This window comes from Lichenifustis flavocetrariae, assembly GCF_026130545.1.
In the GTDB taxonomy this organism is placed as follows: Bacteria; Pseudomonadota; Alphaproteobacteria; order Rhizobiales; family Beijerinckiaceae; genus Lichenihabitans; species Lichenihabitans flavocetrariae.
The window spans coordinates 115344-307226 of record NZ_JAMOIM010000005.1; the positions used below are offsets into that span (position 1 = coordinate 115344).

Annotated in this window: 170 protein-coding genes, 2 tRNA genes and 4 pseudogenes (1 of these 176 cut by a window edge); 84 read left to right on the forward strand and 92 right to left on the reverse strand. The window is 63.5% G+C overall.

Annotated elements, in window-relative coordinates; genetic code table 11:
* The 6 genes from M8523_RS09715 to M8523_RS09740 form a co-directional block, all read right to left on the reverse strand.
* Nucleotides 1–1810 carry the 5' portion of a tetratricopeptide repeat protein gene (locus M8523_RS09715; RefSeq protein WP_282584663.1) on the reverse strand. 125 nt of this gene lie to the left of the window's left edge, so the window shows 1810 of its 1935 coding nt (coding positions 1–1810); its start codon is at nucleotides 1808–1810; its stop codon lies beyond the left edge, outside the window.
* Nucleotides 1811–2196: 386 nt separating this feature from the next.
* Entirely contained in the window at nucleotides 2197–3177 is a 981-nt protein-coding gene (locus M8523_RS09720) for a 5-oxoprolinase subunit C family protein (protein WP_282584664.1), read from the reverse strand.
* On the reverse strand, nucleotides 3167–4042 hold the full coding sequence (locus M8523_RS09725) for a 5-oxoprolinase subunit B family protein (protein WP_282584665.1): 876 nt from the start codon (nucleotides 4040–4042) through the stop codon (nucleotides 3167–3169). The genes M8523_RS09720 and M8523_RS09725 overlap by 11 nt, the downstream gene beginning before the upstream one ends.
* A complete protein-coding gene (locus tag M8523_RS09730) occupies nucleotides 4039–5424 on the reverse strand; it encodes an acetyl-CoA carboxylase biotin carboxylase subunit (protein WP_282584666.1) in 1386 nt (461 codons plus the stop codon). Before M8523_RS09730 ends, M8523_RS09725 begins: the two co-directional genes overlap by 4 nt.
* 4 nt (nucleotides 5425–5428) lie before the next feature.
* Nucleotides 5429–5671 carry an acetyl-CoA carboxylase gene (locus M8523_RS09735; protein WP_282584667.1) on the reverse strand — a complete coding sequence of 81 codons (243 nt, stop codon included), beginning with the start codon at nucleotides 5669–5671 and terminating at the stop codon, nucleotides 5429–5431.
* Between the two features lie 144 nt (nucleotides 5672–5815).
* On the reverse strand, nucleotides 5816–6364 hold the full coding sequence (locus tag M8523_RS09740; protein ID WP_282584668.1) for a biotin transporter BioY: 549 nt from the start codon (nucleotides 6362–6364) through the stop codon (nucleotides 5816–5818).
* Between the two features lie 131 nt (nucleotides 6365–6495).
* Between M8523_RS09740 and M8523_RS09745 the strand changes: the two genes are divergently transcribed.
* The 4 genes from M8523_RS09745 (at nucleotide 6496) to M8523_RS09760 (ending at nucleotide 10087) form a co-directional block, all read left to right on the forward strand.
* Entirely contained in the window at nucleotides 6496–7428 is a 933-nt protein-coding gene (locus tag M8523_RS09745) for a LysR family transcriptional regulator (RefSeq protein ID WP_282584669.1), read from the forward strand.
* 129 nt (nucleotides 7429–7557) lie between these two features.
* Nucleotides 7558–8283: a LamB/YcsF family protein gene (locus tag M8523_RS09750; protein ID WP_282584670.1), complete on the forward strand. Its 726-nt coding sequence runs from the start codon at nucleotides 7558–7560 to the stop codon at nucleotides 8281–8283.
* On the forward strand, nucleotides 8280–8858 hold the full coding sequence (locus M8523_RS09755) for a glutathione S-transferase family protein (protein ID WP_282584671.1): 579 nt from the start codon (nucleotides 8280–8282) through the stop codon (nucleotides 8856–8858). The genes M8523_RS09750 and M8523_RS09755 overlap by 4 nt, the downstream gene beginning before the upstream one ends.
* A 164-nt stretch (nucleotides 8859–9022) precedes the next feature.
* The gene (locus M8523_RS09760; protein WP_282584672.1) at nucleotides 9023–10087 is read left to right on the forward strand and encodes a phosphotransferase; all 1065 of its coding nucleotides are present in this window, start codon (nucleotides 9023–9025) and stop codon (nucleotides 10085–10087) included.
* Between the two features lie 145 nt (nucleotides 10088–10232).
* Here M8523_RS09760 and M8523_RS09765 read toward each other — a convergent pair whose 3' ends face one another.
* Both M8523_RS09765 and M8523_RS09770 read right to left on the reverse strand, forming a co-directional pair.
* Complete coding sequence (locus tag M8523_RS09765) at nucleotides 10233–10361, reverse strand: hypothetical protein (protein ID WP_282584832.1); 129 nt, start codon at nucleotides 10359–10361, stop codon at nucleotides 10233–10235.
* A gap of 414 nt (nucleotides 10362–10775) precedes the next feature.
* The gene (locus M8523_RS09770) at nucleotides 10776–13001 is read right to left on the reverse strand and encodes a sensor domain-containing protein (RefSeq protein WP_282584673.1); all 2226 of its coding nucleotides are present in this window, start codon (nucleotides 12999–13001) and stop codon (nucleotides 10776–10778) included.
* Here M8523_RS09770 and M8523_RS09775 point away from each other — a divergent pair.
* Nucleotides 12906–13460 carry a hypothetical protein gene (locus M8523_RS09775; RefSeq protein ID WP_282584833.1) on the forward strand — a complete coding sequence of 185 codons (555 nt, stop codon included), beginning with the start codon at nucleotides 12906–12908 and terminating at the stop codon, nucleotides 13458–13460. The genes M8523_RS09770 and M8523_RS09775 overlap by 96 nt on opposite strands.
* A 184-nt stretch (nucleotides 13461–13644) precedes the next feature.
* Here M8523_RS09775 and M8523_RS09780 read toward each other — a convergent pair whose 3' ends face one another.
* Genes M8523_RS09780 through M8523_RS09790 form a run of 3 tightly spaced genes read right to left on the reverse strand, consistent with a single transcriptional unit; the run spans nucleotide 13645 to nucleotide 18660 of the window.
* Nucleotides 13645–16314 (reverse strand): MGH1-like glycoside hydrolase domain-containing protein, encoded by a 2670-nt coding sequence (locus tag M8523_RS09780; protein WP_282584674.1) that lies wholly within the window; start codon nucleotides 16312–16314, stop codon nucleotides 13645–13647.
* Nucleotides 16315–16328: 14 nt separating this feature from the next.
* A complete protein-coding gene (locus M8523_RS09785; RefSeq protein ID WP_282584675.1) occupies nucleotides 16329–18278 on the reverse strand; it encodes an amylo-alpha-1,6-glucosidase in 1950 nt (649 codons plus the stop codon).
* Entirely contained in the window at nucleotides 18271–18660 is a 390-nt protein-coding gene (locus M8523_RS09790; protein ID WP_282584676.1) for a hypothetical protein, read from the reverse strand. The genes M8523_RS09785 and M8523_RS09790 overlap by 8 nt, the downstream gene beginning before the upstream one ends.
* Nucleotides 18661–18892: 232 nt before the next feature.
* Here M8523_RS09790 and M8523_RS09795 point away from each other — a divergent pair, with 232 nt between their 5' ends.
* The gene (locus M8523_RS09795; protein ID WP_282584677.1) at nucleotides 18893–19678 is read left to right on the forward strand and encodes an SDR family oxidoreductase; all 786 of its coding nucleotides are present in this window, start codon (nucleotides 18893–18895) and stop codon (nucleotides 19676–19678) included.
* 4 nt (nucleotides 19679–19682) lie between these two features.
* Here M8523_RS09795 and M8523_RS09800 read toward each other — a convergent pair whose 3' ends face one another.
* On the reverse strand, nucleotides 19683–20315 hold the full coding sequence (locus M8523_RS09800) for a LysE family translocator (RefSeq protein ID WP_282584678.1): 633 nt from the start codon (nucleotides 20313–20315) through the stop codon (nucleotides 19683–19685).
* A gap of 323 nt (nucleotides 20316–20638) precedes the next feature.
* Here M8523_RS09800 and M8523_RS09805 point away from each other — a divergent pair, with 323 nt between their 5' ends.
* From M8523_RS09805 to M8523_RS09815, 3 genes are all read left to right on the forward strand, one after another.
* Nucleotides 20639–21994, forward strand: coding sequence for a hypothetical protein (locus M8523_RS09805; protein ID WP_282584679.1), 1356 nt, complete (start codon nucleotides 20639–20641; stop codon nucleotides 21992–21994).
* Nucleotides 21995–22307: 313 nt separating this feature from the next.
* Complete coding sequence (locus M8523_RS09810) at nucleotides 22308–24650, forward strand: ATP-dependent helicase (protein ID WP_282584680.1); 2343 nt, start codon at nucleotides 22308–22310, stop codon at nucleotides 24648–24650.
* Nucleotides 24651–24750: 100 nt separating this feature from the next.
* On the forward strand, nucleotides 24751–25278 hold the full coding sequence (locus M8523_RS09815; protein ID WP_282584681.1) for a BA14K family protein: 528 nt from the start codon (nucleotides 24751–24753) through the stop codon (nucleotides 25276–25278).
* Nucleotides 25279–25328: 50 nt separating this feature from the next.
* Here M8523_RS09815 and M8523_RS09820 read toward each other — a convergent pair whose 3' ends face one another.
* Both M8523_RS09820 and M8523_RS09825 read right to left on the reverse strand, forming a co-directional pair.
* On the reverse strand, nucleotides 25329–26444 hold the full coding sequence (locus tag M8523_RS09820) for an NADH:flavin oxidoreductase/NADH oxidase (protein ID WP_282584682.1): 1116 nt from the start codon (nucleotides 26442–26444) through the stop codon (nucleotides 25329–25331).
* A 108-nt stretch (nucleotides 26445–26552) separates the two neighbouring features.
* On the reverse strand, nucleotides 26553–26756 hold the full coding sequence (locus M8523_RS09825; protein WP_282584683.1) for a hypothetical protein: 204 nt from the start codon (nucleotides 26754–26756) through the stop codon (nucleotides 26553–26555).
* Between the two features lie 199 nt (nucleotides 26757–26955).
* Here M8523_RS09825 and glgX point away from each other — a divergent pair, with 199 nt between their 5' ends.
* From glgX to treY, 3 genes are all read left to right on the forward strand, one after another.
* Complete coding sequence (gene glgX, locus M8523_RS09830; protein ID WP_282584684.1) at nucleotides 26956–29124, forward strand: glycogen debranching protein GlgX; 2169 nt, start codon at nucleotides 26956–26958, stop codon at nucleotides 29122–29124.
* Between the two features lie 10 nt (nucleotides 29125–29134).
* Nucleotides 29135–30976 carry a malto-oligosyltrehalose trehalohydrolase gene (treZ, locus tag M8523_RS09835; RefSeq protein ID WP_282584685.1) on the forward strand — a complete coding sequence of 614 codons (1842 nt, stop codon included), beginning with the start codon at nucleotides 29135–29137 and terminating at the stop codon, nucleotides 30974–30976.
* A 126-nt stretch (nucleotides 30977–31102) separates the two neighbouring features.
* Nucleotides 31103–33871 (forward strand): malto-oligosyltrehalose synthase, encoded by a 2769-nt coding sequence (treY, locus tag M8523_RS09840; RefSeq protein WP_282584686.1) that lies wholly within the window; start codon nucleotides 31103–31105, stop codon nucleotides 33869–33871.
* Nucleotides 33872–33928: 57 nt separating this feature from the next.
* Here the strand turns inward: treY and M8523_RS09845 are convergent, their stop codons facing one another.
* Nucleotides 33929–34384, reverse strand: coding sequence for a DUF3455 domain-containing protein (locus M8523_RS09845; RefSeq protein WP_282584687.1), 456 nt, complete (start codon nucleotides 34382–34384; stop codon nucleotides 33929–33931).
* Nucleotides 34385–34776: 392 nt separating this feature from the next.
* Here M8523_RS09845 and M8523_RS09850 point away from each other — a divergent pair, with 392 nt between their 5' ends.
* From M8523_RS09850 to M8523_RS09860, 3 genes are all read left to right on the forward strand, one after another.
* On the forward strand, nucleotides 34777–35118 hold the full coding sequence (locus tag M8523_RS09850; RefSeq protein ID WP_282584688.1) for a hypothetical protein: 342 nt from the start codon (nucleotides 34777–34779) through the stop codon (nucleotides 35116–35118).
* A gap of 407 nt (nucleotides 35119–35525) precedes the next feature.
* Nucleotides 35526–35882, forward strand: a complete 357-nt coding sequence (locus M8523_RS09855) for a hypothetical protein (protein ID WP_282584689.1) — start codon at nucleotides 35526–35528, stop codon at nucleotides 35880–35882.
* A 104-nt stretch (nucleotides 35883–35986) separates the two neighbouring features.
* Entirely contained in the window at nucleotides 35987–39454 is a 3468-nt protein-coding gene (locus tag M8523_RS09860; RefSeq protein WP_282584690.1) for an acyl-[ACP]--phospholipid O-acyltransferase, read from the forward strand.
* Nucleotides 39455–39471: 17 nt separating this feature from the next.
* Here M8523_RS09860 and M8523_RS09865 read toward each other — a convergent pair whose 3' ends face one another.
* The 9 genes from M8523_RS09865 to aroQ (M8523_RS09905) all read right to left on the reverse strand — a co-directional run bounded on the left by M8523_RS09865 (nucleotide 39472) and on the right by aroQ (M8523_RS09905) (nucleotide 46548).
* The gene (locus M8523_RS09865) at nucleotides 39472–40512 is read right to left on the reverse strand and encodes a 3-carboxy-cis,cis-muconate cycloisomerase (protein ID WP_282584691.1); all 1041 of its coding nucleotides are present in this window, start codon (nucleotides 40510–40512) and stop codon (nucleotides 39472–39474) included.
* Entirely contained in the window at nucleotides 40509–41303 is a 795-nt protein-coding gene (gene pcaD / locus M8523_RS09870) for a 3-oxoadipate enol-lactonase (RefSeq protein ID WP_282584692.1), read from the reverse strand. The genes M8523_RS09865 and pcaD overlap by 4 nt, the downstream gene beginning before the upstream one ends.
* Nucleotides 41304–41340: 37 nt before the next feature.
* Entirely contained in the window at nucleotides 41341–42723 is a 1383-nt protein-coding gene (locus M8523_RS09875) for an MFS transporter (protein WP_282584693.1), read from the reverse strand.
* Nucleotides 42724–42812: 89 nt separating this feature from the next.
* Nucleotides 42813–43460 carry a 3-oxoacid CoA-transferase subunit B gene (locus M8523_RS09880; protein WP_282584694.1) on the reverse strand — a complete coding sequence of 216 codons (648 nt, stop codon included), beginning with the start codon at nucleotides 43458–43460 and terminating at the stop codon, nucleotides 42813–42815.
* Nucleotides 43460–44185, reverse strand: coding sequence for a CoA transferase subunit A (locus M8523_RS09885; protein WP_282584695.1), 726 nt, complete (start codon nucleotides 44183–44185; stop codon nucleotides 43460–43462). The genes M8523_RS09880 and M8523_RS09885 overlap by 1 nt, the downstream gene beginning before the upstream one ends.
* Before the next feature lie 19 nt (nucleotides 44186–44204).
* Nucleotides 44205–44831: a protocatechuate 3,4-dioxygenase subunit alpha gene (gene pcaG / locus M8523_RS09890; protein ID WP_282584696.1), complete on the reverse strand. Its 627-nt coding sequence runs from the start codon at nucleotides 44829–44831 to the stop codon at nucleotides 44205–44207.
* Nucleotides 44831–45556 (reverse strand): protocatechuate 3,4-dioxygenase subunit beta, encoded by a 726-nt coding sequence (pcaH, locus tag M8523_RS09895; protein WP_282584697.1) that lies wholly within the window; start codon nucleotides 45554–45556, stop codon nucleotides 44831–44833. The genes pcaG and pcaH overlap by 1 nt, the downstream gene beginning before the upstream one ends.
* Complete coding sequence (gene pcaC, locus M8523_RS09900) at nucleotides 45546–45983, reverse strand: 4-carboxymuconolactone decarboxylase (protein ID WP_282584698.1); 438 nt, start codon at nucleotides 45981–45983, stop codon at nucleotides 45546–45548. Before pcaC ends, pcaH begins: the two co-directional genes overlap by 11 nt.
* 121 nt (nucleotides 45984–46104) lie before the next feature.
* Nucleotides 46105–46548, reverse strand: coding sequence for a type II 3-dehydroquinate dehydratase (aroQ, locus tag M8523_RS09905; RefSeq protein WP_282584699.1), 444 nt, complete (start codon nucleotides 46546–46548; stop codon nucleotides 46105–46107).
* A 445-nt stretch (nucleotides 46549–46993) separates the two neighbouring features.
* Here aroQ (M8523_RS09905) and M8523_RS09910 point away from each other — a divergent pair, with 445 nt between their 5' ends.
* Nucleotides 46994–47410 (forward strand): DUF6481 family protein, encoded by a 417-nt coding sequence (locus M8523_RS09910; RefSeq protein WP_282584700.1) that lies wholly within the window; start codon nucleotides 46994–46996, stop codon nucleotides 47408–47410.
* Nucleotides 47411–47806: 396 nt separating this feature from the next.
* A complete protein-coding gene (locus tag M8523_RS09915; RefSeq protein WP_282584701.1) occupies nucleotides 47807–48751 on the forward strand; it encodes a phosphatase PAP2 family protein in 945 nt (314 codons plus the stop codon).
* A gap of 229 nt (nucleotides 48752–48980) precedes the next feature.
* Here M8523_RS09915 and M8523_RS09920 read toward each other — a convergent pair whose 3' ends face one another.
* From M8523_RS09920 to M8523_RS09930, 3 genes are all read right to left on the reverse strand, one after another.
* Entirely contained in the window at nucleotides 48981–50024 is a 1044-nt protein-coding gene (locus M8523_RS09920; protein WP_282584702.1) for a fatty acid desaturase, read from the reverse strand.
* 143 nt (nucleotides 50025–50167) lie between these two features.
* Nucleotides 50168–50458 (reverse strand): hypothetical protein, encoded by a 291-nt coding sequence (locus M8523_RS09925; protein WP_282584703.1) that lies wholly within the window; start codon nucleotides 50456–50458, stop codon nucleotides 50168–50170.
* A 78-nt stretch (nucleotides 50459–50536) separates the two neighbouring features.
* A complete protein-coding gene (locus tag M8523_RS09930) occupies nucleotides 50537–51697 on the reverse strand; it encodes an extracellular catalytic domain type 1 short-chain-length polyhydroxyalkanoate depolymerase (RefSeq protein ID WP_282584704.1) in 1161 nt (386 codons plus the stop codon).
* Nucleotides 51698–52074: 377 nt separating this feature from the next.
* Between M8523_RS09930 and M8523_RS09935 the strand changes: the two genes are divergently transcribed.
* On the forward strand, nucleotides 52075–52296 hold the full coding sequence (locus tag M8523_RS09935; protein ID WP_282584705.1) for a hypothetical protein: 222 nt from the start codon (nucleotides 52075–52077) through the stop codon (nucleotides 52294–52296).
* A 1011-nt stretch (nucleotides 52297–53307) separates the two neighbouring features.
* Here the strand turns inward: M8523_RS09935 and M8523_RS09940 are convergent.
* The 3 genes and pseudogenes from M8523_RS09940 to M8523_RS09950 all read right to left on the reverse strand — a co-directional run.
* A pseudogene (locus tag M8523_RS09940) lies at nucleotides 53308–53541 on the reverse strand (DJ-1/PfpI family protein); the annotation flags it as partial.
* Between the two features lie 102 nt (nucleotides 53542–53643).
* Nucleotides 53644–54165, reverse strand: coding sequence for a DUF4142 domain-containing protein (locus tag M8523_RS09945; protein ID WP_282584706.1), 522 nt, complete (start codon nucleotides 54163–54165; stop codon nucleotides 53644–53646).
* Nucleotides 54166–54207: 42 nt separating this feature from the next.
* A complete protein-coding gene (locus M8523_RS09950) occupies nucleotides 54208–55212 on the reverse strand; it encodes an SDR family oxidoreductase (RefSeq protein ID WP_282584707.1) in 1005 nt (334 codons plus the stop codon).
* A gap of 404 nt (nucleotides 55213–55616) precedes the next feature.
* On the opposite strand from M8523_RS09950, the pseudogene M8523_RS09955 reads away from it, so the two are divergent.
* A pseudogene (locus M8523_RS09955) lies at nucleotides 55617–56062 on the forward strand (DMT family transporter).
* Between the two features lie 102 nt (nucleotides 56063–56164).
* Here M8523_RS09955 and M8523_RS09960 read toward each other — a convergent pair.
* The 6 genes from M8523_RS09960 to M8523_RS09985 all read right to left on the reverse strand — a co-directional run bounded on the left by M8523_RS09960 (nucleotide 56165) and on the right by M8523_RS09985 (nucleotide 59587).
* Nucleotides 56165–56626, reverse strand: a complete 462-nt coding sequence (locus M8523_RS09960; RefSeq protein ID WP_282584708.1) for a hypothetical protein — start codon at nucleotides 56624–56626, stop codon at nucleotides 56165–56167.
* Between the two features lie 72 nt (nucleotides 56627–56698).
* A complete protein-coding gene (locus M8523_RS09965; protein ID WP_282584709.1) occupies nucleotides 56699–57181 on the reverse strand; it encodes an Hsp20 family protein in 483 nt (160 codons plus the stop codon).
* Nucleotides 57182–57397: 216 nt separating this feature from the next.
* On the reverse strand, nucleotides 57398–57937 hold the full coding sequence (locus M8523_RS09970) for a DUF1003 domain-containing protein (RefSeq protein WP_282584710.1): 540 nt from the start codon (nucleotides 57935–57937) through the stop codon (nucleotides 57398–57400).
* Between the two features lie 259 nt (nucleotides 57938–58196).
* Entirely contained in the window at nucleotides 58197–59177 is a 981-nt protein-coding gene (locus tag M8523_RS09975; protein WP_282584711.1) for a sugar-binding transcriptional regulator, read from the reverse strand.
* A 96-nt stretch (nucleotides 59178–59273) separates the two neighbouring features.
* Nucleotides 59274–59444: a hypothetical protein gene (locus M8523_RS09980; RefSeq protein ID WP_282584712.1), complete on the reverse strand. Its 171-nt coding sequence runs from the start codon at nucleotides 59442–59444 to the stop codon at nucleotides 59274–59276.
* A complete protein-coding gene (locus tag M8523_RS09985; protein ID WP_282584713.1) occupies nucleotides 59441–59587 on the reverse strand; it encodes a hypothetical protein in 147 nt (48 codons plus the stop codon). Before M8523_RS09985 ends, M8523_RS09980 begins: the two co-directional genes overlap by 4 nt.
* Nucleotides 59588–60232: 645 nt before the next feature.
* On the opposite strand from M8523_RS09985, the gene M8523_RS36575 reads away from it, so the two are divergent.
* The 3 genes from M8523_RS36575 to M8523_RS10000 are packed head-to-tail and all read left to right on the forward strand — an operon-like array spanning nucleotide 60233 to nucleotide 61782.
* Nucleotides 60233–60457 carry a hypothetical protein gene (locus tag M8523_RS36575; protein ID WP_345894237.1) on the forward strand — a complete coding sequence of 75 codons (225 nt, stop codon included), beginning with the start codon at nucleotides 60233–60235 and terminating at the stop codon, nucleotides 60455–60457.
* 41 nt (nucleotides 60458–60498) lie between these two features.
* On the forward strand, nucleotides 60499–61536 hold the full coding sequence (locus M8523_RS09995; protein ID WP_282584714.1) for a zinc-dependent dehydrogenase: 1038 nt from the start codon (nucleotides 60499–60501) through the stop codon (nucleotides 61534–61536).
* 15 nt (nucleotides 61537–61551) lie between these two features.
* A complete protein-coding gene (locus M8523_RS10000; protein WP_282584715.1) occupies nucleotides 61552–61782 on the forward strand; it encodes a hypothetical protein in 231 nt (76 codons plus the stop codon).
* 105 nt (nucleotides 61783–61887) lie between these two features.
* Here M8523_RS10000 and M8523_RS10005 read toward each other — a convergent pair whose 3' ends face one another.
* The 7 genes from M8523_RS10005 to M8523_RS10035 all read right to left on the reverse strand — a co-directional run bounded on the left by M8523_RS10005 (nucleotide 61888) and on the right by M8523_RS10035 (nucleotide 68783).
* Nucleotides 61888–63150, reverse strand: coding sequence for an adenylate/guanylate cyclase domain-containing protein (locus tag M8523_RS10005; RefSeq protein WP_282584716.1), 1263 nt, complete (start codon nucleotides 63148–63150; stop codon nucleotides 61888–61890).
* 319 nt (nucleotides 63151–63469) lie between these two features.
* Complete coding sequence (locus M8523_RS10010) at nucleotides 63470–64486, reverse strand: branched-chain amino acid ABC transporter permease (RefSeq protein WP_428350228.1); 1017 nt, start codon at nucleotides 64484–64486, stop codon at nucleotides 63470–63472.
* Nucleotides 64483–65370, reverse strand: coding sequence for a branched-chain amino acid ABC transporter permease (locus M8523_RS10015; RefSeq protein ID WP_282584717.1), 888 nt, complete (start codon nucleotides 65368–65370; stop codon nucleotides 64483–64485). The genes M8523_RS10010 and M8523_RS10015 overlap by 4 nt, the downstream gene beginning before the upstream one ends.
* 44 nt (nucleotides 65371–65414) lie before the next feature.
* Nucleotides 65415–66626, reverse strand: a complete 1212-nt coding sequence (locus M8523_RS10020) for an ABC transporter substrate-binding protein (RefSeq protein WP_282584718.1) — start codon at nucleotides 66624–66626, stop codon at nucleotides 65415–65417.
* Between the two features lie 36 nt (nucleotides 66627–66662).
* On the reverse strand, nucleotides 66663–67391 hold the full coding sequence (locus M8523_RS10025; protein WP_282584719.1) for an ABC transporter ATP-binding protein: 729 nt from the start codon (nucleotides 67389–67391) through the stop codon (nucleotides 66663–66665).
* Entirely contained in the window at nucleotides 67384–68187 is an 804-nt protein-coding gene (locus M8523_RS10030; protein ID WP_282584720.1) for an ABC transporter ATP-binding protein, read from the reverse strand. Before M8523_RS10030 ends, M8523_RS10025 begins: the two co-directional genes overlap by 8 nt.
* A gap of 170 nt (nucleotides 68188–68357) precedes the next feature.
* Nucleotides 68358–68783, reverse strand: a complete 426-nt coding sequence (locus M8523_RS10035) for a DUF1801 domain-containing protein (protein ID WP_282584721.1) — start codon at nucleotides 68781–68783, stop codon at nucleotides 68358–68360.
* A 280-nt stretch (nucleotides 68784–69063) separates the two neighbouring features.
* Between M8523_RS10035 and M8523_RS10040 the strand changes: the two genes are divergently transcribed.
* Nucleotides 69064–71181 (forward strand): ATP-binding protein, encoded by a 2118-nt coding sequence (locus tag M8523_RS10040; protein ID WP_282584828.1) that lies wholly within the window; start codon nucleotides 69064–69066, stop codon nucleotides 71179–71181.
* Nucleotides 71182–71409: 228 nt separating this feature from the next.
* On the opposite strand, the gene M8523_RS10045 is transcribed toward M8523_RS10040, so the two are convergent.
* Together M8523_RS10045 and M8523_RS10050 are read right to left on the reverse strand one after the other, a co-directional pair.
* A complete protein-coding gene (locus M8523_RS10045; protein ID WP_282584722.1) occupies nucleotides 71410–71733 on the reverse strand; it encodes an NIPSNAP family protein in 324 nt (107 codons plus the stop codon).
* Between the two features lie 277 nt (nucleotides 71734–72010).
* On the reverse strand, nucleotides 72011–72412 hold the full coding sequence (locus M8523_RS10050) for a DUF4267 domain-containing protein (RefSeq protein WP_282584723.1): 402 nt from the start codon (nucleotides 72410–72412) through the stop codon (nucleotides 72011–72013).
* A 102-nt stretch (nucleotides 72413–72514) separates the two neighbouring features.
* On the opposite strand from M8523_RS10050, the gene M8523_RS10055 reads away from it, so the two are divergent.
* Nucleotides 72515–73090, forward strand: a complete 576-nt coding sequence (locus tag M8523_RS10055; protein WP_282584724.1) for a TetR/AcrR family transcriptional regulator — start codon at nucleotides 72515–72517, stop codon at nucleotides 73088–73090.
* A 221-nt stretch (nucleotides 73091–73311) separates the two neighbouring features.
* Complete coding sequence (locus tag M8523_RS10060; protein ID WP_282584725.1) at nucleotides 73312–74337, forward strand: alpha/beta fold hydrolase; 1026 nt, start codon at nucleotides 73312–73314, stop codon at nucleotides 74335–74337.
* Between the two features lie 21 nt (nucleotides 74338–74358).
* Here M8523_RS10060 and M8523_RS10065 read toward each other — a convergent pair.
* Nucleotides 74359–74435 (reverse strand) — tRNA-Arg (locus M8523_RS10065).
* A gap of 233 nt (nucleotides 74436–74668) precedes the next feature.
* Between M8523_RS10065 and M8523_RS10070 the strand changes: the two genes are divergently transcribed.
* Entirely contained in the window at nucleotides 74669–75304 is a 636-nt protein-coding gene (locus M8523_RS10070) for a DNA-3-methyladenine glycosylase I (RefSeq protein WP_282584726.1), read from the forward strand.
* The gene (locus M8523_RS10075) at nucleotides 75301–75906 is read left to right on the forward strand and encodes an HD domain-containing protein (RefSeq protein WP_282584727.1); all 606 of its coding nucleotides are present in this window, start codon (nucleotides 75301–75303) and stop codon (nucleotides 75904–75906) included. Before M8523_RS10070 ends, M8523_RS10075 begins: the two co-directional genes overlap by 4 nt.
* Before the next feature lie 331 nt (nucleotides 75907–76237).
* On the opposite strand, the gene M8523_RS10080 is transcribed toward M8523_RS10075, so the two are convergent.
* Complete coding sequence (locus M8523_RS10080) at nucleotides 76238–76639, reverse strand: DUF4112 domain-containing protein (RefSeq protein ID WP_282584728.1); 402 nt, start codon at nucleotides 76637–76639, stop codon at nucleotides 76238–76240.
* 91 nt (nucleotides 76640–76730) lie between these two features.
* Here M8523_RS10080 and M8523_RS10085 point away from each other — a divergent pair, with 91 nt between their 5' ends.
* From M8523_RS10085 to murA, 4 genes are all read left to right on the forward strand, one after another.
* Nucleotides 76731–77507, forward strand: coding sequence for a DUF3750 domain-containing protein (locus tag M8523_RS10085; protein WP_428350234.1), 777 nt, complete (start codon nucleotides 76731–76733; stop codon nucleotides 77505–77507).
* 41 nt (nucleotides 77508–77548) lie between these two features.
* Nucleotides 77549–79060 carry an MDR family MFS transporter gene (locus M8523_RS10090; protein ID WP_282584730.1) on the forward strand — a complete coding sequence of 504 codons (1512 nt, stop codon included), beginning with the start codon at nucleotides 77549–77551 and terminating at the stop codon, nucleotides 79058–79060.
* A 20-nt stretch (nucleotides 79061–79080) separates the two neighbouring features.
* Nucleotides 79081–80457, forward strand: coding sequence for a dicarboxylate/amino acid:cation symporter (locus tag M8523_RS10095; protein ID WP_282584731.1), 1377 nt, complete (start codon nucleotides 79081–79083; stop codon nucleotides 80455–80457).
* Between the two features lie 213 nt (nucleotides 80458–80670).
* A complete protein-coding gene (murA, locus tag M8523_RS10100) occupies nucleotides 80671–81966 on the forward strand; it encodes a UDP-N-acetylglucosamine 1-carboxyvinyltransferase (protein WP_282584732.1) in 1296 nt (431 codons plus the stop codon).
* 100 nt (nucleotides 81967–82066) lie between these two features.
* On the opposite strand, the gene M8523_RS10105 is transcribed toward murA, so the two are convergent.
* Nucleotides 82067–82381, reverse strand: coding sequence for a hypothetical protein (locus M8523_RS10105; protein WP_282584733.1), 315 nt, complete (start codon nucleotides 82379–82381; stop codon nucleotides 82067–82069).
* A gap of 95 nt (nucleotides 82382–82476) precedes the next feature.
* Between M8523_RS10105 and M8523_RS10110 the strand changes: the two genes are divergently transcribed.
* From M8523_RS10110 to M8523_RS10125, 4 genes are read left to right on the forward strand one after another with little or no spacing between them, the layout of a single operon-like run.
* Nucleotides 82477–82953, forward strand: coding sequence for a DUF2948 family protein (locus M8523_RS10110; RefSeq protein WP_282584734.1), 477 nt, complete (start codon nucleotides 82477–82479; stop codon nucleotides 82951–82953).
* Between the two features lie 32 nt (nucleotides 82954–82985).
* Nucleotides 82986–84278, forward strand: a complete 1293-nt coding sequence (gene hisD, locus M8523_RS10115) for a histidinol dehydrogenase (protein WP_282584735.1) — start codon at nucleotides 82986–82988, stop codon at nucleotides 84276–84278.
* Complete coding sequence (locus M8523_RS10120) at nucleotides 84241–84753, forward strand: UPF0262 family protein (protein WP_282584736.1); 513 nt, start codon at nucleotides 84241–84243, stop codon at nucleotides 84751–84753. The genes hisD (M8523_RS10115) and M8523_RS10120 overlap by 38 nt, the downstream gene beginning before the upstream one ends.
* A gap of 25 nt (nucleotides 84754–84778) precedes the next feature.
* Nucleotides 84779–85234, forward strand: coding sequence for an arsenate-mycothiol transferase ArsC (locus tag M8523_RS10125; RefSeq protein WP_282584737.1), 456 nt, complete (start codon nucleotides 84779–84781; stop codon nucleotides 85232–85234).
* A gap of 7 nt (nucleotides 85235–85241) precedes the next feature.
* Here the strand turns inward: M8523_RS10125 and M8523_RS10130 are convergent, their stop codons facing one another.
* Nucleotides 85242–86087 (reverse strand): helix-turn-helix domain-containing protein, encoded by an 846-nt coding sequence (locus M8523_RS10130; protein ID WP_282584738.1) that lies wholly within the window; start codon nucleotides 86085–86087, stop codon nucleotides 85242–85244.
* 151 nt (nucleotides 86088–86238) lie between these two features.
* Here M8523_RS10130 and M8523_RS10135 point away from each other — a divergent pair, with 151 nt between their 5' ends.
* Nucleotides 86239–87165 carry a fatty acid desaturase gene (locus tag M8523_RS10135; protein WP_282584739.1) on the forward strand — a complete coding sequence of 309 codons (927 nt, stop codon included), beginning with the start codon at nucleotides 86239–86241 and terminating at the stop codon, nucleotides 87163–87165.
* A gap of 81 nt (nucleotides 87166–87246) precedes the next feature.
* On the forward strand, nucleotides 87247–89283 hold the full coding sequence (locus tag M8523_RS10140; RefSeq protein WP_282584740.1) for an oxidoreductase: 2037 nt from the start codon (nucleotides 87247–87249) through the stop codon (nucleotides 89281–89283).
* An 8-nt stretch (nucleotides 89284–89291) separates the two neighbouring features.
* Here the strand turns inward: M8523_RS10140 and M8523_RS10145 are convergent, their stop codons facing one another.
* Entirely contained in the window at nucleotides 89292–89936 is a 645-nt protein-coding gene (locus M8523_RS10145) for a hypothetical protein (protein WP_282584741.1), read from the reverse strand.
* Between the two features lie 118 nt (nucleotides 89937–90054).
* Here M8523_RS10145 and M8523_RS10150 point away from each other — a divergent pair, with 118 nt between their 5' ends.
* From M8523_RS10150 to M8523_RS10170, 5 genes are all read left to right on the forward strand, one after another.
* A complete protein-coding gene (locus tag M8523_RS10150; protein ID WP_282584742.1) occupies nucleotides 90055–90714 on the forward strand; it encodes an HAD family hydrolase in 660 nt (219 codons plus the stop codon).
* Nucleotides 90715–90829: 115 nt separating this feature from the next.
* Nucleotides 90830–91414, forward strand: coding sequence for an exopolysaccharide biosynthesis protein (locus M8523_RS10155; protein WP_282584743.1), 585 nt, complete (start codon nucleotides 90830–90832; stop codon nucleotides 91412–91414).
* A 13-nt stretch (nucleotides 91415–91427) separates the two neighbouring features.
* Nucleotides 91428–92489, forward strand: a complete 1062-nt coding sequence (gene cax / locus M8523_RS10160) for a calcium/proton exchanger (protein ID WP_282584744.1) — start codon at nucleotides 91428–91430, stop codon at nucleotides 92487–92489.
* Between the two features lie 62 nt (nucleotides 92490–92551).
* Nucleotides 92552–94156, forward strand: a complete 1605-nt coding sequence (locus M8523_RS10165) for a cation:proton antiporter (protein WP_282584745.1) — start codon at nucleotides 92552–92554, stop codon at nucleotides 94154–94156.
* Between the two features lie 28 nt (nucleotides 94157–94184).
* Complete coding sequence (locus M8523_RS10170; protein ID WP_282584746.1) at nucleotides 94185–94703, forward strand: GNAT family N-acetyltransferase; 519 nt, start codon at nucleotides 94185–94187, stop codon at nucleotides 94701–94703.
* Nucleotides 94704–94756: 53 nt separating this feature from the next.
* Here the strand turns inward: M8523_RS10170 and hisN are convergent, their stop codons facing one another.
* Both hisN and M8523_RS10180 read right to left on the reverse strand, forming a co-directional pair.
* Nucleotides 94757–95554 (reverse strand): histidinol-phosphatase, encoded by a 798-nt coding sequence (hisN, locus tag M8523_RS10175; protein ID WP_282584747.1) that lies wholly within the window; start codon nucleotides 95552–95554, stop codon nucleotides 94757–94759.
* A 214-nt stretch (nucleotides 95555–95768) separates the two neighbouring features.
* A complete protein-coding gene (locus M8523_RS10180) occupies nucleotides 95769–96665 on the reverse strand; it encodes an N-formylglutamate amidohydrolase (RefSeq protein ID WP_282584748.1) in 897 nt (298 codons plus the stop codon).
* Nucleotides 96666–97048: 383 nt separating this feature from the next.
* On the opposite strand from M8523_RS10180, the gene rpsD reads away from it, so the two are divergent.
* The 8 genes from rpsD to M8523_RS10220 all read left to right on the forward strand — a co-directional run bounded on the left by rpsD (nucleotide 97049) and on the right by M8523_RS10220 (nucleotide 110104).
* Entirely contained in the window at nucleotides 97049–97666 is a 618-nt protein-coding gene (rpsD, locus tag M8523_RS10185; RefSeq protein WP_282584749.1) for a 30S ribosomal protein S4, read from the forward strand.
* Nucleotides 97667–97993: 327 nt separating this feature from the next.
* Nucleotides 97994–99067, forward strand: a complete 1074-nt coding sequence (gene recA / locus M8523_RS10190; protein WP_282584750.1) for a recombinase RecA — start codon at nucleotides 97994–97996, stop codon at nucleotides 99065–99067.
* 179 nt (nucleotides 99068–99246) lie between these two features.
* Complete coding sequence (alaS, locus tag M8523_RS10195; protein WP_282584751.1) at nucleotides 99247–101952, forward strand: alanine--tRNA ligase; 2706 nt, start codon at nucleotides 99247–99249, stop codon at nucleotides 101950–101952.
* A 209-nt stretch (nucleotides 101953–102161) separates the two neighbouring features.
* Nucleotides 102162–102344, forward strand: coding sequence for a DUF1328 domain-containing protein (locus M8523_RS10200; protein ID WP_282584752.1), 183 nt, complete (start codon nucleotides 102162–102164; stop codon nucleotides 102342–102344).
* 357 nt (nucleotides 102345–102701) lie between these two features.
* The gene (gene bcsA / locus M8523_RS10205; RefSeq protein ID WP_282584753.1) at nucleotides 102702–104891 is read left to right on the forward strand and encodes a UDP-forming cellulose synthase catalytic subunit; all 2190 of its coding nucleotides are present in this window, start codon (nucleotides 102702–102704) and stop codon (nucleotides 104889–104891) included.
* Between the two features lie 28 nt (nucleotides 104892–104919).
* Nucleotides 104920–107178 carry a cellulose biosynthesis cyclic di-GMP-binding regulatory protein BcsB gene (locus tag M8523_RS10210; protein WP_282584754.1) on the forward strand — a complete coding sequence of 753 codons (2259 nt, stop codon included), beginning with the start codon at nucleotides 104920–104922 and terminating at the stop codon, nucleotides 107176–107178.
* Complete coding sequence (locus M8523_RS10215) at nucleotides 107175–108290, forward strand: family 8 glycosyl hydrolase (protein ID WP_282584755.1); 1116 nt, start codon at nucleotides 107175–107177, stop codon at nucleotides 108288–108290. Before M8523_RS10210 ends, M8523_RS10215 begins: the two co-directional genes overlap by 4 nt.
* A complete protein-coding gene (locus M8523_RS10220; RefSeq protein ID WP_282584756.1) occupies nucleotides 108281–110104 on the forward strand; it encodes a tetratricopeptide repeat protein in 1824 nt (607 codons plus the stop codon). Before M8523_RS10215 ends, M8523_RS10220 begins: the two co-directional genes overlap by 10 nt.
* 49 nt (nucleotides 110105–110153) lie before the next feature.
* Here the strand turns inward: M8523_RS10220 and mutM are convergent, their stop codons facing one another.
* Complete coding sequence (mutM, locus tag M8523_RS10225; RefSeq protein WP_282584757.1) at nucleotides 110154–111035, reverse strand: bifunctional DNA-formamidopyrimidine glycosylase/DNA-(apurinic or apyrimidinic site) lyase; 882 nt, start codon at nucleotides 111033–111035, stop codon at nucleotides 110154–110156.
* A gap of 90 nt (nucleotides 111036–111125) precedes the next feature.
* Between mutM and ubiE the strand changes: the two genes are divergently transcribed.
* The 3 genes from ubiE (at nucleotide 111126) to M8523_RS10240 (ending at nucleotide 115139) form a co-directional block, all read left to right on the forward strand.
* Complete coding sequence (ubiE, locus tag M8523_RS10230) at nucleotides 111126–111905, forward strand: bifunctional demethylmenaquinone methyltransferase/2-methoxy-6-polyprenyl-1,4-benzoquinol methylase UbiE (RefSeq protein ID WP_282584758.1); 780 nt, start codon at nucleotides 111126–111128, stop codon at nucleotides 111903–111905.
* Nucleotides 111905–113473, forward strand: coding sequence for a 2-polyprenylphenol 6-hydroxylase (gene ubiB, locus M8523_RS10235; protein WP_282584759.1), 1569 nt, complete (start codon nucleotides 111905–111907; stop codon nucleotides 113471–113473). Before ubiE ends, ubiB begins: the two co-directional genes overlap by 1 nt.
* A gap of 115 nt (nucleotides 113474–113588) precedes the next feature.
* Nucleotides 113589–115139 (forward strand): diguanylate cyclase domain-containing protein, encoded by a 1551-nt coding sequence (locus tag M8523_RS10240; protein ID WP_282584760.1) that lies wholly within the window; start codon nucleotides 113589–113591, stop codon nucleotides 115137–115139.
* Nucleotides 115140–115326: 187 nt separating this feature from the next.
* On the opposite strand, the gene M8523_RS10245 is transcribed toward M8523_RS10240, so the two are convergent.
* Together M8523_RS10245 and M8523_RS10250 are read right to left on the reverse strand one after the other, a co-directional pair.
* Nucleotides 115327–115926: an NADPH-dependent F420 reductase gene (locus M8523_RS10245; RefSeq protein WP_282584761.1), complete on the reverse strand. Its 600-nt coding sequence runs from the start codon at nucleotides 115924–115926 to the stop codon at nucleotides 115327–115329.
* 70 nt (nucleotides 115927–115996) lie between these two features.
* Nucleotides 115997–116731 (reverse strand): annotated as a pseudogene (locus M8523_RS10250) (SDR family NAD(P)-dependent oxidoreductase).
* A 276-nt stretch (nucleotides 116732–117007) separates the two neighbouring features.
* Between M8523_RS10250 and M8523_RS10255 the strand changes: the two are divergent.
* The 5 genes from M8523_RS10255 (at nucleotide 117008) to cysK (ending at nucleotide 121378) form a co-directional block, all read left to right on the forward strand.
* Nucleotides 117008–117904 (forward strand): LysR family transcriptional regulator, encoded by an 897-nt coding sequence (locus M8523_RS10255; RefSeq protein WP_282584762.1) that lies wholly within the window; start codon nucleotides 117008–117010, stop codon nucleotides 117902–117904.
* A gap of 204 nt (nucleotides 117905–118108) precedes the next feature.
* Nucleotides 118109–119383, forward strand: a complete 1275-nt coding sequence (gene coaBC / locus M8523_RS10260) for a bifunctional phosphopantothenoylcysteine decarboxylase/phosphopantothenate--cysteine ligase CoaBC (protein ID WP_282584763.1) — start codon at nucleotides 118109–118111, stop codon at nucleotides 119381–119383.
* Nucleotides 119380–119853, forward strand: coding sequence for a dUTP diphosphatase (dut, locus tag M8523_RS10265; protein WP_282584764.1), 474 nt, complete (start codon nucleotides 119380–119382; stop codon nucleotides 119851–119853). The genes coaBC and dut overlap by 4 nt, the downstream gene beginning before the upstream one ends.
* Before the next feature lie 4 nt (nucleotides 119854–119857).
* Nucleotides 119858–120301 carry an RrF2 family transcriptional regulator gene (locus M8523_RS10270; protein WP_282584765.1) on the forward strand — a complete coding sequence of 148 codons (444 nt, stop codon included), beginning with the start codon at nucleotides 119858–119860 and terminating at the stop codon, nucleotides 120299–120301.
* A 69-nt stretch (nucleotides 120302–120370) separates the two neighbouring features.
* Nucleotides 120371–121378: a cysteine synthase A gene (gene cysK, locus M8523_RS10275; RefSeq protein WP_282584766.1), complete on the forward strand. Its 1008-nt coding sequence runs from the start codon at nucleotides 120371–120373 to the stop codon at nucleotides 121376–121378.
* Between the two features lie 216 nt (nucleotides 121379–121594).
* On the opposite strand, the gene M8523_RS10280 is transcribed toward cysK, so the two are convergent.
* Nucleotides 121595–122563 carry a LysR family transcriptional regulator gene (locus M8523_RS10280; protein ID WP_282584767.1) on the reverse strand — a complete coding sequence of 323 codons (969 nt, stop codon included), beginning with the start codon at nucleotides 122561–122563 and terminating at the stop codon, nucleotides 121595–121597.
* Nucleotides 122564–122679: 116 nt separating this feature from the next.
* Here M8523_RS10280 and M8523_RS10285 point away from each other — a divergent pair, with 116 nt between their 5' ends.
* On the forward strand, nucleotides 122680–123834 hold the full coding sequence (locus tag M8523_RS10285; RefSeq protein ID WP_282584768.1) for an aromatic ring-hydroxylating oxygenase subunit alpha: 1155 nt from the start codon (nucleotides 122680–122682) through the stop codon (nucleotides 123832–123834).
* Between the two features lie 58 nt (nucleotides 123835–123892).
* Here M8523_RS10285 and M8523_RS10290 read toward each other — a convergent pair whose 3' ends face one another.
* From M8523_RS10290 to M8523_RS10385, 20 genes are all read right to left on the reverse strand, one after another.
* A complete protein-coding gene (locus tag M8523_RS10290; protein ID WP_282584769.1) occupies nucleotides 123893–124711 on the reverse strand; it encodes an ABC transporter permease in 819 nt (272 codons plus the stop codon).
* Nucleotides 124712–124750: 39 nt separating this feature from the next.
* Nucleotides 124751–126010, reverse strand: a complete 1260-nt coding sequence (locus tag M8523_RS10295; RefSeq protein WP_282584770.1) for an ABC transporter permease — start codon at nucleotides 126008–126010, stop codon at nucleotides 124751–124753.
* A 115-nt stretch (nucleotides 126011–126125) separates the two neighbouring features.
* Nucleotides 126126–127181, reverse strand: a complete 1056-nt coding sequence (locus M8523_RS10300) for an extracellular solute-binding protein (RefSeq protein ID WP_282584771.1) — start codon at nucleotides 127179–127181, stop codon at nucleotides 126126–126128.
* A 34-nt stretch (nucleotides 127182–127215) separates the two neighbouring features.
* The gene (locus M8523_RS10305; protein ID WP_282584772.1) at nucleotides 127216–128346 is read right to left on the reverse strand and encodes an ABC transporter ATP-binding protein; all 1131 of its coding nucleotides are present in this window, start codon (nucleotides 128344–128346) and stop codon (nucleotides 127216–127218) included.
* Between the two features lie 416 nt (nucleotides 128347–128762).
* On the reverse strand, nucleotides 128763–129713 hold the full coding sequence (locus tag M8523_RS10310; protein ID WP_282584773.1) for a LysR family transcriptional regulator: 951 nt from the start codon (nucleotides 129711–129713) through the stop codon (nucleotides 128763–128765).
* A 140-nt stretch (nucleotides 129714–129853) separates the two neighbouring features.
* A complete protein-coding gene (argE, locus tag M8523_RS10315) occupies nucleotides 129854–130999 on the reverse strand; it encodes an acetylornithine deacetylase (RefSeq protein ID WP_282584774.1) in 1146 nt (381 codons plus the stop codon).
* A gap of 26 nt (nucleotides 131000–131025) precedes the next feature.
* The gene (locus tag M8523_RS10320) at nucleotides 131026–132306 is read right to left on the reverse strand and encodes a flavin-containing monooxygenase (protein WP_282584775.1); all 1281 of its coding nucleotides are present in this window, start codon (nucleotides 132304–132306) and stop codon (nucleotides 131026–131028) included.
* Between the two features lie 177 nt (nucleotides 132307–132483).
* Nucleotides 132484–133158 (reverse strand): DUF1028 domain-containing protein, encoded by a 675-nt coding sequence (locus tag M8523_RS10325; RefSeq protein ID WP_282584776.1) that lies wholly within the window; start codon nucleotides 133156–133158, stop codon nucleotides 132484–132486.
* Nucleotides 133155–133580 carry a RidA family protein gene (locus M8523_RS10330; RefSeq protein WP_282584777.1) on the reverse strand — a complete coding sequence of 142 codons (426 nt, stop codon included), beginning with the start codon at nucleotides 133578–133580 and terminating at the stop codon, nucleotides 133155–133157. Before M8523_RS10330 ends, M8523_RS10325 begins: the two co-directional genes overlap by 4 nt.
* A gap of 216 nt (nucleotides 133581–133796) precedes the next feature.
* A complete protein-coding gene (hisD, locus tag M8523_RS10335) occupies nucleotides 133797–135095 on the reverse strand; it encodes a histidinol dehydrogenase (protein WP_282584778.1) in 1299 nt (432 codons plus the stop codon).
* Nucleotides 135096–135472: 377 nt separating this feature from the next.
* Nucleotides 135473–135622, reverse strand: a complete 150-nt coding sequence (locus M8523_RS10340; RefSeq protein WP_282584779.1) for a hypothetical protein — start codon at nucleotides 135620–135622, stop codon at nucleotides 135473–135475.
* 260 nt (nucleotides 135623–135882) lie between these two features.
* Nucleotides 135883–136947, reverse strand: coding sequence for an alpha/beta hydrolase family protein (locus M8523_RS10345; RefSeq protein WP_282584780.1), 1065 nt, complete (start codon nucleotides 136945–136947; stop codon nucleotides 135883–135885).
* Nucleotides 136948–137132: 185 nt separating this feature from the next.
* The gene (locus M8523_RS10350; protein ID WP_282584781.1) at nucleotides 137133–138254 is read right to left on the reverse strand and encodes a helix-turn-helix domain-containing protein; all 1122 of its coding nucleotides are present in this window, start codon (nucleotides 138252–138254) and stop codon (nucleotides 137133–137135) included.
* Between the two features lie 258 nt (nucleotides 138255–138512).
* Nucleotides 138513–140429 carry a methyl-accepting chemotaxis protein gene (locus M8523_RS10355; protein ID WP_282584782.1) on the reverse strand — a complete coding sequence of 639 codons (1917 nt, stop codon included), beginning with the start codon at nucleotides 140427–140429 and terminating at the stop codon, nucleotides 138513–138515.
* 627 nt (nucleotides 140430–141056) lie between these two features.
* On the reverse strand, nucleotides 141057–141188 hold the full coding sequence (locus M8523_RS10360) for an aldehyde dehydrogenase family protein (protein WP_428350254.1): 132 nt from the start codon (nucleotides 141186–141188) through the stop codon (nucleotides 141057–141059).
* A gap of 485 nt (nucleotides 141189–141673) precedes the next feature.
* Nucleotides 141674–142543, reverse strand: a complete 870-nt coding sequence (locus M8523_RS10365; RefSeq protein ID WP_282584783.1) for a shikimate dehydrogenase — start codon at nucleotides 142541–142543, stop codon at nucleotides 141674–141676.
* 58 nt (nucleotides 142544–142601) lie between these two features.
* Nucleotides 142602–143048, reverse strand: a complete 447-nt coding sequence (aroQ, locus tag M8523_RS10370; RefSeq protein WP_282584784.1) for a type II 3-dehydroquinate dehydratase — start codon at nucleotides 143046–143048, stop codon at nucleotides 142602–142604.
* 31 nt (nucleotides 143049–143079) lie between these two features.
* Complete coding sequence (locus M8523_RS10375; RefSeq protein WP_282584785.1) at nucleotides 143080–144402, reverse strand: MFS transporter; 1323 nt, start codon at nucleotides 144400–144402, stop codon at nucleotides 143080–143082.
* A gap of 95 nt (nucleotides 144403–144497) precedes the next feature.
* The gene (locus M8523_RS10380) at nucleotides 144498–145301 is read right to left on the reverse strand and encodes a sugar phosphate isomerase/epimerase family protein (RefSeq protein ID WP_282584786.1); all 804 of its coding nucleotides are present in this window, start codon (nucleotides 145299–145301) and stop codon (nucleotides 144498–144500) included.
* A complete protein-coding gene (locus M8523_RS10385; protein WP_282584787.1) occupies nucleotides 145298–146038 on the reverse strand; it encodes a GntR family transcriptional regulator in 741 nt (246 codons plus the stop codon). The genes M8523_RS10380 and M8523_RS10385 overlap by 4 nt, the downstream gene beginning before the upstream one ends.
* 548 nt (nucleotides 146039–146586) lie before the next feature.
* On the opposite strand from M8523_RS10385, the gene M8523_RS10390 reads away from it, so the two are divergent.
* The 9 genes from M8523_RS10390 (at nucleotide 146587) to M8523_RS10430 (ending at nucleotide 154219) form a co-directional block, all read left to right on the forward strand.
* Nucleotides 146587–147480 (forward strand): dioxygenase family protein, encoded by an 894-nt coding sequence (locus tag M8523_RS10390; RefSeq protein WP_282584788.1) that lies wholly within the window; start codon nucleotides 146587–146589, stop codon nucleotides 147478–147480.
* A gap of 7 nt (nucleotides 147481–147487) precedes the next feature.
* Entirely contained in the window at nucleotides 147488–148270 is a 783-nt protein-coding gene (gene hpaH, locus M8523_RS10395; RefSeq protein ID WP_282584789.1) for a 2-oxo-hept-4-ene-1,7-dioate hydratase, read from the forward strand.
* 94 nt (nucleotides 148271–148364) lie between these two features.
* On the forward strand, nucleotides 148365–149138 hold the full coding sequence (locus M8523_RS10400; protein WP_282584829.1) for an aldolase/citrate lyase family protein: 774 nt from the start codon (nucleotides 148365–148367) through the stop codon (nucleotides 149136–149138).
* Nucleotides 149135–149908: a transporter substrate-binding domain-containing protein gene (locus M8523_RS10405; protein ID WP_282584790.1), complete on the forward strand. Its 774-nt coding sequence runs from the start codon at nucleotides 149135–149137 to the stop codon at nucleotides 149906–149908. Before M8523_RS10400 ends, M8523_RS10405 begins: the two co-directional genes overlap by 4 nt.
* Nucleotides 149887–150222 (forward strand): hypothetical protein, encoded by a 336-nt coding sequence (locus M8523_RS36730; RefSeq protein WP_428350259.1) that lies wholly within the window; start codon nucleotides 149887–149889, stop codon nucleotides 150220–150222. Before M8523_RS10405 ends, M8523_RS36730 begins: the two co-directional genes overlap by 22 nt.
* Nucleotides 150223–150297: 75 nt before the next feature.
* Complete coding sequence (locus M8523_RS10415; protein ID WP_282584791.1) at nucleotides 150298–151143, forward strand: 3-oxoadipate:acetyl-CoA acetyltransferase; 846 nt, start codon at nucleotides 150298–150300, stop codon at nucleotides 151141–151143.
* 97 nt (nucleotides 151144–151240) lie between these two features.
* Nucleotides 151241–153124: a bifunctional sugar phosphate isomerase/epimerase/4-hydroxyphenylpyruvate dioxygenase family protein gene (locus tag M8523_RS10420; RefSeq protein ID WP_282584792.1), complete on the forward strand. Its 1884-nt coding sequence runs from the start codon at nucleotides 151241–151243 to the stop codon at nucleotides 153122–153124.
* A gap of 426 nt (nucleotides 153125–153550) precedes the next feature.
* Nucleotides 153551–153838 carry a ribbon-helix-helix domain-containing protein gene (locus M8523_RS10425; RefSeq protein ID WP_282584793.1) on the forward strand — a complete coding sequence of 96 codons (288 nt, stop codon included), beginning with the start codon at nucleotides 153551–153553 and terminating at the stop codon, nucleotides 153836–153838.
* Nucleotides 153839–154003: 165 nt separating this feature from the next.
* Entirely contained in the window at nucleotides 154004–154219 is a 216-nt protein-coding gene (locus tag M8523_RS10430) for a hypothetical protein (RefSeq protein ID WP_282584794.1), read from the forward strand.
* A 197-nt stretch (nucleotides 154220–154416) separates the two neighbouring features.
* Here the strand turns inward: M8523_RS10430 and M8523_RS10435 are convergent, their stop codons facing one another.
* On the reverse strand, nucleotides 154417–155958 hold the full coding sequence (locus M8523_RS10435) for a putative bifunctional diguanylate cyclase/phosphodiesterase (RefSeq protein WP_282584830.1): 1542 nt from the start codon (nucleotides 155956–155958) through the stop codon (nucleotides 154417–154419).
* On the reverse strand, nucleotides 155958–156503 hold the full coding sequence (locus M8523_RS10440) for a heme NO-binding domain-containing protein (protein ID WP_282584795.1): 546 nt from the start codon (nucleotides 156501–156503) through the stop codon (nucleotides 155958–155960). The genes M8523_RS10435 and M8523_RS10440 overlap by 1 nt, the downstream gene beginning before the upstream one ends.
* Before the next feature lie 231 nt (nucleotides 156504–156734).
* Between M8523_RS10440 and M8523_RS10445 the strand changes: the two genes are divergently transcribed.
* Nucleotides 156735–159080: a nitric oxide synthase oxygenase gene (locus M8523_RS10445; protein ID WP_282584796.1), complete on the forward strand. Its 2346-nt coding sequence runs from the start codon at nucleotides 156735–156737 to the stop codon at nucleotides 159078–159080.
* Nucleotides 159081–160136: 1056 nt separating this feature from the next.
* On the opposite strand, the pseudogene trmD reads toward M8523_RS10445, so the two are convergent.
* Together trmD and rimM are read right to left on the reverse strand one after the other, a co-directional pair.
* Nucleotides 160137–160811, reverse strand: a pseudogene (gene trmD, locus M8523_RS10450) (tRNA (guanosine(37)-N1)-methyltransferase TrmD); the annotation flags it as partial.
* A gap of 3 nt (nucleotides 160812–160814) precedes the next feature.
* Nucleotides 160815–161360, reverse strand: coding sequence for a ribosome maturation factor RimM (gene rimM, locus M8523_RS10455; protein WP_282584797.1), 546 nt, complete (start codon nucleotides 161358–161360; stop codon nucleotides 160815–160817).
* A 202-nt stretch (nucleotides 161361–161562) separates the two neighbouring features.
* Between rimM and hpnN the strand changes: the two genes are divergently transcribed.
* A complete protein-coding gene (hpnN, locus tag M8523_RS10460; protein ID WP_282584798.1) occupies nucleotides 161563–164211 on the forward strand; it encodes a hopanoid transporter HpnN in 2649 nt (882 codons plus the stop codon).
* Nucleotides 164212–164554: 343 nt separating this feature from the next.
* On the opposite strand, the gene hpnK is transcribed toward hpnN, so the two are convergent.
* The 4 genes from hpnK to M8523_RS10480 all read right to left on the reverse strand — a co-directional run bounded on the left by hpnK (nucleotide 164555) and on the right by M8523_RS10480 (nucleotide 169230).
* Entirely contained in the window at nucleotides 164555–165406 is an 852-nt protein-coding gene (gene hpnK, locus M8523_RS10465; protein ID WP_282584799.1) for a hopanoid biosynthesis-associated protein HpnK, read from the reverse strand.
* 88 nt (nucleotides 165407–165494) lie between these two features.
* A complete protein-coding gene (hpnJ, locus tag M8523_RS10470; RefSeq protein WP_282584800.1) occupies nucleotides 165495–166928 on the reverse strand; it encodes a hopanoid biosynthesis associated radical SAM protein HpnJ in 1434 nt (477 codons plus the stop codon).
* Nucleotides 166928–168103, reverse strand: coding sequence for a bacteriohopanetetrol glucosamine biosynthesis glycosyltransferase HpnI (gene hpnI, locus M8523_RS10475; protein WP_282584801.1), 1176 nt, complete (start codon nucleotides 168101–168103; stop codon nucleotides 166928–166930). The genes hpnJ and hpnI overlap by 1 nt, the downstream gene beginning before the upstream one ends.
* A gap of 122 nt (nucleotides 168104–168225) precedes the next feature.
* Nucleotides 168226–169230 (reverse strand): lysylphosphatidylglycerol synthase domain-containing protein, encoded by a 1005-nt coding sequence (locus M8523_RS10480; protein ID WP_282584802.1) that lies wholly within the window; start codon nucleotides 169228–169230, stop codon nucleotides 168226–168228.
* 186 nt (nucleotides 169231–169416) lie between these two features.
* On the opposite strand from M8523_RS10480, the gene cobO reads away from it, so the two are divergent.
* From cobO to M8523_RS10500, 4 genes are all read left to right on the forward strand, one after another.
* On the forward strand, nucleotides 169417–170034 hold the full coding sequence (gene cobO / locus M8523_RS10485) for a cob(I)yrinic acid a,c-diamide adenosyltransferase (RefSeq protein WP_282584803.1): 618 nt from the start codon (nucleotides 169417–169419) through the stop codon (nucleotides 170032–170034).
* Nucleotides 170034–171497: a cobyric acid synthase gene (locus M8523_RS10490; protein ID WP_282584804.1), complete on the forward strand. Its 1464-nt coding sequence runs from the start codon at nucleotides 170034–170036 to the stop codon at nucleotides 171495–171497. Before cobO ends, M8523_RS10490 begins: the two co-directional genes overlap by 1 nt.
* Before the next feature lie 143 nt (nucleotides 171498–171640).
* Nucleotides 171641–171922, forward strand: coding sequence for a type II toxin-antitoxin system ParD family antitoxin (locus M8523_RS10495; protein WP_282584805.1), 282 nt, complete (start codon nucleotides 171641–171643; stop codon nucleotides 171920–171922).
* Nucleotides 171923–172007: 85 nt separating this feature from the next.
* Entirely contained in the window at nucleotides 172008–172223 is a 216-nt protein-coding gene (locus M8523_RS10500; RefSeq protein ID WP_345894238.1) for a type II toxin-antitoxin system RelE/ParE family toxin, read from the forward strand.
* Between the two features lie 58 nt (nucleotides 172224–172281).
* On the opposite strand, the gene mce is transcribed toward M8523_RS10500, so the two are convergent.
* From mce to M8523_RS10525, 5 genes are read right to left on the reverse strand one after another with little or no spacing between them, the layout of a single operon-like run.
* Nucleotides 172282–172701, reverse strand: coding sequence for a methylmalonyl-CoA epimerase (gene mce / locus M8523_RS10505; RefSeq protein WP_282584806.1), 420 nt, complete (start codon nucleotides 172699–172701; stop codon nucleotides 172282–172284).
* Nucleotides 172698–174878: a methylmalonyl-CoA mutase gene (scpA, locus tag M8523_RS10510; RefSeq protein ID WP_282584807.1), complete on the reverse strand. Its 2181-nt coding sequence runs from the start codon at nucleotides 174876–174878 to the stop codon at nucleotides 172698–172700. Before scpA ends, mce begins: the two co-directional genes overlap by 4 nt.
* The gene (locus M8523_RS10515; RefSeq protein WP_282584831.1) at nucleotides 174875–176335 is read right to left on the reverse strand and encodes a methylmalonyl-CoA mutase family protein; all 1461 of its coding nucleotides are present in this window, start codon (nucleotides 176333–176335) and stop codon (nucleotides 174875–174877) included. Before M8523_RS10515 ends, scpA begins: the two co-directional genes overlap by 4 nt.
* Nucleotides 176335–178341, reverse strand: a complete 2007-nt coding sequence (locus M8523_RS10520; RefSeq protein WP_282584808.1) for an acetyl-CoA carboxylase biotin carboxylase subunit — start codon at nucleotides 178339–178341, stop codon at nucleotides 176335–176337. The genes M8523_RS10515 and M8523_RS10520 overlap by 1 nt, the downstream gene beginning before the upstream one ends.
* A 10-nt stretch (nucleotides 178342–178351) precedes the next feature.
* Nucleotides 178352–179884 (reverse strand): acyl-CoA carboxylase subunit beta, encoded by a 1533-nt coding sequence (locus tag M8523_RS10525; RefSeq protein WP_282584809.1) that lies wholly within the window; start codon nucleotides 179882–179884, stop codon nucleotides 178352–178354.
* Between the two features lie 284 nt (nucleotides 179885–180168).
* Between M8523_RS10525 and M8523_RS10530 the strand changes: the two genes are divergently transcribed.
* The 3 genes from M8523_RS10530 to M8523_RS10540 all read left to right on the forward strand — a co-directional run bounded on the left by M8523_RS10530 (nucleotide 180169) and on the right by M8523_RS10540 (nucleotide 182861).
* Entirely contained in the window at nucleotides 180169–181197 is a 1029-nt protein-coding gene (locus M8523_RS10530) for a hypothetical protein (RefSeq protein WP_282584810.1), read from the forward strand.
* Between the two features lie 73 nt (nucleotides 181198–181270).
* A complete protein-coding gene (locus M8523_RS10535; RefSeq protein ID WP_282584811.1) occupies nucleotides 181271–181606 on the forward strand; it encodes a Dabb family protein in 336 nt (111 codons plus the stop codon).
* Between the two features lie 235 nt (nucleotides 181607–181841).
* On the forward strand, nucleotides 181842–182861 hold the full coding sequence (locus M8523_RS10540) for a zinc-binding alcohol dehydrogenase family protein (protein ID WP_282584812.1): 1020 nt from the start codon (nucleotides 181842–181844) through the stop codon (nucleotides 182859–182861).
* Between the two features lie 44 nt (nucleotides 182862–182905).
* Here M8523_RS10540 and M8523_RS10545 read toward each other — a convergent pair whose 3' ends face one another.
* Entirely contained in the window at nucleotides 182906–184162 is a 1257-nt protein-coding gene (locus tag M8523_RS10545; RefSeq protein WP_282584813.1) for an aminopeptidase, read from the reverse strand.
* A 186-nt stretch (nucleotides 184163–184348) separates the two neighbouring features.
* Between M8523_RS10545 and M8523_RS10550 the strand changes: the two genes are divergently transcribed.
* The 5 genes from M8523_RS10550 to M8523_RS10570 all read left to right on the forward strand — a co-directional run bounded on the left by M8523_RS10550 (nucleotide 184349) and on the right by M8523_RS10570 (nucleotide 188304).
* A tRNA-Glu gene (locus tag M8523_RS10550) sits at nucleotides 184349–184424 on the forward strand.
* A 499-nt stretch (nucleotides 184425–184923) separates the two neighbouring features.
* Nucleotides 184924–185937, forward strand: a complete 1014-nt coding sequence (locus M8523_RS10555; protein ID WP_282584814.1) for a hypothetical protein — start codon at nucleotides 184924–184926, stop codon at nucleotides 185935–185937.
* An 87-nt stretch (nucleotides 185938–186024) separates the two neighbouring features.
* A complete protein-coding gene (locus M8523_RS10560) occupies nucleotides 186025–186219 on the forward strand; it encodes a helix-turn-helix transcriptional regulator (RefSeq protein WP_282584815.1) in 195 nt (64 codons plus the stop codon).
* A 12-nt stretch (nucleotides 186220–186231) separates the two neighbouring features.
* Complete coding sequence (locus M8523_RS10565) at nucleotides 186232–187143, forward strand: hypothetical protein (protein ID WP_282584816.1); 912 nt, start codon at nucleotides 186232–186234, stop codon at nucleotides 187141–187143.
* Nucleotides 187144–187401: 258 nt separating this feature from the next.
* A complete protein-coding gene (locus M8523_RS10570) occupies nucleotides 187402–188304 on the forward strand; it encodes a hypothetical protein (protein ID WP_282584817.1) in 903 nt (300 codons plus the stop codon).
* 223 nt (nucleotides 188305–188527) lie between these two features.
* Here the strand turns inward: M8523_RS10570 and M8523_RS10575 are convergent, their stop codons facing one another.
* Entirely contained in the window at nucleotides 188528–189358 is an 831-nt protein-coding gene (locus M8523_RS10575; RefSeq protein ID WP_282584818.1) for a hypothetical protein, read from the reverse strand.
* A 413-nt stretch (nucleotides 189359–189771) separates the two neighbouring features.
* Between M8523_RS10575 and M8523_RS10580 the strand changes: the two genes are divergently transcribed.
* Together M8523_RS10580 and M8523_RS10585 are read left to right on the forward strand one after the other, a co-directional pair.
* Nucleotides 189772–190140: a hypothetical protein gene (locus M8523_RS10580; RefSeq protein WP_282584819.1), complete on the forward strand. Its 369-nt coding sequence runs from the start codon at nucleotides 189772–189774 to the stop codon at nucleotides 190138–190140.
* 220 nt (nucleotides 190141–190360) lie between these two features.
* Entirely contained in the window at nucleotides 190361–191359 is a 999-nt protein-coding gene (locus tag M8523_RS10585; protein ID WP_282584820.1) for a hypothetical protein, read from the forward strand.
* Between the two features lie 119 nt (nucleotides 191360–191478).
* On the opposite strand, the gene M8523_RS10590 is transcribed toward M8523_RS10585, so the two are convergent.
* Complete coding sequence (locus M8523_RS10590) at nucleotides 191479–191748, reverse strand: hypothetical protein (RefSeq protein WP_282584821.1); 270 nt, start codon at nucleotides 191746–191748, stop codon at nucleotides 191479–191481.
* Between the last annotated feature and the right edge of the window lie 135 nt (nucleotides 191749–191883).

Sequence of the window (191883 nt, forward strand, 5' to 3'; positions counted from 1 at the left end):
CGAGACCCGGCGTGCGAAGCTCTTTCAGAAAAGCCGCCGCGAAGGGACTATGATCGGTATTGCCATCTTCGGCCGTGTCCGCGGCGCGGGTTGCGAAAACCACCATCGTCCCGGAATCTGGCTCGACGCTTTTCAGGCCTCGGTTGATGGAGCGGCTGATGCCAGCAGTCCGCTGCATGTGCGCCACAAACGGGTTGTTGCGACAGGCGTCGAGCAAAACGAGGCGAAGCTTGCCGGCGCCAGCAACCGCGTTCTCGATGCGATCGAGCGTGATCGCCTCATCGTCGACGTCGCGGTCGTTCGCGAGGTGAGCGTCGACCGGAATGAGATAATTCCGGCCGCCCATCTCCAATCCATGGCCGGCGAAATACACGAGAGCCCAATCGCTCCGATCCGCGTCGGTCTCGAACTCACGCAACGACGCCACCATCTGCGCCTTGGTGGCGTCGACCGCCATGGTGACGACGAAGCCTTCGTTTCGCAAAGCGGCCGCGATGCTCTCCGCATCGCGTTTGGGGTTCGGCAAGGCCTCGACGGCTGAATAATCGGAATTTCCGAAGACAAGGGCGACACGTCGTTCGTCGCCAGCTCCTGTCGGGAGTGAAGTGGCCACGGCCGTTGGCGGAGCGACGATGGCCGGCGACGATTCCGTGCCCTGTGGGTTCGCGGCGATCATGTGCTCAATGCGGGCAATGTTGGCGCTCGCATCGAGATCGTCGGGAACCAGTTTGTGCATCTTTCGAAAATCCGAAACCGCATGCAGGAGATCGCCCTTGGCCTCGTAAGCCTTGCCACGATTCTCGAAGGCATCGGCAAAGGCTGGATTGAGTTCGATCGCCTTGCTGTCATCGGCAATCGCACGGTCATGGTCCCCCTTGGCCTCCTCGACGTCGCCCCGATTGCTGAAAGCGAGCGCGTAGGTCGGATTGAGCTCAACCGCCTTGCTGTCATCCGCAATCGCGCGATCTAACTCACCCTTGCCCTCATAGGCTTTGCCGCGATCAATATAGGCACCAGCAAATGTCGGGCTCAGTTCAATCGCCCTCGTGAAATCCGCTATGGCATTGTCGAGTGCGCCCCTCGATACATAGGAAATGCCGCGATTGTTGTAGGCGACTGCGTTCTGTGGATTGAGCTCGATCGCTTTGCTCTCATCGGTGATCGCACGGTCGTGGTCCCCCTTGGCCCCGTAAGCCGCGCCTCGGTTCCCATAAGCGAGGGCCAGGGTTGGATCGACCGCGATCGCCTTGGTAAAATCGACGATGGCGCGATCGTAGTCGCCTTTGGCACCGTAAGCCTTACCCCGGTTGTTATACGCATCGGCAAAGCGTGGATTGAGGTCGATCGCCTTGGTGTTATCGGCGATCGCACGGTCTCCATCGCCTTTGGCCTCGTAGGCGATGCCGCGATTGTGGTAGGCGACCGCAAACGTCGGGTTGAGTGCGATGGCTTGGTTGAAGTCCGCGATGGCGCGATCATGCTCGCCCTTCGCCTCGTAATCGAGGCCCCGATTGCCAAACGCGATGGCATAGGTCGGGTTGAGTTCGAGAGCCTTGTTGTCGTCCGCGATGGCGCGATCGAACTCGCCCTTCGCATAATAGGCGCTGCCACGGTTGTCATAGGCGATCGCAAGGTTGCCGGGTTTGACGGCTTTTCCCCTCGCGATGAAAGACGTGCAGCCTGAGATCCGACGTTCAACGCCGAGCGACACGCAATCGCTCAGCGCTTTATCTGACGCGAAGGCGGGCGGGAGCAGCGCCATGATCGCGAGGGTGAAGACTGAGGCACGTAACGCGCGATGCTTCACCATGATGGCCTCCTGGCAGCAGCCGTCCCTTGCTACGCCATAGTGAGCCGGTCTCGCATGGCCACGCAACAACTGGTTTGGTTCTGGCGGTTGGTCACTGCGGGACGAACCGGTGATGTTTCCAAGCCGACGAGTACGAAAGTGGGTCCCCGTGAAGGAAGAAAATGCGTCCCTCAACCCGACGGCGCGGCAAGGTGATCGCATGGGAGGCAGAGCACCACGCCGTCATTGCGAGGCGGCAACGCCGCCGTGGCAATCCATGCAGCGCGGAGGCCTGGATCGCCATGCTTCGCTCGCGACGACAGGCCATAGGCAAAATTGAAGCGATCCAAGAGCAAAATTCTACCGCCCTTCCTGCGCGAGGGCGGGATTTCACTTCGGTTCCAGCGCTATCCTGGCCCCAGCAGTCCCCGCACGGCCTCCAACGTCGCCTGCCGTTCCCGTCGGGCCGCCAGCGCTTCCGCCATCGTGACCGGCACGAACTGGATCTTGGAATGCGGCTGGAGTTGGCCGATGAAATCCATATCGGCGGAGATCACGGTGCCGAGCATGAAATAGCCGCCGCCCGAGACTGCGTCGCGGTGAAGGACGATCGGCTCGGTGCCGCCGGGCACTTGGATGGACCCGTAGGGATAGCAGCTGTCGACGATATTGCTCGGGTCGGAACCAGCCCCGAAGGGCGGCGTGCGCTCGACGAAGGTGAGGGGCTGGCCGCCGCGGAAGCGGTAGCCAATGCGGTCGGCTTCGGGCGCGACCTTCCAGGTGTCGCGGAAGAAGGCATCGGCCGAACCCTGCGTGATGCGGTGATGGTAGAGGCCCGGAACGACGCGCAGAGTCGTGGTCGGGATCGCACCGCGACGAAGCCCCTCAGGCACCGTGCGGCCGGGCACGCCCGCACCGGCTGGAGCGCCGAGCGCCAGTTCGTCACCAGCCTTCAAAGCGCGCCCCTCGAATCCGCCAAGGGCGCCCAGCGCATAGGTCGAACGGCTGCCGAGCACGAGCGGCACATCAATGCCACCCGCGACCGCGAGATAGGCGCGGGCGCCGCGCTTGAGAAAATCGAAGGCGAGTGTCTGGCCCGCCTTGATGGCGAAGCTCGTCCACCCGGCCTGCGGCACGCCGTCGACTTTCGGGGGCAGTTCCGCGCCCGTCACGGCGACCAGCGCGTCGGCGGTGAACAGGAGCTCCGGCCCCATGAAGACACATTCGAGCGCCGCCGCAGCCTCGTCGTTGCCGACCAGCAGGTTGGCGCAGCGCACCGCGAACCGGTCCATGGCGCCCGAAAGTGGGATCCCGACATCGTAGTAGCCGGGCCGGCCGAGGTCCTGCACCGCGGTGGCGAGACCCGGTTTGACGACCTTAATGGCCATGGAGCACTCCTTCGAGCGAGTGGTTGTAGGCGGTCGGGTTTTTCGAGAACTCGCGCAGGTCGAAGGTGACGGGGCGGATCAACGGGTCGAAGCGGCCGGCGTCGACGTCGCGCACCGCCTGGTCGTAGCCCTCGCGGTCGACCGCCTTGTAGCGGACGATGTCGCCTGGCTTGAAGAAGGTCATGGCTTCGCGAAGATATCCGACCTCCTGCTTCGGGTCGTAGATCGGCATCGGCGTGATGCCGAACATCTGGTAGCCGCCCGCGCCGCGCACGGAATAGATGGCGCCGAAACAGCCACCGTGCCCGACCGTGAGTTTCGGCGTATCGGTGCGGGGCCGCAGATATTTGGGCGTCTCGATCTGCCGCGCGCGCTCGACCATCTGGTAGAGAAACGGCAGGCCCGCCACGAAGCCGACCATGGAGACGAACCAGGGCGATCCGGCATGGGCGGCGATGAAGTCGGTGACGTTCGGGTACCCGTTGATCCGGGCGGCGTAGTCGAGATCGGTGCCGGTCGGGTCCTGGTGACGCTCGCGGAAGCGCATCAGGGTCTCGTGTGTCCAGGGGTCGTTATACAGAACCGGCATCTCGACGATGCGGGTCTTCAGCACCGGCTCGGCTTGGCCGCTCGCGGCCTCCAGGGCCTGGATTTCCCGAAGCAGGTCGTCCGGCGCGATGACGTCGGGGTTGAATTTCACCTGGAAGGAGGCGTTGGCCGGGCAGATCTCGGTGACGCCCTTGATGCCAGCCTCTCGGATCGCCTTGCACAGGAAGAGGCTTTTGAAGAAGGCGTCGAGCGACATGGCTTCGTCGACCTCGACGAAGATGTGCTCGTCACCGCCGAAGGAATAGCGTGAGGTCATGGCGCAGCGCCTCCTTGGGATGGGCCTTCGAACGATGCGGTGGGAAGCCAGCCTTCCAGCCAACGGGTGTGAACGCGGCCGGCCGCGACGTCCGGGTCGCGGGCCAACGCCATGTGGAGCGGCACGGTCGTCTTGAGGCCCTCGACCTGCAACTCGGCGAGCGCGCGGCGGAGGCGCAGCAGCGCACCCTCGCGCGTGTCATCCCACACGATCAGCTTGCCGAGCAAGGAATCGTAGAACGGCGGCACGGTGTAACCGGTGTACAGCATCGTGTCGAAGCGCACCCCGAAGCCGCCGGGCACGGTCAGGCCCGACACCGTGCCGGGATTGGGCATGAAGTCGCGCGCGGCATCCTCCGCATTGATCCGGACCTCGATCGCATGACCGCGCAGCACGATGTCGGATTGCTTGAGCCCAAGCGGCTCGCCGCCGGCGATGCGGATCATCGCGCGGACGAGATCGATGCCCGTGACCATCTCGGTCACGGGATGTTCGACCTGGATGCGGGTGTTCATTTCAATGAAAAAGAACTCGCCGCTCGCATCGTCATAGAGATATTCGAGCGTGCCGGCGCCACGGTAATGGCAGGCCTCGGCCAGCCGCACGGCCGAGGCGCAAAGCGCCGCGCGAACGTCGTTCGGCAAGGCACGCGCCGGGGCCTCCTCCCATACCTTTTGCCGACGGCGTTGTAGCGAGCATTCGCGCTCGTACAGGTGGACCGCGGTGCGGCCATCGCCGAGCACCTGCACCTCGACATGCCGGGCGCGGGGCACGAAGCGTTCGAGATAAAGGGAACCGTCCCCGAAGGCCGAGCGTGCTTCCTGGCTCGCCTGAGGCAGGAGGGTCGCGAGCTCGTCGGCGTCTTGGGCGACGCGAATGCCGCGCCCGCCGCCGCCCGCCGCCGCCTTGATCATCACGGGATAGCCGATGGCCTCGGCCAGCGCCGGGGCCGTCGCGAGATCCGAGATCACCCCATCGCTGCCGGGCACCACCGGCACGCCTGCGGCTTGGGCGCTGGCACGCGCCGCCGCCTTGTCGCCCATGGTGCGGATCGTCTCCGGCGTAGGCCCGATGAAGACGAGGCCGGCGGCCTCGACGGCTTCGGCGAAACCGGCGTTCTCGGCCAAAAACCCATAGCCAGGGTGGATCGCATCCGCGCCCGTGTCGCGGGCGGCCTGCAGGATGGCATCGATCTTGAGGTAGGATTTGACCGGATGAGCCGGGCCGATTTCCACCGCCTCGTCGGCCAGCCGGACGGCAAGCATATCCGCATCGGCCTTGGAATAGACCTGCACGGTCGCAAGGCCGAGGTCTTGCGCCGCCCGGATGATGCGGACCGCGATCTCGCCCCGGTTGGCAACCAGGATTTTTCTGAGCGCCATCCGCTCAGGTCTCGATGTCGAGAAGCGGCTGGCCCGCCATCACGGCATCCTCGTCCTCGACGTGAAACTGCTTGATCGTGCCCGCGATTTCGGCCGTGACGGGCGTGAAGGACTTCATCACCTCCACGAGGCCAAGCGTATCACCGACCGAAACAGCATCGCCCTCGCCCTTGAAGGGCGGCTGATCCGGAGCCGGGCGGCGGTAGAAGGTTCCCGGCAGGGGGCACGCGACGGTGGTGATGGCCATTGGTCCCTCGTGTCGGTTAAAGCAATTGTATGCTGACGGTCGTCATCGCGAGCGAAGCGCGGCGATCCGGCTCCCCGGCGCTGCATGGATTACCACAGCGGCTTCGCCGCTTCGCACTGACCGAGCAGGGTCGGTGAAAAGCGCTCAGGCGCGCTTCATTTGCGTGGCGGCTGTAAGCAGCGCGAGTTTCAGGGCTTCACCGATCAGAAAGGGTGTGAAGCCGACCGCCACCGCCTTCTCCCAACCGAACAGAGCAGCGAGCCAGCCCACGCCGAGCACGAAGATGACCGCGTCGGCGAGCAGAAAGGCCGTGAAGGCCGAGAGAGGCTTCGCGAGCCATCCCCGCCGGGCCGCAAGCCCTGCCGCAAACGCGGCCGGCACATAGCCGAGGAGATAGCCACCCGTGGGACCCGCCAGGACGGCAAAACCGCTGCCGTGCGCGAAGACCGGAAGCCCGCACAGCCCTTCCAGGAGATAGGCCATCAGCGTACCGACCGCCACCGCCGGCCCAAGCATCGCGCCGAGCCCGAGCACGGCGAGCGTCTGCAAGGTGATCGGCACCGGCCAGAACGGCACGGCGACATGGGCGGCAAGCGCCAGAAGCCCCGAGCCGCCGACGACACAGGCGAGGGTCCGGAGGACGTGGCTCGACGGCCTGACGTTTGACGGCTGGAGAGTTTTCGAGAGCGACATGCGTGTCATTCCTTCGGCGGCGACAGCGAAACGTAAGCGGAGCTTGCCACGGAGACGGCCGATGTAAAATAGAATTCCCCGCAGAGTGGTATCGAGTGAGTGGATACCTCGGTCAGGAGCTTTGAGGCCGCGTGAGCTTTTCGCTGAAGCAGATCCGACACTTTCTGGCGGTCGCCGACGCTGGGCAGATCAGCCGGGCTGCCGTCGAGCACAATATCTCACAGTCGGCCCTGACGGCGTCGATCCAGCAGTTGGAGGCGATCCTCGGCGGCCCGTTGTTCGAACGGCGGTCGAACGGCGTGATGCTGACCCATGCGGGACTGCGCTTCCTGCCGCTTGCCCGGAAGGTGATCAGCTCCTGCAACGAGGCTTTGGCCGTCTCAGGTGAAATCCCGCGCAAGGTGCAAGGACGACTCGCGATCGCGCTGACCTATACGGTTGCGGGCTATTTCCTGACGCCGCTGCTGCTGCGTTTCCGCCGCATCTTCCCCCATGTCGAATTCACTCTGCGGGAGGCCGCGCGTAGCGCGATCGAGCGGGATCTGATCGGCGGTAGCGGTGAGATCGCGCTGCTGCTGACCTCCAACGTCACGTCCGATCCGCGGCTCGCCTCCAAGACCCTGTTCCGTTCGGCGCGCCGGCTTTGGGCGCCAGCCGATCACCCGCTTCTGCAGGGCGAGCGCGTGGGCTTGGCAGACATCGCCGCCTATCCGTATGTGGCGCTCACGGTCGACGAGGCGCTGAACACCGCCTCGCGCTATTGGGACATCGCGGGGCATCGCCCCAAGATCCTTTTCGAAACCTCCTCGGTGGAAGCGGTCCGTTCGATGGTGGGCGCGGGGCTCGGCGTCACCATCCTGTCCGACATGGTCTACCGGCCCTGGTCGATCGAGGCACAACGTATCGACACTCGGGACATTGCCGATCCGGTGCCGACCATGGATGTCGGCGTCGTCTGGCTGAGAGACGAGGCGATGACGCCGGCCGCAAGGGCCTTCGTGGATTTCATGCAGGGCGCCTTCCAGGCAACCGAAGAAGCAGTGCGCATCCCTTCCTCCGCGTGAGCGGGAGAAAACGGGTTTGCGGCTGATATCGATTCCCCTGATGGCCAACCGCCGACAATCCGATTTGACCTCGCGCCTTCCTCGGTCATCGTAGGCGCCCATCAGCACCCCGCATCGAGGAGGCATTCGATGGCCATTGTTCTCAATTGCGACATGGGCGAGGCCTTCGGGCTCTATCGCTGCGGCGACGACGAGGGGATCATGCCGTTGATCCATGTCGCCAACGTCGCTTGCGGCTTCCATGCGTCCGATCCCAGCGTCATGCGCAAGACGGTCAGGCTTGCCAAGCAGCATGGCGTCAAGGTCGGCGCGCATCCTTCCTTCCCGGATTTGCAGGGGTTTGGGCGGCGCGAGATGAAGATGGGGCATGACGAGCTCGTCGCCTGCATCGTCTATCAGGTGGGAGCGCTCAAAACCTTCCTCGATCTGGAAGGCATGCCGCTCAACCACGTGAAGCCGCACGGCGCGCTCTATGGTGCCGCCAGCCGCGACGCGACTGTCGCGGGCGCCATCGCCGAGGCCGTCGCGCTCTTCGGTGTGCCGGTCATGGGCATGGCCGGAACGGTTCACGAGGAGGTCTATAAGGGCGGCGGCCTTGCCTTCATTCCCGAATATTACACCGACCTCGACTATACCGACGAGGGCAAGTTGATCATCACCCGTGAGCACGAGGCCAAGGACCCCGACGAGGCCGCGCGACGCGCCGTCCGCGTGGCCAAGGAGGGCCTCGCCACTTCGATCAACGGCAAGGATCTGCCGATGCGGGCGGAGTGCTACTGCATTCATTCCGACACGCCGACCGCGGTACCGCTCGCCAAGGCCGTGCGCGAGGCCCTCAAGCCCTGGCTCGCATGATCCTGTTGAACGGGCCGAACACACCGTTCGGCCGCATGGCACTCGTGACTGCTCTGGAACTCGGCGTCAGCGTCGAGAACCGCGTGATCAGCGTGGGGTCGGCCGAATGGCTCGACGCCCACAATCCCCTGCGGCAGATCCCCACGCTTCTGCTCGAAGACGGCGACGCGTTGTTCGACAGCCGGGTCATCTGCGGCTATTTCGCTTCGCTCGCGCCCGGGGTCGATCTCATTCCAACCGACCTCAAGGTCGCGACCCGCTGGGCCCTGGTGCTCGGCCTGATGGAGGCCGGCGTCGCCCGCCAGATGGAGCGTATGCGTCCCGCGGGCGAGCAAAGCCCCGGCGTCATCGCGGGTCTCGAGCGCCGGATCGCCCGAACTCTGGCGCGTCTTGAAACGGAAGCCGATATAATCTGCGCCGAAGCTTTGCGGATCGACCGGATCGCGACGGCGGTCGCGCTTTTTTATATCGACTTCCGCTATCCGCATGATTGGCGCGAGGCAGCTCCGCGCCTCGCCCGATGGGTGGAGAGGGTCGGGGAACGACCCGCCATGCTTGCCACCCAGCCGCGCTGAACTCTGAAGTCCGGAGATTGCGCGATGCGGCGACGTCGCCGAGGGGACAACGCCGACGACATCGACCGCCACGCTTGGCCCGCGCTGACGGGCGCAATCCCGGTTTCCGTGCGAGCCGGAACCCCTTAAGACAATGGCGTGAAAACTTTGCGGCTGATCGGGTGATGTACGAACCGGCGCTCGGCGATGCTGCACGACTTCTGGCGACACCACCGCCCGCGATCAGCGCGGAGGATGCCGTCGTGGTCCTGCGCGACCACTACGGCCTCAAAGGTCGACTCCAGCCTCTCTCCGGTGAGCGGGACCGCAACTTCCGTGTGGAGCCGGACGGGCATATCCCCTGCGTCCTGAAGTTCTACAACGATGCCGACGATGCCGAGACGCGCGACTTCCAGCATGGTGCTCTTCTTCATATGGCGCGTGCCGGTGTCGGATGCGCCGTCCCGCGGCTCATCCCGACCATCACCGGCCATCCCGAATGCACGCCCGAGATCGCGGGCCGCATGCAGCCCGCGATCCTCCTGTCCCTCCTGCCCGGTGTGGCGCCACATACGAGTGATGTGACTCCGGCTCTGCGGCACAATCTCGGCCGATCCGCCGGCACGCTTGGCCTCGCGCTGGCAAGTTTCGCGCATCCGCGCTCGCGCCGCGTCCTCCTGTGGGACCTGATGCAGGTGGACCGCCTCCTGCCGATTGCCGATGACATCGAAGACGCGTCAGACCGCGCCTCACTTGTGGCCCTGATCGAGCGCTTCGTCCGCGATATCAGGCCCCAGGCCGAGTCCCTGCCACGCCATGTCATCCACAATGATCTCAGCGGCAGCAACGTCCTTCTCAGCGAGACGGATCCGACGATGGTCGCCGGCATCATCGACTTCGGCGACATGGTCGAGGCACCCCGCATCAACGACATCGCAATCCTGGCGAGCTATTTCATCGGCAGCAGCGATCCTCTCGCGGCCATATGCGAGGTGATTTCCGGCTATGACACGGTCGCACCACTGTCCGTTGCCGAGGTCGCAGCCGTCTATGAGGCCGTTCTGGCGCGCGTCATGACCCGCATCCTGCTCAACCGCTGGCGGGCCGGGCTTTTTCCGGAAAACCGCGCCTACATCCTGCGCCATGCCGAGGCCGCCGGGCATCTGATGAAATGGTTCATTCACCGCGACGCGGAGGCGGACCGCTCGGCTCTCGTCCAACGCTGTCTCGGCCGAAGAATCACGCCGTGATGCCCGAACCGGCCTATCGCACCCTCTACTGAGAACCGCTTCACCCAGTACGGCGGAGGAAACCGTCCTCTCATGGAAGAGAAGCGCTTCGTTTCGATTGACAGCCGAGTAGGTGAGAGCCGACCCGGCACGCCATCGCGGCCGCCTATTGGTGCCCGCCGCCGACCCAGGATACGCGCCACACCGTGTTGTTCCCGTCTTCGAAGACGAGAAGAGCGCCATCCTGCGCGACCGCGATCCCGACAGGACGACCCCAGACCGATTGGTCGTTCACGACGATGCCCGTCCGCATGACACAGGCTGAAGCGCGCCTCGAACAAGGCTCGACCGCGCGCAGCATCCGGTGGCGTTTGCGCAACGGCGCCGTTCATGGCGACGAGGGAGGCCGCGGCTAGAAAACCGCCCGCGACGATAGTCATCCTCGCTCAGATCACGTCGCCAAGCCCTCACGAATCTCGACGCTAATCGCTGTTGAATCGCAAGGTGAACCCACAAAGGTCTGCCCCAGTTCCGCCAGCCGACACTGGCCGGCGTGCGAGCAACGGGCTGCGGCCAAAAAAAAGCCGCCCGGAGGCGGCTCAAGTTTAGGGAGGAACGCCAAGAAGGCATACAGCGAGGCTGCGATCCCACTTATGCGGGAATCGTGCCAAGGTTGCGCCCCCCGAATGAGGGATGATGCCGGCTGGACCTAGACCTCGTGACCAATCTCTAGGCAACTCCGCTGGTTATCTGCTCGCTGCCGATCGATTTTGTCTATGGGTAGACCCGTCTGTCCGGCCGCGATCTCGGCTGCGGCTTGAAGGGCCGGCGCATCGCTGCGCTGGCCAGCCAGGAAGAGCGTAGTTTGATCGGCCGGCACGGGACGGCCGAAAAGATAACCTTGACCTTCGCTACATCCCTCGAATCGAAGCGTTTCGAGTTGACTGTCCGTCTCGATTCCTTCGGCCGTCGTTCTCATTCCCAAGTCGCAAGCCAGGCGTAGGATGGCCCTCACGATCGCGAGGCAGCCGGGGTTCTTGCCCAGATCACGAATGAAGGATCGGTCGATTTTGATCTTGGTGAGCGGGAATGTGCGCAGGTAGCTCAGGGATGAAAACCCTGTACCGAAATCGTCGAGAGAGATCTGAACCCCCAGGGCACGGAGCTGGTGCAACGTCCGAAGGTTGGTCGCACTGTCCAGCAGCATGACGGATTCGGTGATTTCGAGTTCGAGCCGCTGCGGAGGCAGTTGCGACGAGGCAAGAGCCCTGATGACCGTTTCGAACAATCCACTGTCTCGGAATTGCGCCGGCGAAAGATTGACGGCGATCTTCATGGGATCGGGCCAAAGCATCGCCTGATGGCAGGCTTGCTGCAGGACCCACGCACCGATCGGGACAATCAAGCCGATTTCCTCGGCAATCGAGATGAAGTCCTGCGGCGCCACCATTCCGCGTGCTGGATGATCCCAGCGCAAAAGTGCCTCGAAACCAATCACATCTTTGGACGCGAGATCGATGATCGGCTGATAATGAAGCTGAAACTGGTTCGACGCGAGGGCGTGCCGGAGATCATCTTCGAGAGATCGACGCTGCGCGATACGACGGCTCATACCCGGATCATAGAACCGAACGGCGCCACTTTTGTCCGCCTTGGCTTGGTAGAGCGCGAGATCGGCTTGGCGCAAGAGAGCCTCGATGTCGTCCTCATCGTCCTGCGCGATCGTGATCCCGACCGAGGCGCCCGTCAGAACCCGATGGCTCTGAATGTCGAAAGGAGCGCTCAGAGCTCCGACGATCGTCGTCGCCAAGTCGCGGCAGGTCGTCGCATCCTCGCTCGCACTGAGGTTCTGCACGATCGCAAACTCATCGCCGCCCAGGCGGGCCACGGTCTGCTTTCCCGCGGAAATGTCCTGCAGCCGGACCGCGACGGCATTGAGAAGAAGATCCCCGACCTGATGCCCGAGCTGATCATTGACCCGCTTGAAACCGTCGAGATCGATGAAGGTCAAAGCCACCCGGGACTGTCTCACGGAACGTTGCGCAAGGGCGCCGCGCAATCGCTCGCGAAACAACACGCGATTGGGCAGCCCGGTGAGCGCGTCGTAATGCGCCATGCGGACGAGACGCTCCTCGGCGCGATGCCGATTGATCGCGATGCCCGCAACGCGCGACGCGACATTGATCAAGTGCGTCTCCTCGACGCTCGGCGATCTGACCTTGCTGGAATACATCGCGAATGTACCCAGGAGAGAGCCGTCATGCGACAGGATCGGCGTCGAGGAGCATGACCGAAGAGAAAACCGCTCCGCTAACTCCCGGTAGTCATGCCAGAGGGGATCGGACTGGATATCGGTCACGCTGACGGGCATGCCGCGGTACGCAGCAGTTCCGCATGAACCGACTTTCGGGCCGATGGCAGTTCCATCGACCAAGCGGCAATATTCTTCGGGAAGACTGGGAGCGGCGCCGTGCTGTAGGCGTCCGGTTTCCGAGTCGTAGATCAAGATAGACCCTATGACTTTGTCCAACTGGGACTCAATCAGCTCGACGAGTTTGCCGAGCACATCCGGCAGGGCCGCGTTATTCGCGATCATTTCCAGAATGGCGTTCTGCTGCACACTGAATGCTTCGAGACGTTTGCGTGCAGTGATGTCGCGCGCCACGCCAATGAGACCGACGATCGGTCCGTTCGCGCTACGAAGCGGAACCTTCGTGGTGGAGTACCACCTCGAGATCCCCTCGCTGTCCGGAAACGTTTCCTCCATATTCAACATTGGGGAACCTGACTTCAGGATCTCCTGTTCACGAACGGAAAAGGCATCGGCCCGATCATAAGGGTGAAGATCAAAGTCGGTTTTGCCCACCAGTGCCGCCGAGGGCAATCCATAGGCTGTGCAGATCGCCGCATTGGCCAACACGAATCTGCTGCTCATATCCTTAACGAAGATAAAATCCGGAATTTGATCCATCAGCGTTTTGAGGAGGGCTTCTCCTCCTTCGTCTTGCAGACACAAAGCGGGTTGTTGGCTGGCCGGAATCGGCGGCTCTACTCCCTTCTCGGTGTCCATCATTTCTTCCTGACTCGGCCGTCGATCACTCGCATGCACCGCACGCTAGGTCTGGCAAACACGACGGATGCTTCCCTTTTCTGCGATGCTTCTCAAGAGGAAGACAGCCTGATCTTAATCAAGCACTGTGCCCCGCGCCCAACGGGAGTTCTTGATGGTGTTAATATTAAACTGACGTCGCTGCGGGACCACGAGTTACTGGCAAAAATTAAACAATTGCAAACCTTGGTTGGGAGCGAGATCATTCCGACAATCGGCGAATTCTTTCCGCAAGGCCTTGTGTTTCAAGGGATGCAAAAGCTTCCCTGGCCGTCTCAACGCTAGGAAAGCGCCGTCCGGGGTCGATGTGGGAGTTGTCTTGGTTGGACCGGGAAAGAACGGGATAAGACCGACTTCCTCAAGGCCAATCTCACTCCCAAAAGGGCCGAGGGGACACCGTGATGGATGTGATCCAGGCACGCTGACGCGCTTCAGATGAAGGCACGCGGCCGAAAAGCTCTCCGTGACGTCAGCGCGCCTTCGGCCGAGAATGATCTAAAAGCAGAAGAGCCACCAGACCGGTCCAGCCTGTTTGATGGGCCGCCCCGAGCCCCGCGCCAGTGTCCCCGTGGAAGTATTCATGAAACGGAATGTGGTCACGGAAAGCTGGATCGGTCTGCATCAGGCTGTTGTCACCCAGGACGGGACGGCGCCCGGCAGCGTCGCGCAAGAAGAGCCGCGTGAGGCGACGGGCGAGTTCGTCGGCGACCTCGCTCAACGCAAGGTAGTGGCCTGACCCGGTCGGGCACTCGACCTTGAATTCGGGCCCGTAGAAGCCGTCGAAGCGCCGTAACGACTCGATGAGAAGATAGTTGATCGGCATCCAGATCGGGCCACGCCAATTTGAATTGCCGCCGAAAGCCGCGCTGGTCGATTCGCCCGGCTCATAGTCGGCCACGAAATGGCTTCCGTCCCAGTCGATCGCAAAGGGGGCCTTCGCATGGGCCTTGGAGAGCGACCGGACGCCGTGGTCGGCCAGGAATTCCGTCTCGTCCAACATCCGCATGAGCAAAGCCTTCATGCGGTGGCGACGCAGCAGGGCCAATAAGACGCACTCGCCCTTGCCGGTCTCCTCCCAACGCGACACCAACTCGGCCAGATCCGGTCGGTGCTGCAGCAACCAAGTCGCTCGACTCGTGAACCCCGGAAAGCGCTCCCGCATGCCGGCGTTCAGAACTTCGACGGCACAGAGGGGAATGAGCCCGACGAGCGAGCGGATACGCATCGGCATCATGCGTCCGTCCGGGAGATGCAGGACATCATAGTAGAACTGGTCGTTCTCGTCCCACAGGCCGACCCCCATCCCACCGACATTCGTCATCGCCTGGGCGATATAGAGAAAATGCTCGAAGAACTTGCTGGCGATGTCCTCATAGACATGGTCGGTCTCGGCCAGCTCGAGCGCGATGCGCATCAGGTTGAGCGTGTACATGGCCATCCAGGCCGTGCCGTCGGACTGGTTGATATAGCCTCCCGTCGGCAAGGGCGCGGAGCGGTCGAAGATGCCGATATTGTCGAGGCCGAGAAATCCGCCTTGGAAGATGTTGCGGCCGGCCTCATCCTTGCGGTTGACCCACCAGGTGAAGTTCAACATGAGCTTGTGAAAGACACGCTCCAGGAACGCGCGATCGGCGACCCCGGTGAGCGCGCGATCCATCTCGTACACCCGCAAGGCCGCCCAGGCATGGACGGGGGGGTTGACGTCACCGAACGCCCATTCATAGGCCGGTAACTGCCCGTTCGGGTGCATGTACCATTCGCGGGTGAGCAGGATGAGCTGCCCTTTGGCGAATTCGGGATCGATCGCCGCGAAGGTCACGCAATGGAAGGCAAGATCCCAGGCGGCGTACCAGGGATATTCCCAAGTATCCGGCATGGAGATGATATCGGCGTTGTTGAGATGCTCCCAATCACTGTCACGCCCCTTCCGGCGCGACTTGGGGGGCGGCGGCTCGGTCGGGTCGCCCGCAAGCCAGCGCCGGACATCGAAGTGGTAATATTGCTTTGACCAGATCATCCCCGCGAAGGCTTGCCGCTGGACCAGGCGTGCGTCGGGGTCGTCCATTCCTTGTTGCAGCACCGCATAGAAGGCGTCCGCGTCCAGGAGGCGTTCGGCAAAGACGCGATCGAAGCTGGCTTCATCCATCGCGTCATCGGATGGGGCGAGGCGAAAGCGCAGCACCTGGGTCCCACCGCTGGGGATCTCATGGCGGCTCACCGCCGCGCATTTTGTCCCCTCCTTCAGTGGATTTACCCGACTGCGGGTTCCGGCCAGGATATCGTCGTTGATGGCGTCCTTGGGATGCGGAACCGTCCCCCAACCGAACAAGCGCTGCGTGTTGGTCTCATTTTCACAAAAGAGAAATTCAACCGGCTGAAGCGCCCTGAAGGTGAGCGGCGGCCGCGTGCCGCGCGTCGCGACAACAGAGGGGCCCTCGCTCTCGCGCAGCAGCGGCCGCACCGCGTCCGCCTGCCAGGACCAGGTGTTGCGCGACCAGAGCTGGGGCAACACATGCAGCGGTGCCGCGTCCGGACCGCGGTTGGTGACCGTGACCCGCATCAAAATATCGTCGGGGGCCGCCTTGGCGTATTCGACCTCGACATCGAAGTAGCGGCGCTGATCGAAGATGCCGGTATCGATGAGCTCGTATTCCGGCAGGTTGCGCCCCTTGCGGCGCCCGTTCTCGGTGACGAGATCCGCATAGGGAAAAGCGCTCTGCGGATATTTGTAGAGCATCTTGAGATAGGAATGGGCCGGTGTGGCGTCGAGGAACCAGTAGAGCTCCTTGACGTCCTCGCCGTGGTTCCCTTCGCTGTTGGTGAGGCCGAACAAGCGCTCCTTGAGGATCGGGTCCTTCTCGTTCCACAGGCCGAGCGCAAGGCATAGTAACTGCCGATCATCCGAAAACCCCGCAAGGCCATCCTCGCCCCAGCGGTAGGCCCGCGACCGGGCGTGATCATGCGGCAGGTAATCCCAGGCGGTGCCGCCCTCGCTGTAATCCTCGCGCACGGTTCCCCATTGCCGCTCGCTGAGATAGGGCCCCCAATGATGCCAGGCCTCACGCGCGCCGGCCGCGAGGCGACGGCCCTCGGCCGTGTCCAGCAACGATGGCGGGGTCTCGGCGGTCTGATCCGTCATGGGGCAACACTTTCTCAGTCGACATCGAGGTCGAGCATACGCCGGATACGAATGTATTCGCCCAAAGACCACGCCTGAAATGGGCATCCACCCGGCCGATGAGGGGCATCGCCGTCGGCGATCTCGGAGATATGCCCGAGGCCGGCGGTTTCGATATGGCGGGCCAGCGGTGGGATAAATCGCGCCCGCGCCTCGGCCTTCGCGGCCTCGGTGCGGTCGCGGACCGCGAGCCAAGCGTCGACGAAGGGCCCCATCAACCACGGCCAAACGGTGCCCTGATGGTAGGCGCCGTCCCGCGCGCGAGGGCCGCCGCGGTAGCGGCCCTGGTAGGCGGGATCGTCCGTTGCCAGGGTGCGCAGGCCAAGGGGCGTCAGGAGTTTCGCTTCCACCCGATCGACGATGCCACGCGCTTGCGCGCCCGCGACCACAGGGAATGGAAGACCGCCGACCGCGAAGATCTGGTTTGGCCGCACGCGGCTGTCGGCGGTGCCAGGAACATGGTCCACATCGACGACATCGTAGAGGCCGCCGGCCGGGTCAGCAAATCGAGCCGCGAAGGCCGAACGGGCTCTGGCCTCTGCGGCTTTGAGTTCGGGACGCCAGAGCGTGGCGACGATATGCAGGGCGTTGATCCACAGGGCTTGAACCTCGACCGGCTTGCCGATGCGCGGCGTGACCACCCAATCCCCCACCTTGGCATCCATCCAGGTGAGCTGCAGGCCAGGCTCGCCGGCCGCGACAAGTCCGTCTTCATCGACCCCGATGCCGAATCTTGTGCCGACGGTGTAGCCCGCCACGATCGCCTCGCACGCGGCTTGAAGCGTGTCCATCACCCGCGAACCCGGAGGCTGCCGCACAGTCTCGCAGGCCACGAGAAAGTCATGCACCGCGACGATGTACCAGAGCGAGGCATCGACGGCATTGTATTCCGGCGCATCACCCAAGTCCGGAAAGCGGTTGGGCAGCATGCCTTGGCTGACGGTTTCGGCCCAGGCGAGAAGGATCGCCTGCGCGGTATGGAGATCGCCCAGTCCGATCAACAGCCCGCGAAGAGCGATGAACGTGTCCCGACCCCAATCGGTGAACCACGGATAACCCGCCACCAGCGTGCTGCCCTGCCCCCGATCCACGCGGTAGCTTTGCGCGCTGCGCCGCAGACGGGACCCGGCCGCGGCTCTGGTCTCGCGTGCCGTCCGCATCAAACTGGCCGCATAGGCGGCCGGCCGCATATTGCCGCTTTCGCCGGCCCGCAGCACCATAACGGCAGCCTCCGAGGCGGCAAGGTCGAAGCCGAACGACCCTGGCGACGCCAGATCCTCGACGCAGTCGAGGCCGCGTTCGCGTTCCGCCGCGTACAGGAACTGGCGATACCACTGAGGCGCGTGCCTGTAGGTGCCGTTGGTCAGGGCGCTGATCGCGGGTCGGTCCTGGTAGGGCCGCCACGACACATTGGACTCGTGCACCGTCGCGGCGAAATCGAAGGCAGGGTTTTCGTGATGGAGGGCGTGGTAGTCCCGCCCCGATATCAGTGGCCGGACGGTCAGCCGGCAGGGGCCCGTACCGGCTTCGCGACGCAACCGCAGCAGCGTGTCGCAGGCGTCGGGGTCGACGACAATTTCGAAGACGATCTCCGTTCCATCGGCCAGGACGAACGTCCAGGTCGGCCACGGCTCACGGGAGAAGCTGTGGATCGCCTCGAAGCCACGCGGGTGCAGCACGTCGGGCGCATAGCGTTGCGACGTGATCGGCATCGTACCAGACGACGTCTCGACCTCGGCCTCGATGCCGTTGACGAGCACCACCCGGCCGGCCGGCGGGTTGGTGGCAGTCAGAAGCAGCGCATGATAGCGGCGGGTGCGAAGCCCGGCCACGGTGCCGGACGCGAAACCGCCGAGGCCGTCAGCTTCGAGCCACTCGTCGTCCTCGCCCGGCATCGCGATCTCGCGAGGTTCGATCTCAGGCATCGCTCTTCGGCTCCCAATAATCGAAAGCGACTCGCTGCATCCGCAGAACGAAAGCCGCCGCCGCGCCGGTCCACGGACCGTCATAGCCCATGCGCTGGGCCGGTCCACCGACCCACCAGCCCTGTCCGGGCAGGCCATCGGATTCGCGCACGACCAGAACCGCAAGGTCCGGCTCTTTGGCGGTCCGAGCCGATTCGTCGATGGCATCGAGCGTCTTGCAAAGCGCCCGCATCTTCGGCCGGGTGAAACGATGCCCGAGCGCCAGCAGCATCTCGGAATAGCTGAGCGTGCAACGCCGTTTTGCAGCTTCGACCAAAATCGCACGCACGTGAGCCACATCGGAGATCGGGACGGTGAAACCTTGTTCAGCCCAATCGCTCACGTATCGCCTCAATCGAAAGACCGATTTGGCCTCACGGAGGACACCGGCACAACAATTATAATCGACCTGCCGCACGGGTCGAATGCAGCCTTCCTGAAGGCGGCAGAGTCCGCCATCGTCGTAGCCGGCGCCCCAATCGTCATGATCGCGGCCCGCTTCGGCCCATTCCCCTTGCGTCGACGCCGCCGAGCGGTGTTCAAGCGGTTCACGAAGCGGACTTGGAGAAATTGTCATGGATCTCGAATTGGCGGCCAGACGCGTGCTGGTTGTGGGCGCGAGCCAGGGTCTCGGCAAGGCCATTGCGGCGACCTTCGTGGCCGAGGGTGCGGTTGTGGCCGCGGCCGCGCGCTCGCGCGGCAAGATCGAGGTTTGGCGCGGTACCTTGACGGAACGGGAGGCGAGCCTTGTCAGCATCCATGATCTCGATCTCGCGGACATGGCCAGCGTCGACCGACTTGCCGACGCGCTGCTGGCACGGGGCGGCATCGACATCCTGGTCAACAATTGCGGCGGCCCGGCGCCGGGTGGTGTCGTCGGAACCGCAACCGAGACCTGGACCAAGGCCTTCGCCAGCATGGCGGCCTCGGTGTTTCATCTCACCGACCGTCTGATCAAGCCGATGATCGAACGGAAGTGGGGCCGGATCATCACCATCGGATCCTCCGGAGTCGAGCAGCCGATCCCCAATCTCGCCGTGTCGAATGCGATCCGGGGAAGTGTCGCGGGCTGGTCGAAGAGCCTCGCCAACGAGGTGGCCGAGCATGGGATCACGGTCAACATGGTGCTGCCCGGCCGCATCGCGACCGAGCGGCTCGAAAGTCTCGATCAAAACCGCGCCGGCAAACAGAACCTCGCCATCGAGGAGGTCCGCCGCCAATCCCAGGCCGAGATCCCGGCCAAGCGCTACGGCACACCGGAGGAATTCGCGGCCGTCGTGGCCTTCCTGGCAAGCGCGCCGGCCTCGTACGTGACAGGCAGCATGATCAGGGTCGACGGGGGCGCCACCAAGGGCCTCTGAGGGCTCAGCGTCGGAAGGCGAGGTTGCGGCCCGAATCCCAGAGGATTCGGCCGCCGAACAGCATGAAAATGGCGCCGACCACCCTGGTCACCACGACACCGTGCCGGGCGAAGAAGCGGCGAACCAAAGGCAGGCCCGCGGCGAAGACGATGAGGGCATAACCCGGGACGAAGCCGACGAAAGCGGCCAAGAGCAGCTTCGGCCCGTCGATCCAGCTCAGTGCGCCCGCATACGGCAAAGCGATGGCCGCGAACATGGCGGTCGCCACCGGATAGGCCTTGGGGTTCGTGAGGCCGAAGGCGATTCCGGTCAGCCCCGGCCGCTGCGCGCCGATGGGCTCGGGTTCGGCCGTGGCGCGGGTCGTGAGGGCTCTAAACCCGAGGTAAATCAGATAGAGGCCGCAGACGAGACCGAGCGCATCGAAGAGCGTGGCTCCGAGCCGATTGGCCCCGACCAGTGCGGCGATCGCCAGCGCGCTCCAGAGCACGTCGCCTGCGAGATGCCCGGTGAGAAAACGGGCCGCAGCGGGGCGTCCACGCGCGGCCGCGAGTGAGAACACGGCCAGAAAGGCAGGTCCGGGCGAGACGACATAGGCGAAACCGGCGAGCGCGGTGGCGAGGAAGAGTGCGATGGTCATGGGATCCAGGCGCTTGATGCAACACGGCTATCAGAATTCGCTCTGCCGTGCGTGAACGCGACCCAATGAGGTTGAGTGGAATTTTGCAACAGGATGAGGGTTCGGACGTAAAGATCCCGCTAAATGTCACTGATTTGTCACGGCCCGATCCTACCAACATTAAGGATTGTTTATTTAGGAGAGTGTCCACGATGCCGTACGGGAAGTTTGTCACACTGACAGGAAAGAGCGTTCCTCAGATATTGGCTCTCTCACTTCTTGCCGGCGCGGCGCCGACCGCTTTGCGTGCCGCATCTCTCACGAACTTCACGCGAGGAGATCTGGTGATCGATACGGTCACCGGCACCTCGCTCGACAAGGCCTCGGCCATCATGCTGCAGGAATTCAGCCTTGGGGCGGGTGGCACCTCGGCGACCTCGGTCGGCTCCTTCGCGCTGCCGCAAACGTCGAGCGGCGGCAATCATGCCATCTCGGGTGAATATGGGTCTGCTTCGGAAGGTTTCCTGCAGCAGTCGACGAACGGCAAGTACCTCACCCTCATGGGCTACGGGGTGAATGCCGGCAATTTCAACGCCGCGTCGGGAGCCGCGACCTATGGCATGACGGCGCTGGGGCAGACGACAAGTCTCAACGGACAGTCCGTCACAACCGTGCCGCGCGTGGTAGCCTTGATCGGCGGGAACGGGCAGGTCGACACGAGCACCGCGCTCACGGGTGTGTTCAACACAAACAATCCGCGCAGCGCCGCCACCGTCGACGGCTCATCCTTCTATGTTTCGGGACAAGGAGCCAAAGGCGATACGACCCAAGGGGTGTTCTACGCGACCCGTGGCGCCTCAACCGCGACCGCGATCGACACCAGCACGGACACGCGCGACGTGTCCATCTTCAACAACACCCTCTACGTGTCGCGCGACTACAATCCGCCCAACGGTGGCAATCAGAATTTCACTAATGTGAGCAGCCTCACGGGCCCCGGAGTAACCCTTCCGACCTCCGCGGCAGGTCTTGTGGAGACCCACATCGTTCCTCCCGCTTCGCCGTTCTCTACGACAGGCGGCAACAACGGGTCGATTGACCTGACGGCCGGGCTGGCCAACGGGGTGAACAACAGCCGGATCGGCAAGTTCGTCTACCTCAGTCCAGAGCAATATTTCTTCGCGAGCCCATCGGTCCTCTATGTCGCCGATAGCGGCCAGCCAAAGAACGGAAATGTCGAAAAGGCGGCTCTCGGCGAGGGCGGTCTGCAAAAATGGGTACTGACCAACAACGTTTGGACGTTGCAGTATGACCTCGCGGCTGGATTGGACCTGAAAGACAATGGCAAGGCCAACTCGAACACACCGACCGCGCCTGGCGTGACGGGACTTTTCGGTCTGACCGGAGAAGTCGTTGGAAACCAGGTGGAGTTGTTCGCGACGAGCTACGGCCTGAACGAACTCTCCCCAAGCTATCTCTACGAGATCACGGACGACCTTTCATTCAGCACCATCGCCCAAGCCGGGGGAGAGACCTTCAACACGCTCTATGCGGCTCCCTCCGATGTTGACATTCGCGGCGTGTCCTTCGCGCCGGTCTCCACGGTGCCTCTGCCGGCCGGCCTGCCGCTCTTTGCCGCCGGGACGATTTTGCTTGGGCTATTTAGCCGGCTCAACAAGCGTCACGCCAAGGTCGGCTAGGGATCGTCGATCGACCATCGATCTATGGAGCAGTTTCCCGAATCAGAAGGCGCAACGCACGATTGACACCTTCCGATCACGCGAACTGGCGACTATGCGAGGCAGAACCGTTGCGGTCTTGAGGACCCAAGCAAGTGCCAAGCATGGTCGCGCCGCCGAGGCGGAGGATCAGGCCGGCTTCTGAACTGTCGGGCGGGAGCCGAATGGCGCAGACCGCCCCAAACTCGATTGATTCCCACTTTGTTCTTGTGGCCTGCGGTCTTATTTGCGACCCATGCGGCGGCGATGATCGCGCCAATTTGGAGTTCGTTTTTTGGCTGAAGCCCCCGCCGTCGCCCATACTGGCCCCCGCTCCGGCGGATTGGCGGAGCGCGCGCGGGCCACGATGGGCACGCCGGCCTATATTGCCGGGCTCAACCCCGAACAGCGCCGGGCCGTTGAAGCCCTCGATGGTCCTGTCCTGGTTCTGGCCGGTGCGGGGACGGGCAAGACGCGGGTCCTGACCACCCGCATCGGGCACATCATCGCGACCGGTCGCGCCAAGCCGCACGAAATCCTGGCCGTGACCTTCACCAACAAGGCGGCACGCGAGATGAAGGAGCGCATCGCGGCGCTGGTTGGCCCGGTGGCCGAGGGCATGCCCTGGCTCGGCACGTTCCACGCGATCTCGACCAAGATCCTGCGTCGGCACGCCGAGCTCGTGGGTTTGAAATCGAGCTTCACGATCCTCGACACGGACGACCAGATCCGCCTGATGAAGCAGGTGCTGCAGGCCGAGAACGTCGACGACAAGCGCTGGCCCGCGCGCGGCCTCGCCAACCAGATCGACAGCTGGAAGAACCGCGGCCTCGAGCCGAAAGCCGTGCCGGCGGGAGAGGCGGGCGCCTTCGCCAATGGCAAGGGTGGCGTGCTTTATGCCGCCTATCAGGCGCGGCTGAAGACACTGAACGCCGCCGATTTCGGCGACCTGCTGCTCGAAACCCTGCGGCTCTTCCGCGAAAACCCCGATGTTCTCGCGCAATACCAGAACCGCTTCCGCTACATGCTGGTCGACGAGTATCAGGACACGAACGTGGTCCAATATCTCTGGCTGCGGTTGCTGGCACAGGGACGCCACAACGTGTGCTGCGTCGGTGACGACGACCAGTCGATCTATGGCTGGCGCGGCGCGGAGGTCGACAACATCCTACGTTTCGAGCACGACTTTCCGGGCGCCACCGTGGTGCGGCTCGAACGCAACTATCGGTCGACCGGCCATATTCTCGCGACCGCCGCCCATCTGATCGCCCACAACGACGACCGACTCGGCAAGACGCTGTTCACCGACGACGCGCTCGGGGAAAAGCCGACCGTGACGGGCGTTTGGGATTCGGAGGAGGAAGCGAGGCTCGTCGGCGACGAGATCGAATCGCTGCAGCGTCAGGGACAATCGCTCGACGAGATCGCCATCCTGGTGCGCGCCTCGTTCCAGATGCGCGAGTTCGAAGAACGTTTCATCACGCTCGGCCTACCCTATCGGGTCATCGGCGGTCCGCGTTTCTACGAGCGGCTGGAAGTTCGCGACGCCCTCGCGTATCTGCGCTGCGTCTCCCAGCCGGCCGACGATCTCGCCTTCGAGCGCATCTTCAACACGCCGAAGCGGGGCCTCGGCGATTCGACCCTGCAGACGATCCACAATTCGGCACGCGCCCTCGAAGTACCGCTAATGCAGGCGGCCCGGCAGCTCGTGGAGACCGACGAGCTGAAGCCCAAACAGCGACAGACCATCCGGGCCCTGATGGAGAGTTTCACCCGATGGTCCGGCCTCATGGAGACGACGCCGCCCGCGCGGCTGGCCGAAACCGTCCTGGAGGAATCCGGTTACACAGATATGTGGAGCAAGGACCGCACGGCCGAGGCGGCGGGGCGATTGGAGAACCTGAAGGAATTCGTCCGCTCGATGGAGGCCTTCCCGGATCTCGGCGCCTTCCTGGATCACGTCTCGCTCGTCACGGATACGAGTGACAACGAGAGCGGCGAGCATGTCTCGATCATGACGCTGCACGGCGCCAAGGGTCTCGAATTCGAGACCGTATTCCTGCCAGGCTGGGAGGAAGGCCTTTTTCCGCATCAGCGCTCGCTCGACGAGAATGGCCGCGCGGGTCTCGAAGAGGAACGCCGTCTCGCTTATGTGGGGATCACCCGCGCCAAGCGTCGCGCGAAGCTCTTCTTCGCCACCAACCGCCGCATCCACGGCCTCTGGCAGAGCACGATTCCCTCCCGTTTCGTCGATGAGCTGCCGGAAGCCCATGTCGAGGTCAAGGAAGGTGCCCAGGCCAAGCGTTACGGCGCCTATGGCGCCTCCCGCTTCGACCGGCCGGATGCCTTCGCGTCCTCCTATACGACACCGGGTTGGCAGCGCGCCCAGCAAGGCGGCACGGCGCGGGCCAAGGATTTCGCCGAGAATCGTGGTCCGTTGCGTCGGGACTCCCGGTTGATCGAAGGCGAACTCGTCGCGAGTTCAAGCAACGTGTCGGGCTTCACGAAAGGAGCCCGGGTCTTTCATCAGAAGTTCGGGCCCGGCACCATCGTCCTCGTCGACGGCAATAAGCTGACGGTGGAATTCGACAAGGCCGGACGCAAGATGGTGCTCGACAGTTTCGTGCAGGCAGCTTGACGGACGGCGCATCATGAAGATGAAAACTTAGCCATAATGGCGATTCCTTAGCAACTTCTCCTGGCAGGTTTCGTTGCACGTTCCAAAAGGAGTGCAACACATGACATCATCGCCCTGGATTGCGGCCTTAGCCGGAGCCGCGATCTTCGCCGCAAGTCTGCCGGCATCGGCGCAGGTCGTTCGATTTGACCCCGGCGTCAAAGATGCGGCCTCCCCCCTCTTCACCGACGTGCAGTTCAGAGGCGGCCATGGCATGCGCCACTTGCCTCACGGGGGTGGATTCGGGCATCGGGGATTTGGCGGCGGCCCGCGATTCGGCGGAGGCCGGCGCTATGGCGGTGGCGGCTATGGCTACCGGGGTGGACGAGGCGCGGCGATCGGTGCGGGAGTCGCCGGACTCGCGGCCGGCGCGCTCATCGGAGGCGCCCTCGCGGCGCAGGCCGCACCGGCCTATGGTTACGGCTACGGGTATGGCGATCCAGCCTATGCTGGGGATCCCGGATATGCTTACGCGCCTGTCGCGCCGGCGGGCGACGACACAGCCTATTGTTCCCAGCGCTACAAGTCCTACGACCCGTCGAGTGGGACTTACCTAGGCTACGACGGGCTTCGCCATCCCTGCCCCTGAGAAAATTAAAGGCCGGACTCAGTGTCCGGCCTTCTTCGTCGCAGACGGGCTTAACGCTGCCCCACGGCGGCATTCTTGAACAAGTCATTCATTCCATGCGGCTGAGACCGCCAATATTGCTTCGGTGCATCCACGCGTGCTCCTAGTGCGGCCGCCGCGTGCCAGGGCCAGCGCGGATCGTACAGCACGGCGCGGGCAAGCGCGACAGCGTCGGCTTGACCTTGCGCGACGATGTCCTCCGCCTGATGCGGCTCGGTGATCAGTCCCACGGCGATGGTGGGCAAGCCGACGTCCGCCTTGATGCGCCCGGCGAACGGCACCTGATAGCCCGCTCCGATCTTGATCGCCTGCAGCGGCGACACGCCTCCGCTCGACACATGGATGGCATCGCATCCGCGTGCCTTCAGGGCCTGGGAGAAGGCCACGGATTGTTCGATGTCCCAGCCGCTCTCCACCCAGTCACTGGCTGAAATGCGGACCCAGACCGGGATCTGGTCCGGGATGGCGGCACGCACGGCCTCGAAGACCTCAAGAGGAAAACGCATGCGGTTCTCCAGGCTGCCGCCATAGCTGTCGGTACGCTTGTTGGCCATCGGCGACAGGAACTCATGCAGCAGATAACCATGGGCGGCATGGATTTCGACGCCGTCGAGGCCGAGCCGCACGCTTCGCCGGGCCGTCGCCACGAAAGCGTCGCGGACCCGATCAAGTCCCGAGGCATCGAGAGCGTGCGGCGCCACTTCTCCTTCCGCATGCGGCACGGCGGAAGGCGCTTCCGTGTCCCAACCGTCCGCCGCCTCGGGGGCGATCTGCGCTCCGCCTTCCCAGGGAGCTCGACTGGAGGCCTTGCGGCCGGCATGCGCCAGTTGAATCGCCACCTTGATGGGCGAATACCTTCTGATGGCCGTGAGCACCCGCGCAAGTGCCGCCTCGTTCTCGTCCGACCAGAGGCCGAGGTCCGTCGGGGTGATCCGCGCCTCGGGGGAGACCGCGGTGGCCTCGATGATCAGCAGGGCGGCGCCCGACAGCGCGAGCTGCCCCAGATGGATCATATGCCAGTCGGTGGCGCTGCCGTCCTCCGCCGAATATTGGCACATCGGTGCAATGAAGATGCGGTTGGAAAGATCGAGCGCCCGCAGGCGCATGGGTTCGAACAAGGCGCTCATGCAGAATTCCTTCAAGGTAAGATCGATGGCTTACATGGCTCTATTTCGTTCGAACCACAACCTGAGACAGGTGACCGTCCATGAGCAACCGCAAAAGCCCGAGAGCGCTCAACGCCGACGCGACTCATTGTCTTCCGGCACGGGTACCAGTAGGCCTCGCGCGGCTTCCGCGAGTTCATTGAGGGCCGCGACCGCAAAATCCTCATGAACCCGACGGCGGCTTGTTCCCGCGATGGCGGTCGCGGTGCGGCGGGCGATCGCCAGAACAGCTTCGACGCCATTGTTATAAGCAAGGGCCTCGGCGCGGGTCATGGCTTCTCCTCCAGCTAGCGCCGTGCGGGTCCGGGCCGAGCCGATTTCCAGCGCCACGCGGTTCTGATGGGCCGCGCATCACCCAACATAACAGGAATGCGATCGCGACGCCTTTGCGGCGCACACTTTTCGCGTTTCGCGCGTTCGGAGTCGGGAAAGCGTGAGCGAGGCCTTAGCTTCGCGCCGACAAGGATCACCGATGAACAAAATGGTACGGCAGCGATTCCTTCAGGAAGGTTCACCCCATCCACACGGAACAGTTTGGGATGGGCGCGGCACCAACTTCACCCTGTTTTCGGCGCATGCCACCAAGGTGGAGCTGTGCCTGTTCGACAGTTCGGGTCAGCGAGAGACGGACCGCATCACGCTTCCGGAATATACCGACCAGATCTTTCACGGCTACCTTCCCGAAGTGAAGCCTGGCACGCTCTACGGCTATCGGGTGCATGGCGCCTACGAGCCGGAAAGTGGACACCGCTTCAACCCCAACAAGCTGCTGCTCGACCCCTACGCGCGGACGCATTCAGGCGATCTGATCTGGGATCCGGCCGTTTTCGGCTACATCATGGAAAGCGGCGACGACACGACGTTCGACGAACGGGACAGCGCCCCGTTCATGCCGAAATGCGTCGTGGCCGACATGCACAAGTCGGGGATACGGCAACCACGGAACCCGCGGAATTTCTGGTCGAACTCGATCATCTACGAAACCCATGTGCGCGGTTACACCAAGCAGCATCCAGCCGTGCCCGAGAACCTGCGCGGAACCTACGAGGGTCTCGCCACACCCCAGATCATCCGCCACATCAAGGATCTCGGCGTGACGGCGGTGGAACTCCTGCCGATCCATACTTTCGTGACCGACAAGTTCCTCATCGATAAAGGTCTGACCAATTTCTGGGGCTATAATTCGATCGGCTTTTTTGCGCCGGATCCGCGTTATGCGGCCGACCCCCTGAACAGCGTCAGGGAATTTAAGGACATGGTGGCCCGGTTCCACGACGCGGGCCTCGAAGTCATCCTCGATGTCGTTTTCAATCACACGGCCGAAGGCAACGAGAAGGGCGCGACATTGTCGTTCAAGGGCATCGACAATTGCTCTTACTACCAGCTGCAACCCGACAACCCGCGCTTCTACAACAACGACACCGGCACCGGGAATACGTTCAATCTCGCCCATCCGCGTGTGATGCAGATGGTGACGGACTCGCTGCGCTACTGGGTGCAAGAGATGCACGTCGACGGGTTCCGCTTCGATCTGGCCTCGACCCTGGCGCGTGGTCCCCACGGATTCGACCGCCGCAGCGCCTTTCTGCAGGTCTGCAGCACCGATCCCGTGCTGAGCACCGTGAAGATGATCGCGGAGCCGTGGGACATCGGCCCCGGCGGCTATCAGGTCGGCAATTTCCCGCCAGGTTGGGCCGAATGGACCGACCGGTTCCGGGATGACGTGCGCGATTACTGGCGTGGTCATGCGCCCATCAGCACGATCACCACGCGCCTGTGCGCCTCGGAGGCGACCTTCAACCACGAAGGGCGACGGCCCTGGTCCTGCATCAACTTCATCTCGGCCCATGACGGGTTCACGATGAAGGATGTCGTGACCTACAACGAGAAGCACAACGAAGCCAACGGCGAGGACAATCAGGACGGAAACAGCGACAATCGCTCCTGGAATTGCGGTGTTGAGGGTCCGACCGACGATCCTGAGATCCTCGAGCTGAGGGCCCGGCAAAACCGCAACCTGATGGCGACGCTCCTGTTCTCTCAGGGGACACCCATGATCCTCGCCGGCGACGAATTCGGCCGCTCTCAGGAAGGCAACAACAACGCCTATTGCCAGGACAACGAGATCTCCTGGGTCAACTGGGATATCGGCGAGTACGGCGAGACCTTGCTGGCCTTTACGAAGCGCTGTGCCGCCTTGCGCCATAAATATCCGGTGCTTCGACGCAATCGCTTCTACACCGGGAAACTTGACGAGGAGCACGGGGTCCACGACGTCCGTTGGATCAGGCCGGACGGAAACGATGCCGAACAGGCGGATTGGGACGGCGGCGCCAAGACCATCGGCATGCTGATGGATGGTCGTGCGCAAGTGCATTCCGTGCCGCAGGACGGCGATCATTCGACGTTGCTGATCCTGTTCAATTCGCACCATGAGGCTGTAGACTTCACGTTGCCCGACGAGCTTGACGGCCGAGAGTGGAGTCTGCTCCTCGACAGCGCCGATCCGGAACACAAGCGGGAGCGGTTCAAGATCGGCACGCCCTATGAGATCGGCGGGCGCACCCTGGCGCTGTTTGTCCTGAGCACGCGCACGCCGGCTCCAACGCCAGATCCGGCTAAGGCCGAAACTCCTGAATAAGGCACGATTGATGACGGGTAAGATCCGCCGGCGGCATACGATGCCGCACGGTGCCGAGTGGCGGCAGCGCGAAGGCACCTTGTTCCGCCTTTGGGCTCCCGCCCATCAGGCGATCGATCTTGTGATCGAACAGGAAGGGCGTCCGCGGCGGAGGCGGATGGCGTCTCATCCTGAAGGTTGGCATGAGGTCCTCGATCACGACGTCCAACCGGGCGACCGCTACCGGTTCGGTCTGACCGACGGGACGCTCGTCCCTGACCCCGCATCCCGTTTCCAGCCGAATGACGTGCATGGGCCGAGCCTTGTCGTGGATCCCGACGCCTTCAACTGGACGGATGGCGCATGGCGGGGGCGCCCCTGGGCAGAGACGGTTCTGTATGAACTCCATGTCGGCACTTTCACGGACGCGGGTACGTTCGCGGCCACAATCGACAAGCTCGATCATCTCGTGTCGCTGGGCGTCACGGCGATCGAAGTGATGCCGGTGTCGGATTTCCCGGGCGGGCACGGCTGGGGCTACGACGGTGTCCTGCCTTACGCGCCCGAGAGTCGCTACGGCACCCCCGACGACTTCAAGGCTTTCGTCTGCGCCGCACATGCGCGCCAATTGTCCGTGGTGCTCGACGTCGTCTACAACCACTTCGGTCCCGATGGGAATTACCTCGGCGCCTATGCGCCCGGCTTCTTCACGGAGCGCCACAAGACCCCATGGGGGGCGGCCGTCAACTTCGACGGGCAGCACAGTTCCCCCGTGCGCGAGTTCGTGATCCATAACGCGCTATACTGGCTGGAGGAATTTCATCTCGACGGGCTGCGGCTCGACGCCGTTCACGCCATCGTGGACGACAGTCCGGTGCATGTGCTGCGTGAACTCGTGGAGCGTGTGCGTGCCACGATCACGGATCGGCCTGTCCACCTGATCCTCGAAAACGAGGACAATTTGGCAAGCCGCCTGGCGCGCGTGACACCGGGCAACGGCGCCGACCGATACACCAGCCAATGGAACGACGACGTTCACCATGTGCTGCATGTGGCTGCGACAGGCGAGCATCAGGGGTACTACCAGGATTATGTCGGCGATACGGAAAAGCTCGGCCGGGCGCTGGCCGAGGGCTTTGCGTTTCAGGGCGAAATGATGCCGTATCGGGAGACGGAGCGCGGCGAGCCGAGTACCGATCTGCCGCCGGAAGCCTTCGTGGCCTTCATCCAGAATCATGATCAGATCGGCAACCGCGCCTTCGGGGAACGGATCAACGCGATCGCGCCGCCCGAGGCCGTGCGAGCCGTCGCGGCCGTCTACCTCCTGTTGCCGCAGATCCCGATGCTCTTCATGGGCGAGGAATGGGCGGCCTCGACCCCGTTCCCGTTCTTCTGCGATTTTAGTGGCGATCTCGCCGAGGCCGTGCGCAAAGGACGCCGCGAAGAATTCGCCCGTTTCCCGGAATTTCAGGACCCCGAAAAACGGGAGCGCATTCCCGATCCCGAGGCGGAGAGCACGTTTCGCTCGGCCAAGCTGAAGTGGGATGAAATCGAGACGGATCCGCACCATGCCGTTCTGGCTTGGACCAGGGACGTGCTGGCGGCCCGAAGACAGCACATCGTGCCGTTGCTCCCGTCGATCACCCGTGCCGGCACCGCGCGCGTGATCGGACCTTCGGCCGTGGCGGTCGAGTGGCGCGCCGGTGAAGCCATGACGCTGGTCCTTGAAGCCAATCTCAAGGCAGACCCGCAAGAGGGCTTTACCACTGGAGAGGGCCGTTCCATCTGGCTCGAAGGTGACGCGACAGGCAAGGCACTAGAACCTTGGTCCGTGCGTTGGATTCTCACCGACAGTCGACCCCGCGCTGTGTGAGCCGACGCACGATGTCCGCGTCCTCCGGGCGCGGGCGCATGTCACGAGTGACTGACCCGAAAGATTCCGCCCGCCGATCGCTTTCGCGGTCGCGGGACACGTGTGCCACCGAGAGATTTCACCCCAATGATCCCCCGCGCCACCTATCGCCTGCAGTTCACCCCGACATTCGGCTTCGACGATGCGGCGGCGCTCGCGCCCTATTTGGCAAAGCTGGGCGTCAGCCATCTCTATGCCTCGCCCTACCTCAAGGCACGACCGGGCAGCACGCATGGCTACGATATCGTCGACCACAATGCGCTCAACGAGGAACTTGGCGGCGCCGATGCTTTCGCGCGCATGAACGCGGCCCTGAAGGCGAATGGGCTTGGCCAGATCCTCGACTTCGTGCCCAACCATATGGGCGTCGGTGGAGCCGACAATCCCATCTGGTTGGACGTCCTCGAATGGGGCCAGGATTCTGTCCATTCCGGTTGGTTCGATATCGACTGGAACCCCGACAGGCCCGACCTGAAAGAGGCCGTCCTGATCCCTTTCCTGGGCGAGCAATACGGAGCCGAACTCGAAGCAGGCAAACTGCAGCTCAAATACGATGCCGAGGCCGGCAGTTTCGCGGTCTGGGCCTATGATGCGCACAAACTTCCCGTCTCCCCGCTCCATTATGCAACCATCCTGGGCGCGGGCAGCCGCCGGCTGGAGCGGTTGGGCGATGAGTTTTCGACGCTGCCGAACTGGCGTCCGGGCGAGCATGCGCGTGCCGAGGAGCTGAAGCGGGATTTGGCGGACGAGACCCGCCGCGACCCCGCTTTCGCCAAGGCGATCGAGGCGGCCGTCGCGCGGTTCAACGGCCAGGCGGGCGATGCCGCGTCCTGGTCGCGCCTCGATGCGTTGATCCGTCTCCAGCATTGGCGCCCGGCGCATTTCCGCGTGGCGGCCGACGACATCAACTACCGCAGGTTCTTCAACATCGCCGAACTGGCGGGCCTGCGCATGGAAGTGCCGAGGGTGTTCGACGACTCGCATCGTCTTGTCTTCAGCCTGCTGGCGGACGGCACGATCGACGGGCTCCGCATCGACCACATCGACGGTCTGCTCGACCCCAAGGGGTATCTGGAACGCCTGCGCGCGAGGGCGCCTGCAACCCCGGACAACCAACCCTTCTACCTCGTCATCGAGAAGATCCTGGCGGAACACGAGAAGCTCCGCACCGAGTGGCCCGTGCAAGGCACGACGGGCTACGAGGTGACGAACCTTCTGCTCGGCGTGATGATCGACGCCCGCAACGAGACGGCCTTCAGCCGCATCTACGCGAATTTCAGCGGCGAAACCAAAGGTTTCAATCGCATTCTGCGCGAGTGCAAGAAGCGCATCATGGACACCGAGATGGCAGGCGAGCTCAACGGGCTCGCCCGAGACATCGTCCGCATCGCCATGCAAAAGCCCGCCACGGCCGATTTCACGCGCAATCTCCTCCGCCGGGCCATCCGCGAGATCGTGGCCAACTTCCCGGTCTATCGGACCTATCTGGACTTCGAGGGTGAGCCGACCTGGTTCGACCGTTTCACGGTCGACCAAGCCATCACCCAGGCCCGGAAGTCCGAGGGCACCATTGACCCGTCGGTCTATGAGTTCTTGCGCGCTGTCCTGACCGGCGATCTCGTGGCGGAACCGCGCTCCGGCTACAGCCGCAGCGCGGCGCTCCGAAGCGCCATGAAGCTGCAGCAATATAGCGGCCCCGTGATGGCCAAGGGGCTCGAGGACACGGCCTTCTATCGCTACAACCGGTTCATCGCGCTCAACGAGGTCGGCGGCCATCCGCAGCATTTCGAGTTACCGCTCGACACGTTCCACAAGGCCAATGCCGAGCGGGCCAAGCTGTGGCCGAACTCCATGCTGGGCACCTCCACCCACGACACGAAACGCGGCGAGGACGCACGGGCGCGTCTCGCGGCACTGTCGGAAATTCCCGACGAATGGGCCGTGCAACTGGCCGCCTGGGGAAAGCTGCTGCAACTCGAAGAACAGCAGGGCGATCCGGAGGCCGCCCCCGACCGCAACGACATCTACGCGATCCTCCAGACGTTGGTCGGCACTTGGCCACCCGAATTGCTCGACGCGCCGGCGGCGGGGTCCGAGGCCATGAAGACCTACGCCGAGCGGGTCAAGGGGGCGATCACCAAGGCGATGCGCGAGGCCAAGGTCCATTCCTCCTGGAGCGCCCCCAATGCCGACTACGAAGAGAAGACCCTGAGCTTCATCGACAATGCCCTGACGGGCGCGCTGGCGACGGATTTCCTGCCAGCCTTCCTGCCCTTCGCGCGGCGCGTCGCCGAACTCGGCGTGCAGAACAGTTTGGTGCAAACCGTTCTCAAACTGACGCTACCCGGCGTCCCGGACATCTACCAGGGCACGGAATTGTGGGACCTCTCGATGGTGGATCCCGATAACCGTCGGCCCGTGGATTTCTCGCAGCGTGAAACGATGCTGGGGGAGCTCGCTGCGACGGACGGGAACACGATGTCCTCGCTCCTGTCGGATTGGCGCGATGGTCGCATCAAGCTCGCGGTTCTGGTCCGCCTCCTGAAACTCCGCCGCGACTTTGCCGAACTTTTTGGCGGCGGAGAGTACATCCCCGTGCAGATCGAGGGGGGTAAAGAGGCTATCTTAGGATACCGCCGTCGCCATGGGAGCACAGACATCCTCGTTGCCGTTGCTCGTTTTCCAGCGCGCCGCGCCGCGAACCCGCTCGACATCGATTGCAGGATCGCGCTACCCGAGACGAAAGGTGGAACTTGGACCGATGTCCTCACGGGCCGGACATGGGACGGTCGTGACATTTCCAGTGCCGACGCTTTCAGGCACCTGCCCGTCGCGGTCTTGGTGCGAGCTGAGTGAGGTCCTGCCCGGTTCAGACTCGCGCTGAAGGGGTTCCGGCGAGCGCGTCGGAATGTCCTACTTCAAGAAAAGATAATCGGCCGAATAAGGCTCTGCGCGGAGCGCGCCTGGCGTCGAGCAGGATCCTTTCACATCGCCCCCATGCGTGTTGAGTCGCAAAACGAGCGAGGCCGCCTGCAATTCGCCGCTGCCCTCATGATCGACGACATCGAGCTTCAGCAGCGCAATGTCGCCCGGGGCCGCTCCGGGCGCGTTTGCGGAGACCTTGCCCTTGACGATCTCGCCGTGCCCGATCTCCCAACTCGGCCCGGCATAGTGGCGGCCGACCGTCTTGCCATCGACCATCAATGTGGCGATGGGCTCACGAAACGCCCAGACGGTTTGGCCATCCGATCCGGTCTTGCACTCGTAGATCTGCGCGCCTTCGGCATGAGCGGTGAGGACCGGTGTGCGGTTGGCCACAGCAAATACCGCAGGTGTCATTGGGGATGTCGCCATTGCAGGTGTGGCCATGCCAAGCATCGCTATGATCGCGGATATCGCCACGGGTTCCAGGGCTCTCGACGCAGTCACGGCAGATCCAATCCTGATAGCTTTCGCTCGTCGCTGATCGTAGCGGAAAAAGTGGGCCGAAAAACAGCTCTGTCGCCGCCGATCCGTTGAGACCAGACACCTTCGGACTCCGCACAAGCATTTTAGGAGCGATGGCTCTCCCCGTGCGACTGTCAGTGTGGGACGGGGAAAGCCATCGAACGGCCACATCATGATCAGGGTACGTTCGACGTCGCTTTTGCACCCGCCTCACTCAAACGCACCATGACGACCGTCGAAGAAGATGGTGAGCTTATTCGGGCGCGCTTGCGATTTTTACGACATCGAGGCGCCCTATCTTGAAGAGGCTTATTATGACAGACAAGCTATTTGCTGCACAAATACTAACTCCAAGTCAATCGATCACCTCAGGTGACGGACGCTTCAATCTTATCCTGCAAGAAGACGGCAATCTCGTTCTTTATAGAGTGCGGGATCATCATGCCCTTTGGTCATCCGGCACCAATGGGCAGGATATAAAACGAGCCGCCATGCAGGGCGATGGAAACTTCGTGCTCTATCACACAGATGGTCGACCCTCCTGGGCAACCAACACAAATGGCAAAAACGGTTCCTTCCTAATTCTCCAAAACGATGGAAACCTTGTCATTTACTGGCCGCAAGACCCTGTCTGGGCTAGCGGCACCGTGCAGTAGATCGACCTTTTCAGCGCGTTGCCACCTCAGTAACTGGCGAGGCAAGCCGGGCCGAAGATAAAGCCTGGCCGACAGCACTCTCGACACCGGGCGGCGGCGCGATCATCATCGCCCTCATGGACAGAGGTATCACGCAACGATCCACTTCGACCGAGAGGCAGCTCTTTCGGCGCGCTCGTAAAGGGCTCAGATATTCCTCCCGATGCGGCGATCGATCTCGATCGCCGTACCCTGAGAATGTGCAAGAAAACGGCCTTGATGCGCACGAGACGGATCAAGGCCCGTTCATCGAAGGTATTCGCGGGGGCATCCGTACTATGCGGCGTATCTGGACATTACCTTTATCTTCGATCGTGGCGTTGGGCCTTTCGGCCTGTTCGAGTTCGGCACTGCCGATGATCTCGGACATGACGCTTCCAAAGATCCCAATCCCCCACGCGCTGCGGATCGAGGAGACGGTCGACAAGCCCGCGAACCTCATCGAACGCGCGCTGTCGGAGTGCGACAAGCGCATTGAAACCGGTGAGGCCGCATGCGTGAAATCGGCACTCATCACTCAAAAGGTGATGCTGCCGAACCTGATCGCGATGCTGCACGGCTGCCACCAGGGCGAGGTGTGCCACTACGCCTATACGACGGATGACCAAGTTGGACTTTTCCACGCCACCTCGTCCCACTTCATTGTGCACTGGCGGGTCGATTTCGACCTGACGCATCCCGTTGGCGCACTCGAGGCTGTACCGGTCACGGTCGTCCGGGTCTGAACGGGCTGCAACGGGTCCTTGGACTCGCCCAACTGGTCAAACCGGTCGACAAGAGATAGGGCAAGGCCGCGCTTTTCGGCGTGCGAGATCGCGAGCGGAGCACGATGGTCACGACCCTTCTCACGACCCGGCGCTTTGCGCCGCTTTTCGCCTGCCAGTTTTTTTCGGCATTCAACGACAATGTGCTGCGAAATGCGCTCGTGCTGCTCATCCTGTTCAAGATGGGCGCCGCTGGAAATGACATGCTCGTGCCGCTCGCGGGCGCCACGTTCATCGCGCCCTTCTTCTTCTTGTCCGGGTTGGGCGGGCAGATCGCCGACCGCTACGACAAGGCGGCCGTCGCACAGCGCCTGAAATTGGCGGAAATCGCCGCCGCGGGTCTGTCGGTGGCCGGTTTCTCCTTGCATTCGGTCCCGATGCTGTTTGCGGCACTCGGGCTTTTCGGCGTCATCGCCGCGCTGTTCGGGCCTATCAAATACGGCATCCTGCCAGACCATCTGGCACCCGAGGAATTGGCAACCGGCAATGCGCTGGTCGAAGCCGCGACCTTCCTGGCCATCCTGCTTGGAACGATTGCGGCCGGCATCGCCGCGAGTTCGGCGAGCGATTCCGCCTGGCTGAGTGGGCTCGTCATGGTCTTTGCCGTGCTCTGCTGGCTGTCGAGCCGGATGATTCCCCCGACACAACGCGGCGCACCGGACCTCGTCATCCAGGTCAACATCTTCAAATCCACTGGGTCTCTCCTGCGCGACCTCTATGCCGACTCAAGGCTGTGGCGCTGCGGTCTCTACTCCAGCTGGTTCTGGCTCGTCGGCTCCGTGGCGCTGGCCCTTCTGCCGTCGCTCGTCCGGCATGTGTTCAACGGCGATGCCCATGTGGCGACGATGCTGATCGCCGTTTTCGCCATCGGGATCGCGGCGGGTTCCGGACTGGCGGCGTGGCTGAGCCATGGCCGCAACATCCTGCTGCCGATCGTCCTTGCCACGGTCCTGATGGGCGTCTTCAGCCTCGAAGTCGGCTGGAGCAGTCGTGGTTACGCACCCGGCTTGGAGCCGCTCGGCATCTGGCAATTCCTGGCCGGCGGTCCGACATTGCGGGTTGCGATCGACTTCTTCTTCCTGGCCATGTCGGGGGGCCTGTTCATCGTGCCGGCCTTCACGGCGCTTCAGGCCTGGAGCGACGAAGCCCGCCGAGCCCGCACCATTGCGGCCGTCAACGTATTGAATGCCGCCTTCATGGTGGGGGGCGCCATTCTCCTGGCGGTGCTCCAGGCGGCCGGATTGCAGACGCCTTCGCTCTTCCTGCTGCTCGGCGCCTGCAATCTCGCGGTCGCCGTCATCGTCTATCGCACCTTGCCCACCCGCCCCTTTCGGGATTTTCTCGTCCTGTTCTATCGGCTGGCCTACCGCATGGAGGTGCGGGGGGCCGAGAACCTCGCCAAGGCCGGTCCCAACGCCATTGTCGCCTTGAACCACGTCAGCTTTCTCGACGCCGGCCTCGCTCTCTCCCTGCTCGACCGGGATCCTGTGTTCGCCATCGACAGCGACATTGCCCAGCGCTGGTGGGTGAAGCCGGCCCTGCGCCTCACCCGCGCCATGCCGCTCGACCCGACCAAGCCCCTCGCAACCCGCACCCTTATCAATGCCGTACGGGAGGGCGAAACGCTGGTGATTTTTCCCGAGGGCCGAATCAGCGCCACTGGAAATCTGATGAAGGTCTATGACGGCGTCGGTTTGATCGCCGACAAAACCGGCGTGCCAGTCGTGCCGGTCCACATCGACGGTCTGGAGCAGACGCCTTTCTCGCGGCTTAGCAAACGGGAGATCAGCCGACACTGGTGGCCGAAGGTCATCGTCACGATACTTGAGCCGGTGCGGCTCGACATCGATCCGGACCTCGTCGGCCGCAAGCGCCGCCAGGCCGCGGGTGTGGCACTCTACACCGTGATGTCCGACCTCGTCTTCCGCAGCACGCCAACCGACCTCACGGTGCCGGAAGCCCTGATTGCCGCCGGCAAGAAGAATGGCTGGCGCCGCATATGCCTGGAAGACCCGTTGAGCGGTCAGATGACCTATGGCCGTCTCATCCTCGGCATGAACATCTTGGGCCGGAAGCTGATGCCGCTTGCGCCACTCGGCAAACCGCTCGGCGTGATGCTGCCCAATGCCAACGGCACTGCCGTGACGGTCTTCGCGGTCATGTCGGCCGGCCGCGTGCCCGCCATGATCAACTTCTCGGCCGGCCTCGGGGCCGTGCTCTCGGCCTGCCGAACCGCCGAGGTCGGCACGGTTCTCACCTCGCACGCCTTCATCGCCAAGGCGAGGCTCGAGAAGCTGACCGAAGGCATGACGCAGAGCGGCCTGACGCTTGTCTATCTGGAGGATGTCCGCGCCACGGTCGGAACCGCCGACAAGCTGCGCGGTTTCCTCAGCCCAAGCCGCCCGCTGATCTCCCGAAAGCCCGATGACGCAGCCGCGATCTTGTTCACGTCGGGTTCGGAAGGCGTGCCCAAGGGCGTCGTTCTCAGCCATCGCAACATGCTGGCGAATGTCGCGCAGGTGGCGGCCCGGATCGATTTCGGCCGCACCGACAGGGTGTTCAATGTGCTGCCGCTGTTCCACAGCTTCGGGCTCACGGCCGCCCTGGTCTTGCCGCTGGTCTCGGGCGTGCAGGTCTATCTCTATCCTTCGCCCCTGCACTATCGGCTGGTGCCGGAACTGATCTACGGCACCAATGCGACGGCGCTTTTCGGCACCGACACGTTCCTGACCGGCTATGCGCGTTTCGCCAATTCCTACGACTTCCGTTCGCTCCGCTATATCGTGGCGGGCGCCGAACCCGTGAAGGATGCGACGCGCCGGATCTATCTGGAGCGGTTCGGACTCCGCATCCTGGAAGGCTATGGCGTGACCGAGACGGCGCCGGTCCTGGCGCTGAACACGCCGATGTTCAACCGTTTCGGCTCAGTCGGTCGGCTCCTGCCCGGCATCGAGTCGCGCCTCGATCCCGTCCCGGGCATCGAAGAGGGCGGGCGGCTGCAGGTGCGCGGCCCCAATGTGATGCTCGGCTATCTGCGGGCCGAACATCCCGGCATGCTGGAGCCGCCAGAAGGCGGCTGGTACGACACCGGCGACATCGTGACGATCGATCCGGACGGGTTCGTGACCATAAAAGGTCGGGCTAAGCGTTTCGCCAAGATCGGCGGCGAGATGGTGTCGCTCGCCGCGATCGAAGCTCTCGCGAGCGCCCTCTGGCCCGACGCGCGCTCGGCGGCCGCCACCGTCCCCGACGCGCGAAAAGGCGAGCGCATCGTGTTGGTCACCGAGAAGGAACACGCCCGACGGGTGGATTACGTGGCTTTCGCCAAGGAGCGCCACGTGGCCGAGATCGCGTTGCCGGCCGAAGTTCTGGTGGTGGATAAGCTTCCGGACCTCGGGGGAGGCAAAATCGACCTCCTGGGGGTCACGAAGTTGGTGCGGGAACGGGCGGAGCACATCGCAGCGGATTCAAAGCCACCGGGCGACGAGGTTCGTAGCGCAGATCTCCTTCCGGCCGGGAGCTCTCCAGGCTGAGCTCCGCGCTCCGGCAATTACGTGAAGCTGAGGGCGTCGACCAAGGTCTGCGCCGTCGTGAGAGCTGCGCCGGTCGTGACGACCATCTGGGGCAGCACTATCCACTCCAGCGTCCACGCGGCGCCGGAGCGCTCGTTCTCGTGGACGAGGGCCTGATGCAATGTGCCGAGGGCGCCCGCGTTGAAGCGTGCCATCGCGACCAACACTTCGGCCGCGACCGGGTTCTGCTTGTGCGCCATAGCGGACGAGGTGCCGCCACCCGCGACCTTGAGGGCGGCCACCTCGTTCTGCGCCAGCAACGCGACATCCTGGCCGAGCTTGCCGAGGGCGCCTGACACCAACGACAGCCAGGAGCCGAATTCAGCGATGCCATCCCGTTGTGAATGCCAGGGCGGCGCATGACCAAGGCCAAGCCGGGCGGCGAGATTTGCCGCAATGGCGTCGGCCCGCTCACCCAATTCGACCCGCGTGCCGACCGGGCCGCCGAGTTGCAGCAGGAGAAGCCGAGGTTTCAGTTCGGCGAGCCGCGTCTTGTGGCGGACGAGCGGCGCCTGCCAGGTCGCGATCTTGTCGGCCGCGCTAAACGGCAGCGCCACCTGCATGCGCGTATGCGCCATCAGGCGCCGGCTACCATCTCGCGCCTTCAGGGCCACGAGGCCTGCCCCAAGCGCGTCGAGCCGAGCCTCCAGGATCGTGATTGCCCGGCCGAGCCGCAGCACCAGGCTCGTATCGATGAGGTCCTGGCTGGTCGCACCCATGTGGAGTGCGGCGCCATGGATGTCGCCGACGGCCGCGCGCAGCTGCCTCACGAGCCCTGGCACCATCACGCCATCCTGCGCCATGCTGCCGGCCAGGACAGCGAGATCCGGTACGAACCGTGCACAGGCTTCCCCGATTGCGGTCGCGGCTTCGGGCGCGATCAGCCCGCATTCGGCCTCGGCCATGGCCAAAGCAGCTTCTATTCGGATTTGGGCCTGAAGATCGGCCTCGTCCGAAAAGAGCGCTTCGAGTTCGGCGTCGCCGACGAGGGCGCCGAGCAGTGAGCGGCCTGGGGTCAACGATAGCCCGCCTGAGACAGATGCTGTGAGATCAGGTCGACCAGTATTTTGGGTTGCTCGACGCACGGGATGTGGCCGGCGCCCGTGATCATCGCGAAGCGGCTGTGCGGAATGAGATCCGCCGTGCCACGTACGAGAGCGGGCGGCGTCGAGAGATCCTGATCCCCAACGAGGCAGAGTGTCGGGACCGAAATCGTCGCCGCGCGCTCACGCAGATCCGCGTCGCGGATCGCCGCGCAGGTCGCAGCATAGCCTCCCGCGGGCTGCCGCGTCAGCATGTTGCGCCAGCCCTTCATGGCGGTGGGCTCGCCGGCCCGGTAGGCGCGAGTGAACCACCGCTCCAGCACGCTGTCGGCGATGGAGTCGAGCCCCTTGTACTCGGCAGCCTCGATGCGCGCGTCCCAGGTCGCGGCGTCACCGATCTTGGCGGCCGTGTCGCAGAGCACCAGAGCCGCTAGCCGATGCGGCTGGTCGGCCGCGATCGCTTGCGCGATCATGCCGCCGACCGAGAGTCCCACAAGGGCAAAGCGGTCGATCTGGAGAAGGTCGGTTAGGCCAAGAAGATCGCGCGCATGATCGTCGATCGTGTAGGGCCCACGTGGCGCGTCGGACAGACCATGGCCGCGCTTGTCGTAGACGACCACGCTGTATTGGTCGAGCATCTGCGGCACCACCGCGTCCCAGATCCGCGCGTCTGTGCCGAGCGAATTTGCAAAGATCACGACGGGTTTCTTGGGGTCGCCGACGCGAGTGGCATGGAGAACGGTGCCGTGGCAGTTGAAAAACGTCATGCGCTACGCCTTTCTATCAGTTATCTCGGCCCGGGCCTTACTCGGCGGCGCCGCTCGGCACAGGCGCGAGCGGACCAGAGGCCGAGGATCCCGCCCCGACATGGCGCTGTATCAGCGCGAGGAACAGGGCAACGCCCAGCATCGCGGCCGCGAGCACATTCAGATAGCTGGACGGACCGGCGGCCGAAATTACCGCCGCGCCCACAAAGGCCGACAGAACGGCACCAAGCCGGCCGAACGCGAGCGCCGTCGCCGTGCCGGTCGCCCGAATCTTCGTCGGATAGGCATGCGCCGCGACGGCATAAAGCGTCGATTGCACCGCATTGACGAAGAGCCCGTGCAATCCGAGCCAGAACACCATGGCACCCGGTGAGCCGAGCCCTAGGCGCTCCAGAATGAGCGCGCTCGCGGCGGCCCCTAGAGCGCAGATGATCTGCGGCCATCGCGAGCCGAAGCGAGAGATCACGAAGGCACAGACCAGGGCGCCGATCACGCCGCCGAAATTATAGGCCGTCAGTCCGGACCCAGCCGTCGCGACATCGAGTCCCTGAGCGGCCAACATGGTGGGAAGCCAGCTGAAGGCGCTATAGACGGCAAGCAGACAGAGGAAAAACGAACCCCACAGCGCCAATGTGTCCCGCGCTCGGCCGGCCTCGAACAAGGCACCCACCCCGTCCCGCGTTTCGAATTTTTGTTCGGTCCGGTCCGTGAAGGTCGCACCCTCCAAGGTCTTGCGCCCCATGCGCTGCAGCAGTGCGACGAGTTCGGGCCAGCGGTCGCGTCGACGCGTGAGAAACCGCGGTGATTCCGGAAAGCCGAAGAGGAGCACGAGACCGAGGACAAACGGAAGAATGCCGCCGGTCCAGAACAGCACGTGCCATCCGAAGGCGGGCAGGATCTGGCCGGCGAACAGCCCAGCCAGCATGCCGCCCAAGGGCACGCAGGTGATGGTGGCCGTCACCGCGATGGTCCGGTAGCGGGATGGGGTGAATTCCGCCGTCATGGTGGTGGCGGTCGGCAACGCGCCGCCGATGCCAAGACCCGCCAGCAGACGGAGGACGCCGATGGTGAACAGGCTGTCGGCGAAGCCGATCGCGCAAGTGGCGAGGCCCAGGAGAACGAGGCTGCCCAGGACCGCGACGCGCCGGCCGACCCGATCGCCAATCCATCCGGCAAAGAAACTGCCGATGCTCATGCCGATGAGGCCGCAGGCGACGACGGGCGCGAAATCGCCGCGCGTGACGTGCCACTCCTTGATGAGCACGGGGATCGCGAAGCTGATCAGCTGGCTGTCGAACCCATCGAGCAGGACCGCCAGGGCCGCCAGGCAGGCCACCGTCTTCTGCAGACCGGACCACATGCCGCTGTCGAGAAGGTCGCCAATGTCGACGCTCCCCACGTCGCTGCGCAGATTGCTCATTCCACCCTCCGCGATCCGTGTCCCCGGTCAGACCGTCCGGGGCCGTCCGCCTTTATTCTTGCAGCGACACATCACTGCGGCGCGGAGCTTCAGGCGAGCGCGTCGGTGTAGTCGGCTTCCGTCTTGGCCCGCACCTCGGCAGCTGTGACACCGGGCGCGAGTTCCACGAGGGTCGCGCCGCCGTGGCCCTTCTTGTCGATCGTAAACACCGCGAGGTCGGTGATCACGACATCGACGACGCCCGTGCCGGTCAACGGCAGCGTGCATTGGCGCAGGAATTTCGCGCCGCCCGATTTGTCGTTGTGCTCCATTACAACAACCACGCGTTTCACGCCCGCCACGAGGTCCATGGCGCCGCCCATGCCCTTGATCATCTTGCCCGGGATGGTCCAGTTGGCGAGATCGCCCTTCTCGCCCACCTGCATGGCGCCCAGGATCGCGAGATCGATGTGTCCGCCCCGGATCATCGCGAAACTGTCGGCCGAGGAAAAGAAGCTCGACGTCGGCAAGGCCGTCACGGTCTGCTTGCCGGCGTTGATCAGGTCCGCGTCGACCTCGTCGTCGTAGGGAAAAGGACCGATTCCGAGCATCCCGTTTTCGCTCTGCAGCGTCACCGAGACGCCCGCCGGCACGAAATTCGCGACCAGTGTCGGAATGCCGATGCCGAGATTGACGTAATAACCGTCCTTCAATTCCTTGGCGGCGCGGGCTGCCATCTCGTCACGCGTCCAGGCCATCAGACGGTCTCCCCTGCGGTCGCGCGTTTCCGCACAGTGCGTTGCTCGATCTTCTTCTCATAGGCTTTGCCTTGAATGATCCGATCCACATAGATGCCGGGCGTATGGATCGTGTCGGGATCGAGCGTCCCGGGCTCCACAATCTCCTCGACCTCGGCAATCGTGACCCGACCGGCCGTGGCCATGTTCGGATTGAAGTTGCGCGCGGTCTTCCGGTAGACGAGATTGCCCTCGCTATCACCCTTCCAGGCTTTCACGATGGAGAGATCAGCCTTGAGCCAGGTCTCCCGCACATAGGTCTCGCCGTCGAAGTCTTCCGTCGGCTTACCTTCGGCCACCACCGTGCCGACACCCGTCTTCGTGTAGAAAGCCGGAATGCCGGCCCCGCCAGCGCGGATGCGCTCGGCGAGCGTGCCCTGCGGGTTCAGCTCCAGTTCGAGGCGTCCGGTGAGGTAGAGTTCGGCGAAGAGCTTGTTCTCGCCCACATAGGACGAGATCATCTTCCGGATCTGCCCATTGTCCAGCAGCATCCAGAGGCCGAACCCATCGGCGCCGCAATTGTTGGAGATCACGGTCAAATCCTTGACCCCGCTCGCCTTCAGGGCGGGGATCAGGTGCTCGGGATTGCCCGAGAGCCCGAAGCCCCCCGACATGATCGTCATGCCATCGAACAAAACTCCCTCGAGCGCTGCAGCCGCATCGGGGTAGACCTTCTTGCGTGACATCGTTTCTCGCCCATTCGTGTCAGATATCGAAGAATACCGTTTCGTCCGGTCCCTGCAGGTGGATGTCGAACGTATAGCAGGGCAGGCCCTGCTCCTCACTTCGGGGTGCGACCAAGGTTTTCACCCGGGCGCGGTGTTCGATACGGAGCAGGACGGGATCCTCGGCATTGGCCTTCTCCTCATCGCCGAAATAGAGGCGCGTGTGGAGACCGATATTGATGCCACGGGCGACAACCCACACCGTAATGTGCGGCGCCATCAGCCGGCCGTCGGGAAAGGGCACACGCCCCGGCTTCAGGGTCTCGAACCTGAACTCGCCCGTCCTGGCGTCGGTCGGCTGGCGGCCCCAGCCGACGAAATGCGGATCCGCTTGCCCCCGCTTGTCCTGCGGCGAGTTGTAGAGCCCCGCCGCATCGGCCTGCCAGATCTCGATGAGCGCGTCGGTGAGCGGCTGGTCGGCACCGTCGAAGACGCGACCCTTGACCAGGATGCGCTCGCCCTTGGCCTCCGGCGCCACGAGATCGAGCCCCAGATCACCCTGCCAGACGCCCGTGATTTCGACCCAATTGGGGTTGGTGCCGATGTGGACGTAGGGTCCGGCCGTCTGCGACGGGCTTTCCTTGCGCCTCTTCAGCGGCTGGACCATCAATGTCCCTCCAACTTGTTCTCGAACATCGTCTGCCGCCGCCCGCGCAGCACGATGTCGAACTTGTAGGCGAGCGCGTCCATATGGGTCGTGGCCTGCCGGTCGAGCGCCGCCACGAGCGTCTCGATCGCCTCCCGGCTTGGGATCGTGCCGACGATCGGGCACTGCCAGATCATCGGATCGCCCTCGAAATACATTTGCGTGATGAGACGCTGGGCAAAGGCTTCGCCGAAGATTGAAAAGTGGATATGCGCGGGGCGCCAGTCGTTGACGCGGTTCGGCCATGGATAGGCCCCCGGCTTGATCGTGCGGAAATGGTAGCCGCCATCCTGGTCGGTGATGGCGCGACCGCAACCGCCGAAATTCGGGTCGAGCGCAGCCCGGTAGCCCTCCTTGTGATGTCGGTAGCGCCCTCCCGCATTCGCCTGCCAGAACTCGACCAGGACACCCGGTAATCCGCGCCCGTTCTCGTCAAGGACGCGACCGTAGACGATCAGCCGCTGGCCGATGGCCTCGCCAGTTCCGCCGAAATTGGTGATGAGATCATTGTCTCGTGGTCCCAGGATGTCCCGCCCGAAGACCGGCCCGGTCATTTCCGAAAGCGTGTTCTCGATGGAGAGCAGCGCGCGCTGGGGCGAGCGAAGGATCGAAGTCTTATAGCCCGGCGTGAAAGCCGGCGAATGCCAGTCGCGATCCCGCTGATAGAAGGGGCCATCATGGGACATCGGGGGTACTCTCCTGCGCGGCTGCGCCCGCCACCTGGTCTTCCTCCGTCATGGCGGCCAGCGTCATCTTGGCGATCTTGATCGCATGGTTTGCGGCCGGAACTCCGGCATAGATCGCCACATGCAACAGGGCCTCCGTGATATCGGCCGGAGTCGCGCCGGTGTTGCGCGTCGCCCTGACGTGCATCGCCATCTCGTCGTCATGTCCGAGGGCCGCCAGCAGCGCAAGCGTGATGAGCGACCGCTCGCGTCGGGTCAGTCCGGGACGAGCCCAGACCGAGCCCCAGGCGCTCTCCGTGATAAAGCGTTGAAAATCCGTGTCGAAGGGAGTGACGGCCGCGGTCGCGCGCGCCACATGAGCCTCCCCGAGCACCGCGCGGCGAACCGCGAGCCCATTTCCATACCGATCGGCAAAATCGTCAGACATCGTCCGCCCAATTAGGTTCGAATTGGTCCCGGATGCAACAGCCGATCGGACTCAGGTGAGTGTCTGCGCCTCGCCTGTCGAGCCAACTAGCCCAAGGTGGACTCTCTTCCTGCGTAGGCCGTCATCCCTGATCGCGTTGCAGCACATGAGCGACATGGCGGAGCGCGAGCAGATAGCCATTCGTACCGAAGCCCGCCAGGACGGCCGTGGCGACGAGCGACACATAGGAGTGATGCCGGAAGGCCTCACGTTGATGGACGTTCGAGATATGGACTTCGACAATAGGCCCCTCGAAGGTCTTCAGCGCGTCCATGATGGCGACCGAAGTGTGCGTGAACGCCGCCGGGTTGATGATGAGGCCGTCCGCGGTCTCGCGAGCATCATGGATCGCATCGATGATCGCATGTTCGGCGTTGCTCTGGTGGAATTCGATCTCAACGCCAAGTTCGCCCGCCAGCCTCCGGCATCGCTCTTCGACATCCGCCAGCGTTTCATATCCGTAGATGTCGGGCTGACGTCTCCCGAGGAGGTTGAGGTTCGGCCCGTTGAGAATGACAATCCGCATATCGACCCAGCACTTAGCGGCAGACACTGGACGATGACACGGCCTGATGCGTAGCGCCACCCCGTCCTTTTATGATACCTGAGAGAGCCGCTAGTGTTCCAACCTGAACAAAAGATACCCTCCGCTCCTGGCGTCTCAGGAGTGCGATCAAGCCGACTGAGCGGGTACTAAGCGTTCCACTCAGAACACTAGGGACCAAGCCGCACCAGAATCGTCGATACAACTGGCCAACCCGGTGAGATATCGGACCTCGTTGCTGCCGCCAAACTTCCGGCACACGATCGTCTCACGTCATCGAGATCGATCTGAAAAGAGCTTCAGAGATATATTTCACTTGGTTCACCTCCATCGAGGCCCTATCTTGGCCAAGAACATCGTCTTTACATGACGACGCTTTTCATCGGAACACTTCCGGTTCGAGGCTTATCTAGAGACCGGATACGATTTGTCTTCCTTTAATCACGCCAATTTCGCAGACAGAATTAAAGACGCAGCCAAGGCAAAGGCGGCTGCCGTTGAAAAGCACAAGGCTCGGCCGGGTGCAGACGATCCCGCCTTGATCGCGAAAGCGGCGGAACGTCGAAGTCTCCACGAGGCCAGGGTCGCCCGTGCGGCTGAGAAAGACGCGATCAAACAGAAGCGCGCCGCAGACCACGCCGAAGTTCAACGCCTCCGTGCTGAGGAAGAATTAGCTCTCGCCCTGACGCGCGAAGCCGAGCTCGAGGCCGAGGAGCAGGCTGCTCTCGCTCTCAGGCGCGACCGCGCAAAACTCGCGCTGGTGAATCTCGCAGACCAGAAAGAGGTTCGAGACGCCCGATACGCCGCGCGCAAAGCGCGTCAAAAGCAAGCCAAGCGCGGATGACACCGAGCACCGTCGAAGAACGCGGATACAAATGGAGTCGCGTAGCCTTCTGCGGTCACATGCCTCCGCGTCTCTGGTGTCCGTCGATCACGAGAGCACGGACGCTCGGATTTGAACGTTGCGTCTCCTCGACGCTGTGCGTTTCCCTCCGCGTCGGCAGCCCTTAACCACACGTGCAGCCGACCCCGTGAAAGCTTCGGTCGCTCACCGTCGCTTTAGGATTCCCGGATTAACTTGGGTCGCGTCGAATCTGACGCCCGGGCCTCGCTGCATGGACTCACAGATGTTGCGTCACGACATGCCCGCCCAGGCCGACGCGGCTTAACGCGCGTGACGCTGCGCGATTGGCCGGGTGCCATCCTGCCCAGCCGTGTCGGAGTTCCGCCCAGGTCGTGCGTGTTCGCATCCGCGCGAAACCTGTTCGGCAGGATGGTGGCCCAGGGCAGCGAGCCGGCTCTGGCGGCATCGGCCCTCTTCGCAATTATCATTGCCGTGGGGCTCGTATCGGGCACGATCGGCTATCGCGCCGAATTGGACGATGTTGTTATCGTGCTCGTCGGCATGTGGCTTTGCGGGCTCGCGTGCCAGTTGTTCGGACTGCGCTGCATCGGGCAAGGCACAAAAGCGGTCGCGATCTTCTTCATAATGTCGACCCTGGCTGCGGCGGCCAGCGCCGTTCTCGCGAAAATCAGCTGGCCCTATGCGGATGACACGCTGAACGCATGGGATCGGGTCCTGCTTCCCGGCTTCGACTGGCCGAGCACGATGATGGCCATCAACCAGCACCCGGCCGTTATGGCGGTACTCAGCCGCGCCTACTCGTCCCTGAACTGGCAGCCGGCGCTTCTGTTGTTTGTGTTCTGCATGGTGGAGCGAAGCGACCAAGCGTGGCGGATCCTCTCCGTACTGGCGCTTGCTCTCGTTCCCTGTCTCCTCATATTTCCATTCTGCCCGGCTCTCGCTGGCTACGCGCATTTTAGAATCCCGCGGGCCGCGGTGCGGAACGTCGGCTCTGGCGTGGCCTGGCGCGCCCCGATGGTACTCGATGGACTGAGGAATGGACAAATCCAGTCTCTGGGCATCGAAACTCTAGGCGGCCTCATCACCATGCCGAGCTTCCACGCGGCCTCGGCGATCATCCTGGGCTGGGGCGCGTGGGCATCCCGCTGGCTCCGCTGGCCTACGGCTCTGCTGAATGTCATCATGTTCGTGTCGGCAGTTCCAATCAGCGGCCACTATGTCGTGGACGTGCTGGCCGGTGGCATCATCGCTCTTCTGGCAATCAAGGTCTCGACCGCTCGAGACGGCCGATCAATCGCGACCTGGGCAAATCCTGAGTGACGAAGACCAGAATTGGCCTGACCTGCCGCGGCGCACAGGTGACCGGCCCATCGTTTATGGCCGGGAATTCAGCCTGAAGCTCCTGGTCGAGCGAGGCAGCCACAGCCTTTCTCGATAGTCGTCGTGCTACCCTACTATGGCTATCCGCGCGATGAATATCCCGCGTTGGCCTGTGTCGGCCGGTCAGCACATCCTAAGCCGAACAGGGCTGCGGATCTCCCGACCCTCGTCAGACACCGGCCGGCACGGCCTTGCCGCGCGGTAATTCGCGGAACGAGATCATGCGCTGGCGGGCTTCATCCCACAAAACCAAGCGTACGCAGGCGAAGCTCTGCCAAAGCGTGATCCGGCCGACGCTTCTCAGTTCCGGGTGGTCTCGCAGCACTGCCGAAAGCCGATAATAGGGAATGCGGCTTGAGAGATGGTGGACATGGTGGATGCCGATATTGGCCGTGAACCACCGGAGAATGAAAGGGAGATCGTAGTGCGAACTGCCATGAAGCGCCGCCTCGTGCAGGGTCCACTCCTTGTCCTTGGCCCAGTGCGTCTCCTCAAATTGATGCTGGATATAGAATAACCAAACGCCGCCGGCTGCGGCGAGCAGCACCACGGGAATATGGACCAGCAGGAATGGCAGAACGCCGATCTGCCACATGAGGAGACAGGCCGCGATCCCGATGGCGAGGTTCGTGCTCATCGTGCTCAACCAAGGTCGCGCCGCCCCCATGAACCCGAGCGGCAGCCGATATTGCAGCACGAACAAATAAGCAGGACCGACCCCGAACATGATTGCCGGATGCCGGTAGAGTCGATAGCGCAGTCGCCCCCATGGCGAGCGCGCGAGATATTCGGCGACCGTCAGCGTATCGACGTCCCCGATGCCTCGGCTGTCGAGATTGCCAGCGGTCGCATGGTGGATGGCATGGGTGCGACGCCAATAATCGTATGGCGTCATCGTCAAGATGCCGACCAACCGTCCGGTCCAGTCGTTCGCGGCGCGTGCGGGGAAGAAAGATCCATGCCCACAATCATGCTGGATCATGAACAGGCGCACCACGAGTCCCGCGGTCGGAACGAGCAAGAGCGCAAACAACCAGTAGTAGCCGAACGTGATCGCACAGGCCATGCCGATCCAGCATCCTACAAACGGAAGGAGCGTCACGGCGAGTTCGTAGATGCTTCGCCACGTGCTCGGTTGTCGATAACGACCTAGCTTTTTGGCCCACTCACGCGCCGAGACGGCGGGCGCAAGCGTCAGTTCCGAGATCGACATGGCCGAAACCTTCTCTTTACCTGGAGTCGCCGGGCATGCCGGAAGGCTGTCGGCGCGGCTTCGACACCGGCTGTATGGCCATGGAAAGCGTTTGAACTAGGGCGCGTCCGCACGCCGGCGGTGCGGCGAAACAGTGCCTTTGCTCAGGGATCACGTTCGTCATTGGCGTGCAAACCGAGCCCAGTGGACGGCGCGGCATAGCTTCCGCCATCGAAATTCGACACGATGGATTGCTTGTGACTCATGTCGCTCCGCAAGTCCTCAAGCAATCTCGCCTGCTTTTCCGCATGCGTGATGAGCCCGTCGACGACATCGATCAGAGCCACGTGTGCCTCCTCGGGAGATTTCGCATTCTGCGCATGCAGAAGAATTTCCCGGAGTTCGTTCAGCGGTTGCGTGGCCTTGCTGGTTGCGTTCGGGTCGTTGGTCCGCATGTGTCGTCATCCTGATGGGTCGTCGGTTGCAATGCGTCGACCACTCGATCGCATCCGACGAGACGCCCCTTGGGACGACTAGCGCATGAGACCGGCGGCTCGCAGAGCATCTTCGATGACCTTAGCAGGGTCCACGCCCCCGGATGCCGGAAATCGCAACGGGAACTGGAGACGCGAGGCGCCGGCCGCTTCGAGAACCTCGGGCTTCTCGGCGGTGGCGAGGCCATCGAGAGTAGGCTCACGGCCACGTTCAGTCGTGAACGTCGCATGCGTTTCGCGACCGGGACCGATCAGCCCCCAGAACCGCGCGATATGATGCGTCGACGAGATCGAGACGTCGAGCATATAGGCCCCACTCTCCCCGCATGTTTCGAGACCGCGCGTGGCGAGCGGCGTCCCATGACCCATGCCGGCGATGCGAAACTCCTCGACAAGGTCGCGCCCATCTGCATCGACCCAGACCCTGCGTGGGTAGCCGTCGACCATCTCGGTTCGATCCGGCGTGGGCGCCAGGCGATGAACGTTGCGCCACTGGTCGAGGATGACGTCTGCGTTCGAGTGATCCACCGTATAATCGGCGGTGCCCTGCCAGATCGAAACTCGCGGCCATGGTCCCTCGTGCCCGCTCGCAGCGCGGACAAGCTTGCCTAACACCTGTTCGGTCGGCGCATTGCCGCCCCGCATCCGTTCGAAGGCTTCAGGTACCGACGACGCGCAGCCGTAGGGGAGCCCGGCGATGATGGCGCCCCCCGCGAAGACCTCAGGGTAGGTGGCGAGCATCGCCGATGCCATCGCGCCGCCAGCCGAAAGGCCGGTGATGAAAACGCGCTCCGGGTCGAGCCTATAGTGGTCGAGCATGTGGGCGACCATCTGTCGGATCGAGAGTGCCTCGCCGGCGTCGCGCCGGGTATCGCCCGGTTCGAACCAATTGAAGCAGCCATTCGGATTGTTGCCGCGCTGCTGTTCGGGGTAGAGGAGCGCGAAGCCATGCAGGTCCGCGAGGCTCGACCAGCCTGCCCCATTGTCATAGCCGCCTGCCGTCTGCGTGCATCCATGCAGCACGACAACAAGAGGCGCATGGTCGGGCAGCCCCGGCGGAACGTAGACTTTCGCCCCGAGATTACCTGGGTTCGAACCGAACCCCGCCATCACATCGAGACGATCGGCACCGACCCCGGCCAAGCCCCTCGAAGATTGAAGGCCGGCGAGTCGAGCCATAAGGTCTGTATGCATGTTCATTAAGCACCTTTGCGCAGCCCAAGCCGAGAGGTCGCTGCTGGTCTGTCAATCTTCTACCTGAGCAATTGTTGCTGCATTGCACAATGTGATACGCAATGTCACGGGGACCTCGTGGGCCGGAACCATTTTCATGTCCACGCGATCGGCTCCCTTGCGTCCAGCAGCAGCCCGTTGCGACACGTTTGTTCCTTCCGTGATAGGGTGGAGATTGTGGTGCGATCGTTGCTGTCTTCGCGCTTTCTTTCCGCATGCGACCCTGACCACCGCCCACGCATCCTACCATCCCACCCCGAACGTCACCATTTGTAGGTCTTTCCTGAACGTCATGCCCATCCGGGCTGTGTGCAGCGCGGGACCCAACTGGCGAGGATAGTGACATGAGTAAATCTGAAAGAGCGCAATCTGAGCGTGCCGACCCTAAATCGCACGAGGGGTTCATCGCGCGGGCCTATGATACGGAGGGCCTAAAAGCTGCCGTCAAAGAGGCCGCGAAGCTGTTTAGCGGCTACAGTGACAAGGAAGCTCTCGATGCAGCCGCAACGATGCAGTCGAAAGTGAGAACTGCGGTTATGAAAATGGTCAATTCGCGGAAGGCCTGACGACAAGGCATCCGGAGGATCCGCCGTATCGCCACGCGGCGAAACCGTTCTCGTCGTGGGATCCGCGGCGGGCAACTCGCCTGGACCCCACGCAACTCCGCTCATGATCTGAGCGTTACACTAGAAGATCAAAGACACCGAGAGAATCGGGGGGCGCTTATGGCGCTTTGAGTTCTAGGGAGAGGAACGTGGCGGGACAGGAGATCGGATATAATCTCAACGGCGACGCTTTTACGGGCTTGTACGAGATTGTGGGTTCTGGTGATTATACAGAAGTGTCCGTTCATTTTGACGGCAATTCGATCTCTGCCGTTGCCGGCCAACTGGGGGCGGAAATGGTTGCCCGAACGCTCCTCGGAGAGCTCGTTCGAGAGAAGCTCGCTTTGAGGAACAGATGGTCGTCCTTGAGCAACGGGTCGCGGTCAGACATTCATGCTAGTGGAGTGCATTATCGATACGGCCATGGATCTCAGTCGTCGGCGCGAGGCTGAACCAAAATACCCTTTGACGCTCCCCTCAAAGCCTATGCTGCCTTGATATTACTTACCGGCTGAAGCGTGGTCGTTTGGCAGTTTGAGGATAGGGCGGCTTCGATCCCAAAGCTCGAACCCTAGGCCATCTGTGGAGAGCTTGTGGGTCTTAGCAACAGCCTCCTTATCCGACGCTGCATTAATCGGGATCGATGACCTGACCCGGCCGTCCGGTCCAATCTCGTACGCGCGATAAGATGACTCGAGCCCCTCTGAATGGTCGGGCTGTTCTGCTTGTAGTAGCATGCGGGATGTCTGTTTGCTCCAGGCCAAACGCTTTTGCACTGAACTCCGAAACAAACTCTATCACGAGGATGTGACCCGCGCATCGACGAATCCATCCGATGTCACGAGCTTTCTCACATGCCGCCGATATTCCGACTTCAACTCGTTGTCTCCCGAGGGGCCTCGCCGCTCTTCGCTTACCACGTTGTCAGATAAGGTTCTTCCAAGCCTGCCTCGTTTGGTCCTCGTGGCCGAGCTACGCGGACTGCCCGAAAAGCTCGACAACGGCCTTGCAGAAGGCGGGGGAGGTCTTCGGATTGCGCGAGGTCACCAGGTTGCCGTCTCTTTCCACCTCCCGGTCAAGCCACGTGGCCCCCGCGTTGCGCGGGTCCGCCTGCAAAGACGGCCAGGACGTCAGGGTCTTGCCCTCGACGGCGCCCGCATTGATGAGCATCCAAGGTCCATGGCAGATCGCGGCGAGCGGCTTGCCCGCCTTGACGACGGCCGACGAACGTCACGGTCCTGTCGTCCAAGCGCAGCTTGCCGGGATTGTTCATCCCGCCCGGCAGGAGAAAGTAGAAGGCCGTCGGCCCTAGGACCCACCGACCTCGGCGCTGAGCTGCCTCGCCATCTTCAAGTGATCCTGTATGGTGGGCACGGCGGACTGGGCGGCCTTCTTCAGGTTTGCTTCCGCTCCCGCGGCCGCGAAACTGTCCTCGACGGCTACGGCTTGCGTATGCGCCAGTACCTGCTGGCGCGTATAAGCCTTGTCGAAGTCGGCCCCCCGGAGGCTTTGCAGACCGCTGAGCAAGGCCGCCTGATCACTCGACATGCCGGGGCTTGGCGACGGCAAGCCTGAGGCTATCGCGGCCTTGCGCAGGTCCTCGTTCAGGCGCGTGTGATCCCGGACCATGCCCTCGGCGAACGTGCGGACACGAGGGTCTTGCCCTTGCACCAGTGCCAGATGCGCCGCCATGATTTCGTAGTGGTCGCTCTGCGATGCGGCCATCACGAAGTCCTGCGGAGACGGAGGAATCGGCGTCTGGGCCTGAGCCCCGTGGCAGCCGATAGCCGCGACAATCGCTCCAGCGGCCAAAGATGTGATTCTGTTCATCTTTTTGTTCCCCTTCATGCCACAGGTCGGGTCGCATTGACTCTAAGGCTGACCCTGGCCGCCGCCTGCGCCATAGACATTGCCCGTGGTGTAGCTACCGTCGTCCTCGGCCAGCCGGACGTAGATGCCGGCTAACTCAACCGGCTGCCCTGCCCTCCCCAACGGGGCCGTCGCGCCGAAGGTCACGACCTTCCCCTCCGAGGCGCCGCCGGAAACCTGCAACGGAGTCCAGATCGGCCCCGGTGCAACACCGTTCACCCGGATGCCCTTCGGACCGAATTGCTTGGCCAATGACTTCACAAAGTTCATCGTGGCAGCCTTGGTCTGTGCGTAATCGTACAGGTCGGGTGAAGGGTCGTAAGCCTGCTCGGAGGTCGTCGCGATGATCGCGGAGCCCGGCTTCATGTTCGGCAAGGCGGCCTTGATGAGGTAGAATGGCGCGTAGATGTTTGTCTTCATCGTCGCATCGAAGTCCTCGTCGGAAACCTCCAGGATCGATGCACGGGACTGCTGTCGCCCCGCGTTGCTGACGAGGATGTCGAGACCACCCAATTGTCGCACCGCATCGTCCACGAGGCGACGGCAGAAGGCGGGATCTCTGAGGTCTCCGGGAATAGGCACCGCCTTCCGCCCCGCGGCCCGGATCAGGTCGACGACCTCGCGGGCGTCCGCCTCTTCGGCGGGAAGATAGTTGATCGCGACATCGGCGCCCTCGCGGGCATAGGCGATCGCAGCGGCACGTCCCATGCCGGAATCGCCGCCCGTGATCAAGGCCTTGCGGCCTGTGAGACGCCCAGTCCCCTTGTAGCTTAATTCGCCGTGATCGGGCTTCGGATCCATCTTGCCGGCGAGCCCCGGCCATGGCTGGGTCTGGCGCGGATAGGGCGGTCGGGGATACTTGGTCGTTGGATCCTGCAGTGGCTTGGGCGTTGCAGTGTCGGTAGAGCCCTGGGCCGAGGCCGGAGCAGCGGCGGCTATTGCGGCCAGGCCAAGCCCGGCGCCGCCAACCATCAGACGGCGTGAGATCGCGTTCTCGTTGTCGGGCATGATTTTTCCTTTCGATCTCTAAATTGGATCAAGTCATTGCGATGAACTCCTGCAATGGATCGGGAGATCCCGCGGCTTAAAGTCCAGTTCGAACCACGGCCGGAACACAGGATTGCATAGCCACGCTAGATGAAGAGTGACGTCCGAATGACGATGGCGCGTTGCTTGCGACACTAAGTTGCTTGCGATCTTATAATACGGAGCGAGGCTTCTTTTCGGCCGAGGGATCAGTGCATTCTGCTCGACGAGACCCGTGGCCCCTCTCATCTTGCTTCTGTAGAGGCCCATACCTTGCGGCGTCTCTGAATGGTTGACCCGACCAAAGGACGGCGTGTTCCCGTCGACTTGCAATTCGCGAACGAACTCAACGCATTTTCAGAACGACCCCTTCCTGAGGACCAACAGTGCAGCCCATCCTTATTGCCTTCACGGTTCTGGCGGGGCTCCTTAACACCATTCAAACGGGTGCCAACGCGGCGCTGAACAAGGGGCTCGGCGCGCCCGTCTGGGCCGCCGTGGTGGTTGGAACGGCCACCTTCGTTACGACATTGCTGGTCGCCATAGTCGCAACTTTGTTCGCCGGACAACGCATTCCAGCGACGGCTCTGACGCACGTGCTCTGGTGGGCTGGACCGGTGGCGCACTCGGTGCCGTCTACGTGCTCGCGACCGTGCTCGTGGCCGATAAGGTTGGCGCCGCGGTGTTCATGGGCGTCACGGTCGCGATCGTGGTCTCGTTGGCCATGGATCACTTCGGATTGCTGGGCTTCGCGGTCCACAAGGCCGGTCTCGCCCGGGTCGCGGGTGGCGTCCTCATGATCGCTGGGTTGGGGCTGATCGCCAAATATTGAAATCGCGTCAGGACATGTCAGGCTGGCAGGGCTCGGTCGCGAGAATGCCGTCTCGGCAGTTCGAAGCCCCGACACAGCCGTCGTGGATCGGGACGGACTCTGTCAGGCCGCCGCCAGTCTCCAGTTCTCGTCGCGTCTGCGGCGAAGTTCGAGTTCAACGCCGGGCGGAAGCGCGGCTGCCGGACACGGCGGCGGTTCGTCATCGTCATCCCGGGTTCCCCGGCGCGAAGGACGACGCCACCGGGATAGAACGGCAGCGCGCAGCTTTGGCGGCAAGACGCGCGGCGCGGCCGTCGATGTGTCCGGCGTGGCATCCAGCGACCGCAGAGCTTCCAGGACCGTGTCGATGCTGACGATGGCGCCGCTGTCGAGCTGGCGCAGGGACGGCAGGTTTGGCACAGCATGGGCATCGGACGCCCAGCCGGCCAGGACGGCTCGCTTTTCGGCAAGACTGAGGACGCGGCTGTGCAGCACATCGTCCGGGTGCGTGAAGGTGATCGTGAGGCCGGGATCGCAGCCGGCCTGGTTGCCGACCAACCGCGAAGAATTACTGGTGTCGGGCATCTCCGTTCTCCGCAATGAGCCTCCCGGCAAGACCGGGAGGCAGAACCGCAGTGTTCGAGTAGTGAAAGGTGATCAGGCGACCCGGCGCTGGTCGCCGCTGTCGATCTCGACGGGTTCGTTGTCCTGACCCGTCACGGCTTTCGTGGATGTCCCGATCTCGATCCGGCGGGGCTTCAACTGCTCGGGAACCTCACGCGTGAGTTCGACCGAAAGAATTCCATCGTGCAGATCGGCACCCACAACCTTCACATGGTCGGCGAGATTAAAGGTGAGCTTGAACGCGCGGGACGCGATGCCCTGATGCAGCATGTCACGGCCCTTCTCCTTTGCCTTTCTCTGGCCTGAGACAAGTAGCGTGTTGCCGTGCTGGGTCAGCTCGATATCCCCCTGGCCGAAGCCCGCCACCGCCATGCTGATCCGGTAGTCGTTCTCGCCTTTCCGCTCAATGTCGTAAGGCGGCCAGTCAGGGCCGGCTGCAGAGGAGTCCAACATGTCGAAAAGCCGTTCGAAGCCGACAGTGGACCGATAAAGAGGAGCGAAATCGAAGGTTCTCATAGCCACATTCTCCCTTGAGCAACATGGGTACGGATCACGTCGCGAACGTCTGCCGCGACGCCCGAGTCAAGCTCTTCAGGCCTTGACGGGCGATGATCTGAGAACGCCGAAAAGCCGTTTCAAGGGGTCTCTCAAAAAAAAGCCTGCGAATTTGGCACGAGATTCTGAAATATTATGCGGGGATGCCGCCATGACCGGCTTGCCCGCAGGCCAGCGTCATCTTCCGTCCTGCTGGGCTTCGAGTTCATCCAGCACCGCCTCCGGCGCGACGTCCCGCTTGACTTCATCGAGTTCCGCCTTGTCGGGGAACTGGACGTCGAGCCGCAACGCGATGGCGGTCACCACCTCGGTCAGCTTGGTGAGTTCGTGTTCGGTGAGCAGGTTGATGTGGAGGTCGAGGTCGGCGCGTTTGTCCGCGGCCGCAGCCGTACGATTCTGGCTGATGAGCACGAAAGTCGACAGGAAGATGGCTTCGACGGAAGCTTCCATCGCGAGGATCACGAAGGAGGGATCGAATTTTGGGATCCCCGGGACAAGGCCGAGGTTGAGGAATATCCAGGCCGAGTAGAGCACCAGGTGCAAGTAAACGAACTGCATGCTGCCCGTGAAGGCCGTGATGGCCTCGGCCAAGCGTTCTTGCCTTGTGGCGCCAGCGGCCTCCTGGCGTCGTCGCTCCGCCAGCGCCTCGATGTTGCGCTTCAGGGAACTGGACAGCGATGTGGGTGCCGGCGGCGGCACAGTCGGGGGCGCAGACATGACATTCTCGCGTGGGCGGCGTCGCTGGCGTTTGGGGTCGGGCTTGCCGTCGCAGTCTCGATGAAATGTCGACCCGTATAGACTGTCATGTCGGCAATGGGTTGCGCTTTGGGCGCGGCGAATGGCCGTATGAGTGGATCAATACGGTAGACGGGACGGTAGTACACGGGCCGAGGAGGCTTCGGCGAAGGTGAGCGGGCTCCTCAACATGCGACGAAACGCAGATCCGCCGTCATGCAGCTGCAAAAATGGCGTTCCGTCAGTTCACCAGCACCTCGGCGATATGTTCGTCGGTCACGAGGCATTGCGGTTCGATCAACAGGAGCGCCGCGCGAATGACATCGGCTTTTTCCCATCCCCCGGAGGACAAGATGATTTTCCTCGCGCTGCGCAGCATGGCCGGGGTCGCGGAAATGACGCGGTCATTCAGGGGGTGGTCGAGGACCTTGCCTTTCGCATCGATGAATCGACAAAGGAGGTCGCCGACCGCGCCACCGCGGACGAGCGAACCCACATCCTCGCGACCGATCAGATCGTAGCGACTGAGTGTCGAGTTGGGCGACAGGTCACCGACGCTCACGATGGCGAGATCGAGCTTTTGCGCGTGCCTGAAAATGTCTTCAAGCCCGCTATGATTGACGAGGGCCTCCCGGGTTCGCGTGTCCGGCGCGTAGACGGGCGCCGCCATCATGAAGCACTCGGCCCCGAGACGATCGGCAAAACGCCAGGCGAATTCCGAGGGGTTGAACAGGGCGGCCCGCGTCAGGCCGCCGAGGAGGGAGACCACGGTCATCTTCTCGAACCGCCGCTGCTGGATGTGAGGCAAGCTCGAACTCAATGTGCGTCCCCAGCCGAGACCCACCGTCATCCCGTCTTCGAGCATGTCCTGCAGCAGGGCGCCGGTCGCGGCGCCGATCAATGCCGGAATCTTCTCGTCGTCCTGCGGCTGCGGAATAACGACCGCCCGCTCCAATCCGAACCGCTGTTCGAGACGGCGGCCGAGCTCCGTGCAGTGGCTCATTTGGGTGGTGACGCGGATCTGCACGGTACCGTCTTCCCGGCAGGCCGCGAGCATGCGTAGCACCCGCGCCCTGGTCAGTCCGAGGATCTGAGCCACCGCGTCCTGGGTCAGCCCTTCCATGTAATACAGCCACGCCGCCCGGGTCCTTATGTCCTGTTCAAGGTCGTAGTCTTCGGCCACGCCGTAACCCGCTGTTTCTTCGATGGTCCCTCTTAGCATAGACGAGCGCGACGGCACTGCCTCGCCTATTTGCGCCGAAACAGGTCGACGAGCACCGCGGAGCCGATGATGACGCGCTGCCAATAGCCCGAACATTCAGGAGCACTGTGCCGTACCAATATTGGTCTCGGCGCGCTGGTTGTGGTCGGACACGTCAGCTTGCAGAGGTTGATCCCACCGCACATCGACGTCGATCCCCGACTTCTTGAACTCCTCGGCCGCAAACATCGAGCCGGCCGTCACGACCTCGTACCAGGGATGGATCACCTTCGGGATGAACCGATGGTCTGCTTGGTGGCCAGGTGGATCAGGCCACCTTGATCGGCGCCGGCCGCAAAGGCGGTGCCAGCGACTGACATGGCGGCGAGCGAGACGGCGCTGCCAACACTCAACGTCTTCAAAGAAGGCATGAAATCCTCCGGGTTTGATGGACAGACCGCTTCTCGTGTCGGGGCGGGATGGGGGATCGAACGTCGCAGATCAGCGCCGAACGAGGCGAGGGGTCGGGACCGGCCTCCTCAACGGCAGTGCGATCGCTGTCGGCTGAAGCCGACCGCCTGTGACATCCTGAGCCCACTTCTCCCGACGCGACACAGGCCGCGTAAGCCAGCTCCGGCTGATCTTCTTCGTCGATTCAAGCCGCGCTACTGGCAACTGCCAATACATTTGTGTTATGTAAAGTTCTTAAGTTCATATTTACAGACTGTGTCTCAGGATTTTCGGAATGTCCTCGAGAAAAGCGGCACCGCCGCCGCCGACATTATGGGGATGTCCCACGACAGGGCACGGCAACGGCCTCTATGCCGTCGACCGGCATGGCCACCTGGTTCTGCCGGGCATCATTTTATCCGATAGCCGCGCGGGAGCGCTTGCGGCCGAATGGAGCCTGTTGGGATACGGGGAGGCGGCCGAGCCGGTCATCATGCAGCGACATCGATCGCCTGCGCCGGGGCGACGACGCCGCGGCACCCACGGTGGGACGCTTGGCCGGCGGGGCGGCGCGCAGCGCGGTCTGGCCACAGATCTTACCCGATGTGCTCGGTCTAAGGATCGAAGTGCCTTCCTGCACGGAACTTGGCGCGCAGGGCGCGGCGCTTTCGGTGGCGACCGCGCTCGGGCTTTATCCCAGTCTCGAAGGGGCGGTGCGCCACCTGGTCAAGATCACACGCGGCTATGAGCCGGACCCGACTCGCCATGCCGCCTACCAGCGAAAATTCGCGCGGTTTGCCGCCATCGCAGCCGCGATGGCGGCGGCCGAATCCGTATCTCACGCCGCCTGACACGGCGCGACGGCGCCCCGACGCCGGCCACGGAGGTCTCTATGAAAGCAGGATTGTTGCAGGCTCCCAACGTCATGGAGCTCCGCGATGTGCCCGACCCGAAGCGCGAGCCGGGCGACCTGATCGTCAAGGTTCGCGCCGCGACGGTCTGTGGGACCGACATCCGCATCTTTCGGGGGCGCAAGACGGCGGGTGTACGATACCCGTCCGTCATCGGCCATGAATTCGCGGGCGAGATCGTCGAGGCCGATGCAGAGGGGCCGTTCCGGGTCGGGCAGCGCGTCTGCATCGATCCTGCGATCCCGTGTGGGGCCTGCGCCTACTGCAAGCTCGGCCATGAGAATATCTGCCAGAACCTCACTGCCATCGGCTATGAGATCGATGGGGCTTTTGCCGAGTATGTCCGCGTGCCGGCTCGCGCGCTCGCAACCGGCAACGTGCACGAGATTCCGGAGAACCTCGCTTTCGAGGAGGCGGCCCTCGCTGAGCCCTTCGCCTGCGTGATCAACGGCCAGGAAAAGGTGGCGGTTGGGCCGGGTGATTCCGTGGTGATCCTCGGGGCGGGGCCGATCGGGCTGCTCCACGTCAAGCTTGCCCGCTTCTCGGGCGCGAGCCTCGTCATCGTCAGCGAACCGAGCGCATCGCGCCGGGAGGCGGCCCTGATCGCAGGGGCCGATTTCACGGTCGACCCGACAAGCGAGGATCTTCGCGCCATCGTGCTCGACCAGACACGCGGGCTCGGCGCCGATGTCGCGATCGTCGCCATCGGAGTCCCGGCGCTGGCCGACATGGCCCTCCATCTGGTTCGCCGCCGTGGTCGCGTCAGTCTGTTCGCGGGCTTCTCGATCGGCGAAAGCGCGCCGCTCGACATCAACCTGATCCACTACAGCGAATTGATCCTCACGGGCGCCTTCGGGCTGAGCCGGATCCATTTCGAGCGTGCGCTTGACCTTCTTGCGCGGAAGCGCATCGATGTCGCGCCTTTCGTCACGCACCGGTACGGATTGCCCTCGATCGCCGAAGCGCTAGCCACCGCCGAACGCGGCTCCGCCATCAAGGTGGCGATCGTCAATGATTGAGTCGGGAACGAGTTGGTGTCGACCGATCTGGATGCACAACTTTTGGCAACCTCTGGCGATCTGAAGCAATCAGAAATAGTATTTCAGCCGATCGTTGGCCCCGAGACCCACCTCGATCTGCGAGGAGAGGACAAGTCCTTCCTCGCCGATCGTATCGAGCCCCTGTTTTCACGAGACGCCCAATGTCGTGGCGAGCAGGTGGCGCGGCTTGGCGAGAATGTCGCCACCCGCCGAAGGCGTGCGTAGATCGATGGGGTGACCGATGCAATCTCGGCTCGCACCACTTCATAGCATAGAGAGATCCTTGCTGTAAGAGCGACCGCAATAGCGCGCCTTTAGTTCGCCTGAGCGTCAGCCCTTTTCGGCAGAGCAGCTTTGGGGCTCCGACAGGACGGGGTCTTCGGCGAAGGTGTAGACGTCGATCGGCTGACCGACACCTTGCACCGGATAGGTGCCGACGGGCTTCAGCATCGCCCGGCAGCCCGTGCGGGCCACAAAGGCCGCCGAGAACAGCACATGCGGTTCCACCGTCTTTGTGAGAGTCTCAAGCCGGGAGGCGATGTTCACGGCAGGCCCGATCACCGTGAAGTCCAGCCGCGTGCGCGAACCGATATTGCCGTACATGACGTCGCCGAAGTTGACGCCCACACCGTACCCGAGCGGGTCTTGGCCGCTCGCCTGCCGCGAAAGGTTGAGGGCCGCCATGGACCTGCAGATGTCCGCCACGGCCCGGGTCGCGGCTTTGGCATCGTCGGGGAAGATGGCGAGCAAGCCATCGCCCATGAATTTCAGGATCTCGCCCCCGTGTTTCTCGATGGGCTCGGACAGCGCATCGAAATAGTCATTCAGGAGAGCGATCACGTCGTCCCGTGGCCATAAATCGGAGATGGACGTGAAGCCTCGCAGGTCGACCACGACGATCGCTGCTTCAACAGTAAAGCCGCTGCCGCGCCTCGTGGCCCCTCCCAGAATCGCCTCGCCGGCGTGCGGGCCGACATAGGTGTCGAGCAGCAGCCGCGCCAGGCGGTTCTTGAGCCTGAGGTCGACCACGGTCGCGAGGACGGGGAGCAGTTCGACCAGCTGTGTGAGTTCGTCGTCCCGGAAGCCGCCCGGCCGGTCGGTCGCGAAGGTGATGAAGTGCTGCTTCCCGAGCGTGAACGAAAACGGCCAGGCGACATAGTCGGTCATGCCCTCCTGACGCATGTCTTGCAGGATCGGGAAAGCATCATCGGCCCCGGGTGTGGCGTGCAGGCGGGCGCGGATCTCCGGCACACCCGCATGGATCGCCGCGGCCGGGCTGCGGAGATAGGTGTCCGAATCCACCGACTCGTATTCAGATCCTTTCATTTCCGCTTCTGTCATGCCGCGGCGCCAGTAGATGCGAACGCCGAGCCACTGGGGATGATTGGTCTGCAGAAACATCGCAGCACGGGCGACACCAACCCCGCTCGCCTCGAGGCGCTGACAGAGCTCGACGAAAATGTTGTCGAGAAAGCGCTGATCGCGGGTTCGGTTGACAAGCCAGTCGAGCACCGAGGTCCGGCGGGCGGGCCACAGCCCGGTTTCAGGCGCGTCAGCGTAGTCACCAGGTTGGATCGTCGCGACATTTGGCATCAAGAACTCCAGGCGGTCGCTGTTTTCTTAGGGTGGGGTGGGCAGGTGACGAGCGCAATGCCGGCAGGCCCTGGCGAGGCTGGTATGCGCGGAACCGTGGTCTGAGGCTGCGGGGACATGCAGGCCCGTGCGTGCGCCGCGAGGTTTGTGCCACTGAGACCGGCAATCCGAGGATGCTCGACCCCCCACTCACCGCAGTTACGACGAAAAGGCGTAAAGCAGAGGCCCGTGGTTGTCTCGCTTCAGGAGATAGGGCGGACCATCGTCGCGCCCCAGCCTGTCAGCCCATGCCTGGAATGAGGCCTGCCCCTGTTCAAGCTCAGTTGACGGCAGCCCGTGCGCTGGCTCCCTGACGGGCCGCGATGGATCGGCGGCCAAAATCGGCCAGAGTTCCGACAATTCCGGCGCGAAAGCCGAGCACGCAGGCCACGAAGATGCCACCCTCGATCACCTGAACCCAGGAGCCGATGGACGCGAGGTAGAACTCGGCCGCGACCACCACGGCCGCGCCGACCAGTGGACCGAAGAGCGTGCCCATGCCGCCGACCAACGTCATCAACACCACCTCGCCCGACGTCGTCCAGTGAACGTCCGTGAGCGACGCAAGCTGGAACACGATGGCTTTCATCGCGCCCGCGAGAGCACAGACGACCGTTGACAATACGAACACGGCAAGCCGGTACCAGACGGTCTTGTAGCCGAGAGAGATCGCGCGCGCCTCGTTGTCGCGAATGGCCCGAAGGACGTGTCCGAAGGGCGAGTGCACAATCCGGCTTACCAGCAACAGCGTGAGAAAAAACACGACGCTTACGACCCCGTACAGGGTCAGGTCGTTCGACAGGTCGACGAGGCCGAGCAGCTTGCCTCTCGGTACGGACTGCAAACCGTCCTCCCCTCCGGTGAATGGCACTTGGAGACAGACGAAATAGATGAGCTGGGCAAGGGCCAGCGTGATCATCGCGAAATAGATCCCCTGTCGGCGGATCGCCACGACACCGAAGATCACGCCGAGCAGAGCGCCAGCGGCGGTTCCGGCCGTGACCGCCGCCTCAGGTGGCCAACCCCACGCTTTCGCCGCATAGGCGCTGACATAGCTGCCGATGCCGAAATAGGCTGCATGTCCGAAGGACAGGAGCCCCCCGAAGCCGAGCAGAAGGTTGAACCCCGCCGCGAAGAGCGCAAAGCACATCACCTTCATCAGGAGCACGGGGTAAACGACGACTGGCCCGAGAATGATCAGCAGCGCGACCACGCCGAACCCCCACAAGCGGGACGCGGCCGCCGTAGCCTTCACGGGGGGCTTCGTCGCGGCATTGCTCTCGGCGGTCGCGCTCACGTGGATCGACCGAACAAGCCGGCGGGCTTCACCAAAAGCACGACGATCATAATAACGAAAACCACTGTGGCTGAACCGGCGGGATAGACCAGCCGCGTGAGCCCTTCGGCAAGCCCGAGGCCAAAGCCCGTGACGATGGACCCAAGAATCGAGCCCATGCCGCCGATCACCACCACGACAAACACGGTGATGATGAGGTCGGCGCCCATATTGGGGTTGACCGAATAGATTGGCGCGGCCAATACGCCCGCGAGCGCCGCCAGAGCGGTCCCGAAGCCGTAAGTGAGGGTGACGAGGCGCGGCACGTTGATGCCGAACGCTTCTGTCAGGGTCGCGTTCTCGGTGGCGGCGCGAAGCGTGGCGCCAAGGCGCGTTTTCTCGATGCCAAGCCAGGTTGCGAGGCAGACCAGGAGGCTCAGGCCGATGACCCACCCTCGGTAATTCGGCAGGATCATGAAGCCGAGATTGCGGGCGCCGGCGAGTTGCGATGGAACCCCGTAAGGCAGTCCGGATACGCCGAAGATGTTGCGAAATACGCCCTGGATGATCAGGGCGAGCCCGAAGGTGAGCAACAGGCCGTAGAGAGGGTCGAGCCCTTTCAGCCGGGCGAGCAACAAGCGCTCGACAGCCATACCCAGAACACCGACGATGAGGGGGGACAACAGCAAAGCCCACCAATAACCAAGGCCGAGTCCGGCGAGCAGCAGCCATCCCGTGAAAGCGCCCAGCATGTAGAAGGCGCCATGGCTGAAGTTGACGACGTTGAGCAGCCCGAAGATCACCGCGAGCCCGAGGCTGAGCATGGCATAGAAGGCGCCATTTATCAGCCCCAGCAGAAGTTGGCCGAATAGAGCGGGGGTGGGGATGCCGAAAATACTGTGCATGCGGCCTCAGCGTCCCGTCTTGAATGCCTCGACGGCCCGCCCGCTCACCCCTTGACCAGCGGGCAGCCGCCCTCGCCCAGCGGCCGGAACGCATCCGCGGCGGGAACCGTCTGGATCAGCTTGTAATAGTCCCACGGTCCCTTGGATTCCGACGGGGTCTTCACCTGGAACAGGTACATGTCATGCAGGGTGCGCCCGTCGACACGGATCGACCCGCGTCCGAACAACGGATCATCGGTCGGCGTCGCTTTCATCTTGGCCAGCACGGCTGCGGCGTCCTTCGACTTCAGCGCATCAACGGCTTTCAGATAGTGCAGCAGGCCGGCGTAAACGCCAGCCTGCACCATAGTCGGCATCTTGCCGCCGTGGCGGGCGGCAAAGCGCTTCGACCATTCACGGGTGCCGTCGTTGAGATCCCAATAGAAGGCCTCGGTGAGGTTGAGGCCTTGCGCGGCTTCGAGCCCGAGCGCGTTCACGTCGCTGATGAACACCAGCAATCCGGCGAGCTTCTGCCCGCCTTGGGTGAGGCCGAACTCGGAGGCCTGTTTGATCGCGTTCACCGTATCTCCGCCCGCATTGGCGAGACCAACGACGTCGGCATGAGACGCCTGGGCCTGGAGCAGGAAGGACGAGAAGTCGGTCGCCGGAAAGGGCACGTTCACGCTATCCACGACCGTGCCGCCGGCCGCCGTCACGATGGCGGCGGCATCCTTTTGCAGCGAATGGCCGAACACGTAGTCGGCCGTGAGGAAGAACCAGCTTTTGCCGCCGTTCTTGACCATGGCGCCCGCCGTTCCCTTGGCGAGCGCGTAGGTGTCGTAGGTCCAGAGGATGGTATTGGGTGAGCACTGCTTGCCCGTGATATCGGCCGCGCCTGCGCCCGAATCGATGAACACCTTGTTCTTCTCGCGCGTGATCTGGGACACGGCGAGCGCCACGGACGAGGTCGGAACGTCGAGGATCACGTCGACGCCATCCTGATCGTACCATTGGCGCGCGATATTCGCCCCGATGTCGGGCTTGTTCTGATGATCGGCCGAAACGATGTCGACCATGATGCCCTTGTCGGCCGCCTTGAAGTCCTCGACCGCCATGCGGGCGGCCTCGACCGACCCTTCGCCGCCCAGATCCGCATAGATCCCCGATCGATCGTTCAATACGCCAACCTTGATCTTGACGTCGGCCGCCTGTCCCGGACCGCCTGTGAAGGCCGCCAAGGCCAGCGCCAGCGCGGCCACCCTGTTTGCGACACCCATTCCCGTCCTCCCTGATCGTCGCACGGATCCGCGTTCCTAGATCGCGAGATAGCCGTGCAACTGCTCCCTTTTGGCTTCGAGCGCCGCGTTCGGGACCATATCGATGACCCGGCCCTGCTCGACGATGTAGTGACGGTCTGCGATCGTCTCGGCGAAGCGAAAATTCTGTTCGACGAGCAGAACCGTAAAGCCATCGCGCTTGAGCTGCGCGATGACACGGCCGATCTCCTGCACGATCACCGGGGCAAGCCCTTCTGTCGGCTCGTCGAGCAGAAGCAGGCGCGCGCCCGTTCGCAGAATGCGGCCGATCGCCAGCATCTGTTGCTCCCCGCCCGAGAGACGCGTCCCGCCACTATTCAGTCGCGCCCGCAGGTTGGGGAACAAGTCGAGAACCTGACCGGTCGATCGTCCACCCGGCCCGATCACGGGCGGGAGTTCGAGATTCTCGCGGACGCTGAGGCTCGCGAAAATACCGCGCTCCTCAGGACAGTAGCCGATGCCGCGTCGCGCGATGAGCCGCGACGGGAGATCGATCAGCTCCATGCCGTTCATTCGTACAGATCCCGCGCGTCGGCCAAGGACCCCCATGATGGCGCGCAGGATCGTGGTCTTGCCAGCACCATTGCGGCCGAGCAGCGTGACAACCTCGCCAGCCGGAACGTCGAAGTCGACGCCGTGCAGCACGTGAGAAGGGCCATACCACCCTTCGAGATTTCGCACTTTCAGGAGCGGTGGCGCGGCGCCGGCCGGGTGCGTCTCAGCCATGACCCGACCCGATATAGGACGCGATCACACGCTCGTCCCGGCTCACCGTCGCGTAACTTCCCTCCGCGAGCACGTGTCCGCGGGCCAGAACCGTGATCTCGTCAGACAATGCCGCGACCACGGACAGGTTGTGTTCCACCATCAACACCGTCCGGTTTCGGGCAGAGCGCTTGATGAGATCCGCCGTCCGCTCGATCTCCTCGACCGCCATGCCAGCCATGGGTTCATCGAGCAGCAGGAGTTCGGGCTCGAGCGCCAAAGTGGTGGCGAGTTCGAGGGCTCTCTTGCGCCCGTAGGACAGGTCTGCGGCCCGGTGTGAGCTCTGACCCTCGAGGCCGACCTCTTCGAGAAGTTGCCCGGCACGGCCATCCAACTTCTTGAGCACGCGGTCCGATCGCCAGAACGCGAAATTGTCTCGACGTTTGCGCTGTAGCGCCACGCGAACGTTCTCCAGGACCGTCAATTGTGGAAAGACCGCCGAGATCTGAAACGAGCGCACCAAGCCGAGCCGCGCCACATCGGCGGGTGATCTTCGTGTGATGTCATGACCGTTGAAGGTGATGACACCTTTCGTCGGGTTCAGGAATTTGGTGAGCAGATTGAAGCATGTCGTCTTCCCTGCACCATTCGGACCGATGAGCGCATGTATAGTGCCGCGCCTGACCGTCAGATTGACGCCATCGACCGCTTGAATGCCTCGAAACGACTTCGAGAGCCCCCGCGCCAACAAAATGGCATCCACTTCGACCGTTTCCCACCTCCCGCGCCCCGACTTCAGCGGGGCTTGCGCGAACATAGTGACGGATCGTCTGCGCCGACGCAATCGCTGGTCGATCGGGCTGGAAGCGGACCAATTCCAAGCCGGATATCAGCCTCCGGCAGCGACCCGGAGTCTGGTGATGACGCGGGGCAAACAGGCCGCACGGTGCGACGCCGAAGGTCTGGCCCGGGTGGAGAAACGAGACGTCAGCGCTTTCTCGTGTTGCGGGTGACGGCCGCTTTGATCAACGTCCGAAAGGCAGCTTCGTCGATGTGTTCACCCCTGCCGATGTCGATGGCACGTCGAACGCCCGCATCCAGGCTTGAGTTGAACAAGCCTGCCGGATCTTCGAGAGAAGCTCCCTGAGCGAAAGTCAGCTTGATCTTGTCCTTATAGACTTCGCCAGTGCAGAGGATGCCGGCGTGGCACCATGTCGGAACACCCGCGGGGTTCGACGGCTTGCGCCACTTCACCTCCTCGACCACATCGTGGTCCGCCTCTCGGATAAGCTGACGGATGCGGGCGAGGGTCTCGCCCCGCCAGTCGTTCAGCTCCTTGAGCCTCGCGTCGATCATGTCGGAGGCGGTGCCCTCGATGGGGTTCGGATTTGCGATGTCACGCTCATCGGCCATGTGACGCTCCTTCCTGGCCCTCCAGCCCGACATGCCGATCCGGGCTCGGGGGCGCGCCGGTCGGGTGCGGAATGCGCATCGATCGTGGCTCGAAAGTACGCAAGCTGGCAAGCGGTTAACGGCAGGTGTTGGTGCGAGGCGGACTCGCTATCGGCCTCGTAACGTTCTAAATTCCCCTTTCTTAAGACGATCATGTAAAAGAGCCGTCGCCAAATCTGAGCGAGGCGCCGGAGTGAACGTCAGTACCGTGCCGATAGGCCATTCCGTCCACCCGTTAGGCATGGGTGGCGGCGAAGTCGGAGAGCTCGTCCGAGCGCTCGACTGGGGCGCCACATCGCTGGGTCCCATTGAGACTTGGGCCCAGAGCCTGCGTACCGCCGTCGCCATGACGCTACTCTCGCCGGTGCCTATCGTCCTTCTCTGGGGCGAGGACGGCGTCATGATCTACAACGACGCCTACTCGGGCTTTGCCGGGGGGCGTCATCCGCGGCTGCTCGGCTCCAAGGTTCGGGAGGGCTGGTCCGAGGTCGCCGACTTCAACGACAATGTCATGAAGGTCGGATTGGCCGGCGGTACGCTCGCCTACAAGGACCAGGAACTTACCCTCCACCGCTATGGCGTGCCGGAACAGGTCTGGATGAACCTTGATTACTCGCCCGTGCTCGACGAAGCCGGGCACCCGGCTGGCGTCATCGCGATCGTCGTCGAGACCACCGAGCGCGTGCTCGCCGAGCGTCGCCTGCGGGAAAGTGAGGCGGTCGCCCGGGAGAACATCGAGCGCGTCCAGCTTGCCCTTTCGGCCGGAGCGATCATCGGGACCTGGGTCTGGGAGTTGCCGACAAACCGGTTTACGGTCGACGAAGGGTTCGCGCGCAACTTCGGTCTCGATCCGGCCCTCGGTCGTGACGGCTTGAGCCTCGAGCAGGTGGTCGCGACCGTTCATCCCGACGACAAGCCTGGGCTGATCCAAGCCATTAAGGACGTCATCAAGCGCGGCGGCAGCTACGCCCACCAATATCGGGTGCGACGCGCCAACGGACATTACCACTGGATCGAGGCGAACGGGCGGGTCGATTGCGCGCCGGACGGGACGCCACTGCGGTTCCCCGGCGTCCTTCTCGACATGGACGACACACGCGCCGTGGAAGCGGAGCGCGACCGTGCGAACGCGGAACTGCGGGCGCTCGCAGAAACCCTGGAGCTGCGCGTCGCGGAGCGGACAGCCGAGTTGATGGCCGCCGAGGAAGCCCTGCGCCAATCGCAGAAGATGGAGGCGGTGGGCCAGCTCACCGGCGGCCTTGCACACGACTTCAACAACCTGCTCGCCGGCATATCCGGCAGCCTCGAGCTGCTGCAGACCCGGATGAACCAGGGCCGGCTCACGGAACTCGATCGCTACATCAACGCTGCCCAAGGCGCCGCGAAGCGAGCCGCCGCACTCACGCATCGTCTATTGGCCTTCTCGCGCCGTCAGACGCTCGACCCGAAGCCGACCGACGTGAACCGCCTTGTCGCCGGCATGGAGGATCTCGTCCGCCGCACCATCGGTCCCGAGATCGCCCTGGAGGTGGTCGGCGCATCCGGACTGTGGGCGACCCTGGTCGATCCGAGCCAACTCGAGAACGCCGTGCTGAACCTCTGCATCAACGCACGCGACGCGATGCCGGATGGCGGCCGCATCACCATCGAGACCGCCAACAAATGGCTGGACCACCATGCCGCCAAGGAGCGCGACCTTGAGCCCGGACAGTATCTCTCACTCTGCGTCAGCGATACCGGCATGGGGATGACGCCCGACGTCATCTCGAAGGCCTTTGAGCCGTTCTTCACGACGAAGCCCATCGGCCAGGGCACCGGCCTCGGCCTGTCGATGATCTACGGCTTCGTGCGCCAATCGGGCGGCCAGGTGCGGATCTATTCGGAGGTCGGCGACGGCACCACGATGTGCCTCTACCTGCCGCGGCATTATGGCCCGGCCGAAGGCACCGCCGCGATCCCGGATCTCTCGGAGGTGCCGCGTGCCGAGCAGGGTCAGACCGTGCTTATCGTCGACGACGAGCCGACCGTGCGTATGCTGGTGACCGAGGTGCTGGAGGATCTCGGCTATACCGCCATTGAGGCCGCCGACGGGGTGGCTGGCCTGAAAGTGCTCCAGTCGGATGTCCGCATCGACCTGCTGATCACCGATGTCGGGCTTCCCGGCGGCATGAACGGTCGCCAGATGGCCGATGCCGGCCGCGTCGTCCGCCCGGGTTTGAAGGTGATGTTTATCACAGGCTACGCCGAGAACGCCGTCATCGGGAATGGGCACCTCGAACCCGGCATGGCCGTCCTAACCAAGCCCTTCGTCATGGAGGCATTCGCGTCCCGGATCAGGGACCTCATCGCAGGCCCATAGACAATGGGGCCAAACCTCGGCCTTCGTCCCGACGAAGAGAAACGACCCGTTTTGGTCGACATCGGTCGGGGCTCGAAACACAGGCCAGCGTCTGCTTTTGACAGAACGCCCATTCTCCCGGTCGCTGCCGCTGCTTGGTGGCTCATGCGGTGAAGAGGCCCACGATCATGTCCGCGGGTCCTGCCGAGAAAGGCGGAGTTGATCGCTGATCTTCCATCCTGCCGCCCGTCAATGAAGCGGAGAACTTGCCGACGGGAGGAGGATCGTCGAGTCGACGCTGAGGATGTCGGCGATATCAAAGCCTCTGGCATCGTTCGCGGCCTCTGGGCTCTTTATGTAGCGCTGCGCGACCTCGCCGGGATCGTCGCCCTCGGCGTAGGACACCAACACAAAGACCCGATGCCCCACATCATATTTCTGGGTCCATAGGCCGTGAGCCTCGACGCCGAACAGCCCGAAATTTTCGAGGTGGCGCGGATAGACTGTGGAGGCGTAGAAATCGAGCGCCTCTTTGGTGCGCAGCGAGTAGATTCGCATTTCATAGGTTCGCATGGCGGTCTCCTGTCGAGAGATCATCAGTCAGGCGCCCCGGTGGCGATGGCGATCTACGTTGCCATCGCGACCAGCAGGCGTGCGGGGTTTGGGTGCGCTCCAACGCGTGTGATTGCCGGGATCGAGGGCCTGCAGGGCGCGGGGTTATGACCGTTGGCGGGGCGGCGCATCGTGGCTTGACATGATCTCGGCAAGAAGGTGGACGAGCTTCACCAGATCAGCGTGCGTTGGGGTCGTCATTGTTCGTCCTTTCCAGTGTTGAGTATGAGATCAGTTGTCACCTGGCGCCGATGATCAGGCATGCGCCGGTTGCGACAATGACCAGCCCCGTCATGCCATGCATGCCGAAGGCGAGGGCTCTGCTTCCGCCCGAGCGAAGCACGCTCACCATGTCGCCGAAGGCGATGAGGCTCGCGATGAGCATGAATTCGCCGAGCAAGCGCGGCGATCCACTGGCGATGAGCAGGATGACGAAGAGGCAGGCTGCGAGATCTCGTGTGCCTTTCACAGACAGCCACGCGTTAAATCCAGTCGACGCCGGTGGCGACTCGGCGATGCCAAACCCGGCCGATGCGATGGAGGGTGCCAGCCAAAAGCGCGCGCCGAGGAAGAGGATTGCGGCCGCGATCAGGCCGGAAAGCACATATCCGATTTGGATCAGCAGATGGTCTTGGGTCATGGGGCTTGCTCCTGTCGTCTGCAATTAATCTAGCGATGCTAGAATAGGGCGTCAAGGGGAATCTAGCGTTGACAGGTGTTGGTGCGCCGTTAGGATTTCTGAATGACGATCGTGGAACGCAAAGAGCGCCAGCGCGCGGAACGTTACGAACTCATTCTGGCCACCGCGCGTGAACTCGCCGAAGCCGAGGGCTGGGATGCCGTCACCACGCGCCGTCTCGCGGCGCTCATCGACTATAGCCAGCCGGTTCTCTACAGCCATTTCAAAGGCAAGGCCGAGATCATGGCCGCGGTGGCCACCAGAGGATTCAAGGAACTTGCGGCACGCTTGGAGGCGGAAACCGCAAATGCGACTGGCGATACAGACACCTTGCGCAACGTCTGTGCGGCTTATCTTGATTTTGCCCGCTCGCGGCCGGTCGTCTACGAGGCCATGTTCGTCTTGCCGACGAAGATCAAATTCGCCAGCGAGGAAACGCCGCCCGCCCTTCGCGCGGCCTTCGCCGCCTTCGTCACTGCACTGGGGCCACATCGACAAGAATCGGTCTTTTTGGCCGAAGTGCTGTGGAGCGCGCTGCATGGAATGGTCGTCCTCATGCAATCCGAACGCATCCCCGCGATCGGCGACGAGGACCGATTGAACATTCTCGTCCGAAAATTCGGCAACGATGACGTCTGACCGGTCGCTGCCTTAAGTCCCCCGCGGCCTGCCCCCGTCGGCCGCCGCTCCGCAGAAGGCCGACGTGGACATCCTGCGAGAGAGCGTCGTGGCCCTCATCGTGACGGGTTCAGAGTGGACAGAAGAGGCGTCCCGCCGCCTGTCGTGGCGTCCGCAATAGCAAGACGCTCGGCGCAGGGCAGCAGGCCTAGGGCCGTCCGAATTCAACTGGAGTGTCGATCATGACAGCCCCCCTTCGACCCACACTGGCCTCGCGCGTCTACAGCACGCCTCGCCACACGACCCACTGTCTCGAATGCGGACCGGCCGACGGACCGTTGATGATGTTCCTGCACGGCTGGCCGGAGCTCAGCGTGATATGGCGCGCCCAGAGCGAGGCCTTCGCGGCCGACGGCTGGCACTGCGTCGTTCCCGACATGCGCGGCTACGGCGGCTCTTCCATCCCTGCTGCCAACGACGCCTACACCATTGAGGAGATCGTCGCGGACATGACGGAACTCCATGACCACCTCGGCGGCAAGCCTGCGATCTGGGTCGGCCACGACTGGGGCAGCGTCGTGGCCGGAGCGCTGGTGGCGCATCACCCCGAGCGCAGCCGTGGCGTCGTGCTGGTCTCGGTGCCATATTTTCCCGACGCCAACGCTCTGCCGACGCTCGTCCCGCTGGTCGACCGGACAATCTATCCTGCCGACCTGTATCCGGACGGCCAATGGGATTATTACCGCTACTACAACACGCATTTCGAGGCGGCGGTCGCCGACCTGGATGCGGACAAGGCCGCGTCGCTGGCGTCGATCTTCCGGCCAGGCGATCCCGCCAGCGTCGGCAGGCCCGCGCCGAACGCGACGGTGACGCGTAACGGAGGGCGCTTCGGCACCGCGCATCGCGCACCGCCGACCGAACCAGACCCGGCTCTCTGGCCGGCCGAGGACTTCAAAACGCTGGTGCAGGCGTTCGAGGCGCATGGCTTCCGCCCTCCCTGCAGGTGGTATCTCAACGACGACGCCAACATCGCCTATGCGCGCAAGGCCCCTGATGGCGGCCGACTGTCACTCCCGGTCCTGTTCATCAACGGCGACTATGATCATATGAACAGCATCATCGGCAATCGCCTGGGCGACCCGATGCGCGCGGCCTGCGCGGACCTCACCGTGACGAGCCTGCCCGGCGCTCACTGGCTGCCGCTGGAACGCAAGGCCGAACTCATTCAGGCCCTCCGCACGTGGCTCCAGGTGAAGGGCCTTTGATGGCAGCGAATGCATGGTGATTGGCGCACCCGACACGATTCGAACGTGTGACCTCTGCCTTCGGAGGGCAGCGCTCTATCCAGCTGAGCTACGGGTGCCTGCTTGGGTTTCTCGTAGCGCATCGGCTGGCCGGCCGCAATGCCGTCGATGTTCGATCGATGATTTATGACGACGCCGAAGCCGGCCGCGTTTCGCGCCGGGGCGGGAGGATCGGAGAGGCGGAGGCCGACATCACGTCGCCGCCGCCATGATGTCCGTTAAGCGCCAAGGCGGAGACATCCTGGAACCAAGCCATGGTTCCAACGGGCCCCGCAAGGCGGTAAGAAGGGACATGCCATCTGCCTCCCGTCCGAAGCCCGTCCGCCGCGTCGATCCTGTGTCTCATGACGACGGGAGGTGTCGGTGCCCGTGGGCCGGAGCGGATCCCGTTTACGTGGCTTATCACGACACCGAATGGGGCGTGCCCGAATGGGATGATCGCGCGCTGTTCGAAAAGCTCATCCTCGACGGTTTTCAGGCGGGCCTGTCCTGGATCACCATTCTGCGCAAGCGGGAGGCGTTCCGACTGGCCTTCGACGGTTTCGTCCCGGAGACGATCGTCCGCTACGACGAGGCCAAGATCGCGCGACTGATGGCGGATGCCGGAATCGTGCGGAACAAGGCCAAGATCCTCAACACGATCGCGACCGCGCGATTCTTCCTGGCCGAGCAGGAGCGGGACGGCTTCGGTACGCTGTTGTGGAGTTTCGTCGACGGTGCTCCACGCCAGAATGCGTTTCGCACGACCGCCGAGGGGCCGGTGGAAAGCGAGGCGTCGCGGGCGATGGCCAAGCACCTCAAGGCCCAAGGCTTGAGCTTCTGCGGCCCGACCATTCTTTATGCCTTCATGCAGGCCGTCGGCATGGTCAACGATCATCTCGTCGGCTGCTTCCGGCACGAGGCTTGCCGTGCGATGGCGTCGCGATGAGCGACCCGCGAAAGCCGCGCGCCTGGCAGCGCATGCTGTCCGGTCGACGTCTCGATCTGCTCGACCCGCATCCCGACGATGTCGCGATCGAGGATATCGCCCACGGGTTGGCCCGAGTGGCGCGATGGAACGGGCAGACCGCCGGACCGCACATCTTTTCCGTGGCCCAGCATGCCTTGCTGGTGGAAGCGATCTTCACCGATCGTCAGGCGCCAGGTGACGCGAAGGCCGGTCTCGCGGCGCTGCTGCACGATGCGGCCGAATATGTGGTCGGCGACCTGATTTCGCCCTTCAAGGTGGCGCTGGGCGAAAGCTACAAGGCGATCGAGCTGCGCGTGCTGACCGCCGTGCTGAGCCGCTTCGGCGTGGCCGAAGTGGCCGAAACGATGGCGGGGGAGATCAAACTCGCGGATCAGATGGCGGCCCGTCTCGAAGCCTCGGGGCTCGCGGGCTTTTCCGAGAGCGAGGCGACGCTCTACTTCGGTGCGCCCTTGCCAGAGGCCGCGCGCTGGCACAGCCATCTCGCGCCGCTTCCGGCGGAGCTTGTGCAGGAGCGTTTTCTGCGGCGCTTTGCGGCCCTGACAGCCGGATCGCTGCCGTGACGCCGCAGCCCCCGAAGTGTCCGAAGATTGTAGTTCCGGCGACAGTTTTGGGACAAGGTGTTTCATCAATCGGGCGGCTGCGATAGGTCGGCTCCGGTCTGTTACCAGCGGCACAGACTTCTTAGTCGAGGCTCCCGAAGGCGTGCGTTTCCCGACCCGTAGCCGTGTGACGACCGCGAGGTGGCCGGGCGCGCTCCAGAGCGCGGCGGCTCGCGGACATCGGCGGATACGATGGCATCGCATCACCCACCCGGCGCCGACAGGGCATAAGCACGACTGCAGGACCAGCCACAAGCCGAGCTGTTCTTCCGGCACTGAACCCAGCCGAGCGTTAAGCGGCGCGTGCGGGCCGATGACCCCGGACAGGGATGCCGAGATGCTCTTCAATGATCGCCAGATTGCGAAGATTGGCCTTGTAGGTCATGTCGAAAAGATCGCCGAGAACCGGAACCGCGCCGGCCAGGGTCTCGACACCCACGTTGCCCAGCATCTTCACAAGCTTATGGCGCGGCAAGCCCAACGCGCGTCCTTCCCATACGATATAGAGCGAGACAGCGGCCAGCACCGCATCGCCGGCGGCCGGCGTCAAACCGATCAAGCTGTTCAGTCCGAAGCGAAATCGTGTGCCCGGCAGGCGAAATGCACCGTCGATCATCCAGGCCAGGCGACGAAGGCGCGTCAGGCGGGCAATATCGGAGACGGCGGGCGAAACGGACGATGAAAATGCGGTCATGGCATTCTTATCCTTGGACCACCTAGAGATGGGAACGAAGCGCTTGCGGTCAATGTGACCAGCTTGCCGTTGCGGCCAGCCATCGCCAGCTATGCGTCATGCCTTGGCTTTTTGCCGCAACTCTCCGATCATGCCCCGTCCCGTGACCGCATTGCTCATATTGTTCTGCCTCGCCTTCTTCGGGCCGATCGCATGGCGAGCGTTCGGCTATTACCAGTCGCCGGCGCGCATGTGGTGGACAGCCGATCGATCGAGCGCAGGGCTGCTCGCGCCCGCGGCAAAGGTCCCGGGTGCTGTGGTGCGCATCTATGCGGCCCGGACAGTGAGCTGGCGCGGCATCTTCGCGGTGCATTCCTGGATCGTGCTGAAGCCGGCGGGTGCGCCCAGCTATCAACGCTGGGACCTCACGGCCTGGGGCGATCCGATCCGGGTGGATGGGTTCGAGCCCGATGGGCGCTGGTTTGGCCAGATTCCGGATCTCGTCTTCGCCGCCGACGGCGCGAGCGCTGAAGCGATGATCCCCCGCATGCGCGCGGCGATCCAGAGCTACAAGTTCCGCAACCGAGGCGATTACCGGGCCTGGCCGGGACCGAACTCGAACACGTTCGTGGCCGCCATCATGGAAGCCGTTCCGGAGATCTGCACCGCTTTGCCACCCACCGCCATCGGCAAGGATTATCCCATCGACGGGCGCTGGCTTGCGCCGACGCCGTCCCGAACAGGCATTCGGATGACGCTCGGTGGCTATGTGGGACTGACGCTAGCCTGGGTGGAGGGCATCGAATTCAACCTGTTCGGCGGCGTGATCGGGTTCGACATTCGCCATCCTGCCATGAAATTGCCTGGAGTGGGGCGGATCGGGGTCTGACATGCCCGAGGCTGCGTCGCGGCCGACCTGAAAGCGCAACCATGAATGCCCCTCCTGGCGTGTCTCGACCCGAGACACGTCTGACCGACAGCCAGATCCGCTCGATCGTCATCGGCCTGATGGCCGCCATGCTGCTGGCCGCCCTCGATCAGACGATCGTGGCGACCGCCATGCCGACCATCGGGCGCGAACTTGGCGATGCCGACAACCTCCCCTGGGTCGTCACCGCCTACCTACTCGCATCGACGGTCGTCACGCCGCTCTATGGCAAGTTCAGTGACATCCATGGACGCAGAATATCCCTGCTGATCGCCATCACGACCTTCATGGTCGGGTCGCTCGCCTGCGCCCTCGCGCCCACCATGCTGGCGCTCGCCGCCGCGCGCGCGCTGCAGGGTTTTGGTGGCGGCGGGCTGATCTCGCTCGCGCAAACCATCATCGGCGACATCATGTCGCCGAAAGAGCGCGCGCGCTACCAGGTGCTTATCGCAAGCGTATTCGTCTTGTCGTCTCTCGCCGGCCCGCTCCTGGGCGGCTTCATGGCCGAGCACCTGCATTGGTCGTCGATCTTCTGGATCAACCTGCCGATCGGCATCGCGGCCCTTGCGATGACGAACAACAAGCTCAAGCTCCTGCCCCGGCACGAGCGGCGACATCGGCTTGACTACCTTGGGGCGGTCCTGCTGATCGGCGCGACGGTCACGCTTCTCTTGGCGCTCAGCTGGGCGGGCATTCGCTACGCCTGGACGTCGGAGGTCATTCTCTCGCTGCTGATCTGCTCCGCTGTCGGTTGGACCCTGTTCGTCCTGCGCCTGATGTACGCGCGTGAGCCCCTGATTCCGCTGACCGTGCTCAGCGACCGGGTGGTCTATTCGGCGACGCTGGCGGCCTGTTTCGCCATGGGAACCTTCATCGGCCTCACGATCTATGTGCCGATCTACCTCGAAGGCGTGATCGGCTATACGGCCAGTGAATCAGGTGTGGCTCTCATCCCGCTGATGGTCGGAACCGTCACGGGGGCGACCCTCTCGGGCCGCTCGATGACCTATTTCAAGCATTACAAGCGCGTGCCGCTCGCCGCCATGTTGATCTCGGTCGGCGCCTGCGCCTGTCTCGCGATTTTCGTGGGACGCTTGTCGCGCGGCGAACTCGAAGGGCTGCTGCTGCTGATCAGCCTCGGTCTTGGCACCATCCTGCCGCTCGCCACGATCACCATCCAGAACACAGTCCCGCTGCACCAACTCGGGACCGCAACGGCGAGCATGAATTTCTTCCGCTCGCTCGGCGGCGCCCTGATCGTCGCGGCCTTCGGCTCGATCCTGCTGGGCGGGGTATCGGCCGGTGGACATCATGATGCGGCGAGCATCATCAAGGGCAACGATGCCGCCCATCTCGCGGCCATCTTCCGCAACGTTTTCATGGCGGCCGACGCGGGCTTGTTGCTGGCCCTTCTGTTTCTTGCCATTCTCGAAGAGCGCCCTCTCATGGATCGGCGTCGGCAGGTTCAGGAAGCCGGCCTTGAAGGACAGATGCCGCACCCAGTGATGGAGTAGGCGGCCGCGGGGAGAGAACAATGGTTGGAGCGATAGGTGACGCGGCAGCGCCATCGCGAGTGATCTGGTATCGAAACCTCTACATCCAGGTGTTGATCGCCATCGTGATCGGTGTTGCGCTCGGTGCGTTCGACCCGGCGCTTGGCACTGCCATGAAGCCTTTCGGCGATGCCTTCGTGGCGCTGATCCGCATGATGATCGCCCCCGTCATTTTCTGCACGGTGGTTCATGGCATCGCGACCGTTGGCGATCTCAAGCGCGTCGGACGCGTCGGCATCAAGGCGATTGTCTACTTCGAGGTCGTGTCGACCGTCGCGCTCGTGCTCGGCCTGATCGTCGCCAAGGTCGTGCAGCCGGGCGCCGGTTTCAACATCGATCCCGCGAAGATCAATGCGAGCAGCGTCGCCAATTACGTGACGGCCGCGAAACAGGATTCCATCGTGGCCCACCTGCTGGGCGTGATCCCGAGCAGCTATTTCGACGCTTTCGCCAAAGGCGATCTCCTGCAGGTTCTGCTGATCTCGATTCTCAGTGGCATCGCGATCGCGCATCTGGGCCAGACGGGCGAGCGGATCGCGGTCGGGATCGACATGGCGGGCGCCATGTTCTTCCGCGTCATCGGCATCATCGTGCGCTTCGCGCCGATCGGTGCCTTCGGGGCGATGGCCTACACGATCGGAGCCTTCGGGATCAAATCGTTACTGAGCCTCGGGGCGCTCGTCGCGACCTTCTATGGGACCAGCGTCCTGTTCGTCCTCGTCGTGCTCGGCGCAATCGCCTGGTACTCCGGCTTCTCCATTCTCCGCTTCATCGTCTACATCAAGGACGAATTGCTGATCGTTCTCGGCACGAGCTCGTCCGAAACCGTACTGCCGCGCATGATCCAGAAGATGCGCGGCCTCGGGGCCTCGCAGTCGGTGGTCGGCTTGGTGATCCCGACGGGCTACAGCTTCAACCTCGACGGCACCAACATCTATATGACGCTGTCGATCCTGTTTCTGGCGCAGGCCACCAACACGCCCCTGACACTCGCCCAGGAACTGCAAATCCTCCTGGTCGCAGCGCTGACCTCCAAAGGCGCGTCGGGCGTCACGGGCGCAGGCTTCATCACGCTGGCCGCGACATTGACGGTCGTGCCCGATATCCCGATCACGGCCCTGGCCGTGTTGGTCGGCATCGACAAATTCATGAGCGAGTGCCGGGCCTTGACCAATCTCGTGGGCAATGGTGTCGCGACGATCGTGATCAGCCGATGGGAGGGCGAGCTCGACAAAGTGCAGCTCGCGGCGGCGCTGAACGGCGCGACGCCCGCGGCGCTCAGCCGGCCCGACTTGCCGCTGGGTGCCGACCCCCTTACACAGGCTGGCGTGCCGGTGCGGGATAATCGGCGTGTCTGATCGCAAACCTCCCGACCCGGAGGGCACCATCGTCTCGCCTTCCTCAAACGCCATGCGGCGCGAAGAGAGGCTGGCGCAAGCTCTTCGGGCCAATCTAAAGCGTCGGAAGGACCAGACGCGCGGTCGCGACGCGACACAGCCACAATCGCGTGATGCACCGGGCGACGAGAGCTAAGGATTCGTCCGCGGGGGATGCGGGCCAAGCGAGGTTGAATGGATCGTATTCGTGTTGTGGGCGGCCGGCCATTGAATGGCACGATCCGGATTTCGGGCGCCAAAAACGCCGCCCTGCCGTTGATGATCGCGAGCGTCCTTACTGAAGAAGCGCTGACGCTCGAAAACCTGCCGCGGCTCGCCGATGTTAGTTCGCTCGTGCGCATCCTCGGCAACCACGGCGTCGATTACTCGATCAACGGCAAGCGGGCGGGCGAGGAAGCCATCTCGGGCCAGACCGTTCACCTGCAGGCCGGACATATCGTCGACACCACGGCCCCCTATGAACTCGTCTCCACCATGCGGGCGAGCTTCTGGGTGGTGGCGCCGCTTCTGGCCCGGATGGGTCAGGCGCGCGTGTCTCTCCCGGGCGGCTGCGCGATCGGAACCCGGCCGGTCGACCTTCTTCTCATGGCGCTCGAACGGCTCGGGGCCACTGTCGAGATCGATGCCGGCTACGTGGTCGCGAAAGCGCCGCGTGGCCTGCGTGGCGCCGAGATCGATTTTCCCAAGGTGACGGTCGGCGGCACGCATACGGCCCTGATGGCAGCCGTGCTGGCCGAGGGCAAGACCGTGATCCACAACGCCGCGCGTGAGCCGGAAGTGGCCGACCTCGCGGCTTGCCTGGTCAAGATGGGGGCCCGCATCAAAGGCGCCGGGACGACCACGATCGAGGTCGAGGGCGTGGCCCGGCTGGGTGGTGCGCGACACGCCGTTCTGCCTGACCGGATCGAGGCCGGTACCTATGCCATGGCGGTCGCCATGACGGGCGGCGATGTCCTCCTCGAAGGGGCTCAGCCTGACCAGTTGCAGGGTGCGCTCGACGCGCTAGCGCAAGCTGGTGCGCGCGTCACCCCGACGAACGAAGGCATCCGGATCGCCCGCAATGGGGCTGGCATCTCGCCGGTGGACATCACAACGCAGCCATTCCCAGGGTTTCCCACGGACCTCCAGGCGCAGTTCATGGCGTTGATGACGAAGGCCAAGGGCACTTCGCGCATCACGGAAACGATCTTCGAGAACCGCTTCATGCATGTGAGCGAGTTGGCACGTCTCGGAGCCCACATCCGTCTTGAAGGTGATGCCGCGATCGTTGAAGGCGTCAAGACCCTCACCGGGGCGCCGGTCATGGCGACCGACTTGCGGGCCTCGGTCTCGCTCGTCATCGCGGCGCTCGCGGCCGAAGGCGAGACAACGGTCAATCGCGTCTACCACCTCGATCGCGGCTTCGAAAACCTCGAGCGCAAGCTCAGCATGTGCGGTGCGGTGGTCGAGCGTCTCTCGGGCAGCCACTGAAGGCTTCGGTATTGATAAAGCGAAAGGCCGGCGAGTCGCCGGCCCAGCTTGTTAGCGCAACATGAAGCAAGAGCCTTTATCAGGCCCGTCTAAATCTTCTTCACATCTTGTTCATCATTTTCCGGTGCATCGAGCGATGATGCATCATCCGCATTTTGTGGTGCATCATCATCTTATGGTGCATCATACGCTTGTGCATCATGTGATGCTTCATCGGCATGGCGCCGTCGGATTGCGCCATGGCGGGGGCAGCAGCGGAGATAAGGCCGGCCAGGGCAACGGCTCCGATCAACGTAGAAATGCGCATAGAAACTTCCTCCTTGACGATGTTCTTGCGCGTTGAAAGCCGTTCGAGTCTCAGCCGGCGAGAACTGTATGGGTGACGCGCCAAGAAGGTGTTGAGTTCCCTCTCCACGACGAGGATCGGGTCCGAGGCTTGTCTCAGCCCGAACGCAAACTATCCTTCCTGTCGATCGCAGGAGCACCTGCCCGCACCAAGGCGACCGAGACATGAGCGCGAACCAGACATCGTCCATACAGGATCAGGCGCTCCGCTTCGTCGTCCTCGACGAGGAAGACCTCGCAGTGATGTCGGCCCATCTGCAGGACGCCCTGCTGGACCTGGCCGATATCGCATACCTTCCGGGCGCGCAGCGCTTCGCGCTGGTTGTCTCGCGCATCGAATGGCAAAGTCTGGCGGCCGGCCGCCAGGAGCGGCGGCGGGCGGGGTTTCACTTCGAGCAGGTGTCACGCGTCCAGCGCATCGGCTTTGGGCAGAACGACCCCGCGCTGCAACTTCAACTCCTCGCGGTGTCGTTCACGCCGACCGATAGTCCGGCCGGCGAGGTCAGGCTGACCTTCGCGGCCGGCAAGGCGATCAAGCTCGATGTGGCTTGCCTGGAAGCGGAGATGCGCGATCTCGGGGATCGCTGGCCCGTGTCGGATTGCCCCAAGCACCAACTCGACGACGCGAACGCCGCTCGCTAAGCAGAACCCTGCACGGGCGGGAGCAAAACGCGATGAACAGGCTGAACCTGAGCGAGGCGGGGTTCGAACAGGCATTCGATGCACTGCTGGCAGCGGCGCGCGACAGTGATGCGGACGTGGACGCCGCCGTCAAATCAATCGTCGACGACGTCAGGGCCAAGGGCGACGAAGCTTTGATCGAGCTGTCGCACCGTTTCGACCGGGTCGACCTCAAGGCGCAAAGCTTGCGCGTGTCCGAAGCGGAGATCGACGACGCGATCGATCGCGCGCCACGCGACGCACGGGACGCTCTCGCTTTCGCGCATGGCCGGATCGAAGCCTATCATGCTCGCCAGAAACCTGCGGACCTCCGCTTCACGGATGCGCTCGGTGTCGAACTCGGCTGGCGGTGGCGCCCGATCGAGGCGGTCGGCCTCTATGTGCCGGGCGGCACGGCCAGCTACCCGTCCTCGGTGCTGATGAACGCGGTGCCGGCCAAGGTGGCGGGCTGCGCCAGGGTGGTGATGACGGTGCCGACGCCCGACGGCGTGCTCAACCCGCTCGTCCTGGCCGCGGCCCGCCTCGCGGGCGTGGATGAGATCTACCGCGTCGGCGGCGCCCAGGCAGTGGCCGCTCTCGCCTACGGCACGGCGACGATCGCGCCGGTCGCCAAGATCGTGGGACCCGGCAACGCCTTCGTGGCGGCCGCGAAGCGCCGCGTGTTCGGCACGGTCGGCATCGACATGATCGCGGGGCCGTCGGAGGTTGTCATTTTGGCCGATCGCACAGCCGAACCCGCATGGATCGCGGCGGATCTCCTTGCGCAGGCCGAGCACGATACGGCCGCGCAATCCATTCTGATCACCGACGACACGGCGCTCGCGGCGGATGTGGAGCGTGAGGTGGAGCGGCAGCTCGCCACCCTGCCCCGCGCCGCCATCGCGGGCGCGAGCTGGCGCCATTTCGGCGCCGTGATCCTCGTGCCCAATCTCCGGGACGCGGTGCGGCTCGTTGATCGCCTCGCGCCCGAACATCTCGAGATCATCGCCGAGGATGCCGAAGGCCTCGCAGACGCTATCCACAATGCCGGCGCGATCTTCCTGGGTTCGTACACACCAGAGGCGATCGGCGACTATGTGGGTGGATCGAACCACGTCCTGCCGACCGCGCGCTCGGCTCGGTTTTCATCCGGCCTGGGAGTTCTCGATTTCATGAAGCGGACGTCGATCCTTCGTTGCGATGCGACGAATCTTGCGGCCTTGGCACCGGCCGCCATCGCGCTGGGTCGGGCCGAGGGGCTCGACGCCCATGCTGCATCGGTCGACATCCGCACCCGTCGTGGCTGACGCGCCGCGCCAGGACTGTCTTGTTTCCGTGACGCTCGACGAAGCGTCGATCGGCCACGGAACACCGGATCAAGCCCATGAGCGGCGCACCGCGATCGAAGACCTGATCGAGGTGAACCGCTTCATCGTGCCGGGCCATGCGGGCGGCCCCTACGCGCTGACCCTGGCGATCCACGATGCGAAGCTCGCCTTCGATATCCGAACCCCCGGCGGCGACAAGGTCGTCCTGCACCTGTTGTCGTTGCGCCCCTTCCGATCGATCCTCAAGGACTACATGATGGTTTGCGAGAGCTATGTCGCGGCCATCCGCACCGCGCCGCCGTCCCAGATCGAAGCGATCGACATGGGTCGGCGGGGACTGCACGATGAAGGCGCGGAACGGCTGGCGGAACGCTTGCGCGGCAAGATCGAGGCCGATTTCGCCACCATGCGACGTCTCTTCACGCTCCTGACGGCGCTGCACTGGAAAGGCTGACCGCGATGCGGGGCACGGCGGGGCCATGACGTTCGGCAGCACGGCCAGCGTGCAATCGATCCTATTCGCCTGCTCCGAGAACGCGGTGCGCTCGCCCATGGCCGCCGCCCTGGCCGGGCTGCAATTCGGGCGTTCGATCTATGTGGCTTCGGCGGGGGTGCGGCCGGGTGATCGCGACCCGTTCGTCACGAGTGTCATGGAAGAAGTCGGGGTCGACTTGTCGCGTCACCAGCCACAGATGTTCGAAAGCCTCGAAGACACGAGTTTCGATCTGATCGTCACGCTGTCGCCGGAGGCCCATCACAAGGCGCTCGAATTCACGCGGACGATGGCCGTGGATGTCGTGTACTGGCCCACCATGGACCCGACCGCAGTCGAGGGAAGCCGCAGCGTCGTGCTCGACGCCTATCGCAGCGTCCGCGATGGGTTGCGGGATCGGATCAGGGCCACCTTCGGGTGGCGGTCCGCAGGAACAGTTTGACCGAGTCTCAACCCACGAGGTTCGGCAGCGCCCGCATGGTGCGCTCGACCTCGTGCGGCTGCACGACAGCGAGGCGGATCAGATCGTCGAACCGCCGCGAAAACATCCGGATATGGTCGGCATCGTTCAGGACGAAATAGCTCGGCCCCAGGAACACGACCGCCCGTTTGGCGCCGAACACCGTGAACGGCACCGAATAGACGTCCCGCAGGTCGAAGAGGTAGAGCCGCAGACTCGGATAGGACGCGTGATAGATGCGGGCCATGTGTTCGATCTGCGCGAGCCGGTCCTCGGCAGGAAAGCCGGCCCAGCGCTCCTCCCCCCGCGCCAGCAATTGCAGCGATTGCAACGCGACACAAACCTCAACGTCGCTGTCCGGGCTGCACATGAAATCGAGCCGCGCCCGCACGGCCTTCAGCTGGATCGGTGAGGCACTTTCGAAGCCGCGCCGATACTCGAAGCGCAGTAGCGCTTCCGTTTTGAGGAAATCCGGCAGCGCAACCGGGACTGTTCGAATGCGGAAACCTTCCGCTTCCTTGAGCCAAGCCGTGAAATGATCGCCGGCCGGCATGTCGCCGTGCTCCTCGATCTGCAGCATGGCGCTGATGATTTCGGCCCCGGCCTCCTCGCGCTGGCTCAGTCCGAGCAGCCAGTCGACCGAGACACGGGCATGCCGCGCGATGGCGATCAGCGTCTCGGACCGCGGCAGGCGCGGATCGTCTCCGGACATCAGTTGGGCCAGCGTGGACCTGTCGATCCCGGCGGAGCGAGCAAAGGTGGAAGCATTCTCGCCGGAGCGCAGGAGGACGGCTTCCAGGCGTTTCCGAAACACGGAGGCAGTGTTGGATTTCATGGGACAGTCGCGCGAAGAGATCAAAACCGGCAAGAAGATATAACTGTAAACAAACGCGGCCGTTTGCGACATCAATATCGTTGAGTCTTGACGTGAAGCCTTCATCATGGGGTGCGGCGATTCGCAGCAGCACTGACCGGGAGTTGATGAGATGTCGGGACCGGGATCGAAAAGGCTCGAATGGCCGTCGATCGCACTCTGTTTCGCAATTTACGGCAGTTTCCTTGGGCTGACATGGTGGAGCGACCGCCTGCCCGTCTGGGTGTTCCTGCCGCTCGGCGCGCTCCTGATCGCATGGCATTCCTCCATGCAGCACGAGTTCATCCACGGCCATCCGACCCCCTGGTCCAGAGTCAATCGGGCATTGGCGTCCGTTCCCCTGTCGCTGTGGTTGCCCTTCGAATCCTACCGAATGTCGCATCTCGTGCATCACTGCGACGAAAAGCTGACCGATCCGCTCGATGATCCTGAGAGCTATTACTGGTCGCCTGCGGATTGGCAGGCCTTAGGGCCCTTGGGTCGCCTCGTCGTACGGGCTCATACGACCTTGGCGGGACGCCTCGTCATCGGCCCCGCCTGGAACATCAGCCGCTATCTCGTGGTGGAGTTCCATGCTGTACGAACACGCCCCGGATGGCATCGGCGCATCTGGCGATCCCATGCGATCGGCTGCGTCCCTGTCCTCCTATGGACGCTCGGGGTCTGCCGGGTCGACCCACTTCTTTACGGGCTGACCATCTACGCCGGCACGTCGCTTCTGCTCTTGCGATCCTTCGCGGAGCATCGCGCCCACGAAGGGGTGTTCGAGCGAACCGCGATCGTCGAGAACGCCTGGTTCTTCGGGCCGCTTTTCCTCTTCAACAACCTTCATGCCGCGCATCATGAGCTGCCGCGTGTGCCGTGGTACGAGCTGCCGGCGTGGTATCGCGCCAATCGCCAGCGCCTTGTCATCGACAATGGTGGCCTCGTCTACAATGGGTATGCCGATGTCGCGCGGCGCTTCCTGTTCCGGCCGCACGACGCGACGATCCACCCGTTCACACCCGCCTCCGAAGCACGCGTCGCCGCAACCGTGTGAGCGTGACGCGACGGGAACTCTTGCGGATCGGTCGGTTTTACGATGGTCTTTGCGCCTGGTTTCGGCGCAAAGACTGGTTCCATGAGCAACGATCCGCTGCTGCAACCCTACCGCATCAAACATCTCGTCCTGCGCAATCGCATCATCACGACCGCGCATGAACCGGCCTATCCGGAAGACGGAATGCCCAAGGCGCGCTACCGGGCCTATCACGCCGAGCGCGCGAAAGCCGGCATTGCGCTGGCCATGACGGCCGGCTCGGCCTCGGTCGCCACCGACAGCCCTCCTGCCTTCAACAACGTCTTGGCCTACAAGGACGAAGTCGTTCCTTGGATGCGCGAGCTTGCCGATGCCTGTCATGAGCATGGCGCCGCCGTCATGATCCAGCTCACGCATCTCGGGCGTCGCACGCGGTGGGACCGGGGCGACTGGCTCCCCGTCGTCTCCTCGTCACATCATCGCGAACCGGCGCATCGGGCCGTGCCGAAGCTGATCGAGGATTGGGACATCACGCGGATCGTCGGCGACTATGCCGACGCGGCCGAACGCATGAAAGCCGCCGGCCTCGACGGGATCGAGATCGAAGCCTATGGGCATCTGATGGACCAGTTCTGGTCTCCCGCCACCAATACGCTCGAGGCCCCCTACGGCGGATCTCTCGACAACCGGCTTCGCTTCGCCTTCGAGGTCTTGACCGCCATCCGCAAGCGCGTGGGGTCCGATTTCATCGTTGGCATCCGCTATGTGGCCGACGAGGTTCTCGATGGGGGTTTGACGAAGGCCGAAGGTCTCGAAATCTCGCGCCGTCTCAAGGCGAGCGGCCTCATCGACTTCCTGAACGTGATTCGCGGCCATATCGATACGGACGCCGCCTTGACTGACGTCATTCCCATTCAGGGTATGGCGAGTGCGCCGCATCTCGATTTCGCCGGCGAGATCCGGGCCGAGACAAATTTACCCACCTTCCACGCGGCCCGCATCCCCGACGTTCCGACGGCGCGGCATGCCGTGGCGAGCGGCAAGGTGGATATGATCGGCATGACGCGTGCCCACATGACCGATCCGCACATCGTCCGCAAGATCATGGCCGGGCGCGAAGACGACATTCGTCCCTGCGTCGGCGCGAACTATTGCCTGGATCGAATCTACCAGGGCGGAGAGGCGCTGTGCATCCACAACCCCGCGACCGGGCGGGAATTGTCGATGCCCCATGACATCAGCAAGGCCGCGGACCGGCGCAGGATCGTCATCGTCGGTGCGGGTCCGGGCGGTCTGGAGGCGGCCCGCGTCGCTGCGGCCCGTGGCCACGAGGTCGTGGTCTTCGAGGCCGCGGGCCAGCCTGGCGGGCAGGTTCGTCTTACGGCGCAGAGCCAGCGCCGCCGCGAGATGATGGGCATCATCGATTGGCGCATGGCGCAATGCGAATCGCGCGGGGTCGTGTTCCGGTTCAACAGATGGGCGGATGCCGACGTGGTGCAGGCCGAGCGGCCCGATGTCGTGATCGTCGCCACAGGTGGACTCCCCCATGTCGAGATGCTGACGGCAGGCAACGACCTTGTGGTCTCGGCCTGGGATATCCTGTCCGGCGACGTCAAACCCGGATCGAACGTGCTGCTGTTCGACGATGCGGGCGATCATGCCGCCCTGCAGGCCGCCGAAGTGATTGCGGCAGCGGGAGCCAGGCTCGAAGTGATGACACCCGATCGCACCTTCGCGCCGGAGGTCATGGGCATGAACCTCGTGCCCTATATGCGATCACTGCAGAAGCAGGATGTGACCTTCACGGTGACGTTCCGGCTTCTTTCGGCGGTTCGCGCGGGCAATCAGATCCTCGCGAAGATCGGCAGCGATTACGGCAGCGTCGCGAAGGAGCGCCTCGTCGATCAGGTCGTGGTGAATGGCGGCACAAGGCCTCTCGACGAGCTCTATTTCGAGCTGAAGCCCCTCGCTCGCAACGGGGGCGAGGTCGATCACGACGCCTTGATCGCCGGACGCACACAGGCGCGCTTGCATAATCCCGAAGGCGCCTTCCAGCTCTTCCGGATCGGTGATGCGGTCGCGGCCCGCAACACCCATGCGGCGATCTACGACGCGTTGCGCCTCGTCAAAGACTTATGACAGACGTCCTACTGCCTACCGGCTCTGGCCTGCTGTTGATGTTGATCTTTCGCCCGACCGCCTGGCTGGTCCAGTTCCAGTCCCGCGCTGATCGCGTCATGCGCTTCTGATCCAAACCCGAAGGCCTGGATGATGCGACTCTGCAGAACTTCAAGGGCTTCCTTGTCGCGATGCATGCATTGTTCCGCCGTTTCCGCACGTCGGACCATGATGTCGAGGCTTTTCTGACATTCCTCAAGCCGCTTCTCGGCAAGGGCGGCCGCTTCCTGCCACCGCGCAGCTTGGGTTTCCGCGGCCTCAATCTGCGCGTTGGACCAGGCGTCGATCTGTTTCACGTGGTCCTCAAGCTGCTTGTAGCGGCCCAGGATGAAAGACATGCCCTTCGAGGCGCGATCGAGAAGATCGAGGCTCGTTTCGCCGGTGGCGCCCCGCTCGGATTTACGCGGCATCGGCACGACCGCGGGCTCATGCTGTTCGGCCTCCGGGTGAACGCTCGGCGTTGGCGCGATACCAGCGCGATTCGATATCTGTTTGCCGTCCTCCGAAACAGACCGGCTTGCGAGATCGGCCAGCGAGACGCGCGGCAGCTTCTGTGGAGTATGGCGGCTCAGAGAGCCGAAATAGGAGCGGGGAAGGTCTTCGGCGAGGCTCATGGAGGGGTTCTCAGCGGCATCGGGAACGTAAACCAGATCTAAACGGACACGGTTAACGGAGCGTTAGCGACGGCGCAGCGGACTTCCCCGGTCGCCCCAGGCCGTGGTAACGGACGCTATGACATCAAGCCTTCTCTTCGATCTCGACGGTACGATCGCCGAAACGGATCACCTGCATTTCGAGGCATTCAACAGTGTCTTGACGCCTCACGGGGTGACGATCGACTGGGACATCTACAAGGCGCGGGTGATAGGTCGGAACAATCCTGAGATCGCGGCCGAGTTTCTGCCCCACGTGGCGATGACTGAACATGCCGAGATCATGGAGCGTAAGGAAGCGACCTATCGGGAGCGCATTCTCGAAATCGAAGCCGCCTCCGGGCTGACAGCCCTCCTCGATTGGGCGGACGCCAAGGAGATCCCGTGCGCCGTCGTCACCAATGCGCCGCGCCTCAATGCAGATGCTGTCCTAGATGCTTTGATGCTCCGGCATCGATTCAAGATCATCGTGATCGGGCCCGAATTGGCGCAGGCCAAGCCACATCCCCTGCCCTATCTCACGGCGTTGGACGCGCTCGGCGCCGCAGCCTCCACATCGGTGGCCTTCGAGGATTCGCGTGCGGGAATCGCATCTGCGGTCGCGGCCAAACTGGGAGTCGTAGGATTGGCAACATCCTTCGATCCGGCCACCTTGGTGAAGGCGGGAGCGGCCGTTGCCGGCGCGGACTTCCGTGACCCCGCGATTCTGGCCTATGTCCAGCAAAGGCTCGGTGTCTGACGGCAACCCGGCCTTTACCGATTGCGCGGAGCATCGGGTCAGGAAAGGTCGGCTTTCCTTCCAGGGCGAGGACCGTTACAACGCGCGGCCACGTTGAAGGGTCATTGTTCGGTCCATGCGCATGTCCCAAGTGCTCACGATTCTCGCGAATGAGCCTGGTGAGCGCATCGCGGTCAAGACGATCTTCGGTGCCTTGAGCGACCGGTCGTTCGCGCTGCTCGTCGTTCTTCTGGGCTTGCCGAATTGCCTGCCGATGCCGCCGCCGATCCCGGCCCTCTGTGCGGTGGTCCTCATCGTTGTCGCGGGTCAGATGGTATTTCTGCGGCCCTCACCCTGGTTGCCGCGATCACTGATGACCCGATCGGTCCCCCGGGCGGATTTCGTACGCGCCGTTGGGCGGGCGCTTCCCTTCGTCAACCGGTTGGAGCGCTGGTCGCAGCCGCGCTGGAACCTGTTCGACGCGCGCATGGGCGGCGTGTTGAGCGGGCTTCTCCTCATGTCGCTCGCCATTGGAATGCTGTTCGCGGCGCCGTTCATCGGACAGGTCCCGTTCGGGGTCGCAGTGTGCCTCGTGGGTCTCGGCCAGGTCGAGCGCGACGGCCTCCTGGTTGTCTCGGGCATTGTCGCGGGCGTCATCGGCACAGCTCTCAGCGCCGGATTTCTTTATGCGGTCTTCAAGACAGTCGAATCGATGATCTAGGCGTTAGCGCCGCATGGCTCTTCTCGCGCTTCTCGCTGTTCCCCTCTCGCTGCTGCTCCATTACGTCATCCATGCGCCCGCGCCTTGGGTCTTCGGGCTCAGTGCTGTCGCGCTTGGCATCCTGGCCGACTGGACCCGTCGCGCCACGGAGCAACTCGCCGAACGTGCGGGACCGGCGGTCGGCGGCCTGATCAGCATCAGCCTTGGCAGTGTCGCCGAGATCATCCTGGCCCTGTTCGTCCTGCTTGACGGGCAGGCCGAGGTCGTGCGGGCACAATTGACCGGCTCGATCATGGGCACCACCCTCTTAGGATTGGGGCTCGCGATCCTGGCGGGCGGGCTCGGCCGCGACAAGCAGGTGTTCGATCGGGAGCGGGTCGGCCTCCTGTCGACGCTGCTGATGCTTGCCACAGTGGCGTTGCTGCTGCCCGCGACCTTCGATCTCACCGCCCGCAGCGTCGTCCACAACAATCACGTCGGCCTGTCCGACGAGCAACTGAGTCTTGGCGTCTCGGCGATCCTGCTCGCGCTCTACGGCGGCAATCTCATCTACACCCTCGTGACCCATCGCGACGTTTTCGCCAGCAGCGACGAGCGAGGCCAGCCCACATGGTCGCTCGGCAAGACCATCGCGGTTCTCGTGGCCGCCACCGCCATGGTGGCCTGGGAAGCCGAGATCGTGTCGGACGCGCTGACGGAGGCCGCGAGCGCCCTCAATTTCTCGCCGACCTTCCTGGGCGTGGTGGTTCTGGCGCTCGTCGGCACAGGCGGTGATCTGCTCGCCGCGGTCACCTTCGCGCGGCAGGACAAGATGAGCCTGGTCCTCAATATTGCCATCGGCTCGGCCATCCAGATCGCCCTCGTGGTGGCGCCGCTGCTCGTCCTCGTGTCATGGCTCATGGGCCATCCGATGACGCTCGTATTTTCGAACCCGCTTCAACTCTTCGCCATCGCCGGCACTGCCTTCATCGTCCGGGCGGTTGCCGCGGATGGCGAAACCACTTGGTTCGAAGGGCTGCTGCTCGTTGGCGTTTACGCTCTGCTGGCGCTGGGTTTCTTCTTTGTGGAAGGCTGATCCGCGTCCCTGAGCGTGCCGTGACGCTTGAGCCGACACTGCCGTTTCTTTAGCGTCGCGACATGGCCCTGTTCGAACTCGTTATTGTCCTGCTGTTGGGCGCCGCAGTTCTCACGACTTTCAGTCAGCGGATCGGCCTGCCGTTCCCCGTGCTTCTGGCGGTGTGTGGTGCGGCGCTCGCCCTGTTGCCGGGCGAAACCATTTCGGCCCGGCTGGATCCCGACCTCGCCCTGGTTCTGTTCGTCGCGCCGGCTCTTCTCGACACAGCCTACGACACCTCCTTGCGGGACCTCAAGACGAACTGGCGGCCGATCGGCAGCCTCGTCATCGCCGCCGTCGGCGTGACGGTCGTGGCCGTCGCGTTGGTCAGCCATGCGCTCGTGCCGGATCTTCCCTGGGCCGCCGCCATTGCGCTCGGCGCCATCGTGGCGCCTCCCGACGCGGTGGCGGCCAGCGCCGTGCTGCGCCAATTGTCGCCGCCCTACAGGATTCTGGTCATTCTCGAAGGCGAGAGCCTCCTCAACGATGCCACCGCGCTCCTCATCTATCGGGTTGCTCTCTACGCCTTGACGGGACATTTTTCGGCATGGACGACGCTGCCGCTCTTCGTGCTCGGATCGCTCGGCGGCCTGGTGCTCGGCTACGCCTTGGCGCGCCTCTTCCCCCTGCTGACACGCCGCCTCGCGGAGGGCCCTGTCTCCATCGTGATGCAATTCGTGGGGACGTTTGCGGTCTGGGTTCTCGCAGACGCGCTCGGCCTTTCTCCCATCCTGACCGTCGTGGCCTATGCCATCACGCTGGCCAGGAACGCCTCCGCGCATGGCGGCGCAGAAACCCGGGTCAGCTCCTTTGCGGTCTGGGATGTGGCCGTCTATGTCCTCAATGCCCTCGCGTTTATCCTCATGGGCCTCCAGCTCAAGGAGATTGGACGCACCGCCGACGGGCGGCTCGGCAGCTATCTCGGGTTTTCCCTGGCGATCCTCCTGACGGTCATCCTGGTTCGACTAGGCTGGACCATGATCTATGCGGCGGGCGTCCGGTACCGCCTTCGGCGCGCGGGTGGCGACCGCTCTCACATGCCGAGCTTCGGCGGGACCGTCGTGCTCGGCTGGTGCGGCATGCGGGGAATCGTGACGCTTGCGACCGCCCTCGCGCTCCCCGAAGGAAGCGCCTCGGGTCTGGCTCATCGCGACCTGATGATATCGGCGGCCTTCGCGGTCGTTCTGGGCACGCTGGTGATCCAAGGTCTGACGCTCGGTCCGCTGATCCGATGGCTGAGGCTCACCGACGACGGGATGGTGGCGCGCGAGGAGGTATTTGCCCGCCAGGAAAGCGCGCGTGCGGCGCTCGACACGCTTCGGCATGACAGCCGTCCGGAAGCCATGATCCTGCGCAAGGAATATAATTTCAGGCTGCGGGAAGACACGCCGCCCGAAGACACGCTGAAGCCGCATGTGTTTGGACGCCTCAGGCTCAAGGCCATTCGGGCGGAGCGCGAGGCCTTGCACAAACTGCGCCGGAGCCAGAAAATCGGCGATGTGGCCTTCCAGACCGTCCAGGAGGAACTCGACTGGGCGGAGGGGCACGCGGTGCACCGCCGTCGTGCCTTCACGGCGGAAGCGCCACCAGGAGACCCCGGGGACATCCCCGGCCGGCCGACGTCCTGAAACGCAGACGAGAGACTGGAATGACCCTATGCCCTGCATGATCCGGGACGCCCGGGACGCGGACCTCCCGGCGATCCTCGAGATCCACAACGATGCCGTCCTCAACACGACCGCGATCTGGTCGGTCCACCCGGTCGATCTCGCGAACCGTGCGGCGATCCTGGCCGAGCGGCGCGCCAAGGGCTACCCGTTCCTGGTGGCCGTCGAGGGCGATACGCTGATGGGATATGCCACCTTCGGCGACTTCCGCCCCCACGACGGCTATTTCCGCACCGTCGAACATTCGATCTACGTGCACGAACAGCACCGCCGCAAAGGCGTCGCGCGACTTTTGCTACCTCGGCTGATCGAGGCGGCGGCATCGATCGGCAAGCATGTGATGATCGGCGGCATCGACGCCACCAACCAGGGCTCGATCGCCCTGCATGAAGCGTTCGGCTTTTCCGTCGTCGGCACGCTGCCGGAGGTTGGCTTCAAATTTGGACGCTACCTCGATCTTCTCTTCATGCAGAAGATCCTCGACCCCGGCCCGTCCGGTCAGGGCTGAACGAGCAGCTCTTCCCGAATTCCAAGAGCCGGCATCGTCCAGGCCGCACCCCGTCAGCCGTTCAGCAGCGCCAGGGCCAGCTCGTGCACGCGCGCATCTCCCGCCGCGATGACCTGACCGCCCTGCGATGCGTCCCCACCATCCCAGGTGGTAACCAGCCCCCCGGCGCCGGTCACGATCGGAATCAAGGCCGCGATATCGTAGGGCTTGAGCCCGCTTTCGATGACCAGATCGACGTGACCGGCCGCGAGCATGCAATAACTGTAACAATCGCCACCATAGCGTGACAAACGGGCCGCATCCTCGACGCGTGCATAGCGGTCTCGCTCGGCTGGCTGCATCAGCCGGGGACTCGTGGTCATGGTTGTGGCTTCCGCCATGGTGGCGCAGGGTCGGGTTCGCAGATGGTGGCTGATCTCGGTTCCGTGCGGATTGAGACCTGACCAGCTGGCGCGTGCGCCATCGCCCATGAAGCGCTCGCGCGTGAAAGGCTGGTGCATCATGCCATAGGCCGGGCGTCCGTTGTGTTCGAGGCAGATCAAGGTGCCCCAGGTCGGGAAGCCGCAAATGAAACTCTTGGTGCCGTCGATCGGGTCGAGCACCCAGCGGTACTCGGCATCGGGTTGATGGTCGGGGAACTCTTCGCCCACGATGCCATGCGCCGGAAACGTTTCCATGATCATCTGCCGCATCGCGGTCTCGGCGGCCCGATCGGCTTCGGTCACAGGATCGAAGGCGACGCCCGCCGACTTGTCCCGCATCGACAGAGCGGTTCGAAAGAACGGCCGAACGGCCTCACCGGCGGCCCGCGCCAGTTCCCCCACGAATGCTTCGAAATCTACGGCAGTCATCACATTCTCCCGAAATGCTGCAAGGCCGAGAACCCAGTCAGCGATGCGGCACGCCGCGTTATGAAATGAACTAGAGGCCCTTGTATATTGTGCAATGCGGTGGCATATGAGTGCGGTGCAGCAACCTTGTTGCTGCACATGCCCTTCTTGGGCGTTTCCTCCCTAGACTTGGGCTGCTTGTGGCAACACGGGCAGCCCTTTTTTTCGTGCAGGCCTATTCCGCGGCGACACGGGTGTCGGTCATCATGGCGGTCGTCAGCCGGGCGACCATCTCCGCAAGGTGGCCCGCCAACGTCGCGAAACCGGCAGTCGGCCGCAGCGTCCGCTCCTCCATATAGAGGTTGCGATTGATCTCGACCTGCAGGGCGTGACGGTGGGTGGCCGGATGACCATAATGTTCGGTGATGAACCCCCCCGCATAGGGTCTGTTGCGCTCCACCAGATAACCGAACCCCTTGAGGGTGGCTTCGGCGACGTCGACGACGCGGCGATCGCAGCTCGTACCATAACGGTCGCCGAGGACGACATCGGCGCGCACCTTGTCGTCATGGGTCCCACCCATGTTGGTCGAAACAATCGACGACGGCATGGAATGGCAATCGATCAGAAGCGCGGTGCCGTGCTGATGCTGCGCCTCCTCGATGAGCTGCCGCAGCCGCGCATGATAAGGCTTGTAGAGCGTATCGATCCGCACAATGGCTTCGTCGACGCTGAGCCGACGCGCGTAGATCTCCTGCGCCTCACCGACGACACGCGCGATCGTACCGAGGCCGCCCGCCACCCGCGGCGATCGCGTATTGGCGAAGGGCGGCAGACGCCCATCGAACATGCGTGGATCGAGCTCATAAGGCTCGCGATTCACATCCAGGAAGGCGCGTGGAAACCGGGCACGCAGCAGAGGTGCCCCGCAATCGACGCCGCCGCGAAACAGCGAATCCACGAAAGCATCCTCAGACCGCCGCAGACTCTGCCGGTCCAATCGGGCGCTCGCAATGAAACGATCCGGATAGACGTCGCCGGAATGTGGCGAACTCAGAACGACGTTCGAGCGCTGTCCAACAGGCTCGACGACCTCGAACGGCGGGTCCAGTTCCGGTTCGCCGGGATTCATCCTTCGATTCGAGCCTTTTGATGAGGCACGCGGGATCGCCCAACGTGCTGGTCTAAACGCACAACGAGATGAACCGATTTGCGTCCGGTCGCATAGTGCCAAGCCCGGCGCGGCTTGTCCACGCGACGCAGCGGACCCGCGTGCAGGACTTTGTCAGGACATGGGCCCGGCATTGACATCTGCCGCTCGGCTCTGTAGCTCACCCCTACCTCCGCAAGCCTTTCGCTTGTCGGAGCTAAAGTCCATGCGCCGGTTTCGGCGGATGGCAACGCACCCGCGATCTTTTCTCTGCATGAGAAGCGATCTGTCGGCTTCACCTTCGTCAGCGGCGAAGGTGCGGCACAGGAGGGCGCGTTCCTCACCCACTCACGCGAGGAACCGCGATGACAAAGCGCATACAAGCCAAATATAAGATCGACCGCCGTCTCGGGCAGAACATCTGGGGTCGCCCGAAGAGTCCCGTCAACCGCCGTGAATACGGCCCCGGCCAGCACGGCCAACGCCGGAAGGGCAAGCCGACCGATTTCGGCACCCAGCTCAAGGCCAAGCAGAAGATGAAGGGCTATTACGGCAACATCTCCGAGAAGCAGTTCCGGAAATATTATGCCGAAGCCATCCGGTTAAAGGGCGATTCGAGCCAGAACCTCGTCGGGCTGCTGGAGCGTCGCTTGGATGCGGTCGTCTACCGCTGCAAATTCGTCTCGACGGTCTTCGCGGCGCGCCAGTTCGTCAATCACGGGCACGTCAAGGTCAACGGCCGTCGCGTGAATATCGCCTCCTATCAGGTCAAGGTGGGTGACACGATCGAGGTGAAGGACACGTCGAAGCAGCTGGCGATCGTTCTTGAATCCGCCCAGCTCGCCGAGCGCGATGTGCCGGATTATTTCGAGATCGATCAGTCCAAGTTCGTCGCCAAGATGACCCGCGTTCCAGGTCTCACCGAGGTGCCCTACCCGGTGCACATGGAACCGAACCTCGTGATCGAGTTCTACTCCCGCTAAATGGACACAAAAAGGGCCGAGGCGATCTCATCGCCTCGGCCCTTTTTTTGTGCTGACCGCTTAGAGAATTGCGGCGGTCGCCACCAACACCCATGCCATAAGAGCACCTGCGGCATAAAACGTCATGCGGTCCATGAGGAGTTCTCCACTTTTCTGCACCGAAAACGCACCAGTTAGGGGAAAGTTCACAACTCTCCTTGACTCCCGCTCGCTTCATTGAACGTCACCCGATTTTCGTTCGTCTCCCTCTTGCGGAATAGAACAAACCAAGTACATTGAGAGGCGTTGCGGCGTCCCGCCGCCCATGTCACAAGAAGGTGCTCATCGATGGCTCAGGCTGATCTCCGCCTCGTGGAAGGAACCTCTGTGGATAAAACCAAGGCGCTGGACGCGGCGCTCTCGCAAATCGAGCGTGCGTTCGGCAAGGGCTCGATCATGCGCCTCGGCAAGAACCAGAAGGCCGTGGAGATCGAGACGATTCCGACGGGTTCACTGGGCCTCGATATCGCACTTGGGGTCGGTGGTCTGCCGCGCGGCCGCGTGATCGAAATCTACGGGCCTGAATCCTCGGGCAAGACCACGTTGACACTCCATGTCATCGCGGAGGCCCAGAAGCGCGGCGGTGTTTGCGCTTTCGTCGACGCGGAACATGCGCTCGATCCCATCTATGCCCGCAAGCTCGGGGTCAATCTCGAAGACCTGCTGATCTCGCAGCCCGACACCGGCGAGCAGGCGCTTGAGATCACCGACACGCTGGTGCGCTCGGGCGCTGTCGACGTGCTTGTCATCGATTCCGTGGCGGCCCTCACGCCGCGCGCCGAGATCGAAGGCGAGATGGGCGATGTGCAGCCGGGCCTCCAGGCGCGGCTGATGAGCCAGGCGTTGCGCAAGCTGACGGGCTCGATCTCCCGGTCGAACACGATGGTGATCTTCATCAATCAGATCCGCATGAAGATCGGTGTCATGTATGGCTCGCCTGAGACGACGACAGGCGGCAATGCGCTGAAATTCTATGCCTCCGTACGCCTCGATATCCGCCGCACAGGCGCCATCAAGGATCGCGACGAGGTGCTCGGCAACTCGACACGCGTCAAAGTGGTGAAGAACAAGGTCGCACCGCCGTTCAAGGAGGTCGAGTTCGACATCATGTATGGCGAGGGGATCTCGAAGATCGGCGAACTCATCGATCTCGGGGTCAAGGCAGGCGTCGTGGAGAAGTCAGGCGCCTGGTTCTCCTATGACAGCCAGCGGCTTGGTCAGGGTCGTGAGAATTCGAAGGGTTTCCTCAAAGCCAACCCGGAAATCGCAAAGCGCATCGAACAGGCCGTGCGGGAAAACGCGGGCCTGATCGCCGAGCGCATCCTGGGCACTCCTGAGCCCGAAGACGAAGGCGAAGCTTAAGTCGCCGTCCTCGGCGATGGCAGGTGTCGGGCGATGACGCGCATCGCTCGACAGGGCCTGAGGCGCTCGCTAGAAGACATTCGTTCTGGTTTTTCCAACCACTTCGGAGCGTTTGCCTCGCAGCCGTGACATCGAGGGCGGAAACCGGATTGTCCGTGAACCCGCAGTCGAGTTTTGGCATGAGCAGCGTCAACGCGATCCGGTCGACTTTTCTCAATTTCTTCCGCGAGGCGGGCCACGAAATCGTTCCGTCGAGTTCGCTGGTGCCTCGCAACGACCCGACGTTGATGTTCACCAACGCCGGCATGGTCCAGTTCAAGAACGTCTTCACCGGGGTGGAGAAGCGCCCCTACAACCGGGCCACGACCTCGCAGAAATGCGTCCGCGCCGGTGGCAAGCACAACGATCTCGACAATGTCGGCTACACGGCCCGACACCACACATTCTTCGAGATGCTCGGCAATTTTTCATTCGGCGATTATTTCAAGGCCGATGCGATCGAACTGGCCTGGACCCTGATCACCAAGCATTTCGACCTGCCCAAGGATCGGCTGCTCGTCACCGTGTACCATACGGACGACGAAGCCTATGATCTGTGGAAGAAGATTGCGGGATTTCCCGACAGCAAGATCATTCGAATCCCGACATCGGACAATTTCTGGGCCATGGGCGAAACCGGGCCCTGTGGTCCTTGCTCCGAGATATTCTTCGATCAAGGCGAAAAGCTCTGGGGCGGCCCCCCCGGCAGCCCTGAGGAGGACGGCGACCGTTTCCTTGAATTCTGGAACCTCGTCTTCATGCAGTTCGAGCAGGTCGCTCCCGGCGAGCGCGTGCCCCTGCCGCGCCCGTCGATCGACACCGGCATGGGCCTCGAACGGATCGCTGCGATTCTCCAGGGCGTAACGTCGAACTACGGCATCGATCTGATGCGCGCGCTGATCTTGGCCGTCGCCTCTGCGACCGGCGTCGATCCCGACGGACCACAGGCCGCGAGCCACCGCATCATCGCCGACCACCTGCGCGCGGCGTCGTTTCTGGTCGCGGACGGTGTCGATCCGTCGAATGAAGGACGTGGCTATGTGCTGCGCCGCATCATGCGACGAGCCATGCGGCATGCGCAGCTGCTCGGATCCCGCGAACCCCTGATGTGGCGCCTGGTCCCGACCCTTGTCCGCGAGATGGGACAAGCCTTTCCAGAGCTCGTTGCCGCCGAAGACCGGATCGCCGAGATCTTGCGCCTGGAGGAAACGCGGTTCCGCGTGACCCTCGCGCGGGGTCTCTCGATGCTTGAAGACGAGACGCGCGATTTTTCCGCTGGGGCGACGCTGTCCGGCGACGTCGCGTTCAGGCTGTACGACACGTTTGGTTTCCCTCTCGACCTCACCCAGGAGGCCTTGCGAAGCCGCGATATCGGGGTGGACAAGGACGCCTTCGGGGCCGCGATGGCGCGCCAAAAGGCGGAGGCGCGACGCGCCTGGTCGGGGTCGGGCGAGGCCGCCACCGAGGCGATCTGGTTCGGCCTCAAGGAGGCGGTCGGCGCGACCGAGTTCCTGGGCTACCGCGAAGAAAAGGCCGAAGCCGTCGTGATGGCGCTGGTCTCTGACGGTCACGAGGTCGACAGCCTGCCGGCGGGACAGTCCGGGCTGGTCATCCTGAACCAGACGCCGTTTTACGGCGAATCGGGCGGCCAGGTGGGCGACACGGGGACGATGGCGGCGCCCGGTCTTCGGGTCACGGTGACCGGGACCCAGAAGAAGCTTGGCGATCTCTTTGTCCATGCGGTCACGGTCGAAGACGGGACGATCGTGAAAGGAGCGGCGGTCGAACTCACGGTCGACCATGCCCGCCGCACCGCCATCAGGGCCAATCACTCCGCGACGCATCTTCTGCACGAGGCTCTTCGGCAGGTCCTGGGACCGCATGTGGCCCAAAAGGGTTCGCTCGTCGGGCCGGATCGCCTCCGCTTCGACTTCTCCCACCAGAAGCCGATGAGCGACGACGAACTTGCGGCCGTCGAGGAGCTCGCGAACAGCATGGTTCTTCGCAATGAGCCGGTCACCACCCGGCTCATGGGCCTCGATGAGGCGCGAGCGAGCGGCGCGCGCGCGCTCTTCGGTGAAAAATACGGTGACGAGGTCCGGGTCGTGTCCATGGGTACGATCGAGGGCGAGAACGGCGCCGTCGCGCCCTATTCGGTCGAACTCTGCGGCGGGACCCACGCACGCCGCACCGGCGACATCGGGCTCATATCGCTGGTGGCCGAAAACGCCGTCTCGTCCGGGGTCCGCCGCCTGGAGGCTCTCACCGGTGCGACGGCCCGCCGGCAGCTTCGCTCCGAGGCGCAGCTTCTCGAAAAGGCCGCGGGGCTCCTGAAAGCGCCGACCGAAATCGTACCGGAGCGGCTCGCCACCCTCATTGAGGAACGCCGGCGCCTGGAACGCGAACTGACTGAGGCGCGTAAGCGCCTCGCCATGGGAGGCGGAGCCGGAGGTCAGGACGCAGCATCGGCGGTCCGGCAGGTGGCAGGCGTCAGCTTCTTCGCCCGTGCCATCTCCGGCGTCGAGATGAAGGACCTGAAGGGATTGGCGGACGAGGCCAAGCAGGCGATCGGTTCGGGCGTGGTGGCGATCGTGGGCGTGGCTCCCGATGGGAAAGCCGGCCTCGTGGTCGCCGTCACAAAAGACCTGACCGCACGGTTTAATGCGGTCGACTTCGTTCGCATCGGTGCCGAGAGTCTGGGCGGGAAAGGCGGCGGAGGGCGGCCCGATATGGCCCAGGCCGGCGGCCCCAATGGAAACGAGGCCGAGGCGGCGCTGGACGCCATCGCGACAGCTCTCTCGTCCGAAGCCGAGACTTCACGCTCTGAGGCAGCCTCACACGGCTAAAGCATTGATCGAGGGTATTTTCGACGCGAGATCGATGCCGCTCGGGTCCGCATGTTCTGACGGGACGTGGAAAGTCTCTTGAGAAGCTGGAACTCCCAACAAATCTGATCGTTGGAAGATCAACCAAGGCGTTTATGTGGCATCGTTGCCGAAACGCCTCGGGCACATTAGCTTCGCGGGGTCGAACCCAGCGTATAGGAGTGTAAGCGATGAACTTCGGTAATCTTCTTCACTGGGCCATCATCTTCCTGATCATCGCGATCGTGGCCGGCTTCCTCGGATTCGGCGGCATCGCCGGCACCGCTATGGGGGCTGCCCATATGGTGTTCTATGTCGCGATCGTCCTGTTGGTCGTGTCCTTGATCTTCGGATTGATGCGGCGGGGCGTATAGGTTCCCCAAATTCCAGGTTGTCGCCCTTGAGGTGACCGCTCTGTTTGAAGCCGCCCGAGCGAAAGCTCAGGCGGTTTTTTTTGTCGAACCCTGCCGCATCGGGTGACATGGGGCGCCCCCAGGAAGCACGAGGTCGGAGCCCTTATCAAAATATTGCATCTTAGTTTTGAAATCGATCGATGACGAATACGACCCCACCACCTTAAGATTTAACTATGTATAAATTACTCAATATCCTAATATTTTATACTCGTTTACCGCAATGAATGCTGCCAATAACATCCTGTTGCACTGCATCTCAAAGAAAATCATATTTAGGGCATTGCCATACGCATGTCGATGGGCGTGGAGTTTTCGATGGTCTTTGCCGCAACTGCAGCGTGGGCGCTGCTGAGTGTTTTTGTCCTCATTGCCGCTGCCCTGCCAATTGGGGTGGAGGCGCAATTGGCCGTCGCGGTGGCCTGTCTCACCATCATGGCGGCAATCAAAATGACGGGCCTGCGTGGTCCGTTCAGGCCGGTTTTCCTGGGTCTCGGAACATTCGTGATCCTTCGCTACGTGTTCTGGCGTGCCACCAGCACCATCCCGTCGTTGGAATCGCCGCTCGACTTCGTGCCGGGGGTCCTCCTGGCCGTGGCGGAAGCCTACTGCGTCACGATGATGTTCCTCAGTCTCTTCACTGTGGCGCGTCCGACGGATCGTCCGCCTGCCCCACGTCTTTCGGCCGACGCGGCGCCCACGGTCGATGTCTTCGTTCCGTCCTACAATGAAAGCGTCGAAATCCTCGCCACCACCCTCGTCTCCGCCAAGGCGATGCACTACCCGGACGGCAAGCTGAAGATCTTCCTGTTGGACGATGGTGGCACCGACGAAAAGGTGGGTTCGGACGACCCCGATAAAGCCGCGGCCGCAATGGCCCGCCGCAAGAACCTCCAGGCGCTCTGCGCCGATCTCGGGGTCCAATATCTGACACGTGAGCAAAACACGCATGCCAAGGCCGGCAACCTCAACAACGGCCTCATCAACAGCGATGGCGAATTCGTCGTCATCTTCGATGCCGACCATGCGCCCGCGAAGGAATTCCTGAGAGAAACCGTCGGCTACTTCAGCACAGACGACCGGCTGTTCCTGGTCCAGACGCCGCATTTCTTCCTGAACCCGGATCCGATCGAGAAGAACCTGGGCGCACGCGGCATGCCAGCCGAGAACGAGATGTTCTACGGTCTCGTCCAGAAGGGTCTCGACACGTGGAACGCAGCCTTCTTCTGCGGTTCGGCGGCCGTGCTTCGCCGCCAAGCGCTGGAACAGGTCGGTGGCTTCCATGGCTCCTCCATCACCGAGGACGCCGAGACCGCGCTCGAGCTCCACTCCCGCCGCTGGAAGAGCCTCTACATCGACAAGCCGATGATCGCCGGTCTGCAGCCCGAGACCTTCGAGACGTTCATCGGTCAACGCTCGCGGTGGTGCCGCGGCATGGTCCAGATCCTGTTGCTCAAGAACCCGCTGCTGAAGGAGGGCCTCACCATTCCGCAGCGGCTCTGCTACCTGTCGAGCAGCATGTTCTGGTTGTTTCCCCTCTCGCGCATGGCGTTTATTTTCGCGCCCATGTTCTACATCTTCCTCAATCTGAAAATATATGTCGCCAATCAGCAGGAATTCTTCGCCTATACGATGACGTATATGATCTCGGCGATGATGATCCAGAGCTACATCTTCGGCCGTCTGCGCTGGCCCTGGGCTTCCGACGTCTACGAGTATATTCAGTCGGTTCACCTGTTCCGGGCTGTGCTGAGCGTCTTCGTCGATCCGCGCCGTCCGAAGTTCAACGTCACCGACAAGGGACTTTCGCTGAAGGAAAGCCGCCTTTCGGGCATGGCTCTCCCCTACGTGCTGATCTTCGGGCTCGTGACGCTCAGCATGGGCGTCATCGCCTTCCGCTACGCTCATGAACCCGCCTCCCGTGACATGCTGACCGTCGTCGGCGTCTGGACATTGCTCAACATGTTCCTGACCGGCATCGCACTCGGCGCCGTCTCGGAATTCCGCGAGCGGCGGACAACCCCGCGTGTCGAAACCAAGCACAAGGCGGTGCTGAGCTTCGGCCAGCAGTCCATCCCGGTGCTGATCGAGGACATGTCCTATGGCGGTCTGCGGGTGCGGGTCCTGGATCAGACCCCCCTCCCGGTGAAAGCCCTGGGAACCGTGACCATGACGCATCCGCTCGATCCGGAGGCCGTACTCACGGTGCCGGTCGCGACAGCCGGACGGCGCGCCTTCGAGAATGGACGCGGCACCGGACTCAAGTTCTACGGTGTGACGCCTGACCGCTTCCGCATGCTGGCCGAGGTTGTGTTCTCCGACATCGGTCGCGTGCACCAGACGCGCAGCAGCGCCTACAAGCTCTACGGCGTTGGATTGGGGACCGCCTTCTTCGTCTTCACCTGTCTCAAGCAGATCGGCCGCGGCTGCTACTACGTGGCGTTCCGACGTGAACGGCAGGTCACCGGCTCGAGCCCGGAACAATCGGCCGAGCGCAACCCCGCCTGATTTCACTTCTGTCCGAACGGATCCTCCCATGCTTCACCATCGCTTCCCAAGTTGGCTGCGGTTCGGCACGGTCGCGGCCTGTGTCTCGGCCCCGATCTGCCTGACGGCCACCCAGGCCCCGGCTGAAGGCCTCGCGCCGATCCTCCAGCGCCCGGCCGACGCATCAGTGCTCAAGCGCATGCCGGCCAGCCGCGACCTTATGACCTTCCGGGGTGAGAACAGTAGCGCAGCTTGGCCGGTCTTCCTGAACCGCAACGAAGCCGCCCAAATCACGACCCTGCAACTGGGCCTTCTCAACACGGTTTCGGCGCTGCCCGAAGGCTCGGTCCTCAAGGTCGCGATCAACGGTCGCCCCTTGAGCTCGCTCCCAATCAAGAGCCCCGACAGGATGACCCCCGTTGCGGTCAAGATCCCGACCGGCGTTCTGGTCCCCGGCTTCAACGCCGTCCAGGTCGACGTGACAATGACCCATCGCGTCGACTGTTCCGTCAAGGCCACGTTCGAGCTCTGGACATCGCTTGACCCCGCCCAGACGGGCTTCGTTCTTCCCCGCCAGATGCAGGCCGCAGGCAAGAGCTTGGATGACCTCGCCGGAGAGCCGCTCGCGGCCGAAGGCACGACCCGTATCCACGTACGGCTTGCCGGTGACCCGGACCCTGTGCTCCTCAGCCGGGCCGGCGACCTCGTCGGGGCGCTCGCCGCACGGGCGCATCTGCTTCGCCCGGTTGTCGATGTGGGACCTGAGCCGGGCAACGGACCGGGCTTCGACATCGTCATGGATGGCAGCGACGCGGCCGCGGACCGGCGCGTCGGCCAGGAGGCCGGCCTGACCCTTGAGCGCGATCCCGCGTCGAACCGTCTGACCGTGGTGGCCAACGCGACGGACGAAACGGGGTTCAGCGCGACGATCGAAGCTCTGCGTCGCTCCAGCGATCGGCCAGCCGAGGGATCCGCGCAAGGTCTTCAGGCACTTGCGACGCAATCGGCCGGTGTCGCGGTCGATGACCGCAGCATCAGCTTTGCCGATCTTGGCATCCACAGCGTGACATTCACGGGGCGTCATTTGACCCGCACCTTGGGTGTGACCCTGCCGCGGGATTTCTATCCCAGTAACTACGGAATGGCCCGTCTCTACATCGACGGCGCTCGGGCGGAGGGCCTGGCACCTTCTTCGGCCCTCGTGTTTCGGGTGAACGGCGCGCTGGTGTCGAGCCTTCCGCTCGGTGCCGGCTCGCCGGACCACTTCGACCACGCCCTCCTCAACCTGCCGCTCAAATTCTTCAGACCGGGCTACAATGCCATCGAAATCGAAGGCACGACCCCGACGGCAAGCGATGAACAATGCACGGTGTCGTCCGCCTCGACCCAGCCGCGGCTGACGATCGCCGACACGTCGGAACTCGTCATGCCGCATCTGGCCCGGATGCAGACCGCGCCGCAGATCGCCGCAATGCTGGAGAACGATCGCGAACAGGACGGCGATCGCGACATCTACCTGACCAGCGGCGATCCGGCGGCGGCCGGTGTTGGCCTCACCCTGGTGGCCAATATGGCGACCCAGGATGGCGCCGGACGCATCCGCTTCAACCTTGACCAGCCGGTGGCCTCCGACAAGCCGGGAATCGTGATCGGGGCGTCTGCCAGCCTGCCGGAGATGTTGGCGAGGCCTCTGCGCAGCGAGTTCAAACGCGCTGACGTGACCGACGACAGCACCGTCGGGGAACCGGCCGGCTCCTTGGGACGTGGCAAGACGCAGGTCTCGACCCCTCTCGAGGCCCTCCACGCGACAGCCATGGGTGGCTCCGCCTGGTTGCGACGCAACGGCTTCTTCTTCTCGGGCCTCGAAGACAATCACGTGATCTTGCCGGTGCACGACGACAGCCTGCTGCTGGCGGACGTGACCACCCAGGACGACAGCCGCCGGATAGCCGGGATCGAGCTGCCGCGCTTTTCGGATCGCCAGGATCGGTGGCTGGTTGTGACAGGCTCCTCGACCGACGCTATCGCTAGCGCCAATGCGGCCCTGATCGCCAACAATCACTGGCGCGACCTGGCCGGCGAAGCGGTGGCCTACGATCCCAAGGCGGACGGGCTCAAGCGGGTCGAGCCGACGCAGTTGAGCTACGTCATTCCGAGGACGGTCGCGCTGACGGACGTGCAGCCGATCCTCGGCGGGATCGTTTCGAGCAACATCCTGCTCAGCGTCTCGGTGTTGATGGTGCTCCTCTGCCTGCTCGGCCTTTCGACCCACACGCTTCTCAACATCCTCGGGAAACGGTCGCGATGACCCGCTGCGGCCTGCTTGCGCTCCTGATGGGGTCGGCGATTATCCTCGGCGGCCAGGTGCAAGCTCGTGCGAGCGGCGCCCCCGCCGCCGATCAGACAGAATCGTCGGAAGCAACGGATCGCCTCGTGCAACAGGCTCAGCAATCCTGGTTCGAGGCCGAATGGAAGGAGTGGAAAGCCCGTTTCGTAAGCCCGGACGGGCGCGTCGTGGACAATGGCAACAACGACGCGTCACACAGCGAGGGTCAGGGCTACGGCCTGCTGCTTGCCGCATTCGCCAAGGACCGACAGGGCTTCGAGCAGATCTGGGGCTGGACCGATACACATCTGTTCGTCCGCCCCGATGGCCTCGCGGCATGGCGCTGGGATGAAAAGGCCAAGGCGGTCGCCGATCGCAACAATGCCACCGATGGGGATCTCCTGATGGCTTGGGGCCTTGCACGGGCGTCCGCCGCCTTCGGGGTACCGGCCTACCGGGAACGCGCCAGGACGATTGCGCTCGCGGTCGGCAGGACAATGATCATCGATACGCCTGCCGGTCCGACACTGCTGCCGGGCGGTTTCGGGTTCCGGGCCGGAGACCAGCCCGACGGGCCGATCGTCAACCCGTCCTATTTCGTGTTTCCGGCCTTCGACGCGCTCATCGCCGTTGCGCCGGAGATCGAATGGGCCCGCATCAAGGCGGCGGGTTTGAAGATCATCACCGAAAGCCGGTTCGGCCCCCAGCGCCTGCCGGCCGACTGGGTGTCGCTCGCCGGGAAAACGCCGCAGCCCGCACGGAATTTTCCGCCGACCTTCGGCTACGACGCAATCCGTATTCCGCTCTATCTCGCCTGGAGCGGACTGTCGGAAGCGCAAGCCAGTCGCTTTTCCACATTGGGGTCCGGACAGCACGGCGGCAGTCCTTTCGTCATCGATCTGAAAAGCGGAGCCTCGCTCCGGCCGATCGACGGCGCGGGCGTTCGCATGATCGTCGCCCTCTCACGCTGCCTCGCGAAAGACGAACCTCTTCCCCAAGCGCTCATCGCGCAGCGCGACACCTTCTATTATCCCGCAACGCTCCGACTGTTGACGATGGCTCTCATCGAGGAAAGGTATCCCGAATGTCTCTGAAGCACGTCCTCCTGGCTGGCGTCGTGATGACGGCATCGGCCTTTGCGGCCCGCGCAGACGATGCGCCATCGTCAGCGAAGGCCGCCGATCTGTTCGCCGCCCCGAAAGCTGTCGCGGCTCCGGTGCAGAGGCCCCAACAGGCTTCCCAGAGCCCCTTTATCTTGGAGCTCGCCAAGCCCGCCTCAACCGAAACGGCCGGTGCGCCGAAACAGGCCAGCAAGGAGGTCGACACCAGCGCGCTGCGTTACTATGCCTCGCAGAACGATCTGACCCGTGTCGCCGCGGAAATCCGCCTGCTGCGGAGCCAGCACCCCAATTGGGAACCGCCGCAAGATCTGTTTACCGATTCCCGCAGCATGATCGACGAACAGCCCCTGTGGGATCTTTTCGCCAAGCATGATCTGGCCGGTCTGCACGCCGCAATGGATGCCGAACGGCAGAAAAACCCCGACTGGCAGCCATCGGCAGATCTCGCCACCAAAATCCAACTTGCCGAGGCGCATGACCAATTGGTCGCCGCCTCAAATGCAAAGCAGTGGGGCGATGTCCTGGACGTCGCGTCGAACAATCGTGGGCTCCTGGTTTGCGGCGATGTCGATGCGTTGTGGCGCACCGCGGAAGCCCTGAAGCAGACGGGTGACGAGGCCCGCGCTTCGGACGCCTATCGCTATGTTCTGACCAGCTGTGACAATCCGGCCGAGCGGCTTGCGACGATGCAGAAGGCGAGCGCCGTGCTGACGGCGCCTGGCGCGGTCGACGGGCTTATGGCGCTGGGGCGTCGCGGGCGCGATGGCCGCAATGAATTCGACGTCCTTCGCTTCGACGCGGTGCGGACGCGGATCGGCGACGCTGCGGCCGGCAAGGCTGGCGCCTCTTTGACACCCGCCGAGGTCGACCAGCTCGCCAGCTATGCCAATTCGTCCCGCTCGGCGCCCGACGCGCAGCTGCTCGGCTGGTACCAGTACAGCCGCAAGGCTTTCCCGGAGGCCGAGACATGGTTCCGATCGGCCCTGGCCATCAAGGCCGACCCGAAGTCGAGCGAAGGATTGGCGCTGACATTGCGGGAGGAAGGCAAGCTGGCCGAGGCGCTCGACCTTGCGATGAGCAGCCGTGATCTGGCGCCCGATAACCGGAAGGCCTTCATCCAGGTCATGTCGGGCCTGCTGACCGCTACGACACCTCCGGTGACGCCGAAGCCCGACCAGATCGCGGCCTTCGTGACCGCTGTCGACACGGCGAAGGACGCGGTCGGGGCGCAGGCCTACGGCTGGTCGCTCATGAAGGCCAAGCAGGTCGCTGCGGCGGAAACCTGGTTCCAGAAGTCAATGTCCTGGCAACCCAGCCAGGATGCGGCGATCGGCGTGATGGTTTCGGCCAAGCAATTGAAGGACGAGCGCACCGTCGCGACCCTGATGACCACCTACAAGACCCAGTATCCGCGACTGGCCGAGCTCGAAGAGGCCATGCGACCCAGACCAACCGCAAAACGGGTCCGCGTGGCCAAGGGCGGACACGCGCCACGGTCCTCCGGTTCAGGCGGCGAGGGTTGGGACGCCAACGCGACCGCGATCGTGGATACCTACAAGTCGGGTAACTACGATCAGGCGCTTGCGATGATGGATGCGCGGCGCGGTACGAAATCGGCCGAACCGCACGGCCTCGCGATCATCCGAGGCTGGGCCCAATATCACAAGGGCGATTGGGAAGGGGCGCAGCGCACGTTCGAGATGGCCCAACAGAAGTCGCCTGGCAATGACTCGGAGACGGGGCTCAGGATCATCCGCCAGGGCTACTTGCCGCCCCAATTCCGCTAGCCGAAATACCCATTTCGTCAGAAAGCGAAGGGAAGAGGCATTGAGACGCTCAGTGCTGGCAGGCGCCACAGAAGAAGGTCGAGCGCCCGCCTTGCACGATGCGGCCGATGAGGCCCCCGCATCCAGCCGTGCCGCAGGGGGCGCCTTCCCGGTCGTAAGCGCGAAACGTGTGTTGAAACGTCCCGAGCGTCTGGTCGGGACGACGATAATCCCGCAGCGTCGAGCCGCCGGCCGCCACGGCCTCTTCGAGCACCTCGCGAATGGCGGTCGCCAGTCTCTCGGCCCGCTGGGTGGGCCGACCGTCGGCCCGAACGATCGAACCGGCCGCTCGACGCGGTGACAAGCCGGCGCGATGCAGAGCCTCGCAGACATAGATGTTGCCGAGGCCGGCGATCAGCGTCTGGTCGAGCAGCGCGGCCTTGAGTGGGGTGGCTTTGCCTTTCATGAGGCGCGCCAAGGCCGCGCCGCCGAACTCCTCGCTCAAAGGTTCAAGCCCGATCGCGCGGAACAGCGGGTGATTGGGCAGCTCGCCGGATGCGATCAGCGTCATGAACCCGAACCGGCGCGGGTCGTTGTAAGTCACGCGCGTGCCGTCCCCGAGATGCAGGATCACATGGTCATGCACGCCGGCCGCAGCGCGGGCATGGTAATAGCCGCCCGGCGTCGCGACAGCCGTATCACGCTCGATTCGGAATGACCCCGTCATGCCGAGATGCATGGCGAGCACGCTGTCATCGTCGAGCGAGGCGAGAAGGTATTTGGCACGCCGGTCGAGACGTTGCACGGTGCGGCCGGTGAGCCGCTCGGCAAATCGTTCCGGAAACGGGAACCGCAGGTTCGCGCGATTTTGATCGACGGCAGCGATTCGTGCACCCGTCAGGGTGGGCGCAAGGCCGCGCATCACGGTTTCGACTTCGGGAAGTTCGGGCATGGGGTCTTATAAGCCCGAAGAGCCTCGGGTGCACCGTTTGAATTGACCTTCCGATCCTCTATGGTCCGGCGCCGAAACCAGGACGGATCAATGCCTTCCAAACAACCATCCGAGACCGATGCGGACGATATGACCCATTTCGGCTACGCCGATGTGGCTTTGGGCGAAAAGCAGCGTCTGGTCGATGACGTGTTCCACAAAGTCGCGGAACGTTACGACATCATGAACGATCTGATGTCGGGCGGTCTGCACCGGATGTGGAAGAATGTCCTGGTCGCCATGGTGAAACCGTCGCGGGTGCGGGCCTTCCGGCATCTCGACGTGGCCGGAGGAACGGGCGATGTCGCGTTCCGGGTCGCGGCCGCCGGCGGACCGCGCACCGAGATCACGGTTCTCGACATCAATCCCGATATGCTGGCTGTGGGCGAGGCGCGCGCTGCCAAACGTCGGCATCCGGGCAACCTCGAATTCGTGACCGGCAACGCCGAGGACCTGCCACTGCCGGACGGCCAATTCGACTGCTACACGATCGCTTTCGGCATACGTAACGTGCCCCGCATCGATCTGGCGCTGGCCGAGGCCCATCGCGTCCTGAAACGTGGCGGCCATTTTCTCTGCCTGGAATTCTCCGATGTGGACGTGCCGGGCCTCGACCGCATCTATGACCTTTTCTCATTCAAGGTGATTCCTCAGATCGGCCGTGCGGTGACGGGCGACGGCGAGCCCTACCGCTACCTCGTCGAATCGATCCGCAAGTTTCCAACCGCTGATCATTTCGCCGACCTCATTGCCGACGCGGGATTCCACAATGTCTCGTTCACGCGGCTGAGTGGCGGAATCGTTGCGATCCACTCCGCCTGGAAGCTTTGATGCTTCTCGGCTTGGTCAACCTCGGCCACCTCGGACGTTTGGCGCGCGCCGGCTTCGTTCTGGCCCGCGAAGGCGTATTTTCCGGCATCGATCCGCGCATGGTGCCGGTCGAGGCGCGCCTGCCGCTCGCGGTCGCACGCTTGATCGCACGGCGGAACGTCGCTGGAGGAATGACGCGGCTTCCGGCGGCCGTCACCCAGCTTGGCCCTTCCTACATCAAGCTCGGTCAGTTCCTGGCCACCCGGCCCGATATCGTGGGTCCTGTCGCGGTCAAGGAACTCGAGTCCCTCCGCGACCGTGTCGCACCATTTCCCCAAGCCGTGGCGGTTGCCACGATCGAAGCGGCTTTCGACAAACCGCTCGCACAGCTGTTTTCCGAATTTTCTCCGGCGGTCGCCGCGGCCTCGATCGCGCAGGTGCATCGGGCCCGAGTCGCCTCGGATGGTCGCGAGGTGGCCGTCAAAGTCGCGCGTCCGGGCGTCGCGCGCCTGTTCCGGCGCGACCTGTCGGACATGTACTTTGCCGCCCGGATCGCCGAGCGCTGGCTGCCCGACGCCCGACGCTTGAAGCCCGTCGATGTGGTCGACACGTTGGCGCGATCGGTCACGATGGAGATGGATTTCCGCATCGAGGCGGCCGCGGCGTCAGAATTTGCCGAAAATGCCGAGAACGATTTCGATTTCCGGGTGCCGGCCATCGACTGGACCCTGACCGCTAAGGACGTTCTGACCCTTGATTGGGTCGCGGGCACTTCCCTGTCCGACGTGGCGGGACTTCAGGCGCGCGGCGTGGACCTGCCGGACGTCGGGCGCATCGTGGTGCAGAGCTTTCTGCGCCATGCGGTACGAGACGGCTTCTTTCATGCCGACATGCACCAGGGCAATCTCTTCGTCGACCCGGACGGCAGGCTTGTCGCCGTCGACTTCGGCATCATGGGCCGACTCGATAGGAAGGAACGTCGTTTTCTGGCCGAGATCCTGTACGGTTTCATCACGCGCAATTACGAGCGGGTGGCCGAAGTGCATATCGAGGCCGGCTATGTCCCGCGGACGCACCGGGTCGCCGATTTCGCGCAGGCCATCCGGGCGATCGGTGAGCCGATCCATTCGCGCACCGCCGACCAGATTTCGATGGCGAAGCTCCTGACCCTGCTCTTCGAGATCACAGCCCTCTTCGACATGCGAACCCGGACCGAACTGGTCATGTTGCAGAAGACCATGGTGGTGGTCGAAGGCGTCGCCCGTTCGCTGGATCCCAAGCTCAATCTCTGGGCCACCTCCGAGCCGGTCGTGCGGACCTGGATCGAAGAAAACCTCGGTCCGGCAGCCAAGCTCCAGGATCTCGGCGGAAGCCTGCAGTCGCTCTATCATGCGGCCGTGGCGCTCCCAGAACTCATGACGCGAGGCGAGCGGATCGTCTCGCAACTCGAGGATGCCGCTGAGAATGGCCTCGGCCTGTCCGGAGAAACGGTCGAAGGCCTTGCGAGCGCTCAAATGCGCCGGATCCGCTGGCTGACGTTGGCGCTCTGGATTATTGCATTTGTCATGATTTTTCGGACTGTTCTGTAACGATATGGATCTACTTTGCCGAAGAAGAGATGGAGTCCTGCTGGGCTTTCGTCTATCACTTAACGGTTGCGCAAGGCCGTGTTTCTAGTCTTTCCTTGGTTTGAAGGACACGAATGTGACGGCTTCTATTTCAGCGTTCAGTTTTCCGTTGTCCCTCGCATGCGTGCTGGCCACTGCCGCGTCGGTTACAGCCTTTGCCCTGCATTGGATGCGCGAGCATCCACAAGGTCTCGACCGGGATGATGATCAACTCTACAGATCTCTCGTCGAATGCTGCCCTGACGTCATTATGCAGTTCGACAACGACTTGCTCTGTACCTATGCGTCACCGGCGGCGGCACGGATGTTTGGCCGGCCCCCTGGCGAGTTGTTCGGCAGCGTCATGGGCGATCAGCTGACACCGGAAGACCGTGCGTCCCTCGCCGCCGCGGCTGCGCGGACACGCGAGGGCCGGGACGGAGCTGAGGCGATCTTCAGGACCACCCGGCAGACGGGCGAATTGCTGTGGGTCGAGGCGCGCTTCAGCCTTCTCACCGGCGACGCCGGGCTCATCGCGGTTCTCCGCGATGTCTCGAACCGCAAAACCGCGGAATTGGCGTTGCGGGTCGCCAATGCGGAGCTGAACAAGTTGGCCGGGAGCGACGCTTTAACGGATCTCGCCAACCGGCGGCGCTTCGACCAGGCTCTGAACAATGAATGCCGCCGCGCTTCCAGACACAACACCTGCGTGTCCCTGATCCTCATCGACATCGATAGCTTCAAATCCTTCAACGATCGTCATGGGCATCAGGCTGGCGACGCGTGCTTGATAAGGGTCGCGACGGCGGCCCGCGCCGCGCTGACGCGACCGTCCGACATGGCGGCACGCTTTGCCGGCGACGAGTTCGCCGTGATGCTGCCGGGTTGCGACAGCGAAGCCGCCGCGCTCATGGCGGAGACGGTCCGCAAGGCTGTCCAGGATTTCGGCATCCCGCACAAGGGCAATGCCGGAGGCGGCGTCGTCACCGTGAGTATCGGCTGCGCCACGGTGGTCCCGACGCGGGAGAACCTCGAGACGGTCGGTGCCCTCCTGATCGCCGAAACGGATCGCGCACTTTACGACGCGAAGCGGCTGGGGCGGAACGGCGTCATGACCACGAAGACCCGCGCGGCGTGGTCGCCTTTGATCGGCGATGAACGGCGCCTCGCTCTGGTCGCCGCTTACCGGCAGGCTGGACTTTTCCTGCCCTCGTCAGGCCTGAACCGTATCGCCCGTATGGCCACAGTCCTTCTCGGCATGCCGGTCGCCTTCGTGGCCTTGCTGGACCACAACGATGTGGAGGTGATCGGCCAACACGGCCCGGAAGAGGTGCCGGACGGCATCTCACACCTCTTCTGCTCCCAGGTGATCGGTGGGCGAAGTCCCCTGGTGGTCCCCGATGCCGCGCTCGATCCGCGCTTCCGGGACGAAGGACGGCAGCATGGATTTGGCTTCATCGCCGCCGCCCCGCTTCTGGCCGGCGAGGATCTGCAGCATGTCGGAGCGCTCTGGGTCGCGGACCGTCACGCTCGGCCGGCGCTCGACGAGCCCAAGCGTGTGCTCCTCGCCCATTTGGCTAGCCTCGCGGTGGAGGACCTCGAAGCGCGCCGCCGCCAGGCGGACGAGCGAAACAGCCGCGTCGCCTGAGCGGCTTCAAGCCGAGCGTCAGTTTCGATTTTCAGGATGGGAATGGTGCCAGACGCTAAATGCCGTTTGGCTGGAAGGCGACGTCGAAGCCCTCGCCGCTTCCGGACCTTGGTTTATGACTTGGCCCGCTTGGACTGTCACAGACGGGCCCGGCAAGCAGCACCTCTGACGGTGAACAGCAAATCCGTTACTGCTCCTTCTTGAACAGGTCCTGGAAGATCAGCTTGCCCCACGTGCGGCCGCGCGCGTGCACCAGAGCGCCACCCTCATTGAGCTTTCCGAGCTTGATGGGTGCGAACCCGAGTTGTTTGGCCAAGGCCGCCACGGGACCGATCGCATCCTCGTCGTCGCTCGATAGAAACACCACCCGGTGGCCGCCCTCGACGACCGGATCGGCCGCGAGGGTGGCCGCAGCCAGGTGATTGAACCCTTTGACGAGCTTGGCGCCGTTGAACGCTTTCGCGACGACGGCTGAGGACGGAATACCCTCCAGCTCCTCAGGGACTGGAAACAGGTTCATCGCGTCGATGACGGTCTTGCCGTCCCAACTCGGCAAAGCCTTCGCGACATCCCGATGCGACTCGTAACGGACCGCCAAAAAGATGACGTCGGCCTTGACGGCTTCCGCCAGTGTTTTTGCAGTGACCTTAGGCCCGATCGCGGCCGCATCGGCTGCAAAGCTTTCCGGGTCGCGCGTAGTTGCCACGAACACCTCTATGCCCTTGCGGGCAAACGCCTTGGCAAGAGCCTGGCCGATCTTGCCGAAACCGATAATTGCGTAGCTCATAACTTTGTCTTTCAGTTTGCCGCGCCCGATGGCGCTCCGATCAATCGAATGAGGTGCCTGGCGCCGCGCGTCAGAGCTGTGCCAGGCCGCCGTCGACCGCGACCTCGCTGGCGGTCATGAAGCTGCTGTCCGGCGACGCGAGAAAGGCAGCCACGGCCCCGATCTCCGCCGGGTCGGCCATGCGCTGGAGCGGCGTCATCGAGGCGAAGACCTTCTGGCCCTCCTCGCCGAGCGCTTCCTTCGCGAGTTCGGTCGCGGTCGCGCCGGGCGACAGCACGTTGACCCGGATGCCTGTGCCCTTGAGGTCTTCCGCCCAGGTCCGAGCGAGGTTGCGCACGGCCGCCTTGCTGGCGCTGTAGGCAGTGAATCCAGGGGCGCCCGTGGTGCCGGCGCTCGACCCGGTCAGGATGATCGAACCGCCTTTGCCCATCAGCGGCAACGCCTTCTAAACCGTGAAGATCGTCCCCTTCACATTGGTGTCGAAGGTTTCGTCAATGTGCCTGCCGGTGATTTGGCCCAACGGAAGCGGGCTTCCCGCCCCGGCATTGGCGAAGACGATGTCGAGGGTTCCGCGCTCCGCCTTCACGGCGGCGTAGAGTCGGTCGAGGTCGGCCTCATCCGAGACCGAGCCTTTCACCGCGCGGGCTTTGGGCCCGAGCTCGGCCACGGCGGCGTCGAGCGCTTCCTGTCGACGGCCGAAGATGAAGACGAAGGCACCCTCCTCGATAAAGCGCTTTGCTGCGGCGCGGCCGATGCCGGTGGCACCGCCCGTGACGACAGCAACCTTACCTTCAAGCTTTCCCATGACTTCTCCTTCCAGGCTTCCGCTTCGGGTCGTTCGGGGACGCCCCGGTCACCTCAAAGTAGGTCCGCCGGAGTCAGGCGCTGAGTGCGGATGCGCGCACATCGGTGGTGCGAAAACGATCCGGTGCGACGACTGACGGCACCCGCAACGATCGGTGCCCGCCGTTCGGAACTGGGCCGCACCCATCGTGCATAAGCTGGAACGGCCGTTCGTATCGCTCTACGATGCGTTGAATACGAGGTTCGGCAGGCGCAAAGCGCGGCGCAAGATTGCACCATGATCGACTGGGACGACGTTCGCTACTTTCTTGCCGTCGCACGCGAAGGCTCGGTGCGGGCTGCCGCCGGGCGCCTCGGGGTGAACCACGCGACCGTGCTGCGACGCATCGCTCAGCTCGAGGAACGCCTCGGGGCGCAGATGTTCGAAAAGCTGCCCGCGGGCTATCGCCTGACGGCCGCTGGCGAGGAGGTCCTCGATCTCGCGAAACAGATGGAAGCGTCGTCGCACCAGCTGGAAACGCGCGTCCTCGGTCGCGACCAGAGCGTGCGAGGGCTTCTGCGGGTGACGCTGACGCCGCCTCTCGCGACCCACCTGCTCATGCCGGACTTCGCCGATTTCGCGCGCCTGCATCCGGACATCGAGATGGAAATCTTGTCGTCCGGTGAGCTGGCAAATCTGACCAACCGGGAGGCCGATGTCGCGATCCGCGTCGTTTACGACCGCAAAACCCTACCGCTGAACCTTCACGGCTTGAAGGGACCGGAGCTGTTCGGCGGCGTCTACATAGGTCGCGATCGACTAGAAGCGTGGCGTGCCGGCGCGCCCGATCCCATCCGGTGGATTGTCATCAGCATGCATGGAATTCCGGATTGGGCCAGCGAGGGTGAGGTCCGCACGACGGGCGTTCCATTCAGGACCACGGACGCCGACGCGCAGATCGTTGCTGTGCGGCAAGGCCTCGGGATCACGACACTGCCGTGCTTCATTGGCGATGCCGACCCCCTTCTCGCGAGGGTGCCGGGTACCGACCTGCACATGTACGGAACGGTCTGGCTTCTCACACAGGGCGAGACACGCAAGACGAAGCGCGTGCGGCTCTTCACCGAATTCGTATCAAACAGGCTCGCCGTCTACGCGCAGCTTCTCGCGGGCCAGTCCGTACAACGAGACTGACGGGTGGCAGGTCGCAGGCGACGCCTGAAGTGAGAAAGTGCTTGCAAGCGGACATCCCGAGCGTCGCATCCTCCATAAAACACACAAATTCAAACCGATCCGCTGCCACTATCAACGATGATTTGACCTCCAGGCCAGGACCGCTATGACGAAGCGGGAGCACGGGCGGTTCGGCCGCCCACTCTGCGTCCGCGACGGTGCAGCATGGCCGAACAGAGCTTGGCGGGCAAAAGGATCCTGCTTGTGATTGGCGGCGGGATCGCGGCCTACAAGGCGCTCGATCTCATTCGCCGGCTGCGCGAACGCGGTGCCGTTGTTCGTGCTGTCATGACCACCGCTGCCAAAGCCTTCGTGACACCGTTGTCGGTGGCCAGCCTCACCGGCACCCCTGTTCATGACGAGCTGTTCTCACTGACCGCCGAGTCTGAGATGGGGCACATCGAGTTGTCGCGCGCCGCCGATCTCGTGATCGTCGCGCCCGCCACCGCGAACCTCATGGCCCGGATGGCGCACGGACTCGCCGACGATCTGGCCTCGACGTTGCTGCTCGCGACCGACAAACGGACCCTGATCGCGCCCGCCATGAATCTGCGCATGTGGCTGCATCCGGCCACGGGCCGGAACCTCGACACGCTGCGCCGGGATGGGGTTCTGGTGGTGGGTCCGGACGATGGATCGATGGCATGCGGCGAATACGGCCCGGGCCGAATGGCGGAGCCGCTGGCCATCGTGGCGGCGGCCGAACAAGCGCTCCAAAGCGACACGCGTTTGCGCCTCCCGCAGGCCGTCGCGGCCTTGCAGCCGGGTGCCACCGGACCTCTCACAGGGCGGCACGTTCTGATCACATCCGGGCCGACGCATGAGCCCATCGATCCGGTGCGCTACATCGCCAATCGCTCGTCCGGCAAGCAGGGTCACGCCATCGCGGAGGCCGCGATCGAGGCTGGCGCGACCGTGACGCTCGTCTCCGGACCCGTTTCCCTGCCGGACCCGGCTGGCGCCCGCATCATCCGGGTCGAGACCGCACGCGAGATGCTCGATGCCGTCGAGCATGCCCTGCCGGCCGACCTCTTTGTCGCGACGGCCGCGGTGGCCGATTGGCGGCCGTCGCGACAAAACGACAGCAAGTTGAAGAAGCACTCTGACGGGGAGCCCCTCGCGCTCTCCCTCATCGAGAACCCGGACATTCTCGCCACGGTCGGCCGCAGCGCCTCGGCCCGGCCTCGACTGGTGATCGGCTTTGCGGCCGAGACCGACCGACTTCTCGAACACGCAACCGCCAAGCTCGACCGCAAGGGCTGCGACATGATCGTGGCCAACGATGTCGGGCCGACCACCGGCGTGATGGGAGGCGACCGCAACACTGTCCATCTTGTCACGCGCGCCGGAATCGAAAGCTGGCCAACCCTCTCCAAGATCGATGTCGCGCGGCGCCTGATCGCGCGCTGCGCCGAAACCCTCACCGGAATCTTGCCGTGACCCCCACATCCGTCTTCATCCGCCGTCTCGACCATGCCGCCGACCTGCCGCTGCCGAGCTATCAAACCACAGGCGCCGCGGGTGTCGATCTCGTGGCGGCGCTGCCGGCGAACACCACCCTCGTCCTCGAACCGGGGGCGCGCGACATCGTGCCGACCGGGTTGAGCCTGTCTTTGCCGTCGGGTTGGGAAGCACAGGTGCGGCCGCGCTCCGGCCTCGCGCTCAACCATGGCGTGACGGTTCTCAATGCCCCTGGAACGATCGACAGCGACTATCGCGGGGAGATCCAGGTGGTGCTGATCAACCACGGCAGCGAACCCTTCATGATCCACCGCGGCAGCCGGATCGCCCAGATGGTGCTCGCGCGCTACGAGCGTGTGACCTGGTCCGAACAGGCGAGCCTCGACATGACGCAACGTGGTGCCGGTGCCTTCGGTTCGACCGGGCTCGATATTGCAGGAACGCCTTGAGCCGATGGTTCCCCGGCGCATTCTGCTGGCGCTCGCCATCGTGGTCGATGTGGCGCTCCATGCGCGCGGACAGCCGGTCGCTGCCAAGGCGCTCGCGGAGCGTCACCACCTCACCCCCCGCCATCTCGAACCGCTCCTGCAGCGGCTCGTGCGGACGGGTGTCCTGAAAGGCACGCGCGGACCTCGCGGCGGCTATGAACTGGCCCGTGAGCGACGGCGGATCAGCGCCGGCGAGATCATGCGCGTGCTTCTGAAGGACGCGGAAGAGAGCCAGCCTCCCCCCAGGACGTCGGGCTTGCTCGAAGACGTGATCGCACCGGCTCTTGCGGGTGCGACGGAATCCTTTTTGAACAGGTTGGACGAGTTGACGGTTGAGGACCTTTGCCGACGGGCCGGAGACAAGCGGATTCTTTCCGCAAGTGCGACCACCGACGAGTTTCACATCTGATCCAGCCGTCGTATATAAATTCGCTAGACGGACCTGACGGTCCCGACCGCAAATCCCAGGGAGAACCCCATGTCATTGGCCCATATTCGATCCGACGAAAGCGCCGCGAATGACGACACCGCCCAGCGCAAGCCGGGACGCGGCAGGATCTATGACTCGATCACGGCGACGATCGGCGACACGCCGCTGGTTCGCTTCTCGCGCATCGCGAAGGAGAAGAACGTCAAGGCCGAATTGCTGGGCAAGCTCGAATTCTTCAACCCGATCTCCAGCGTCAAGGACCGGATCGGCGTCAACATGATCGACGGGCTTGAGAAGGCCGGCCGCATCTCGCCCGGCCGCACCACGCTGATCGAGCCGACCTCGGGCAATACCGGCATCGCTCTCGCGTTCGTGGCCGCCGCCCGGGGCTACAAGCTGAAGCTCGTGATGCCCGAATCCATGTCGGTCGAGCGGCGCAAGATGCTGGCCCTCCTGGGTGCGGATCTGGTGCTGACCCCCGCGGCCCAAGGCATGAAGGGTGCCATCGCCAAAGCCAACGAACTGCTGGCCGAGGATCCCGAGGCGGTGATCCCGCAGCAGTTTGAAAACCCGGATAATCCGGCCATCCACCGCCGCACGACCGCGGAGGAGATCTGGAACGACACCAACGGGCAAGTTGACGTGTTCGTCTCCGGCGTCGGGACCGGCGGCACCATCACGGGCGTCGGACAGGTTTTAAAGAGCCGAAATCCTGCCCTGCGGGTTGTGGCGGTGGAGCCTGAGGATTCGCCGGTTCTGTCGGGCGGCCAGCCGGGGCCGCACAAGATCCAGGGGATCGGAGCCGGCTTCGTGCCCGCGGTGCTCGACCGCGCCGTGATCGACGAAGTCGTGACCGTGAGCAATCAGACGTCGTTCGACACCGCCCGGCTTCTTGCACGGATCGAGGGAACACCGGTCGGAATCTCATCGGGCGCGGCCGTGGCGGCGGCCATCGAGGTCGGCAGCCGGCCTGAAATGGAAGGCAAGCGGATCGTGATCATCATCCCGTCCTTCGCCGAGCGCTACCTCTCGACCGCGCTGTTCGACGGGCTCTGAGGAGCCACCGTTCATCGAGCATCGGACTGGAGATCCGTTCGGCATCTCCAGCTCCATCGCTCGTCATATGACTAGGCGCAAGCGACACCGCATTGAGGGACGCGCAAGGTCCGGCATCCTTCGATGCGAATTCTTCACCGCCCCCACCTAGACCCCTACAAGAAGAAGGGCGCGCACGAGGCAAATCGCCGGCGACATGAAGCACAATGTTCCTCGTTATAGGCCTAGGCTTATTGGCTTGTTGGCGAGGCTCTTGCGGGCCCGAGACCCGACATCACCACAGGTTTCCGAGAAGTAGGCCGTGGCGTGGTCGGTAAATTGCCGCAAGATCTGTCCGGGATGGGCGACGTCACGCGAAGCGAGCACAATGCGGAGCGGGCGAACGTCGTCGCTGATGGTGAGGGTTTTCACCTCACGACCATCGTAGGTCAGGGAGGACGGTGGTCGCATCACCAGCAGCGTGAAGCCGAAACCCGCCGCAACTGCGCTCCGCACAGCTTCGAGAGAGGACGACACATAAGACATGGCTGGTGCGAGGCCATGTTCGGCGAGCAGTTCCTCGAAGTAGGCGCGGCTCCCAGGCCCTTCGAGCATCACGTAGCGCTCATCTCGCAAGTCCGCCAAGGCGATCGATTGGCCCTTCGCAAGAGGATGATCGGCGGCCAGCACCACCATGGGCCGAAGCTCGGCGAGCGTCGCGACTGCCAAGCCGTCCAGTGCGGCCCCGCGATCGTAGGTCACGGCGACATCGATCGAACCGGTCCGGGCCGCCTCCGGGAGTTCGGCAAGCGACATCTCTCGTGGCTGGACCACGACACCGGGGGCCGCAACCGCAAAGCCGCGGATCAGGCCGGCGGAATAGAAGGGCGACAATGTTGCAAAGATTCCAAGGCGGATCTCGCCTGCGGTCTCGGCCGCCAGCGCCGCCGCTTCGCGCTGCACCTGCTCGGCCTGCTGTTCGAGCCGCGTGGCGTGCTGGAGGAAGATGCGGCCCTGCATGGTCAACGTCAGACCGCGCGCATGGTGCCGGTCGAACAGCACCAGTCCCGTCACGTCCTCGAGCTTCTCGATAGCCTGCGCCACAGAGGGCTGGGAGATGTTGAGCACACGGGCCGCCTGAGCGATTCCGCCGTGCGTCGCCACGGTCCGAAAATAGGTACACTGGCGAAGTGTGAAGCGAAGCATATCGTTGCTGGTCTCATGCAAGGTTATTTGAGTTTTGCGCTTTCTTGAATTTGGCTCAGTCTTCGCCCAGCCGCTCGTTCCAAACATAGCGGCACCGATGCCGAGAGAGGACCCTGATGTCGCCTGCTCAACCAAGCGCCGAATTGCTCGAAGCGGCGCAACGGCCCTTTCCCGACGCCAAAGCCATGCCACCGAGCGTGTACACGAGCACCGCGTTTCTGGCGCGGGAGATCGAGACGATCTTCTCCAAGGAATGGATGTGCGTCGGCCGGTCGAGCAGCCTGGCTCAACCCGGTGACTATCTCACCTATGAGCTCGCGGGCCAGCCCGTGATGGTGTTGCGCGATCAAGCGGGCGCTCTTCGCGCCTTCTCGAACGTGTGCCTGCACCGCATGTCGACGCTGATCGAGGGCACGGGCAACAAGCGCGCGATCGTCTGCCCCTACCATGCCTGGACCTATGGGCTCGACGGCCGGCTCCGCGGTGCGCCGTTCATGACGGCGACCACCGGGTTCTGCAAGGACGACTACGTGCTGCCGTCGATCCGCTGCGAGGAGTGGCTCGGCTGGATCTATATCACGCTCGACCGGGAACGCCCGAGCGTTTCCACGACCCTCGCACCCGTGGCCGACATGGTGTCGGACTACGGGATGGAGAACTACGTCGAGTGCTTCCGAGAGACCCACGTGTGGGACACCAACTGGAAGGTGCTGGCCGAGAATTTCATGGAGAGTTACCACCTCCCGGTGTGCCATGCCGACACGGTGGGCGGGCATTCCAAGCTGTCCGAGATGGAGTGCCCCCCCGGCCTCGCGGCCTTCAACTATCATTGGATCACCAAGGAGGCGTCGCTGCCAATCGGCAACGCGCACCCCTCCAACACCCGGCTCGAGGGCCGCTGGCGCAAGACGACGGCCTTGCTCGCCCTTTATCCGAGCCACCTGATCACCCTCACGCCCGGTTATTTTTGGTACCTCTCGCTTCACCCAAAGGGCACCGGCCAGGTCGCCATGATCTTTGGCGGCGGCCTGTCGCCCGAGTTCATGGCCGATCCGCGCGCCGACGAATATGTGGCGACACTGAAGACACTTCTCGATGACGTGAACGTCGAGGATCGCGGCTGCACCGAGAAGGTGTTCCGCGGCCTCAACGCCGCCACGGCGCGGGCAGGTCACCTGTCCTACCTTGAGCGTCCGATCTACGATTTCATGCATTACCTGGCCGACCGCACCACCGGCTTCGACCGTTCCTTTGCGCTCGCCGCGGAATAGTTGCGCCACGGTCGAGGCGTCCTTCTGCCCCGGCGGAGAACGGGCGCCTCGCAATCCGCTATCGGGCGGGAGCTCCGGAGCGGCCCTGCAGCCAGCCGATCAGGAGGAACAGGACCACGGCAAAGACCGTCAATAGCCCGGCCATGGCCAGGATGCCCGGGTTGATCTGGTCGCGGATGCCGGCCCACATCTGGCGCGGGATTGTGCGCTGCTCCGTGCCGCCGATGAACAGGATCACCACGACCTCGTCGAACGAGGTCGCAAAGGCGAAGATACTGCCCGTTGCGACGCCCGGCAGGATCTGGGGCAGCATCACCCGCCGGAACACCTCCCACGGTGTTGCCCCAAGGCTCGCGGCCGCACGCGACAGGGTCGTGTCGAAGGCCATGAGACGCGCCGTCACCGTGATGACCACGAAGGGCGTGCCGAGCGCCGCATGGGCCAGGATGACCCCGCTATGCGTGTTGGTCAGGCCGAGGGGCGCGAAAACGAGGTAGAGGCTCACCGCGACGACGACGATCGGGATGATCATCGGCGCGATCAGGATCGGCACGATCACGCCACGCAGCGGGAAGCTCGGGCGACTGATGCCGATCGCCGCCAGCGTGCCCAACGCAGTCGCGATCGCCGTAGCGCTGAGCCCGATCACGAAGCTGTTGAGAATAGCCATCCGCCATTCGGGCGATCCGAGAACGAGCTCGTACCAGCCGAGCGTCAGACCGGTCAGCGGGTAGGAGAAGTAGCTGCTCTGGTTGAACGAGAGTGGAACGATGATGAGGATCGGCGCGACCAGAAAGACCAGCACGGCGGCAGAGAACACCCGAACGCCGCGATGCGCGATCCGCTCGGACAGGACGGCGGTGGTCTCAGTGCTCATGATCGCCGCCCGGACGTGATTGTTTGATGGTTTCCCATGTCATCCGAGCCGCAGCCGGTCGATGCCGACCAGGCGGTTGAACACCACGTAGACAGCGAGCGTGAAGACCACGAGGTAGACCGACAGCGCCCCCGCCAGCCCCCAATTCAACTGACGATCCATCTGCAGCGCCACGAGCTGGCTGATCATCTCGTCGCCTGCGCCGCCGAGAAGCGCCGGCGTGATGTAGTAGCCGAGCGCCAGCACGAAGACCAGGAATGCACCCGTCCCGATGCCGGGCAGTGTCAAGGGCACGTAGATGCGCAGGAACGCGAGGGCCGGATGAGCCCCGAGCGACACCGCCGCGCGTTGGTAGGCCGGCGAGATGCCCCGCATCACCGCGTAGTTGGCGAGGATCATGAAGGGAAGTAGCACGTGGGTCATGCCAATCAGCACGCCCGTGCGATTGAACATCAACGCCATGGGTGCCGTCGTCAGACCGCTGCGTATCAGAAGGGCGTTGAAGACGCCATTCGGCTGCAGGAGCACGTACCACGCCGTGGTCCGCACCAGCAGCGAGGTCCAGAACGGCACTATGACGAAGATCATCAGGAAATTGCTTTGCCGTGCCGGCAGCGTGGCCAGCAAAAAGGCGACCGGGTAGCCGAGCACGAGGCAGATCAAGGCCACGGAGGCGCTGATCGCGAAGGTCCGCACGAACGCGCCGACGTAGATGGCCTGCGAGGGTTCGACGGGCTCGATCGCTCCGCTAACACCGACCCTGTGATCCATCGCGGTCAACAGGAAATCGGGCGTCCAGCGGTGGGCGGCCCGTCCAAGGAGCCGCCATGTTTCGGGTTCGCCCCAGCGCCGGTCGATCCGGAGCAGAGCCTCGTCGGCCTGCTCGCCCTCGGCGATCGGCATTTGCCGCACCGTCTTCAACAGCAGCGAGCGGAAGCCCGGCTCATAGGTGTTGAGCCGTCGGGCCGCAGACGCAAGCGTTCCCCCGTCCTGCGCGGCCTGCAGGTCGGCCGCCAGGGCCTCGAACGTTTGCCGCGACGGCAAGGCCGGCGGTCCCGGCCATCTGGCCAGCAGAGCGGCAGTTTTCGGCACGGCGTTCGCCACCTCGTCGGTCTTGACGCTCATGATCAAGAGCTTGCCGATCGGCACAATGAAGGTCATCGCAAGAAAGATCAGCAGCGGAACGGCGAGCAGGAACGCCCGCATGGACTCGCGTCGTTGCGCGGCCCGGTAGCCGGCCCGCGGATCAACCGTCCGGCTCCTTACGCCATCAAGTGCGGTTGCCTCCCTGGCGCTCATGCTGACAAACCGTGCATCCCCTGGTCAACCAATGGTGGGCGTCGCGATGCCGCGACGTCCGGTCAGTGTCATGGCCCAACAGGCAGCGCTCGGCGAACCGGGCCGCCACCCGCCACTATTGGCTCAGCCACGTCGTGAAACGATTGTTGATGCTGTCGAAATTGTCCGCCCAGAACTGCGCGTCGATCTGCAGCCCGTTCTTGAAGTTGTCTGGAGCGAGCGGCAGGTAGGGCAGCACGGCCTTGTCGACCTGAGGCACGGCCGACTTTCGCGGTGGCGCATAGGCGATGTAATTTGACAGCTTCCAGATCGTGTCGGGCCCCGACGCGTAGCTGACGAACTGCTTGGCCGCGTCAGTGTCCTTCGCGCCCTTCGGAATGGCCCACCACTCGTAATCGTAGACCTGCCCATCCCACACGATCGCAAAGGGACGCTTGTCCTGCTGCTGTGCGACCCGGATGCGGCCGTTGTAGGCCATTGTCATTGAGACGGCTCCGTCGGCAAGGAGCTGGGCCGCCTGGGCGCCTGCGTCCCAGAAGACCACCTGGCTCTTGATGGTCGACAGCTTTTTGAAGGCGCGGTCGAGCCCTTCCGGCGTGCCTAGAACCTTGTAGACGTCCTTGACCGGCACACCGTCCGCGATCAGCGCCCACTCGAGCGCGACCTTTGGACTCTTGCGCATGCCGCGCTTGCCCGGGAACTTGGTGACGTCGAAGAAGTCGCCGATCGTGGTGGGCGCGGTCGTCAAACGGGTCGTATCGTAGGCGTAAATGGTCGACCAGACCATTGACGCAACCGCACATGGCAAGACCGCGCCAGGGATGAAATCGGACGTGTCGCCGAGCAGCTTCGGATCGAGCTTTTGCAGGAGACCCTCGTCGCAGCCCGCGATGGCGTCGTTCGTCTCCATGTCGATCAGGTCCCATGTCGTGTTGCCGGCCTCGACCATGCCGCGCAGCTTGGCGAGACCGCCATCGTAGTCTTCCTTGACGATGTTGGTCCCTGTCTTGGCCGTAAAGGGTACAAAGAAAGCCTTGTCGACGGCACTTTCGAAACTGCCGCCGAAGGTCACGACCGTCAACGTGTCGGCCGCAACGGCCGGTGCCGCGAGCGCCATAACGCCCGTCGCCATCAGAAGCATGCGGCGGCTCGATTTAAGGACATTGAACATTTGCGACCTCCTCGAAACTGGTGAACACAGGTTGTCAGGCACCGTCCGCTGCAACAATCTTGCAGTCGTCGGGGCTCCAGGACATTGTCGCGACCATCCCGGGCTGAGGCGGCGCCATAGCGGTCTTATTCGGGACCTTGATGACGAAGCCGGCACGGTCCGCCGCCGTCAAGTGCAATCGCCAATGGTCCCCGCAGTAGATCACCTCGTCGATGCTTCCACGGAGATGGTTGTTTTCACCCCCTGTCTCGTCGTCGAGCGATACATTCTCAGGACGCAGCGCGAGAGTCGCCGCCGTGCCGATCGCCACCCCTTCGCCCGCGCGGCCTCGGATCGACAGCTCGGGCGTCAGCGCGAGGGTGGCGAAGCGCGCGTCGCGGGCCGTCACCGTGCCGGGCAGACCGTTGTTCTCGCCAATGAAGTTGGCCACGAAGGCGTTAGCCGGATCCTCGTAGAGAATTTTCGGCGTTGCGATCTGCTGGATTCGGCCGTGGTGGAACACCGCGACACGGTCCGACATCGTCAGGGCTTCGGACTGATCATGGGTCACATACACCACCGTGACACCCAAGCGCTCATGGATGCGCTTGATCTCGTACTGCATGGTTTCGCGCAGGTTCTTGTCGAGCGCTCCGAGCGGCTCGTCCATCAAAACAAGCTTGGGTTCGAAGACCAGCGCCCGGGCTAGGGCCACACGCTGCTGCTGTCCACCAGATAGCTGGGCCGGACGGCGCCCGGCCACATGCACAAGCTCGATCATGCCGAGCGCCCGCTCGACGCGGCTGCGCTGCTCGGATTTCGGCACCCGCCGGACAGACAAGGGAAAGGCAATGTTTTCGGCCACCGTCATGTTCGGGAACAGCGCGTAGTTTTGAAACACCATGCCGATGTTGCGTCGGTGCGGCGGCGTCTCGTTCAACCGACTCTGGCCGAGGTAGACCGTGCCGCCGCTCGGCGCTTCGAAGCCTGCGAGCATCATGAGAGTCGTGGTCTTGCCCGACCCCGACGGCCCGAGAAGTGAGAGAAATTCCCCTTCCTGGATCGTGAAATTGAGGTTCCGGGTGACGAAGGTCTCCCCATCATAGGTCTTGTCGATGTTCGAGAACGTCACGAGCGGCTTGGAAGCCGGGAGCCGTTGGTCCACTGACGCTTGCCCGCCAGCCATCAATGACGCCTGAAGCCGCGCTGCCCGGCGAAGGGCGGAACGAACCCGGCCCGGCCACACGTGCGACGGATCACGGGGCGAGAGGGCCAGGGCGATGCGGGCGGTTCGGTTGCACTCATCGAAACGCCCCTGGCTGCGGAAGTTCGGCTGGCACCGCCCATGGCGGACCCAGGCCACTAAACAAACCTCGACGGATCACGGTCAAGTCCAGCTTTTATGGTGCTCGACCTCGGATATTCCGAAGCTGGCGTCCGAGCGCCGGGATGCTCCGAAAGGGTGCAGGATCAGCAGGCGATTGTTGAGATGCTGGGCGACAAGCCTATGTTTTAAACGCAAGACGCCGTTGGCCCTTTCGAAGATCTCAGCCTGGCTGTCACGTGCTCCCGAAGGCTTTTGCGTCCGGCGGCCAGGGTCGCTCAGCCACTCGCCGGACGCGCCTCGTATTGGGGGGCCACCATACCCGAGATGTAGCTGTCCGAAACGAAGGATTCGCAGTGGGTCGCAAAGGCGCGTACGAGTTGGGTCTGCTCCAACGCTTTCAGGGTGGCGGAGCCAACGATCATCGGGCGATGTGTCCCGGCCAAGCGCACCCGAACCACCTTGCGGCCATCGAGGGCGACATCCGACCGCGGCCGGACATTGAACAGCGTGTAGCCATAACCGTTCGCCACCATGGTCCGTATCACCTCCTGGTGCGCCGAACGTGTCACGATATTGGGGCTGAGCCCCTCCTTGATGAACAGGCTCAGAAAATACTCGCGGCTGAGCGGCAGGTCGAGAAGGATCAGCGGTTCGGCCTCGAGCTCCTTGAGGGTCAGGGCCGAGTGGCGCGCAAGCGGGTGGCCGTCGCTCAGCAGAACATGGGGCGGCAGCCGGGCGAGCGGACGAAAGTCGATGTCGGTCGGCAACTGCAGATCGTAGGTCAGGGCAATGTCGATCTGGGACCGCCGAAGCCCTGATAGAAGCTCTTCTTGATTGCCTTCAACATGCCGGACCCGTGTCGCCGGAAACGACTGGGTAAAGGCATGCGCCAGTTCTGGCGCCAGCATCGGGGCAAGCGTCACCATGCAGCCGAACGACAACGTGCCGCGGATCTGCCCGTGCGCCTCGGAGGCGCAAGTATAGAGCCCCTCCACCTGGGCGATGACCTTCTTGGCCTCGAACAACATGCTTCGTCCGGTCGGCGTGAGGGACAGCCCTTGCGCGTGATGGCGGATGAAGAGCTGGACGCCGAACTCCTGTTCGAGATGCGAGATCGCGGCCGAAATCGACGGCTGCGAGATGTGGACACGCTCGGACCCCAACGTGATGCTGCCCGTTTCGCCAGCTGCGATGAAATACTCGAGCTGACGTAGAGTGAAACGCACGAGGCCCTGATCTCCATCGGCCGGTACGCCCCGCCAACGCTCGGGCCGAGGGGCCCCTCAAGGCTGGCTTTACACGGTCTCACCCGTTCTGTCGCGACGGGCGTCTCTGGGCAGGGTCGACCACAGTGCCCGAGCGAGGCTCAAAGGCAGCGTTTGAGCAGTCGCTCCATCATTCGATCGCAGGCCTCGAGCTGATCGAGCGCGATGAACTCGTCGGCCTTATGACCCTGGTCCATCGAACCCGGACCGCAGACCACGACCGGTACGCCGAGCTGTTCCGTGAACAGCCCCCCTTCGGTGCCGAACGCAACCTTGCTGGTCTCGGGCTCGTCCACGAGACCTTCGACGAAGCGCACCACCTCGGCGTCCGGTGGAGTGGCGAGACCTGGATATCGATTGAACACCTCAATGCGGATGTCGGCCTGGGGGAATGCCCGCCGGTTCCGGTCGGAGATCGCCGCGGCCGCATCCATCAGCCCGCCCAGAATGGCCTCGCTGTCGTCCTCCGCGATATTGCGGATCTCGAAATCGATCGTGCACCGGTCCGGGACGATGTTGAGCGCCGTGCCGCCGGCGATGCGACCCACGTGGAGGGTCGAATAGGGGACATCGTAGTCCGGGTCGCGCGCACCTTCCCGCGCGAGATCGTCTTGCCGCGTGCGCACGGCCGCCACGAAATCGCAGGCGAGGTGGATGGCGTTGAGCGCGCGCGGCGCAAGCGCCGAATGGGCTGCGACGCCGCAGCAGGTTGCCCGTGCGCCGATCTTGCCTTTGTGACCCGTCGCGATCCGCATGGACGTGGGCTCCCCCACGATGGCCAACCGGGGCTGCAAACCGCGCGCCGCAAGACTTGCGAGCATCGGCCTGACCCCGACGCAACCTGTCTCCTCGTCATGGCTGAAGGCGAGGTGGATGGGCGTGCGCAACGTCGCCTGGGCGGCGTGATCGACAAGTCGCAGGGCAGCTGCCAGGAAGCCCTTCATATCAGTCGTCCCACGCCCGAAGGCCCGCCCGTCATCTAGCGTCAGGCGGAACGGATCGGTGGTCCAGGGCTGGCCGTCGACCGGCACCACATCCGTGTGGCCGGACAGCAGGATGCCGGGTATGTCGGCGGGGCCAACGGTTGCGAACAGGTTGGCCTTGCGTCCGGCCTCCGCCTCGAACAGCTCCGCTTGCACGCCGCGTGCGGCGAGATAGTGCCTGACGAACTCGATCAGCGCGCGATTGGGGTCGCGGCTGACGGTGGGAAACGCCACGAGGCGATCGAGGAGCTCGAGCGTGGTCATGCGTTCTCGTCTACGGGAGGAGGTGTTCAAGCGACCTTGTCGACGGGTTGGGACAACGGAGGTGGCTCATAGGCTAGGTACTTGGCCTGGGTTGCGATGCGATCGGCCAGGTACTTGGCATCGTGCCAGACACCCCAGATGAAACTCGAGCCGCGGCGCGTCTGCCAGGGTAGGCCCAGGAAGAAGATGCCGGGCTCCGATCCGACGCCGCGCGTCTGCTTCGGCAAGCCGTTTTGGTCAAGCACTTCGGGAGGGAGCCAATTGTAGTCGACCGAGTAGCCGGTGGCCCAAAGGATCGACGTGATGCCGGTCTGCCGAGGATCGAGCGTTCGGATCAGGTGGGTGAGGCAGTCCGGGTCGGGCCCGATCACCCGAGCCTCGGGGTCGGGGGGCAGATCAAGGCCGTTGCGGGCCACATAGGCGTCGGCCTCGTCGAGCAGTCCCAGGTAGTTGGCGTCGCCCCCAGCGATGTTCTCGCGGAGATCGCCCGCAAAGGTCAGCAAGCCGCCATGGTACGTTTCCGTGCGCCCGAGCAACACAATGCCGGCGGCCGCGAGCCGCCGAAAGTCGATCGTTTCGCCGCCGTGGGCACCACTCACCGCGATCGTGACATGCTGCATGTTCGGACCCGGCGACTCGAGATCCCACTTGCCGAGCACGCCGAGCCACCAGCAGAAATCCCGGCCCCGGTAGGCGCGGGGTGGACGCCCGTGCGGTCCAACCGACAAGTAGACGCGTCGGCCTGCGCGCAGCAGCTCATCGGCGATTTGCACGCCCGACGAGCCCGCCCCGACGACCAGGACGGCGCCGGCCGGGAGCTGCTTCGGATTGCGGTAGTCGGCCGAATGCAGCTGCGTGAGGCCGGCCGCATCCGGCACGACCGCAGGCCGGACGGGGTTCTGGAAAGGACCCGTCGCGGCCACCACGTTGAGCGCCTCGACAATGCCTTGAGATGTCTCGACCATGAAGCCCGGACAGCCGGGCCGACGATGCACCTTGCGCACTTCGACACCGCAGCGGACCGGTGCCTCAATCATCTTTGCATAATCGACGAAATAGTCGGCGACCTGCTCCTTTGTCACGAAACTGTCGGGATGGGCGTCGGCGAAGACCATGCCGGGAAAGCGGTCGTGCCAGGCCGGGCCGTTGGCTACAAGCGAGTCCCAACGGCCCGAGCGCCAGCGCTCGGCGATGCGGGCGCGTTCGAGCACGAGGTGCGGCAGGCCATGCGCCCGAAGATGCTCGCTCATGGCCAGTCCCGCCTGGCCGGCGCCGACCACGAGCGTGTTGATCTTGTCGACTGACATTGGTGAGACTTCCTTCCTGAGCGATCCGGGACGCCCGCGGGTCCGGAAGACAGACCGTGCCGGATGAGGGCCAGGGCGCCTGATCTGCCACCAGCGTAGCGGATGCGGCCAGCCCGGAAAGCAGGGTTAACCGAAACCGCGCGTCGGTATTTCCGAGGCGGCAGGCCTGGCGCCGAATTACAGATCTCCCGGCACCCCGTAGCTCGGCGCACCCGTCGGATGAAGAGCGCGGATCACATAGGCGTCGAGTTGAGGCTGGTACAGAGCCCAGAGCGCCTCGACACCAGCAATCGGGCAATCCTGCGTCCAGTCCACCCGCAGATCCGCCACGGGCCAGGACACGGCATCGACGAGTTTCAGACCCGCCGAATGGATCGGCCCGGCTTCGCCGCCGCGGGCGAGGCCCGCCCGCATGGCGAGAAGCAGGCGATCGCCCAGGTGGCCCTGCGAGGCCTCGAAGCTCTCCACCATGGCGGCCGGCACCTGCGGGTCCGCCAGGAGGTTGCCGCCGCAAGCGACGTTTTCGCCTTCGGCGCTCGCCCACACCCCAAGCGCCCGCGGTCCGGAATGGGTCGCGGTCCGCCCACGGTTGTCGACCGCCAGCACCTGCCGATAGTCCATGTGCTCCGTCGAGCCGCGCAAGGCCGCAATCGCCTGCTCGGCACTCGCCCCGAGTGCCATCAGGTCGAGCACACGGGGGCCAAGCGCCGGGTCGGTGATGTTCTGGCTCGCCACCGCCCCGACGCCCGCCCGCGCATGGGCGCAACGGGCTGCCACCGCAGGCGACGATGACGCGACCGCCATTCCAAACCAACCTGTCTCGGCACAGCGCGCAACGATCGAGAATGTCATGGACGGGCCTCGGGTATGACCGCGATCGCGTCGACCTCGACCAGCCATTCCGGCCGGGCGAGGGCCGAGACCACGATGCCGGTCGAGACCGGGAACACGCCCTTCAACCACTTGCCAACGACGCGATAGACCGCCTCCCGGTAGCGCGGGTCGACGATATAGATCGTGATTTTGCAGATGTGCTCAAGCTCGGAGCCGGCTTCCCTCAGCAGTGTGGCGATGTTGGACATCGCCCGCTCGGTCTGCCCCGCGGCATCGCCGATCGCCACGCTTGCGGCCGTGTCGAGGTCCTGCCCGATCTGGCCGCGCACGAACACCATGGTGCCCCGCGCCACCACGGTCTGGCACAAGTCGTTGTCGAGCTTCTGCTCGGGATAGGTGTCCTTTGTGTTGAAAGGTCGAACGCGTGTATGGACCGTCATGGGGCACGTCTCCAAAGGCGAGCACGGGTGGAGGTCGACCCTGAAGCTCAGCATCCCATAGATGTGCGGCAGGTCGCCACCATGCCGCAAGACGGCAATTGCGTTGCATTGCTTTGCAAAATCCTCGGAACTCGTCGGGAGCTGGGGCGCGGGATACAGGCCCCGGATCCGATGCCTCATCCGCGATGATCGCCGCCGCGGCTTGAGCCATCCGGGTCAGTCAGCGAGCAACTGCCCTTTGCTGAGCCGGAAGGCGGCGGCGCGGCGATGCCCTTCCATGCCCTCCGTCGCGCTCTGCCTGATCGCTGGGGGCGCAACCGCGGCCACGCCGCGCTCGTCGAGCCACAGATGGGTGCAGATCTTCACGTAGGATCCGACCCAGAGGCCCCCCGTGTAGCGGCCGGCCGCCATGGTGGGGAGCGTGTGGTTCGTGCCGCAGCACTTGTCGGAGTAGACCACACTGGAGAGCGGGCCGATGAACAGCGAACCGTAGTTGCGCAGGACCTTGGCCGTGGCGTGCGGATCGCGGGTGTGAACCTGCAGATGCTCGGCCGCGATGAAATCCGAGTAGCCGATCATGGCCTGCTCGTCGGCGCAGACCACGATCTCTCCGTAATCGCGCCAGGCTTCGCCTGCGACGTTGGCGGTCGACAGGGTCTTGAGCTGACGTTCGACCTCCACGAGCGTAGCCTCCGCCAGGGCGCGGTCGGTCGTGATGAGCCCGACCCGGGTCCGCACGTCGTGTTCGGCCTGGGCCAAGAGGTCGGTCGCGATCATCTCCGGGTCGCCGGTCTCGTCGGCGACCACGAAAATCTCGCTCGGACCGGCCAACTGGTCGATGCCGACGGGGCCGAAGACCTGCCGCTTCGCTTCGTTCACATAGGCGTTGCCCGGGCCGGCGATCTTGTCGACAGCCGGGACGCTCTCTGTGCCGAAGGCCATCGCGGCGATCGCCTGCGCGCCGCCGATCCGGAAGATGCGGTCGGCGCCGGCCAAGTGGCAGCCGGCGATCATGGCCGAGTGGGCGCCCGGGGGTAGACAGGCGATCACCGTGTCGCATCCTGCGACCTTGGCCGGAACGATAGTCATCACGGGCGCCGAGAGGATCGGGTAGCGGCCGCCGGGCACATAGGCGCCGATCGTCTCGATCGGGATCACCCGATGGCCGAGGTTCAGGCCCGGCAGCGCCTCGATCTCGAGCGGCAGCATCGTGGCGAGCTGCGCCTCCGCAAAGGCACGCACGCGGGCGATGGCGAACTCGGTGTCCCGGCGGGTTTGCGGGTCAAGGGCCTCCAGCGCCGCATGGCGGTCGGCCATGGACACCTCGAACTCGGGCACGTCGGACTTGTCGAAAACCTTTGAATACTCGCGAACGGCCGCGTCGCCCCGCGCGCGGACGGCGGCAAGAACCTCCTTGACCGTGCCCTCGATGGCGACGTTGTCGACCTCGGCGTCGCGCTTGGATGTTTTGACGTATTGGATCTTCGCTCTCAGCGACATAGCCGACACCTGCATGGGACACTCCGATCGAGAACAGCCTGCACCCTCTCGGGAATGCCACGACACATCAACTTGTGAAACGCGTATGGTGAGAATTCTGCACAGACGCGGTCGGCACGCAGCTGGACGCGGTGAGGTCCACGCGATCGAACCCAACACCATGAATGTCTCGGGAGCGCTCCGCTCCAACACGTGCGCCGGGTCTCGCATGGCTCCGACAGCGCGCATGCGCTCGCGGCCAGCGCGCGCCAGCTGACCAGCGACGCAGAAGCCGAGCAGATGGATGATTCTCATCGCGCTGATGTCGCTGTCGAAGGCCCAGGTGCTGCGGCCCTCGCAAACGATCGTCCAGGTCGCGAGGTCCTTGAATGCGCCGCAGGTGGGATCGCTGATCAGAAGGATGCGATTGTCGCTGGTCTTCGCCGCTTCCAGAGCGAGGCGAGCGGCGGCGTGCGGCTGCGGAGGTCGACCGCGACGACGAGGTCGTTCCTGTTCATGTCGGTCAGGTACTCGGACAGGGTCTCTCCGGCCACCATCAACATGCAATTCGAGCTGGGGCCGCACGGGTCGCGCTGGCACAGGCCTTGATGGCTGGCGCCTGCGACCTGGCGCTTACGGAAGGGTGCATGCTCAATAGTCCGGTGGCGGGCCTCGGCGCGGCAATAGCTGCCGTAGCCTCGGACCGTCTTGCTCCACGTCCAGCAGCCGTGCTTCCGTGAGCCCCTACTGGGCGTCCGGACTCACTAATGTTCGCTGTCTGATAAGCGCGACAGAACCGTGGCCCTGAGGCGATGCCATCCCTTCATCTGACGATCGTTACCAGGCTCCGGCGGATGGTCGCTTCGACCATGTCGACCAATTGCGCATGGATCGCCCGACGCGACGGTCCCGCGCCGTCCGAACAGATCGGCTCTTCGATACCTTCCGACGCGGCGGCTTCGGCGGCACCGGGCTTGCACTCGCCGAACATGCTGAAGTGGCTGGCATCCTTGATCACAGCGTACTGGGACCTCGTGATTGCCTTTGCGACATCGGCGGCTTGCGCCGTCACGGGGATTTCACCCGGCCGCCCAAGGTTCACCAGATCGACGGGGATGCCGATCTTCGACAGCGAGCTCTTGTCGAAGACATCCGCCGGGGCCGGATCGATCGCGATGGCAAATCTGATACGCTCATCGCGATGGTCGCGACCGGCATCGTGCATGTCCATGGTGTGGAGATCGACGCCGCTCTGCCGAACCCAGCTGCAGAGAGATGGATTGCGGGCATCCACATCGCAGTAGGCCGCCAGGAGCTGCGGGTCGAAGCGGGCCCCTGCCAACGCCAGCGCGGTACCGCCGCCCATGGAAAGCCCGAGGACGCCGATCTGGTTCGGCGCAAGATGCCGCTCGAAGAGGCTGGTTCGCCCCATCGCATCCAGGGTCAGCGTGATATCGGCCGGGCGGAGCCAGAGCTTCATGGTCTCGGCGGCGGATCGGTTTTGACCTCCGTTCCCGGGATGGGTCGGAGCCGCCACAATGAAGCCACGTTGCGCCAAGGGCGCTGCGATCCAGCTCAGCGCCTCGGCGCTTCCTGCAAGCCCTGCCCCATGCGACAGAAGCACAAGCGGGAAGCGGCCATCCGCGATCGGCGCGTCCAATCGGGCCGAGGTGCCGCGGAAAAACGGAGTGTCTCCCAAGACGATCTCCTCACCGCCGGGAGCCGCCGGGTACCAGACGGTGACATCGAGAGGGCGTCCGCGCTCTGCTGAGGGGACCTCTCGCCTGTAGACGCCCACACCCCTCTTGGCGGTCTCAGCCTGAGGCGCGCTTGATGCCAGAAGCGCGATGCTCCCGAACGCCGCCAGGACCAGCTTTCGAAATCCCATCGCGTTGCCCTCCGATCCGCGGTCGTCGTCGAACGCAACCCGCCGCGATCTTCCGGATGCGGGTTTGGTTCACAGGAGAAGGGATGATCGTCAAACTCGCCGGACGCGTCCTCGAACGTGTTCCTGGACGTCCCGGATCATGATTGAGAACGGTCGGATACCAAGTCCCGCCTTCGGGAATGGAGTCAGGATGCGGGGCTCGCCCGCCGCGCAATCGAGACAGCTGGAGCCTCGCCCCCTAAGCGTCGATACGCGCTCGGCGTCATGCCGGTCACCCTTTGAAACTCGCGGTGGAAGTTCGACTTCGTGCCGAAACCAGCCTCCATCATGATCGAGGTGATCGGATCGACAGTCGCCAGGAGACGCGTCCTGGCATCATCGATCCGGTACTCGTTGATGAACTGCGAGACGTTGCGGCCATGGACGCGGTTGATGGCGCCCGAGATTCTCCTTGCGGGAATGCCGGCACGGCGCGCCAGTCGCTCCAAGGTCAGATCCGGATCGCGATATAGGAGGTGTTCGGACATCAACACGTCGATCCGGCGAAGGATCGACGTATCCTCGTCCAAACCCACTTGTGCGAAGGACGGAGCGATTGTAGCGCCTGCATCCTGCGATGGGTGCGAAGCCGGGGCAACTTCCGAAACGCCTGACATGAGGCTGTCCAGGATCAGTTCGGTCTCCGGTCGGCTCGCATCGGCCAACGTCGCAGCGTATCCGGCAGCGGCCAGCCACAGAACGCTCGCTACGGTCAGGATCGCTGTCGTCTGCCGAGCATCACCGAAGGCGAGGGCGAGTGACACGCCGGCATCGACGAAAGCTGTCAGAATGAGCAGCAGGGCGACTGCGACCAGCGCCTTGTGGGCGGTTGTGCTATCTCCGAGGCGCGTCGCAGAGAGGCCGTCCGGACCCCACTTGGCGGAATGAAGAAGCGCAACCCCGTATCCGAGATAGATCGCAAAGAGTACGATATCGATCGGAGACCGCCATAGGGCGACAAGAGCGAGGACAAACGCCGCCGGGACGAGATGGAGCAAGAGTACGGACGGCGTCGCCGCTTCTCCGCGACGAAGCTCCTTGAAGGCCATGAAGGCCAGCGCAGGCAGGACGGCGGCGACGACCGGCTGGATGAGCCGTGTCGACTGCCACCCAACGCTCCAGTGCAGACCCGATAGGAACGCCTGGACGGCCGAGACCGCCACGAGCCAGCCGAAGAGACCAAACGTCTCCCTATCCTGCCGCCCCATCCTGACGAGGACCAGGCAGAGGACGAACGAGACGACGAACGGCAACGGGATCGATGGCATGGCGAACACGTACCATGGTTCGACGTCCTGCACCCCCGCGGAGCACACCACGAAGATCTGATTTCGCTTTCAAATCCCCTGAACCCGACGGTCTTAAGGCCATCCAATCACGCCGTTCGATGTGCCGACTGAAAGGGGTCTGTCATCAGAAAAAGGTCTGGTTTGTGGTGCTCTCGAACCGGCTCGCGCTATCCAGGGCCGGCATAAGGTCCGACCCCCGTTATCCTTCAGCACCCGTCGATGCGGTCGTGGCCGAGTTTAGAATTCCTCCCAGCTGTCGCCTGCCGGAACAGCCTCATGCTTGCGGGCAGCGCCTCCCGCGGCGGCCACCTTCAGGCGAGCCGCCGTCGCACCTGAGCGAGAGGTGCCGCGGTATTCGGACGATCTTCCTTCGGTGATCTCGAAGCGGCCAACCAGTTGCGCCAGTTCCCCTGCTTCCTTGGCCAACGAATGGCTTGCGGCCGTCGATTGCTCGACCATGGCGGCGTTCTGCTGCGTGACTTGGTCCATCTGGTTGATCGCCGTATTGACCTGATGCAACGCCGTCGCCTGTTCTTGGGTGCTGGTGGCAATGTCGCTCACGACATTGTCGATTTCAGCCACTTGTCCGACGATCCTCTTCAGAGCCTCGCCTGTTCTATTCACGAGCCCGACGCCCGCGCTCACCTGCTGACTGGATGTCGCGATCAGCGCCTTGATTTCCTTGGCGGCCTCGGCCGAGCGTTGCGCAAGCGCGCGAACCTCCGAGGCAACCACGGCGAAGCCACGTCCCGCTTCACCGGCCCGCGCCGCCTCCACGCCTGCGTTCAAGGCAAGCAGGTTGGTCTGAAACGCGATCTCGTCGATGACGCCGATGATTTGCGTGACCTGCTGTGAAGATTTCTCAATGGCGCTCATCGCCATGACGGCGTTGTCCACCACCTTGCCGGAAGCTTCCGCGTCCGATTTGGTGGTAGCCACCACCTCACGGGCATGGATCGATCCTTCCGAGGTCTTCCTCACTGTGGCGGTGATCTCGTCCAGAGCCGCGGCCGTCTCTTCAAGGCTTGCGGCCTGCTGTTCGGTGCGGCGCGCCAAATCATCCGACGCTGTCGAGATCTCCGTGGCGCCGGAGCGCATCGCGTGCGTGTTCCGGGCCACGATCGTCACTGTTTCTTCGAGCTTCGACAGAGCGCCGTTGAAGTCGACCCGGAGCTTCTCATAATCGGCGGCGAAGCGGTCTTCGATCCGGTACGTGAGTTGTCCGGTGGAAAGACGCTCGAGGCCGGTCGCAACGGCGCCCACGACCAACGCTTGTTCCGCAGCCGCCTTGGCACGCTCGGCTTCCGTCTTGGCCAGCACCTGTTCGGCCATATGACGCGTCTGTTCAGCAGCCGCTTCAGCGGCCTTGAGCTTGAGCCCATTGTCCTTGAAGACCCGGACGGCGCCGGCCATCGCGCCGACTTCATCCTTGCGGTCTGTTCCTTCCACAGAAACGTCGAGGTCTCCGGCCGCCAACCGACCCATGGTCCGGGTCAGTGTCGAGATCGGGGTGGCAATTGTGCGGGTTAGCAGCCAGCCGAAGCTAACGGCAAGGAAGGCGCCAAAGACGGTGCCGACGATCATCGACCATCGTGCCAATGCGGAGGCCCAGTCTTTGGCGGCTGTGCGGGCTGTGAGAAGCCCCCGTTCCATCGCATCGGTCTCGTGCATCAGGCTTCGTATGCTGTCCATGGCGGTCTTGCCCGCGCCAGACGCCTCCATGGCGCGCGCTTGATCCCGGGTTGCCGGGTCACGTGCAAGCCTGATTTCCGGCTCCGCAACCTGTGTTTTCCAGGCTTCGGAAAACGTCTTGATCTGATCGAGCCGCTTTTGCTGCACAGGATTGTCCGATGTCAGCTGCTTCAGGGCGTCGAAAGCCTGTGCGAAATGTTCCTGACCGTCTTGGTAGGGTTCGAGAAACTTCTGATCGCCGGAGACTAGAAAGCCTCGGACCCCGGTCTCCTGGTCGATCATGCCAGCCATGGCTTGGCTCACCCGCTCAAGCACTTCATAGGTATGCGTATTCCAGAAGGTAGCGGAATCGACGTCGTTGAGGCTTTTGATGACGACACCGCTAAGCACCATCAGAACCAAAAGCACGCCAGCGAAGGATAGCGCCAGTTTGCGCCCAATTCCAATATTAGAAAACAGCATTTTTGACCTCTGGGGCAGCAACGGATCGGTGGCGTCTAATTCCGCAATAACAGCCGCTTTCTTTCGAGTCTGATTCAGGGTTAAGAAAACGACAGGTAGGCCGCTCTGCTCAAAAGAGAAAACGTCAGCAGGACAATCCACTTGATATATGAAAATCGCGTACACTCTCCGGCGATTCGACTTCGACGGATGGATCAGGGAACAATTGATATTCGAGATGCTTTCCAAATTCCAAATGTACGCGATCGGCAGCATCGCCTCGGGGGTCGCCCGGAAGTGGCTCGAGTTCTCCGCACAGGTTCTGCGGCTGGATTAATGGAACGTCGCCGGCTTTAAGCAGACGCGACTGTGCAAACCCGCCGAACTTTCCGCGCCTGTTCATATGCAGGCGACTTCTCGACCGAGATACGTCCCAAGACCAAGCACGATGCGCCCGGTCTCATTTGAACTTAACCTCCAGAAAGGCCAGCCGCCGCGATCAAGGCTTGGCGCACGGGCCCGAAAGCCGCCTTCTGGGAGATGAAGGCGGCTGTTTGGCTTTCCGAAACGAATGTGACCACGGTGCTTTCCCCTTCAGAGGACTGGATTTCCGCGTCGCGACAACCGCCCGGGGCAGACAGGGCGGAATTATCGGTAAAACCCGAGAACGGCCTTGGTTTCCAGATAATCTTCCATGCCTTCACGCCCATATTTCCGGCCGTTGTCCGAATGCTTGTAGCCGCCGAAGGGGGCATTGCCGCGCCAGCCACGTGCGCGCATAGCCTTCGACCACCTCCTGATGCACGGGCGTTTCGGCTGTGGCACACCCTTCGGGCTGGAGGTGGCGGGCTGGCAAACGGCCGACACACCCTTCCATCTTGACGTAACGGGCGAGAAAGGCAGCCTTGGCGGTCCGCCGCGCGGCATCCAGTCGAGCCGCATCGGTCTTTCACGGGATGGGGAACGGCAGAGCGTCGACGAGGATATCCAGAACGGATCGTCAAACGTCACCGATTTCGATCACGCCGCCAGCCTTACCCGCCTGATCGAGGACGTGCTCGAAACCTCCGAAAAAGCGCTCAGGCGACCGGTGGGAATACGTGGTCGAGCGATAGAAGGGACTGATCCCGCTAGAGTTCCATGTTGGCTGAGAGTAGCCGAATGGCTTCCGCCCCAAGAGGCCGTGGGACGCCGATCGAGGCTTGCTCTGAACCAGACGTTCCAAACCGCTCCGTGACAGCGAGTTTGGACATAAATGGCACCTGTTACAAAACTTCGCTCATTGATTGAAACTGTAAAGTCATCCGCTCGGCATCCGGTTCACGATCCGTGAAGAGGCGGAAGGCCGCCACGGCCTGGAACACCGCCATACCGCCGCCGTCGATCGTGCGACAGCCGAGTGCGCGGGCGCGGCGGAGCAGTTCGGTTTCCAACGGGAAGTAGATCACCTCGGCGACCCAGAGATCGGGCCGCAGGAGGTCTGCGTCGATCGGAAGGCCGGGGTGGGCGTCCATGCCGATCGGCGTGGCGTTGATGAGACCGGTTGCCTCTGCCATCGCGGAGACGCGATTCATACCCGCGATGGCGCGGCCTTCCCCGAAGTGCTTCGTGAGATTGGCCACGACCGCGGCGGCCCGTGTCGGGTCGATGTCGAACACCGTCAGGCGCTCGACGCCCAAGGTCAGCGCCGCATGGGCCACCGCCGCCCCTGCCCCGCCGGCACCGAGCTGCACCACCCGTTCCATCCGGGCGCCCGCCATCTTTGCACGAAATGGCTCGGCGAAGCCCGACCAATCCGTGTTTTCACCGATGCGGCGGCCGTCGCGGAACAGCACCGTGTTGACGGCGCCGAGCGCGCGGGCATCGTCGGACAAGTCGTGGAGGTGCGGGATTACCGCCTGCTTGCAGGGGTGGGTGATGTTCAACCCGTCGAAACCCGCGCGCTCGCAGCCCGCGAGCAGGTCCGGGAGGGCCTCGACGCCGAGGCCGAGCGCCGCGAGGTCGATGAGACGGTACACGCACCGCAGGCCCTGCGCCTCGGCCTCGCGCATCTGCATCTCGGGGGTTCGCGATGCCTGGATGTTCTGGCCGATCAGTCCCAGGAGGACCGACGGCGCCCGGCCGTATCTGCTCATTGATGCACATCCCTCGACATCGGCGCGCCACCGCGAGAGGCGACGCTGGCCGGTCGGTTCAAGCCTTTTCGTCGATCAGGCGGGCGAGACGCCGCAGCGCCAAGCCGTAACCCTGCGTGCCGAAGCCGGCGATCACGCCATCGGCCCGCAGCGAAACATAGGAGTGGTGGCGGAAGGACTCGCGCTTGTGGACGTTCGAGATGTGGACCTCGATCACGGGACCCTCGAAGGTGTTCAGCGCGTCGAGGATCGCCACCGACGTGTGAGTGAAGGCGGCCGGGTTGATGGCGATGCCGCCGGCCGTTTCCCGGGCCTCGTGGATCCAGTCCACGATCTGCCCCTCGTGGTTGCTTTGCAGGAAGCGCAGCTCGAGGCCGAGTTCGGTGGCGAGCGTTCGGCAGTCCACCTCGACATCGCCCAGGGTCTCATGCCCGTAAATGTGTGGCTGGTGCATGCCGAGCAGGTTGAGGTTCGGCCCGTTGAGGATTGTGACGAGGCGGCTCATCGTTGGCTCCCTGTCTCTGTCTCGAAGCGGCTCAGCCCACCGTGTCCAGCTCGATGCGGTGGATGTCGCCGAGCAGGAACACGTAGGAGAGCGCGCCGACCGTCGCCACGCCGCCCACAAAGGCGAGCGCCCCGACGAAGGATCCGGTGGCCGACACGATGAAGCCGATGACGAGTGGCGTGACGATGCCGGCGAGGTTGCTGGCGAAGTTGAACAGGCCGCCCGTCAGGCCCATGAGCGGCTTCGGGGCGATGTCGGAGATCACCGTCCAGCCGAGCCCCACCATGCCCTGCCCGAAGAAGGCCAGCGACAGGATGGCGATGACGGCACTGTCCGAGTCGACGTAGTTGGCCGTAACGATGCAGGAAGCGAGCAGCAGGCCGAAGATGATGGGCGACTTGCGGGCGATATTGGCGGAGCCCGTCTTGCGGAACAGCCGATCCGACACCCACCCACCAGCCATCACGCCGATGGCGGCCGCAATGAAGGGCAGCACGGCGAAGAATCCGACTTTCACCCAGCCCATATGGCGCTCGGTGGCAAGATAGGTGGGAAACCAGGTGAGGAAGAAGACCAGCGTGGCATTGCCGGCGAACTGTCCGATAGAGGCACCCCAGATCTGGCGATAGCCGAGCAGGCGGCGCACGTTGGCCCACGCGAAGGGTACGCGCGCGGCATCCTTCGGCGCGAGGCCGCCGCCGGCCGCGATGTAGTCGAGTTCCGCCTGGTTGACCGAGAGGCTCTCGTGCGGCTCGCGAAAGCCCATCCACCAGACGGCGGCGAAGACCAGCCCGGCCACGCCGACCACGATGAACATGGCATGCCAATTGTAGGTCGCCATCAGCCAGAACAGGACCGGACTGAAGAAGGCAAGGCCGATGTATTCGCCCACCGTGTAGGTACCCGTGGCGGTGGCGCGCTCGGCCTGCGGAAACCAGGTGCCGACGATGCGGCTGTTGGCTGGAAAGCAGGGCGCCTCTGCTACGCCGAGGCCCAGGCGGAAGAACAGCAGGGAATAGAGGCCGGCCGAGAAAGCCTGCAAAAGGGTGAACAGCGACCAGAAGGTGATCGACAGGAAATAGGTGATCTTGGAGCCGAAACGGTCGAGGAACACGCCGCCGGGGATCTGGCTCGCCGCATAGGTCCAGGCGAAAGCCGAGAAGACCAAGCCCATTACGGCTGCGTCGATGCCGAGGTCGGCGCGCAGGGCCGGGGCGGCGATGCCCAGCACCGTGCGGTCGAGGTAATTGATCATGGTACCGACCGAGATCAGCGCCAGGATGCGGAAGCGCGCGCGGCTGCGCGTTGCCGTCGGCGGGGCCCTGACCGCGGCTGGTGTCGAGATGATGGTCATGGTGTCCTCCCTCAATATCGTTACTTTGTGTGCGTGGTTGACGCCCTCTTGTCGGGGCGTTGAACGGTGGGGCCGGCCGCCGGCCCGGAGTGGTGTCAGGGCGGCGGCGCCTCCAGGAGCCGGCGCGCGGCGTCGAAGATGTCCCGCGCCCGATCCTCCGCCGGGCGGCCGTCGTCCATCGGCACCTCGACCGAGAGCGCAACGCCCGGCGGCAGCGCGGCAAGGAGCTCGCGCAGCGGCAGGGCGCCCTCGCCTGGGGGCAGGCGGCCACCGCGCGCTTCCGCAATGATCCCCTCCATGGTCGGGGGGCTTCTTGCGGGTGCGTCGCAGAGTTGGGCGCTCCGGATGAAGGCCGGCGGCAGCGCCGCCACGTCGGCAGGCGTGCCCCCCGTGCGCGACAGGTGCAACGCGTCGACCAGCACGCCGCCCGTCGGACGGCCGACCTCGCGCATCACGGCGGCGGCATCGCCGAGGCTGGCGACGTCCCGCCAAGCCATGCATTCGAGGTCGACGCCCATCCCGTGCTGGGCCGCGACGTCGCACAAGGCAGCCAAGTTGGCGACGAGGCGCGCCCGTTCGGGATCGGCGCCGCAACAACTCACCCGCTTTGCCCCAAACGCGCTGGCGGCGTCGAGCACCGGGGCCAACGCGGCGGCGTCGAACTCCGGCCCGATCACCACGAATTCGAGGTCGCGCACCGCGACGCCCGTTCGCTCCATCGCGTCGTGGAGCGCCTTCGCCTCCAGGCTGCCGTGCGGCACCGCGTAGAGAGGCGCGCCCGGAGCGGCCGGGAACAGGCGCAGGCCAACGAATGCGTAGCCGACGCGGCCGGCCATCGACACCAGCTCGGCCGGCGGCAGTTCGATGGTGGTGAAATGGGCGATCCCGAGGGGCGTCACGGCGTCATCGTCCGCTTGAGGTGGTCGAGCAGCCTTGCGCCGGTGCGTGAGATGTGCTCGCGTAGCTTCGACACCGCATAGGCCTCGTCTCGGGCGACAGCCCCCTGAGCGATCTCCCCGTGCTCCATCGCGACGTTGCGGTCCCCTCCGCCGGCGACGAGCAGGATGCGGCGATACCGGTCGTTGAGGTTGTGCAGCGTGCCGCAGAAGTCGAGCAGCAGGGGCAGGTGGCATCCCGCGATAAGCGTGCGGTGGAAGTCACGATGCGCGGTTTCCCAGGCGGCAAGGCTTGGCAGATCCGCCGGGTCGCGGACTGTGCGGTTGAGGCGGTGCAATGCCCGCATGACCTCGCCTTCCCAGGCGGAGTCGCCGGCCCGGATGGCCGCACCGAGGGCCATGCCTTCGCATTCGACGCGCAGGCGCGTGATCTCGGCAAGGTTGTTGAGCGACAGGGGCGTGACCGAATAGCCGCGGTTGTCGTGCAGCGCGACCAAACCGGTCGCGGTCAGCCGCGCTAGCGCCTCGCGCAGGGGGCTGAGGCTGACGTCGAGCGAGCGCCGCACAGCGTCGAGGTTGATCTTCTGACCCGGCTTGAGATCGCCTGACAGAATGGCCTCGCGCAGGCGATCGACCAGCCGCGTCGCGATCGTGTTCTTGCTGTCATCCGACGGGTCCACGACCCGGATGACCTCTGTGAGGCGATCGGAGACCGCGCTGTCCGTGCCTCCCCCCAGCATAACGCATCTTTCCAATTCCACTGCTGATCCGCCTTCGATAATCGATTATTCAGGAGACCGCAAGTCGACTTGTTCGGCACCTGCGAGGTGAAACGGTGTCGGCGAATGTCGCATGACCGGGTGCCCCCTCGACGCGGGCTAGGCCTTCACGACCGGAACCAGGCGCGGCGCTGAATACGGGCGCCAGGGCCGTCCGCTCTGGCCCCTGCCCTTTCACCAGGAAGGGGGCGATGTCGCCGATCGCCGCCGTGTCGAGGTCGGTCCAGCAGCATGATGCAGAAGCACCTCGCGAGATTGGCAACTGGTGGCGCGAGGACCAGTCTCGATTGAGAAGCGCCTGGACGCCGACGATTCACAGATCCGGCATGGATGTCCTCCTGAACACGGCGAGCTGGGTCCCGTCCTGCGCCGACCGTTGGAACAGCCGCGCCGCGGCTGTTCATGGCCCCTTGTCATACATCCGCGGCGGATCGCGGCGGCCGGAACGGACGAGAGTCGGTTGACAGATAATCGATGATCGGCGATGGGGACTGGCGGGGAGGTGCACGATGGTCATCAAGAACCAGCAGGACGTCACCGAGGCCGTGATCGCCGTGATGGAAAGAACGCACGAACCACGTCTGCGTGCCATCATGGTGTCTCTGGTTAAGCACCTGCATGGCTTCGTGCGCGAGACACGGCTGACCGAGGCGGAATTCCGCGACGCGGCGGCGATCCTCAACGAGATGGGCAAGCTCGCCAGCGACACCCACAATGAGACCGTGCTGATGGCGGGCTCGCTCGGCGTTTCGTCGCTGGTGTGCCTGCTCAACAACGGCGATGGCGGCAACACAGAGACGTCGCAGTCGCTGCTCGGACCCTTCTGGCGGCTGAACTCGCCACATGTGGAGAATGGCGGCTCTATCCTGCGATCGGAGACACCGGGCGACGCGCTCTTCGTCACCGCGCGTGTGGTGGACCAGAAGGGCCGACCCATCGCGGGCGCCGAGGTCGACGTGTGGCACGCCTCGCCGGTCGGGCTCTACGAGAACCAGGACCCCGAGCAAGCCGAGATGAACCTGCGCGGCAAGTTCACCACCGACGCCGAGGGGCGCTTTGCCTTCCGCTCTGTGATGATGATCGGCTACCCGATCCCGACCGACGGCGTCGTGGGGCGTCTGCTGCGCGCGCAGGGCCGCCACCCCTACCGGCCGGCTCACCTCCACGCGCTGATCCTGAAGCCCGGCTTCAAGGTGCTGGTCTCCCAGGTCTACGACCCGAACGATCCCCACATCGACAGCGACGTGCAGTTCGGCGTCACTTCCGCGCTGGTCGGCGCCTTCGTGCGCCACGACGAGCTCCATCCCGAAGACCCGGGCATCGGGACCCCCTGGTATTCGCTCGACTACACCTATCGCATGGAGCCCGGCGAAGCCGTGCTGCCCCGCCCGCCCATCAAGTGAGATCGCCATGCTGACCAACGACCAGCGCCGCGCCGCGGCCGCCTCTTTGCTGAACGCCGAGGTCGAGCGCCGCCCGATCCCGCAGCTCTCCCGCACATATCCCGAGATGGACATCGCCGACGCCTATGCGGTGCAGGCGCTGTGGGCCGAGGCGCGGATCGCCAAGGGCGCGCGCGTGGCCGGCCACAAGATCGGCCTGACGTCGCGCGCCATGCAGATGGCGTCCAAGATGACGGAGCCCGATTACGGCCGCATCCTCGACGACGCGCTCTTCGCTGACGGCGCCCGCATCCCGGCCGACCGTTTCCTGAAGCCGCGACTCGAAGTGGAGTTGGCCTTCGTCATAGGCCAGGATCTTCGCGGGCCGGGCACGCAGATCTACGACGTGATGCGGGCGACGGAGTTCGTGACACCCGCGCTGGAGATCATCGACTACCGGACCGAGGTGCCCCGCGCCATTGTTGACACCATCGCGGACAACGCCGCTTTCGGCCCCATCGTGCTGGGCGGCCGTATGGTTCGCCCCATGGACGTCGACATCCGCTGGGTCGGGGCGACGCTGTCGAAGAACGGCGTGATCGAGGAATCGGGCGTGTCGGCGGCCGTGATGGGCCACCCGGCTGCCGGCATCGCCTGGCTCGTCAATAAGCTCGCGGCTCTCGACTCTGGGCTGGAGAAGGGACAGGTCGTGCTGGCCGGCTCGTTCACGCGGCCGGTCGACATCGCCTCGGGCGACGTGATCCACGCCGACTACGGGCCGCTCGGCGCGATCGCGGTCAGCTTCGCCTAATTGCGGTCAGGTTCGGCTGAGCTGAATGGGGTCCAGAGGGCTCACCCTCTGGCGGGGTTCGGGACGGAGCCCTGAAGCGGAGAAGGACGACGCCATGGACCTGCCGGTGAACCGTTTCAAACGCGCCCTGCGCGAGGGCCGCCAGCAGATCGGGATCTGGTGCTCGCTTCCGGGCGGCACGGCGGCCGAGGTGCTGGCAGGTGCCGGCTACGACTGGGTCCTGTTCGACACCGAGCACTCGCCGGGCGACCCTAGCACCGTGCTGGCGCAGCTCCAGGCCGCGGCGCCCTATTCCGTATCGGCGGTCGTCCGCCCTGCCACCAACGACACGGTGCTGATCAAGCGCTACCTCGATGTCGGTGCCCAGACGCTGCTGATCCCCTATGTGCAGAATGCCGAGGAGGTGCGGGCCGCCACCAGCGCGATGCTCTACCCGCCGGCTGGCCTCCGCGGCGTGTCGGGCTGGACGCGTGCCAACCGCTTCGGCCGCGTGACCGACTGCGCGCGTCGCGCCGCCGAAGAGCTGTGCCTTCTCGTCCAGGTCGAGACCGTCGAGGCGCTTGGCGAGATCGAGGCCATCGCGGCGGTCGAGGGTGTCGACGGCATCTTCATCGGCCCCGCCGACCTCGCCGCCTCGATGGGGTATCCCGGCCAACCGGGTCACCCGGATGTGTCTGCGGCTGTGGAGGACGCGATTCGCCGCATCCGCGGGGCGGGCAAACCCGCCGGCATCCTGACGCTCGACAACGCCTTCGCCCAGCGCTGCATCGACGTCGGCACCCTGTTCACCGCAGTGGGCACCGACGGCGGGATTCTGTCGCGAGGCGCCGACGCCCTGCGGGCCGCATTTCCCAGGGCGGCCCCATGATTGCGATCAATCCCACGGTGGTTCAAGCGCTCGCCCCGAGCGGCACCTTGCGAGTCGCGATCAACACCGGCAACCCGGTGCTGGCCCGCGCGGCCGCGGACGGAGGGCCGCCAACCGGCGTGTCGGTGGACCTCGCCCGCCTCTTCGGCGAACGCCTGGGGCTGCCTACCCGCCTCGTCGCCTTCGCGGCGGCGCAAGGCGTCAACGAGGCACTCGACGCCGACGGATGGGATGTCGCCTTCATGGCATCCGATCCCGAGCGCGCCGTCCGGGTTGCCTTCTCGGCGCCCTACGTTGAGATCGAGGCCAGCTACATGGTGCGGGCCGAGGCGCCCTTCCGAAGCTGCGCCGACCTCGACCGGCCCGGGCTGCGGATCGCCACCGGCAACAGGGCCGCCTACGACCTCCATCTTACGCGCACGCTGCGCCACGCCGCGATCGAGCGGGCGCCCGACCAGGGCGCGGCGTTGCGCCTGTTCGTAGACGGCGGGCTCGACGCCGGCGCCGGCCTGCGCCAAGCGCTCGACGCCTTCGCGAGAGACCGTCCCGGAATGCGCGTCCTGCCGGACCGCTTCATGGCCATCGAGCAGTGCATGGCGGTGCCCCGGACCTGCGGCGTCGAGGCGGCCACGACGGTCGAGGCCTTCGTGGACGACCTCAAGAGGTCCGGTGCCCCGCGTCGCCTCCTGGACTGCAACGGACAGCACGGTTCACCGATCCCGGACGGAACCTCGATACCCCCGGTCCCGTGCGGGGAACTGCCGACCTGATCTCGAGCAGCCGCTTCGTAACCGTGGCGGGGGCCGGCCGCATTCCCTGCGTCGAGCACCCGCGATTCTGGCCGACCTCATCCGCGATCATCTCGCGCAAGCATGTCGGCGGTGACCAGGCCGATACGCTTCTCGGGGCGCTCGTCGTCGACGCCGAGAACGAAGCCTCGTTCTCGGACGCGGCCGAGGCGCGGATGGACCTGGCGCGCTTCACCGCCGGATCGGCCGGCATCTGCTTCAGGCGCTTGTGCATGAGAACGAACGCTCCGGCGCCGCCTGGACGCTCGAATGCACGGCGCTGCCGCCCATGGTAGTGGTGCTGGCGCGGGCCTGCGCAAAGCCCATGGTTTTCTCGACGCCCTCCCCTTCGCCCGACCGGACCCCTCTTCATGCCATCCGACCCTGTCATCATCAGCGTCGCCATCACCGGCTCGGTGCCGCGCAAATCAGACAATCCGGCGCTGCCGGTCTCGCCGACCGAGCAGATCGATTCGACCCATGCGGCCTTCGAAGCCGGAGCCACGCTGGTCCACATCCACGTGCGCAACCCCGACGAGACGCCTTCCTCCGACCCCGCCCTGTTCAAGACCGTGCTCTATGGGGTACGCACGCGTTGTCCAGGCATGATCATCCAGTTCTCGACCGGCGGCCGGGGCCGCAGCCCCGCCGAACGCGCCGCCGCGATCGAATTTCGGCCCGACATGGCCTCGCTGTCGACCGGTTCGGTCAATTTCCCGAGCATCGTCTACGAGAACCAGCCGCCGCTGGTGGATGAACTCGCGGCCAAGATGCAACGCCACGGCGTGAAGCCGGAGATCGAGATCTTCGACCTGTCGCATATCCATGGCGCCAAGCGTCTGGTTGACGCAGGGCTCATGGATCGCCGCGCTCACCTGCAATATGTTCTGGGTGTCAGGAACGCCATGCCGGCCGACCGGCGGCTGCTGGAGATCCTGGTCGAGGAGGGACGCCGCGTGTTTCCGGACGGAACCTGGACGGCCGCGGGGATCGGCCGTCACCAGAACGAGGTCTGCGACTGGGCCATCGCGATGGGCGGCCATGTGCGCACCGGCCTCGAGGACAATATCCGCATCACCAAGGACCGGCTCGCCGCGAGCAATGCCGAACTTGTCTCCGTGGCGGCCGAGGCTGTGGCCCGCGGCGGCCGGCGTGTCGCGACCGCTGCCGAGGCCCGCCGTCTGCTCGGCTTGGCCGAGGTGGCGGGCGAGACCTGACGACTGCGCTGCCGATGGGTTCCGCCGCTCTAATCCGGGCCCCAGGCGATTTCGTCCCGCCCTGCATCCAAAACCTTCAACGCCAAGGAGACACACCATGAAGACGTCGATCGCCACGGTGTCGCTCAGCGGCGAGCTGCCGGACAAGATCCGAGCCATTGCCCGGGCCGGTTTCGACGGGGTCGAGATCTTCGAAAACGATTTTATCGCCAACGACCTGTCGCCCCGCGAGGTCGGCGCCATGGCGCGGGACGCCGGACTCGTGGTGACACTGTTCCAGCCGTTTCGCGATTTCGAGGGACTGCCGGAACCGTTCCGCACCAAGGCTTTCGATCGCGCAGAGCGCAAATTCGACGTCATGCAGGAAATCGGCACCGAGCTGATCCTGGTCTGCTCCAGCGTGTCACCGCATGCGCTGGGCGGCATCGACCGTGCCGCCGCCGACCTGCGGGAGCTGGGCGAGCGGGCGCATCGGCGCGGGCTGAAGATCGGCTATGAGGCGCTCGCCTGGGGACGCTTCATCAACGACCATTGGAGCGCCTGGGAGATCGTGCGCCGCGCCGACCACCCGGCGGTCAGCATCATCCTGGACAGCTTCCACACGCTTGCACGGGAGGTCGATGTGGCGAGCATCCAGGCCATCCCGGGGGACAAGATCGCCCTGGTGCAACTCGCCGATGCCCCGCGACTGCAGCTCGACCTCCTGTCCTGGAGCCGCCATTTCCGCACCATGCCGGGTCAAGGCGACCTGCCGGTCGGCGCTTTCCTCGATGCCGTGCGGGCTACGGGCTATGACGGCGTGCTGTCGCTCGAGATCTTTAACGACCAGTTCCGGGCCGGCGCGGCCGGAGCCGTCGCGGTGGACGGCCGCCGCTCGCTGATCCTGCTCGACGATGATGCCAAGCGGCGGACCCAGAACCCGACCGGTCGGTTGCTGCCCGCGCGCTCGCCCTGCAGCGGGATCGAATTCATCGAATTCGCCGTGGACGAGGGCGCGGTCGCTGAGCTCGAAACCCTGGTCCGCGCCCTCGGCTTCCAGCCGAAAGGCCGGCACAAATCCAAGAACGTGACGCTCTGGTCGCAGAACGGCGTCAATCTCGTCATCAACAGCGACGGCGAGGGCTTCGCCCATTCGGCTTATTTGATGCACGGACCGGCCGTCTGCGCCATGTGCCTGCGCGTGGCGGATGCCGGGGCCGTGCTGGCGCGCGCCGAGGCGCTGCTCGCAACGCCCTTCCAGCAGCCGGTTCTCGAAGGCGAGCTCGACATTCCGGCCATCCGCGGGGTCGGCGGCAGCCTGCTGTATTTCATCGACGACAAGAGTGATCTCGGCCGCCTCTGGGACATCGATTTCGAGGCCGTGGACGAGGACGGCGCGAATGCAGGCATTGGGCTCGTGCGCATCGACCACGTCGCCCAGTCGATGGAATATGACGAGATGCTGTCGTGGCTGCTCTTCTACACGTCGATCTTCGACGTCGCGAAGGCGCCGGGCATGGACATTGCTGATCCCGGTGGCCTTGTGCGCAGCGTCGTGCTGCAGAATGCCGACGGCACGCTCAGCCTCGTTCTCAACGGATCGCAGAGCCAGCACACTGCCTCGGCCCGGTTCCTCAGCGAGTTCTTCGGCTCGGGCGTGCAGCATATCGCCTTCGAGACCAAGGACATTTTCGAGACGGCGCGCGCCATTCGGGCCGCAGGCTTTTCCACCCTGCCGATCCCCGAGAACTACTACGACGACCTCGAAGCCCGCTACGATCTTCCCGACGCCGTGATGGCCGATCTACGCGCCTTGGGCATCCTCTACGACCGTGACGAGGCCGGCGAATTTTTCCAGCTCTTCACGCGCTCCTTCGCCGACCGCTTCTTCTTCGAAATCGTGGAGCGGCGGAATTATCGCGGGTTCGGCGCGCCCAATGCCGGTGTCCGCCTCGCGGCGCAAAAGCGCCTCTCCCGGCCCTCGATCATCCCGCGATGGTGATTGTCGATTGCTGATCCTGTCAGGCGCAACGGAGGCAGCGGTGCAGAGAGATTTGCGGATGTGAGAGGTCTGGCATCTTGGCGACGGCAGATAGTGGGACGAGGAGCAGCAGCTCTGGCGCAACGGCCAAGGCCGACCCGTGCTCCGCCGGGCCGTCAACGACAAGGCCGCCATGCGGACGACCAAGGCCTATCTTGCGACCAGCCATCGCGATCAAAGTCCAGGCCACAATCTCAAGGCCTTTGCCAACGGCGCCATATGCTCCGCGACCGGGCCAAGCATCAGCGTCGACGTCGGATCGCACTGCCATGCGCAAGGCGATCGACGACCTGTTCTTGGAACCTGACCGGCCTTGCACGGGATAACGGAAGCTCCGGGGCAATCATACTAAGTATGATATAGCATGCCATATGCGAGGAAACTGCCATGGCTGAGATCGAGCGTCTTACCATCACCTTGCCGTCGGAAATGGTGGCCGTCGTGAAAGGCGCTGTCGACACGGGCGATTATGCCTCCGCCAGTGAGGTGGTGCGCGCGGCCTTGCGCGATTGGAAGTTGAAGCGCGCCCTTCAGTTCGAGGAACTGGCCGCGCTCAAAGCCGACATCGAGACGGGCCTTGCGGACGTGGTAGCCGGCCGCTTGAAAGATTTCGACACCGCTCGCATCGTCGAGCGAGGCAGGAAGGTATTGGCCGCCCGCTCAACCTCCGCCTGACCGAAACGGCCGAAGCCGATCTCGCCGAAATCTGGAACACGTCAGGCTTGAATCGTCTGAAGCCATAGCGACGCGGCTGCTGGGTCGCATCGAGGCTGCCTGTGAGCCTTACTGCAGTTCTCTCAGATCGGCGCCGCACGAGATCAGCTTGCCCACGGCCTTCGTGTGACGTTCGAGGGCAATTTCGCCATCTATTGCCGGGCCAATGAACGAGATCTTGTCACTATCCGAGTGCTGCACGGCGCCCGCAATGTGGCGACCCTGGCGGCACGGGGGAGGCTTCATCGAACGAAGCTTACATCGACACCGGACACCACCGATGTTCCCTCCCCTGCTGAACTGATCGGCTCGCGCGTCATCATCCACGTGATCGATCGCTGATACGTTATTGTCTTGCAAGCTTCCGCCCGAGGAAGTCGCGGACATGGGTTGCGATCTCGTGATCGTGGGTTTCCTGCGCGAAGTGACCTGCATCGAGAAGATGGACCTCCGCAACACCACCAACACCTTCCACGGCGATTAGAACTATACTGTCGTCCCAAATCACCGAAACCAGAGCGATGAATCGCCGACGCCTCCTAACCTTGAAGCAGCCTCGGCGATGGCATGGAATTGACGACGTCGGGTTGCCAACTCGCCTGTAATCGATCGTGCTCCGTCGCCCGGCCAAAGTAAAAGCCCTGGAGTCTGTCGCATCCGAGATGACTGAGCCACTCGGCTTGGGTGACCGTCTCTACACCTTCAGCCACCACCCTGAGGTCCAGCGTTCGCGCGATCTCGACAATGGCAGCAAGGATGGTCCTGGCCTTAGGATCTTCGGCAATGTCCGCCGTGAGCACACGATCAAGCTTGAGCTGGTGGAGAGGCAGGCGTCGCAGGTAGCCGATGTTCGAGTAGCCGACGCCGAAGTCGTCAAGTGCGACGTGAACCCCGAGACCGGCAACTTCCTCGAGCTGCAGGCGGGCATTTCCGAGATCGTTGAGCAGCACATCCTCCGTGATCTCGACGATCAGAGCCGAAGGGGGAAAGCCTTCGTCGCGGACGATGTTATCGACGATACGGGCAAGCTGGCCCGAGCGGAACTGGCTCGGCGAAACATTCACCGACGCCTGTTTAATCAGTCCCGAGCCGACCCAAGAGAGGGTTTTGCGACAGGTTCCCCGAAGCATGGCAATAAACAGCTCGTTTGTCAGGCCACGCTCCTCGGCGAGACTTAGAAACATGGCAGGCTGCAAAAGTCCTCGCGTAGGATGTCGCCAACGCGCGAGCGCTTCCACCGCGACGAGTTTGGACGTGCGTGCCTCAACGATCGGCTGAAACCATGGCTCCACATCGCCCTGCTCGATCGCAAGCTTCAAATCAGAGCCGATGGCACGGCGGTCGTCATACTCGCGGCGCAGCTGCTCATCGAAGACCACGAAGGTTGTGCGACCAGCGGCTTTCGCTCTGTAGAGGGCCAAATCGGCAAACCGCTGGAGTTCGGCGGCATCGCTGCCGTGGTTGGGATAGATCGATATCCCTATGGAACAAGACGCCTCCACGACATGGCCGCGATACCGGAGAGGCTCGCGGAGGAATGCAATGATCCGGGTCGCGACAGCGGCGAGATCGGCCGGGCACGTGCAGTCGTCAATCAATGTTGCGAACTCGTCACCACCGAGCCTTGCCACGCGGTCGGGCCCACAGACCGCGGCTGCGATACGCTCGGCGGCATGGCAGAGCAAGGCATCGCCCACGTCGTGCCCAAATCCATCGTTGACGTCTTTGAAGTTGTCGAGATCGATCAGAAACAAGGCGAAGACGCGCCGATCCACCTGGCTATTTTGGATCGCCGCCTCAACCCTGCGCGCGAACACCATACGGTTCGCGATGCCGGTCAATTGATCGCGTTCAGCCAAGGCCAAGGCTTTGCGCTGGGCGTCGGCGAGTTCGTGGGTCCTGTCGCACACCCGTTGTTCGAGGTCCTCCGCCAAGCGCTGCAGTCGTTGGTTGGCGGAATAAAGTTCGCGCGACTTCGCTTCGAGCAGCTCTTCCGCTTCGATTCGTGCTCGCCGCTCTCGGCTGAGCCGACGCTCGTACTTTGCCTGAAGAGCCTCGACCGTCACCGCCGCCGGTTGCATCAAGCGGCCTGTTCGATCAAAAAGCGGGTGAAGGGCTCCGCTTCGTCCTCCACCCGCCGCCGCGAGATCGTGACGGTCTCGCCGAAGTGCCGGGCGGCGGCACGGATCATGCCCTCAGCAAGCGACTCAAGCGGTCGGCAGCTCGCGTAGTCGATCGAGAGATGGCCGGCATCCCGTGAGTTCGTCCGGAATGTGGGGAGTTCGGCGTCGGGATACAGCTTGTAGACTTCGACGTGAATGTGTTGATCGACGCTTTCGAGAAAGTCGAACAGGGTCTTTGAAGCCGTGAAGAAGTCGGGGTATTTTATGGCAAAAGCAGAGCACAAGTGGCCACCGAAAGCTTTCAGGAGCGCGTCCGCACTTGCTCTCGTGCGGTGGCAGAGTGCCGCGACGAGGCGCTGCATCTCCTGGAAGGGATAAGTACCCACCGAGGTGTAGGCTCCGTCATGAGGTAGCGCCGCATCCTCGATAATCTCGTCGGCCATATCGGACCCGTGGGTCGCTGCAACAAAGTCCAGGAACTCGGTAAAAACGACACCCTTCATGGATCGTACTCGCTCGACAATGGGGAGGGTAGATCAACAGCGGCTCTGCCTTAGACGTAGATGTCACTGATTTCCAACTCGTGAATAGCATCGGCGAATTTGTCGTTAACCAATCTTCTTAATGTTCTATTAAGGCATCTTGCCCGCCCGCCCGCTTGAAACTACCAGTGATGCTGCGGTGGCTTTGCACAAGATTGGCTTCGGCCTTCCTGGTGCTCAGGGGAAATCGGCATGAATTTACCTATCGGCGGGGCTCAGCTGGCAGGTGAGAGGATCGGTCTCAATCGTGACGGATTGCTTTGCGACGCACCGAGCGGTTTGGCACGGTTTCGCCGGCCCGGAGTGGAATGCGAACATCGGCTGACCTTCGGGGATGATCGAGCGATCGGCTTGGCAGGAGGGCGGCTTGTGGAAATCCTTGCGCCCGCCACTTGGTCGGGACTGGGTGCACTCGTGCGTCTTCTTCGTTCGGGGTTTGCGGTGGAGCCATGGCGGCTCGCCTTGTTCCAACAATGCGGCAATCTCTACGTCGAACCCACGCCAATCGCGGAGCGCTCCGACGAACCGATATGCGCCTGCACAGGCGTGACCCGCGGTGAGATCGTCGGGCTTACGGGAACGTGCGCGAACCGCACTGAGATCGGGCGGGCGTGTGGCGCGGGAAAAGTTTGCGGCGGCTGCGGCCCCCTGATCGACGAGATCATCGGGGAAGGGTCGATGGCCGATGCAGAACTCGTCGGCGTTGACGATCTCGGCGATGACGTGAAGCGTTTCCGTTTCCGTTACGTCCCGGAGGTGTTAGTGGCGGACGATCCAGGTTCCTTCGTACATGTCCAGTGCACCATCGGGAACCGACGTATTTCACGGCCTTACACGATCGCGGCAACGACGCGAGATGGCGACATCGAAATCCTGGTAAAACGCGATCCGATGGGCGTTTTCTCGCGCTGGCTGCATGATCACGCCACGACAGACTGTGTCTTCCGCCTCTCGTTACCGCAGTGTAGTCGGCGCCCCGACAAGTCGAAAGGCGTGGTTTTCATTGCGGCCGGCATTGGGATTACTCCAGCACTTGCCGAAATGTCTGAAAGGGGACCGGACAAAGTCAGGGTCCATTGGTCGTTACGCGGTGCAGCACGGTCGACGTTCGCAGCCGCCATTGCGGCCGCGGCCGCGGCGGCGGGCTGTGGCCTGATTGTGCACGACACAACGGCCGCAGGTCGCGTCACCGATTGGATCGGCCTCTACCCGATCGACACGGCTGATGCTGTGATCGTGTGCGGCCCACCGGCCTTTCAGCAAGCAGTGGTGTCTTCACTTCGTGAAGGCGGTTGGAAAGAGGACAACATCATCGTCGAGAGCTTCGTGCCGCGCGGTCGGACGCTGACTAAACTCGCTCACATCGACAGCTTCGACTATCTTCAAGAGCCGGTGGTCGCCCACAGCTTTCACCTTGCGCCGGTCGGCTCTGTTCTCGACGAGGCTCACGCATTTCTCCGGCAGTTTTATTTCGAACACGGCGCACCGGATGCCTTCGACCTCCGCTGGCACGAAGTCTCCAAGTCCATCGCGGCCACGGGAAGCTACACTCAAACCTACGAGGAACTCGCCTTCGGAGCGCGGCTCGCATGGCGTAACTCGGCCCGGTGCATCGGCCGCTTCTTTTGGCGCTCGCTCAAGGTTCGGGACCTTCGTCACCTCAACACCGAAGAAGCGATCTTCTCGGCCCTCGTCGACCACCTGGAACAAGCCACAAACGGGGGCGACATCGAACCCATCATCTCCGTATTCGCGCCCGACAAACCCTGCATTCGCATTCTCAATCCGCAGTTGATCCTCTACGCCGGCTATAGCGAAAAGGATGGCTCGGTGCTCGGCGACCCGAAAAGCATCGAAATTACACAGATTGCGCTCGACCTCGGTTGGTGCCCACCCGGTACAGCTTTCGACGTGCTGCCGATCATTATCCAGATCGGCGATCGCGAGCCCAAGTGGTTCAACCTGCCCGAGCCGGCGGTCCTGCAGATCGAACTGAGCCATCCGCGCCACGAGATTTTCTCGCTCCTTGGCTTGCGTTGGTTTGCGGTCCCTGCGGTGTCAGGAATGGCACTCGATGTAGGCGGCATCCAATACACGGCTGCCCCATCGAACGGCTTCTACATGGGGACGGAGATCGGTAGCGGAAATCTTGCGGACCCGTCACGATACGATCAGCTTCCCGCTGTCGCGGCCGCCATCAAGCTCGATACTGCGGATCCGCTGTGGCGCGACCAAGCCATGCTCGACCTCAATGTCGCGGTGTTGCACTCCTTTAAAAAGGCCGGTGTGCGCATTCTCGACCATCACAGCCTATCGAACTTCTTTATGCGCTTTCGCGAGGAGGAAGCGCTTGCCCGGCGCCCGAGCTACGGCCATTGGGCCTGGGTCATGCCTCCAATGGGGGGTAATCTCTCGCCTGTTTGGCGGGACCACACGCTTAAGAAGAAAATCCTCAAGCCAAACTATTTCTACCAATCCATGAAGATAATGGACGTTGCGGAACGCGATCTGACACTCGCGATCAATGATGCTGCCTAGAGGAGATACACTTACCCGGTTATGCTCTCGGCATCTGTCCTGTTAGGTTTGCTCTCTAGCCAGTCATTCGCCTGTGGAAGCACTTGAGACCATTCTTGTAAACACCTTTATCTTCAACCCGGTTTCCCTTGCAGGCCTGCATGTGGGGATCCTGCAGAGCGCGCCGCCTGATCGCCCCCGTCACCCAGTTTCCAGCATAGCTCCCTCAATAGCGGAGATCCTCCGCTTACGAGGTGTCTCGTTCAACCCTGAGGCGCAGGAGCAGAGACCGTTTCAAAAGGAACCATGCCGGGACTCGCTGCTTTCGACTGCATGATCGGGCGGCAGGGTGTTGTTCTGTTCTGGAACTGTTGGGATGGCCATGGCGTCACGGGAATGTTCGGAGGCCACATCGATCTCTGGAACAAAGATGTCATGGGGAACGGCCTTTCCTATCGACTGTCCGGTGACAGGCCGACAAGGTGGGAATCGACGTTCTTCAGAGCCGCAAGATTTCATTTTGGCCCATGGATGAACATAAGCGTGGAAGGTAGAGCGCCGAGGCTGCTGACCGGTGGCAAGCATCTGTGAAATGTTCGAGCGCCGTGTTGCGGCCAAGACTGTCTCGTTTTCTTTGGCGACAACGACACGTTTCAGTCCAGAGCAGCCCTCAATGAAGGCTGGTGGCGGCGCTTGAAGGGCGTACCCCTGAGCGAGAAAGCTTCCCGCTTTTCGAAGGACATTCGGCGCCCCAGCGCGTCAATCCACCCAGCCCTTGCGACGCGCCTCCAAAGTTGCGAAATCATAGGCGTCGAGGGCAAGGCTTTCGGAGGGGGCATGGCCGCTTTCCCCCGCCCCGTGCGCCTGATGGACCAGCTGCAGGCGGCCGTTCTTGTCGGCCACTTCGAAACGCCACCAATGACCTTCGTGTTTGTGCCGGACCGTGAGGGTTCCGTCCTGCGCATCCACGCAGGCGAACGGCGCCCCGAATGCGGGTATGTCATTATCCTCTTGCGGCATGAGGCCTCCTTTTGGGGCGCGGGGCGGGACAGGCACTGTCTTGGTCGGCTTGGCCGTAGCCAGGAGATCCGGGCGCCGTCTGCGCGTGAGCGCTTCCGATTGTGCCTTTCGCCAGGCCGCGATCCGCGCATGATCACCGCTGAGCAGGATCTCCGGGATCGGAACACCCTCGAAATCACGCGGCCGGGTATAGTGGGGATATTCGAGCAGGCCGTTCTCGAAGCTCTCCTCGCGCTCCGAGTCAGCCGCGCCCATGACGCCGGGCAGCAACCGGACACAGGCATCGAGCAGCACCAGCGCGCCGAGTTCGCCGCCCGATAGCACATAGTCGCCGACCGACACTTCGATGAGGTTCCGGGCGCCGATCACACGCTCGTCGATCCCCTCAAAGCGTCCGCACAGAACGGCAACGCCAGGACCATCGGCAAGCTGGCGAACAAAACTCTGGTTGAGCGGCACACCACGTGGACTCATCACGAGGCGGGGGCGTGGATCGTCGAGGGTGAGGTGGGCATCGAGGGACGCAGCGACGACATCCGCCCGCATCACCATGCCGGGGCCACCGCCGGCCGTGCGATCGTCGACCGCCCGGTGCCGTCCGAGACCATGATCACGGATATCGAAAGTCTCGCAGGCCCACACTCCCCGCGCGAGAGCCTCGCCCGCAAGTGAGAGGCCCAGTGGGCCGGGGAACATGGCCGGGAACAGAGTGAAAATGCTGGCGCGCCACATGGCTCAAGGCTCGCCGGGCATGTCTGCGTCCGTGTCCGGGTCTTCCGACAGGGCACCCTCGGCCAGAACGACGCGTCCGCCCGCAATGTCCACGACCGGAACAAACGCTCGGGTGAACGGCACAAAGAAGGTCTCGGCCGACGCGGGAGCGATTTCGAGCAGGTCGCCCGCCCCGAAATTCTGCAGGCTCACCACACGTCCGACATCCAGGCCCTTGTCGTCTTCGGCCCGCAGACCGACGAGGTCGGCGTGATAGAATTCATCGGCGTCGGGCGGCGGCAGGTCGTCGCGGGCCACGAGCAGCTGCATGTTCGTCAGCAACTGGGCTGCGTCGCGGTCGACCAGTCCCTCGAACCGAACCACCAGCATGTCATCCTTGAGGAGACGGGCCGCCGCGACTTTCAGGCAGCGCCGACCGTCTCCGGTCCAGAGCGCCGGATAATCGGCAAGCGACATGGGCTGATGCGTGTAGCTCTTCACCCGGACCTCGCCTCGCACGCCGTGAGGTGCGCCGATGACGCCGACGAGGATTCGATTGGGCTGCGTCATGAGATCCGATTGCGACTCTTGGATCGGCCAGAACATGGCCGCTGCGACGCATCGCTTAATCGACCGTTCATCCGCAATCAACGATTCGAGACGACACTCTCGCGATCAGGCGAACCCGCCTGCCTTGAAAACCACGGCCGATCCGCGTAGCGGTAGTCTCGCTCCGTTCGGGGCTTGTCGACACGGAGATTTTTGCGACCGAATGCTGACCACGATCGTTGCCCGCATCGTAGCCGCCTGCTGCCGCCATGCCAAGCTGGTTCTTCTCCTCGCGCTCGTCGCGACGGTGGCGGCCGTCACCTATTCGGCTACGCATTTCGCGATCAACACGGATTCAAGCAAGCTGATCTCGACGAAGCTGCCCTGGCGTCAGTACGAGGCCCAGTTCAACAAGGCTTTCCCGCAGAACAACGACCTGATCCTGGTGGTGGTCGACGGACAGACGCCGGAACGCGCCCAGCAGGCCGCGGCTGCGCTTGTCGAAAAGCTCGCGCCGCAAACCAGCAATTTCGAATTCGTCCGTCTGCCGCCTGAAGAAGCCTTCTACGGCCGCGAAGGCTTGTTGTTCCAGAGCCTCGACGAGGTCAAACAGGCGGCCGACCGGCTCGAGCAATCCTCCCCATTGCTCAGCACGCTCGCCTACGACCCGACCCTGCGGGGCATCGCCTCGGCGGTGCAGTTGATCGCGACAGGCGTCGTGCGTGACAAGCTCCCGCTCGATCAGGCGGCGCCGCTCTTCACCAAATTCGCCGTGCCGTTCGATGAGGCGCTCGCGGGCAAGACCGCCGTGTTCTCCTGGCAGAGCCTGTTTCAGGAGGGCCATGATTATGAGCGAGGCAAGCGCCGCTTCGTCTTGGTGAAACCCAAGCTCAACTTTTCGGATATCGAGCCGGGCGGCCACGCGACCGATATTATCGAAACGACCGTCAAGGAACTCAATCTCGTGCCGAGTACGGGCGTCAAAGTACGCCTGACGGGCTCGATTCCCTTGAACGACGAGGCCTTCAGCTCGGTCAAGGACGGCTTCGCGCTGAACAGCGCCATCACGGTGCTGGCGGTGATCCTGCTCCTCTGGCTCGCCTTGAAATCGGTACGGCTCATCGTGGCCGTGTTCGTCAGCACAGCCGTGGGTCTCCTCCTGACCGCCGGGATCGGGTTCTTCCTGGTCGGTGCCCTCAATCTGATTTCCATCGCGTTCGCGGTGCTGTTCGTCGGCATCGGGGTCGATTTCGGCATCCAGCTTAGCGTCCGCTATCGCGAAGAGCGCTTCAGGAAGGCCGAATTGCTTCCGGCCATCGTCGGCGCAGGCGTGCGGGCCGGCCGGGGGCTCTCCCTGGCGGGGGCCGCCACTGCGGCCGGGTTCTACTCCTTCCTGCCCACCGATTACCGTGGCGTCTCTGAACTCGGCATCATCGCCGGGACCGGCATGATCATCGCGTTCTTCACCAGCATTACGGTTTTGCCCGCCATGCTGATTCTCCTCAAGCCACCGGCAGAAGGGAAGGAAGTCGGCTATTCGTTCCTGGCTCCGCTCGATCTCTTTCTGGAGCGTCGCCGGTGGTGGGTGGTCGGCGTCATGCTCGCCGTCATGATTGCGGGCCTGCCCCTCCTCAGGGACCTTCGGTTCGACTTCAACCCGAACCATCTCAACAACCCGCATTCAGAGTCGCTGGAGACACTCGACGATCTGCGCAAGGACCCGGCCACCACGACGAACAAGATCGAGGTTCTGGCGCCTTCCCTCGACGCCGCCCAGGTCCTGGCCGGCAAGCTCGCGGCCGTTCCGGAAGTGGCATCGCTCCAGACCATCAACACCTTCATCCCGCCTGATCAACAGCCCAAACTCGATGCTCTGAAAGACGTGGCCGAGAACCTCGGGCCCGAATTGGCACCCACCAAACTGAAGACCGCGCCGAACGAACAAGATGATCGGGACGCTCTCGCCAGCGCGGCCGCCATGCTGAAGCAGGCCGCCGCCAAAGGAACTGGCCCGGCCGCCGACACAGCCACGCATTTGGCGAATTCGATGACGAAGCTCGCGGCCGCGCCGGCCGAGGCCCTTCAGCATGTCCGCGACGCGATGCTGCCGCCGATGCATATTCTTCTCGACCAGATCCGCGGCTCCCTTTCGGCAGCGCCCGTCTCCCTCGCGACGATCCCGGAGGACCTCAAGACCGACTGGCTGACCTTGGACGGACAGGCGCGGATCGAGATCACGCCGAAGGACATCACAGGGACCAACGCCGCGTTGCAGCAGTTCAGCGATGCCGTCCTGGCGGTGGCTCCAAACGCGACGGGCGAGCCGGTGCTGATCCAACAGTCCGGTAAGACGGTGATCTGGGCCTTCATCGAAGCAGGGCTCTGGGCGCTCGGCTCGATCGCCGTGATCCTGTATCTGGCGTTGCGGCGGATCTCCGATGTTCTGGTGACCCTTGTGCCTCTGCTATTTGCCGGTCTGATCGCGATGGAATTGACGGTGTTGATCGGACTGCCGATCAATTTCGCCAACATCATCGCGCTACCCCTGCTGCTCGGCCTGGGGGTCGCCTTCAAGATCTACTTCGTCATGGCGTGGCGGGACGGACAAACCCACCTGTTGCAGTCGAGCCTGACCCGCGCGGTGTTCTTTTCCGCGATGGCGACGGCCGTTGCGTTCGGCAGCCTCTGGTCGTCGAACCATCCGGGGACCTCCAGCATGGGCAAGTTGCTGGCCTTGTCGCTGGCCTGCACGCTGATCGCGGCCGTGTTCCTTCAGCCGGCCCTAATGGGACCGCCGCGTGAAGGCGCCAAGAAGCAGGAAGAGTTCGAAGAGGAAGAGGCCGCTCGGGCGATTGAAAAAGCGGTCGCCTGACGTCAGGTCGCTCGACCCTCGCTGAAGATATCGTGCCGAGCGGCCGCACGATGTCTCGGAAGGCGCTACAGGTCATGCGTCCTCGCGCTGATTAGTGGCCCGTCAGTGCGTCGAGGTAATACCAACCTGATGAGGCTTTACGGGTGCCGTGTCCTTCGGCCCCGCAAGCGGCTGTCGGGCTCACGCTTTGTCTGACGGCCCCGTGCGGTTTTCTCCTCTCTCCCTTGTGGAGAGGGACTGGGGGTGAGGGTCGCGAAAAAACCCGATTTCCGGCCAGGAGCGGCCGGTCGAACCGAATGCAGCTTGGTATGACACGTGAGGATCAGTGGCAGCCTGGGTCGGGTTAAGCCGCTTTTCCTGCCACGTCGCCGTAGCCGCCCCAAGTGGCGCCGCAGGCCAGGGCGGCGACACGGACGGAGTCGGACATCAGGCCCGCAAGCTCCTCGCTGTAGCGATAGCCGGGAGCAGCGCCCAGATAGCCGCCGGACATGGCGGGATGGGTGTAGATCTCGGTGACGCCCTGCGGAGGGTGGACCAGGAGCGCCGCGAGACGCTGTTCGGTCATGCCGCCCGACCACGCCAAGCCGAACACATGGTCTGGTACCCGGAAGCCAGCCCAGCGCAGGCGACGCTTGAGGAGCTGCGTCCAGGGTTGCGTGATCAGCGGCGTGAGACGTGGCGCCTTCGGGTCGATGGCCCGGATCATCACATGCGGCTCGTCAGGCACCCGGACCGATCGCATGCCGTAACGTGGACCGATGCGCATCAGCAGCGTGGCGACGGTCGGATGAAGATGGAAGTGCTTGTGGGCGTTGACGTGGTCGAGCGCCAGGCCCGTGGCGGCAAAGACCGAGAATTGCGCCTCGATCTCGGCGGCCAGTTGCGCCTGGACGTTTTTGCGGAAGAACATATCGGCGCCCGCACGGGCCATGTCGGTGCGGAACAGCCCATCGGGCCCGACAAGATCCGGGATCTGGGCCCGTGACAAGACAGGCGGCGCTTCCAACAGGGTCAGGTGAAGCCCGACCCTCAGTCCCGGAAGGCGCCTCGCCCGCTCCACGGCATCGGCACAGGCTGGAGCCCCGACCATGAGGCTCGCGGCGGTCAGGACCCCGCGTGTGTGGGCCAGTTCGACCGCCTCGTTGACTTCGCGTGCCAACCCGAAATCATCGGCTGTGACGATCAGATGCTTCATGACCCTGTGACGACACGCAATCCGAGGCAGTGGGAGAGCGGCATTCCGGGTTGCGGAACGCCGCCGAAGGTCCCTGCCTTTAGCGTGACTAAGCGGCCAAATCCAGGCTGCGACGCTCCTTCAGGAAGTGGAAGAATTCCACGCCCTCGCGCAGGCGGCGCACCATCATCTGCCGGTCCCGCACCATCTCGCCGACGATCGAGGCGATCTTGCCCGTGCGGAAGTAGAAGGAGCGGTAGAAGGTCTCGACCGACTGGAAGATTTCCGTGTGGCTCAAGTGCGGATAGTGCAAGGGCGCGATCTGCACGCCGCTGTCATCCACGAGCTCGGCGTTCTTTTCATCGAGCCAGCCGTTCTCGACCGCCTGGTTGAACAGGAACGTGCCGGGATAGGGCGCGGCCAGTGACACCTGGATGGTGTGCGGGTTGATCTTTTTGGCGAAAGCCATCGTCTCCTGGATGGTCTCCTTCGTCTCGCCCGGCAGGCCGAGGATGAAGGTCCCGTGGATCGCGATGCCGAGTTCGTGGCAATCCTTGGTGAATTTTTCCGCGACCTCGATCCGCATGCCCTTCTTGATGTTGTGAAGGATCTGCTGGTTGCCGGATTCGTAGCCGACGAGGAGCAGGCGCAGGCCGCCGTCCTTGAGCTTCTTCAGCGTCTCGCGCGGCACGTTGGCCTTGGCGTTGCACGACCAGGTGATGCCGAGCTTGCCGAGACGCTCGGCGATCTTCTCGGCGCGCGGCAGATCATCGGTGAATGTGTCGTCGTCGAAGAAGAATTCCTTGGTCTGCGGGAAGTTCTTCTTGGCCCACACGATCTCCTCGATCACGTGGTCGACCGAGCGGGTGCGATAGCGGTGGCCGCCGACCGTCTGGGGCCAAAGGCAGAAGGTGCAGCGCGACTTGCAGCCGCGACCCGTGTAGATCGAGATGTAGGGGTGCTTCAGGTAGCCGATGAAGTAGTTCTCCATCACGAGGTCGCGCTTGTAGACCGGCGTGACGAAGGGCAGCGAATCCATATTCTCGAGGATCGCGCGGTCCTTGTTGTGGACGATGACGCCGGAGTCGTTGCGGAACGACAGACCCGGGATCGAGGCCCAGTTCTGGCCGTCGGCGACGTCCTTCACGGTGAAATCGAATTCGTTGCGGGCCACGAAGTCGATGACGGGCGCCTGGACGAGGCTCTTGTCGGACTCGACCGCCACTTTGGCGCCGATCATGCCGATCTTCATGTTGGGATTGGCAGCCTTGAGGGCTTGGGCGCACTTCACATCCGACGCGAAGGACGGAATGGACGTGTGCATGATCGTCAGGTCGAAATCCTTCGCCTGGGCGGTCACTTCGGCGAGCTTTGTCTTGTGCGGCGGAGCGTCGATCAGCTTGGAGTTTTCCACGAGCGCGGCCGGCTGCGCCAGCCACGTCGGATACCAGAACGACTTGATCTCGCGCTTGGCCTGGTAGCGGGAGCCCGCTCCGCCGTCGAAACCGTCGAAGGAAGGCGCTTGAAGAAAGAGCGTTCGCATTAGGGTCCTGTGCTGTCGGGCGCGGTCAAAAGTCCGTCCGGGCGGACACGGAGTCGATGACCACGCCAGTCGATCGATCCGGGAAGAAAACTGCCGAGGAACACGGCGAAAGAAAGAAGATCACGAACCACGAAGAGAGAAAGCTCCACTGTGTCTTTTTGGACAAAGCGTTTGACTTGAAAGAGCAGTGCCATCCTGAGCCCAATGACGAGGCACAAAAGGGCGATGCTCCGCCAGTGAAGACCATCGGCCAGCACCGCCAGGATCCCAAAGGGCAGGACGTGGGTCACGACGGACCCGACGAAGCCGCCAAAATTGACGGTCCGGATGGTGCGGTTCCAACGCAACTCCTGCCGCAGGAGCGCCCTCAGGCTCGTCGCGGCCGACATATGCCCCAACACGGGCTGTGCCGGCACGGCCACCTTGAGGCCCAGACGCCTGACCGCGACGCCGATCTCGTAATCGTCCGCCAGATGGTCTTTGAAGCTCATGAAGCCGCCGATCTCCGTCAGCGTGTCCCGACGAAGCGCGATGGTCGACCCCATGCAGGGCTTCGCCAGTCCCAAGCTCAGGCCGAGCACGACATTGGGCAGGAACTGGCCGTCGACCCATCCGGTCGCGAGGCGAGACCAGAGGTTTGGCAAAGAGACGCCCCGATAGAGGCACGTGACGGCTCCGACACCGGCCTGTTGCAGCGCGCCGACCACGCGAGAGAGGTAATCGGCTTCGACCCGCATATCGCTGTCGGCCAGCACCACGATCTCGCCGTCGATGTCACGGCTCATGTTGATGAGATTTGACACCTTGCCGTTACGGCCGTGCCGTCGAGGGTCGATGACCAGCCGAAGATCGCGTTCCGGATAAGCGCGCCGCAGCCGTTCGACAGTCTGGATCGCCGGATCGGTCCGGTCTCCCACGCCAAAAACCACGGTGATCCGGCCCGGATAATCCTGCTCCACGACGGACGATAAATTCTCGAACAGCATCGGCTCGTCGCCGTGCAGCGGCTTCAGGATTGTGACCGCGGGATAGGCGATCGGCCTGTCGTCGGTCTGACCCGCATAGCGGATGAGGCAGATGATGGAGGCGATCGCGTGGAGGCAGCCGGCACCAGTCAGCAGCCAGAGGATGAGGAGAATCGGGCTCAGAACGCCACCCGTTGGTTTGCACTCCAAGCCGATATGGCGCAGGGGAAAATGGTCATCGGACGTGCCGTTCGGTGGTCGAGCGACGCCCTGCCGCCCTGTTCGGATCAGATCTTCAACCCTCGTGACGAAACCGCACTCCCCCAGGCGGTTCAGACGGTCGAGGATTCACGCTGCTTCGCATCAACCGGTGGGGTGCGCAAGAGTCGGCGGCCCTCCAGACCCTGCCAAATCAGGAGACCGGGTATTCCGAGCAACACTTCGGGCAGGCGCTTGACGAGCGATAAGGCGATCGCGGTCGGGGCCGGAATGCCGAAGATCGCGCAGAGCGCCACGAAGCCGCCCTCCTGCACCCCGATCGCGCCCGGCACCACGAAGGCGGCGCCCCGCACGGCTTGGGCCAAGCTCTCGATGATCAATGCCGTCGAGTACGTGACCGGTTGCCCCATGAAACGTAGAGCGACATCGATCTCCAGGACACCCACGAACCAGATGACGAGATGCAGCAGGATGGCGGCCAGCACGGCGCCTGGACGCCGATAGAGGGCCTGCAGACTTTCGTGGAGCGATCTGATGCCGCCGAGCGCGGCCCATTTTGGGTTTTGGGCCAGACGGGCGAAGAGTTTCTCCACCAGCTTGAAACCGCCGAGCCGTTGTGCTGCGAAAAAGCCCAGCAAGGCCGGCGCCATGATGGCAAGGCCGACCAGCACCCAGCGGGCCAGAGCGGTGTCGCCGGTATAGGCGATCAGCAGCGCCACGCCGAAGAGCGTGAAGAAGAATTGCGTGAGCGTCTGCACGAACAGATCGACGATGACGCTCGCACCCGCGAGGCCTCCGGCCGGCCCGAAAAAGGTGAGAAGCCGGGCGCCGATGAGGTCGCCGCCGACCTGGGCGACCGGCAGCAGGCAATTGATCGATTCGCGAAGCCAGCGGAGCAGGATGAAGATGCGCAATGGCGGGCGGCTCTCGGCCGGCAACAGCCAGGCCCAAGCGACGCCGGCCCCGGACGTCTCAATCGCACGGACGGAGATCACCAGCAGGGCGCCCCAGCCGACGGCTTCAAAGGCCGACCAGACCGACCCCGCACCGAAATAGCCGACCAGCGAGATGGCGGCGACAAGCCCGATGAGGGCGGCAAGGGCGAGGGATTTGGGCATTGGCTTCGTTCCGCTGGCGAGCCCTGCCGCCTTTCCGGGGTCAATCAGCCTCGTCTGGAGGCGCGATGCGCCGCTTATGGCATCTTCCGGAAGCGACCTGAAGCCTGATCGCGCTGAACTTCGACGGTCGCGGCAAAGCACGGGGACGGATGACCGTCGTGGCAAAGCACGCTATGCCCTGATCCCATGTCCGAACTTGTACCCGACGCCGTCTCCCGCCACAAAACCAAGATGGCGAATCGCAAGGCCGTGCAGGATGCCGAGGTCGCCAGCAAAACGATCGGCGAAAAGGGACTGCTGATCGTCAACACCGGGCCCGGCAAGGGCAAGTCCACGGCGGCCTTCGGTCTCGTGCTCCGCGCTTTGGGACACGGATGGTCCGTGGGGGTGGTGCAGTTCATCAAAGGCGCGTGGGACACGGGCGAACGGCGTGTGCTCGAAGGCTTCTCGGAGCATGTGCGCTGGCACACGATGGGTGAAGGATTTACCTGGGAAACGCAGGACCGGGGACGCGACGTTGCGGCCGCCGAAGCCGCTTGGACCCAGGCACTGACCCTGATGGCGGACCCGGCGGTGCAGCTTGTGGTGCTCGATGAACTCAACATCGCCCTGCGCTACGACTACCTGCCGCTCGACAAAGTCGTGGCGGCCTTGAGTGCCCGGCGTGCGGACCTGCATGTCGTGGTGACGGGACGAAACGCCAAGCCGGAGATGATCGCGGCCGCCGATCTCGTCACCGAGATGACGGTCGTGAAGCATCACTTCGGCGCCGGCGTGAAGGCGCAGGCGGGCATCGAGTTCTGATGGGCGCGCGCGCCTTGATGATCCAGGGGACGGGCTCCGACGTCGGCAAGTCGCTCATGGTGGCGGGCCTTTGCCGCGCCTTGACACGTCGCGGGCTGCGGGTGCGGCCGTTCAAGCCGCAGAACATGTCCAACAATGCGGCCGTCACGGCCGACGGCGGCGAGATCGGCCGCGCCCAAGCGCTACAGGCCCGTGCCTGCGGCGTCCCGGCCAGCGTGCACATGAACCCGATCCTCCTGAAGCCGCAGAGCGAGATCGGGTCGCAGGTCGTGGTGCAGGGCCGGGTGATCGGAAACGCGAAGGCGCGTGAGTTCCAGGGAATGAAGCCGGGCCTGATGGGCGCGGTGTTGGAAAGCTTCGCGGCACTCCGGCGCGAAGCCGATATCCTGCTGGTGGAGGGCGCCGGCTCCGCCGCCGAGGTCAACCTGCGCGACAACGACATCGCCAATATGGGATTCGCCCGGCGGGTGGACGTGCCGGTGGTGCTGCTCGGCGACATCGACCGCGGCGGCGTCATCGCCCAGATCGTCGGCACCAAGGCCGTGATCGATCCGGCCGACGCGGCCCTCGTGGCCGGTTTCCTGGTCAACAAGTTCCGCGGCGACCCCGTCCTGTTCGAACCGGGGATACGCCTGATCGAACGACACACCGGTTGGCCGGGGTTCGGCCTCGTGCCCTTTTTTACCGACGCGCATCGCCTGCCGGCCGAGGACGCCATGGCTCTGACAGGGATGCGGACTCGACATCATCAGCAAGGCCAGATCAACATCGTGGTGCCACTTCTGCCGCGGATCTCGAATTTCGACGATCTCGATCCGTTGCGTCTGGAGCCTGGCGTCGCTCTGCACATGGTGCGTCCCGGCGATCCCCTCCCCCTTGCCGATCTCATCATCCTGCCGGGTTCGAAAGCCACAATCGCCGATCTCGCGGCACTTCGGCGCGCCGGTTGGGATATCGACATCCTGGCACATGCCCGCCGGGGCGGCCGCGTGCTCGGGATCTGCGGCGGCTACCAGATGCTCGGAACCCGCATCGACGATCCCAACGGAGTGGAAGGCCCGCCTGGCTCGTGCGACAGCCTCGGGCTTCTCCAGGTCGAGACGGTGCTGTCAGGCGCGAAGACGCTTCAGGCCGTGCAGGGCACCTCTGTGGCAGACAATGCCGCCTTCTCGGGTTACGAAATGCATATCGGCGTGACGCAAGGGCCGGATCTGTGCCGACCGTCGCTCCGATTCATCGATGGTACCGCGGATGGAGCGACCTCTCCGAGCGGCAGGGTCGCGGGCTGCTATGTGCATGGGCTCTTCAACAATGACGAGCAACGTGCGGCCTGGCTGCGCCGCCTCGGCGCGCCGGTCTCCGATATGGACTACGAGTTCACCGTCGAGGCAACGCTTGACGCGCTGGCGGAGCATTTGGAGCGACACGTCGCAGTGGACCGTTTGCTCGATCTCGCGCGTTGATTGAGCCTGTCCGAACCTCTGCTGCCCTGAGGCAAACGTATCCTTTCGCGTGAAAGGGTGCGGAACGGCAGGACTGTTTATCTTAGCCAGGTATGAACATATCATACTGTCAGATGACGTTTGCGACGAGCAGGAGAACCGCAATGTCCACTATCGAGAAGCGAACATTCAGTCTGCCTGCCGAACACGCCAATTTCATTGACTCTCTAGTGGCGTCAGGAAGCTACGCGTCGGGAAGCGAAGTTGTTCGAGCCGGGCTTCGTGCACTGCAAGAACGTGACGCCGCTGTCGAACGATGGCTACGGGAAGATGTCGCTTCCGTATATGACGCAATGAAAGCTGACCCAGCGCGTGGCCTGTCGACCGAGGCGGTGTTTGGGGCCGTGAGGACGCTGCATGCGGCACGCCTCAAAGGAACGCAGTGAAGCAACGCCACGTCAATTTTTCTCCTGAGGCGGGAGGCGACCTGATAAAGCTTACGAACGGATCGCAAACGCTGCGGGTGAACGCGTGGCCTTGGGATATATCGAGCGGCTCGAAGCCTTTTGCCTTGGGTTCGATTTGGCATCCGAACGCGGCCACCGGCGGGATGATATTCGTCCCGGTCTCCGCATCATCGGGTTTGAGAAGGGCATCACGGTCGCCTTCATGGTCGACGACGTTCAGGTGAGTATTTTGCGGCTTTTTTCAAAGGGTCAGGATTGGGAAACCGCCCTGCTACGGTAGGCGGATAGACTCAAGTTTGACCGACTGGTTCGCACCGCCCAGCGACGGGAGCCTAGCCTCATTCCGATGATTTGGCGCATTCTTCCAGTTCAATCAATGTCCCATTGAAATCCTTGGGATGCAGGAACAGCACCGGCAGGCCGTGCGCGCCGACCTGCGGTGTGCCCGTTCCAATCATGCGAGCACCCTGCGCCAGGAGCGTGTCGCGTGCGGCCAGGATGTCCTCCACTTCGAAGCAGAGGTGGTGCATGCCGCCGCCAGGATTGCGGTCGAGGAAGGACTTGATCGGTGAGGCTGCGCCGAGCGGGCTCATCAGCTCGATCTTGCTGTTGGGGAGGGCAACAAAGACGACCGTGACGCCGTGCTCCGGAAGAGGCAGTGGATTTGAGACGCTTGCCCCCAAAGCCGAGCGGTAGAGAGCCGCGGCTGCATCGAGGTCCGGAACCGCGATCGCCACATGGTTGAGGCGGCCGATCATGGGCGGCTTGCCTCGATATAGGCGGAGGGGTCCTTCTGGGCGTAGCCGAGACGCGCGTTGAGGGTCTCCATCAAGGCTTCGGCGGCCTCCAGGATCACGGTGCCGGGCGGGAAAATGGCGGTCACGCCCGCCGCCGTGACGGCGTCGTAATCCCCCGGCGGGATCACGCCGCCCACGACCAGCATGGCATCGGATCGGCCCAGTCGATCAAGTTCCTGGCGCAGCGCCGGGATCAGCGTCAGATGGCCGGCCGCGAGCGACGAGACACCGACGATATGCACCTCTTCGTCGGCAGCCTGCCGGGCGGCCTCCTCGGCCGTGGCGAAGAGCGGGCCGAGCACCACTTCGAAGCCGACATCCGCAAAGGCCGAGGCGATCACCTTCTGGCCGCGGTCGTGACCGTCCTGCCCCACCTTGGCGACCAGAATCTTGGGGCGGCGGCCGGTCTGCTCGGCAAAGCTGCGGGTGAGGTCGGCAACGCGGTCGATCGCGCGGGTGTCCGTGCCGGTCGCGCCTCGATAGAAGCCTGAGACGGCCTTGGCGGTCGCGGCGTGCCGGCCCCAAACCGCCTCCAGCGCGGCCGACATCTCGCCGACCGTCGCATGGGCACGCGCCGCCGCGACGCTCGCTTCGAGCAGATTGCCGACACGGGTGCGGGCCACGACTTGGAGGGCATCAAGGCTGGCCGCCACAGTCTTCGGATCGCGCTCCGCCCGGAGGCGCGCGAGCTTGACGATCTGGGCGTCACGCACGGCGGCATTGTCGACCTTCAGAACATCGAGCGGCGCCTCGCTCTCCGGCCTGTAGCAGTTGAGGCCGATGATCGGCTGCAGACCGGCATCGATCCGCGCCTGGGTGCGGGCCGCCGCTTCCTCAATGCGCCGCTTCGGCAAGCCCGACTCGATGGCCTTGGCCATGCCGCCGAGCGTCTCGACCTCTTCGATATGCGTCCAGGCGCGCGCCGCGAGATCGGCCGTCAGACGCTCGACGTAGAAGGAGCCGCCCCAGGGATCGGCCATCCGGGTCGTACCGCTCTCGTGCTGCAGGACGAGTTGCGTGTTGCGGGCGATGCGGGCTGAAAAGTCTGTCGGCAGCGCCAGTGCCTCATCAAGCGCGTTGGTGTGCAGCGATTGGGTGCCACCCTGGGTCGCGGCCATCGCCTCGGCCGTCGTGCGCACCACATTGTTGAAAACGTCCTGGGCCGTGAGCGACCACCCGGAGGTTTGGCAATGCGTTCGCAGCGTAAGCGATTTGTCGGACTTTGGCTGGAATTGCGAGACGAGGCGTGTCCACAATAGACGTGCGGCTCGCAGCTTCGCGATTTCCATGAAGTGGTTCATGCCGACCGCGAAGAAAAAACTCAGACGCGGGGCGAAAAGATCGATGTCGAGCCCCGCCGCGAGTCCCGCCCGGATGTAGTCGACGCCATCGGCTAGCGTATAGGCGAGTTCCAGGTCGGCCGTCGCACCCGCCTCCTGCATGTGATACCCGGAAATCGAGATCGAATTGAACTTCGGCATCTTGGCGGACGTGTAGGCGAAGATGTCGGAGACGATGCGCATCGAGGGTTCGGGCGGATAGATGTAGGTGTTCCGCACCATGAATTCTTTGAGGATGTCGTTCTGGATCGTGCCGGCGAGCTTGTCCGGCGCCACATCCTGCTCCTCGGCCGCCACGATGTAGAGCGCCATGATGGGCAGCACGGCGCCGTTCATGGTCATGGACACGCTCATCGTGTCGAGGGGAATGCCGTCGAACAGCGTCCGCATGTCGAGGATCGAGTCGATCGCCACGCCCGCCATGCCGACATCGCCGGCCACACGAGGGTGATCGGAATCGTAGCCGCGATGTGTCGCGAGATCGAACGCGACCGAGAGGCCCTTCTGGCCGGCCGCGAGGTTGCGGCGATAAAAAGCGTTCGAGGCTTCGGCCGTGGAGAAGCCGGCGTATTGCCGGATGGTCCAGGGCTGCGTGACGTACATAGTGGGATAAGGCCCGCGCAGGAACGGCATCGCGCCGGGAAGACTGTCGATCGCCACGCAGCCGCTCCGGTCTGAATGGCCATATCGTGGCTTCACGTCGATCCCCTCGGCGGTCAGCCAGGGTTCGCCGCCCTGCGGGGCGTCGGCCCCGGCGGGCGCGAAGGCGATGCCGGAAAAATCGGGGATGCGCGTCATGGCGTCGCCTCGCTCTCGAATTCCTCCGCATCGCGCTCAGGCCGAAGAGCGGAGAACACGGCCGAAGCATTCGAAACGTCAGGCCCGCTCGCGGGTGGCAGTGGTGCCACCACGCTCGGCTCGCGTTCGGCCGGACCCTTGAAGGACGTGACGCCGACGAGCGCGGTGCGGCCCGACGCGAGATCGGTCCGACGCGCCGCGCGGACGGCCCCGATACTGGCCTGCCATGTCCCCGCTTGCAAGGCCGTGGCGAGCCCCCCTGCCCGTTCGAGGCCTTGAAAAAGCCGCCAGGCTTCCGCGCAGAGGGCCCCGGTGATGAACTCCACACTCCCTGCGCCCGCGCCGGGATCGGCGACACGGCCGATATGCGCCTCCTGCAACAGCAGGAGGGGGGTGTTCCGGGAAAGACGGCGCGCGAACTCGTCGGGCAGCCCGAGGGCACTCGTGAAAGGCAGCACCGTGATGCTGTCGGCTCCGCCCATGAGGGCGGCACCGCAGGCGATCGTGTTGCGCAGCAGGTTGCTCCAGGCGTCGCGTCGGGACAGCATACGCCAGGAAGTTTCCGCATGGAGCCGGATCGGGGCGGGCCGCAGGCCGCAAGCCTCTTCCACGCGCGCCCAAAGGCGACGAAACGCCCGAAACTTTGCGAGCGTGAGGAATTGGTCCGCGTCGGCCGCGAGCGTGAAGCTGAGCGCTCGGCGCGCCTCATCCAGGCCTTCGCGTTCGAGCGCCCGGAGATAGGTCACGCCCGTCGCCAGCACGGCCGCGAGCTCCTGGGCTTCCGAGGCGCCGGCATCGTGGTGAGGCCGTCCATCGGCACGAAGCGCCGGCGTGGTCAATCCATATTGGCGAAGATCCCGCAGCCAAGCGGCGATGCAGGCCATCACGGCGTGCATCCCGTCTTCCACGCCGAGATCCCGAACTATGCGCGGCACCATCCCGGTCCGCGCCATGTCGCCCAACGGGTCGATTGCGATATCGAGGACGGTGAGGTCGCGGCCCCTGACCGCGAGCGCCCCGAGCAGGGTGCCGACAGTTCGCGCTTCGAGGAAGGTCGGGCACTCGCAGCGGAACGGAGTACCTTCGAGATCGAGGCCATCGAGCGCCATGGCGATCCCTGTGGGGGGAACACCGAAGCCGCGGCCGCAGGAGGCGCCGGCAAGGACGAGCGTCAAGCCCGTCGCACCATTGGCGAGATCGATGACCGCAAGGCGGTGCGCTTCCGCCGGAACGGGATGCTCCATGCGCTGCAGTATGGCGACCGGCCGGCTTGCATCCCGCCAAGGCTGGGGCCCCGACGGCAGGTCGGCCGCGAAGAGAGGACCGAGAGCGATCCCGTCATGGCTGCGAGAGACGAGCGCCTCGATGAGGTCGGCACCCTTGAGGACGCGCGACGCGGCCGCGCGCCAGGATGCGGCCTCCGGCTGGTCGAAGACCGGCGGCAGCGCCCCTTCCATCACGCGAATTCCAAGATGGTGGCATCGACCGCAAGGCTCTCCCCGGCCTTGGCATGGACACGATCGACCGTCCCGTCGCGCTCGGCCCGGACGACGTTTTCCATCTTCATGGCCTCCACCACGGCCAGAGCCTCGCCTGTCTTCACGACCTGCCCGGGTGCCACGAGAACCTCGCGCAAAAGTCCCGGCATCGGGCAGAGCACCGCCTTGCCGCTACCCCCGGCACTCTTGAGCGGCATCAATTGCGCGAGTTCGGCCTCGCGGGCGGTATAGACCCTGGCTTCGGCAAAAGTGCCGGCGTGAAACAGCATCACGCCGTTGGGTACCGGTCGCACCTGCACGGCCATTGAGGCGCCGTCGATCGTGCCGTGCCATACCGGGTTCCCGGGATTCCAGGTCGAGGATACAGACAGAACCTGGCCGCCCTCGAAGCGGATCGCCGCCGCGCCGTGCGCATCGTCATGCACCTCGAAGCGGAAATCCTGAGACCCTAGCCGCACGACACGCTTTTTCGCGAAGGCGTGTGGGCGAGCGACCTTCAGCTGGCCGGAGATCTGACGCTTGCGCGCATTGAGACGGTGGTCGATCAAACCCGCCACCGCGGCCATGCGTTCGGCCACGGCCCCTTTGGGAGCAGGATTTTCGAAGCCGCCGGGAAACTCCTCTGCGATCAATCCCGTCGACAAGGCGCCCTGCTTCCAACGCGGGTGGTCCATCAGGGCGGCCAGAAACGGGATATTGTGCCGGATGCCCGCGATCGCGAAGGCGTCCAGCGCGGCGGCCTGCGCCGCGATCGCAGCCTCGCGGGTCGGGCCGTGCGTCACGAGTTTGGCGATGATCGGATCGTAGAAGATCGAGATCTCACCGCCCTCCTCCACCCCGGCATCGACCCGGACCGTGATGCCGTCCCGCGAGCCTTCGGCCGGAGGACTGTAGGTCGTGAGTCGACCGATCGAGGGCAGGAAGCCGCGTGTCGGGTCTTCGGCATAGATGCGGCTTTCGACCGCCCAACCGTCGAGCCGCACGTCGGCCTGTTCGAGCGGGAGTGGTTCGCCCGCGGCGACCCGGATCATGAGTTCCACGAGATCGAGCCCCGTGACCAATTCGGTGACCGGATGCTCCACCTGGAGCCGGGTGTTCATCTCGAGAAAGAAGAAACTCCGGTCCTGCCCGGCCACGAATTCGACCGTACCGGCCGAGTCGTAACCGACCGCCCTGGCGAGGGCGACGGCCTGCTCGCTCATCAGGCGCCGCGTTTCCGCGTCGAGCAGCGGCGAGGGCGCTTCCTCGACGACCTTCTGGTTGCGCCGCTGGATCGAACACTCGCGCTCGCCGAGGGCGATGACATGACCGTGCTTGTCGCCCAGCACCTGGATCTCGATATGGCGCGGGTTCTCGATGAATTTCTCCAGGAACACGCGGTCGTCGCCGAACGAGGAGGCCGCCTCCGAGCGCGCGCGCGCGAAGCCTTCGGCGACCTCATCGGCCTTCGAGGCGATCCGCATGCCCTTGCCGCCGCCGCCGGCTGACGCCTTGATCATCACCGGAAAGCCGATTTCGGCCGCGATCTCGCCGGCATGGGCGGCGTCGCGGATCACATCAAGGTGGCCCGGCACGGTCGAGACGCCTGCCGCCCGGGCAAAGCGTTTCGACTCGATCTTGTCCCCCATGGCCGCGATGGCCTGCGGGTTCGGCCCGATGAACGTGATGTTCGCGGCCCGAAGCGCTTCCGCGAAGGCTTCGCGTTCAGACAGGAAACCGTAGCCGGGATGCACCGCGTCGGCGCCGGTCGCGCGACACGCCTCCACGATGGCCTCGATCACGAGATAGGACTGCGCCGCCGGCGCGAGGCCGATGAACACGGCCTCATCGGCCATGGCGACATGCAAGGCATCCCGATCCGCCTCCGAATAGACCGCCACTGTGGCAATGCCCATCCGCCGCGCCGTCCGCATGATGCGGCAGGCGATCTCGCCGCGGTTGGCGATCAGGATCTTGGAGAACATGGCGGCCTCCTCACAACGGGATATTATCGTGCTTGCGCCAGGGCCGCTCGGACTTCTTGGCGCGCAGCATCGCCAGCGTCCGCGCGACCAGCCGCCGGGTGTCGCGCGGCATGATCACCTCGTCGACATAGCCGCGCTCGGCGGCCACGAAGGGCGACAGGAAGCGCGCCTCGTAGTCTCGCGTCAGCTCAGTGATCTTGTCGGCGTCTCCGACATCCTTGCGGAAGATGATCTCGACGGCGCCCTTGGCGCCCATGACGGCGATCTGAGCGGTCGGCCAGGCATAGTTCACGTCGGCACCGATGTGTTTCGAGGCCATCACATCATAGGCCCCTCCGAAAGCCTTTCGGGTGATGATCGTGACGAGCGGCACGGTGCATTGCGCGTAGGCGAAGAGGAGCTTCGCCCCGTGCTTGATGAGGCCGCCCTGCTCCTGCGCGGTGCCCGGCAGGAAGCCCGGCACGTCCACGAAGGTGAGGATCGGGATCTCGAAAGCGTCGCAGAAGCGCACGAAGCGCGCGGCCTTGCGGGAAGCATCGGAGTCGAGGACGCCCGCCAGCACCATGGGCTGGTTCGCCACCACGCCGATGGTGCGCCCGTCGATCCGTGCGAAGGCCGTCACGATGTTTTTGGCGAACGCGCCCTGGATCTCGAAGATGTCGCCCTCGTCGACGATCTTTTCGATCGCCTCCTTGATGTCATAGGGCTTGTTCGGGTTCTCGGGCACCAGCGTTTCGAGGCTGGCCGTGCCGCGTGCGACATCGTCAAAGCTCGGCCATTGCGGTGGTCCGTCGGTGTTGTTGGCGGGGAGGAAATCGACGAGCCGCCGCACCTGCAAGAGCGCTTCGAGGTCGTTGTCGAAGGCAACGTCGGCGATCGAAGATTTGGTGGTGTGGATGCGGGCGCCGCCGAGTTCCTCGGCCGTTACCGTCTCGTTCGTCACGGTCTTCACCACATCCGGCCCGGTGACGAACATGTAGCTCGTGTCCCGAACCATGACGATGAAGTCCGTCATGGCGGGTGAATAGACGTCGCCACCCGCGCAGGGACCCATGATGACCGAGATCTGCGGGATCACCCCCGAGGCCTCGACGTTGCGCCGAAACACCTCGGCATAGCCGCCAAGCGCCGCGACCCCCTCCTGAATGCGTGCCCCGCCGGCGTCATAAAGCCCGATGATGGGCGCCCGCATCTTCAGCGCGAGATCCTGAACCTTGGTGATCTTGCCCGCATGCGCCTCGCTGAGGGAACCGCCGAATACCGTGAAATCCTTGGAAAAGACGAACACGGTGCGGCCGTTGATCGTCCCCCAGCCCGTGACCACCCCATCCCCGGGGATCTTGGTCTTGTCCATGCCGAAGGCGGTCGAGCGGTGCTCGACAAGCATATCGAACTCTTCGAACGAGCCTTCGTCGAGGAGAAGATCGATGCGTTCCCGGGCCGTCAGCTTGCCCCTGGCGTGCTGGGCCGCGATGCGCTGCTCCCCCCCGCCCGCTTCCGCCCGCGCGCGGCGCCGTTGCAGCTCGTCCAGAACCTGTCGCATGGAAACCCGTCCTAGGCATCGGCGGTCGGCACCGCGAAGACGCCCATCCTATGGCGGCACGCCGAGGCAACGGCAAGAAGGTGTGTTCCGATCCGGCGCGACGCAATCGAGGTGTTGGCCGACGCCGAGATCCCTGACGCCCTCCCGCGGTAGACCAACACCGGCCTGTCGCGGGCAGCCGCAGGAATTCTCTTGCCCGTTCCTGGCATCCGACCGAAAAACATGCCGTTGGGGAACCAAATGGCGGGACCTTCCTTGGAGTCTCTGACGAAAGGTCATGTGCGATGAAGATTCTGCCAGTTTCTGGACTTCTGGGAGCGGCCACGTCTGTCGTGATCCATGTCGGTGCGGGCGCCATGCCGCTCATCGTGCAGCAGCCCGGCCATCATGGCGAAGGCCTCACGATCCTGGCGCAGCTTGCGCAGGCACCGCCGCCGGATGGCCAGCCGCAAACGGGCGACCCGTCTCAGGGACCAGCACCGGCGCCAGCTCCTCAGCCGTCGATCGGGACCACGCAAACACCGGCTCCGCAGCAACCCGCGACCGCCGCTGCCCCACCGGCCGTAGTTCTCACCCCGAACGGCACAGCGCAACCGCCGGGCACGGCCGCCACAAACGGACGCGGGCCGCAACGCGGCAGGCTGCAACGTGGCAACACCGGTTCGCAATTCGGGAGCACGCAGCCGAGTGGCGCCCTGCCGACCTACGGAAGCACATCGCCGCTCGATGGGTCGCCGCAAAGCGACGGCATCCAGCCCTCGACAGGAACGCAGCGGAACCCCACGAATCCGATGATGGGCGACACGCCCGCCTATGGAGGCCAGCAAGTCTATGGCGGCACTCAATCCACCCTCGGCACGCCGCAACTGAGCGGCACCCAGAGCTATGGCGGAACCCAAGCCTACGGCGGCACACAGCCGTATGGGGGTCCGCAGCCGTATGGGGGCACGCAACCGAACGCTGGCACGCAGACCGGGATCAGCCAGGGCGGCGGGACGATCTATACCCGGCAGCCCCTCGGCGCTTCGCCGACGACGCGCGACCTGACGGGCACCTATGGAGGCTCGAACGGTTTTGACGCGCGTGGCGTCTACACCGGGACCGCGGCTCAACCGCTCTCCTATGGCCAGCTCTACGCGACGCCGCGCAGCGTGAACAACAACCTGCTCGGGAATGGTCTCGATGCGCGGTCCATAACGCGTCCGTTCATCCCGCTCGGAACTGGCCCCGGCCGGCCCAACAGCGGGTACGGCATACCAAATGGCTCGAAACCCACATATATGGATGCGCGCGGGGTCCAGCGGTCGAATTGAATCACTGCTCCGTTATGGCGCGTGATGAAGGACGGCAGGATCGATGCTTCACGACCAACACCCATGAGGCTGCATGATCCGTCATATCGTCCTGGTCCGGTTTGCTGAGGAGACACATGTTTCCGAGCAGAGCGCGATCTTTGCGGAGCTCGCGGCACTGCGCACGATCGTCCCAGGCATGCTCACGTTTGCAGCGGGGGCCAATGTCAGCCCGGAGGGGTTGGCGCGTGGTTTTACGCATGCGTTTACGGTCGATTTCGCCAGTGAAGCCTCACGGGACGCCTATCTGCAGCACCCGGCGCACCAGGCGGCTGGCGGGAAGCTTGTGCAAGCCGCCAAGGGCGGCCTCGACGGGATCCTCGTGGTGGATGTCACATTATCGGGCGACGCCGCGACCCCTGGTGCCTAGACAAACAGGCCGCGGATGCCTCGGCGCCCGGCGGCGTGTCATTCTTGACCTCTGGCAATTGTGTCGTCTGCATTCTTGCAGGTGAAGAACCTCGACAACAAATCTGTTCCGGGACGTCTTTTAAAATCTAAGTCCGCTTCGAGGACTCTTTCAGCCTCTGGCGTTGGTCAAAAAGAGCAAAATCAATTGTGGCTGAGCCACGCCAGGGTGTTTGCCGACGAACCAGGAGTTCATCATGCGCGCTGTCGGATATCAGACTTCCAGGCCCATCGCCGATCCCGCCTCACTGATCGATATCGAACTGCCGAAGCCATCGCCGAATGGACGCGACCTGCTGGTGGCGATCCACGCTGTTTCGGTCAATCCCGTCGACACGAAAGTGCGAAAGCGCGCTCAGCCAGAAGCCGGTCAATGGAAGGTCCTGGGCTGGGATGCGGCGGGCATCGTGGAAGCCGTGGGGCCGGAGGTGAAGCTGTTCCGGCCCGGGGATGCCGTCTTCTATGCCGGGGCGATCGGTCGGCAGGGTACCAACGCCGAGTTTCATCTCGTCGACGAGCGGATCGTCGGACACAAGCCGGCGACCTCGTCGTTCGCGCAGGCGGCCGCATTGCCGCTGACCGCCATCACGGCCTGGGAAACCCTGTTCGACCGTCTTGCCGTCCGTCGACCGGTTCCGGGCGCCGCACCCGTCCTGCTCATCATCGGCGGCGCGGGCGGCGTCGGCTCGATTGCCACGCAGTTCGCCCGCCAGTTGACCGACCTGACCGTCGTCGTCACGGCCTCCCGTCCCGAGACGCAAGAGTGGTGCCGGTCGCTCGGCGCCCACCACGTGGTTGATCACAGCAAATCACTGTCCCAGCAGATCACGGCACTCGGGATCGGCCAGCCCTCCTTCGTGTTCTCGACGACGAACACCGACGCTCATCTGACCGAGATTGCCGCCCTCATCACACCGCAGGGGCGCTTCGCCCTGATCGATGATCCGGCCGCACTCGATGTGAGCGTCCTCAAGCCGAAGAGCATCTCGCTGCACTGGGAGTCGATGTTCACCCGATCGACCTTCCAGACGGTCGACATGACGGCGCAAGGCGACCTGCTGAACGAAGTCGCCCGACTGGTCGATGCGGGCACGCTGAAAACCACGTTCGCCGAGAGCTTCGGACCCGTCAGTGCCGCCAACCTCAAGCGTGCTCACGCCTTGATCGAAAGCGGACGCGCCAAGGGCAAGATCGTGCTGGAAGAGTTTTTGGCGTAGCGGCGCTGTGAAGCGCCCGGCGTCCTAGCGGCACGCCCGCTCGATCAGGCCCATTCGCCTTTGCGGAACACGGGGACGCGGCTGCCATCCAGATGCACGCCGTCGATGTCGATCTCGTTCGAACCGATCATCCAGTCGATGTGAATGGAACTCTTGTTGCCGCCCTGCGCCGCGATCCGCTCCGGTGTCAAAGCGGCGCCGTCGATGAAACACTTCGAGTAGCATTGGCCGAGTGCGATGTGGCAGGCGGCGTTCTCGTCGAACAGCGTGTTGAAGAACAGCAGACCGCTGCGCGAGATCGGCGAGGAATGCGGCACGAGCGCCACCTCGCCCAGCCGCCGCGCGCCCTCATCGGTGTCGAGCACTTTGGTCAGGACCTCCTGGCCCCGTGCGGCCCTGGCCTCGACGATCCGCCCTTCACTGAACCGCACGGCCATGCGGTCGATCAGAGTTCCGTGGTAGGATAAAGGCTTCGTGCTGGCCACGACGCCGTCGGCCCGCAACGCATGCGGGGTCGTGAAGACTTCCTCGGTGGGGATGTTGGGGTTGCAGGTGATGCCGTTCTTGGCCGTGGCGGCGCCGCCCTGCCATTCATGACCATCGGCCAGGCCGAGCGTGAAGTCGGTGCCGGGCCCTACATAACGCAGCGCGCTGAATCGCTGCCCGTTCAGCCAGGCCGTTCGGGTCCGCAGAGCCGCATTATGGGCGGCCCAGGCCGCCACGGGATCCTCGACATCGACCCGTGACGCCGCGAAGATCGCTTCGGCCAGTTTGCCCACCGCAATGTCGGTCGCGACACCGGGAAACACCTGGGCGGCCCAGGCGGCCCCCGGATAGGCGACGATGTTCCAATTGATATCGAATCCCGTGATCTTCTCGATCGCCGGACGATAGGCCGTGGAGGTCGCCTTGTTGGCACGCGCCACTTTGGCGGGGTCTTGCCCGGAGAGAAGCATCGGATCGTCGCCCGCGATGGCGAGCCGCGCCGTGTTGTGGCTGAAAGCGTGAGCCATGCCTTCGTAGAGCCATCCCGCCGCCCGGTCGAAGCTCGCATCCGCGCCGAACCGGAAGCGCGCCAGCGTGATCTCGTCGTCGGTGATCAGAGGAATGACGAGGCCAGCGCCGACCCGATAGGCATGCGCGGCGATCCGGCGGACTAGAGGCATGGCGCCGATCGGCGCGGTCACGAGCAGATCCTGACCCGCCTGCAATTGCAGCCCGACCTTGACGGCCACTTCGGCGAGCCGATCGAGCCTGACCGGATCGATGGGGTCGTGGGCGGGCTCGGAAATCTGCGTCATGGACATCCTGCGACCTTCGCGCTGATCGAATCTCTCAAGCGACCATAAGCACGAAGGATCACCGGGTCACGCCCCAGCACAGCCGCAGCAGTGGCACGGCGCCCTCGGACGCGAGACCTGCCGCCAACGGAACGACAATCCAGACTTGCGCGACACAGCAAGCATCCCTATAGAGACCATCACGCAGCGCCCATCGTCTAGCGGTCCAGGACGTCGCCCTCTCACGGCGAAAACAGGGGTTCGATTCCCCTTGGGCGCGCCAACGATATCAACGTGTTGTCATTGAGGACAGCGGTTGGTGTCCAGTATGTGTCCCGCGTGTAAGGCTGGACGACGCTGCACCTAGCTGGACACAATGGTTGAGCAGCTTCACGCGCTAGGGCTGTCAAGCATTCAAACTCAATCCTAGCGCGCCGATTGGTCTGGCGGTAACTCGCAACTTGCGACTAGCGTGCGAGGCTCCTGAGCTGCCTTGCTGACAGCGTTCCGCGGATATCACCACGGCCCTGAGGCAGTGAACCACTTAGCGCTCCCCTGCCCGAGACCTGGAGAGCTAAGGTGCGCAACATCAATCGAAGGACGCATCCATTCGTTCATACACCCTTCGACTGAGGCTTCTGCCGTTCGAACCGTATAGGGGAGGCCTTGATAGTCAGTTGGTTTTCTCCGTGAGCGGATTCGCTTCCGATCCAGCGGAGAATTTGTCAGTATGAACCATCTGTTTCAACGAACACCCCGAATCACGCTTGGGTTCACTGCCAATGACGCCTCGCGAACGCTTAGAATCGAAGCTGATAGCGGCGAAGCTGGGTTCGACGCCGAAATTCATGCTGGAAGCTGCGGAACTCATTTCCGAGCAAAATCGATGCCTGGTCGACAGCGATCTGGTGTTGGACTGCTTAGTAGAAGATGAGGACATGTATCCGCAAATGATCCTCCGTCAGAAAGTTCTATATGAGCAAATCGATCCGACCGTCTACATTCTGGACGGTTGTCTGACACTGGAAGGGCGATCTTTTTTTAGAGCGATTTTAAATGAAGTTCAAGAAATGAGGAGATCGCTGAGGGCCTTGAACGATGACGAATTTCTCGATGTTTACAGGAGGGATATCCTTATTTACCACGCTGATGCCCAGTCCAGAAGAAAACAGCGAGGCGCCAGTCGTGATAAATGGGAAGAGTTTAACGATCCAAGTTTCGATGCTGATTACAGTTACTGGGGGATCGCACCTGTCTGGACCGAAGAGGAGTCTATAGTTCTTTCATTGGGTAAAGATCCCGATCATGTCGATCGAAAGAGCGTTGGCAGCCCTGGGCCACGCGGCTCATTGTTCCGCGACAAATTCGATCGACGAAGCAAGTTAGTGTCCTTGGCGATCGAGGCCGGAGACCTATCAGAGCCGATTCGACCAAAGAACTTCGTCGAGTGGGCGATCAATATCGGTTTCGAGCTTCCTCAGGCGCTTAAAAATATTTTACCGTCTTCGCGAGCAATCCAGCGAGAAGTAAGCACTCCTGACATTCATCAAAATACGTTGCATATGTTCTACCGCATCCTCCTGGGAGTTTTGGTGAAGGATTACGGCTTCGATTTCTCGAAACCAGATACCGATGACCAGCCGGGTGTGTTCGTCAAAATCGAAAATGCTCTCATAGGCGCGGGAGTGAGCGTCGACGCCAAAACTATACGCAAACATGCTAGGCGTGCTCAAAAATGGGCCGACGCAGCGGATCTCCCGATCGCAACCAGGCTGAGGAAAAAACCGACGACTTAGGGAATATTCCCAACACGCAGACTTAATTCCAGTTCTCATCCCGCAAGATTCCTTTGGCCCAACAGTGGGCCTTAGGAGACGACAGTGTTGAAATCGTTCACACTTCCCGAAACCGGCTTTATGCGGGTTCCCGGCGTGCTTGCCATTTTCCCATTTAGCAAATCTAGCCTCTGGCTGGCGGTCAAAGAAAACCGGTTTCCGCAGCCGGTCAAAATAGGCCCCCGAATTACCGCGTGGCGGGTCGAAGATATCCGCCAGCACATCGCCAAGATCGGGGGCTAAGCCATGCCTACGATGTCACGTAAAAACGACGAAAACAAGCAAGGCAAATCGCCGGTTACCGGCGATTTCAAGGTTCGTCGAGATGGCTGCGCTCCTGAAAAACGGTTGGACAGTAAACGCGATAAACAGCGTTTGCGGTTTGAGAAAGCTATCAAGAGCCCCGTCAACGCACTCAATACCATTCGCGAAGATATTAAAAAAGACCGTCGAGGCTTCCGCAACCGAAGATATCAGGATGTGGCTGTCATCATGAAGGCCGCGATCAGACTGAACGCCTCGCCGAAAGACTACCAAGAATTTGTCAAACTTAGATTCTGGGTGAAGGCAAAGCGAAAGCCCAAGGGAATGGAAGCGGACGACGAAATTCTACGATGGTGCCTGGTTTTTGCTTTCGACGCGCGGGTTGAGTCGGAGATTAAACGCATGCGCGATTACAACCAGGCGCTCATGCCCCTTTTCGACAAAAAGGTTGATCCGGAGACTGTCCCTGAGATCCTCAATGAGTGCGGCGGATTCGAAGGACTGGGTGACATGGCCACGCGCTATGCTCGGCAAACCAGCTCGGTTTCAGAAGTGCCAACCCTTCCATCAAGTGAAAGCAATCGCCGGTCTGACCCTCAGCCGGAGCTTGACGAGCTCGACGCTGATGACCTGATCCCCACCTCGGTTACGCTTGCCGTTCCCAGGCTCGTGCCTACTGCAGCGGCCGACAAGATGATTAAGCCGAGCAAGATCGAAACGCTCGACATCGATGCTGAGCCTGAGCTGATTTCAGAAGCTTGCAATTTGGCTGAGGGTGAAGAGGCAAACCTTCTGATCAAGCGTAGCGGCATGCTGATCAAGCGTAGCGGCATGGTTGGCAAGAGTGCTCGCTTTGTGGCGGTAAGCTTGCGTCGGGCAAGTTTATCGGGCCGTTCGGGCTAGAATATACGCGGCTTCTTGAAAGCCCGTGTCTGGAGCATGCCACGTTAACCCAGCGCGGGCTTTCATCCTCATAATATTAAACCACGTACGTCGAAGAGCCAGTAATGGTTACAATACTGTTAAGCACATGCAAACGGGCAAAAGGCACCATTCATGAGTCACATGCTACCCCAACCCCAGTTCAGCCTCCGTTTAATCCCCAATTCAGCTATTTTCGAAATACGACCCCCCCGCCAGTGGCCACCCGGCTTTAAGCCAGTGAATATCGTCGATCTCGAGACCTTCTCTACTGTTCATCGTTGGGCCGATGACAGAATGAAGATCTATATCGAAAATCCCCACGTCAACTACACTGCGACAACCAGCGGTCGAACAATCAACGAAACTCTCCTGCGTGGTGCCGGATCGGCACTTTATGCCAATAATGCCGAGTCTCGAATTTTCTTCGTCCACATAGCTTCAGACCATTTTCTTGCCCATCGCGGCATTCGCCAAGGCCCTCTGCACCTCGTGACTTTCATGCCCGCCCAGTTCGTTCGCCCGATGGGAGATCAATGGATGCCGAAAGATCGCCATTTGCGCGCGGCGGCGCGGCGAGCGGGACCGGCCGCCGAGTTCGATGTCCGCGTTCTGCAAGCCTTCACTCGTCAGGCGCTGCATGGCATTCCATTTGTTGGGATGGTGGAAGCTGCGCTTTTCAAGGAGCGTACAGGTCGGTGGTCGCACCGTGACTGGGTTAGTTGGCACGCTCATGTGCTGACATGGGGTGCTACGCGGGAAGAGCTTAGAAAGGCCGTCAGGCCGCTACGCAGGAAGCATTGTAGTTTGCGCAAAAATGTCAGCTCGGTGCACATCAAGTACGTTAGTTATGAGGACCTCCTTCGTCAAACCGGGTACATCCTCAAGGCTCCGCAAAAGGCAATGCGTGAAGTGTTTCTCCCGGAAGGTTTCAACTCACAAACCGGCGAGATAAGATCGGCGGAATTGCGGCTCAAGAAGGATTGGCTTCGGACTGGCGACCGGGTCCGGATGTTGGACATCATGGGGGAACGAACCCTAGATCACCTGCTTTTCGGCAATGACGAGGGCACGGTGCTGGCGCGCCAAATTCGGTCTGAAGCGCTTGCGCCGTGGCGACGTTGGGGGCCTAAATATGATTGAAGCGGCTTGGTCATCAAGAATGATCTAACGAGTTGCTTCGGTGCAAAGCACCCACCGGTAAGCGTCATACGGACCACTATACTATCGCTTTAACCCAGCACCGGAACTAAGCGGGCCGGTAGCGTTGCACCTCACCGTGTTTGATGTCGCAAACCATTCCTCTTCGCGTCCCTGCCTATGCTCACTGTTCCAGCGCCAGCAGTGTCGTAATTCGAACGCTTGGTCAGAATGTAACCGTGAGCGATATCGAGGCACGCTCGACTACAGCCCGTTGCTCGCGGAGCGGCACGTAATCGTACAACGCAGGCGTCCTCTCAATCGTCCTATCGATAAAATGTAACGGTTCCTTGCTCTTGTCTTTAATCTCCATCATCTCCTTATCCGTAATAAATATCTGCACTATGCCGACCTTGTATCGTTCAGCATAGTATTCAATTCCTTTTGGAAGGGGTTCATCGTCCGATTTGACGCGATAGCAAAACCAGGATCTGTTAGAGAAGCGTTTATGCGAAATTGCTTCGAAAATCATCCTTTCCCAATTTTCAGAGTTAAGCTTAACCTCACAAGAAACCAAGTCGACCTCAACAGCACCGAACAGCTCCACTCTGTCGACTCCGATAATATCAGGATTTCCCCACGCACCACCACTCTTCAAATTAGACATATCCTTCGCTTTATATCCTTTTTGTTCAAGCCAAAGCTGAACGATCGGATAGAAATCCCGCTCATAAATGGTAGTTTTATTGTTGCCAGTCCCAAGTTGTTCTTCGTCGATCGGCTTAGCTTCGGATTTGCTTTTTGCATCGGGATCGTACCAATACCCTTTTCGTGGGCCGCCGCTAACAATTCCGGACTGAGGATCATTATTCGCTGCAACACTCAAATAGTTCAACATAGAGCCATCTGACAAGCTGACTTGTAGAGTGCCAGCCTCAATCCTTTTCTTCAGATGGTCGATGATCTGGATGTTGCTTTTTGACTTATTCGCAGAGACGCTGTCAGAAGCCTTTAAGAATTCTTCTGCAGCGCCTACTACGAGGTCATACGTTCCCATATTCGATATCCACTTTGTGTCACAAGGGTTCCGATCAGACGCTTGTCTGCTCGACTATGATGCTGCAAGGACCATAGCCGATCCGACACTCCGGCCGCCATAGCTGGCGTGACCTCAAGCTTCGAATGGATGCGCATAAGGCTGGACACCATCTGTCATTGGGCGTTCAGGCAAGTTTGATCGTGAAATCTCGTGAGGGGATGCTTCTGTTCATGCTCGACCGCGAAATGACACTTCGATTGGGCGTCTTCACCTCGCGGGCTGCTTACCGCTTGAATGATCGAGTATTCGCTTTCGCGATCTCTCGTGAACTTAAGGGTGCTCCTCGTTGAACGCCGCTGCGCGAGAGCTTGGATACTCGTCACGTAAAGGTTGCTCGGAGGGACCTTCCTCCTCGACAGAAGAGCTCGGAAATGATGACCAACTATGTATCTCATCTAAAGGCAAATGAAGATGCGGCGGCTCTGGCACGCCAGGAGCAGATTTCAGTGCGTGAGCAAAGAGACCGCCTTGAAGCGAGCGGCCGTCAATGGGTGGATTCCATGTACCGGGAGAAAGATAAGGCGGAAGATCGTGCCGAATCCGCTCGTCTGAAAGCTCGAGAAATTTTGGCGCCAGTTCTTCAAATGCAAGAAGCCGACGACGATGATATTGCAGCATTGGTGTGGGCTTTGGTCCAGCATTCGGCGGGCATGCTCGCTTTATGTGAACTTGACGAGCCAGCGGACCTCAAAATCCGACGTCTTGGACGGGTGATGCAGTCGGACGCGATCATCTTCTGACCGGTCGAAAGATCGGAAAACAACAGAAGTCGGGAGCATCGCTCCCGGCATCTTGCCTGGTTTATAGCGGTCCCACGGACTGGCAGACGACTCAGGCGGCCACCTGCCTCGACTGGCCGTGCATTCATGATCGGTCGGTCCCTTCAACAGGAATGCGGCTCTCTTGACCGGCACTATTGGCAGCGCGCTATGAGCCTGACCGGTTTAGCCGGAGCGCCGAATGACACGCCTCGATAATTCCGCTTGGCAGCACACCCTCGCGGTCACGCGCCCGGTGCTCATACTCTCCAATCCCGACTATCTCGACCAGATCGCCGCTGACCTGCGCCGCGCCGGTGTGCAAGCGGCCGTCGCGCGCCATGACACGCCTGCGATCTTCGACTGGTTGATCGGGCTGGTATCACTTCAAGGCATCTCGGACCGCGTCGCTTTTGCCTGGGACGCCAAGCATGGCGGGATCTCATGGGCCGACATCGAAGGCGGGCTCGAGCGGTCACCGAGTTGCCCCAAGCTCCGCTGTTATTGGAGTTTCGATGGCTGCAGCTATTGCAAAGGCCGGGGCACCTGTGCCGAGCCGGCGCTCATGCTCCGATGTCCGCTACCTCAGCACAGATTGCGAAAGGGCGGGCTGAACCGGGCCGCCTATGCCTTGCACTTGTTCCTTCGCGATGTTTGCAACGGCGACTTGGTCGCCTGGCTCGATATGAGGCTTGCTGAGGCCGATGCGACCCGACCGGCCGTCAAGGTGGCCGGTGACCTACAAAGGGTCGTGCTTGAGCCCCTGACGCACATTCACGGCATCGGCGCCAAGCTGTGGTCGATGATGCTTGCCGACTTGTTGCTGGCTGGCGACCCTGGGCGGCCACGATGGGTCGAGGTTGGGGCCGGCTTCATTGCCATCGACACCTTGGTGCATAACTTCCTGCACCGAACCGGCGCGCTCCGGCGACATCGAGCCGTGCACAGCTATGGCGCGGGGTGCTACGCGCCGGGTGGATGCGCCGCCATCATTGCCGGCCTGGCGCGCCGCTTCGACGCCACGACCATCAATCCGACATTTCCAACCTGCTTCCCACGGCTCGTGCAACACGCGATCTGGAACTTCTGTGCGACGAGCCAGCAGAATATTTGCAACGGGGTGCAAATCGATGATCGGCGGCGATGCCGCAGCGTGGATTGCCCAGCCTATCCGGATTGCGATCGCGTCCGTTTAAGTTGACCAACCTCGTTCGTGTCGGCCTCAGACATGCCGGTGAGGCCGTTTTGCCAAGCATCACTCAGCTGACGGATCGACATCCGCGCCCGCGCGGGCGTCGCGCCGCAATCATAAATCTGCTCTCAGCGTCGGACATCCGCCGGAAACGAATTCGGGCGCGGCGCTGACGCCGGTGCCTGCGTCAGCAGTGCCATGAGCTCGCGCTGGCCGGCCTGCAGCCTGTTCAGTTCAAGCAGGCCAACCCCAACAAGGCAAAGGATCGCGCCGCCGATCACGCTGGTGGTGACAATCCCGAGTTGGATGTCGGTCGGGGCATGCGATCCGGCGAAAAAGCCGAAGAGGATCGCGCCGCCGCCAAACAATCGGGCCAGGAGGCTCCAGGTCCTCAACATCTCAGTGCTCCTGGTCCGGCACGATCTCGACACCGTTCACCCTGATTTGCGCCATTCGCGCCGACACGTAGCCGACGGTTGTCGTGACCACGATGTCATGACCGTCGTTCGATCGCCAGTGAAACCCGCATGCCT

What these genes read in the sequence shown, in the direction of transcription:
- M8523_RS09720 (WP_282584664.1), bottom strand. Translation starts at nt 3,177, where the DNA reads ATGGCCATTAAGGTCGTCAAACCGGGTCTCGCCACCGCGGTGCAGGAC.
- M8523_RS09725 (WP_282584665.1), bottom strand. Translation starts at nt 4,042, where the DNA reads ATGACCTCACGCTATTCCTTCGGCGGTGACGAGCACATCTTCGTCGAG.
- M8523_RS09730 (WP_282584666.1), bottom strand. Translation starts at nt 5,424, where the DNA reads ATGGCGCTCAGAAAAATCCTGGTTGCCAACCGGGGCGAGATCGCGGTC.
- M8523_RS09735 (WP_282584667.1), bottom strand. Translation starts at nt 5,671, where the DNA reads ATGGCCATCACCACCGTCGCGTGCCCCCTGCCGGGAACCTTCTACCGC.
- M8523_RS09740 (WP_282584668.1), bottom strand. Translation starts at nt 6,364, where the DNA reads ATGTCGCTCTCGAAAACTCTCCAGCCGTCAAACGTCAGGCCGTCGAGC.
- M8523_RS09750 (WP_282584670.1), top strand. Translation starts at nt 7,558, where the DNA reads ATGGCCATTGTTCTCAATTGCGACATGGGCGAGGCCTTCGGGCTCTAT.
- M8523_RS09755 (WP_282584671.1), top strand. Translation starts at nt 8,280, where the DNA reads ATGATCCTGTTGAACGGGCCGAACACACCGTTCGGCCGCATGGCACTC.
- M8523_RS09760 (WP_282584672.1), top strand. Translation starts at nt 9,023, where the DNA reads ATGTACGAACCGGCGCTCGGCGATGCTGCACGACTTCTGGCGACACCA.
- M8523_RS09770 (WP_282584673.1), bottom strand. Translation starts at nt 13,001, where the DNA reads ATGAGCAGCAGATTCGTGTTGGCCAATGCGGCGATCTGCACAGCCTAT.
- M8523_RS09780 (WP_282584674.1), bottom strand. Translation starts at nt 16,314, where the DNA reads ATGACGGATCAGACCGCCGAGACCCCGCCATCGTTGCTGGACACGGCC.
- M8523_RS09785 (WP_282584675.1), bottom strand. Translation starts at nt 18,278, where the DNA reads ATGCCTGAGATCGAACCTCGCGAGATCGCGATGCCGGGCGAGGACGAC.
- M8523_RS09795 (WP_282584677.1), top strand. Translation starts at nt 18,893, where the DNA reads ATGGATCTCGAATTGGCGGCCAGACGCGTGCTGGTTGTGGGCGCGAGC.
- M8523_RS09800 (WP_282584678.1), bottom strand. Translation starts at nt 20,315, where the DNA reads ATGACCATCGCACTCTTCCTCGCCACCGCGCTCGCCGGTTTCGCCTAT.
- M8523_RS09815 (WP_282584681.1), top strand. Translation starts at nt 24,751, where the DNA reads ATGACATCATCGCCCTGGATTGCGGCCTTAGCCGGAGCCGCGATCTTC.
- M8523_RS09820 (WP_282584682.1), bottom strand. Translation starts at nt 26,444, where the DNA reads ATGAGCGCCTTGTTCGAACCCATGCGCCTGCGGGCGCTCGATCTTTCC.
- M8523_RS09825 (WP_282584683.1), bottom strand. Translation starts at nt 26,756, where the DNA reads ATGACCCGCGCCGAGGCCCTTGCTTATAACAATGGCGTCGAAGCTGTT.
- glgX (WP_282584684.1), top strand. Translation starts at nt 26,956, where the DNA reads ATGAACAAAATGGTACGGCAGCGATTCCTTCAGGAAGGTTCACCCCAT.
- treZ (WP_282584685.1), top strand. Translation starts at nt 29,135, where the DNA reads ATGACGGGTAAGATCCGCCGGCGGCATACGATGCCGCACGGTGCCGAG.
- treY (WP_282584686.1), top strand. Translation starts at nt 31,103, where the DNA reads ATGATCCCCCGCGCCACCTATCGCCTGCAGTTCACCCCGACATTCGGC.
- M8523_RS09845 (WP_282584687.1), bottom strand. Translation starts at nt 34,384, where the DNA reads ATGGCCACACCTGCAATGGCGACATCCCCAATGACACCTGCGGTATTT.
- M8523_RS09850 (WP_282584688.1), top strand. Translation starts at nt 34,777, where the DNA reads ATGACAGACAAGCTATTTGCTGCACAAATACTAACTCCAAGTCAATCG.
- M8523_RS09855 (WP_282584689.1), top strand. Translation starts at nt 35,526, where the DNA reads ATGACGCTTCCAAAGATCCCAATCCCCCACGCGCTGCGGATCGAGGAG.
- M8523_RS09860 (WP_282584690.1), top strand. Translation starts at nt 35,987, where the DNA reads ATGGTCACGACCCTTCTCACGACCCGGCGCTTTGCGCCGCTTTTCGCC.
- pcaD (WP_282584692.1), bottom strand. Translation starts at nt 41,303, where the DNA reads ATGACGTTTTTCAACTGCCACGGCACCGTTCTCCATGCCACTCGCGTC.
- M8523_RS09875 (WP_282584693.1), bottom strand. Translation starts at nt 42,723, where the DNA reads ATGAGCAATCTGCGCAGCGACGTGGGGAGCGTCGACATTGGCGACCTT.
- M8523_RS09880 (WP_282584694.1), bottom strand. Translation starts at nt 43,460, where the DNA reads ATGGCCTGGACGCGTGACGAGATGGCAGCCCGCGCCGCCAAGGAATTG.
- M8523_RS09885 (WP_282584695.1), bottom strand. Translation starts at nt 44,185, where the DNA reads ATGTCACGCAAGAAGGTCTACCCCGATGCGGCTGCAGCGCTCGAGGGA.
- pcaG (WP_282584696.1), bottom strand. Translation starts at nt 44,831, where the DNA reads ATGGTCCAGCCGCTGAAGAGGCGCAAGGAAAGCCCGTCGCAGACGGCC.
- pcaH (WP_282584697.1), bottom strand. Translation starts at nt 45,556, where the DNA reads ATGTCCCATGATGGCCCCTTCTATCAGCGGGATCGCGACTGGCATTCG.
- pcaC (WP_282584698.1), bottom strand. Translation starts at nt 45,983, where the DNA reads ATGTCTGACGATTTTGCCGATCGGTATGGAAATGGGCTCGCGGTTCGC.
- aroQ (WP_282584699.1), bottom strand. Translation starts at nt 46,548, where the DNA reads ATGCGGATTGTCATTCTCAACGGGCCGAACCTCAACCTCCTCGGGAGA.
- M8523_RS09920 (WP_282584702.1), bottom strand. Translation starts at nt 50,024, where the DNA reads ATGTCGATCTCGGAACTGACGCTTGCGCCCGCCGTCTCGGCGCGTGAG.
- M8523_RS09925 (WP_282584703.1), bottom strand. Translation starts at nt 50,458, where the DNA reads ATGCGGACCAACGACCCGAACGCAACCAGCAAGGCCACGCAACCGCTG.
- M8523_RS09930 (WP_282584704.1), bottom strand. Translation starts at nt 51,697, where the DNA reads ATGAACATGCATACAGACCTTATGGCTCGACTCGCCGGCCTTCAATCT.
- M8523_RS09935 (WP_282584705.1), top strand. Translation starts at nt 52,075, where the DNA reads ATGAGTAAATCTGAAAGAGCGCAATCTGAGCGTGCCGACCCTAAATCG.
- M8523_RS09945 (WP_282584706.1), bottom strand. Translation starts at nt 54,165, where the DNA reads ATGAACAGAATCACATCTTTGGCCGCTGGAGCGATTGTCGCGGCTATC.
- M8523_RS09950 (WP_282584707.1), bottom strand. Translation starts at nt 55,212, where the DNA reads ATGCCCGACAACGAGAACGCGATCTCACGCCGTCTGATGGTTGGCGGC.
- M8523_RS09960 (WP_282584708.1), bottom strand. Translation starts at nt 56,626, where the DNA reads ATGCCCGACACCAGTAATTCTTCGCGGTTGGTCGGCAACCAGGCCGGC.
- M8523_RS09965 (WP_282584709.1), bottom strand. Translation starts at nt 57,181, where the DNA reads ATGAGAACCTTCGATTTCGCTCCTCTTTATCGGTCCACTGTCGGCTTC.
- M8523_RS09970 (WP_282584710.1), bottom strand. Translation starts at nt 57,937, where the DNA reads ATGTCTGCGCCCCCGACTGTGCCGCCGCCGGCACCCACATCGCTGTCC.
- M8523_RS09975 (WP_282584711.1), bottom strand. Translation starts at nt 59,177, where the DNA reads ATGCTAAGAGGGACCATCGAAGAAACAGCGGGTTACGGCGTGGCCGAA.
- M8523_RS09985 (WP_282584713.1), bottom strand. Translation starts at nt 59,587, where the DNA reads ATGCCTTCTTTGAAGACGTTGAGTGTTGGCAGCGCCGTCTCGCTCGCC.
- M8523_RS09995 (WP_282584714.1), top strand. Translation starts at nt 60,499, where the DNA reads ATGAAAGCAGGATTGTTGCAGGCTCCCAACGTCATGGAGCTCCGCGAT.
- M8523_RS10005 (WP_282584716.1), bottom strand. Translation starts at nt 63,150, where the DNA reads ATGCCAAATGTCGCGACGATCCAACCTGGTGACTACGCTGACGCGCCT.
- M8523_RS10015 (WP_282584717.1), bottom strand. Translation starts at nt 65,370, where the DNA reads ATGCACAGTATTTTCGGCATCCCCACCCCCGCTCTATTCGGCCAACTT.
- M8523_RS10020 (WP_282584718.1), bottom strand. Translation starts at nt 66,626, where the DNA reads ATGGGTGTCGCAAACAGGGTGGCCGCGCTGGCGCTGGCCTTGGCGGCC.
- M8523_RS10025 (WP_282584719.1), bottom strand. Translation starts at nt 67,391, where the DNA reads ATGGCTGAGACGCACCCGGCCGGCGCCGCGCCACCGCTCCTGAAAGTG.
- M8523_RS10030 (WP_282584720.1), bottom strand. Translation starts at nt 68,187, where the DNA reads ATGTTCGCGCAAGCCCCGCTGAAGTCGGGGCGCGGGAGGTGGGAAACG.
- M8523_RS10035 (WP_282584721.1), bottom strand. Translation starts at nt 68,783, where the DNA reads ATGGCCGATGAGCGTGACATCGCAAATCCGAACCCCATCGAGGGCACC.
- M8523_RS10040 (WP_282584828.1), top strand. Translation starts at nt 69,064, where the DNA reads ATGGGTGGCGGCGAAGTCGGAGAGCTCGTCCGAGCGCTCGACTGGGGC.
- M8523_RS10045 (WP_282584722.1), bottom strand. Translation starts at nt 71,733, where the DNA reads ATGCGAACCTATGAAATGCGAATCTACTCGCTGCGCACCAAAGAGGCG.
- M8523_RS10050 (WP_282584723.1), bottom strand. Translation starts at nt 72,412, where the DNA reads ATGACCCAAGACCATCTGCTGATCCAAATCGGATATGTGCTTTCCGGC.
- M8523_RS10055 (WP_282584724.1), top strand. Translation starts at nt 72,515, where the DNA reads ATGACGATCGTGGAACGCAAAGAGCGCCAGCGCGCGGAACGTTACGAA.
- M8523_RS10060 (WP_282584725.1), top strand. Translation starts at nt 73,312, where the DNA reads ATGACAGCCCCCCTTCGACCCACACTGGCCTCGCGCGTCTACAGCACG.
- M8523_RS10070 (WP_282584726.1), top strand. Translation starts at nt 74,669, where the DNA reads ATGCCATCTGCCTCCCGTCCGAAGCCCGTCCGCCGCGTCGATCCTGTG.
- M8523_RS10075 (WP_282584727.1), top strand. Translation starts at nt 75,301, where the DNA reads ATGAGCGACCCGCGAAAGCCGCGCGCCTGGCAGCGCATGCTGTCCGGT.
- M8523_RS10080 (WP_282584728.1), bottom strand. Translation starts at nt 76,639, where the DNA reads ATGACCGCATTTTCATCGTCCGTTTCGCCCGCCGTCTCCGATATTGCC.
- M8523_RS10085 (WP_428350234.1), top strand. Translation starts at nt 76,731, where the DNA reads ATGCGTCATGCCTTGGCTTTTTGCCGCAACTCTCCGATCATGCCCCGT.
- M8523_RS10090 (WP_282584730.1), top strand. Translation starts at nt 77,549, where the DNA reads ATGAATGCCCCTCCTGGCGTGTCTCGACCCGAGACACGTCTGACCGAC.
- M8523_RS10095 (WP_282584731.1), top strand. Translation starts at nt 79,081, where the DNA reads ATGGTTGGAGCGATAGGTGACGCGGCAGCGCCATCGCGAGTGATCTGG.
- murA (WP_282584732.1), top strand. Translation starts at nt 80,671, where the DNA reads ATGGATCGTATTCGTGTTGTGGGCGGCCGGCCATTGAATGGCACGATC.
- M8523_RS10110 (WP_282584734.1), top strand. Translation starts at nt 82,477, where the DNA reads ATGAGCGCGAACCAGACATCGTCCATACAGGATCAGGCGCTCCGCTTC.
- hisD (WP_282584735.1), top strand. Translation starts at nt 82,986, where the DNA reads ATGAACAGGCTGAACCTGAGCGAGGCGGGGTTCGAACAGGCATTCGAT.
- M8523_RS10120 (WP_282584736.1), top strand. Translation starts at nt 84,241, where the DNA reads ATGCTGCATCGGTCGACATCCGCACCCGTCGTGGCTGACGCGCCGCGC.
- M8523_RS10125 (WP_282584737.1), top strand. Translation starts at nt 84,779, where the DNA reads ATGACGTTCGGCAGCACGGCCAGCGTGCAATCGATCCTATTCGCCTGC.
- M8523_RS10130 (WP_282584738.1), bottom strand. Translation starts at nt 86,087, where the DNA reads ATGAAATCCAACACTGCCTCCGTGTTTCGGAAACGCCTGGAAGCCGTC.
- M8523_RS10135 (WP_282584739.1), top strand. Translation starts at nt 86,239, where the DNA reads ATGTCGGGACCGGGATCGAAAAGGCTCGAATGGCCGTCGATCGCACTC.
- M8523_RS10140 (WP_282584740.1), top strand. Translation starts at nt 87,247, where the DNA reads ATGAGCAACGATCCGCTGCTGCAACCCTACCGCATCAAACATCTCGTC.
- M8523_RS10145 (WP_282584741.1), bottom strand. Translation starts at nt 89,936, where the DNA reads ATGAGCCTCGCCGAAGACCTTCCCCGCTCCTATTTCGGCTCTCTGAGC.
- M8523_RS10150 (WP_282584742.1), top strand. Translation starts at nt 90,055, where the DNA reads ATGACATCAAGCCTTCTCTTCGATCTCGACGGTACGATCGCCGAAACG.
- M8523_RS10155 (WP_282584743.1), top strand. Translation starts at nt 90,830, where the DNA reads ATGCGCATGTCCCAAGTGCTCACGATTCTCGCGAATGAGCCTGGTGAG.
- cax (WP_282584744.1), top strand. Translation starts at nt 91,428, where the DNA reads ATGGCTCTTCTCGCGCTTCTCGCTGTTCCCCTCTCGCTGCTGCTCCAT.
- M8523_RS10165 (WP_282584745.1), top strand. Translation starts at nt 92,552, where the DNA reads ATGGCCCTGTTCGAACTCGTTATTGTCCTGCTGTTGGGCGCCGCAGTT.
- M8523_RS10170 (WP_282584746.1), top strand. Translation starts at nt 94,185, where the DNA reads ATGCCCTGCATGATCCGGGACGCCCGGGACGCGGACCTCCCGGCGATC.
- hisN (WP_282584747.1), bottom strand. Translation starts at nt 95,554, where the DNA reads ATGACTGCCGTAGATTTCGAAGCATTCGTGGGGGAACTGGCGCGGGCC.
- M8523_RS10180 (WP_282584748.1), bottom strand. Translation starts at nt 96,665, where the DNA reads ATGAATCCCGGCGAACCGGAACTGGACCCGCCGTTCGAGGTCGTCGAG.
- rpsD (WP_282584749.1), top strand. Translation starts at nt 97,049, where the DNA reads ATGACAAAGCGCATACAAGCCAAATATAAGATCGACCGCCGTCTCGGG.
- recA (WP_282584750.1), top strand. Translation starts at nt 97,994, where the DNA reads ATGGCTCAGGCTGATCTCCGCCTCGTGGAAGGAACCTCTGTGGATAAA.
- alaS (WP_282584751.1), top strand. Translation starts at nt 99,247, where the DNA reads ATGAGCAGCGTCAACGCGATCCGGTCGACTTTTCTCAATTTCTTCCGC.
- M8523_RS10200 (WP_282584752.1), top strand. Translation starts at nt 102,162, where the DNA reads ATGAACTTCGGTAATCTTCTTCACTGGGCCATCATCTTCCTGATCATC.
- bcsA (WP_282584753.1), top strand. Translation starts at nt 102,702, where the DNA reads ATGGTCTTTGCCGCAACTGCAGCGTGGGCGCTGCTGAGTGTTTTTGTC.
- M8523_RS10210 (WP_282584754.1), top strand. Translation starts at nt 104,920, where the DNA reads ATGCTTCACCATCGCTTCCCAAGTTGGCTGCGGTTCGGCACGGTCGCG.
- M8523_RS10215 (WP_282584755.1), top strand. Translation starts at nt 107,175, where the DNA reads ATGACCCGCTGCGGCCTGCTTGCGCTCCTGATGGGGTCGGCGATTATC.
- M8523_RS10220 (WP_282584756.1), top strand. Translation starts at nt 108,281, where the DNA reads ATGTCTCTGAAGCACGTCCTCCTGGCTGGCGTCGTGATGACGGCATCG.
- mutM (WP_282584757.1), bottom strand. Translation starts at nt 111,035, where the DNA reads ATGCCCGAACTTCCCGAAGTCGAAACCGTGATGCGCGGCCTTGCGCCC.
- ubiE (WP_282584758.1), top strand. Translation starts at nt 111,126, where the DNA reads ATGCCTTCCAAACAACCATCCGAGACCGATGCGGACGATATGACCCAT.
- ubiB (WP_282584759.1), top strand. Translation starts at nt 111,905, where the DNA reads ATGCTTCTCGGCTTGGTCAACCTCGGCCACCTCGGACGTTTGGCGCGC.
- M8523_RS10245 (WP_282584761.1), bottom strand. Translation starts at nt 115,926, where the DNA reads ATGAGCTACGCAATTATCGGTTTCGGCAAGATCGGCCAGGCTCTTGCC.
- M8523_RS10255 (WP_282584762.1), top strand. Translation starts at nt 117,008, where the DNA reads ATGATCGACTGGGACGACGTTCGCTACTTTCTTGCCGTCGCACGCGAA.
- coaBC (WP_282584763.1), top strand. Translation starts at nt 118,109, where the DNA reads ATGGCCGAACAGAGCTTGGCGGGCAAAAGGATCCTGCTTGTGATTGGC.
- M8523_RS10270 (WP_282584765.1), top strand. Translation starts at nt 119,858, where the DNA reads ATGGTTCCCCGGCGCATTCTGCTGGCGCTCGCCATCGTGGTCGATGTG.
- cysK (WP_282584766.1), top strand. Translation starts at nt 120,371, where the DNA reads ATGTCATTGGCCCATATTCGATCCGACGAAAGCGCCGCGAATGACGAC.
- M8523_RS10280 (WP_282584767.1), bottom strand. Translation starts at nt 122,563, where the DNA reads ATGCTTCGCTTCACACTTCGCCAGTGTACCTATTTTCGGACCGTGGCG.
- M8523_RS10285 (WP_282584768.1), top strand. Translation starts at nt 122,680, where the DNA reads ATGTCGCCTGCTCAACCAAGCGCCGAATTGCTCGAAGCGGCGCAACGG.
- M8523_RS10290 (WP_282584769.1), bottom strand. Translation starts at nt 124,711, where the DNA reads ATGAGCACTGAGACCACCGCCGTCCTGTCCGAGCGGATCGCGCATCGC.
- M8523_RS10295 (WP_282584770.1), bottom strand. Translation starts at nt 126,010, where the DNA reads ATGAGCGCCAGGGAGGCAACCGCACTTGATGGCGTAAGGAGCCGGACG.
- M8523_RS10300 (WP_282584771.1), bottom strand. Translation starts at nt 127,181, where the DNA reads ATGTTCAATGTCCTTAAATCGAGCCGCCGCATGCTTCTGATGGCGACG.
- M8523_RS10305 (WP_282584772.1), bottom strand. Translation starts at nt 128,346, where the DNA reads ATGGCTGGCGGGCAAGCGTCAGTGGACCAACGGCTCCCGGCTTCCAAG.
- argE (WP_282584774.1), bottom strand. Translation starts at nt 130,999, where the DNA reads ATGACCACGCTCGAGCTCCTCGATCGCCTCGTGGCGTTTCCCACCGTC.
- M8523_RS10320 (WP_282584775.1), bottom strand. Translation starts at nt 132,306, where the DNA reads ATGTCAGTCGACAAGATCAACACGCTCGTGGTCGGCGCCGGCCAGGCG.
- M8523_RS10325 (WP_282584776.1), bottom strand. Translation starts at nt 133,158, where the DNA reads ATGACATTCTCGATCGTTGCGCGCTGTGCCGAGACAGGTTGGTTTGGA.
- M8523_RS10330 (WP_282584777.1), bottom strand. Translation starts at nt 133,580, where the DNA reads ATGACGGTCCATACACGCGTTCGACCTTTCAACACAAAGGACACCTAT.
- hisD (WP_282584778.1), bottom strand. Translation starts at nt 135,095, where the DNA reads ATGCAGGTGTCGGCTATGTCGCTGAGAGCGAAGATCCAATACGTCAAA.
- M8523_RS10340 (WP_282584779.1), bottom strand. Translation starts at nt 135,622, where the DNA reads ATGTTGATGGTGGCCGGAGAGACCCTGTCCGAGTACCTGACCGACATG.
- M8523_RS10345 (WP_282584780.1), bottom strand. Translation starts at nt 136,947, where the DNA reads ATGGGATTTCGAAAGCTGGTCCTGGCGGCGTTCGGGAGCATCGCGCTT.
- M8523_RS10350 (WP_282584781.1), bottom strand. Translation starts at nt 138,254, where the DNA reads ATGCCATCGATCCCGTTGCCGTTCGTCGTCTCGTTCGTCCTCTGCCTG.
- M8523_RS10355 (WP_282584782.1), bottom strand. Translation starts at nt 140,429, where the DNA reads ATGCTGTTTTCTAATATTGGAATTGGGCGCAAACTGGCGCTATCCTTC.
- M8523_RS10360 (WP_428350254.1), bottom strand. Translation starts at nt 141,188, where the DNA reads ATGCGCGCACGTGGCTGGCGCGGCAATGCCCCCTTCGGCGGCTACAAG.
- M8523_RS10365 (WP_282584783.1), bottom strand. Translation starts at nt 142,543, where the DNA reads ATGAGCAGATACGGCCGGGCGCCGTCGGTCCTCCTGGGACTGATCGGC.
- aroQ (WP_282584784.1), bottom strand. Translation starts at nt 143,048, where the DNA reads ATGAGCCGCCTCGTCACAATCCTCAACGGGCCGAACCTCAACCTGCTC.
- M8523_RS10375 (WP_282584785.1), bottom strand. Translation starts at nt 144,402, where the DNA reads ATGACCATCATCTCGACACCAGCCGCGGTCAGGGCCCCGCCGACGGCA.
- M8523_RS10385 (WP_282584787.1), bottom strand. Translation starts at nt 146,038, where the DNA reads ATGCTGGGGGGAGGCACGGACAGCGCGGTCTCCGATCGCCTCACAGAG.
- M8523_RS10390 (WP_282584788.1), top strand. Translation starts at nt 146,587, where the DNA reads ATGGTCATCAAGAACCAGCAGGACGTCACCGAGGCCGTGATCGCCGTG.
- hpaH (WP_282584789.1), top strand. Translation starts at nt 147,488, where the DNA reads ATGCTGACCAACGACCAGCGCCGCGCCGCGGCCGCCTCTTTGCTGAAC.
- M8523_RS10400 (WP_282584829.1), top strand. Translation starts at nt 148,365, where the DNA reads ATGGACCTGCCGGTGAACCGTTTCAAACGCGCCCTGCGCGAGGGCCGC.
- M8523_RS10405 (WP_282584790.1), top strand. Translation starts at nt 149,135, where the DNA reads ATGATTGCGATCAATCCCACGGTGGTTCAAGCGCTCGCCCCGAGCGGC.
- M8523_RS10415 (WP_282584791.1), top strand. Translation starts at nt 150,298, where the DNA reads ATGCCATCCGACCCTGTCATCATCAGCGTCGCCATCACCGGCTCGGTG.
- M8523_RS10420 (WP_282584792.1), top strand. Translation starts at nt 151,241, where the DNA reads ATGAAGACGTCGATCGCCACGGTGTCGCTCAGCGGCGAGCTGCCGGAC.
- M8523_RS10425 (WP_282584793.1), top strand. Translation starts at nt 153,551, where the DNA reads ATGGCTGAGATCGAGCGTCTTACCATCACCTTGCCGTCGGAAATGGTG.
- M8523_RS10435 (WP_282584830.1), bottom strand. Translation starts at nt 155,958, where the DNA reads ATGCAACCGGCGGCGGTGACGGTCGAGGCTCTTCAGGCAAAGTACGAG.
- M8523_RS10440 (WP_282584795.1), bottom strand. Translation starts at nt 156,503, where the DNA reads ATGAAGGGTGTCGTTTTTACCGAGTTCCTGGACTTTGTTGCAGCGACC.
- M8523_RS10445 (WP_282584796.1), top strand. Translation starts at nt 156,735, where the DNA reads ATGAATTTACCTATCGGCGGGGCTCAGCTGGCAGGTGAGAGGATCGGT.
- rimM (WP_282584797.1), bottom strand. Translation starts at nt 161,360, where the DNA reads ATGACGCAGCCCAATCGAATCCTCGTCGGCGTCATCGGCGCACCTCAC.
- hpnN (WP_282584798.1), top strand. Translation starts at nt 161,563, where the DNA reads ATGCTGACCACGATCGTTGCCCGCATCGTAGCCGCCTGCTGCCGCCAT.
- hpnK (WP_282584799.1), bottom strand. Translation starts at nt 165,406, where the DNA reads ATGAAGCATCTGATCGTCACAGCCGATGATTTCGGGTTGGCACGCGAA.
- hpnJ (WP_282584800.1), bottom strand. Translation starts at nt 166,928, where the DNA reads ATGCGAACGCTCTTTCTTCAAGCGCCTTCCTTCGACGGTTTCGACGGC.
- M8523_RS10480 (WP_282584802.1), bottom strand. Translation starts at nt 169,230, where the DNA reads ATGCCCAAATCCCTCGCCCTTGCCGCCCTCATCGGGCTTGTCGCCGCC.
- cobO (WP_282584803.1), top strand. Translation starts at nt 169,417, where the DNA reads ATGTCCGAACTTGTACCCGACGCCGTCTCCCGCCACAAAACCAAGATG.
- M8523_RS10490 (WP_282584804.1), top strand. Translation starts at nt 170,034, where the DNA reads ATGGGCGCGCGCGCCTTGATGATCCAGGGGACGGGCTCCGACGTCGGC.
- M8523_RS10495 (WP_282584805.1), top strand. Translation starts at nt 171,641, where the DNA reads ATGTCCACTATCGAGAAGCGAACATTCAGTCTGCCTGCCGAACACGCC.
- mce (WP_282584806.1), bottom strand. Translation starts at nt 172,701, where the DNA reads ATGATCGGCCGCCTCAACCATGTGGCGATCGCGGTTCCGGACCTCGAT.
- scpA (WP_282584807.1), bottom strand. Translation starts at nt 174,878, where the DNA reads ATGACGCGCATCCCCGATTTTTCCGGCATCGCCTTCGCGCCCGCCGGG.
- M8523_RS10515 (WP_282584831.1), bottom strand. Translation starts at nt 176,335, where the DNA reads ATGGAAGGGGCGCTGCCGCCGGTCTTCGACCAGCCGGAGGCCGCATCC.
- M8523_RS10520 (WP_282584808.1), bottom strand. Translation starts at nt 178,341, where the DNA reads ATGTTCTCCAAGATCCTGATCGCCAACCGCGGCGAGATCGCCTGCCGC.
- M8523_RS10525 (WP_282584809.1), bottom strand. Translation starts at nt 179,884, where the DNA reads ATGCGACAGGTTCTGGACGAGCTGCAACGGCGCCGCGCGCGGGCGGAA.
- M8523_RS10530 (WP_282584810.1), top strand. Translation starts at nt 180,169, where the DNA reads ATGAAGATTCTGCCAGTTTCTGGACTTCTGGGAGCGGCCACGTCTGTC.
- M8523_RS10535 (WP_282584811.1), top strand. Translation starts at nt 181,271, where the DNA reads ATGATCCGTCATATCGTCCTGGTCCGGTTTGCTGAGGAGACACATGTT.
- M8523_RS10540 (WP_282584812.1), top strand. Translation starts at nt 181,842, where the DNA reads ATGCGCGCTGTCGGATATCAGACTTCCAGGCCCATCGCCGATCCCGCC.
- M8523_RS10545 (WP_282584813.1), bottom strand. Translation starts at nt 184,162, where the DNA reads ATGACGCAGATTTCCGAGCCCGCCCACGACCCCATCGATCCGGTCAGG.
- M8523_RS10555 (WP_282584814.1), top strand. Translation starts at nt 184,924, where the DNA reads ATGACGCCTCGCGAACGCTTAGAATCGAAGCTGATAGCGGCGAAGCTG.
- M8523_RS10565 (WP_282584816.1), top strand. Translation starts at nt 186,232, where the DNA reads ATGTCACGTAAAAACGACGAAAACAAGCAAGGCAAATCGCCGGTTACC.
- M8523_RS10575 (WP_282584818.1), bottom strand. Translation starts at nt 189,358, where the DNA reads ATGGGAACGTATGACCTCGTAGTAGGCGCTGCAGAAGAATTCTTAAAG.
- M8523_RS10580 (WP_282584819.1), top strand. Translation starts at nt 189,772, where the DNA reads ATGATGACCAACTATGTATCTCATCTAAAGGCAAATGAAGATGCGGCG.
- M8523_RS10585 (WP_282584820.1), top strand. Translation starts at nt 190,361, where the DNA reads ATGACACGCCTCGATAATTCCGCTTGGCAGCACACCCTCGCGGTCACG.
- M8523_RS10590 (WP_282584821.1), bottom strand. Translation starts at nt 191,748, where the DNA reads ATGTTGAGGACCTGGAGCCTCCTGGCCCGATTGTTTGGCGGCGGCGCG.